Annotated in this window: 200 protein-coding genes, 3 tRNA genes and 1 pseudogene; 99 read left to right on the forward strand and 105 right to left on the reverse strand. The window is 61.9% G+C overall.

Annotation, left to right across the window (positions count from 1 at the left end; all coding sequences use genetic code 11):
• Positions 1 to 389 precede the first annotated feature (389 nt).
• From CLV89_RS11115 to CLV89_RS11150, 8 genes are all read right to left on the reverse strand, one after another.
• Positions 390 to 935, reverse strand: a complete 546-nt coding sequence (locus CLV89_RS11115) for a peroxiredoxin (protein ID WP_106163745.1) — start codon at positions 933 to 935, stop codon at positions 390 to 392.
• A 164-nt stretch (positions 936 to 1,099) separates the two neighbouring features.
• Positions 1,100 to 2,032, reverse strand: coding sequence for an AEC family transporter (locus CLV89_RS11120; RefSeq protein WP_106163746.1), 933 nt, complete (start codon positions 2,030 to 2,032; stop codon positions 1,100 to 1,102).
• A gap of 35 nt (positions 2,033 to 2,067) precedes the next feature.
• On the reverse strand, positions 2,068 to 2,865 hold the full coding sequence (locus CLV89_RS11125; protein WP_106163747.1) for an MBL fold metallo-hydrolase: 798 nt from the start codon (positions 2,863 to 2,865) through the stop codon (positions 2,068 to 2,070).
• Positions 2,865 to 3,668, reverse strand: coding sequence for a TatD family hydrolase (locus CLV89_RS11130; RefSeq protein ID WP_106163923.1), 804 nt, complete (start codon positions 3,666 to 3,668; stop codon positions 2,865 to 2,867). The genes CLV89_RS11125 and CLV89_RS11130 overlap by 1 nt, the downstream gene beginning before the upstream one ends.
• A 67-nt stretch (positions 3,669 to 3,735) precedes the next feature.
• Positions 3,736 to 4,857 (reverse strand): DNA polymerase III subunit delta', encoded by a 1,122-nt coding sequence (locus CLV89_RS11135; protein WP_106163748.1) that lies wholly within the window; start codon positions 4,855 to 4,857, stop codon positions 3,736 to 3,738.
• On the reverse strand, positions 4,854 to 5,498 hold the full coding sequence (gene tmk, locus CLV89_RS11140; protein ID WP_106163749.1) for a dTMP kinase: 645 nt from the start codon (positions 5,496 to 5,498) through the stop codon (positions 4,854 to 4,856). The genes CLV89_RS11135 and tmk overlap by 4 nt, the downstream gene beginning before the upstream one ends.
• Positions 5,495 to 6,676, reverse strand: a complete 1,182-nt coding sequence (locus CLV89_RS11145; protein WP_106163750.1) for a D-alanyl-D-alanine carboxypeptidase family protein — start codon at positions 6,674 to 6,676, stop codon at positions 5,495 to 5,497. Before CLV89_RS11145 ends, tmk begins: the two co-directional genes overlap by 4 nt.
• Before the next feature lie 58 nt (positions 6,677 to 6,734).
• On the reverse strand, positions 6,735 to 7,643 hold the full coding sequence (locus tag CLV89_RS11150) for an SPOR domain-containing protein (protein ID WP_106163751.1): 909 nt from the start codon (positions 7,641 to 7,643) through the stop codon (positions 6,735 to 6,737).
• 312 nt (positions 7,644 to 7,955) lie between these two features.
• On the opposite strand from CLV89_RS11150, the gene CLV89_RS11155 reads away from it, so the two are divergent.
• Positions 7,956 to 8,045: transfer RNA gene (locus tag CLV89_RS11155), tRNA-Ser, on the forward strand.
• 395 nt (positions 8,046 to 8,440) lie between these two features.
• Complete coding sequence (locus tag CLV89_RS11160; RefSeq protein WP_106163752.1) at positions 8,441 to 8,830, forward strand: hypothetical protein; 390 nt, start codon at positions 8,441 to 8,443, stop codon at positions 8,828 to 8,830.
• A gap of 186 nt (positions 8,831 to 9,016) precedes the next feature.
• On the opposite strand, the gene CLV89_RS11165 is transcribed toward CLV89_RS11160, so the two are convergent.
• Entirely contained in the window at positions 9,017 to 9,337 is a 321-nt protein-coding gene (locus CLV89_RS11165) for an antibiotic biosynthesis monooxygenase family protein (protein ID WP_106163753.1), read from the reverse strand.
• A gap of 150 nt (positions 9,338 to 9,487) precedes the next feature.
• Between CLV89_RS11165 and CLV89_RS11170 the strand changes: the two genes are divergently transcribed.
• Together CLV89_RS11170 and CLV89_RS11175 are read left to right on the forward strand one after the other, a co-directional pair.
• Positions 9,488 to 10,108: a hypothetical protein gene (locus CLV89_RS11170; protein ID WP_106163924.1), complete on the forward strand. Its 621-nt coding sequence runs from the start codon at positions 9,488 to 9,490 to the stop codon at positions 10,106 to 10,108.
• Positions 10,109 to 10,168: 60 nt separating this feature from the next.
• Positions 10,169 to 10,684, forward strand: coding sequence for a HugZ family pyridoxamine 5'-phosphate oxidase (locus CLV89_RS11175; RefSeq protein WP_106163754.1), 516 nt, complete (start codon positions 10,169 to 10,171; stop codon positions 10,682 to 10,684).
• Here the strand turns inward: CLV89_RS11175 and CLV89_RS11180 are convergent.
• The 3 genes from CLV89_RS11180 to CLV89_RS11190 form a co-directional block, all read right to left on the reverse strand.
• Complete coding sequence (locus CLV89_RS11180) at positions 10,681 to 12,966, reverse strand: glycosyl hydrolase family 28-related protein (RefSeq protein ID WP_106163755.1); 2,286 nt, start codon at positions 12,964 to 12,966, stop codon at positions 10,681 to 10,683. The genes CLV89_RS11175 and CLV89_RS11180 overlap by 4 nt on opposite strands.
• Positions 12,967 to 13,086: 120 nt before the next feature.
• A complete protein-coding gene (locus CLV89_RS11185; RefSeq protein WP_106163756.1) occupies positions 13,087 to 13,500 on the reverse strand; it encodes a DUF4864 domain-containing protein in 414 nt (137 codons plus the stop codon).
• Between the two features lie 237 nt (positions 13,501 to 13,737).
• Positions 13,738 to 15,381, reverse strand: a complete 1,644-nt coding sequence (locus tag CLV89_RS11190; protein ID WP_106163757.1) for a lysine--tRNA ligase — start codon at positions 15,379 to 15,381, stop codon at positions 13,738 to 13,740.
• A gap of 211 nt (positions 15,382 to 15,592) precedes the next feature.
• Between CLV89_RS11190 and CLV89_RS11195 the strand changes: the two genes are divergently transcribed.
• Positions 15,593 to 16,015, forward strand: coding sequence for a tellurite resistance TerB family protein (locus tag CLV89_RS11195; RefSeq protein ID WP_106163758.1), 423 nt, complete (start codon positions 15,593 to 15,595; stop codon positions 16,013 to 16,015).
• A gap of 136 nt (positions 16,016 to 16,151) precedes the next feature.
• Here the strand turns inward: CLV89_RS11195 and CLV89_RS11200 are convergent, their stop codons facing one another.
• From CLV89_RS11200 to ettA, 6 genes are all read right to left on the reverse strand, one after another.
• Positions 16,152 to 17,414 carry an ABC transporter permease gene (locus CLV89_RS11200; protein WP_106163759.1) on the reverse strand — a complete coding sequence of 421 codons (1,263 nt, stop codon included), beginning with the start codon at positions 17,412 to 17,414 and terminating at the stop codon, positions 16,152 to 16,154.
• Positions 17,411 to 18,217, reverse strand: a complete 807-nt coding sequence (locus CLV89_RS11205) for an ATP-binding cassette domain-containing protein (RefSeq protein ID WP_106163760.1) — start codon at positions 18,215 to 18,217, stop codon at positions 17,411 to 17,413. Before CLV89_RS11205 ends, CLV89_RS11200 begins: the two co-directional genes overlap by 4 nt.
• A gap of 86 nt (positions 18,218 to 18,303) precedes the next feature.
• A complete protein-coding gene (locus tag CLV89_RS11210) occupies positions 18,304 to 19,296 on the reverse strand; it encodes a taurine ABC transporter substrate-binding protein (protein WP_106163761.1) in 993 nt (330 codons plus the stop codon).
• 254 nt (positions 19,297 to 19,550) lie between these two features.
• Positions 19,551 to 21,035 (reverse strand): D-alanyl-D-alanine carboxypeptidase/D-alanyl-D-alanine endopeptidase, encoded by a 1,485-nt coding sequence (gene dacB, locus CLV89_RS11215; protein WP_106163925.1) that lies wholly within the window; start codon positions 21,033 to 21,035, stop codon positions 19,551 to 19,553.
• A 104-nt stretch (positions 21,036 to 21,139) separates the two neighbouring features.
• Positions 21,140 to 21,742 (reverse strand): nicotinate-nucleotide adenylyltransferase, encoded by a 603-nt coding sequence (locus tag CLV89_RS11220; protein ID WP_106163762.1) that lies wholly within the window; start codon positions 21,740 to 21,742, stop codon positions 21,140 to 21,142.
• Positions 21,743 to 22,221: 479 nt separating this feature from the next.
• Positions 22,222 to 23,889, reverse strand: a complete 1,668-nt coding sequence (ettA, locus tag CLV89_RS11225) for an energy-dependent translational throttle protein EttA (RefSeq protein ID WP_106163763.1) — start codon at positions 23,887 to 23,889, stop codon at positions 22,222 to 22,224.
• Between the two features lie 232 nt (positions 23,890 to 24,121).
• On the opposite strand from ettA, the gene CLV89_RS11230 reads away from it, so the two are divergent.
• Entirely contained in the window at positions 24,122 to 24,337 is a 216-nt protein-coding gene (locus CLV89_RS11230; protein WP_106163764.1) for a hypothetical protein, read from the forward strand.
• A gap of 182 nt (positions 24,338 to 24,519) precedes the next feature.
• Complete coding sequence (locus tag CLV89_RS11235; protein WP_106163765.1) at positions 24,520 to 24,735, forward strand: hypothetical protein; 216 nt, start codon at positions 24,520 to 24,522, stop codon at positions 24,733 to 24,735.
• Between the two features lie 49 nt (positions 24,736 to 24,784).
• On the opposite strand, the gene CLV89_RS11240 is transcribed toward CLV89_RS11235, so the two are convergent.
• Complete coding sequence (locus CLV89_RS11240; protein WP_106163766.1) at positions 24,785 to 25,453, reverse strand: arylesterase; 669 nt, start codon at positions 25,451 to 25,453, stop codon at positions 24,785 to 24,787.
• A gap of 53 nt (positions 25,454 to 25,506) precedes the next feature.
• On the opposite strand from CLV89_RS11240, the gene CLV89_RS11245 reads away from it, so the two are divergent.
• On the forward strand, positions 25,507 to 26,211 hold the full coding sequence (locus tag CLV89_RS11245) for an ABC transporter ATP-binding protein (RefSeq protein WP_106163767.1): 705 nt from the start codon (positions 25,507 to 25,509) through the stop codon (positions 26,209 to 26,211).
• Complete coding sequence (locus tag CLV89_RS11250; protein WP_106163768.1) at positions 26,208 to 28,751, forward strand: ABC transporter permease; 2,544 nt, start codon at positions 26,208 to 26,210, stop codon at positions 28,749 to 28,751. Before CLV89_RS11245 ends, CLV89_RS11250 begins: the two co-directional genes overlap by 4 nt.
• Positions 28,752 to 28,759: 8 nt before the next feature.
• Here CLV89_RS11250 and CLV89_RS11255 read toward each other — a convergent pair whose 3' ends face one another.
• Positions 28,760 to 29,227: an RrF2 family transcriptional regulator gene (locus tag CLV89_RS11255; protein WP_106163769.1), complete on the reverse strand. Its 468-nt coding sequence runs from the start codon at positions 29,225 to 29,227 to the stop codon at positions 28,760 to 28,762.
• A 102-nt stretch (positions 29,228 to 29,329) separates the two neighbouring features.
• Between CLV89_RS11255 and CLV89_RS11260 the strand changes: the two genes are divergently transcribed.
• Both CLV89_RS11260 and CLV89_RS11265 read left to right on the forward strand, forming a co-directional pair.
• A complete protein-coding gene (locus CLV89_RS11260) occupies positions 29,330 to 29,899 on the forward strand; it encodes a gamma-glutamylcyclotransferase family protein (protein ID WP_106163770.1) in 570 nt (189 codons plus the stop codon).
• A complete protein-coding gene (locus tag CLV89_RS11265) occupies positions 29,896 to 31,074 on the forward strand; it encodes a DUF2254 domain-containing protein (protein ID WP_106163771.1) in 1,179 nt (392 codons plus the stop codon). Before CLV89_RS11260 ends, CLV89_RS11265 begins: the two co-directional genes overlap by 4 nt.
• A 77-nt stretch (positions 31,075 to 31,151) precedes the next feature.
• On the opposite strand, the gene gltX is transcribed toward CLV89_RS11265, so the two are convergent.
• Positions 31,152 to 32,477, reverse strand: a complete 1,326-nt coding sequence (gltX, locus tag CLV89_RS11270; RefSeq protein ID WP_106163772.1) for a glutamate--tRNA ligase — start codon at positions 32,475 to 32,477, stop codon at positions 31,152 to 31,154.
• A 228-nt stretch (positions 32,478 to 32,705) separates the two neighbouring features.
• Between gltX and CLV89_RS11275 the strand changes: the two genes are divergently transcribed.
• A complete protein-coding gene (locus CLV89_RS11275; RefSeq protein ID WP_106163773.1) occupies positions 32,706 to 33,644 on the forward strand; it encodes an MBL fold metallo-hydrolase in 939 nt (312 codons plus the stop codon).
• Between the two features lie 24 nt (positions 33,645 to 33,668).
• Here the strand turns inward: CLV89_RS11275 and CLV89_RS11280 are convergent, their stop codons facing one another.
• Complete coding sequence (locus CLV89_RS11280; protein WP_106163774.1) at positions 33,669 to 34,964, reverse strand: NAD(P)/FAD-dependent oxidoreductase; 1,296 nt, start codon at positions 34,962 to 34,964, stop codon at positions 33,669 to 33,671.
• 135 nt (positions 34,965 to 35,099) lie between these two features.
• Positions 35,100 to 36,758 (reverse strand): NAD+ synthase, encoded by a 1,659-nt coding sequence (locus CLV89_RS11285; protein ID WP_106163775.1) that lies wholly within the window; start codon positions 36,756 to 36,758, stop codon positions 35,100 to 35,102.
• Between the two features lie 169 nt (positions 36,759 to 36,927).
• On the opposite strand from CLV89_RS11285, the gene CLV89_RS11290 reads away from it, so the two are divergent.
• Positions 36,928 to 38,370, forward strand: coding sequence for an MORN repeat-containing protein (locus tag CLV89_RS11290; RefSeq protein WP_106163776.1), 1,443 nt, complete (start codon positions 36,928 to 36,930; stop codon positions 38,368 to 38,370).
• An 8-nt stretch (positions 38,371 to 38,378) separates the two neighbouring features.
• Positions 38,379 to 39,419, forward strand: a complete 1,041-nt coding sequence (locus tag CLV89_RS11295) for a hypothetical protein (RefSeq protein WP_106163777.1) — start codon at positions 38,379 to 38,381, stop codon at positions 39,417 to 39,419.
• Here the strand turns inward: CLV89_RS11295 and CLV89_RS11300 are convergent.
• Positions 39,416 to 40,924, reverse strand: coding sequence for a cryptochrome/photolyase family protein (locus CLV89_RS11300; RefSeq protein WP_243394987.1), 1,509 nt, complete (start codon positions 40,922 to 40,924; stop codon positions 39,416 to 39,418). The genes CLV89_RS11295 and CLV89_RS11300 overlap by 4 nt on opposite strands.
• Positions 40,925 to 41,301: 377 nt before the next feature.
• Between CLV89_RS11300 and CLV89_RS11305 the strand changes: the two genes are divergently transcribed.
• Complete coding sequence (locus CLV89_RS11305) at positions 41,302 to 42,873, forward strand: 2-isopropylmalate synthase (protein ID WP_106163778.1); 1,572 nt, start codon at positions 41,302 to 41,304, stop codon at positions 42,871 to 42,873.
• Positions 42,874 to 43,041: 168 nt separating this feature from the next.
• Here CLV89_RS11305 and CLV89_RS11310 read toward each other — a convergent pair whose 3' ends face one another.
• A complete protein-coding gene (locus tag CLV89_RS11310; RefSeq protein ID WP_106163779.1) occupies positions 43,042 to 43,824 on the reverse strand; it encodes a 23S rRNA (adenine(2030)-N(6))-methyltransferase RlmJ in 783 nt (260 codons plus the stop codon).
• Positions 43,825 to 43,933: 109 nt separating this feature from the next.
• Between CLV89_RS11310 and CLV89_RS11315 the strand changes: the two genes are divergently transcribed.
• The 6 genes from CLV89_RS11315 (at position 43,934) to rodA (ending at position 50,592) form a co-directional block, all read left to right on the forward strand.
• On the forward strand, positions 43,934 to 44,686 hold the full coding sequence (locus CLV89_RS11315) for a lysozyme family protein (protein ID WP_106163780.1): 753 nt from the start codon (positions 43,934 to 43,936) through the stop codon (positions 44,684 to 44,686).
• A 243-nt stretch (positions 44,687 to 44,929) separates the two neighbouring features.
• A complete protein-coding gene (locus CLV89_RS11320; RefSeq protein WP_106163781.1) occupies positions 44,930 to 45,976 on the forward strand; it encodes a rod shape-determining protein in 1,047 nt (348 codons plus the stop codon).
• A 57-nt stretch (positions 45,977 to 46,033) separates the two neighbouring features.
• A complete protein-coding gene (gene mreC, locus CLV89_RS11325; RefSeq protein WP_106163782.1) occupies positions 46,034 to 46,981 on the forward strand; it encodes a rod shape-determining protein MreC in 948 nt (315 codons plus the stop codon).
• On the forward strand, positions 46,974 to 47,513 hold the full coding sequence (locus CLV89_RS11330) for a rod shape-determining protein MreD (protein ID WP_106163783.1): 540 nt from the start codon (positions 46,974 to 46,976) through the stop codon (positions 47,511 to 47,513). Before mreC ends, CLV89_RS11330 begins: the two co-directional genes overlap by 8 nt.
• The gene (gene mrdA, locus CLV89_RS11335) at positions 47,510 to 49,456 is read left to right on the forward strand and encodes a penicillin-binding protein 2 (protein WP_106163784.1); all 1,947 of its coding nucleotides are present in this window, start codon (positions 47,510 to 47,512) and stop codon (positions 49,454 to 49,456) included. The genes CLV89_RS11330 and mrdA overlap by 4 nt, the downstream gene beginning before the upstream one ends.
• On the forward strand, positions 49,453 to 50,592 hold the full coding sequence (gene rodA, locus CLV89_RS11340; RefSeq protein ID WP_106163785.1) for a rod shape-determining protein RodA: 1,140 nt from the start codon (positions 49,453 to 49,455) through the stop codon (positions 50,590 to 50,592). The genes mrdA and rodA overlap by 4 nt, the downstream gene beginning before the upstream one ends.
• Here rodA and CLV89_RS11345 read toward each other — a convergent pair.
• Positions 50,589 to 51,419, reverse strand: coding sequence for a LysR family transcriptional regulator (locus CLV89_RS11345; protein WP_106163786.1), 831 nt, complete (start codon positions 51,417 to 51,419; stop codon positions 50,589 to 50,591). The genes rodA and CLV89_RS11345 overlap by 4 nt on opposite strands.
• 99 nt (positions 51,420 to 51,518) lie before the next feature.
• Here CLV89_RS11345 and CLV89_RS11350 point away from each other — a divergent pair, with 99 nt between their 5' ends.
• The gene (locus CLV89_RS11350) at positions 51,519 to 51,929 is read left to right on the forward strand and encodes a VOC family protein (protein WP_106163787.1); all 411 of its coding nucleotides are present in this window, start codon (positions 51,519 to 51,521) and stop codon (positions 51,927 to 51,929) included.
• Positions 51,926 to 52,852 carry a 2-hydroxyacid dehydrogenase gene (locus tag CLV89_RS11355; protein WP_106163788.1) on the forward strand — a complete coding sequence of 309 codons (927 nt, stop codon included), beginning with the start codon at positions 51,926 to 51,928 and terminating at the stop codon, positions 52,850 to 52,852. The genes CLV89_RS11350 and CLV89_RS11355 overlap by 4 nt, the downstream gene beginning before the upstream one ends.
• 88 nt (positions 52,853 to 52,940) lie before the next feature.
• Here CLV89_RS11355 and CLV89_RS11360 read toward each other — a convergent pair whose 3' ends face one another.
• The 9 genes from CLV89_RS11360 to CLV89_RS11405 form a co-directional block, all read right to left on the reverse strand.
• A complete protein-coding gene (locus CLV89_RS11360) occupies positions 52,941 to 54,956 on the reverse strand; it encodes a M3 family metallopeptidase (protein ID WP_106163789.1) in 2,016 nt (671 codons plus the stop codon).
• Between the two features lie 252 nt (positions 54,957 to 55,208).
• Complete coding sequence (locus tag CLV89_RS11365; protein WP_106163790.1) at positions 55,209 to 56,015, reverse strand: amino acid ABC transporter permease; 807 nt, start codon at positions 56,013 to 56,015, stop codon at positions 55,209 to 55,211.
• Between the two features lie 74 nt (positions 56,016 to 56,089).
• Positions 56,090 to 56,881: a transporter substrate-binding domain-containing protein gene (locus CLV89_RS11370; protein ID WP_106163791.1), complete on the reverse strand. Its 792-nt coding sequence runs from the start codon at positions 56,879 to 56,881 to the stop codon at positions 56,090 to 56,092.
• A 2-nt stretch (positions 56,882 to 56,883) separates the two neighbouring features.
• On the reverse strand, positions 56,884 to 57,963 hold the full coding sequence (locus tag CLV89_RS11375; RefSeq protein WP_106163792.1) for a HesA/MoeB/ThiF family protein: 1,080 nt from the start codon (positions 57,961 to 57,963) through the stop codon (positions 56,884 to 56,886).
• A complete protein-coding gene (dut, locus tag CLV89_RS11380; protein ID WP_106163926.1) occupies positions 57,960 to 58,448 on the reverse strand; it encodes a dUTP diphosphatase in 489 nt (162 codons plus the stop codon). Before dut ends, CLV89_RS11375 begins: the two co-directional genes overlap by 4 nt.
• 764 nt (positions 58,449 to 59,212) lie before the next feature.
• Complete coding sequence (locus CLV89_RS11390) at positions 59,213 to 59,587, reverse strand: response regulator (protein WP_106163794.1); 375 nt, start codon at positions 59,585 to 59,587, stop codon at positions 59,213 to 59,215.
• 309 nt (positions 59,588 to 59,896) lie between these two features.
• On the reverse strand, positions 59,897 to 61,108 hold the full coding sequence (gene coaBC, locus CLV89_RS11395) for a bifunctional phosphopantothenoylcysteine decarboxylase/phosphopantothenate--cysteine ligase CoaBC (protein ID WP_106163927.1): 1,212 nt from the start codon (positions 61,106 to 61,108) through the stop codon (positions 59,897 to 59,899).
• Between the two features lie 90 nt (positions 61,109 to 61,198).
• Complete coding sequence (locus CLV89_RS11400) at positions 61,199 to 62,008, reverse strand: ChaN family lipoprotein (RefSeq protein ID WP_243394988.1); 810 nt, start codon at positions 62,006 to 62,008, stop codon at positions 61,199 to 61,201.
• Between the two features lie 26 nt (positions 62,009 to 62,034).
• Positions 62,035 to 62,913: an RNA polymerase factor sigma-32 gene (locus CLV89_RS11405; RefSeq protein WP_106163796.1), complete on the reverse strand. Its 879-nt coding sequence runs from the start codon at positions 62,911 to 62,913 to the stop codon at positions 62,035 to 62,037.
• A 186-nt stretch (positions 62,914 to 63,099) separates the two neighbouring features.
• Between CLV89_RS11405 and cobU the strand changes: the two genes are divergently transcribed.
• From cobU to CLV89_RS11425, 4 genes are all read left to right on the forward strand, one after another.
• Complete coding sequence (cobU, locus tag CLV89_RS11410) at positions 63,100 to 63,618, forward strand: bifunctional adenosylcobinamide kinase/adenosylcobinamide-phosphate guanylyltransferase (RefSeq protein ID WP_106163797.1); 519 nt, start codon at positions 63,100 to 63,102, stop codon at positions 63,616 to 63,618.
• On the forward strand, positions 63,615 to 64,196 hold the full coding sequence (locus CLV89_RS11415; protein WP_106163798.1) for a histidine phosphatase family protein: 582 nt from the start codon (positions 63,615 to 63,617) through the stop codon (positions 64,194 to 64,196). The genes cobU and CLV89_RS11415 overlap by 4 nt, the downstream gene beginning before the upstream one ends.
• A 59-nt stretch (positions 64,197 to 64,255) precedes the next feature.
• Entirely contained in the window at positions 64,256 to 64,936 is a 681-nt protein-coding gene (locus CLV89_RS11420; protein WP_106163799.1) for a glutathione S-transferase, read from the forward strand.
• A 101-nt stretch (positions 64,937 to 65,037) separates the two neighbouring features.
• Positions 65,038 to 66,540 carry a YifB family Mg chelatase-like AAA ATPase gene (locus CLV89_RS11425; protein WP_106163800.1) on the forward strand — a complete coding sequence of 501 codons (1,503 nt, stop codon included), beginning with the start codon at positions 65,038 to 65,040 and terminating at the stop codon, positions 66,538 to 66,540.
• A gap of 7 nt (positions 66,541 to 66,547) precedes the next feature.
• Here the strand turns inward: CLV89_RS11425 and CLV89_RS11430 are convergent, their stop codons facing one another.
• The 4 genes from CLV89_RS11430 to rsmI form a co-directional block, all read right to left on the reverse strand.
• The gene (locus CLV89_RS11430; RefSeq protein WP_106163801.1) at positions 66,548 to 67,435 is read right to left on the reverse strand and encodes an alpha/beta hydrolase; all 888 of its coding nucleotides are present in this window, start codon (positions 67,433 to 67,435) and stop codon (positions 66,548 to 66,550) included.
• Positions 67,432 to 68,367: a glutathione synthase gene (gene gshB / locus CLV89_RS11435; RefSeq protein WP_106163802.1), complete on the reverse strand. Its 936-nt coding sequence runs from the start codon at positions 68,365 to 68,367 to the stop codon at positions 67,432 to 67,434. The genes CLV89_RS11430 and gshB overlap by 4 nt, the downstream gene beginning before the upstream one ends.
• A gap of 61 nt (positions 68,368 to 68,428) precedes the next feature.
• Positions 68,429 to 68,803: a YraN family protein gene (locus tag CLV89_RS11440; protein ID WP_106163803.1), complete on the reverse strand. Its 375-nt coding sequence runs from the start codon at positions 68,801 to 68,803 to the stop codon at positions 68,429 to 68,431.
• 4 nt (positions 68,804 to 68,807) lie between these two features.
• Positions 68,808 to 69,665 (reverse strand): 16S rRNA (cytidine(1402)-2'-O)-methyltransferase, encoded by an 858-nt coding sequence (gene rsmI / locus CLV89_RS11445; RefSeq protein WP_106163804.1) that lies wholly within the window; start codon positions 69,663 to 69,665, stop codon positions 68,808 to 68,810.
• Positions 69,666 to 69,753: 88 nt separating this feature from the next.
• Between rsmI and CLV89_RS11450 the strand changes: the two genes are divergently transcribed.
• The 3 genes from CLV89_RS11450 to murJ all read left to right on the forward strand — a co-directional run bounded on the left by CLV89_RS11450 (position 69,754) and on the right by murJ (position 75,270).
• Positions 69,754 to 70,938, forward strand: coding sequence for a penicillin-binding protein activator (locus tag CLV89_RS11450; RefSeq protein ID WP_106163805.1), 1,185 nt, complete (start codon positions 69,754 to 69,756; stop codon positions 70,936 to 70,938).
• Between the two features lie 64 nt (positions 70,939 to 71,002).
• Positions 71,003 to 73,726, forward strand: a complete 2,724-nt coding sequence (locus CLV89_RS11455; RefSeq protein WP_207796916.1) for a [protein-PII] uridylyltransferase — start codon at positions 71,003 to 71,005, stop codon at positions 73,724 to 73,726.
• On the forward strand, positions 73,723 to 75,270 hold the full coding sequence (murJ, locus tag CLV89_RS11460; RefSeq protein ID WP_106163806.1) for a murein biosynthesis integral membrane protein MurJ: 1,548 nt from the start codon (positions 73,723 to 73,725) through the stop codon (positions 75,268 to 75,270). Before CLV89_RS11455 ends, murJ begins: the two co-directional genes overlap by 4 nt.
• A 63-nt stretch (positions 75,271 to 75,333) precedes the next feature.
• Here murJ and CLV89_RS11465 read toward each other — a convergent pair whose 3' ends face one another.
• Positions 75,334 to 76,020, reverse strand: a complete 687-nt coding sequence (locus CLV89_RS11465) for a rhomboid family intramembrane serine protease (RefSeq protein WP_106163807.1) — start codon at positions 76,018 to 76,020, stop codon at positions 75,334 to 75,336.
• Between the two features lie 115 nt (positions 76,021 to 76,135).
• Here CLV89_RS11465 and trpS point away from each other — a divergent pair, with 115 nt between their 5' ends.
• Positions 76,136 to 77,164 carry a tryptophan--tRNA ligase gene (trpS, locus tag CLV89_RS11470; RefSeq protein WP_106163808.1) on the forward strand — a complete coding sequence of 343 codons (1,029 nt, stop codon included), beginning with the start codon at positions 76,136 to 76,138 and terminating at the stop codon, positions 77,162 to 77,164.
• A gap of 157 nt (positions 77,165 to 77,321) precedes the next feature.
• Here the strand turns inward: trpS and CLV89_RS11475 are convergent, their stop codons facing one another.
• Positions 77,322 to 77,759 carry a GNAT family N-acetyltransferase gene (locus tag CLV89_RS11475; protein WP_243394989.1) on the reverse strand — a complete coding sequence of 146 codons (438 nt, stop codon included), beginning with the start codon at positions 77,757 to 77,759 and terminating at the stop codon, positions 77,322 to 77,324.
• Between the two features lie 267 nt (positions 77,760 to 78,026).
• Here CLV89_RS11475 and CLV89_RS11480 point away from each other — a divergent pair, with 267 nt between their 5' ends.
• Entirely contained in the window at positions 78,027 to 79,946 is a 1,920-nt protein-coding gene (locus CLV89_RS11480) for an OmpA family protein (protein ID WP_106163809.1), read from the forward strand.
• A 160-nt stretch (positions 79,947 to 80,106) separates the two neighbouring features.
• Here CLV89_RS11480 and CLV89_RS11485 read toward each other — a convergent pair whose 3' ends face one another.
• The 5 genes from CLV89_RS11485 to paaG all read right to left on the reverse strand — a co-directional run bounded on the left by CLV89_RS11485 (position 80,107) and on the right by paaG (position 83,763).
• Positions 80,107 to 80,367, reverse strand: a complete 261-nt coding sequence (locus tag CLV89_RS11485) for a glycine zipper 2TM domain-containing protein (RefSeq protein WP_106163810.1) — start codon at positions 80,365 to 80,367, stop codon at positions 80,107 to 80,109.
• A 203-nt stretch (positions 80,368 to 80,570) separates the two neighbouring features.
• Positions 80,571 to 81,167, reverse strand: coding sequence for a TetR/AcrR family transcriptional regulator (locus CLV89_RS11490; protein WP_106163811.1), 597 nt, complete (start codon positions 81,165 to 81,167; stop codon positions 80,571 to 80,573).
• A gap of 6 nt (positions 81,168 to 81,173) precedes the next feature.
• Positions 81,174 to 82,484, reverse strand: a complete 1,311-nt coding sequence (gene paaK, locus CLV89_RS11495; protein WP_106163812.1) for a phenylacetate--CoA ligase PaaK — start codon at positions 82,482 to 82,484, stop codon at positions 81,174 to 81,176.
• A 34-nt stretch (positions 82,485 to 82,518) separates the two neighbouring features.
• Positions 82,519 to 82,968, reverse strand: a complete 450-nt coding sequence (paaI, locus tag CLV89_RS11500) for a hydroxyphenylacetyl-CoA thioesterase PaaI (RefSeq protein ID WP_106163930.1) — start codon at positions 82,966 to 82,968, stop codon at positions 82,519 to 82,521.
• A gap of 9 nt (positions 82,969 to 82,977) precedes the next feature.
• A complete protein-coding gene (gene paaG, locus CLV89_RS11505; RefSeq protein WP_106163813.1) occupies positions 82,978 to 83,763 on the reverse strand; it encodes a 2-(1,2-epoxy-1,2-dihydrophenyl)acetyl-CoA isomerase PaaG in 786 nt (261 codons plus the stop codon).
• 160 nt (positions 83,764 to 83,923) lie between these two features.
• On the opposite strand from paaG, the gene paaZ reads away from it, so the two are divergent.
• The 12 genes from paaZ (at position 83,924) to CLV89_RS11565 (ending at position 100,166) form a co-directional block, all read left to right on the forward strand.
• Positions 83,924 to 85,954, forward strand: a complete 2,031-nt coding sequence (paaZ, locus tag CLV89_RS11510; RefSeq protein ID WP_106163814.1) for a phenylacetic acid degradation bifunctional protein PaaZ — start codon at positions 83,924 to 83,926, stop codon at positions 85,952 to 85,954.
• Positions 85,955 to 86,023: 69 nt separating this feature from the next.
• A complete protein-coding gene (locus tag CLV89_RS11515; RefSeq protein ID WP_106163815.1) occupies positions 86,024 to 86,872 on the forward strand; it encodes a PaaX family transcriptional regulator C-terminal domain-containing protein in 849 nt (282 codons plus the stop codon).
• 114 nt (positions 86,873 to 86,986) lie between these two features.
• Positions 86,987 to 87,063: transfer RNA gene (locus CLV89_RS11520), tRNA-Met, on the forward strand.
• Between the two features lie 219 nt (positions 87,064 to 87,282).
• Positions 87,283 to 90,057: a PAS domain-containing hybrid sensor histidine kinase/response regulator gene (locus CLV89_RS11525; RefSeq protein ID WP_106163816.1), complete on the forward strand. Its 2,775-nt coding sequence runs from the start codon at positions 87,283 to 87,285 to the stop codon at positions 90,055 to 90,057.
• 107 nt (positions 90,058 to 90,164) lie between these two features.
• Positions 90,165 to 92,432 (forward strand): methyl-accepting chemotaxis protein, encoded by a 2,268-nt coding sequence (locus CLV89_RS11530; RefSeq protein WP_106163817.1) that lies wholly within the window; start codon positions 90,165 to 90,167, stop codon positions 92,430 to 92,432.
• 228 nt (positions 92,433 to 92,660) lie between these two features.
• Complete coding sequence (locus CLV89_RS11535) at positions 92,661 to 93,686, forward strand: LacI family DNA-binding transcriptional regulator (RefSeq protein WP_106163818.1); 1,026 nt, start codon at positions 92,661 to 92,663, stop codon at positions 93,684 to 93,686.
• A 94-nt stretch (positions 93,687 to 93,780) separates the two neighbouring features.
• Positions 93,781 to 95,085, forward strand: a complete 1,305-nt coding sequence (locus tag CLV89_RS11540; protein WP_106163819.1) for an ABC transporter substrate-binding protein — start codon at positions 93,781 to 93,783, stop codon at positions 95,083 to 95,085.
• A gap of 106 nt (positions 95,086 to 95,191) precedes the next feature.
• The gene (locus CLV89_RS11545) at positions 95,192 to 96,058 is read left to right on the forward strand and encodes a carbohydrate ABC transporter permease (protein ID WP_106163820.1); all 867 of its coding nucleotides are present in this window, start codon (positions 95,192 to 95,194) and stop codon (positions 96,056 to 96,058) included.
• A 15-nt stretch (positions 96,059 to 96,073) separates the two neighbouring features.
• Positions 96,074 to 96,904 (forward strand): carbohydrate ABC transporter permease, encoded by an 831-nt coding sequence (locus CLV89_RS11550; RefSeq protein ID WP_106163821.1) that lies wholly within the window; start codon positions 96,074 to 96,076, stop codon positions 96,902 to 96,904.
• A gap of 12 nt (positions 96,905 to 96,916) precedes the next feature.
• Positions 96,917 to 97,924: an ABC transporter ATP-binding protein gene (locus CLV89_RS11555; protein WP_106163822.1), complete on the forward strand. Its 1,008-nt coding sequence runs from the start codon at positions 96,917 to 96,919 to the stop codon at positions 97,922 to 97,924.
• Positions 97,921 to 98,691, forward strand: a complete 771-nt coding sequence (locus CLV89_RS11560) for an L-iditol 2-dehydrogenase (protein WP_106163823.1) — start codon at positions 97,921 to 97,923, stop codon at positions 98,689 to 98,691. Before CLV89_RS11555 ends, CLV89_RS11560 begins: the two co-directional genes overlap by 4 nt.
• A complete protein-coding gene (locus CLV89_RS11565) occupies positions 98,691 to 100,166 on the forward strand; it encodes a mannitol dehydrogenase family protein (RefSeq protein ID WP_106163824.1) in 1,476 nt (491 codons plus the stop codon). Before CLV89_RS11560 ends, CLV89_RS11565 begins: the two co-directional genes overlap by 1 nt.
• Positions 100,167 to 100,329: 163 nt before the next feature.
• Here CLV89_RS11565 and CLV89_RS11570 read toward each other — a convergent pair whose 3' ends face one another.
• From CLV89_RS11570 to CLV89_RS11580, 3 genes are all read right to left on the reverse strand, one after another.
• Entirely contained in the window at positions 100,330 to 101,751 is a 1,422-nt protein-coding gene (locus tag CLV89_RS11570) for an alkaline phosphatase D family protein (RefSeq protein WP_106163825.1), read from the reverse strand.
• A gap of 291 nt (positions 101,752 to 102,042) precedes the next feature.
• Positions 102,043 to 102,729, reverse strand: coding sequence for a fumarylacetoacetate hydrolase family protein (locus tag CLV89_RS11575; protein WP_106163826.1), 687 nt, complete (start codon positions 102,727 to 102,729; stop codon positions 102,043 to 102,045).
• 62 nt (positions 102,730 to 102,791) lie between these two features.
• Complete coding sequence (locus CLV89_RS11580) at positions 102,792 to 103,769, reverse strand: GlxA family transcriptional regulator (RefSeq protein ID WP_243394990.1); 978 nt, start codon at positions 103,767 to 103,769, stop codon at positions 102,792 to 102,794.
• Between the two features lie 98 nt (positions 103,770 to 103,867).
• On the opposite strand from CLV89_RS11580, the gene CLV89_RS11585 reads away from it, so the two are divergent.
• The 6 genes from CLV89_RS11585 to CLV89_RS11610 all read left to right on the forward strand — a co-directional run bounded on the left by CLV89_RS11585 (position 103,868) and on the right by CLV89_RS11610 (position 111,408).
• Positions 103,868 to 105,118 (forward strand): sarcosine oxidase subunit beta family protein, encoded by a 1,251-nt coding sequence (locus CLV89_RS11585; protein WP_106163827.1) that lies wholly within the window; start codon positions 103,868 to 103,870, stop codon positions 105,116 to 105,118.
• A 36-nt stretch (positions 105,119 to 105,154) separates the two neighbouring features.
• On the forward strand, positions 105,155 to 105,460 hold the full coding sequence (locus tag CLV89_RS11590; protein ID WP_106163828.1) for a sarcosine oxidase subunit delta: 306 nt from the start codon (positions 105,155 to 105,157) through the stop codon (positions 105,458 to 105,460).
• Positions 105,457 to 108,408: a sarcosine oxidase subunit alpha family protein gene (locus tag CLV89_RS11595; protein WP_106163829.1), complete on the forward strand. Its 2,952-nt coding sequence runs from the start codon at positions 105,457 to 105,459 to the stop codon at positions 108,406 to 108,408. The genes CLV89_RS11590 and CLV89_RS11595 overlap by 4 nt, the downstream gene beginning before the upstream one ends.
• Positions 108,401 to 109,000, forward strand: a complete 600-nt coding sequence (locus CLV89_RS11600; RefSeq protein ID WP_165798121.1) for a sarcosine oxidase subunit gamma — start codon at positions 108,401 to 108,403, stop codon at positions 108,998 to 109,000. Before CLV89_RS11595 ends, CLV89_RS11600 begins: the two co-directional genes overlap by 8 nt.
• Before the next feature lie 409 nt (positions 109,001 to 109,409).
• Positions 109,410 to 110,189, forward strand: a complete 780-nt coding sequence (locus CLV89_RS11605; RefSeq protein WP_106163831.1) for an HAD-IIB family hydrolase — start codon at positions 109,410 to 109,412, stop codon at positions 110,187 to 110,189.
• Complete coding sequence (locus CLV89_RS11610) at positions 110,182 to 111,408, forward strand: glycosyltransferase family protein (protein WP_106163832.1); 1,227 nt, start codon at positions 110,182 to 110,184, stop codon at positions 111,406 to 111,408. The genes CLV89_RS11605 and CLV89_RS11610 overlap by 8 nt, the downstream gene beginning before the upstream one ends.
• Before the next feature lie 27 nt (positions 111,409 to 111,435).
• Here the strand turns inward: CLV89_RS11610 and CLV89_RS11615 are convergent, their stop codons facing one another.
• The 3 genes from CLV89_RS11615 to CLV89_RS11625 form a co-directional block, all read right to left on the reverse strand.
• Positions 111,436 to 111,930 (reverse strand): GNAT family N-acetyltransferase, encoded by a 495-nt coding sequence (locus tag CLV89_RS11615; RefSeq protein WP_106163833.1) that lies wholly within the window; start codon positions 111,928 to 111,930, stop codon positions 111,436 to 111,438.
• 79 nt (positions 111,931 to 112,009) lie between these two features.
• Positions 112,010 to 112,267: a YjhX family toxin gene (locus CLV89_RS11620; protein WP_106163834.1), complete on the reverse strand. Its 258-nt coding sequence runs from the start codon at positions 112,265 to 112,267 to the stop codon at positions 112,010 to 112,012.
• 194 nt (positions 112,268 to 112,461) lie between these two features.
• Positions 112,462 to 114,204 (reverse strand): sugar phosphorylase, encoded by a 1,743-nt coding sequence (locus CLV89_RS11625; RefSeq protein WP_106163835.1) that lies wholly within the window; start codon positions 114,202 to 114,204, stop codon positions 112,462 to 112,464.
• A gap of 343 nt (positions 114,205 to 114,547) precedes the next feature.
• Between CLV89_RS11625 and gap the strand changes: the two genes are divergently transcribed.
• Positions 114,548 to 115,552: a type I glyceraldehyde-3-phosphate dehydrogenase gene (gene gap, locus CLV89_RS11630; RefSeq protein ID WP_106163836.1), complete on the forward strand. Its 1,005-nt coding sequence runs from the start codon at positions 114,548 to 114,550 to the stop codon at positions 115,550 to 115,552.
• A 129-nt stretch (positions 115,553 to 115,681) separates the two neighbouring features.
• On the opposite strand, the gene CLV89_RS11635 is transcribed toward gap, so the two are convergent.
• Complete coding sequence (locus CLV89_RS11635; RefSeq protein WP_106163837.1) at positions 115,682 to 116,317, reverse strand: ChrR family anti-sigma-E factor; 636 nt, start codon at positions 116,315 to 116,317, stop codon at positions 115,682 to 115,684.
• Positions 116,314 to 116,835: a sigma-70 family RNA polymerase sigma factor gene (locus CLV89_RS11640; protein WP_207796919.1), complete on the reverse strand. Its 522-nt coding sequence runs from the start codon at positions 116,833 to 116,835 to the stop codon at positions 116,314 to 116,316. The genes CLV89_RS11635 and CLV89_RS11640 overlap by 4 nt, the downstream gene beginning before the upstream one ends.
• A gap of 299 nt (positions 116,836 to 117,134) precedes the next feature.
• On the opposite strand from CLV89_RS11640, the gene CLV89_RS11645 reads away from it, so the two are divergent.
• From CLV89_RS11645 to CLV89_RS11685, 9 genes are all read left to right on the forward strand, one after another.
• Entirely contained in the window at positions 117,135 to 118,445 is a 1,311-nt protein-coding gene (locus CLV89_RS11645) for an NAD(P)/FAD-dependent oxidoreductase (RefSeq protein ID WP_106163933.1), read from the forward strand.
• Positions 118,442 to 119,206 carry a DUF1365 domain-containing protein gene (locus tag CLV89_RS11650; protein ID WP_106163838.1) on the forward strand — a complete coding sequence of 255 codons (765 nt, stop codon included), beginning with the start codon at positions 118,442 to 118,444 and terminating at the stop codon, positions 119,204 to 119,206. The genes CLV89_RS11645 and CLV89_RS11650 overlap by 4 nt, the downstream gene beginning before the upstream one ends.
• Entirely contained in the window at positions 119,206 to 120,366 is a 1,161-nt protein-coding gene (locus CLV89_RS11655; protein WP_106163839.1) for an SAM-dependent methyltransferase, read from the forward strand. The genes CLV89_RS11650 and CLV89_RS11655 overlap by 1 nt, the downstream gene beginning before the upstream one ends.
• The gene (locus tag CLV89_RS11660; protein ID WP_106163840.1) at positions 120,356 to 120,868 is read left to right on the forward strand and encodes a chalcone isomerase family protein; all 513 of its coding nucleotides are present in this window, start codon (positions 120,356 to 120,358) and stop codon (positions 120,866 to 120,868) included. Before CLV89_RS11655 ends, CLV89_RS11660 begins: the two co-directional genes overlap by 11 nt.
• Positions 120,865 to 122,088: an MFS transporter gene (locus CLV89_RS11665; protein ID WP_106163841.1), complete on the forward strand. Its 1,224-nt coding sequence runs from the start codon at positions 120,865 to 120,867 to the stop codon at positions 122,086 to 122,088. The genes CLV89_RS11660 and CLV89_RS11665 overlap by 4 nt, the downstream gene beginning before the upstream one ends.
• Positions 122,085 to 122,648: a DUF3833 domain-containing protein gene (locus CLV89_RS11670; RefSeq protein ID WP_106163842.1), complete on the forward strand. Its 564-nt coding sequence runs from the start codon at positions 122,085 to 122,087 to the stop codon at positions 122,646 to 122,648. The genes CLV89_RS11665 and CLV89_RS11670 overlap by 4 nt, the downstream gene beginning before the upstream one ends.
• Positions 122,645 to 123,367, forward strand: a complete 723-nt coding sequence (locus tag CLV89_RS11675) for an SDR family NAD(P)-dependent oxidoreductase (protein WP_106163843.1) — start codon at positions 122,645 to 122,647, stop codon at positions 123,365 to 123,367. Before CLV89_RS11670 ends, CLV89_RS11675 begins: the two co-directional genes overlap by 4 nt.
• Positions 123,364 to 124,095: an SDR family NAD(P)-dependent oxidoreductase gene (locus CLV89_RS11680; RefSeq protein WP_106163844.1), complete on the forward strand. Its 732-nt coding sequence runs from the start codon at positions 123,364 to 123,366 to the stop codon at positions 124,093 to 124,095. Before CLV89_RS11675 ends, CLV89_RS11680 begins: the two co-directional genes overlap by 4 nt.
• Before the next feature lie 146 nt (positions 124,096 to 124,241).
• Positions 124,242 to 126,221: a sensor histidine kinase gene (locus CLV89_RS11685; RefSeq protein ID WP_106163934.1), complete on the forward strand. Its 1,980-nt coding sequence runs from the start codon at positions 124,242 to 124,244 to the stop codon at positions 126,219 to 126,221.
• A 57-nt stretch (positions 126,222 to 126,278) separates the two neighbouring features.
• On the opposite strand, the gene CLV89_RS11690 is transcribed toward CLV89_RS11685, so the two are convergent.
• From CLV89_RS11690 to CLV89_RS11725, 9 genes are all read right to left on the reverse strand, one after another.
• Positions 126,279 to 127,628, reverse strand: coding sequence for a sigma-54-dependent transcriptional regulator (locus CLV89_RS11690; RefSeq protein ID WP_106163845.1), 1,350 nt, complete (start codon positions 127,626 to 127,628; stop codon positions 126,279 to 126,281).
• Between the two features lie 9 nt (positions 127,629 to 127,637).
• On the reverse strand, positions 127,638 to 127,763 hold the full coding sequence (locus CLV89_RS23140; RefSeq protein ID WP_279327903.1) for a hypothetical protein: 126 nt from the start codon (positions 127,761 to 127,763) through the stop codon (positions 127,638 to 127,640).
• Between the two features lie 323 nt (positions 127,764 to 128,086).
• Positions 128,087 to 129,301, reverse strand: a complete 1,215-nt coding sequence (locus tag CLV89_RS11695) for a formate dehydrogenase subunit gamma (protein WP_106163846.1) — start codon at positions 129,299 to 129,301, stop codon at positions 128,087 to 128,089.
• 118 nt (positions 129,302 to 129,419) lie between these two features.
• Positions 129,420 to 130,013, reverse strand: coding sequence for a formate dehydrogenase FDH3 subunit beta (fdh3B, locus tag CLV89_RS11700; RefSeq protein WP_106163847.1), 594 nt, complete (start codon positions 130,011 to 130,013; stop codon positions 129,420 to 129,422).
• Between the two features lie 12 nt (positions 130,014 to 130,025).
• Complete coding sequence (locus CLV89_RS11705) at positions 130,026 to 133,037, reverse strand: formate dehydrogenase subunit alpha (protein WP_106163848.1); 3,012 nt, start codon at positions 133,035 to 133,037, stop codon at positions 130,026 to 130,028.
• Between the two features lie 112 nt (positions 133,038 to 133,149).
• Positions 133,150 to 133,338: a twin-arginine translocation signal domain-containing protein gene (locus tag CLV89_RS11710; protein ID WP_106163849.1), complete on the reverse strand. Its 189-nt coding sequence runs from the start codon at positions 133,336 to 133,338 to the stop codon at positions 133,150 to 133,152.
• Positions 133,339 to 133,449: 111 nt separating this feature from the next.
• Entirely contained in the window at positions 133,450 to 134,070 is a 621-nt protein-coding gene (locus CLV89_RS11715) for a TorD/DmsD family molecular chaperone (RefSeq protein ID WP_106163850.1), read from the reverse strand.
• Positions 134,071 to 134,084: 14 nt separating this feature from the next.
• Positions 134,085 to 134,762, reverse strand: a complete 678-nt coding sequence (locus CLV89_RS11720) for a DUF3306 domain-containing protein (protein WP_106163851.1) — start codon at positions 134,760 to 134,762, stop codon at positions 134,085 to 134,087.
• The gene (locus CLV89_RS11725) at positions 134,759 to 135,292 is read right to left on the reverse strand and encodes a DUF3305 domain-containing protein (RefSeq protein ID WP_165798126.1); all 534 of its coding nucleotides are present in this window, start codon (positions 135,290 to 135,292) and stop codon (positions 134,759 to 134,761) included. Before CLV89_RS11725 ends, CLV89_RS11720 begins: the two co-directional genes overlap by 4 nt.
• Before the next feature lie 368 nt (positions 135,293 to 135,660).
• Here CLV89_RS11725 and CLV89_RS11730 point away from each other — a divergent pair, with 368 nt between their 5' ends.
• Complete coding sequence (locus CLV89_RS11730; protein WP_106163936.1) at positions 135,661 to 137,619, forward strand: 4Fe-4S binding protein; 1,959 nt, start codon at positions 135,661 to 135,663, stop codon at positions 137,617 to 137,619.
• Between the two features lie 18 nt (positions 137,620 to 137,637).
• Here CLV89_RS11730 and CLV89_RS11735 read toward each other — a convergent pair whose 3' ends face one another.
• Positions 137,638 to 138,408, reverse strand: coding sequence for a cytochrome c family protein (locus tag CLV89_RS11735; protein ID WP_243394991.1), 771 nt, complete (start codon positions 138,406 to 138,408; stop codon positions 137,638 to 137,640).
• A gap of 92 nt (positions 138,409 to 138,500) precedes the next feature.
• Here CLV89_RS11735 and apbC point away from each other — a divergent pair, with 92 nt between their 5' ends.
• The 4 genes from apbC (at position 138,501) to CLV89_RS11755 (ending at position 141,473) form a co-directional block, all read left to right on the forward strand.
• Complete coding sequence (apbC, locus tag CLV89_RS11740) at positions 138,501 to 139,571, forward strand: iron-sulfur cluster carrier protein ApbC (protein WP_106163852.1); 1,071 nt, start codon at positions 138,501 to 138,503, stop codon at positions 139,569 to 139,571.
• Positions 139,568 to 140,272, forward strand: a complete 705-nt coding sequence (locus tag CLV89_RS11745; RefSeq protein ID WP_106163853.1) for a biotin/lipoate--protein ligase family protein — start codon at positions 139,568 to 139,570, stop codon at positions 140,270 to 140,272. The genes apbC and CLV89_RS11745 overlap by 4 nt, the downstream gene beginning before the upstream one ends.
• A 15-nt stretch (positions 140,273 to 140,287) precedes the next feature.
• A complete protein-coding gene (locus CLV89_RS11750) occupies positions 140,288 to 140,767 on the forward strand; it encodes a DUF6505 family protein (protein WP_106163854.1) in 480 nt (159 codons plus the stop codon).
• A 157-nt stretch (positions 140,768 to 140,924) separates the two neighbouring features.
• Positions 140,925 to 141,473 (forward strand): hypothetical protein, encoded by a 549-nt coding sequence (locus tag CLV89_RS11755; protein WP_106163855.1) that lies wholly within the window; start codon positions 140,925 to 140,927, stop codon positions 141,471 to 141,473.
• 83 nt (positions 141,474 to 141,556) lie between these two features.
• Here CLV89_RS11755 and CLV89_RS11760 read toward each other — a convergent pair whose 3' ends face one another.
• Positions 141,557 to 143,545, reverse strand: a complete 1,989-nt coding sequence (locus CLV89_RS11760; RefSeq protein WP_106163856.1) for a CocE/NonD family hydrolase — start codon at positions 143,543 to 143,545, stop codon at positions 141,557 to 141,559.
• 128 nt (positions 143,546 to 143,673) lie between these two features.
• Between CLV89_RS11760 and CLV89_RS11765 the strand changes: the two genes are divergently transcribed.
• Positions 143,674 to 144,474, forward strand: coding sequence for a helix-turn-helix transcriptional regulator (locus CLV89_RS11765; RefSeq protein WP_106163857.1), 801 nt, complete (start codon positions 143,674 to 143,676; stop codon positions 144,472 to 144,474).
• Between the two features lie 7 nt (positions 144,475 to 144,481).
• On the opposite strand, the gene CLV89_RS11770 is transcribed toward CLV89_RS11765, so the two are convergent.
• Positions 144,482 to 145,594, reverse strand: a complete 1,113-nt coding sequence (locus CLV89_RS11770) for a CaiB/BaiF CoA transferase family protein (RefSeq protein ID WP_106163938.1) — start codon at positions 145,592 to 145,594, stop codon at positions 144,482 to 144,484.
• Between the two features lie 468 nt (positions 145,595 to 146,062).
• Here CLV89_RS11770 and CLV89_RS11775 point away from each other — a divergent pair, with 468 nt between their 5' ends.
• The 20 genes from CLV89_RS11775 to CLV89_RS11870 all read left to right on the forward strand — a co-directional run bounded on the left by CLV89_RS11775 (position 146,063) and on the right by CLV89_RS11870 (position 166,445).
• Positions 146,063 to 146,857, forward strand: coding sequence for an urease accessory protein UreD (locus CLV89_RS11775; protein WP_207796917.1), 795 nt, complete (start codon positions 146,063 to 146,065; stop codon positions 146,855 to 146,857).
• 4 nt (positions 146,858 to 146,861) lie between these two features.
• Positions 146,862 to 147,164, forward strand: coding sequence for an urease subunit gamma (locus CLV89_RS11780; RefSeq protein WP_106163859.1), 303 nt, complete (start codon positions 146,862 to 146,864; stop codon positions 147,162 to 147,164).
• Between the two features lie 25 nt (positions 147,165 to 147,189).
• On the forward strand, positions 147,190 to 147,357 hold the full coding sequence (locus CLV89_RS22630; protein ID WP_165798122.1) for a hypothetical protein: 168 nt from the start codon (positions 147,190 to 147,192) through the stop codon (positions 147,355 to 147,357).
• Entirely contained in the window at positions 147,354 to 147,659 is a 306-nt protein-coding gene (locus tag CLV89_RS11785; RefSeq protein ID WP_106163860.1) for an urease subunit beta, read from the forward strand. The genes CLV89_RS22630 and CLV89_RS11785 overlap by 4 nt, the downstream gene beginning before the upstream one ends.
• Positions 147,660 to 148,119: 460 nt before the next feature.
• Positions 148,120 to 149,832, forward strand: coding sequence for an urease subunit alpha (gene ureC, locus CLV89_RS11795; RefSeq protein WP_106163862.1), 1,713 nt, complete (start codon positions 148,120 to 148,122; stop codon positions 149,830 to 149,832).
• Positions 149,833 to 149,865: 33 nt separating this feature from the next.
• Complete coding sequence (locus tag CLV89_RS11800) at positions 149,866 to 150,480, forward strand: hypothetical protein (RefSeq protein WP_106163863.1); 615 nt, start codon at positions 149,866 to 149,868, stop codon at positions 150,478 to 150,480.
• Between the two features lie 138 nt (positions 150,481 to 150,618).
• Positions 150,619 to 150,846, forward strand: coding sequence for a DUF1127 domain-containing protein (locus CLV89_RS11805; protein WP_106163864.1), 228 nt, complete (start codon positions 150,619 to 150,621; stop codon positions 150,844 to 150,846).
• Between the two features lie 49 nt (positions 150,847 to 150,895).
• A complete protein-coding gene (gene ureE / locus CLV89_RS11810; protein ID WP_106163865.1) occupies positions 150,896 to 151,420 on the forward strand; it encodes an urease accessory protein UreE in 525 nt (174 codons plus the stop codon).
• A 1-nt stretch (position 151,421) separates the two neighbouring features.
• Positions 151,422 to 152,066 (forward strand): urease accessory protein UreF, encoded by a 645-nt coding sequence (locus CLV89_RS11815; protein ID WP_106163866.1) that lies wholly within the window; start codon positions 151,422 to 151,424, stop codon positions 152,064 to 152,066.
• Positions 152,063 to 152,704, forward strand: coding sequence for an urease accessory protein UreG (ureG, locus tag CLV89_RS11820; RefSeq protein ID WP_106163867.1), 642 nt, complete (start codon positions 152,063 to 152,065; stop codon positions 152,702 to 152,704). Before CLV89_RS11815 ends, ureG begins: the two co-directional genes overlap by 4 nt.
• Before the next feature lie 627 nt (positions 152,705 to 153,331).
• Positions 153,332 to 154,942 (forward strand): glucose-6-phosphate isomerase, encoded by a 1,611-nt coding sequence (pgi, locus tag CLV89_RS11825; protein ID WP_106163868.1) that lies wholly within the window; start codon positions 153,332 to 153,334, stop codon positions 154,940 to 154,942.
• Between the two features lie 30 nt (positions 154,943 to 154,972).
• Positions 154,973 to 156,424 (forward strand): glucose-6-phosphate dehydrogenase, encoded by a 1,452-nt coding sequence (zwf, locus tag CLV89_RS11830; RefSeq protein ID WP_106163869.1) that lies wholly within the window; start codon positions 154,973 to 154,975, stop codon positions 156,422 to 156,424.
• A 47-nt stretch (positions 156,425 to 156,471) separates the two neighbouring features.
• Positions 156,472 to 158,283 (forward strand): phosphogluconate dehydratase, encoded by a 1,812-nt coding sequence (gene edd, locus CLV89_RS11835; RefSeq protein WP_106163870.1) that lies wholly within the window; start codon positions 156,472 to 156,474, stop codon positions 158,281 to 158,283.
• 3 nt (positions 158,284 to 158,286) lie between these two features.
• Positions 158,287 to 158,937: a bifunctional 4-hydroxy-2-oxoglutarate aldolase/2-dehydro-3-deoxy-phosphogluconate aldolase gene (eda, locus tag CLV89_RS11840; protein ID WP_106163871.1), complete on the forward strand. Its 651-nt coding sequence runs from the start codon at positions 158,287 to 158,289 to the stop codon at positions 158,935 to 158,937.
• A gap of 342 nt (positions 158,938 to 159,279) precedes the next feature.
• A complete protein-coding gene (locus CLV89_RS11845) occupies positions 159,280 to 160,254 on the forward strand; it encodes an alpha/beta hydrolase family protein (RefSeq protein WP_106163872.1) in 975 nt (324 codons plus the stop codon).
• Positions 160,255 to 160,562: 308 nt separating this feature from the next.
• Positions 160,563 to 161,594: an AraC family transcriptional regulator gene (locus CLV89_RS11850; protein WP_165798123.1), complete on the forward strand. Its 1,032-nt coding sequence runs from the start codon at positions 160,563 to 160,565 to the stop codon at positions 161,592 to 161,594.
• Positions 161,595 to 161,935: 341 nt separating this feature from the next.
• Positions 161,936 to 162,400 carry a (2Fe-2S)-binding protein gene (locus tag CLV89_RS11855; protein WP_106163874.1) on the forward strand — a complete coding sequence of 155 codons (465 nt, stop codon included), beginning with the start codon at positions 161,936 to 161,938 and terminating at the stop codon, positions 162,398 to 162,400.
• A gap of 4 nt (positions 162,401 to 162,404) precedes the next feature.
• Positions 162,405 to 164,594 (forward strand): xanthine dehydrogenase family protein molybdopterin-binding subunit, encoded by a 2,190-nt coding sequence (locus CLV89_RS11860; protein WP_106163875.1) that lies wholly within the window; start codon positions 162,405 to 162,407, stop codon positions 164,592 to 164,594.
• A 205-nt stretch (positions 164,595 to 164,799) separates the two neighbouring features.
• Positions 164,800 to 165,675, forward strand: coding sequence for an NAD(P)H-binding protein (locus CLV89_RS11865; RefSeq protein WP_106163876.1), 876 nt, complete (start codon positions 164,800 to 164,802; stop codon positions 165,673 to 165,675).
• Positions 165,676 to 165,893: 218 nt separating this feature from the next.
• Positions 165,894 to 166,445 carry a P-loop NTPase family protein gene (locus CLV89_RS11870; RefSeq protein ID WP_106163877.1) on the forward strand — a complete coding sequence of 184 codons (552 nt, stop codon included), beginning with the start codon at positions 165,894 to 165,896 and terminating at the stop codon, positions 166,443 to 166,445.
• A gap of 99 nt (positions 166,446 to 166,544) precedes the next feature.
• Here CLV89_RS11870 and CLV89_RS11875 read toward each other — a convergent pair whose 3' ends face one another.
• From CLV89_RS11875 to CLV89_RS11895, 5 genes are all read right to left on the reverse strand, one after another.
• On the reverse strand, positions 166,545 to 167,210 hold the full coding sequence (locus CLV89_RS11875) for a D-lyxose/D-mannose family sugar isomerase (RefSeq protein WP_106163878.1): 666 nt from the start codon (positions 167,208 to 167,210) through the stop codon (positions 166,545 to 166,547).
• Positions 167,211 to 167,249: 39 nt separating this feature from the next.
• Positions 167,250 to 167,873, reverse strand: coding sequence for a nucleoside triphosphate hydrolase (locus CLV89_RS11880; protein WP_106163879.1), 624 nt, complete (start codon positions 167,871 to 167,873; stop codon positions 167,250 to 167,252).
• The gene (locus CLV89_RS11885) at positions 167,873 to 168,649 is read right to left on the reverse strand and encodes an ATP-binding cassette domain-containing protein (protein ID WP_106163880.1); all 777 of its coding nucleotides are present in this window, start codon (positions 168,647 to 168,649) and stop codon (positions 167,873 to 167,875) included. The genes CLV89_RS11880 and CLV89_RS11885 overlap by 1 nt, the downstream gene beginning before the upstream one ends.
• Positions 168,649 to 169,710, reverse strand: coding sequence for an ABC transporter permease (locus tag CLV89_RS11890; RefSeq protein WP_106163881.1), 1,062 nt, complete (start codon positions 169,708 to 169,710; stop codon positions 168,649 to 168,651). The genes CLV89_RS11885 and CLV89_RS11890 overlap by 1 nt, the downstream gene beginning before the upstream one ends.
• A gap of 143 nt (positions 169,711 to 169,853) precedes the next feature.
• Positions 169,854 to 170,870: a sugar ABC transporter substrate-binding protein gene (locus CLV89_RS11895; protein ID WP_106163882.1), complete on the reverse strand. Its 1,017-nt coding sequence runs from the start codon at positions 170,868 to 170,870 to the stop codon at positions 169,854 to 169,856.
• 186 nt (positions 170,871 to 171,056) lie between these two features.
• Here CLV89_RS11895 and CLV89_RS11900 point away from each other — a divergent pair, with 186 nt between their 5' ends.
• The 3 genes from CLV89_RS11900 (at position 171,057) to CLV89_RS11910 (ending at position 173,868) form a co-directional block, all read left to right on the forward strand.
• Positions 171,057 to 172,253: an ROK family transcriptional regulator gene (locus CLV89_RS11900; RefSeq protein ID WP_106163883.1), complete on the forward strand. Its 1,197-nt coding sequence runs from the start codon at positions 171,057 to 171,059 to the stop codon at positions 172,251 to 172,253.
• A 110-nt stretch (positions 172,254 to 172,363) separates the two neighbouring features.
• Entirely contained in the window at positions 172,364 to 173,200 is an 837-nt protein-coding gene (locus CLV89_RS11905) for a sulfite exporter TauE/SafE family protein (RefSeq protein ID WP_106163884.1), read from the forward strand.
• The gene (locus CLV89_RS11910) at positions 173,191 to 173,868 is read left to right on the forward strand and encodes a FadR/GntR family transcriptional regulator (RefSeq protein ID WP_106163885.1); all 678 of its coding nucleotides are present in this window, start codon (positions 173,191 to 173,193) and stop codon (positions 173,866 to 173,868) included. The genes CLV89_RS11905 and CLV89_RS11910 overlap by 10 nt, the downstream gene beginning before the upstream one ends.
• Positions 173,869 to 173,902: 34 nt before the next feature.
• Here CLV89_RS11910 and CLV89_RS11915 read toward each other — a convergent pair whose 3' ends face one another.
• The 7 genes from CLV89_RS11915 to CLV89_RS11945 all read right to left on the reverse strand — a co-directional run bounded on the left by CLV89_RS11915 (position 173,903) and on the right by CLV89_RS11945 (position 180,482).
• A complete protein-coding gene (locus tag CLV89_RS11915; RefSeq protein WP_106163886.1) occupies positions 173,903 to 174,697 on the reverse strand; it encodes an ORF6N domain-containing protein in 795 nt (264 codons plus the stop codon).
• 178 nt (positions 174,698 to 174,875) lie between these two features.
• Entirely contained in the window at positions 174,876 to 175,937 is a 1,062-nt protein-coding gene (locus tag CLV89_RS11920; RefSeq protein WP_106163887.1) for a TRAP transporter substrate-binding protein, read from the reverse strand.
• A 36-nt stretch (positions 175,938 to 175,973) separates the two neighbouring features.
• Positions 175,974 to 177,263: a TRAP transporter large permease gene (locus tag CLV89_RS11925; RefSeq protein ID WP_106163888.1), complete on the reverse strand. Its 1,290-nt coding sequence runs from the start codon at positions 177,261 to 177,263 to the stop codon at positions 175,974 to 175,976.
• Entirely contained in the window at positions 177,263 to 177,853 is a 591-nt protein-coding gene (locus tag CLV89_RS11930; RefSeq protein ID WP_106163889.1) for a TRAP transporter small permease, read from the reverse strand. The genes CLV89_RS11925 and CLV89_RS11930 overlap by 1 nt, the downstream gene beginning before the upstream one ends.
• 61 nt (positions 177,854 to 177,914) lie before the next feature.
• Complete coding sequence (locus CLV89_RS11935; RefSeq protein WP_106163939.1) at positions 177,915 to 178,424, reverse strand: flavin reductase family protein; 510 nt, start codon at positions 178,422 to 178,424, stop codon at positions 177,915 to 177,917.
• Positions 178,425 to 178,437: 13 nt separating this feature from the next.
• The gene (locus CLV89_RS11940) at positions 178,438 to 179,328 is read right to left on the reverse strand and encodes an aldo/keto reductase (protein ID WP_106163890.1); all 891 of its coding nucleotides are present in this window, start codon (positions 179,326 to 179,328) and stop codon (positions 178,438 to 178,440) included.
• Positions 179,328 to 180,482 carry an LLM class flavin-dependent oxidoreductase gene (locus CLV89_RS11945; RefSeq protein ID WP_106163891.1) on the reverse strand — a complete coding sequence of 385 codons (1,155 nt, stop codon included), beginning with the start codon at positions 180,480 to 180,482 and terminating at the stop codon, positions 179,328 to 179,330. The genes CLV89_RS11940 and CLV89_RS11945 overlap by 1 nt, the downstream gene beginning before the upstream one ends.
• Positions 180,483 to 180,593: 111 nt before the next feature.
• On the opposite strand from CLV89_RS11945, the gene CLV89_RS11950 reads away from it, so the two are divergent.
• Both CLV89_RS11950 and CLV89_RS11955 read left to right on the forward strand, forming a co-directional pair.
• Positions 180,594 to 181,316: a GntR family transcriptional regulator gene (locus tag CLV89_RS11950; RefSeq protein ID WP_106163892.1), complete on the forward strand. Its 723-nt coding sequence runs from the start codon at positions 180,594 to 180,596 to the stop codon at positions 181,314 to 181,316.
• A gap of 11 nt (positions 181,317 to 181,327) precedes the next feature.
• Positions 181,328 to 182,434 (forward strand): Gfo/Idh/MocA family protein, encoded by a 1,107-nt coding sequence (locus tag CLV89_RS11955; RefSeq protein WP_106163893.1) that lies wholly within the window; start codon positions 181,328 to 181,330, stop codon positions 182,432 to 182,434.
• Between the two features lie 73 nt (positions 182,435 to 182,507).
• Here CLV89_RS11955 and CLV89_RS11960 read toward each other — a convergent pair whose 3' ends face one another.
• The 6 genes from CLV89_RS11960 to CLV89_RS11985 all read right to left on the reverse strand — a co-directional run bounded on the left by CLV89_RS11960 (position 182,508) and on the right by CLV89_RS11985 (position 191,783).
• Positions 182,508 to 183,470: a glucokinase gene (locus CLV89_RS11960; RefSeq protein WP_106163894.1), complete on the reverse strand. Its 963-nt coding sequence runs from the start codon at positions 183,468 to 183,470 to the stop codon at positions 182,508 to 182,510.
• A 203-nt stretch (positions 183,471 to 183,673) separates the two neighbouring features.
• Entirely contained in the window at positions 183,674 to 184,411 is a 738-nt protein-coding gene (locus tag CLV89_RS11965) for a DUF1868 domain-containing protein (protein WP_106163895.1), read from the reverse strand.
• Positions 184,412 to 184,484: 73 nt separating this feature from the next.
• Positions 184,485 to 185,279 (reverse strand): IclR family transcriptional regulator, encoded by a 795-nt coding sequence (locus tag CLV89_RS11970; protein WP_106163896.1) that lies wholly within the window; start codon positions 185,277 to 185,279, stop codon positions 184,485 to 184,487.
• 243 nt (positions 185,280 to 185,522) lie between these two features.
• Complete coding sequence (locus CLV89_RS11975; protein ID WP_106163897.1) at positions 185,523 to 186,701, reverse strand: acetyl-CoA C-acyltransferase; 1,179 nt, start codon at positions 186,699 to 186,701, stop codon at positions 185,523 to 185,525.
• Between the two features lie 23 nt (positions 186,702 to 186,724).
• Entirely contained in the window at positions 186,725 to 188,815 is a 2,091-nt protein-coding gene (locus tag CLV89_RS11980) for a 3-hydroxyacyl-CoA dehydrogenase NAD-binding domain-containing protein (RefSeq protein ID WP_243394992.1), read from the reverse strand.
• 193 nt (positions 188,816 to 189,008) lie between these two features.
• Complete coding sequence (locus tag CLV89_RS11985; protein ID WP_106163899.1) at positions 189,009 to 191,783, reverse strand: methyl-accepting chemotaxis protein; 2,775 nt, start codon at positions 191,781 to 191,783, stop codon at positions 189,009 to 189,011.
• 518 nt (positions 191,784 to 192,301) lie between these two features.
• Between CLV89_RS11985 and CLV89_RS11990 the strand changes: the two genes are divergently transcribed.
• Positions 192,302 to 193,753, forward strand: coding sequence for an aldehyde dehydrogenase family protein (locus CLV89_RS11990; RefSeq protein ID WP_106163900.1), 1,452 nt, complete (start codon positions 192,302 to 192,304; stop codon positions 193,751 to 193,753).
• A 58-nt stretch (positions 193,754 to 193,811) separates the two neighbouring features.
• Here CLV89_RS11990 and CLV89_RS11995 read toward each other — a convergent pair whose 3' ends face one another.
• The 10 genes from CLV89_RS11995 to CLV89_RS12040 form a co-directional block, all read right to left on the reverse strand.
• Positions 193,812 to 195,116 (reverse strand): TRAP transporter large permease, encoded by a 1,305-nt coding sequence (locus tag CLV89_RS11995; RefSeq protein WP_106163901.1) that lies wholly within the window; start codon positions 195,114 to 195,116, stop codon positions 193,812 to 193,814.
• Positions 195,113 to 195,826 (reverse strand): TRAP transporter small permease, encoded by a 714-nt coding sequence (locus CLV89_RS12000; RefSeq protein ID WP_106163902.1) that lies wholly within the window; start codon positions 195,824 to 195,826, stop codon positions 195,113 to 195,115. Before CLV89_RS12000 ends, CLV89_RS11995 begins: the two co-directional genes overlap by 4 nt.
• A 79-nt stretch (positions 195,827 to 195,905) precedes the next feature.
• On the reverse strand, positions 195,906 to 196,883 hold the full coding sequence (locus tag CLV89_RS12005; protein ID WP_106163903.1) for a TRAP transporter substrate-binding protein: 978 nt from the start codon (positions 196,881 to 196,883) through the stop codon (positions 195,906 to 195,908).
• A 36-nt stretch (positions 196,884 to 196,919) separates the two neighbouring features.
• Positions 196,920 to 198,167 (reverse strand): NAD(P)/FAD-dependent oxidoreductase, encoded by a 1,248-nt coding sequence (locus tag CLV89_RS12010; RefSeq protein WP_106163904.1) that lies wholly within the window; start codon positions 198,165 to 198,167, stop codon positions 196,920 to 196,922.
• 233 nt (positions 198,168 to 198,400) lie between these two features.
• On the reverse strand, positions 198,401 to 199,327 hold the full coding sequence (locus tag CLV89_RS12015; protein ID WP_106163905.1) for a TonB family protein: 927 nt from the start codon (positions 199,325 to 199,327) through the stop codon (positions 198,401 to 198,403).
• Positions 199,324 to 199,719 carry an ExbD/TolR family protein gene (locus CLV89_RS12020; protein ID WP_106163906.1) on the reverse strand — a complete coding sequence of 132 codons (396 nt, stop codon included), beginning with the start codon at positions 199,717 to 199,719 and terminating at the stop codon, positions 199,324 to 199,326. Before CLV89_RS12020 ends, CLV89_RS12015 begins: the two co-directional genes overlap by 4 nt.
• A gap of 4 nt (positions 199,720 to 199,723) precedes the next feature.
• On the reverse strand, positions 199,724 to 200,116 hold the full coding sequence (locus CLV89_RS12025; protein ID WP_106163907.1) for an ExbD/TolR family protein: 393 nt from the start codon (positions 200,114 to 200,116) through the stop codon (positions 199,724 to 199,726).
• Complete coding sequence (locus CLV89_RS12030) at positions 200,116 to 200,796, reverse strand: MotA/TolQ/ExbB proton channel family protein (protein WP_106163908.1); 681 nt, start codon at positions 200,794 to 200,796, stop codon at positions 200,116 to 200,118. Before CLV89_RS12030 ends, CLV89_RS12025 begins: the two co-directional genes overlap by 1 nt.
• Positions 200,793 to 201,239, reverse strand: coding sequence for a hypothetical protein (locus CLV89_RS12035; protein ID WP_106163909.1), 447 nt, complete (start codon positions 201,237 to 201,239; stop codon positions 200,793 to 200,795). Before CLV89_RS12035 ends, CLV89_RS12030 begins: the two co-directional genes overlap by 4 nt.
• Positions 201,240 to 201,252: 13 nt before the next feature.
• Positions 201,253 to 203,244, reverse strand: a complete 1,992-nt coding sequence (locus CLV89_RS12040; RefSeq protein ID WP_106163940.1) for a TonB-dependent receptor domain-containing protein — start codon at positions 203,242 to 203,244, stop codon at positions 201,253 to 201,255.
• Positions 203,245 to 203,498: 254 nt separating this feature from the next.
• Here CLV89_RS12040 and CLV89_RS12045 point away from each other — a divergent pair, with 254 nt between their 5' ends.
• From CLV89_RS12045 to CLV89_RS12060, 4 genes are read left to right on the forward strand one after another with little or no spacing between them, the layout of a single operon-like run.
• Complete coding sequence (locus CLV89_RS12045) at positions 203,499 to 204,554, forward strand: hemin-degrading factor (RefSeq protein ID WP_106163910.1); 1,056 nt, start codon at positions 203,499 to 203,501, stop codon at positions 204,552 to 204,554.
• Positions 204,554 to 205,402 carry a heme/hemin ABC transporter substrate-binding protein gene (locus CLV89_RS12050; protein ID WP_106163911.1) on the forward strand — a complete coding sequence of 283 codons (849 nt, stop codon included), beginning with the start codon at positions 204,554 to 204,556 and terminating at the stop codon, positions 205,400 to 205,402. The genes CLV89_RS12045 and CLV89_RS12050 overlap by 1 nt, the downstream gene beginning before the upstream one ends.
• Positions 205,403 to 205,405: 3 nt before the next feature.
• Positions 205,406 to 206,494 (forward strand): FecCD family ABC transporter permease, encoded by a 1,089-nt coding sequence (locus tag CLV89_RS12055; RefSeq protein ID WP_106163912.1) that lies wholly within the window; start codon positions 205,406 to 205,408, stop codon positions 206,492 to 206,494.
• Positions 206,491 to 207,273 (forward strand): heme ABC transporter ATP-binding protein, encoded by a 783-nt coding sequence (locus CLV89_RS12060; protein WP_106163913.1) that lies wholly within the window; start codon positions 206,491 to 206,493, stop codon positions 207,271 to 207,273. Before CLV89_RS12055 ends, CLV89_RS12060 begins: the two co-directional genes overlap by 4 nt.
• 88 nt (positions 207,274 to 207,361) lie before the next feature.
• Here the strand turns inward: CLV89_RS12060 and CLV89_RS12065 are convergent, their stop codons facing one another.
• From CLV89_RS12065 to CLV89_RS12085, 5 genes are all read right to left on the reverse strand, one after another.
• A complete protein-coding gene (locus CLV89_RS12065) occupies positions 207,362 to 209,809 on the reverse strand; it encodes an ATP-binding protein (protein WP_106163941.1) in 2,448 nt (815 codons plus the stop codon).
• Positions 209,810 to 210,071: 262 nt separating this feature from the next.
• On the reverse strand, positions 210,072 to 210,890 hold the full coding sequence (locus tag CLV89_RS12070) for an ABC transporter ATP-binding protein (RefSeq protein ID WP_423837298.1): 819 nt from the start codon (positions 210,888 to 210,890) through the stop codon (positions 210,072 to 210,074).
• Positions 210,887 to 211,936, reverse strand: coding sequence for a FecCD family ABC transporter permease (locus CLV89_RS12075; protein WP_106163914.1), 1,050 nt, complete (start codon positions 211,934 to 211,936; stop codon positions 210,887 to 210,889). The genes CLV89_RS12070 and CLV89_RS12075 overlap by 4 nt, the downstream gene beginning before the upstream one ends.
• On the reverse strand, positions 211,933 to 212,910 hold the full coding sequence (locus CLV89_RS12080) for a FecCD family ABC transporter permease (RefSeq protein ID WP_106163943.1): 978 nt from the start codon (positions 212,908 to 212,910) through the stop codon (positions 211,933 to 211,935). Before CLV89_RS12080 ends, CLV89_RS12075 begins: the two co-directional genes overlap by 4 nt.
• Before the next feature lie 83 nt (positions 212,911 to 212,993).
• Positions 212,994 to 214,031 carry an iron-siderophore ABC transporter substrate-binding protein gene (locus CLV89_RS12085; protein ID WP_106163915.1) on the reverse strand — a complete coding sequence of 346 codons (1,038 nt, stop codon included), beginning with the start codon at positions 214,029 to 214,031 and terminating at the stop codon, positions 212,994 to 212,996.
• Positions 214,032 to 214,374: 343 nt separating this feature from the next.
• Between CLV89_RS12085 and CLV89_RS12090 the strand changes: the two genes are divergently transcribed.
• Positions 214,375 to 216,474 carry a TonB-dependent siderophore receptor gene (locus CLV89_RS12090; protein ID WP_106163916.1) on the forward strand — a complete coding sequence of 700 codons (2,100 nt, stop codon included), beginning with the start codon at positions 214,375 to 214,377 and terminating at the stop codon, positions 216,472 to 216,474.
• A gap of 41 nt (positions 216,475 to 216,515) precedes the next feature.
• Here the strand turns inward: CLV89_RS12090 and CLV89_RS12095 are convergent, their stop codons facing one another.
• Positions 216,516 to 217,259 (reverse strand): helix-turn-helix domain-containing protein, encoded by a 744-nt coding sequence (locus tag CLV89_RS12095; RefSeq protein WP_243394993.1) that lies wholly within the window; start codon positions 217,257 to 217,259, stop codon positions 216,516 to 216,518.
• Between the two features lie 554 nt (positions 217,260 to 217,813).
• Between CLV89_RS12095 and CLV89_RS12105 the strand changes: the two genes are divergently transcribed.
• A complete protein-coding gene (locus tag CLV89_RS12105; protein WP_106163919.1) occupies positions 217,814 to 218,599 on the forward strand; it encodes an EAL domain-containing protein in 786 nt (261 codons plus the stop codon).
• A 156-nt stretch (positions 218,600 to 218,755) separates the two neighbouring features.
• On the opposite strand, the gene CLV89_RS12110 is transcribed toward CLV89_RS12105, so the two are convergent.
• The 4 genes and pseudogenes from CLV89_RS12110 to CLV89_RS12125 form a co-directional block, all read right to left on the reverse strand.
• Positions 218,756 to 222,040: a hypothetical protein gene (locus tag CLV89_RS12110; protein ID WP_106163920.1), complete on the reverse strand. Its 3,285-nt coding sequence runs from the start codon at positions 222,038 to 222,040 to the stop codon at positions 218,756 to 218,758.
• A 79-nt stretch (positions 222,041 to 222,119) separates the two neighbouring features.
• Entirely contained in the window at positions 222,120 to 224,246 is a 2,127-nt protein-coding gene (locus CLV89_RS12115) for a pentapeptide repeat-containing protein (RefSeq protein ID WP_106163921.1), read from the reverse strand.
• Between the two features lie 32 nt (positions 224,247 to 224,278).
• Positions 224,279 to 226,624 carry a pentapeptide repeat-containing protein gene (locus tag CLV89_RS12120; RefSeq protein WP_106163922.1) on the reverse strand — a complete coding sequence of 782 codons (2,346 nt, stop codon included), beginning with the start codon at positions 226,622 to 226,624 and terminating at the stop codon, positions 224,279 to 224,281.
• Positions 226,625 to 227,007: 383 nt separating this feature from the next.
• Positions 227,008 to 227,247, reverse strand: a pseudogene (locus tag CLV89_RS12125) (IS5/IS1182 family transposase); the annotation flags it as partial.
• 40 nt (positions 227,248 to 227,287) lie between these two features.
• On the opposite strand from CLV89_RS12125, the gene CLV89_RS12130 reads away from it, so the two are divergent.
• Positions 227,288 to 228,016 (forward strand): recombinase zinc ribbon domain-containing protein, encoded by a 729-nt coding sequence (locus CLV89_RS12130; RefSeq protein WP_279327907.1) that lies wholly within the window; start codon positions 227,288 to 227,290, stop codon positions 228,014 to 228,016.
• On the opposite strand, the gene CLV89_RS12135 is transcribed toward CLV89_RS12130, so the two are convergent.
• Positions 227,973 to 228,049: transfer RNA gene (locus CLV89_RS12135), tRNA-Met, on the reverse strand. The genes CLV89_RS12130 and CLV89_RS12135 overlap by 44 nt on opposite strands.
• Positions 228,050 to 228,067: the final 18 nt, after the last annotated feature.

Here is a 228,067-nt window from a genome sequence, read left to right on the forward strand (position 1 = left end):
AGCCACACAAACAGGCCGGACACACGACTGTACTGACAGACCATCGCGATTACAAAAATCTCTTGCAATGCAGGAGCCATCCACACAGGACATTCGTGCAGTCTCAGAAACCTTCAAACCAAGCTCAAAACGCGCCTTTGAAAGAGCCTTAGTCGCTCTGGATACCCATTCAGAAGGGGCCATTTGGCGATGGTTTCACACGGCGGTTTGCAGTCAGCGACCGGCATTCGTGCGTGGCTCAGCGCATCCATCGCTCGTGCGGGCTATGTCATCGTCGATGTAAACGCGCCTTGTCCAGACACTGCCCCTCTCACGCGTGCATACTAAAAAGGCCCCGCAAGCGATCTTGCGGGGCCTTTGCGTTCAGAGTGTCAACGCGACTGCGGGCCTTACGCCGCTTCGGTGACCTTGTTCTTCAGCGCCTTCAGCAGGTTCTCGGGGGAGGACTCGCCGTAAGGGTCTTCTGCGTGGTTGTCGTCACGGCCCGGCTCTTCGAAATAGGCTTCGACCACACCATCATTGACGATGGCCGCATAGCGCCAGGAGCGCATGCCAAAGCCGAGGTTATCCTTGGCCACCAGCATACCGACCTTGCGGGTGAATTCGCCGGAGCCATCGGGGATCACCTTGACGTTTTTGATGCCCTGAGCCTCGGCCCATTTGTTCATCACGAAGCTGTCGTTGACGGACATGCAGTAGATTTCGTCGATGCCCTCGGCCTGGAAGTCCGCGAACCCGTCCTCAAAGCCCGGCAGCTGATAGGTGGAGCAGGTCGGAGTAAAAGCGCCCGGCAGCGAGAACAGGATCACGCGCTTGCCCGCAAAATAATCGGCGGTGGTCATGTCCTGCCAGCGGAAGGGGTTCGACCCTTCGATGCTCTCATCGCGAACACGGGTGCGGAAGGTCACCTGGGGGAGTTTTTGTCCAGCAAACATGGGAGATCCTTGAAACTGATTTGAATGTGCGGCTCGTGTCTTACCGGATCTGCACCGAGGTGCAAGGGGGCCGGGCACAAGTTCACACGGCTGTTTCAATCAGCCGCAGAGCCAGGGCGCATTGCCTTCGCATATGTCCGTTTTTCAGGCAGTGGGTCGTAGTGCTAACTCAGCAATGTCAGCCACAGCAGCACCGTCACCACGCAGGACGCGGTCGCAATCAGCACCGACGACGCGGCGACTCGCTTGGCACGGCCATACATGTTGGCAAAGATATAGGCGTTAATGCCCGGCGCCATCGCCGCGTTTAGGACGCCGGACCGGAACAGATCCTGCCGCACATCCAGTGCCGAGCCGAGGCCAAAGACAATCGCCGGATGCAGCAGCAGTGAAATCCCGCACACCATGGCGATGGTGCGCAAATCACCTTCCGGGCGGTACTGAACCATGATCCCCCCGAGCGCGAAGAGCGCCGTGGGCAGGCCGGCCTTTGCCACAAGCGCCAGCGCCTCATCCACCGGTTCCGGGATCGTCAGACCGGTCAAGTTCACCGCGAACCCTGCCAGGATCGCAAGGATCAGATTGTTGCGGAAGATCGAATTCAGCACTGATGTGACGGTACGCAGCCCGCCCTGCCCCCGATTGCGGATGATCTCCATCGCGGTGATGCCCACCGCGTAACAAAAGGGCGAGTGGAAGGCGATGATGGCAAAGTTGCCCACCAGCGCATCCGGCCCGAAAGCGCGTTCCGTGATCGGCAGACCGAGCAGCACGGAGTTTGAGAACAGGCAGCAGAAGCCGATCGCGACGCAATCCTCCCACTCTCGTTTGAACAAGAACCGCGCGCCCAGAAAACCGGCAAAGAAGCAGGCCCCTGCCCCAGTGTAAAAACTGATCAGAAGACGCGGATCAAAGCCGGATTGCAGATCGATCCCTGCCATAGCTCGAAACAGCAGGAACGGGATGGCGACGCCCTGGGCGAATTTCATCAGCCCGTCGATCTGACCCTGCTGAAACATACCGCGCAGCGTCAGGCCATACCCGATCCCGACGACCACAAAGACCGGCAGGACGACATTGATAAGGTTGAAAATCATATGCGTGTCAGTCCGGTCTTTTGAAATTCTGTGGTTCAGTAATCGCTGTGGATCACCATGCCGTCAAAGGCGGGGGTGATATGATCCGGCGTCTCGGCGTCGACGGTGGCGTAATCCATGTCGATATGCATGTTGGTCAGCACCGCGCGCGCAGGCTGCATGCGGTCGATCCAGGCCAGCGCCTCGCCGTAGGAGAAATGCGTCGGATGCGGCGCGTGGCGCAAGGCGTCGAGCACCCAGCACTCCAGCCCCTCAAGCACCGGCACCACCGGTTCGGGGATCTTTGCCACATCCGGCAGATAGGCCAGATCGCCCATCCGGAACCCAAGCGCATCCATGCCACCGTGGTTCACCCGGAAAGGCACAAACGGGATGGTGCCACCCGCGCCGGAGATTTCAAACGCGCCGTCGATGTCGCGCATCTCCAGGATCGGCGGATAGCTCGACCCTTCGGGCTGGATGAAGGCATAGCCGAAACGATCCAGCAGATCGGCCCGGGTGGGGGCATCGGCAAAAACCGGGATGCGCTCGCGCATGTTGAAGACGATCATCCGCAGGTCGTCCAGCCCATGCACATGGTCCGCATGGGCATGGGTATAGACCACCGCATCCAGCCGCCCGACGCCTGCATCCAAAAGCTGACTGCGCATGTCGGGGCTCGTGTCGATCAGCACCGTGGTGGTGCCCTTCGGCCCGTCCTGTTCCACCAGCATGGAGCAGCGGCGACGGGTGTTCTTGGGGTTGTGCGGGTCGCAGTCGCCCCAGTGTCCACCGAGGCGCGGCACACCACCAGAAGAGCCGCAGCCCAGGATCGTGCAGCGTAATTGAGGCATCAGGCGGCGGCCTCATATGCGGCGGCCTTCCAGAACAGCCGGTCGAAATTCTCCTGCGTGCGGGCGGCGAACTCGGCATAGTCCAGGCCAAAGACCTCGGCACCGACCTTGGCGGTATGGGCGGTATAGGCGGGTTCATTGCGCTTGCCGCGATAGGGCGGCGGCGCGAGGTACGGACTGTCGGTTTCCACCAGAATGCGATCAAGGGGAGCGGCGGCAAAGATGTCGCGTAGCTCTTGGCTCTTGGGGAAGGTGGCGATGCCGGACATCGACAGATAGAACCCCAGGTCCAGCGCCGCACGGCCCAGCTCGGCCGAGGAAGAGAAGCAGTGCATCACGCAGGAATAGGCCTTCTGCGCGTGCGTCTCGCGAAGGATGCGGGCCATGTCGTCATCGGCGGCACGGGCGTGGATGATCAGCGGCAGGCCGGTGTCCTGTGCCGCCTCGATGTGGATTCTCAGGCTGTCCTTCTGCACCTCGGCGCTGTCGCCGGTGTAGTGATAGTCCAGCCCGGTTTCACCAATGCCGACAAATTTCGGGTGCTGCGCCAGGGCGACCAGCTCCTCCACCGTGGCCAGCGGCTCTTCAGCGGCGCTCATCGGGTGGGTACCGGCGGCGTAGAACACCGGCGCATGCGCCTCAGCGAGGGCGCGCACGGCGGGTTCGTTCTTCAGCTTGGTGCAGATGGTGACCATGCGGGTCACACCGGCCTCTGCCGCGCGGGCCAGGACCTCGGGCAGCTCCCCGTCGAAGTCGGGGAAATCAAGGTGGCAATGGCTGTCTGTGATCTGCGGGGTCGTCATGGTGTGGCCTCTGTCGCGGTCGAAAGTCGCGGTCATTCCGCCTGTCGCACCGGGACCGAAGGCCCGTTCAACGCGACGCGGTGTCCTGCATCTTGAACACCGTATCTAGGACCAGCGCCGCAGGGTCAAGGTTCACCGCCTGCCCGTGACGGCTGCGCTCGGTCACGGTGGCAGCAAGATCGGCCCAGGCCCGCGCCCGGTGCGGATCCGGCGACAGGCGCGACAGCACCCCGCCCTCGTTCGGGGCGGCTTCGGGCATCGGCGGCTGGCCGGTGGCCCCTGTGCGCGCGAGGCGCACGAGCAACAGGTCGATCAGGGTCAACATCAGCTCGAACCGCTCCGCGCCGCCGCGGGTGGCGGCCTTTTCGGCCAGTGCCATGGCACGCTGGCGATCCAGTCGCGGCAGGCTGTCGGTAATCGCCAGCAATTCTGCATAGAGCTTCATGCCCTCGAGCGACAGCAGCCGCATGGCCGCCCCGACAGAGCCTGCGGCAAGGGCTGCAAGATGGGTCGGATCATCGGGCAGCTCAGCCCCGGCCTGTGCGAGCGCGGCCTGCATATCGTCGGGCTGCAGGGGACCAAGACGCAGGGTCCGACAACGCGAGCGGATTGTCGGCAACAGGCGCGACGGCTGATGCGAAATCAGCAGCAATGTCGTGCGCGCGGGCGGCTCTTCTAGCATCTTCAACAGGGCGTTGGCGGCGTTGACGTTCATCTCGTCGGCGCAGTCCACAATCACCACCCGGCGTCCGCCCTCGGCAGAGGACAGGCCAAAGAACCGATTCAGCACCCGGATGTCATCCACCACGATCTGGTCGCGCAGACGGCCCTTGTCGTTGTAGCTGCGGGTGATTGTGGCAAGCCCCGGCTCGGCCAGCGCCTGAATGCGGTGACTGACAGGGTGGTCCGGGTCGATCTCAAGGCTGGTGGGAGGCGGCGGAGCGCCGAACAGCCCATCATCCTCCATCGGAGGGGTTGCCAACAGGAAACGCGCGATGCGCCAGGCCAGCGTCGCCTTGCCGACGCCACGTGGCCCCATGATGAGCCAGGCGTGATGCAGCCGTTCGGTGGAAAACGCGTGCAGAAAATCCGCTTCCGCCTGCGCATGACCAAACAGCTGCGCGGTTTCGCGCGGATGCGGCGCGCCCTCGGCCTGATCGGCGCGGGGAAGCTCTTCGGGATCACTCATGCCCGCGCGTCCAGGGCCGCCGCAACGGTGCGCGCGACATCTGCAGCCACGGCCTCCATCTGCCGGGCGCCGTCGATGACGCGGAACCGGTCGGCAAATTCCTCCGCCAGCGACAGGAACCCCGCGCGCATCTTCTCCTGCAGGTCGAGGCCGAAATCCTCGAACCGCTCCTCACGGCCCTGCCGCCCCTTGGCGCGGGCAAGGCCGGTCGCCGGGTCCATATCGATCAGCAGGGTCACATCCGGCTCGCGGCCGATCATCAGCGCATGCAGGCTGTCGACGGTGGCGCGCAGATCGCCGCGCGACAGGCCCTGATACATGCGGGTAGAATCGGCAAAACGATCGCAGATCACCACCTTCCCAGCCGCCAAGGCCGGGCGAATGGTGCGCTCCAGATGGTCGCGACGGGCGGCGGTGAACAGCAGGATCTCAGTCTCTGCTGACCAGCGGTCGGGGTCGCCTTCCAGCACCAGACGGCGGATCTCCTCTGCCCCAGGCGATCCGCCGGGTTCCCGCGTCAGCACCACCTCGCGCCCCATGCTGCGCAGGTGGTCCGCCAGCAGGCGGCATTGAGTGGATTTGCCCGACCCGTCGATGCCCTCGAAGGTCAGAAACAGGCCGCGGCCTTGGTCTTGATTCACAATGCGTCCTCGGGGCCGTTCAGAAACCGTGTCACCAGCACGCGCGCGGCGGTCATCACCTTGACCGGAAAGCCCCCGGTGCCCACATCGCTCTGCGCTACCAGTGGCAGGCGCATCTCGGGCAGGTCTTCGGGCTGCACAACCAACTCGGCAAGCTGCTGACCGGCCTGGATCGGCGCGGTGACGGGGCCGGTATAGACAACTTCGGCATTGATCGCATCACCGGAAAGCGCCGGCAAAAGGATTTCCAAATCCTGTGCAGGCACCAGCCCGACCGTGGGGCTCTCGCCCATCCAGACCTCGGCCTGTTCGACGGCCAGGCCTTCGCGGGCGATGGTTCTCTTGGTGAACTGACGGAACGACCAATTGACGATCGCCTCGCTCTCTTCGGCGCGTTCGGGTGTCGTGTTCATACCGGAGATCACGAAGATCACCCGGCGATCCCCCTGCTTGGCAGATCCCACCAGACCATAGCCAGCCTCTTGAGTGTGGCCGGTCTTCAGCCCATCCGCACCAATATCGAGCTGCAACAGCGGGTTTCGGTTACGCACGTTCGACGGCGCGCGGCCATCGAATGCAAACTCCTGTTCGGCGAACATCGGGTAGAACTCCGGGAAATCCTCGATCAGATGTTCCGCCAGAACGGCCAGGTCGCGCACCGACATCCGGTGCCCGGGATCAGGCCAGCCGTTGGAGTTCATAAACGTGCTTTCGGTCATGCCCAACTCTCGCGCCCGACGGGTCATGTAGCGGGCAAAACCGGCTTCGGTGCCATCGGGGCTGAGGGCCTCTGCGATCACCGCGCAGGCGTCATTGCCTGACAGCACGATAATGCCCCGCAGCAGGTCCTCGACCCGCACCCGGTCGGTGGTATCCAGGAACATGGTCGAGCCCTTGTAGCTCATGGCGTGTTCGCTGACCGGCAGGCGTTCATCCATGGTCAAACGCCCGTCCCGCACCGCCTCGAAGGCGACGTAGAGCGTCATGAGCTTGGACATCGATGCAGGCGGCATCGGCACGTTTGCGTTCTTTTCCAGCAGCACCGTGTTGGTGCCCTGATCCACCACATAGGCGGCGCGTGCCTTGGTGTCGAAGGCCAGCGCAGTCGACGCGGAGGCGGCAACCCATAGCCCGGCCAGGGCGCCAATGCAGGTGGCGGGTGTAAAGCGGATGGTCACGGGGGAGATCCTCCCTTGAGGGCGCTTGTCAATTGTCGCAGATCCGGCGCGGGCCGGATCAGTTGGTCACCGCGTAAGCGTCTGCAAAGCCGGCACCTTTCACGGCCTTCAGCAGCTGCGAGCGTTCGCCTTTGGACTGGGCCGGACCGACGACGACGCGCCAGAACGATTTGCCGTTCGCGGCCTGCTCGTAGACGGTGGGAATGATGCCGGCGTTGCGCATCTGGTCCGCCGTGCGTTTGGCGTTGGCCTCAACGCTGAATATGCCAATCTGGATGTAGGGTTTCGTCAAAGCAGAACGTTGCGAGGCAACCGGCTGTGTCGGCGCTGGAGTGGGCGCAGGTGTTGCAGCTGGCGCGGTGGCCTCGATCGCAGCCGATGCACCGCTGGTAATCGGATCAAGCGCCTGCGTTTCAACCTCTGCGCTGGCTGCAACCGGTGCGTCCCCTTCCTCCAGCCCTTCGATCTGCGGCACCTCCGCGTCCGGCGGCGTGTCGTCCACGGCCTCACGCCGCAGGGCAGTTACATTCAACTCAACCGGAGCGCCGGCCAGCATCGACAACGCCGCCGCCGCATCCGAAGACACCTGCAGACGCGGGCCGGGGATCGCCCGCTCGCGGCGGAACAAGGCCCCGATCACAAACTTGCCGTTGGCATTGTTGCGGATGATGACTCGTTCCGGCTCCGTCACATCCGGATGTGCGACCCAGACCCCCCCGATAGAGGGGCGGCCATCCCAAAGACCGGCTTCTGTCACCTGAAAAACATCCGGCGCCTCGACGTCGCGCTCTACCAGCTTGGTGGAGTTACTCGGCAGACCCTGCTCACCCGCGCCCTTGGGCTGCAGGAAGGACAGGTTTGCCCCCTCTTCACACGCCGCCAGCGCCAGCGCACTTGTCAGAGCAAGGGCCACACCTGTCGCCCTGGCCCTGCGGCGACCTGCCCGGTCCGAAATCTTATCGCTCATGCGCGTATCCTGCCTGCTCATGCTGCTCATGGTCCGTCACTGTCTGTCTTCGCTGCCTGTCTTCGCCTCGACACATCCGCCGCAGCCCCATGTCAAAGCGCGCGGAGCAGTCGATTGCCGGTTTTCCGGTCTCATGCGTCTTTGAGCGAAGCATAAACACTGTGATTTGGTATGGAAACCCTGACGTTTGGCCCATCGGCAACAATGGGCGACAGATTGCGTGTTCGTGATCCGCAGCAATCTTGCGCGGATTTCTCCTTGCCACTGCGCCGCTCGCGTCATAAACCGCAGAACAGTTCGATCTGCGTGACCGGGGAGGTGGCAGAGTGGTCGAATGCGGCGGTCTTGAAAACCGTTGAACGTGAGAGCGTTCCCAGGGTTCGAATCCCTGTCTCCCCGCCATTAAATCAATGGGTTATGGTGCTTCACGCTCACTTCGGCGAATGGTGAACTCAAACATCGGCCAAGACTTCCCTCCAACTTCACGATTGCTCCCTGTCTTTGTGCCTGAAGATCAAAGCGTCTTCGTGCGGGGCGCTTTCGCTGTGTGTCTTTGGGCGCTTGTTGAACAATCGAGAGACCTTGACGACCGATGCGGACTGACACTGACGATCAGTGCAACGACAGCAACATCACACACCAGCTGATTGCCTCATGCGGCCTCGGCCCTCAAAGGCGCGTATCTCGACGGCAGCCGCACCGCTTGACCTCCACGTCTTGACCGATATCGAATAACATGACGAAATCGAGTGTTATTGACTTATGGATTTCAAATCTTCGCAATCATAGGATGCCCCATGCTCCGCGCCCCTCTTGCCCTTTCTGCTCTCGCCCTGCTGGCCGCCTGCGCCACGCCCCAGGAACGCTGCATCCGACAAGGCGCGTCGGAGCAAACTCGGATAGTGAATGAGATCAGCGAAACCGAAGCAAATATCTCTCGTGGCTACGCCATTCACCGACAGACCATTCCAGAAACCATTTTTCACACCTGCAGGCGGGTGAGCGACGGCAAGGTCGTGGGCTACTACCCCTGCCCCGAGACATACTATCGGACCGTGGAAACCCCGGTTTCCATCAATATCGGCGAAGAACGTAAAAAACTGCGCGGGCTCAAGGACGCCCTGCCCGCAGCCAGCAAACGCGCCAGAGACGCCGCAGCACAATGTCGGATACAGTACCCGGAATAAAAGCGCACGCTGACGTCGACCGCTTCAAAGACATCCATTTACCACGCCCCGCGTGACAACCAAAACGATTGCGCCACCGCCCGACGTATCAGTCAGTGAACCCGCCCCTAACGCAGAGCTTTCGGCACGCCAGGTTTCAGTGCCCGGCGGGCGTGGCAGGCGGGGTGGTCGTGGCTGTTCCAGGCTTTAGTCGTAGCTCGCCATCACGTCATACATCACCGGCTCGAAACTGCGACACAGCGTGTTCAGCACCCGGTTTCGCTTGCGCATCTCTTCGCTGCGCAACATCTCCATGAAATCCTCTCGTTGGCGCCACTGGGAATAGTTGGCCACCCGAGTTTGGGCATCATTCACATGCAGCGCTGCCGCGATAAAACCGGGCTGATGCGAGATGAACTCCGAATAGGCTTCCTCCAGCGCATCGACCAGATCCTGACAGGTGCCGGGCGTCACCTCAAACGTGGTGATCACCGTTTGCACATGGTTGGTTTTTGCAATTGTCGGCATGAGGTCCTCCTTCTCATCCTGCCTTTCAGACTATGCCAACTGGCTTGAAAGTCGACAGGATTTCGCTCTACCATAGGTGGAGCGAGGTAAATTCAAGGGCTCCCGCCTGTGCGCCGACCCATCACGATTTTCCTGTTTTTACATGTCGTCATGACCACCAGCTGGGCACAGGCTGGTGCGTGGCTGGAACAAACGGGATCCGGGTTCCTGTCCACATCGATCCGCGCCCGAGAGACCGGCACCGAACTCGGAGCTTACGCCAGCTACGGGCTGAGCCAAAATCTGACGTTTGGCCTCGACATCAATCAAAGCGACGACTCCGGATTTCAGAGCGCCCATGCACTGGCCTTTGCCCGCCTGCCCCTGCGACAGCGCAAGGCGGGTTGGCAATTGGCGGTCGAACTCGGGGCCGGCCTTGGGCAGCGCGACGCAGACTGGACGCCTATGCAGCGGCTGACGCTTTCGGCCGGGCGCGCGCTGTCCTGGCGCGGGCGCGACGGTTGGCTTGCAGTCGATCTGGGCCGAGAATGGCATGATGCCGGTGACGCCTGGAAACTTGACGGAACGCTCGGCCTCCACCGCTCACAAGGCCCCGCCCCCATTGTGCAGGTCGAGCTATACCAGCCTGACTACGGCGATCTCGCGTGGAAAATCCTGCCCGGCCTCCGCTGGCGCTTGTCCCCCGACCGAGAGTTGCTGACCGGGTTGGAATGGCGCTCATTCGGGGAGGCGCGGCTTGGCCTCAAGGTGGAATTATGGCACAGGTTCTGAGCCCTGCCAGCCGCAACTCCGTGCCCGCCCGGCCTGTCCCGAACATTCCGGAGCCTACCCATGCCATCTGACACCAACACTCCCACAAAAAGCCCCTCACCCATTCGCCCCACAGATGACGAGGCCCGCGCCTTGGCACGTCAGCTGATGCAGGACGCCCGGTTCGCCGCCCTCGCGACGTTGACTGATGCGGGGCATCCGATGCAAAGCCGCGTCGCCTTTGGCCTAGACGCCGGTGGTGCGCCGATTTCGCTGGTCTCGACCCTCGCCGCGCACACCCAAGCCATGGCCGTGCGCCCGCAGATCTCGCTCTTGGTGGGGGAGCCGGGCACCAAGGGCGATCCGCTGACACATCCGCGTCTCAGCCTCAACGGGATTGCTGAAATACTGCCCAACGCCTGCACTGCGCATGACGAGATGGCCGCGCAGTATCTGCGCAGCCACCCCAAGGCAAAGCTCTACATCGGCTTTGGCGATTTCCACTTTGTCCGGTTCCAGATCTCAGAGGCGTTTCTGAACGGCGGATTTGGCAAGGCCTACACCCTGCGGCCTGCGGACCTCGGGCTCTCTGCCTAGCGATCAATCCGGATCAGCACCCGCACCGTGCCGCGCACCGCTTGCTCCCAGATGATGTCGATCTCGTTGTTATTGCTGCCTTCCTGCGTGCGTACATAATGGCCCGGATAAGCCACGGACCCGCTGCTGTTGCGCAATGCGCCTTCGACGATCACCGCATCCACGGCGCGGCTGTAGGCCTGAAATGGCAGCGTGCCGCCGGTGGGCACCGTCCAGGTGCTGGCCACGGTGTTCTGATCAAACTCCACCCGCAGCGGATTGCGCGATTGCGTCGAGACGTTGTGAAAACTGTTGCCGTCAAAGAACACGTCCTTGGAGCGGGTAAAGTTCAGATTGGCAAAGCTGGTGTCCACGCGTTCGGCCCGGTCGATATTGCCATTGATGGAGCGGAACTTGTTTCCGGTGACGGACACCCCGTTGAGGAAGTGACCGCTGCCGAAGGGTTTGACCACGATGTAACTGAACCAGCTCGCCACATCACCGCTGAGGAAAACATTGTCAGTAATCGACATCGCCGCAAAGGAGAACCCGCCAGTGAAATCCGGATCCGCGTCATATTCGTTGGTCCACTCGATAAAGCAGTTGTCGATGTAGTTTTCCGAAATCGTGTGAGAGGCATAGGTGTCGGTCACAACAATTCCCGCCGTGCGGATGCCACCTGCCACGCTGTCGCCCTGAAAGAAGTGGTTGCCGGTCACCGTGTGGTTCGACCCGGCCATCACGGCCCAATGCCGAAAGCGCGTGGCGCGGTTGTGGCGCAGTTTCACGTCGTTGGAGTTGACGTTGAGCGCGATGGTTTCGCGATCCGCCACATCCGCCGCATCCTCGTCGGACAGGAATTGGCAATTGTCCACCAGCATCCCCTGACATCCGCTGCCGATCGAGGTGATGCCCCGCGCCTTTGGCTTGGTGAAAAAACAGTTGTGCGCCGCGAATACCGTACCCGCGGGGGCCAGGCGCAGGGCGCTGGCCTCTCCATTGCACTGGAACTCCACGCCTGAGATGCCGAATTTCTTCAATGAAGAGAACCCGGAGAAATCGAGCATGTACTTGAAGGCGGTGAAGGTGAAATTCTGCGTGCCTTCCGCATCATAGAGCGGTTGACTCAGGGTCAGCTCGCCCGCGCCGGTGTTCTTGGATTTCACATAGACCTCGCGCCCGACGCCTGCGCCCTCGACCAATGCGCCGATTGGGATGGCAGAAATATTGGCGACGTTGGTCAGCTTTCTTTTGTCAGCGCTGTCGTAGGTCGCTTGCGCGGTGACCACGTCATGATCCCAATTGGCGCCCGCTTGCGCCGTGAACTGGCCGTTTCGGATATAGCGGCGCGTGGCATAGCTGGTGCGATTGGGGACTGCCGCCTGCATATCAATCGGCGCGCTCACCGTGATGCTGCGTCCGCCAAGGTCGAGGCTTTCGTGGTCCACACTGTTCAGCAGCGCCTGAAACGCCTTTTCAAAGGCCAGCTGTTCATCTTCAAATGCCGCCGCATAGGTCGGGTAATCGTAGCTCTTGGTCAGCAAGAGCATCGCGCTACCGGGCATCGACAACGTGCCCTCAAAGATCACCTCGTGATGCAGCGAAAGAGTACTGTTGATGCGGAACTCGCCCTCTGGCACCAGGATGCGGCGACCATCGGCGGCGTCATCGGCGGCCTCGAAAGCCGCGTGGCAGTTGGTGCTGCCATCGCCCACGGCGCCAAAATCGGTCACATCCACCAAGCTCAGCATATCGCGCAGAAAAACGCTGGTGATGTCCTCGATCACGATGTCGTCGACCCGGATCACCCCGCCATTGGCGCCGGTCAGATTGAGGCCGAGGTGGCCATAGACGGCACTCAGCCCCCAAGGCATGTCGACACCAGAGCGGCTGCCGGTGCCGACGATGGCCTGCACCTCCACCACCTCGCCATAGGCACTGAGGGTCACGCCCGGCCCGCTCTCGATCACGCCGGAGACATGGCCGTTGTTGGCCGCCCCTGCCCAGCCCGCGATGCGCACGGTGGGCAGGGCGCCGCTCATCGCCTTCACCCGCGCGGTCACCCGCAGGTAGCAGCCCGGCAGGATCGGGGTTTCGCCCATGTAGCGCAGCTTTTGGGTGCTGTCGGTCTTTTGCAGCTCCAGACAGCCGCCGAAATCCGCGTCCCCCGCCACCAATGCGGCATTCGCGGCCCCGTCATAGGTGTCGGAGCCGGGGGTGCCGTTGCCGCTGGACCAGACGTCAAGCCCGCCTGAAAATGCGGGCGGCATCAGTTGCAAACCGTCGGTGATTGCCTTGTTCATGAGAGAGACCTTTCCTGTTCCAGCACGCCGGGATTGGGAAAGGTTCTATCATTTGGGACTTAAGTCCCGCTCAGGAGGGCGCGCGCGGCCCGCGCAACACCCGGAGGGTCAGCAGCAGCCTCAGACGTTGGCGCCCGGGGCCTTGAGAAGCTGTACAGCGTTGATTTTCCAACCCGTTTCAGTCTCAATCATCTGGTAGTCGAGCATGTGAATACCGCCACTGTCATCAGTCACCATGACCCGTTGCCAGAGGTTTCCAGCCACCTCGCGCAGTTCGAGGTAGCGCACATCTGCTGGACGCCAGACCATCGGATAGCCCTGTTCGACCATGGTGGCGAACCGTTCCGGCGTACCAAACAATGCGCGAATATTGGGCGAGGCAAACCCGAAGGCGGCCCCCATGTCATCGGATTGAAAGGCCTCGATCTGGGCGCCAATGACGCCGGTGATCGGCTCCTTCTGCGCCGTGGCCCGCGTGCCAAGCGTCGCAACCGCCATTGCGGCCACAAGGCCAAGTGTCATCATCATCCGCATCACAAAACTCCTCCGTACCAGCACCTGATTGCTAAGGAGATAGCGTGCCTGCGTATGCGGTCAAAAAACGGAGACTTTACAGACGCAGGCGCAGCTGTGATCGCGCTCGGTCGCACGTTCGTCAGGCCTATCGACGTGGACCTGCCCGCAAGGACGCCCGCAACAGAAGGGATCATTCAACGTAAAACGGGCGCCCGCTTGGGACGCCCGTCATGAGGTCACGCGTGTGCGTTGGTCTCAGACCAGCTCGCCCGCCAATGCGCTTTCGATCAGCGTGATGGTCTCCTCGACGCCGTAAAGCGCGATGAAGCCACCAAAGCGCGGCCCCTGCGTGGCGCCCAAGAGCACCTCGTAAATGGCGGAGAACCAGGCCCGCAGCGGCTCGAACCCGTGGATCTTGCCGATGGCAAAGACCACCGACTGCAGGAATTCCTCATCGGCAAAGTTCGCCTCGGGCAGCGGGTCGTCATTGCCGACAAGCTCGTTCTTCTTGGCAATGGCAGCGAGTGCGGCCTCGGGCGAGCGCAGCGCATCGGCCAGATCCGTAAGCGCGGCGCGCTCCTGATCGCCTGGCAGGCGGTAGGTTTTGGCAGGCTTCACGAAGTCCTGGAAATAGCGCACGGCAAAGCCCGCCGCCTGATCCATGCCCGGATGTGTCGCGGCAGTGGCGTCGGGGGCGTATTTGTTGATGAAGCCCCACATGGTGTCCTTGTCCTCGGCGCTGGAGGCGCTGGCGAGGTTCAACAACATCGAGAAGGAGACCACCATGTCCGATTCCGGCACGTCGCCACCGTGGATGTGCCAGACCGGGTTGTTGAGCTGTGCCTTCAGATCCTGACCATGGTAGGCGCGCAGCTGCTGGTGATACTCGTCCACCGCCTTGGGGATCACATCGAAATGCATCCGCTTGGCGGTCTTGGGCTTTTGGTACATGAAATAGGACAGGCTCTCGGAGGACGCGTAGGTCAGCCAGTCGTCGATGGACACGCCGTTGCCGGAGGTCTTGGAGATCTTCTGGCCGTTCTCATCGAGGAACAGCTCGTAGGTGAAATGCTCCGGTGCACGCTGGCCCAGCGCGCGGCAGATCCCGTCATAGATCGGCGTGTTTGTGGAATGGTCCTTGCCGTACATCTCGAAATCGACGCCCAGCGCCGCCCAGCGGGCGCCGAAATCCGGTTTCCACTGCAGTTTCACATTGCCGCCGGTGACGGGCAACGTCCATTCGCGCCCATCTTCGTCGTCAAAGGTCACGGTGTATGTCTCGGCACAGACCTTTTTCATCGGCACGTAAAGCACCCGCCCGGTTTCCGGATGGATCGGCAGGAAGATGGAATAGGTCTGGCGGCGCTCTTCGCGCAGGGACTTCAGCATGATCTCCATGATGTCGTCGTATTTGTCGACCGCGCGCTTCAGCACCTCGTCGAACCGGCCGGAGCCGTAAAATTCGGTAGCGGAATAGAACTCATACTCGAAACCAAACGTATCGAGGAAGCGGCGCAGCATGGCGTTGTTATGATGGCCAAAGCTATCATGCGTGCCAAACGGGTCCGGCACCGATGTCAGCGGCTTCTGCAAATGGTCCTGCAGGCTCTCGGAATTGGGCACATTGCCGGGGATCTTGCGCATACCGTCCAGATCATCCGAAAAGCAGATCAGCTTGGTCGGAATATCCGAGATCACCTCGAAGGCGGTCTTGATCATGGTGGTGCGGGCCACCTCGCCAAAGGTGCCGATGTGGGGCAGGCCGGAGGGGCCGTAGCCGGTCTCGAACAGCACATATCCCTTCTCCGGCGCGCCCTTGGCGTAACGTTTGAGAACACGGCGTGCTTCTTCAAACGGCCAGGCTTTGCTCTTCAGAGCTTCTTCGCGCAGAACAGACATGATGTACTCCAGTCAGCGTCTTTTTCAGGGATGATCGGCGGCACCACGCGCACCGACGCTCCCCTCTATTGTGCCTGTGCAGCATGAGTCAACAAGGCCCACGCCCGCCGGGGTGGCGGAAAACCACTTTTCACCAGGCTTCGCCGTTGAACAGCTGGGCCGCCGGTCATATTCTTCTGAATGAACCCAAGGCATAAAGGACGCCGTAGAAATGACAGAAGAAACCATCCAGCTGCTTACACCGCAGGACTGCCTTGTCGCGGTCATGGTGGCAGTATCGGCTTCGGACGAGGACATTCGCACGGCAGAACTGGTCAAGATCCAGAACGCGGTCAATATGCTGCCGGTATTTGCAGATTATGATGCGGACCGCATTCCGTCAGTGTCGCGCACCGTCTTCGACCTGTTCGAACAGGAAGACGGGCTGGATGCGTTGTTTGGTCTTGTCCGGGACATCCTGCCGGAGCGCCTGTTCGAGACCTGCTATGCGCTGGCCTGCGATGTGGCAGCGGCGGATGGCAAGCTTAATGAAAACGAGCTGCGCCTGCTGGAAGAGATCCGCTACGAGCTGAACATTGACCGCCTGCATGCAGCGGCCATCGAACGCGGCTCGCGCGCGCGCCACATGGTATAAGCGCATCCGGTCACCTCGAACCTGTCTGGTTACGAAGGACGGCCGCACGCCGGAAAATTGAGATTTGACGCAAGAGGGCGGCCCGACGGGCCGCCCTCTTCGCTATGGGAAACGTGATGTCCCCGCAGACCGCATGTCAGCTGCGGCCCTTCCACGGCACCAGGATGTCCTCGGCCTTGCGCATCAGGATATCGATGCCGTAGCCAATGACACCGATCAGGATGATCCCCATGATGACAATATCCGTCAGCTGGAATTTCGACGCGGCGATAATCATCATGCCAGCCCCCTTCTGAGCCGCCACCAGTTCGGCGGCCACCACGGTGCCCCAGCAGACCCCCATCGCAACCCGCGCACCGGTGAAGATTTCCGGCAGCGAGTTCGGCACAATGACATGGCGCAGGATCTGCGGCTTTGACGCACCGAGCGAATAGGCGGCATGCACCTTGGTGATATTGACACCTGACACCCCTGCCCGCGCGGCAATGGTCATGATCCAGAGCGCGGCAAGGAACAACAGGACGATCTTGCCCGTCTCCCAAATGCCGAACCAGATGATCACCAGCGGGATCAGCGCCAGTGGCGGCACCGGTCGCATGAACTCCACAATCGGATCGAACCAGCCTCGCACCCAGGAGCTGAGCCCCATGGCATAGCCAAGCGGAATGCCCACCAGCGCGCCAAGGGCAAAGCCCGCCAGCACCCGCAGAAGCGACCAACCCAGGTGATCCCAGAGGGTGAAATTCTGATAGCCTTCGGATGCGATTTCGATGAAACGGGCCACCACCGCCTCGGGGCTGGGCATCCAGATCGGTTCCATCTGAAAGCCCTTGTCGGGCGCGAAATTGAGCGACCCGCGCCGCGACATGGTGACACTGCCGTCAGGCACTTTGACCGTTTCGCCCGGCACAATGGGCAGCCCCTCGACCGCGGTGACCGTGACATCCTCGCCATCGTTGCGGGAGGCCTTGATCAGAACAGAGCGCCAGACCGTGACCACCTCGGCGTCGTCCTGAGCAAAGCCGCTATTCGGGCTCACGTCAGGTGCCGGGACGTCCTCGCCAAAGTCATGCACCCGAACATGCACACGCGCGTCAGCGGTGGTGCCATCCGGCGCGGTGGCAGTGTAGCTGAAGCTGGTATCACCCCGAAAGGGTCCAGGCACATGGATCGGAACCAGCCTGGAGTCGGTAAACGCACCCCAGATCAGAAAGATCACCAGGACAGAGATCACAGAGGCGGCCCGGTTGGGCGTGATGGCGCTTTCGTCACCGAAGGTCACGGTTTTCAGACTGTTGAAGTTCACACCACTGCGGCTGCGGTCCTGAATGCGGTCGACGATGAAATAGGCAATGGTGAACAGGGCCACATAGGCCAGAAGGATCAGAAGACCAGTCATGCGGCACCCTCCGAGCGACCCATGATTTCCTCTTCCATTTCCCAGATCATCGACAGGATTTCATCGCGTGTCTCGGCAAATCCGTCGAGTTTCTTCACATCGCGCAGATCCATGTTGACGCCATGATCGGCAAAGGGAAGCCGGTACTCCTTGTGGATGCGTCCTGGTCGGGGTGCCATCACCAGAAGGCGTTCCCCCAGCAACAAGGCTTCTTCGACGGAATGGGTGATCAGGATCACCGTCTTGCCGCTCTTTTTCCAGAGTTTCAGAACCAGCGCCTGCATCTTCTCGCGGGTCAGCGCATCCAGCGCCCCCAGAGGTTCGTCCATCAGGATCACATCCGGATCATTGGCCAGGCAACGCGCCAGTGCGACCCGCTGCTGCATGCCGCCAGACAGCTCGTAGACTGCCTTCTCGCCGAAATCCTGCAGGCCGACAGTGTCCAGCAGCTGATCGCAGATGTCGCGCCGTTCAGCGACAGGCATCCCCTTCATGCGAGGGCCGAATTCGACGTTTTCACGCACGCTCATCCACTCGAACAGTGCGCCCTTCTGAAACACCATACCGCGCTCGGGTGCTGGCCCCCTCACGACGTGGTCGTTCATCCGCACAGCGCCTTCGGTGGGGGCGAGAAACCCGGCACAGATGTTCAGAAGCGTGGTCTTGCCGCAGCCAGACGGGCCCAGCACCGACATGATCTCACCCTTTTCAATCTCGATGGAAACGTCTTTCAGCGCCTGAATATGCGTGCCGTTGGGCAGGTCGAATCGCATCGACAGGTGATCGATATGGAGGCCATCCATGGGCTGCTCCTGCTCTTGAATGTGAGTATTTGAGAGAATGGAGAGACGCCATCTGACGCCTCTCCTGCGCCACGAATTGTCAGCGCTTACTCTGCAACGGCTGCAAGGTGACTGGCATCAACCGATGCCTCATAGCTGTCTAGAACCTGCGGGATTGACCCGGCATCGGCAAAGACCTGTGCCACCCCGCTCATGAAGCTCTGCACGCCACCACCAAGCCATTTGTCACCGAGCTGATCTGAAACCGACGGGAAGGTGAACGTAGCCAGCGACGCCTCTGCCGCAGCCGGCTCCATGCCCGCATCCTTGGCGATCAGCGGCAGCATTTCGTCCGTGTGCTCGCCAGAGTTCCACATCGCATTCATGTCTGCTGTCACCTTGAGGAACTGCGACAGCAACGCGCCCTCTTCAGCCGCGAAATCAACGGGTGTCGATGTGACATCAAAGACGAGAATGCCAAGGTCTTCTTTCTCGGCGCCGGTCAGCAGCACGTTGCCGTGCTCCATCATCCGTCGCAGGCCGCCACCATATCCGCAGGCCATGTCGACATTCCCCTGCGACAGGGCAACCGCGCCCTCCGGTGGTGCCATGTCGACGATCTCCATCTGGGAAATATCCACCCCGAAATGGTTCATCTGCGACAGAAAGCCGTAGTGCGCCGCGGTACCGATCGGAACCGCAACCTTCTTGCCCACCAGATCAGCGGTGGTGGTCTTGTCAATTTCCAGGTTCGTGGCCACGACGCAATTGTCGTTCTCGGAGTAGCTTACCGCCACGTCGACCACCTGCAGCGCCTGCCCCGCAGAGACCGCCACCACAAATGGCGGCAAGCCCTGGCTGACCGCAATCTGCACATCGCCCGAGGCCATTGCCGCCGACATTGCCGTGCCGGTATCAAAGGACACCCAGTTGATATCGACGCCCAGCTCCTCTTCGTAGAGGCCCATGGCCTTGCCGTATTGGAACGGCATCGGCCATTCCAGGAAATAGGCCACCGTGATCTCGTCTGCCATCGCCGTCGTGCCGGCAAGCAGGGCGAGGGCAGCGGATGTGGCGCAAAGTTTGGTCTTGAAAGACATTAGGGGTTCCTCCGTGTTGAACCATATCGCGATCAATCGCGTTTTTCTGGAGGTCGCTTTCTTTGAGAATTTTTATGCGGACCTGCGCAAATCGTTGCGATCCACACCCCACCTGACAACCGTGACGACAACACTGGCCCCACGAAAACTGGATTCTGGGCTTATCTGGGCGCGTTTTTTGCCTCTGAGAGGGCAAACTGGCCTTATCCGAGCCAAAGCCGCAGCTGCGCGCTCCGGTAGGCCGCAGCAGCAGATCAACTTGCGTAGATCTGCCCCCAACGTTCCAGCAAGGCCTGCTGCAAGCGTTTGGCGCGGCGGTTCCAGCTGCGCCCGCCTGGGGGACGCTCCCGCTGGGCCCGGCTGATCGCAGCCCGCGCCCGCAAATCAGCGGAAAAGATCGCAAACGCCATCTCGCGCCCATCCTCGGCGGTGACAAAGCCCCCCAGCCCCGAGACGAAATTCAGCGTCCCGGTCTTCGCCACGACCTTGATCGGATGGGATTTGATCGGCCGCCCTTTTGCATCCTGCAGATAGATCCGTTTCAGGAGGGGGCGCAATGTTCCGGTCCGGTTTGCGACCACCAGCGCGCGCAGGAGGTCGGTTGCGGTCAGTCGCGATTTATCGCCAAGCCCGGAATGATCCACCATGCGGCTGGACTGCATGCCCAAGGTCGCCGCGGCCCAACGGCTCATCACCGCACCGGAATCGGAGAGCGAGCCGGGACGCTCGCCCCGCTGCACGCTGGCCGTCATGCCGATCATTTCCGCCATGAGGTTGTTGGAATACTTGAGCATCGCCTTCAGCAAGGCCGACAGCGGATCGCTCTGATACTGGGCGACCATTTCGCCGGACGGCAGGCGATCGGTCTGTTTCGGGGTCGGCAGGGCCAGACCATGCGCGCGGGCCAGCGTCTGGAATACGTCCCCCGCATAGAGCGCAGGGTTGCGCACCGGCAACCAGCGCGCACCGCCATTGCCGAGCGCGCCGCTGGCTACGGTCCAGTGATCGACCCCCGCCTTGTCATCATAGGTGTAGACCGGCAGATCCCGTCGCACGACGGCCATTTTGGAGCTATACACATCCGGGCGAAATTTCTCGGTCCGGGCGTCCATGGTGATGGCCCAACTGCTGCCCGCGCGCTTCCATTCAAAATGCACCCGGTTGAAATTCAGGGCGATACCGCTCACCGCAGGACTATACCCCAGATGGTCGGGCTGGCCCGGATCGATCGATTTCACAAATGGCAACATGCTGTCCCAGACCAGGAACCGGCCAGTGACGCGCTGAATCCCCTTGGCCTTCAGGGCCGCTGCCAGTTCACCAAGCCCATCGGTGCTCAGCGTCGGATCACCACCGCCCACGAGCACCAGATCGCCCTTCAGAACACCGTTTTGCACCGGACCCGTCGCGATAAGCCGGGTGCGAAACCGATAGCCTGCACCGAGCGTATCCATCGCATAGAGCGCTGTGACCACCTTTGCCACGCTGGCCGGTGGCAAAGGCGCATCCGCGTTCACACTCTCCAGCAGCTGGCCGCTATCTGCATCCGCAACCGCACAGACCACCTCCCCCGACAGGCCGGCATTTTTCAGGATCGCCTCCAGCCCCTCGCGACCGGGGCTGAGCGGATTGAGACCACGCATCTTCGGACGCGGCGCGGAACTGGGTGCATTGGCAAGCGCCGGGCCGGAACCGAGGGCAGCAAGAGCGGAGGTGATAAGGCGACGGCGTGAAATCATGATGCGCAAGTTGAATCAAATTCCCTTGCATTCGGCAATTGCCTTATTCGCAATTTGCCAAAGAAGTTTCTGTGACGGCCACAAAAAACCGCCATCCAGCCCCGTTAGTCGGACCATTCACCGCGCTTGCGGATTTCGGTTGAGGACGCATCGACCATGGGCACGTTGAGAAAACACCAGGCCGGGGCCTCGGCACGCGCCAGTCGCTGGCTCTGCCAGGCCGGGATGCGATGGGCGCCATAAATGCGGGCGGCGGGCGACAGCCGCGCCGAGATCCGCTCTCCCGGGCGCGCCAAAACGCCGGCGGGCACAGTGTTCAGAATGTCGCGCCAGTCCTTCCAGCGGTGGAAATGGGCAAGGTTGTCGGCCCCCATCAGCCAGACAAAGCGCACATGCGGATAGGTGGTGCGCAGGTGCCGCAGGGTCTGGGCAGTGTAGCGCGTGCCCAGACGGGCCTCGATATCCGAAATCCGCACCCGCGGATGATCCATCATCGCCCGCGCTGCCGCCATCCGCCGCGCCATGGAGGCCGGCGGGTTTTCCTTCAGCGGATTGCCCGGGGTGACCAGCCACCAAAGCTGGTCGAGGTTGAAGCGTTTCAATGCCGCCAGAGAGATCTGCACATGCCCCTGATGCGGCGGATCAAAGGATCCGCCCAGCAGGCCCACGGTCATGCCCGGGCGCAGGAAGGGGTACGCAGTTTTCATCGCGGGATTGATGCGCAGATTTGAACGGGGATGGCAACGGGCGATGCGATGCACGCAATGCCCGCGCCCTGCTTCGGATGGGAAGGGTCTTCCCATTTTGACGGAGAAGGTCGCGGGCTGTCCGGCCTATCGGCTGGACAGATCAGATGCTGCAATCCGCCTTGGGTCGGGAGGCAAAGCCGCCCGGCCCGCGCCTGACCTTCCCCCCGGGAAGGCGCATTGCACCTTCCCAAGGTCAGGCACGGGCCTTGGGTGAGAAACTAGAATGGTAGGATGAAGCACCTACCGAAACATCTAGAAGCTCTGCCGCTTCTTCAAAAAGCTCACTGGAAGCCAAGTGAGCTTTGTCTCCCCCCAGTAGCCCCCAGACGTCCACTGCCGAAGTCTAGAAGATATTCGAGCTTATAAAATTGCGATCAGAGATCTTAGCCCCAAGCAAAGAAAAGGCCCCGCGAAATGCGAGGCCTTTCCGTTGGCTATCACCGCACAAACTTCTTGTGCTTCAACCGCTTGGGCTCCAGCGCGTCCGGTCCCAGACGGCGCTTCTTGTCTTCTTCGTAGTCCTCGAAGTTGCCCTCGAACCACTCCACATGCGCGTCGCCCTCAAAGGCGAGGATGTGTGTACAGATCCGGTCGAGGAAGAAACGGTCGTGCGAGATCACCACCGCGCAGCCAGCGAAATCGACCAGCGCGTCTTCCAGTGCCCGCAGGGTTTCCACGTCCAGATCGTTGGTCGGCTCATCGAGCAGCAGCACGTTGCCGCCTTCTTTGAGCAGGCGCGCCATATGGACCCGGTTGCGCTCACCACCCGACAGGAGGTTCAGCGTCTTCTGCTGATCACCGCCCTTGAAGTTGAACGACGAACAATAGGCGCGGGAGTTGACCTGGGCATCCCCCAGTTCGATGACTTCCGCACCGCCCGAGATCGCCTCCCAGACCGTGTCCTTGTCGTTGAGGTCATCACGGGACTGGTCGACGTAGGAGAGCTTTACCGTATCGCCATATTCGACCGAGCCAGCATCAGGTTGCTCCTGTCCGGTCAACATCCGGAACAGGGTCGACTTACCCGCGCCGTTGGGGCCGATCACACCGACGATACCGCCCGGCGGCAGCGAGAAGTTCAACCCTTCGACCAGCTGCTTGTCGCCATAGTGCTTGGCCAGGTTTTCCACCTCGATCACCTTGGAGCCCAGACGCGGGCCATTCGGGATCACGATCTGGGCGCGCCCGACCTTTTCCCGCTCGGAGGTATTGGCCATTTCGTTATAGGCCGAAATCCGCGCCTTGGACTTGGCCTGACGGGCCTTCTGTCCCTGACGCATCCATTCCAGTTCGCGCTCCAGCGTCTTCTGGCGGGCCTTGTCCTCGCGGGCTTCCTGCTGCAGGCGCTTCGCTTTCTGCTCCAGCCAGGCAGAATAGTTGCCTTCGTAGGGAATGCCGCGGCCACGGTCGAGTTCGAGGATCCAGCCAGTGATATCATCCAGGAAGTAACGGTCGTGGGTGACGCAGAGGATGGTGCCCTTGTAGTCGATCAGGTGCTGCTGCAGCCAGGCGATGGTCTCGGCATCGAGGTGGTTGGTCGGTTCGTCGAGGAGCAGCATGTCAGGCGCTTCCAACAGCAGTTTGCACAGCGCCACGCGGCGTTGCTCACCACCTGAAAGGTCCTTGATGTCCGCGTCATCCGGCGGGCAGCGCAGCGCCTCCATGGAGACGTCCACCTGGCTGTCGAGATCCCAGAGGTTCTCGGAATCGATGGCGTCCTGCAGGGTCGTCATCTCTTCCATCAGCTCGTCGGTGTAGTTTTCGGCCATCTCGACAGCGATCTGGTTGAACCGGTCCACCTTGGCCTTTTTCTCCGCCACGCCGAGCATGACGTTTTCACGCACCGTCAGGCTTTCATCCAGCTTCGGCTCCTGCGGCAGATAGCCGACCTTGGCACCTTCCGCGGACCAGGCCTCGCCGGTGAAGTCCTTATCGAGCCCGGCCATGATGCGCATCAGGGTCGATTTACCGGCGCCGTTGACGCCGACAACACCGATTTTCACGCCCGGAAGAAAGGACAGGTGAATGTTTTCAAAGCATTTCTTACCACCCGGGTAAGTCTTGGAGACACCCTGCATGTGATAGACGTACTGGTAGGAGGCCATGGGATTGCTCCGTCATTAGGGGAAAGAGGTTGGCCGCTGTGATAACGCGTGCGCCGGGCAGGAGCAATCGCTGCAGTGCTTGCATGTCCTCGCCCTCCCCAAGCGAAGCGCGTTTATCGCGTGCCGTCACGTTACCTTCCATAATCTGACCACATTTCTCGACAATGATCGTGCGGACGGCAGCCCTTGATCCCCTGAGACAAGGACAGCAATCTGTGACAGGAGGCACGGCATGATCTTGGCAGCACTATTCCTTGCGATCATTACAGGTGGACTGGCCGCCTTGGGTGCCGCAGTGATGTTCAATGCAACATTCTGGAGCTGTCTGGGCATCTACGTGCTGGTCGGAAGCCTTACCACGCTCAGCGTCGCCTGTCTGGCCGTCCTGCTGCAGCCCCGCCATGATGCGGACGCAGAATCCGGCGAAATCGAGTTGGCACACGTCTGACAAGCACAGCTCACCTGTAGCGATCAGATCCATTTTCTGCCGATTGCGAAGCTGTCGTTAACCTTTCTTAAAGATTCTCCGTGCTACCTTAGCGTGCGTAACTGAGTCGAATTTCGCGTCGACACACCTCGCCCATAGCGGCCCTAGCGACCGCATGATCATCAAGAGAGGATTGCAACAGAATGGCACTTGCAGGTTTGTTTCTCGGTATGATCGCAGGATCGACAGCTGCGTCTGTTGGTTTCTTTGCGTTTGACCTCTCCGTCTTGGTTTGTCTCGCAATCTACTCGTTCGTGGGCGCGGCGAGTGTGTTTGGCATCGCCGTTCTCAGCTATGTGTTGCGCAACCAATCCTCTGACTGGACGACCTCGGGCAGTCACGAAACAGCCGCTGGCTGATCTGTCCCCCACTGGCACATGATCAAGAGACCTTGCACCTGTTGCGGGATCAGCCTGCGTCGGCGGACCTTATAATCTCGATCAGTTCATGTAGCTTTGGCACCATCGCGGCGATGTTGGCGGCCACTCCAGCCGCATTGGGGTGAATGCCATCGTCCTGCATGAAGGCACCCAGCTGTGCCGGATCATCACCAGCGCGCTCCACCATTCCCTCAAATGCAAATCCATGAAGCACGACGCCATTGTCCTGAGCGAGATCTGCATAGATGCTGTCAAACTCAGCCTTATAGGCCGCGCCAAAATTGCCCGGCGCCTGCATGCCGATCAGCATTACGGCTGCTCCGGCCTTCTGCGACGCCTCAACGATATGAGACAGATTTTCTCGCGCATTTTCAGGCGGCAGTCCCCGCAGCAGATCATTGCCGCCGAGCAGCACAATCACACCATCAGGTTGATCCGCCAGCGTCCAATCAATCCGCGCGGCGCCGCCCGCCGTGGTATCGCCGGACACCCCGGCATTGGCCACAACAACGTCCAGGCCTTGCGCCTCGAACCAGGACTGCAACTGCGGCACGAACCCCTCACCCTGCGCCAAACCATAGCCCTGCACGAGACTGTCCCCGAAGGCCGTTATCTTAATCGCATCTGCATGCACAAACGGCGTCGACATCATCAACGCCGTGAAAGTCGCCGCAATCTGCTTTAGAAACTTGCGCATGGTGGTGGGCACTCCATATCAGTTTAGGATCAAAAAAACACAGGCAGCCCCTCATGAGCACTGACGCCCGCCCCGTTCTCTCACTTCAAGATGTGCATTTGTCGCTGAATGGCAATACCGGCCCGGTGTCGATCCTCGAGGAGATCAGCCTTGACGTGCGGCGGGGCGAAACGCTGGCGCTGGTGGGACCATCGGGGTCGGGCAAGTCCTCGCTTCTGATGGTGATGGGCGGGCTGGAACAGGCCACCGGTGGCGCCGTGCACGCCATGGGCGAGGATCTGACCCGACTGGACGAGGACGCGCTGGCCCGATTTCGCCGCGCCCATATGGGGGTGGTGTTCCAGAGTTTTCACCTGATCCCGACGATGACCGCGCTCGAAAACGTCGCCACGCCGCTGGAACTGGCGGGCGCGCGCGATGCCTTTGACCGGGCCCGCGAAGAATTGGATGCCGTGGGGCTTGGGCATCGCTGCGACCACATGCCCGCGCAGCTATCGGGCGGTGAACAGCAGCGGGTGGCGCTGGCGCGCGCGGTGGTGACACGACCAGAGATCCTTTTGGCGGATGAGCCCACGGGCAACCTCGATCAGGCCAATGGCGCACAGGTGATGGACCTGCTGTTCGACCTGCGCGACCGCCATGGCTCGACACTGGTGATGGTGACCCACGCACCCGATCTGGCAGAGCGCTGCGACCGCACGGTTCACCTGCGCGATGGGCGCATCTTGCCCGACAGCCAGCGTGAGGCGGCGGAATGAGCACCACCGACCTGCCCGCCCCGGGCCAATTTCGCCTCGCCTGGCGCTTTGCCCTGCGCGAGCTGCGCGGCGGTTTGCGCGGGTTTCGCCTCTTTCTGGCCTGTCTCGCGCTTGGGGTTGGCGTCATTGCCGCCATCGGCTCGATCCGCGCCTCCATCGAGGCGGGGCTGACCCGCGAAGGCGCCAGCCTGCTCGGTGGCGATGCGGAGCTGACCTTCACCTACCGCTTTGCCACGCAGGATGAGGCGGCGTGGATGGCGCAGGTCGCCCGCGACCGTTCCGAGGTGGTGGAGTTTCGCTCCATGGCGGTGGTGGATGACGAACGCGCGCTGACTCAGGTGAAATCAGTCGACGCCGCCTATCCCTTGCGCGGTGAGGTCCGCTTGACTTCTGGCGCGCCTCTGCACGAGGCCCTCGCCGAGGTTGATGGCCGCCCCGGCGCGGTGATGGAGCGGGTTCTGGCGGACCGGTTGGGGCTAAGCGAGGGCGAGTTTTTCAACCTCGGCACGCAGGAATTCCGCCTAAGCGGCCTTATTGAGTGGGAACCGGATGCAGCCGGATCGGGCTTTTCCATCGGGCCGCGCACGTTGGTGCGCACGGACGCGCTGGCGCAGTCTGGATTGCTGGCGCCGGGCACGCTCTATTCGACCAAATACCGCCTGACCCTGCCGCCTGACGCCGATCTGCAAGCGCTGGAACAAGACGCCCGTGCGCAGTTCGAAGACAGCGGCATGCGCTGGCGCGACGCACGCAACGGCGCGCCGGGGATTGCGCGCTTTGTCGAGCGTTTGGGTGCGTTTCTGGTGCTGGTGGGTCTATCGGGGCTGGCCGTGGGCGGCGTAGGCGTCTCCACCGCGGTGCGCGCCTATCTCGCCACCAAGACCGAGACCATCGCCACCCTGCGCACGCTTGGCGCCGAACGGCGGGTGATCTTTTTGACCTATTTCCTGCAGATCGGCGTGTTGTCGCTCTGCGGTATTGCGCTGGGACTGGTGCTGGGCGGGATCGGGCCGCTGCTGCTGGGGCCGCTGATCGCAGCACAGCTGCCGTTTCCGGCGGTGTTTTCCGTCTACCCCGGGGCACTGGCCGAGTCCGCACTCTACGGTGTTCTGACGGCGCTTCTCTTCACCCTCTGGCCTCTGGCCCGGGCAGAGCGCATCCGGGCCGCCGCGCTCTACCGTGATGCGGTGGGCGGGCCCATGCAGTGGCCCGCGAAGCGCTATATCCTTGCCACCCTGGCGACACTGGGCCTTCTGATCGCGGCGGCTGCGCTGTTCAGCGGTGCGCCCGCATTGGCGCTTTGGACGGCGGGCGGGCTGATCGGCGCGCTGATCGTATTGCTGATCGCCGGGGCCGCCATCGGCTGGCTGGCCCGGATCAGCAACCGGCTGGCGCGCGGTAAGCCCGCGCTCCGCTGGGCGCTGGCTTCCATCGCCTCCACTCGTGACGGCGCAATGCCTGCGGTGCTGGCGCTGGGGCTTGGCCTGACCGTGCTGGCCGCCATCGGCCAGATCGACGGCAATATGCGCCGCGCCATTGCGGGCAACCTGCCGGATGTTGCGCCGTCCTATTTCTTTGTCGACATCCAGCGCGACCAGATGCCCGCCTTTCTGGAGCGTGTCGAGGGCGACCCTCAGGTGAGCAAAGTGGACAATGCGCCCATGTTGCGCGGCATTATCAACCGCATCAATGATCGCCCCGCCAAGGAGGTCGCAGGCGATCATTGGGTTATTCGCGGAGATCGCGGTGTGACATACGCCGCCGCCAAACCCGCCAGTACCAATGTAACCGCGGGCGAATGGTGGCCGGACGATTACACCGGCGCGCCACAGATTTCATTTGCCGCCGAAGAGGCCGAGGAAATGGGCCTGAAGCTCGGCGACACCATGACCATCAACGTGCTTGGTCGCGACATCACCGGCAGTATCACCAGTTTCCGCGAGGTGGATTTTTCCAACGCGGGCATGGGGTTTGTTCTAACCATGAATGAGGCTGCGCTGATCGGCGCACCGCACAGCTACATCGCCAGCGTCTATGCAGAAGAGGAAGCTGAAGCCGCCATCCTGCGCGACGTGGCCCGCGCCATGCCCAACATCACCGCGATCCGGGTGCGCGATGCAATCGACCGGGTGTCGGAAATCCTCGGCCAACTGGCCACCGCGACCGCCTATGGCGCGGCGGCAACTCTGTTCACCGGCTTTCTGGTGCTACTTGGCACGGCAGCGGCGGCGGAACCGGCACGGCGATACGAGGCGGCACTTTTGAAGACATTGGGCGCGCCCCGTGGCCAGATCCTGCGCAGCTTTGCCCTGCGCTCTGCCCTCCTGGGTGCGGCGGCGGGCAGCGTGGCCCTGCTGGCGGGGATACTGGGCGCTTGGTCCGTCAGCCATTTCGTGCTGGAAACCGACTATGTGGTGATCTGGCCCAATGCGATCGGAGTGATCGGCGGCGGCGTTCTGGTGACGCTCTTTGCCGGATTGGCCTACGCATTGCGCCCGCTGGCGGCACGACCGGCACGGGTGCTGCGTGCGCGCGACTAGGGGTGACCCTAGGCGTGCGCCGCCGCTTCGGGACCGGGACAGGACATCGGCGCCAGAATACGCTGCAACTCGAAATTGTCGCAGGTCAGGCTATCCAGCCTGACCCCGTCCAGCGCAGTGTAGAACGCCTCTCCCGCACGGGTCAGGGCATCACGCAGGCGACAGGCCGCCACCAACGGGCAGGTATTGTCGGCATCGGCAAAGCATTCAACCATCGGCAATCCGCCCTCAACCTGCCGGAAGACATCGCCAATGCAGATATCGCTGGCCGTCCGACCCAGGGTCAGCCCCCCGTTGCGGCCACGCTGGGTCTTCAGAAACCCAAGCTGGCTCAGTTGATTGACCACTTGCGCCAGATGGTTTTCCGAGATGTTGCAACGCTGCGCAATCTCGGATTTGGTGACAAGGCGACCCTCGTGCAGGGCACAATACATCAGCAGACGGACCGCGATATTGGTTCTTTTTGTGATACGCATTGAAGGGCCCTCTCCCGGAGACGGTGACAGCCCAGTGTTGCAAATTGAGACAAAAAGCGGTTTGACATACATCAAAGCCCCCTCAGAAAACGACAAGGCCTCATGACACCGCATTTCTTCGGCTTCGGCAGCCTCGTAAACACCGCCAGCCATATCTACGGCAACACCCGCCCCGCGCGATTGGCGGGCTGGAGGCGCGCCTGGGTGCACACGCCGGAGCGCAATCTGGCGTTTCTAAGCGTCCGCCCGGCACATGGACATGTGATCGAAGGGCTGCTGGCTGCGGTCCCGAACGGCGATTGGGCCGCGCTGGACGAACGCGAAACCGGATATGTGCGCGTCGATGTGACAGCACAGGTGGCCCATGACATGGCCCCTGCCCCGCAGATCTCGCTCTATCAGGTGCCGGACGAGACCCAGGACCCGGACGCAAACGGCCACAAGATCCTGATGAGCTATCTCGACGTGGTGCTGCGCGGCTATACGCAGGTCTTCGGCGAGGGCGGTGCGCGGGCCTTCATGGCGACGACGGATGGCTGGGAGACGCCGATCCTGGATGACCGCGCCACCCCCCGCTATCCACGCCATCAGGAGATCACAGCCGAGGAACGCACGCTTCACGATACGCTGATTGCTGAGGCAGGCGCACGGGTTCTGGCGGTCGACGTATGATCTCGCGCAGCCTCCTGCTGTTGCGTCGCGTCACGCGACAGCTGTGGTTCCGGGTGGTTGCGATCTCACTGTTCTCATTGCTGGCTTTGGCTGTAGCGCCACTGCTGGCGCCTATTCTGCCGCAGGAGTGGGAAAACAGGTTCGGGCGCGATGCAGTGCTGCCTGTACTCAACATCCTCGCCACCGGCATGCTGGCGGTGACCACCTTCTCGCTCAACGTCATGGTCAGCGCATATCGCACCGCCTCCACCATGGCGACGCCGCGCGTCTATCGGCTGCTGCTGGAGGACACTGTGACACAGAGCGTGCTGGCGACCTTCACCGGCGGCTTCGTCTATTCGCTGAGCGCGATCATCCTGTTCCGGGCCAGGCTTTACCCGCCCGGCGCCGCCTTTGTCGTGTTTGTGATGACCGTGCTGGTGGTGGCGCTGATCGTGATCGCCATCCTGCGCTGGATCGACCACCTGTCGGATCTGGGCAGCATGGACCACACCCTGCGCCTGATCGAGACCCGCACCCGCAATAGCCTGCAGGCGCGCAAGGACACACCCAGCCTCGGCGGGTGTTGCGACACGTCGGAGCCGCCAGCGGACGCCCGTCCGATTGCCGCTGCTGAAAGCGGATTTGTGCGGTTCGTCGACATGCCCGCTCTCAACGCTCGTGCAGAGGAGGCGGGCGTCACCATTCATCTGACCCGCCTGCCGGGCGAGTTCGTGCTGCGCGGACGGCCGCTTGCCATGGCGCAGGGTGGCGATGAGGATTTCTGCACCGAAGCCACGGGTCTGATCGACATCGGCGACGTGCGCAGTTTCGAGCAGGACCCGGCCTTCGGGCTGACCCTGCTGGCCGAAACCGCGCAGCGGGCCCTGTCACCCGGTGTAAACGATCCCGGCACCGCGATCGAGGTGATGGGCCGCATCGAACGGCTGTTGTGGGAGACCCTGCCCGATGGCACCGAGACCGAGGGAGGCGAGGTCCGTTTCCCGCACATCCACCTGCCACCGGTGACGGCGCAGGAGCTGCTGAAGGCATGTTTCCCCCCCATTGCACGCTGCGCCGAGGATGCGCCGGAGGTGATGCAATGGATGGATAAAGCGCTCAGCGAGCTGGAGCACCACCCCAACACCGCCATGACCAAAGCGGCACGCAAGATGCACAACAGTTTCTTCGACTAGGCGCTTGTAACCAAAACGGGCAGAGCCTGCGCCCTGCCCGTTCTTGATTGTCCGATATTCAGCTCGCAGCCTCAGTCTCAGCCGCGCGCGCGCACCGTCTCCATCAACGCCAGCAAGGCGGACATGTCGGGGCCGCGCTCCATGCCGGTGACGGCCTTGCGCAGGGGCATGAACAGCCCCTTGCCCTTGCGGCCGGTCTTTTCCTTAACCGCGGCCGTCCATTTGCCCCAGCTCTCGCTGTCGTAGGGGCCTTCGGGCAGCAGCGCCATCGCCTCGGCGATGAATTCCTTGTCCTCCTCGGCGATCAGTGGCTCGGCGCCATCACGGCAGAGCACCCACCAGCCCTCAAGATCCTTGAGCGTGGTGATATTCTCCTTCGCCACCCCCCAGAAGGCCTCCTGCTTGTCCTCGGGCACGCCCGCCGCTGCCACATGCGACTGCACCGCCGACAGCGGAAGCCCCTGCAGGTAGCGCGCGGTCAGCGGATAGAGATCATCGGCATCAAACTTGGTCGGCGCGGAGCCGAACCGGTTGATGTCGAAGCCCTCGACCAGCTCTGCCATCTCGTGGCGCAGCTCCACCGGGTCGGACGAGCCCAGACGCGCCATCAACGACAGGAGCGCCATCGGCTTCACGCCCGCCTCGCGCAGGTCGCGCAGCGCCAATGTGCCGAGGCGTTTGGACAGCGCCTCGCCCTGCGGACCGGTGAGCAGCGAGTGATGCGCAAATTCCGGGTGGCCATGACCCAGCGCCGACATGATCTGGATCTGTGTCGCGGTATTGGTCACGTGGTCGGAGCCGCGCACCACATGGGTCACGCCCATGTCGGTGTCATCCACTACCGAGGCGATGGTGTAGAGCACCTGCCCGTCACCGCGGATCAGCACCGGGTCGGACACGGAGGCCGCATCAATGGAGATGTCGCCAAGGATGCCGTCGTTCCAGTCAATCCGCTCGTGGTCCAGCTTGAACCGCCAGACGCCATTGCCACGCTCGGCGCGCAGGGCGTCCTTCTCAGCATCGGACAGCGTCAGCGCAGCGCGGTCATAGACCGGCGGCTTGCCCATGTTGAGCTGCTTCTTGCGCTTGAGGTCCAGTTCCGTCGGGGTCTCGAAGGCCTCGTAGAAGCGGCCGATCTCGCGCAGCTTATCGGCGGCCTCGGCATAGCGGTCGAGCCGCTCGGACTGGCGTTCCACCTTGTCCCATGTGAGGCCGAGCCATTCCAGATCCTGCTTGATCGCGTCGACGTATTCTTCTTTCGAGCGCTCGGGATCGGTGTCGTCGATGCGCAGGATGAATGTCCCGCCGGCCTTGCGGGCGATCAGGTAGTTCATCAGCGCGGTGCGCAGGTTGCCCACGTGGATATAGCCGGTGGGCGACGGCGCAAAACGGGTGGTGGTCATCGCAATTCTCCTGTTGGTCGTTGATCTGTCACAGGCGCGCGGAATTGTCCAGTTTTCGCGTCTTTGGCTGCAAAGATGCGCCCCTGTCGGGGCGCGGCCTCCGGCGGAGGTATTTGGGAAAAGATGAAGGCAGTGTGTGCTCCCACGCATTCGTGATCGGGCTTCAGGGGACTTTGCGGGTCGGTGCGCTAGGCTTGGTTCATACCACTCAACAGGGAGACCAAGAGGATGACATTAAAGCTATCCCGCCGTGCCGCGCTGGCCGGTGTTGCCGCCGCCCCGATTGCTGCGACCGTTGCTGCGCCCGTGAGAGCTGCGGGCGATAAGGCCGCCATGACACCTTTGCATGCCCGCGCCTTCAAGGTCGGGGATTATACCGTGCACAGCCTGCTTGCGGGCAGCACCGGGCGCGACGGGGTGCAGGATATCTTTGGCGGCGGGGCCTCGGATGAGGCGTTCGCCCAAGTGGCAGAAGAGAATTTTATCTCCGACACCAATGCGCAGTTCTATTTCACCCCGACGCTGGTTGATACCGGCGCGGAAAAAATCCTGTTCGACACGGGCCTCAACGCCGGCGGCATCACCTCGGCGCTGGCGGATGCGGGCGTGACACCCGACGAGATCGATGTAGTGGTGCTGACCCATATGCACGGCGATCACATCGGCGGCATGACCGACGACAGCGGTGCGGCCACCTTTGCCAATGCGCGCTACGTGACGGCAGCGCGGGAGTATGACCACTGGACCGGCCTGCCCGAGGGCAATGGCGGTGCGGATCGGGTACGGGCCAAAGTGGCGCCGCAGGCCGAAAAGATGAGCTTTATCGAGGATGGCGGCACGGTGGCCTCCGGGGTGACAGGCATGGCGGCCTTTGGGCATACGCCGGGCCACATGGTCTACATGATCGAGAGCGGCGGCCAGCAGCTGTTGCTGACGGCGGATCTGGCGAACCACTATGTGTTCCCCTTTGCCCATCCCGAATGGCAAACCAGTTTCGACACCGACAAGGATGCCGCCTCTGCCACCCGCCGCCGGGTGCTGGAGATGCTGGCGGACAGCCGCACGCCGATGATCGGCTATCACATGCCCTTCCCGGCTGCCGGTTTTGTGGAGACGCGCGGCGACGGCTTTCGGTTTGTGCCGGTGAGCTATCAGATGATGGGCTAGGGCTTCAGTCCTGCCGGGCGGCGGTCAGTACCGGCTGAGGCGGAAGGGGCGCGGGTCCACGATGGGCGTGTCCCCCGTCACCAGATCCGCTGTCAGCCGCCCGGCACCGGGGCCGAGGCCAAAACCGTGGCCGCTGTAGCCGGTGGAGACAAACAGGCCGGGACGGGCCTGCACTTCGGAGATCACCGGAATTTCATCCGGGGTCACATCAATCAGGCCACCCCAGCTTTGGGTGACATCAGCCTTTTCCAGCGCCGGGAAGGCATCGCGCACCGCCGCAAGCCCACGGCGCAGGGCCTTTTGCGAGGGTTGAGGATCAAGCACGCGGGTTTCCTCAAACGCGGTGCGATCCTGGCCGGTCCAAGGGCGGGCCTCGCGGGCCTCGGTGCTCCACCGATTGGACAAGCGGAACCGCAGGGCGGTGACATCCTGCAGGAAGGCCGAAATGAAGCGGTGCCCGATGCGGAAGGTGTCGGGCACGATGTCAAAGGTGTTTTCGCCACCCGAGGCAACGGTATAGCCGCCATCTGCGCGTTTGCGCAGGCCAAAGCCCGCCGCCCAAAGCGCGGTCTCCGGCACGCCCTCGACCGGAGAGAGGCGCATCACGGAGTTGAGCACCTTGAGTTGCGGCAGGAAAATTCCCTCGTTGCGCAGGAACAGACGCGACCAAGCCCCCCCTGCGACCACCACCGCCGTCGCGGTGACGCGGCCCTTTTCGGTAACAACGCCGCGAATGCGTCCGGCCTCCACATCCAGCGTGCGCACGGCGCAGCCGGTGACCACCACGGCGCCCTTGTCGCGCGCGGCCGAGGCTATGGCGTGGGTGGCCATCTGCGGTTCGGCGCAGCCATCCTGCGGTGTGTGAAAACCTGCGCGCAAACGTTGGCCATAGCCCGGCGTCAGCGCCTCTAGCGCCGCACCACGCAGCATATGTCCCTCACCGCCGATGTCTTTCAGATGCTCGGCCCAAGCCAGCAGTTCAGCCTCGCGCTTGCGGCTGCCAGCGGTGAACACGATACCGCATTTGGTATAGCCGGTTGCATGGCCGGTGCGTTCGTCCAGGCCCTCCCATATGCGTTGGGAATGGGTCATCAGCTCCATTTCGCGTGGGTCGCGCTGGGACATGCGCACCCAGCCCCAGTTGCGCGAGCTTTGTTCGCCCGCGATCTGGCCCTTTTCGCACAACAGCACCGAATGGCCCCGTTCAGCAAGTTCCAGCGCAGTGGAGGCGCCCACGATCCCACCGCCAATCACGACGACATCAACCGCGTTTGGCAGCACGCGGTCCGAATTGAAATGAGGCAGCTTTGGTCCGGGCATGGGTCTGTTCTATTCCGTCAGGAAAGAGGGGGTCTAGCCGTGCATGACAGTCTTGAGGCCAGTTTCCGCAGCCTGTGTTCTTCCGGCCTCAACCGAGGCCGGAACGGTCATATTGTCCAGACCTGGATAGTCCGATCAGCTGGGATCACGCCAGCGATTGATGATCGGATAGCGCCGGTCAAGCCAGAAGGCCCGCTTGGTCAAGCGGGCACCGGGTGCGGACTGGAAACGTTTGTATTCGCTGATATAAAGCAGGTGTTCCACCCGTTTTGCCACATCGCGATCAAAGCCTGCAGCGACGCACTCCGCAATAGATCCGTCCTGATCCACAAGGATATCGAGAATCGCATCCAGCTCGGGATAATCCGGTAGGGAATCGCTGTCTTTCTGGTCCTCGCGCAGCTCCGCCGAGGGGGGCTTGTCGATCACATTCGGGCGGATCACCTTGCCCTCTGGCCCCATCATCCAGTCGCGGTGATTGGCATTGCGCCAGCGGCAGGTCTCAAACACACGCGTCTTGTAGAGGTCCTTGATCGGGTTATAGCCGCCGTTCATATCGCCATAGATGGTGGCATAGCCCACAGCCACCTCGGATTTGTTGCCAGTGGTCAGCAGCATCTCGCCAAATTTGTTGGACATAGCCATCAGCAACAGGCCGCGCAGTCGCGACTGGATGTTCTCCTCGGTGAGGTCCGCATCACGGCCCGCAAAGAGCGGCGCAAGCGTATTGCTGATCGCATCACGCCCTTCAGAAATCGGCACATAGTCGTAGTGAACGCCCAGCGCTTTGGCCACGGCCTCGGCATCCTCCAGCGATTCCTTTGAGGTGTATTCGGACGGCAGCATAACGCAGCGCACGTTTTCCGACCCCAGCGCATCCACCGCGATGGCGGCGACAATTGCCGAGTCCACGCCCCCCGAAAGGCCCAGCAGCGCTTTCTTAAACCCGGTTTTGCCCATGTAGTCGCGCAAGGACAGCACCATGGTGCGATAATCCTGCTCCCACGCATCGGGCAGATGTGCCTTTTCGCCCTCTTGAATGCGCCAGCCATCGGCGGTGCGCTCCAGATCGAGCTGCGTGATGCATTCGTCAAAGACCGGCATCTGAACCGCCAATGTACCATGCGGGTTCAGGGCAAAGCTGCCGCCGTCAAAGACCTGATCGTCCTGACCGCCCACCATATTGAGGTAGATCACCGGCAGACCGGTCTCGATCGAGCGGGCCACCATGTGATTGTAGCGGGTCTCCATCTTGCCACGATAATAGGGCGAGCCATTGGGGATCAGCAGGAATTCGGCGCCGGTTTCTTCCAGCGTCTCGGCCACATCCTCATGCCAGCCATCCTCGCAGATCGGGCTGCCGATGCGGGTATTGCCAACAGAGTATGGCCCGCCCAACGATCCCGCATCAAAAATCCGCACCTCGTCGAATACTGTCTCGTTTGGCAAATGGTGCTTCAGGCATTTGGAGGCGATCTTGCCGCTCTTGAGGATCAGATAAGCGTTATAGAGCTTGCCATCCTCGACCCATGGGCTGCCGATCGCCAGCGCCGGACCATCCGCCACCGCAGCGGCCAGCGCCTCGACCTCGGCAATCGCGGCCTGATGAAAGGCCGGCTTCATCACCAGATCCTGCGTGTTGTATCCTGTGATGAACATCTCCGGCAGCGCCACAAGGTCAGCGCCGGCGTCGCGCCCGGCCTGCCATGCGGTGCGCGCCTTGGCGGCGTTGCCTGCCAGATCACCAACTGTCGGGTTCAATTGCGCAAGCGTGATGCGAAAACTATCGGCCATCTGACGGGTCCTCGGATTCATGTCTTAGCAAGCCGTGTATCAGATCCCTGCCGAAGGGGAAGCCTATGGGGGCAAAACCGTTGCGACCGGGCCGCTGCTGACATAGGTTTGCGGACAAGCAACCCAATTCCAGGCAGCGCTCGAACGACTTGAGGCAACTGAGGTTTCCATGATCCGCATCGGCTCCACACTTATCCTGACTTCCCTGCTGGCGCTGACCGCGGCGGGCGCCGGGGCTCCCGCATTTGCACAGGACGGACAGGTCCTGACCACCCAAGACGAGATCGGCGGCGTCTACGAGGGGGAGTTCAAGGGCGGACTGCAACACGGTCAGGGCACCTACAAGCTGCCCAACGGCTATGAATATTCCGGCCAATGGGTCGATGGAGAGATCCGTGGCACAGGTGTCGCGCGTTTTCCAAATGGGTCAGTCTACGAAGGCGAATTCGCCAAGGGCAAACCCGAGGGCATCGGCAAGATCACCTTTGCCGACGGCGGCACCTATGAAGGGGAATGGAAAAACGGCGTGATCAACGGCCAGGGCGTTGCGATCTATGCCAACGGCGTGCGCTACGAGGGCACATTCGTCAACGCCAAGCACCACGGCCGTGGTGTGATGCAGAACCCCGGTGGTTATGAATACGAAGGCGATTGGGTCGAGGGTCGCAAAGAAGGCACCGGCAAGATCACCTATCCCAATGGCGCTACCTATCAAGGCGGCGTCAAGGACGGTAAACTCGACGGGCTTGGCACGTTGGTAATGCCCGACGGCCTCAAATACGAGGGCGAATGGGGCGACGACCAGATGAACGGTATGGGCACCCTGACCCAGCCGAACGGCGACGTCTACGAAGGTGCGCTGGTCAGTGGCCGCCGTCAGGGCGAAGGCAAGCTGACCTATGCCAATGGCGATGTCTACGAAGGCATGTTCGAAGACGATCTGCGGCAGGGCCAAGGGATCTACACCGGCACCGACGGATATCTCTACACAGGCCAGTGGCAGGCCGGCCAAATCGAGGGCGAAGGCAAGGTGACCTACCCCGACGGCTCCGTCTATGTTGGTGAGTTCCGTGATGACCTCGCCCATGGCACCGGCAAGATCACCTATCCCGATGGCTCCACCTACGAAGGCGAATGGGTCGCCGGGGTGATCGAGGGCGAAGGCACGGCCACCTACCCCAATGGCACCGTCTACGAAGGCAGTTTCAAGAACGCCAAGAACGATGGCCAGGGCGTCATGACCTCACCGGAAGGGTATCGTTACGAAGGTGGTTGGAAGGACAGCCTGCGCCATGGCGAGGCGAAGGTCACCTATGCCGACGGCTCAATCTATGAGGGCATGTTCAAGGATGGTCAGCGCCATGGCACCGGCAAGATCACCCGCCCCGATGGCTTCAGCTATGAGGGCGACTGGGTAGAGGGCAAGATCAACGGTGAAGGGGTCGCCACCTATGCCAATGGCGACGTTTACGAGGGCAGCTTCGTCAACTCCAAGCGCCAAGGACCGGGCACCATGCGCTACGCGTCCGGGCAGGAGGCATCGGGCACTTGGGACAATGGCGCATTGTCGCGCGGCGAAGCGAGCCCGACCGACGACGACGGCAGCGAATAACCCCACCGATGGCCACCCTCTGCTACGTCTTGACCGGGCGCGATCCGCGCCAACACCAAGAGCTGTCCTATAGCATCCTCTCCGCCCTGAAACAGGGCTTGGAGGGGGTTGAGATCCTGCTGGTCTGTGACGCTGAAAACCGCCGCACCGAACTGCCGGTCGGACATATGGACATCTCAACGGATCAGATGGAGCGGTGGACCGAGGCGGGTCGCTATCCCGCACACACGCGGCTGCACGCGTTGCAGATGGTGCTGGAAAAAACTGACGGTCCGGTCTGTCTGGTCGAGACCGACACAGCCTTCAAAGCGGCGCCCGGAGAGCTGTTCAACCGGATCACACCGAAGACCCCACTGCTCCATGATCGTGCGGGGTGGCTCTCCTCACGGCCTGAGTGGGGCCCGCTGATCGACGCCTGCCGCGACACTCCGGAAGAAACTTTGGTTCACACGGGCGCGGAGGTGTTTGACACTGCGACAATCGGGCTTCTGCCTGCACACGCAGATTGCATAAAGAAGACAATATCCCTGTCAAAATCGCTAAGCGCCACCGCAGCAGCGCACGAAAAAGAACAATTCCTGCTTGGGGCGGCGTTATTGTCCCACACAGAAGACCTGAGCTTTTCCGATGACATTGTGACCCATTACGCGGGCTATATGCGTCATGTGTATCATGGCCGGTTCGACGTCATGTTTCCGGCAGGTGCTGCGGTGAACACCGCACTGGCACAGCAACTTCCCGCTGTAGCAGAGCCGCCGAAACCCTTCCTGTTGCAGCTGAAAGCGAAATACTACGCCCTGCGTCACGGCCTTGGACGGGGCACACAATTTGGCTATCTCGCCTATCTGTGCGCCTTTGCGGCTCCGACAGCGGAGGGACGCAATGTCTGGGCCAATATTGCGCTGGACATGATGGAGCGCTCTGAAAGACCCGCCGCAAAACTGCAGCGTGACCTGCCCAAGCTGGCTCCGGACGCGCTGACACAGGCAGAACTGGCTTCCACAACAGAGGCGCGCTGGCGGGACTTCTGGGCGAGCAAAGATCTCTAGACGCTGTCTCCCGCGTCAAGCTTGGCGAGGAACGCATCCGCGTCTTTTATGATCGTGGCCCGCTTGTCGTCATCCATTCGATCCCAGGTTCGATACATGTTGCCCATGCGCGGGATGCTTTCGAACCGGTCGCGATGGCGATCCAGAAAATGCCAGTACAGCAGGTTGAACGGACAGGCCCCCTCGCCCGTTTTTTGCTTCACCTTATAGGCGCAACTGCCGCAGTAATTGGACATTCTGTCGATGTAGGCGCCGCTGGAGACATAGGGTTTCGACCCGACCACACCCCCGTCTGCAAACTGGCTCATGCCGATGGTATTGGGCGCCTCCACCCATTCGAAGGCGTCCGCATAGACCGCGAGATACCATTCGTGCACCTCCGCCGGATCCAGCCCGGCCAGCAGTGCAAAATTGCCCGTCACCATCAGCCGCTGGATGTGATGGGCGTAGGCCTCCTCCTTGGTCTGCGCCACCACCTGAGACAGGCAGTGCATATCCGTCGAGGCGCCCCAGAACAGCGGTGGCAGGCTACGCGCATGCCCGAGTGCATTTCGGGAGGTATAGTCCTCCCCTTCAAGGAGATAGATACCGCGCACAAATTCCCGCCATCCCAGAATTTGCCGAATGAACCCCTCCACCGCGTTGATCGGCGCATCTCCGCGATGGTAGGCAGCCTCCGCCGCCGCGCAAACCTCGCTCGGCGATAGCAGACCGATATTCAGGTAGGGCGACAGGATGGAATGGTAGAGCCACCGCTCATCCGTCATCATCGCATCCTGAAAATCCCCGAACTGCGGCAATGCGTGCTCTATGAAGTGCTTCAGCGCGGTCAGCGCCTCTGCCCGCGTGGTGGCAAATCCAAACGGCCGCAAATCACCAAAATGCGTGCCAAACCGCTCTTCGACCAGATCGAGCACCTCCGCGACCTCATCATCCGGTTCAAACCAGAGCGGCCCTTCGTGTTCAATCTTCTTTGGCGGGGCCTTACGGTTGTCCTGATCGAAATTCCACTGCCCACCAACAGGCGAAGTGCCTTCCATCAAGAGACCTGTCTTTTTGCGCATCAGGCGATAGAAATACTCCATCCGCAGCTGCTTACGCCCCTCCGCCCAATCGGCAAAATCCTTCCGCGTTGCGAAGAAGCGCTCATCCGCGTGCAGATGCACCTTGAGCGGCGCGTATTTCAGGGCCCGGATCAGCCGCCATTCCCCGGGCGTGGTGGCCAGCACCTCACCGGCCCCAAACTCCTCAGCCCGGCGCAGCAACTCGCCCACGATCGAGCCTGCGTTGTCCTTATCATCGAGCCGTGCGTAGGCGACGCGCCAGCCCTCGGCCTCCAGATGCGCGGCAAACTTGCGCATGGCAGCCAGCACCAGCGCAATCTTCTTGGGATGGTGAGACACATAGGTGCCCTCATCCGACACCTCGGCCATCACCACCACGTCGCGCGCGGGATCAGCCGCCCGAAGCGCCGACAAATCATCAGAAAGCTGGTCGCCCAGCACAAGTACAAGTCATGTCATGAGACGCAGAACTGTGGTGGAAACTCGCAAAGTCCACAGCATCCCCTTCATCTTTTCAATAAATACCTAAGCAACGCCGGGGGTTGATGCTGCCTGTGCTGCATCGCAGAGAATTTTGCCCCTTCCCAATTGCCGCATGGCCTGTATAACTCAGCCCATGACCACGTTTTTTGATATCCAGATTGCCGACGCTGCCTCCCGCAGCGCGCTTTCGCGTGGCCTACTGCTCCTAGTCCGCCTCTGAGCGTGCCATCCGGCGCGCCCGCTCAGAGGATGTGCACGCGCGCCACGGATTGGACCCTTTACCCCGCACGCAAGACACGACGTCCCCGGGGACCAGAGCAAGAAAGACATCTGACATGACCAGCATTACCGACCAAGATCGCGTCCTGATCTTCGACACGACTCTGCGCGATGGCGAGCAGAGCCCCGGCGCAACCATGACCCATGACGAAAAGCTCGAGATTGCTGAGCTTCTGGACGACATGGGCGTCGACGTCATCGAGGCTGGGTTTCCCATTGCCTCCGAAGGCGACTTCAATGCGGTGAGCGAGATCGCCGCGCGCTCGAAGAACTCGATGATCTGCGGCCTCGCCCGCGCCAACCTGAAGGACATCGACCGCTGCGCCGAGGCTGTGCGCAAGGCGGCCCAGCCGCGCATCCATACCTTTATCGGCACCTCGCCGCTGCACCGCGCCATTCCAGACCTCACCATGGACGAGATGGCCGAACGCATCCATGAAACCGTGACCCATGCCCGCAACCTGGTGGACAACGTGCAATGGTCGCCAATGGATGCGACCCGCACCGAATGGGATTACCTTTGCCGGGTGATCGAGATCGCAATCAAGGCGGGTGCCACCACCATCAACATCCCCGACACCGTCGGCTATACAGCACCGCGCGAAAGCGCCGACCTGATCCGTCGCCTGATCGAGACGGTGCCGGGCGCTGACGAGATCGTCTTTGCCACCCACTGCCACAACGACCTTGGCATGGCGACCGCGAACTCACTGGCCGCAGTCGAGGCCGGCGCGCGCCAGATTGAGTGCACCATCAACGGTCTGGGTGAACGGGCCGGCAATACCGCGCTGGAAGAGGTCGTCATGGCCATGAAGGTGCGCAATGACATCATGCCCTTTGCCACCGGCATCGACACCCGCAAGATCATGCATATCTCGCGCCGGGTCGCGACGGTTTCCGGCTTCAACGTGCAGTTCAACAAGGCCATCGTCGGCAAGAACGCCTTCGCCCACGAAAGCGGCATCCACCAGGATGGCATGCTGAAGAACAAGGAAACCTTCGAGATCATGCGGCCCGAGGATGTCGGGCTTGCCGGGACCTCCCTGCCCCTTGGCAAACACTCCGGCCGGGCAGCGCTGCGCGACAAGCTCAGCAACCTCGGTTATGAGGTCGGTGACAACCAGCTCAAGGATATCTTCGTTCGCTTCAAGGAACTTGCCGACCGCAAGAAAGAAGTGTTCGACGACGACATCATCGCGCTGATGCGTACGGGTGGCGATGAGGATGACCATCTCAAGCTGGTCTCGATGAAAGTGGTCTGCGGCACCGGCGGCCCGGCGGAATCCACTGTCGAGATGGAAGTTGACGGTAAAGATGTCTCTGAAACTGCAGAAGGCGACGGCCCGGTCGATGCGACCTTCAAGGCGATCCGCAAGATCCACCCCAATGACGCGCATCTGCAGCTTTATCAGGTGCACGCGGTCACCGAAGGTACAGACGCACAAGCCACCGTGTCCGTCCGGCTGGAAGAAGACGGCATCATCGCCACCGGCGACAGTGCCAACACAGACACCGTGGTTGCCTCTGCCATGGCCTATATCGGCGCGCTCAACCGCCTGATCGTGCGCCGCAACAAGATGGGCGAAGGCGCGGATGCGCGTGAGATCTCCTACAAGGACATCGGCTGAAGCACGCCGCCAGAGATTGGCGCAGACCTAAAACCAAGCATAGAAAAGGGCACCTTCGGTTGCCCTTTTTCGTTCACTGGGTGTGGAAGAACTCCGACTGCGCAGGCGATTTGGATCGAGGATAAGGCGCTAAAAGGCACGGCTTTGCAGGACGCCCGGGGGCGCGGCTCAACGCAACGCAGAAAAGCGGCGATCAAGGCGCTGCGTTTCCTCGCGCAAACCAAAGGGGGCATTCACCACAAACAAACCCGATCCGATCATCCGGTGGCCCTCCCGCGCGGGCGGGAAGCGCACTTCGTGCAGCAGCGTTCCCGGCAGGCCCTGAGCTTCCAGCGCAGTCAGCATCCGCTTGTGCGGGCCATCTGTCAGGATCGGATACCACAACACGATCACGCCAACATTCCACTTGCGATGCAGCTTGCCGATAATGCCGGGAATGCGGCTGTAGTCGGATTTGATCTCATAGCTGGGATCAATCAGCAGCACTCCGCGTCGAGGCTCTGGCGGGGCCAGTGACTGCGCCATTTCGAACCCATCCTGCACATGCACCTTGGCACCGGACCCGCGCATCGACGCGCGCAGGGCCTGTGCTTCCTGTGGATGCAGCTCTGCCAGATGCACATTGTCGATGGGGCGCAGCACCTCCGTCGCGATGCGCGGCGAGCCCGGATAGCTGGTTGGCCCATGCGCGGCCTGCACACTGTCCAGAACCCGCGCATAGGGGTGGTCGGCTGGGAACCAGTCCCGTGCGATATCGATACCTCTGGCCGCTTCGCCCGTCTTGACGGCCTCGGCAGACGACAGGTCATAGAGAGCCCGCCCCGCGTGAGTTTCCAGATAGCTCAGCGGTTTGTCCTTGCGCGTCATGTACTCCAGTATCCACGCGAGCAGCGCGTGTTTCTGGACATCGGCGAGGTTTCCCGCGTGGTAGATATGTTGGTAGGACAGCATGCCCTCCCATAGCGGCAAACCGCGCCCGGCGAAAGAGCGCTCTCTAAACGAAATCTCAACTACAATCGGCCAATCTGAGGTCAGACATCACCCGCAGAAGCAGGTTGCAATGCCCCTCAGAACGAGTCCCCAAACCGGCGCGCTATGTGCGCTGATGCTGATCTCTTCGGTCTGGACCGACCCGGTTCGTGCCAATTCCGCAGGATTCTCTCTGGTCGGGGACGGCAGCTTCTTCATGCGGACCTCGGCGCCAGCAAACGGTGCAATTGCGGGGCTGAATGATGATGAAACAGGCCGCGGGGCCATCTCGCTGGACCCCGGCGCCGCAAGCCTCTTTCGGGGACGCAGCAGCGGCAGTCTGTTTGCAAGCCCGCCGATGGTCGGCATCGACGTCGCCGCAATCATGAATGTCATCGCCAGCGCCGAGGCAGGCAAAGCGGATTACGACGCCGTCCAGCACGGCGCCCGGATCAAACCGCCCGCCTCTCCCACAGACATGACCCTGCTCGAGATTTACGCCTGGATCGACGCAACCCCCGGCCAGCCTCATGCCATCGGGCGCTACCAGTTCATCCCCGCCACCCTGCGCCGGCTCGCCAAGCATCAAAGCGTCCCTCTCGGTCGTCGCTTCAACAAGGAACTTCAGGATCAGCTTGCCCATCAGCTGATCGAGGAAGCCGGTCTCTCGAATTTCAAGGCCGGCGAGATCACGCAGACCACATTCATGAACAACCTCGCCAAAATCTGGGCAGGCTTGCCGACCTCCAGCGGGAAATCCTATTATCACGGCTATGCTGGCAACCGCGCAACCAAGACATGGGCGGCCTACAAGGCGCAGATGGATGAGATTTTCTCGGGGTAAGAGGCGCTGTTGAACTGAGGCCATGATCCGGTGCGGCTGGCTCTGGCGCATGTGCGCAAACGCACGCTGATCTTGATTCCGTGTGCTCGAAAGCGAAAACAGTCGATTTCACAAGCGAAAAGACGCTAGGTGAACGGAATACTCCCTTTTACGGCGGGCTCGGCCTGCTTATAAGATCTAAAGCTGCGACCCGGCGAGAGAGTCGCGGTCAGATAAATGCAGTACTCACAGGATCCCTCTTACATGGCGCTCTTCGGAAATCTCGGCGGTCTGTTTACATCGGACATGGCCATTGACCTCGGTACCGCGAATACGCTGGTTTACGTGAAGGGCCGTGGCGTCATCCTGTCGGAACCTTCAGTGGTGGCCTACCACGTCAAGGATGGCGTGAAAAAAGTGCTCGCCGTCGGTGAGGACGCAAAGCTGATGCTGGGCCGGACCCCCGGCTCCATCGAGGCGATCCGCCCGATGCGCGAAGGTGTCATCGCGGATTTCGACACCGCCGAAGAGATGATCAAGCATTTCATTCGCAAGGTGCACAAGCGCTCCACGTTTTCAAAGCCCAAGGTCATCGTCTGCGTCCCGCATGGCGCGACCCCGGTGGAAAAACGCGCTATCCGGTCTTCTGTTCTGGCGGCAGGTGCCCGCCGTGCAGGGCTGATTGCTGAACCGATTGCCGCCGCCATCGGCGCTGGCATGCCCATCACCGACCCGACCGGCAACATGGTCGTCGACATCGGCGGTGGTACCACCGAGGTGGCCGTTCTGTCGCTCGGTGACATCGTATACGCCCGCTCCGTTCGGGTGGGTGGCGACCGCATGGATGAGGCGATCATTTCCTACCTGCGTCGCCAGCAGAACCTGCTGATCGGCGAGGCGACATCAGAACGCATCAAGACCTCGATCGGCACGGCTCGCATGCCCGACGATGGCCGGGGTCAATCGATGCAGATCCGCGGTCGGGACCTGCTGAATGGCGTTCCCAAGGAAATCGAGATTTCTCAGGCCCAGGTGGCTGAGGCGCTGGCCGAACCGGTACAGCAGATCTGCGAGGCAGTGATGACCGCATTGGAAACCACGCCGCCGGATCTGGCAGCTGATATCGTCGATCGGGGCGTTATGCTGACGGGGGGCGGTGCGCTTCTGGGCGATCTGGATCTGGCACTGCGCGAGCAAACAGGCCTTGCGGTCTCGATCGCGGATGAAAGCCTGAACTGCGTCGCACTTGGTACCGGCAAGGCGCTGGAGTACGAAAAACTGCTGCGCCACGCGATCGACTACGAAAGCTGATCCCCCCGCCCCGCGCGGGCATGCCACTGAATTTGATTGACGTCTGGAAGGAGTGCCTTGGCCAAGGATCGGTCACAGCGCGAAGACTATGCAGGCCCGCTCAAGCGTTTGCTTGTCGGGATTTTGGTGCTGTTTCTCGCGGTCGTCTTCATCGTCTGGCGCATCGACAGTCCACGAGTCGAGCGGTTTCGCGCGCAGGTGGTGGATGCGGTGGTGCCCAATATGCAATGGGCCATGGTTCCCGTCACCGGCATCGTAAACTTGGTGCGTGACTTCCAAAGCTATCAGCGCCTGTCGGAACAGAACCAGGAGCTGCGCTCCGAATTGCGCCAGATGCGGGCCTGGAAAGAAGCTGCCTTGCAGCTGGAACAGGAAAACGCGCGATTGCTCGATCTCAACAACGTCCGGCTGGATCCGCAACTGACCTATGTCACCGGTGTCGTCGTGGCAGACTCCGGCTCGCCTTTCCGGCAATCGGTTCTGCTGAACGTCGGGGCGCGGGATGGCATTCGCGACGGCTGGGCCGCGATGGACGGCATTGGGCTGGTGGGACGCATCTCCGGCACCGGCCTGAAGACTGCGCGGGTTATCCTGCTGACGGATGCTGCAAGTGCGGTTCCGGCCACGCTGCAGCCGTCGGGCCAGACCGCGTTGGTCAGTGGCGACAATACCGCCGCGCCCTTACTGAATTTTGTTGAAAACCCGGAGATGGTCCGCCCCGGAGACCGTGTTGTGACCTCGGGCGATGGTCATGTCTTTCCGCCGGGACTGCTGATCGGTCAGGTGGCACAAGACAAGGCTGGGCGCCTGCGCGTACGTCTCTCCGCAGACTACGAGCGGTTGGAGTTCCTGCGCGTTCTGCGCCATCAGGGCAGCGTTCCGATTTCGGATCCGGGCGCGCTGATCGCACCGGTTCCAGACGACATGATACCGCTCCCCCGCCCGGACACATTGCTGGACGGCGTTCTCCCCGAGGCTGCCGGTGACGAGGCCGAGAATGGCTAAAACAACGCCAGCCGCAATCTGGCTCATGCGCGCTATCTTTGTCGGGCTGGCGCTGGTCATCATGTTCTTTCACCTGCTGCCGCTGGACACCACACCGCGCCGCTGGGCACCGCCAGATCTGCTGCTGGCCGTGGCGCTGGCCTGGACTGCACGGCGCGCAGATTTTGTCCCGCCCCTGTTGATCGCCGCCGTAATGCTGCTCGCTGATCTGTTGTTTCAGCGTCCTCCGGGATTATGGGCCCTGCTGGTTCTGCTCGCCTGCGAGTTCATCAGATCACGCTTGCCCGCCAGCCGGGAGACGCCGTTTCTGGGAGAATGGTTCGCGGTCTCCGTGGTCATAATTGCCATTGCTTTGCTCAATCGCGTGATCCTTGGCATGCTTGCGGTCGAGCAGGCGCATATCGCGCTGATTCTCGTGCAGGTCATTATGACCATCGCCGCCTATCCGGTCGTGGTTCTGCTGAGCCAGAGCGTGTTTGGCGTGCGACGTCTTTCTCCTGCCGATGCAGAAACCCTTGGAGCTCGCCTGTGAAACGCACCCCGAAGGACCAGGATCACAGCCATCGCACCCTGACCCGCCGCACCTTGGTGCTGGGCGGGTTGCAGCTGGGCTTTACCGGTGCGCTGGCCATGCGGATGCGTTTTCTGCAGGTGGATCAGGCAGATCAGTTCCGTCTGCTGGCCGAGGAAAACCGCATCAACATCCGCCTGCTCGCCCCCAGTCGCGGCGAGATCTATGACCGCAACGGTATTATCATCGCGCAAAACTCCCCGTCTTACCGCATCGTGTTGGTGCCCGAAGACGCCGGTGATGTGGAAGGCGTGATTGAAAACCTCACCCGCTTGCTGCCGCTCGATACAGAGGACCTGGAACGTGCGCGCGCAGAGATGCGGCGGTCGCGTCCGTTTCTCCCCATCACGCTGGCCGATCAGCTTTCCTGGGATGACATTTCAAAAGTCGCGGTCAACGCCCCAGCCCTGCCGGGCATCACGCCCGAGGTCGGACTGTCCCGTGTCTATCCGCAGGGCGCCGATTTTGCGCATGTGGTTGGCTATGTCGGTCCCGTCTCCGACTACGACCTGTCGAAGATGGAAAGCCCCGATCCAGTCTTGCTGACCCCCCGGTTCCAATTCGGAAAGGTCGGTTTTGAATCCAAACGTGAGGAAACCCTGCGCGGCAAGGCCGGGACCAAACGGGTCGAGGTCAATGCCGCCGGTCGGATCATGCGCGAACTGGATCGACGCGAGGGGCAGGCTGGCGCGGATGTGCAGCTGACGCTCGATGCGGACCTGCAAAGCTATGTGCAAGCTCGGCTTGGCAATGAAAGCGCCGCCGCCGTTGTGATCGACGTGGAGAATGGCGACCTGCAGGCCATCTGCTCCAGCCCGAGCTTTGACCCCAACCTCTTTGTGCGCGGCATCTCTGTGGCCGACTATAGCGCCCTCACCGAAGACCCCTATCGCCCGCTGGCCAACAAGACCGTGCAAGGCACCTACCCGCCGGGCTCCACATTCAAGATGGTGACGGCGCTGGCGGGACTGGAAAGCGGCGTCATTACACCGGAAGAAACCACATGGTGCCCCGGGCATCTGGAAGTCTCCGGCCGGCGGTTCCACTGCTGGAAGCGCGCGGGTCATGGGCACGTCAACCTTCTGGATTCACTGAAGAGTTCCTGTGACGTCTACTATTACGATCTGGCGATCAAGGTCGGGATCGACCGGATTTCGGAGATGGCCAACAAACTCGGCCTTGGTATTCGCCACGATATTCCGATGTCCGCAGTGGCCGCCGGACTTGCTCCGAACCGGGAATGGAAGTCCCGCACCTATGGGCAGGATTGGCTGGTTGGCGACACGGTGAATGCCTCGATCGGTCAGGGCTATATGCTTGCGTCGCCCATGCAGCTTGCGGTCATGACAGCACGGATTGCCAACGGCCGCAGTGTCACACCTCGTCTGGTGAAATCCATCAATGGTGTTGAACAACCTTCTGGCGCAGGCGAAATGATCGGCCTCACCCCCTCGTATCTGGATCACGTGCGCAAAGCCATGTACGCGGTCAGCAATGATCGCCGCGGCACCGGGTATCGGTCCCGCATCATTGCCGATGGCATGCGCATGGCGGGCAAGTCCGGCACCAGTCAGGTGCGCAACATCACCGCAGCAGAGCGCGCGACAGGGGTGATCCATAACCGGGACCTGCCATGGGAACGCCGCGACCACGCTCTGTATGTGTGTTTTGCCCCCTATGACAAACCAAAGTACGCGGTTGCGGTCGTTGTCGAACATGGTGGCGGCGGATCCTCCACAGCCGCCCCCGTGGCGCGGGATGTATTGCTGCAAGCGCTCTATGGCGGCACGCCACCGCTGGAGGCCTATCCGACCGGTGACCGCCGCAAGATCAAGGCACAGCAGGAGCGGCTCGAACGCGAGCGGATTAAACGCTCGGACGGGAAAGAGAGCGATCAGGCATGAGCTATCTTGAGTATCACGCCAAATCGACGCCCACCGGGTTTCGCAAGATCCTGTTTCTGAACTGGCCCCTTGTTCTTCTGCTGACTGCGGCCGCAAGCGTCGGTTTCCTGATGCTGTATTCCGTGGCGGGTGGATCATTCACGCCTTGGGCCGAACCTCAGGCGAAACGGTTCCTGATCGGCCTCGGGGTCATGCTGGTGGTGGCGATGGTTCCGATCTGGTTCTGGCGCAATATCTCGGTTCTGGCCTACCTGATTGCGCTGGTGCTTTTGGTTGCGGTGGAGTTTTTCGGCTCCGTCGGCATGGGCGCGCAGCGTTGGGTGGACCTCGGGCCAGTGCGTCTGCAACCGTCAGAGCTGATGAAGATCACGCTGGTGATGGTGCTTGCGGCCTATTACGACTGGCTGCCGCCGCACCGGACCTCTCGGCCACTCTTCGTCTTGCTGCCGGTTTTGATCGTGCTTGCGCCTACCTTTCTGGTGTTGAAGCAACCTGACCTCGGGACATCGATCCTGCTGCTGGCTGCCGGGGGCGGCGTGATGTTCCTCGCCGGGGTTCACTGGGCCTATTTCACCGCCGTGATCGCGGCGGCGGTCGGGCTCGTGGTGGCCGTATTCCAGAGCCGCGGCACCGACTGGCAGTTGCTCAAGGACTACCAATACAGGCGCATCGACACCTTTCTCGATCCCTCTCAGGATCCGCTGGGCGCAGGCTATCACATAACGCAATCCAAGATCGCCCTCGGGTCGGGCGGTTGGTCGGGACGTGGCTTCATGCAGGGCACCCAGTCACGCCTGAACTTTCTACCGGAAAAGCAGACCGACTTCATTTTCACCACGCTGGCAGAAGAATTCGGCTTTGTCGGCGGGGTGATGCTCCTGACCATCTATGTGATGATCATCATCTTCTGTGTGGCCACCGCGGTCTCGACCAAGGACCGGTTCTCGTCGCTGGTGACGCTGGGGATTGCGCTCAACTTCTTTTTGTTCTTTGCCGTCAACATGTCGATGGTGATGGGGCTGGCCCCGGTGGTCGGCGTACCGCTGCCGCTGGTGTCCTATGGTGGCTCCGCGATGCTGGTGCTGTTGGCTGCCTTCGGGATCGTGCAGAGCGCCAACGTCCACCGCCCACGCTAACGCAATGCCGCCCGCACAAGCGCCACCAGTGGGCTGTCCGCGTCCCGTTGCCGGTGCAGCAATCCGATGCGGCGACGCGCGCCTGACCAGGGGGTAAAATTGGCGCCGGGCGCATGTCGGGACAATCCCCGCCAGCCGGGCAGAACCGCCTGCCCGACGCCCCCCTCCACCATCTGCGCGATTGTCTCAAGCGCATCCATCTCGACCAAGACCTGCGGATCCTCCACCCGATCCGTCAGTGCCGACCAGCACAGGCTTCCGCCCCAGGCCTCACGGGAATAGACGAGGTAGGGCAACCGCGCGACCTCGCTATGGCGCGGGCGTAGCAAGCCGATGGGTTCTTCGGTCAGCAGGTCGAACTGCAGGGCTTTGGGCAGGTTGACCGGCGGCTCCACCACCACCGCCATATCGATGTCCTCTGCCTCAAGTGCCGCCAACAACCCCGGAGATGTGCCGGGGATCAGGCGCAACTCGACATCAGGCGCCTGCTCTCGCAGATGCCGCAGCAAGGGTGCGGCGCAGTCGCCCAGAGCTGTCGAAATCGCGCCGATCCGACAGCTGCCGACCAGCCCCTGCCCGCGCACATCGGCCCGCAAGTCCTGCTCTATTCTCAGCATTTCGCGCAAGCGGGGCAGCAGGTTTCGGCACGCGTGGGTGGGGCGCACCATGCGCCCTTCCCGCCGCAACAACGCCACCCCCAGATCGGTCTCCAGCGTCGTGATCCGCTGAGACAGTGCCGAGGCGGTCACGCCGACGCGCCGGGCCGCCGCTGCAAAGGAACCTTCCTCCACGATAGCCAAAAGGCTGGCGACAAATCGCGTATCCACAGCTTTCCTTACGTCTGAACATTCAAAAACAAGCTAGCACGTTGCGCCCTTGAAACGCTATGCAGACGTGACCCTAATTTCTGTCTCAGGAGCCCGCACATGAGCATCTTTCACCTCGCCTATCACGTCGACGACCTGGACGCCGCCAGCACCTTCTACTCCGAAACGCTGGGATGCCGGGCCGGGCGCAGCACCGACAGCTGGGCAGACTTCAATTTCTTCGGGCACCAGATCTCGCTGCACAAGGGCACGCCCTTCGCCACCGCCAAGACAGGCCGGGTGGGAGAGCATCTCGTGCCGATGCCGCACCTTGGCGTGATCCTGCCGCAGGACCAGTGGGAACGTCTGGCCGAGCGCCTGCATGAGGCAGGTGTCGAATTCGAGATCCCGCCCACTACACGGTTCAAGGGAGAGCCCGGCGAACAGAGCACCATGTTCTTCTACGACCCGGCCGGCAACCCGATCGAGGTCAAGGGCTTTGCCGATATGGACGGAGTCTTTGCCACATGATCAACGCCCTGTTCGCCGCCGGACCGGACCGCTGGGACACCTATGTCTCCCCCCTCAAGGCCGCTTTCGAGGGTGCTGGGCTGGAGGTCGATCTGCGGCAGGATTTCGCGCCGAAAGAGGTCGACTACATCATCTATGCGCCCAATTCCGACCTGCAGGATTTCCGCCCTTACACGCGCTGCAAGGCGGTGCTGAACCTCTGGGCCGGGGTGGAAAAGATCACCGGCAACGCGACCCTGACCCAGCCGCTGTGTCGCATGGTGGACCCGGGCCTGACCCAATCCATGGTCGAATGGGTCACCGGCCATGTGTTGCGCTATCACCTAGAGATCGACCGTTCCGTGGCGCTGCAGGACCGCTGGCTGCCCTATGTGCCGCCGCTGGCAGAAGAACGCCCGGTCACCATCCTCGGTCTGGGTGAATTGGGTCAGGCCTGCGCCACCGCCCTGACCCGGCTGGGCTTCCCGGTATCCGGTTGGTCGCGCACGGCCAAGGATCTGCCTAGCCTCAGCTGCCATCACGGCACCGACGGGCTTCGGGACGCGCTGGCTTCGGCGCAGATCGTGGTACTGCTCCTGCCGGACACACCGCAGACCGCGAACATTCTCGACAGCAACAGCCTTGGCTGGCTGCCGCAAGGGGCGCGGATCATCAACCCGGGGCGTGGCCCGTTGATCGACGATGCCGCCCTGCTGACCGCGCTGGACACTGGCCCGGTGGACCATGCCACGCTGGATGTGTTCCGGGTGGAGCCGCTGCCCGAAGATCATCCCTACTGGGCCCATCCCCGGGTCACCGTGACGCCGCATATCGCGGCGGAAACCCGCCCCCTCACCGCCTCCCGCGTGATTGCCGAGAACATGCGCCGGGGCGAAGCAGGCGAGGCCTTTCTCTATGTGGTCGACCGCGACCGCGGCTATTAAGCCATAAAAAAGGGGCGCACGACGGCGCCCCTTCTCTTCATCTTTTCATAAATACCTCCCGCCGGAGGCCGCGCCCCGACAGGGGCGCCTATTCTGCCGCCAGCCCGCGGCCCTTAAGCAGCGCCTCAACGCCCGGCAACCGGCCCCGGAAAGCGGCATAAAGCGCGGCCGCATCCTGTGAGCCGCCCTTAGACAGGATATGCGCCTCCAGCGCCTCGGCGCGTTCGGGATCGAACGCGCCACCTGCCTCCTCAAAGGCGGCAAAGGCATCGGCGTCCATCACCTCCGACCACATGTAGCTGTAATAGCCCGAGGAATAGCCGTCACCAGAGAACACATGCGCAAACTGCGGCGTGGCATGGCGCATGACGATAGCACCGGGCATGCCGATCCGCTCCAGAACCTCCGCCTGTTTGGCCATCGGATCCGCCGGGGCTGCTCCGTCGTGAAACTCCAGATCCACCAGCGCCGAGGCGACATATTCCACAGTCTGGAACCCCATATTGAAGGTCGCCGCGCCCAGCACCTTGTCCAGCATCGCCTTGGGCATCGCTGCACCGGTCTCGGCATGGGTGGCAAAGTCCTGCAGCACCTCCGGCACCTCCAGCCAGTGCTCATAAAGCTGGCTCGGCAGTTCCACAAAGTCCCGCGCCACCGAGGTGCCCGACACGCTTTCATAGGTCACATTTGACAGGATCTGGTGCAGCGCGTGGCCAAACTCGTGAAACAGCGTGCGCGCATCATCGTAGGACAACAGCGCCGGATCGCCCTTGGCGAAGTTGCAGACATTGACCACGATCGGCGTCTGCGCTTCCGGGAACTTCGCCTGCGCCCGCATCGCCGAGCACCAGGCGCCGGAGCGTTTGGAGCCGCGCGCGAAGTAATCCCCGATGAAAACCGCCAGATGCTTGCCGTCCCGGGTCACCTCCCAGGCGCGACAATCCTCGTGATAGAGAGGCACATCGAGCGGCGCGAAGTTCAGCCCGAACAGGCGGTTGGCGCAGGCAAAGGCCGCCTCGATCATCCGGTCGAGCTGCAGATAGGGTTTCAGCTCCGCCTCATCGAGGTCATGTTCGATCTTGCGGCGTTTTTCGGCGTAGTAGTGCCAGTCCCAGGGCGCCAGATCACCATTGATGCCATCCTCATGCATCATTCCCGTCAGCACCTCGGCATCCTTGTCGGCCTGCGCCTTGGCAGGGCCCCAGACGTCCATCAACAGGCCTCGCACCGCCTCCGGCGTCTTGGCCATCTCGGTTTCCAGCTTGTAGGCCGCGAAGTTTTCATAGCCCAGAAGCTTGGCGCGTTCCTCGCGCAGCGACAGGATCTCAGCGGCAATGGCGCGGTTGTCATGCTCACCACCATTTGCCCCGCGTGCGGCCCATGCGCGAAACGCCTTTTCGCGCAGGTCGCGGCGGGGTGAGAACTGCAGGAACGGTGTGACGATGGAGCGCGCCAGTGTCACCACGGGACCATCCGCGCCCTTCTCTTTTCCTGCGGCGCGCGCATTCTTGACGACGAAGTCCGGCAGTCCCTGCAGATCCGCGTCCGAGAGTTCCATGTGCCAGTCGCGCTCATCCGCCAGCAGGTTCTGGGTGAAATTGGTGCCGAGGGTCGCCAACCGGGATTTGATCTCCTGCATGCGGGTATCTTCGGCGCCCTCCAGCGCCGCGCCGCCGCGCAGGAAGCCACGATGGGTCAGCATCAGGACCCGGGCCTGCTCCTGTGTCAAATCCAGGTCTTCGCGCTGATCCCAGACCGCCTTCACCCGCGCATAAAGCGCCTTGTTGGCGGTGATGGCGGAGAAATGCGCCGCCAGTTTTGGCGAAAACTCCCGCTGCAACGCCTCGCGTTTCGGGTTGCTGTCGGCGCCAGCCACGGAGAAGAACACCGACAGGACCTGTTCCAGTGGCTGGCAAGGTGTCTCCAGGGCCTCGACCACATTGGCAAATGTCGGGGTGTCCGGGTTCTGTGCGATGGCGTCGATCTGCGCACCATGGGCGGCAAGCGCCTGCTCCAGCGCCGGGGCGAAATCGTCATCGGATATCTGGTCGAACGGCGCGATGCCGAAGGGGGTCTGCCAGTCTGCGAGCAGCGGATTTGTCATGTGAGATCTCCTTTGCGCTGACGCTAACGGCTTCGCTCCGGAGCTGCAATCTGTCCCCGTGCCGGGCCGTCAGGCCCGGCGCCCGGCCCAACCCTGCCAAGGGGGGCTTGCCCATGGGCAAGAGCACCTGCGGGGGCGGGAGCGCTCCCGCCCCCGGCGCCCAGCATCAGGAGATGCAAGGACCGTCGTTGGGCCGGGCCGCGCGCCCTGACGGGCGCGCGGCGGGCGCCAGATCGCTCTGTTGGCGCAAGATCAGCCTTTGTCCTGTTTGTTGCGCAGATGCCGCTCAAGTGCCCGTAGCCCAAGCGACAATGATATCGTCATCGCCAGATAAACCAGCGCAACCATGTTATAGGTCTCAAAATAGCGAAAATTGCTGGCGGCCGTCACCTTGCCCAGCTGGGTGATATCCAGCACGCCCAGAACCGAGACCAGCGAGGAATCCTTGACCAGCGCCACGAAGTCGTTACCCAGCGGCGGCAGGATGGTGCGTATCGCCTGCGGAAACACGATGAAGCGAAACCGTTGCCAGCCGGAGAGCCCAAGCGCTTGGGCCGCCTCTTTCTGCCCCTCTGGAACAGACAGCAGGCCAGCGCGAAAAACTTCCGCGATGAAAGCGGAATAGGCAATCATCAGTGCCAGAATGGCGCGCCATAGCAGAGGAAAGCTCCTGGTGCGGATCTCCTCCAGCCCCAGAAAACCGCCCAGCCAGTTCCGCAGATCCACCAAGGCAGGCGCCACCACAAAGGCCACGTAGAGCAGCAGCACGATGATCGGAATACCGCGCACCACCTCGACATAGAACCGGCAGGTCTGACGCACCAGCAGCCACCTGGAATCAGCCCCCAGTGCAAGCGCCATCCCCAGCGCGGAAGCGGAGAAAAAGCTGACAAGGGTGACAAAGACCGTCACACCAACCCCGCGCCAGAGCGTATTGAGGATCTGCGCATAGACCTCGCTGCGCGCAACTTCGACGCCGAGGTAGAGTGCTGTCAGCCCCACGGCGACCAGCCACCAGGGGAAATCTTCCTTGTCTTCACGCGTGCGGCGTTCGCTCATTATCTTGTCCTGTCACGACAAACCCCGGCCGAAGGCGCGGCCGGGGTGGTATTGGAAGTAGGAGGTGTCTTGGCCTATTGGCCCATCTTGTAGTCGAGGAACCACTTCTTGTTGAGCGCATCCAGCGTGCCATCGGCCTTCATCTCGGCCAGGGCGGCATTCACCGGCTCCACCAGATCGCTGCCCTTTGGGAAAATGAAGCCGAAGTCCTCGGTCCCCAAGGGATCTCCGACGATCTTCAGAGCCCCATCAGATGCAGCAACCACCCCATTGGCCGCGGTGCTGTCGGAAAGCGCCAGATCCACGTCGCCCGCCCGCAACGCCTGCAGTGACGCACCAAAGGTCTCGAACAGCTTGATGCGCGGGTTGGCTTCGTCCCCGTCAAGCACATCGTAGACAGTCACGTAGAAGGGCGTGGTGCCCGGCTGCGCCGCCGCGAGCAGGTCGTCATCGGCGGCAAAGCTGGCGGCATCCGTGAACCGATCCTCCTCGCTTGCCACGATCATGCGCATCTGCGAGGTCAGGTAGCTTTCGGAGAAATCCACCTTCTCCTTACGGTCGTCCCGAATGGTAATGCCATTCATGGCTATATCGTACTGACCTGCGGTGATCGCCGGGATCATCGCATCCCAACTGGTGTTCTCAAACTCCACAACCAGGTTGAGCCGTTCCGCGATCTCGGTGATCGCATCGTATTCCCAGCCCACAGCCTGACCCGTACCGGGCTCGATAAATTGCAGCGGCGGGTAGGTGTTCTCGGAGGCGACAAAGATTTCGCGCCCCTCAAGATCCGGCAGATCGGCGGCAAGGGCACTGGCGGCAAAGCCAGCGGTCAGCGCTGCGGCCAGGGCAAAGGTGCGAGTCATGATCAGTTTTCTCCTGTCGGGGCCGGTTTATTGTCGGTCTGTCCGCAAACGGGACAGTTCGCGCGCGATTTGAGCGCAATCCGGCGAGTTTCACCATAGAGACCATCGTAGATCAACATCTGTGAGCGCAAGAGCTCTCCGGCGCAGGTGATCTGTTTCACGGCCTCCACGGCCATCATTGCCCCCACCACCCCGGGCAACGGACCGATCACGCCTGCTTCGGCACAGCTCGGTGCGAGCCCCTCGGCAGGTGCCTCGGGAAATATGCATTGATAGCACGGCCCGCCATGGGCCGGATCAAAGACCGAAATTTGCCCTTCCCACTGGGTCAAGGCCCCCGAGATCAAAGGCTTTTGCTGTGTCACAGCGGTGCGGTTGACCAGATAGCGGGTGGCAAAGTTATCGGTTCCGTCAAGGATCAGATCATATTCCCCAAAGAGATCAGGAGCGAGTTCCTCGGTCAGTCGACGATGATAGGGGCGTATCGTGACGAACGGGTTCTGTGCCTCCATTGCGGCTTGGGCAGAGAACACCTTGGGCAAACCGATATCCTGATCGCGGTGGATCACCTGCCGTTGCAGGTTCGCATTCTCGACCGTGTCATCATCGATCACGCCAATGGTGCCAACACCTGCGGCTGCCAGATACTGCAGCGCCGGGGCACCAAGCCCCCCCGCCCCGATCACCAGTACCTTGGCGGCCTTCAGACGTTTCTGGCCAAGGCCACCCACCTCGCGCAGAACGATGTGGCGGGCGTAGCGGTCCAACTCCACCTCGCCAAATGGCCCATCGCTTGTTTCCGCTGTCGCCGCAACCGTGTCCGCTGCGTCCGCTCGCGTTCGCAACCGCTTCAGGGCCGCGGAATAAAGTGCCACCAGCGCGGCGAAACCCGCGAGGATCAGCCACAGGCCGGGCGTCCCGCCCGTGGCCTGTCGCAAGGGCGCACCGTCCGGCAAGGTCAGCTGGATCGTCAGAACTGCAACAAACAAGAGCCCCAGCAGCAGGATGCGCAGATTCCGGTCAAACCCCATCAGGCGACCGCCCCACCAGATCAGCCCGGCGAGCCCGAAGACGAGGATCATGCCGCGCCTCCCGTCCCTGTGGAGCCAAACCCACCCGCGCCACGTTCGGTTGCGTCGGAAAATGCCTCGACCACAGACAATGCCGCCCTGAGAACCGGAACGAACATCAACTGAGCGATACGCTCGCCCGGTTCGATCCGGATCGGCTCCGCCCCCACCGGGTTGCGATTCCAGGCGCTGATGAAGACCTGCCCGGTGTAGTCGGCATCGATCAGACCGACAGTGTTGCCCATCACCAACCCCTTCTTGTGCCCCAGACCAGAGCGCGGCATCACAAGCGCCGCGCAGGCGGTATCGCCCATGTAGAAAGCGAGCCCCGACGGGATCAGCACTGCGGCGTCCTGCGCCACGATCTCCATCGGCGCATCAATGCAGGCAAAGAGATCGATCGCCGCCGATCCGGAGGTCTGATAGCTGGGCATGCCCCAGTCGCGAATGCGCGGGTCGAGAATTTTCACTTCTACCGCAAAGGGCGCTTGCGTCATGAGACCATCCTTCTTGTCGTCTGTCCTGCCGATGAATTTTATGCGCAGGGGGGCGCCCCGGTTATGCCCCGGAAGCGGCATGAATTGCCACCGCAGATGTAGAGCCGCCACAGCCCAGGCCCTGAGGCCTCACGCAATGGTGACGGCGACCAACATCAGCGAGCGCGCGCGCCATCTGCAAGACTTGCCGGAGAGGTCTTGGCGTCCATCTCCCCCGCCCATTCGACTGGAGCACTCAACAGCGCCCGAGCGCGACATGTTTGAATGCAGTCAAAGAGAGATACGGAAACCCTATGATGGGGGCAGCTTTACCAATCCGCCGCATAATGCTGCGGATATCGTGGTGCTTTGTGCATATCCCACACGATCAGATGTCGAGGCCAGATCTGCCGGGCGCGCATATCGCGATGGTTGTTTCGTCACGGCAATTCTGAACAGACGCGGGCGCGATTTTCAGGGCGCCAGCGCACGCGCTGCGTCGCTCCATGACCGGGATGCTCTGGCAGCCGCAGCATAGGTACTCGTAACCGACAACAGGCCAGACGACCTAGACCACTTGGGCCGCAGGACGGCGGGCACATCAAATAGGTACAGCGCCAGCATGCGTCCAAAGCGCGGCGTTGCGCCCTTCCCCGCCGCCAAGCAAGGAAGGCACACGCAGATTGAAGACCACGCCTGCGCAATATTTTCTATGCGTTTCCGCTTAGACCAACGCGGACCCTACCCCCGGCCAAGAATACGGGTATTCGCAGCTGCCAGCAGCGTCAACGCACTGGTTCCGACTGCAAGAGCTGTGCGGCGGCGCCTCGAATGTCTTCTTCGCTGGCGGGCTTGCGTACCACCAATCCGCGCGCCGGACGGGTCGACAATTGGTCCGCCTCGTCGCCATCCGCCAGCAGAAGCACCGGGATTGCCCTAGCATTCGCCTCCGCCACGGCCTGGTCACAGAGCTGGCCGCGCAGGTTGATATCAAAAATACAAAGATCAAAGGGGTGATTTTTCATCATCTGGCATGCATCCACCTCGCTGGATGAAAGCTGCGGCGCACCAATACGATACATGCGGATCATATCGCACATCAGCTGGCCCAGAAGGTTATCGCCCTCCAGAACCAGTATATCCAGTTCATCGCTTGTCATCTTTGCACCCTGCTGGGGCAGACAGCTTTCCGATCCAGTTCAAGCGCTATGATCGCCGAAATTTCCAACTTGTCACTCTTTACCAAACTGATCTCCATACACAGGCTGTGCCGCACAACTTCGAGCAGCATGGAAACAACACATCAACGGCTGACCGAAAAAACTGCTCAGCTTGTAGTTGTTATACATCTCAGGTGGTTAACCAGCCAATGACTTTCCGTAAAAAGCAAAAACTGAATATTTAACGCTCTGCCTCTCATAACGGGAATGTGAACGTCAGAGACTTGATTATTCTTGGAAATCTCCGGTTCAACGCCCCGGTTCAGAGGTGGAAAGGGATTGAGAGATTGCCTCGGCCAAACGCTCAGCCACCTGTTCCTTGGGCATACGTGGCCAGTGTTCGGCCCCATTCTCGGATATGAGAACCACCGCATTCTCACGCCCCCCCATGATTCCGGTCTCCGGCGATACGTCATTCGCCACAATCCAATCGCAGCCTTTCCGGCTCCGTTTTGCAGTCGCATATTCAACTACATCATTGGTTTCAGCCGCAAACCCAACGACGAGCGCGGGGCGATCCTTCGTTCTGCGCGCCACCTCTCGCAAAATGTCCGGGTTCTCGGCAAACTCAAGTGTTGGAAGGCCATCTTTGGTTTTCTTCAGCTTGCGATCAGACGCGGAGGCCACGCGCCAATCGGCAACAGCCGCAGCAAAGACCCCCGCATCGGCCGGCAAGGCAGCGTCTACGGCGGCTTGCATCTCGCGCGCGGTTTGCACCGGCACCACCTCTACCCCATCCGGCGGGGGCACCGTTGCAGGGCCCGTGATGAAGACCACCTCGGCTCCCAATGCGCTCAGAGCACGGGCCACCGCCGCACCCTGCGCGCCAGAGGACCGATTGGCGATATACCGCACCGGATCTATGGGCTCATGGGTCGGGCCAGAGGTGACGATGATCCGTTTCCCCCGCAGCGGGCCAGACGCAAGACGTTCCGCGATCGCCGCAACGATTTCCTCTGGCTCTGCCAGTCGTCCGGGACCGAACTCACCGCAGGCCATACCGCCCTCGTTGGGCCCGACCATCTGGATGCCATCGGCGCGCAACTGCGCGATGTTGCGCCGGGTTGCAGGATGCTCCCACATACGCACATTCATCGCAGGCGCCAGCAGCACCGGGGTGTCCGTCGCCAACAGCAAGGTGGACGCCAGATCATTGGCGTGCCCCTGCGCCATCTTTGCCATCAGATCCGCCGTCGCCGGAGCCACAACCAGCAGATCCGCACTGCGCGATAGCTGAATATGGCCCATTTCCGCTTCGGAGGTCAGGTCAAACAGATCACGATGCACCGCGGTCCCCGCCAAGGCAGACACCGACAAGGGCGTCACGAATTCTTCGCCCGCACGGGTCAAAACCGGGGTCACCCGCGCGCCCTGATCCTGCAACCGCCGAATGAGCTCCAGCGACTTGTATGCGGCAATGCCACCGCCGATGATCAGCAGAATATGTTTACCTGACAACATGATGCGCCCTCGGTTGCTGCGTTCGCCCGACACACTACTGCGCCTGCGCAGCTGAGGGAAACGCTTTTGCGACCAGTCCTGTCGCAGCGCCTACTTGAACGCAGAACAGGGGTCTGGTCGCGCCACGACTGGCCCATCCAGAACCATGTCAAAAACGCCGTCCACCTGCCCGGCTTCCGACTGACCAAGTGCGAAAATCTCCAAATCCGGCGCCGCCTGCTGCAGGTAAACCGGCACTCCGCGATCACGCCGGACATGGCCGTTGCCGGTCACAACGACCACTGGCCCGCCAACGGCTTTAAATGCGTGCAGCGCGGCGCGCGCCAAAGTGGCATCGCGCAGTCGCTGGATGTCGACCATCGCAGGTAGCAGATTGTCCGGTAGGGCCCCACAATGCGCGGCCTGCTGCTCCGCCTCTCGCGCGCCCTGTACGTCATCGGACAATGGTGTGGACAAGCCAAAGACTGTGGCGTCCTCGCCAAAGTACGCCGCAACACCTTCCGTCATCGCGGCCCGCGCCTGGGCACGTGGCACCGCCGCCCCCCAATGCCCTGCCGTCGTAGCGGCCTCGAAGATAGGCTGATACATGGAAAAGTCTGGCCAGCCTAAGGTGCTCCATTGCAGCAGGTCGCCCAGCTCAGCTGGTGTCTGCAACGCCTCTTTGGTGAGTAGGTCGGCCTGATCGGCGGTCAGCATCTCCCAAACCACCGCGCTCGGGGCAAGGACTGCAATCAGCAGCGCCTGCCTGTCGTGGTGCGTGGGGTTGTCGTGCACCTCACCCAACAGGACGATATCCGCTCGCGCGGCTTCTGCGATGACCGGCGCAAGATCCGCCGCTGTCGCAGCCCGGACAGACATAGCAACAAGAACGACGGCAATGGCCAAGCGACCCTGCAGCATTCCTCCGCGAAACGAATGGCACATCCTCATGCGAGGAAGTTTTGAACCTCGCGCGACTGACCTTCAAGAGTCTTTTTCATCTTCTGGAAAGCCGCCGCCTCCAGCTGACGGACCCGTTCCTTCGACAAGCCCAGCTCATTGCCCAGGCTTTCCAGCGTACGCCCATCTTCGCGCAGCTTCCGCTCGCGTATGATGAAACGCTCGCGCTGGTTCAAGCCGTTCAATGCGGTAATCAACCACTCGCGCAATTGACGATTATCGTGGTCGGCCTGCACGCGCTCTGCCGCCTGCTCGCTGTCGTCTTCCAGCGCGTCGATCCACTCTCGCCCATCTTCATCTGCCGACTGCACTGCATTCAACGAGAAATCCGCGCCGGTCAGGCGACCGTCCATCATCTCCACATCTCGCAGTGGGACGCCAATTTCCTCAGCGATCATCTGCTGCAGCTTGTGGCGATCCAGTTCGACACCTTCGCTCTGCGCCTCCCGCTCCAGCTGCGCCTGCACGCGGCGCATATTGAAGAACAGCGATTTCTGCGAAGACGTGGACCCGGTGCGCACCATAGACCAGTTGCGCATCACGTAGTCCTGAATGGAGGCCTTGATCCACCAGACAGCATAGGTCGAGAACCGCACGCCGCGATCCGGATCGAACTTCTCGGCCGCTTTCATAAGGCCCAGACCGGCCTCCTGGATCAGGTCATTCATCGGCGCGCCATATCGGCGGAACTTCGACGCCATGGAGACCGCCAGACGCATGTAGGCGTTGATCAGTCGATGCAGCGCCTGCACGTCCTGTTCGTCCCGCCATGCGTAGGCCAGAGCCAACTCCGTTTCTGCATCCAGAAGCTCGGCTCTCATTGCCCGCCTTGGAAGGGGGTTTTCGGTGCTCTCGTCCAGTGCCATGTTAAACTCCCTGTTCTAAGAACTACGTTAACAACGTGTGAGGGCCGGCTTTGGTTCAAAAATAGTCTTGATGTCTGTCGTTTGAGATCCAACAACGGTGCAGATCACCAATCGGGCCATATTCGACGGCCGCTTGCAGTGCGCCTCGCGCCACGCAACATTCTTACAACTTTGAGGGTATCCACATTGTCGGGCAGAGTCACAGTTATTCTCGGCGGCGCAGCATCCGGCAAATCCGCTTTTGCTGAACAAACCTGCGTCAACACTGGGAAAAATCGCTTATACTGGGCGACTTCACAAATACTTGATGAAGAAATGCAAAAGAAGGTATCGCGTCATCTCGCGCAGCGTGGCGGCGGCTGGACCACTTTGGAAGAGCCCTTCGACGCGCGAAAGGTCCTGCCGGAAGCTCAACCCAAAGATGTATTACTGATGGATTGCGCGACGATGTGGCTGACCAATCATCTTTTGGCAGATCATGACCTTCAACAGCAAACCGAGGCGCTGCTTTCCGGTTTCGACAACTGTGCGGCGGACATTGTCGTGGTCACCAACGAGACCGGCCTTGGCATCGTGCCCGAAAACGCGCTCGCCCGCCGGTTTCGCGAGGCACAGGGGCGGCTCAACATCGCGCTCGCAGCCCGGGCGGATTGTGTGGTGATGGTCGCGGCAGGCCTGCCCATGGTGTTGAAGGGGGCGCTATGATCACCCGATTTCACATGGTGCGGCATGGCCCGACCCACGCCAAGAGCATGGTTGGCTGGTCCAATCTACCGGCCGATCTCTCTGATACCGCCGCCCTGGCCCGTTTATCCGAGGCCCTGCCGGATGACGCCGTGGTGATTTCCTCTGATCTCGACCGCGCAGTGACAACTGCCGATGCTATTCAGGGGCAGCGCTGTCGCCTGCCCCACGCGCAGGCCCTGCGTGAAATGCATTTTGGGGACTGGGAACTGCGCCGCTGGAGCGACATTGATGCAGAATCGCCCGACCAGATTCGGGCCTTCTGGGAGCAACCCGGAGATGTCGCCGCGCCCAATGGCGAGAGCTGGAATATGCTCCTGCAGCGTGTCACAACATGTTTCAACCGTCTGGCACAGACACACGCCGGGCAAGACATCGTCGTTGTCGGGCACTTTGGCCAGATCCTCTGCCAGCTGCAGCGGGCTGCGGGCATCACTGCAACAGAAGCGTTTTCGCAAAAGATTGACAACCTTTCGCTCACGCAGATCAGCCACGCGGAAACAGTTTGGCAGGTTGACGCAATAAATCAAATTTTGTGATTACTCACAGCACAAACATTAGATTTACTGATGGACCTCATCGCCCGATAGTCGGTGACATGACATATACACTCCACATCGGTGATCGCATGTATTCCAGCTGGTCTTTGCGCGGCTGGCTCATGCTCGAAAAGTTCTCTCTGCCGCATCAGGTGCAGCTGGTCGGGCTTTATTCAGGAACCATGGCACAAGACCTTGCCGATCTTGCCCCGGCGCGTCTGGTGCCCACGCTGCAACTGCCCGATGGCACCGTCGTCGGGGAGACTCTGGCCATGGGCGAAACCCTGGCCGAACGGCACCCCGATGCGGGGCTCTGGCCCGCCGACGCCACACTTCGTGCCACCGCGCGGTGGCTTTGTGCCGAGATGACCTCCGGGTTTGCGGCGCTACGCGGCGACTGCCCGATGCAACTCAGCCATATCTGGCGCGGATTTGAGCCCTCCGATGCCGTCAGAGCTGATCTGGCAAGGATCGAAACCCTGTTCGCCCACGCCCGTACCCTTTCCGGTCAAACGACCGGCCCCCTCTTCGGGAGCTACAGTCTGGCCGAGGTGTTCTATACTCCAGTCGCCGCCCGGATCATCGGCTACGACCTGCCCGTGTCAGCCGAAACCCGCGCCTATTGCACGGAACTGTTGCGCGACCCGGCGGTACTGGCCTGGCAAACAGCGGCGCAGACGGTTACCTATGATCCAGAACCCTACCTGCAGGATCTTGAGCGCGCGCCCTGGCAGCTATGAGCGATTTCGCGACCGGTTAACGGCGCATTTAACCAATCAGTAACCACGTTTCCCAATGCTGTCCTTCGAGGCTCTCAACCGAGGGACCTCGGGGGGCAGAGATGATTTCACGCGCACATACAGTTTCATTTCAGGGGGTTGAGGCCTGCCCGGTGGAGGTGCAATGCGCGGTATCTCCGGGATTGCCCGCCTTCTCTATCGTCGGCCTGCCCGACAAGGCGGTCAGCGAAGCGCGCGACCGGGTCCGCTCGGCCTTGGCGGTGATGTCGATCGCCCTGCCCTCAAAACGCATCACCATAAATCTCTCCCCTGCCGACCTGCCCAAGGAAGGCAGCCACTTTGACCTTCCCATCGCGGTGGCGTTGTTGACAGCGCTGGAGATCCTGCCGCCGGAGGCTGCGGAGGAGACACTGTCGCTTGGTGAGCTGTCTCTCGACGGCACATTGGTCGCCATCACCGGCGCCCTGCCTGCGGCCCTTGCGGCCGCAGAACAGGACCGCAGCCTGCTCTGCCCAAAGGGATCGAGCGCGGAGGCCGCATGGGTCGAGGCGACGCCGGTCATCGGGGCTGCCTCCCTGACCGAGGTGATCCGCCACTTCACCGGGAAAGGCGTCATTGCGCCTGCCACCGCAGGTGAGGTCATCGAAACCGCATCGGACAAGGATCTTTGTGATGTGAAGGGACAGCAGGTGGCGCGGCGGGCATTGGAAATCGCCGCTGCTGGCCGTCATCATCTCCTGATGAGCGGGCCGCCGGGGGCAGGGAAATCCATGCTGGCCGCGCGCCTGTCGTCCATCCTACCGCCCCTGACACCGCAGGAGGCGCTGGAAACCTCCATGATCCATTCGATCTGCGGGCTGATCGAAGCGGGTGGCGTTAGCCGCAGCCGCCCCTATCGGGCACCGCATCACACCGCCTCAATGGCCGCGATTGTCGGGGGTGGACGGCGGGCGCAACCGGGCGAGATCAGCCTGGCGCACAACGGGGTGCTGTTTCTCGACGAGCTGCCGGAGTTTGCCCGCGCGGTTCTGGAGACCCTGCGCCAGCCGCTGGAAACCGGCGATGTCATGGTGGCCCGCGCCAATGCTCACATCCGCTACCCCAGCCGTTTCATGCTGGTGGCCGCCGCAAATCCCTGCCGCTGCGGCTATATGAGCGACCCGGCGCGTGCCTGCCCAAGGGCTCCGGCCTGCGGCGTCGACTACATGGGGCGGATCTCAGGACCGATGATGGATCGTTTCGATCTGCGGATTGACGTCGAACCGGTGCCATTCGCGGATCTGGAACGCAGCCGCCCCGGCGAATGCTCGGCCTCGGTTGCCGAACGGGTGGCAAGGGCGCGCGCTGTGCAAGCCGAACGATACGCCGCATGTGACGGTGCGACGGTGAATGCGGATGCAGAGGGGCGTGTCCTCGAGGACGTCGCCAAACTGGAGACCGAAGGCCGCGCGTTGATGCTGCAGGCTTCGGATTGCTTTGGCCTCAGCGCACGCGGGTACCACCGTGTTCTGCGCGTCGCGCGCACCATTGCCGATCTCGATGGAGATGCAGGCATTGCGCGCGATCACGTCGCGGAGGCGCTTTCTTACCGTATGCCTCAATAAGATCCGCTCAAAGACAGGCCCGCGCGAAATACGAAATATCGCATAAAGAGCGACGCGCCTCGGGTATCCAGCCATCAAACAGATGCCAGACATGAGGCGCGCTCGGGTGCACCGTCTCGGTCACATCCGCCCCATGGGCGCGCAGGCGCGCAGCCATGCGACGACAGTCGTCCAGCAGGATTTCGGTCTGTCCATAATGCAGCAGGACCGGCGGGCAGTCGGGAAAATCCGCAAACAAGGGCGAAAGGCGCGGATCTTCAGCATCCTCGCCCTCGGGCAGGACATAGCCGACAAGTTCCCGAATGCGTTCTGCCGGCAGAAACGGGTCCGCATTGGCGTTTCGCGTCAGGCTCTCGCCCGTCAGGGACAGGTCGCACCAAGGCGACATCGCGAACAGGCCCGCAGGTGGCGTGCCCGCCCGGCAGAGATGCGACAAAAGCGCAATGGCCAATCCGCCGCCCGCGGAATCGCCGCCGATCACGATATCCGAAGGTGCATACCCCATCGAGACAAGGTGATCCCAGGCCGCACAAGCATCCTCATAGGCGGCTGGAAACTGATGCTCCGGCGCCAGGCGATAATCCGGGGCGCAGATCTCAAGCCCAGAGAGCAGAGACAGCCGCCCCAGCATGGCCGCATAGCTGTTCGGGCTGCCCGCGATATAGCCGCCACCGTGGAGAAACAGGATGATTTTGCCACGCGCGGGCCGCCCGACGTGAATCCGGTCGAAACCTGCGCTGTCGTGAACGTGACAGAGGTACGGCGGCGGTCGGCATCCGATGCGGGCCAGCCGCTCAAACCCTATTCGCGCCTCGATCGGCTCTTTGACATGTTGCAGCCGTGGGCGCCCCACATGCCGCAACCCACGCAACAGAACGGCAAGTTGCCAGCTCATCCGAGCCGCCCCTCGATCGCCTCCCAGACCTTTTCGGCAATATTCACGTCATCAAACCGCTCCAGTTCCTGGATGCCGGTGGGCGAGGTCACATTGATTTCGGTCAGATAGTCCCCAATCACGTCGATGCCGACAAAGATCTGGCCGCGTTCTTTGAGAAGTGGCCCGATGGCGGCGCAGATCTCAAGGTCGCGTTCGGTCAGACCGACCTTCTCGGGCCGCCCGCCCACATGCATGTTGGAACGGGTCTCGCCGGCCGCTGGCACTCGGTTGATCGCGCCCACGGGCTCGCCATCGACGAGGATCACCCGTTTGTCGCCATTGGACACATCCGGCAGGAATTTTTGCACGATCAGCGGCTCGCGGCTGAAGCCGGTGAACAGCTCATGCAGGGAGGACAGGTTGCGGTCATTGGCGTCCAGCCGGAACACGCCCGCGCCGCCATTGCCGTAAAGCGGCTTCAGGATCACATCGCCATGCTTGGCCTTGAACGCCTTGATGGTGTCCAGATCACGGGCGATGGTCGTCGGTGGTGTCAGGTCGGGAAAATCAAGAACCAGCAGTTTTTCCGGGTAGTTGCGCACCCAGAACGGGTCATTCACCACCAGCGCATCACCCTTCAGCCGGTCCAGCAGATGGGTCGCGGTAATGTAGTGCATGTCGAACGGCGGGTCCTGACGCAGCCAGACCACATCGAAGTCAGCCAGATCCACCTCGCGCAGTTCGCCGAGCGTCGCCGGGGTGCCCGCGACACGTTGCACCACCATGTCATGACCGCGCGCGGTAATGCGCCCTTCCTGATAGGCCAGCTGGTCAGGACTGTAGTAAAACAGCTCATGCCCACGGGCCTGCGCCTCTTCGGCGAGGCGGAAACTGCTGTCGGCGTTGATATCAACGCCCATGATCGGGTCCATCTGAAAGGCGATTTTCATGGCATCTGTCCCTTATTCTGTTGGACGGAACATGGCGTAGGCCAAGGCCATGTTCAATGGCTCAACCGTGACCATAGGCATTTTCGAGGATCTCCACCTCGCCGACGCCCCAGACCAGCACAACATCGAGCCGCACATCAGTCAGCTGCCCCTGTGGCTCGCCATCCAGAAAGACCGAGGCACTTGCCATCACCCGTTGCATTTGCCCTGCGGTAATCCGCGCGGCAGCCTTGTCGCGGGTGGCACTGGATTTCACCTCGGCAAAAATCACCTGTGCGCCGTTGCGCAGGATCAGGTCGATCTCACCATGAGGGCACCGCCAGCGCGTCTCGGCGAGGGTGTAGCCCCGGTCCAGATAGGCCCGGATCGCGACGTCTTCAGCGGCAGCCCCGGCGATATGGGCCCGGCGTCCGCGCTCGCTGCCGCCCTGCCCCATCGGCTCAATCCTCGCGCGCGATCTGCAGCGCCTGCTGGTAGATCTTGCGCCGGGGTTCGCCATGCGCCTCGGAGACAATCGCGGCGGCATCCTTGACGGAGTTGTCTTTAAGCGCCGCGCGCAAGTCCGCCTCCAGATCCGCATCGCTGCTGGCAGCCGCGCGCTGGCGGTCCACCAAGACCACGATCTCGCCCTTGACTGGCGCCTCGGCCAGCCCGGCAGCCAGCACCGACAGCGATCCGCGGCGGACCTCCTCGAACTTCTTGGTCAGCTCACGACACATGGCCGCCTCACGGTCCCCAAGAACCTCGGCCATATCCGCAAGCGAGGCGGCAACCCGTTTGGGCGATTCGTAAAACACTAGCGTTCCGGGAATATTTGCGACTTCTTCCAGACGCTTGCGGCGCGCCCCAGACGCATTGGGCAGGAAGCCGGAAAAATAGAACGCATCCGTCGGCAGCCCCGCCAGCGTCAGCGCGCAAAGGGCCGCAGAGGCGCCCGGCGCAGCCGTCACAAGATGCCCCGCAAGTGCGGCTTCCCGGCTGAGATCATAGCCGGGATCAGCGATCATCGGCATGCCCGCTTCCGATGCGTAAGCGATCGATTTTCCCGCTGCCAGATCCGCGAGCAATCGCGCCCGCGCGCCCGCGCTGGAGTGATCATGGTAGGCCACGACGGGGCGATCGCCCAATGGAACCCCGTGTATCTCCAACAGCTTACGCATAGATCGCGTATCTTCCGCGGCGATTATGTCGGCCGATGCCAACACATCCAGCGCACGCAGGGTGATGTCTCGGGCGGTGCCGATGGGGGTCGCGACGAAGTATAACCCCGGCGACAAACTGACGATCTTGTGATTCACGCTGGACCCGCTTTTCTGGTCGTCTATGATTGCTCCGAACCAATACGGGTGCGCGATGCATAACGCCGCAGCCCGGAATAGGGAGTTTATGCGCTTTATGTTTGCTGTTTTCAATCGGGCTCGCAAGATTGTCCTGACCGCCACCGCCGTTGCCGCGACCGCTCTCGTGGCTGCCTGTGATCCGGGCGCAATTTCCGGAGGTGGGCCCACCATCAACACCTCCAAGCCCGTACCGGTGGCGCTTCTGGTGCCGCGCGGCTCTGCCCAACACGGTGACGGTGTTCTTGCGCAAAGCCTGGAAAACGCCGCCCGCCTTGCCATTGCTGATCTGAACGGCGTGAAGGTGGATTTGCGGGTCTATGACACCGCTGGCAATCCACAGACCACGGCCAATGTCGCCGCACAGGCGGTCAACGACGGCGCGCGCATCATTCTTGGCCCGGTCTATGCGGAGGCCGCGAATGCTGCCGGTATCGCGGCAGCCAAACGCGGCGTGAACGTGCTTGCATTCTCCAACAACCCCTCCATTGCCGGTGGCAATGTCTTTGTGATGGGGGCCACGTTCGACAATACCGCAAGCCGCTTGACCCAATATGCAAAACGCCAGGGCAAAAGCACCATGGTTGTGGTCTCGGGCAACAATGCTGCGGGCCAGGCCGGACGTGCCGCGATCCAACAGGCCGCAGTGCAGAGCGGCATGACCATTGCAGGCAATGTCAGCTATGATCTGTCGCAGCAGGGCGTGATCAATGCGATCCCGACCATCAGTCAGAACGTGCGCCAGTCGAATGCGGATGTGATGTTGATGACGGCCACAACTGCCGGTGCGCTGCCGCTTCTGACACAGCTTCTGCCCGAAGCCGGGGTAAAGACCACCGATGTACAATACATGGGCCTGACCCGCTGGGATATTCCGGCGCAGACACTCGAGCTGCCCGGCGTTCAAAACGGCTGGTTCGCGCTGCCTGACCCGCAGAAATCTGCGGCCTTCCGTGCCCGTTACCAATCCACCTATGGCGCCGCGCCGCATCCGATCGGTGGTCTGGCCTATGATGGCATCGCCGCAATCGGCGCATTGGTCAGCGCTGGAAACTCCGGCGCGCTGACCGGCGCCGCCCTGACACAGCCCGCCGGGTTCCAAGGCACAGGCGGCATTTTCCGTCTCCGCCCGGATGGTACCAACGAGCGCGGCCTCGCCATTGCAACGATTCAGGACAAGAAAGTCGTCATCATTGACCCAGCGCCCCGCAGCTTCCCAGGAGCCGGTTCCTGAACCGGCAGACGCTCACGCAAAAACCCATCCCGAACCTCTGGGGTCGCTCATCTGCGACCCCAGCATGATTTTTGACACTGATGCCATCCGGTTTCGGGTCATGGAGCTCTCTCAGGATCTTCAGGGGGCGGAGTTTCGCGCCGCCGTCGTGGCACTGCTGCGCGAGGCCAACAAGGCCGGCCGCAGCGCCATTGCCGATGCTTTTGAGCTGCAGCCGTTCGCCGCGCGCGAGCTGGCACGCTCCTACACCTATCTGACCGACGGGCTTGTCACCACGGCGCTGATGGCGGCCAACGATGTGCTGCACCCGATTGCCACGCCCACCACCGGCGAGCGGATCGCCGTATTTGCGGTCGGGGGCTATGGCCGCGGTGAGATGGCGCCCTTCTCCGATGTCGATCTGCTGTTCCTGACCCCCTACAAGATCACCGCATGGGCGGAGAGCGTGATTGAATCCATGCTCTATATCCTGTGGGATCTGCGCCTGAAGGTCGGACATTCCAGCCGCACCATCAAAGACTGCATCCGCCTTGGCTCTGAGGATTTCACCATCCGCACTGCCATGCTGGAGCATCGGTTTCTGGCAGGGCATGGCCCCCTCGCAACAGAGCTCGAAGACCGCCTGGCCAAGGATCTATTTGCCAAGGACGCCGCCGAATTCATCGATGCCAAGCTGGCTGAACGCGACGCCCGCCACCTGAAGCAGGGCGAGCGCTACATGGTGGAGCCCAATGTCAAAGAGGGCAAAGGCGGCCTGCGCGACCTTCAATCACTGTTCTGGATCGCCAAATATCTCTACAAGGTGCAGGATGTGGCCGAACTGGTGCCACTGGGCCTGTTCCGCCCGGATGAGTTTGATTTCTTCGCCAAGGCCGAAAATTTCCTCTGGGCGGTGCGCGCGCATCTGCACCTGAGTGCAGGCCGCGCCACCGAAAAGCTGACGTTCGACGTGCAGGTGCAGATTGCGGAACGCATGGGCTACCAGGACACCTCGGGACGTCGCGCGGTTGAAGTCTTCATGCAAGACTATTTCCGTCACGCCACGCAGGTCGGCGATGTGACCCGCATTCTCTTGTCCAAACTCGAAGACAGCCAGCTCAAGAGCGAGCCACTTCTGGAGCGCATTTTTCGGCGCAAACCGCGTATCAAGCCCGGCTACAAGATCACCCACAACCGCCTGGAAATCTCGGAGCCAGAAACGTTCCTGAGCAACAAGCTGAACCTTCTGCGCATGTTCGAAGAGGCCCTGCGCACGGGCCTGCTGCTCCATCCGGACAGTATGCGGCTGGTGCGTGGCAATCTCGACCTGATCGACGACGAGATGCGCAACACCCCGGATGCGCAGCGGATTTTCCTGGACCTACTGCTCAAGCACGGTAATCCTGAACGCGTGCTGCGACGGATGAACGAGCTGGGCGTATTGTCGGCCTTCATCCCCGAATTTGAGCCGATCGTGGCGATGATGCAGTTCAACATGTATCATTCCTACACGGTGGACGAGCACACCATTCAGGTGATCTCCAACTTCTCCGCCATTGAGCGTGGTGAGCTGGAAGACGAGCTGCCCCTGTCCTCCTCCCTCATCAAGAAGGGAGTGAACCGCAAGGTCCTGATTATCGCGATGCTGCTGCATGACATCGGCAAGGGACGGCAACAGGATCACTCCATCCTCGGCGCACAAATCGCCCGCAAGGTGGCGCCCCGCCTTGGCCTCAGCAAGTCCGAATCCGAGACGGTTGAATGGCTGGTGCGGTATCACCTGTTGATGTCGGACATGGCGCAGAAACGCGATATCGCCGACCCCCGCACCGTGCGCGACTTTGCCAAGGCCGTACAAACCGTGAAGCGGCTTGATCTGCTGCTGCTGCTGACGGTCTGCGATATTCGCGGCGTGGGTCCGGGCACCTGGAACAACTGGAAAGCGGTGCTCTTGCGCGCGCTTTACAACCAGACCCGGGATGCCATGGAAAACGGGCTGGAGGCCTTCAACCGCGAACATCGCGGTACCGAGGCCAAAAAGCGCCTGCGCAAGGCCCTGCCCGACTGGGGGAAATCCGCCGTCAAACGCGAAACCGCACGCCACTATCCGCCCTACTGGCAGGGGCTGCATGTCACCGCACATGTGGATTTTGCCGAGATGCTGCGCGAGATCGACGTGCTGGATGATCCATCCGCCATGCTGGTGCGGCTGCACCCTGACGAGGACCGCGACGCCACCCGCGCCTGTTTCGTGATGCCGGACCATCCGGGCATCTTTGCCCGTATCGCGGGCGCTCTGGCGCTGGTGGGGGCCAATGTGGTCGATGCGCGCAGTTACACCACCAAGGACGGGTTTGTCACCGACGCGTTCTGGGTGCAGGACGACGATGGCCACCCGTTCGAGGCCTCTCGCCTGCCGCGCCTGCGTAGCATGATTGAAAAGACCCTGCATGGCGAGGTGATCGCGCGCGAGGCCCTGAAGTCACGCGACAAGATCAAGAAACGCGAGCGTGCGTTTCGAGTGCCGACCCATATCACCTTCGACAATGACGGCTCCGAAATCTACACCATCATCGAGGTGGACACCCGCGACCGTCCCGGCCTGCTTTATGATCTGGCTCGCGCCCTGGCGAGCGCCAACGTCTATATCGCAAATGCGGTCATCGCGACATACGGTGAACAGGTAGTGGATAGCTTCTACGTGAAGGACATGTTCGGGTTGAAATATCACTCTGCTACGAAGCAGCAGTCGCTGGAGAAGAAAATCCGCCAGGCCATCATCGACGGTGCAAAGCGGGCCGACACATGAAGCCGATCAAATTGCTGTCCGGCTTCATGACGGTCGGGTTCTGGACCTTGGCCAGTCGTATTCTGGGGTTCGTCCGCGAGATCCTGATCGCCGCCTATATCGGGCCGGGTCCGGTTGGGGATGCGTTCTATGCCGCATTCCGGCTGCCCAACATGTTCCGCCGCTTCTTTGCCGAAGGCGCCTTCAACGCTGCCTTCGTGCCGATGTTTGCCAAACGCTGGGAGGCCGAAGATAACCCGCAGGGGTTTGCGCAGGAGGCCTTCAACCTGTTGGCGGTTGCGGTTCTGGGTCTGTCCGGCCTCGGCATGGTGTTCATGCCCGCACTGGTCTGGGCCACTGCGGGCGGTTTTGTCGGCGACGCGCGCTTTGACCTTGCGGTTGGATTTGGCCGTGTGGTCTTTCCCTACATCCTGTGCATGTCGCTGGCGGCGCTATTCTCTGGCGTTCTGAATGCAACGGGCCGCTTTGCGGCGGCAGCGGCGGCGCCTGTGCTGCTGAACATCTTCACCTGTGCCGCGATGATCGCAGGTGCGGTGCTGGGTCAGGACGTGGTGGACTGGCTGATCTGGGTCATACCGCTGGCCGGTGTGGCGCAGCTGGCGCTGGTCTGGATCGCAGCCGGTCGCGCCGGGATCACGTTGCGCCCCGGCCTGCCCCGACTGACGCCGGACATGAAACAGCTGGTGAAGGTCGCCCTTCCCGCAGCGCTGGCCATGGGGGTCACCCAGGTCAACCTGGTGGTAGGCCAAATCGTGGCCTCCGGGTACGACAGCGCTGTATCCTGGCTGTCGCTTGCGGATCGCCTGTATCAACTGCCTCTTGGTGTGGTCGGCATTGCCGTCGGCATTGTGCTGCTGCCCGACCTCGCCCGCCGTCTGCGCGCGGGGGATGATCGCGGCGCACAGGACGCCCTGTCGCGTGCGGGAGAATTCTCCCTGCTGCTGACGGTCCCCTCTGCGGTGGCCTTTATCGCCATACCACTGCCGCTGGTCTCCGTCCTTTATGAACGCGGCGCAACCGGGCCGGACGACGTTGCGGCCATTGCACTTGCGGTTGCGGTCTATGGCGTCGGTCTGCCTGCTTTTGTGCTGCAGAAGGTGTTGCAGCCGCTGTATTTCGCGCGCGAGGACACCCGTAGCCCATTCCGCTACGCGCTGATGGCGATGGTGGTGAATGCGGCGCTGGCGCTTGGGCTGCAGCCCTTGTTTGGCTGGCTGTCACCGGCTGTGGCCGCGACCGTTGCCGGCTGGATCATGGTTCTCCAACTGTGGCTTGGGGCACGGAGCATGGGGGACGCCGCCCAATTCGACACCCGGTTCAAACGCCGCAGCCTGCGTATCTTCCTTGCCTCTGTGGCGATGGGGCTGGTGCTGATCCTCGCCGCCAACGCGCTCGCCCCTGCGCTTGCGATGGGATACTGGCGCTACCTTGCGCTGCTTGCCCTGATCGTGATCGGGGCCGTGACCTACTTTGGGATTGGGCAGATCATCGGCGCACTGCGCCTGTCGGATTTCAAATCCGCACTGCGTCGCGGCAGGGCATAGTCATTGCGCCCGTCAGGGAGGTTGCATCTTTGCAAGCGCAACCTCCCACTCCGGCACAGCTGCTCAGCGCTGCTGACGCAATTTCTGCAGGATCCGTGCCCACCCGCCGGGCACCAGGAAAAACGACATCGTGAACCCCGTGACAAACCCCGCCAGATCGGCCACCCATTCCGGGCTGCCACCAAAGATCAGCCCGAACAGCAGTTGGATACCCATCAGGAAGGCGATCAGGGAAAAGGCCCGGTACTGCTGTGCCCCCACGGTCGCGAGCGACAGCCACAACAGATGGGTAAAGCCACCAATCAGCCCGTAGACCGCTGGAAAGCCGCCGATCAGCGCGACCTGACCACCGACAAACACCGCATAGGCCAGCGCACCACCGATTGCAGAGCCGAGGAAGATCAGCACCACGGCGATCTCCCCCATCGCCTCGCCCACCATCTTGCCCATGGCCAGCAGGAAGACGCAGACAAAGATCGTCTGGGTAAAGGCCCCATGCACAAAAGCGTAGGTCACAAAGCGCTTTAGCAGATCAAAGGGCCAGGTGCCGCTGTCCCACATCCACCAGAAATATTCCGCTCCAAAGCTGTATTCCTGAAGCGCACTGAGACGCCAGCCCACCGCCTCCGGCCCGCCGATCAAACCGCGCGCGCCAAGCGAAAACACCACCTCGATCCCGAGGATCACAAGCACGAGCGCCACCACCACCGGCGGCAATGCATTGAACGGGGATTGGTTCTGATCTTGCATGTTGTCCTGCTCTCCGGCGCCTCTACCCGCTCTATGCCGGGCTACGCCTGTTGACGATACTCTGCGCCATGGGTAAGCGACGATGGTGCATAATTCCAGACGGGAGTTTTCGACCATGAGCGAAACCAGCTTCACTCCGCGTGTCTTTTCAGGCATCCAGCCTTCGGGCAATCTGCATCTGGGGAATTACCTCGGTGCCCTGAAGCGGTTTGTCGACTGGCAAGCGCGCGATGTGGAGTCCATCTACTGCATGGTCGACCTGCATGCGATCACCGTCTGGCAGGACCCGACTGACCTGAAGAAAGCCACCCGCGAGCTCTGCGCCGGGTTCATTGCCGCCGGGCTTGATCCAGAAAAATCCATTCTGATCAACCAAAGCCAGGTGCCCGAGCATGCGCAACTGGCCTGGATCTTCAACTGTGTCGCCCGCATGGGCTGGATGCAGCGGATGACCCAGTGGAAGGACAAGGCAGGCAAGAACCAGCAGAACGCTTCGCTGGGTCTTCTCGCCTATCCGTCGCTGATGGCCGCGGACATCCTGATCTACCACGCCACCCATGTGCCTGTGGGCGAGGATCAGAAACAGCACCTTGAACTGACGCGCGACATCGCGACCAAGTTCAACCACGACTACGGTGTTGATTTCTTCCCGCTGACCGAGCCGGTGATCGAGGGTGCGGCCACCCGGGTGATGAGCCTGCGCGATGGTTCCAAGAAGATGTCGAAATCCGATGTCTCGGATGCCAGCCGCATCAACCTGACCGATGATGCCGACACCATCGCCAAGAAGATCCGCAAGGCCAAGACCGACCCGGAGGCGCTGCCCTCCGAGGCCGAGGGGCTAGAGGATCGCCCGGAGGCCCGCAACCTGGTCAACATCTACGCGGCCATGTCCGGCCAGTCGGTGGATCAGGTGCTGGCGGACGTGGGCGGCCGGCAGTTCTCGGAATTCAAGCCGATGCTGGCGGATCTGGCCGTTGAGAAAATGTCGCCGATCACCACCGAAATGGCCCGGTTGATGGAAAATCAGGACGAGATCGACAAGATCCTCGCACGCGGCTCCGAGCGCGCCCGCGAGATCACTGCGCCGATCCTGCGCAAGACCTACGACATCGTCGGGCTGGTGGCCCCGGTCGAGATCTGACCAGATCAACAGCTCCTGCTTCGACATGCCAAGGGCCGTCTCCAGAGGCGGCCCTTACGTCTGCGTGATGTGTCGAATGCTGCGGAAGAGCGTTTCGAACCAGACCATCGCTGCGTACGCCCGCATGTTTCATTCAAGAGCCGTGGCTGGCGGACCTCTAAGGCTGCCACGTGTAGTAGTTATCGAGGTCGTCGGACTTCTCCAGCACGAAGCCGCACGAAAGGTAGAAGTCATTCGCCGGGCTACCGCGAAGCGCCAGGAGCCGCAAAGGCAGCGCCATCTCTCGTGCCTGATCCTGAACCGACCAAACGATATTGCGTCCCAGACCGCGGCCCTGATGCGTGGGATGGATATAAACGTGGTCGAGGTAAAGATGATCGGGGCGTATCCGCACGACATAGAAACCAACTAGATCCTCCCCATCTCGAACGATCTGGGTATCACGAGGGTCGTATGTTTCGAGAAAGCGCTTGCGTGCACGGTCGGGATCAAACCGTCCAACGGCTTCGAGGCTCGGTCTCATTGCCACCACACGGATCGCCGCAAGACTAGATGCATCATCATTTGTCGCGCTTGAAATGGAAATGTCATGCATGCTCGGATGATGCTATGGATAGGTAGGTTTCTCAAGCCATTTAGCTGCAACCGCCTCTCCTACCACAGTGCAATATCCATCACATTGGGCTCGCTGCGCCCCTCGCCGTATGAGTGATGAACGGCAGCGACATGTCGGTCGCGGGAGAACTGGGCCAGCGATGCGACAGGAAAGCCTGGTTGGTCTGGCATTCTGCAGGATGCAACTTTTGTCCGACTTCTGCGTTTCACAACCACAGTTACGTGCTGACACAGGAAAGGACGCGCGATGAAACCGGAATTTTTCAAATCGGCCACCGCATTGGCCGTGATCGCCTCGCTGGCGGCCCCGATGCCGGGTGTGGCTCAGGTTGAAGGCGCGGCGACGTTCGATCTCAGCCAGATGAGCGAGACCGAGATTGCCGCGCTGGTAGAGCGCTGCCGCGAAAGTGCCGGGCAGGATACGCAGGCCGAAGGGGACGATCCCATTGCCCAATTCTGCACGCAGTATGGTGAGGGCGCCTTTGATGCAGCGCTGCCCGTTGAGCTGCAATCAGGGTCTGTTCTTTCCGCACTCGCCCCTGATGGCGAAGACGTAGGCGGTCTTGAACAGGCTCTAGAGGACACCGCGCAGGCCGAAGCAGAGGCTGAGGCGCCAGCGGAAGCCGAGGTGCAAGAAGAACCTCAGGAAGAAGCCGCTGCCGCTGAATCCGAAGCGACCGCCGATCCTGACGAGACAGCAGAAAATGCTGCCGTCGCCGAGACGTCAGAGGCCGCTGAAGCGGAGCAACCTGCCGAGGTCGAGCAATCGGAGGATACTGCTCCTGAGGTTGAGGCGACTGCAGAGACAGAGGCTGCAACAGATGAAACCGCTGAGGCCCTAGCGGAGGACCTTGCAACACAAAACGCGGACGTCACCGCTGAGGCTGAGGCTGAGGCTGAGGCTGAGGCTGAGGCTGAGGCTGAGGCTGAGGCTGAGGCTGAGGCTGAGGCTGAGGCTGAGGCTGAGGCTGAGGCTGAGGCTGAGGCTGAGGCTGAGGCTGAAATTGCCGAGGACCAGCCCGTAGACAACCCCGAAGTGACAGAACGCGACAGCCAGCAACAGGCCGACGCGCTTGCAGAATCCGACACCGAGACCGCCGCGGCAGCAGCGGCTGCCTCTGACGGCAGCGAGACCGATGCAGAGGTGATCGAGGAAACCGTCACCGAAGACACCGCGCGCAGCTCTGACGAGGAGTTCGACACCAAGGTCAACGAGACCGCCTCTGCCGCCGTCGCGCCACAGGCCCCGGCGGCGGAACAGGACGATGACGATGGTCTCTCCAAGCTGGAAAAGGCTGCCCTGCTGGGGTTGGGTGCCCTTGCCGTTGGTCAATTGCTGAAATCCGGCGAAACGGTGGTTTCAAATAGCGGGGACCGCGCCGTGGTCGAACAGGACGGCCAGTATCGCATTATCAAGAACGACGATGCGCTGCTGCGTCAGCCCGGCTCCAACGTGAAGACCTACCAGTTCAAAGATGGCTCCACCCGCACCGTGGTGACCCGTGAGGATGGCGTCGAGGTCGAGACCATCCGCGCAGCCGACGGTCGCGTGTTGCGCCGCAGCAAAGCCCTGCCCGATGGCCGCACCGTGGTGCTGTTCGACGACACCCAGGAGGCCGAAAAGGTGGTGGTAAACGACCTGCCTACGGCGGCACCTCGACGCAACGCCGTCGCGAGTGATGGCAGTATTTCACCCGAAGATCTGGCCGCAGCCCTTGCTGCACAGCAGCCCGAAGGCATCAACCGGCGCTTTTCCCTCGCGCAGGTGCGCAGCATCGACGCGGTGCGCCGCCTGGTGCCTGAAATCAACGTCGAGAAGGTGACCTTCGAGACCGGCTCCTCGGTGATCCGCCCGGAACAGGCCGAAGAGCTGACAGACCTGGGCAATGCTCTGCGCCAGATGGTGGAACGGACCCCGACCGAAGTTTTCCTGATCGAGGGCCACACCGATGCGGTGGGGGCGGCGACCTACAACCTCGCGCTGTCGGATCGTAGGGCGGAGACCGTGGCGCTGGCGCTGACCGAGTATTTCGACGTGCCGCCGGAGAACATGGTCATTCAGGGCTATGGCGAAAGTGACCTCGCGGTGCCGGTACTGGACGCCGAACGGGCCAATCGTCGCGTCACCGTCCGCCGGATCACACCGCTGCTGGCATCACGGCAGTAAGCCCTGACGACCAGACCCGAAAACGATTTGCCCCGGCACTGCGCCGGGGCTTTTTTGTTGCAACACCTGTTCCGCTTCAAACGCGTTCGCATAGAGGTCGACAAAAAAACAGCCGCTCCAGTCGGAGCGGCTGCTGTCATGTGGTCTTGGTCCAGACAGGTTACGGGCAAGCGGCCTTGTAGGTCTGACCGGCACTGTTGCGATAGGTGCACTGACGCGGTGCGTTTGCGCCAACCTGAGCACCAACGGCGCCGCCAATGAGCGTCGCGGCGGTTTTGCCGCTGCCGGAGCCGACTTGGTTGCCGACCGCCGCACCCGCCAGCGCGCCGGTGACGGCATTGATGTCCTGATTGTCGGAGCACCCCGCCACAAAGACACTTGCTGCAAACAGCGCCGCAATGACGCCAGTAGTCTTCGACATATTCCCATCTCCTCTCTGATGACCGGATCAGGCAGGAGGGGAAAAGCGCAAAGCGATTGCCCTGTCGCGCCGCCCGGTCGCTGCACCGGTCAAGGTGTTTCGTCTACACATGAACGTAGTGCGCGCCGGAATGTTCCCAAGATTTTAGACAATCGGCTCAGCGACTACAGCAAAGATCTGCCGAAGCCCGGCGCGCTGGCCGGTTACAGCCCCGCCACCCCTTCAAGCGTCAGCCGCGCCACAAGATCGGCATAGCCCTTGCGGTCCTCGGTATCGGCCCCGGCGTTCCACATGTAGTGCCAGTTCAACATGCCAAAGACCGACATGGTGACTGCGCGCAGCTTGCCCTTGTCAGTCCCCAGCGTGTCGGGTGCAGCGTCCCGAATGGCCGTGCTCATGCATTTCACCATTTCACGCTGATAGGCGCGCAAATGCTCCTGCTGCGCCTCCGGCAGCGCCGACATCGCGTTGAGCTGTACCTTGTGCTCGTGATCCGCGCCCTCATAGGCCAGCAGCACCTCGGTCAGGATACACCGCAACCGCGCCACCGGATCGAGCCCGTCCAGATCCAGCCCGCAGACCCGGTCCCGCAGGCCGCTCAGGTAGTTGTCCAGAAGGTCGAACAGCAGCGCGTCCTTGCCTTCGTAATAGTGGTAGATATTCGCCTTCGAGATCCCGCAAGCCCTTGCGATCTGGGTCATCGAGGCCCGGTCATAGCCCTCCTCGGCGAACAGCCGCGCTGAGGCCGACAGTATCTGAGCGCGCTTCTGGTCGTGGTCTTTGGCAATGGTCCGGGCCACGGGAGCTTATCCTTTCACGCGGTTGTCGACGACGCGGCGCGCCTTGCCTTGCGAACGTTCGACGCTGCCGGGATCGCCGACCAGAATCTCTGCCGAGATGCCCACGATATCCTTGATCCGCTTGGCCAGCTGCGCGGTGCAGGTGGCGCGCTGTTCAGGCGCGGTGGCCGCTGGCAAGACCTCAACATGGATGCGCATCGCGTCCATTCGCCCCTTGCTGACCAGCTCGATCTGGTAATAGGGCGCAAGCGCCTCCACCGTCAGCATCTGTTCCTCGATCTGGCTGGGGAAGACATTGACGCCGCGCAGGATGATCATGTCATCCGACCGTCCGGTGATTTTCGCCATCCGCCGCATGGAGCGCGCAGTGCCCGGCAGCAGGCGTGTCAGGTCACGGGTGCGGTAGCGCACCATCGGCAGGCCTTCCTTGGTGAGCGTGGTAAAAACCAGCTCGCCCAACTCGCCATCGGGCAGCACCGCGCCGGTTTCGGGATCGATGATTTCCGGCAGGAAGTGATCCTCCCAGATGACTGGCCCGTCCTTGGTCTCCACACATTCATTGGCAACGCCCGGCCCCATGATTTCCGAGAGGCCGTAGATATCGACCGCATGCATATCAAACGCCGCCTCGACCTCGCGGCGCATCGCATCGGTCCAGGGTTCCGCGCCAAAGACGCCAACCTTCAGCGAAGAGCTGCGCGGGTCGATCCCCATGCGGTGATATTGCTCCAGGATGTTGAGCATATAGGACGGCGTCACCATGATGCCGTCGGGCCGGAAATCCTCGATCAGCGTCACTTGCTTTTCGGTCTGGCCGCCCGACATCGGCACCACCGTGGCACCCAGACGTTCGATCCCGTAGTGGGCACCGAGGCCGCCAGTAAACAGCCCATAGCCATAGGCGTTATGCACCATATCACCGCGCCGCAGGCCGGACGCACGCAAGGACCGCGCCAGAAGGTCCGCCCAGGTGTCGATGTCCTTTTGCGTGTAACCCACCACCGTCGGCTTGCCCGTGGTGCCAGAGGACGCATGCAACCGGAGGATCTGCTCGCGCGGGACAGCAAACATGCCGAATGGATAGGCATCGCGCAGATCGCCCTTGGTGGTGAAGGGGAACTTCGCCAGATCGGACAGCTCCTGCAGGTCGTCCGGATGCACGCCGGCCGCATCGAACCGCGCTTTGTACATTGCCACATTGTCGTAGGCATGGCGCAACGACCATTTCAGACGCTGCAGTTGCAGGCTGCGGATCTCGTCGATGGACGCGATCTCGATCGGGTCCAGCTCGGCCCGGTTGGGTGTCAAATCACGCATAGGTATCCTCCAACGTCCCTTGATCTTCTGCGGCTCAGTCCTGAGCCACCGGGGGAGCTGTCTCCTCAAACAGCTGCCCCTTGATTGCGCGAGAACAGCCGCGCATTTCCGCGATCAGCTGCCCGTCCTGATTTTTGACGCTCACGTCATAGAGCCCGCTGCGCCCGGCCAGCGAGACTTCGCGAGCCTCGGCCAGCAGCCGGTCGCCTTTGCGCCCCGGCGCGACAAAACTGATCATGTTGTGCTGCGCCACCGTCGCCTGATTGCGGCTGTTGCATGCAAAGGCAAAGGCGCTGTCAGCGAGCATGAAAATCACACCGCCATGGCAGATCCCATGGCCGTTGCAGTGATGCGCCTCGACGGTCAGCGCCAGCGCGGCACTGCCCTCATCGACGCGCTCAATGCCCATACCGGCCCATTTGGACGCCTGATCGTCGGCCCACATGGCAGCGGCGGATTTCTCGGCGCGGGTCTTTGCCGTCATGGTCATGCGCTATTCTCCGCGGAACGCTGGCTGGCGTTTTTCCAGAAATGCCCGCACGCCTTCGGCGTAATCCGCGCTCTCGCCACAGGTCTTCATCGCATCCGCCTCGCGCTCCAGCTGCTCGGCCAGCGTATAGGCCCCCGAGGTCTGGATCAGCGATTTGGTCAGGCCCAGCCCCAGCGTCGGCCCATCGGCGAGCTTGGCCGTCAGGGCGCGCGCCTCATTCATCAGCACATCATCGGCGACGCATTTCCAGATCAGCCCCCAATCAGCGGCTTGCTCGGCGCTCAGGGGCTCTCCGGTCAGCGCCAACGCCTTGGCGCGGGCCTCGCCCAACAGGCGCGGCAGGTGGTAGCTGCCGGCGGTGTCGGGGATCAGCCCGACCTTGGCAAAGGACTGGATGAACTTCGCGCTCTGGCTCGCCAGCACGATGTCTGCGGCCAACGACAGGTTTGCCCCGGCCCCTGCCGCCACGCCGTTCACCGCGCAGACCACCGGAAACTCCAACGCGCGGATCAAATTCACCAGCGGCGCATAAAACGTGCGCACCGTATAGCCCAGATCTACCGGGCCACCCGCCGCATCCGGGTCGCGCGCTGACAGATCCTGCCCCGCGCAAAATCCCCGCCCCGCGCCCGTCAGCAAAAGCGCCCGCTTGCCAGAATCGCGCGCCTCTTCCAGTGCGGCACGCAGGGCCAGATGCATCTCGTCGTTAAACGCATTTAACCGATCCGGACGGTTCAGCGTAATCTCGCACCACGTCCCGTGATCCTGCGTCAGAATGCTCTGCTCCATGATGCCTCCCCTTGCACACGGCGGGCGACCTTGAGCCCAATTGGGAAAAGACTTGCATAAACCGACCGGACGGTCAATATTTCTCATCAGGAAAATGCGCCGCCCCGAAATCGGGCGCTGGCACTGCATTTGCACAACAGACTTCAGGGAGACGCAGCCTATGTGCCCGAAAGATGTGGCGAGCTTTGCCGCCGGAGAATGGATCCAGCCCGACAACAGCGCACGCGAGATTGCCTCTGCCATCACCGGCGAGGTGATCGCCCGCGCCGGCAATGCCACGCTCGATGTGCAAGCGATGCTCGACTATGCCCGCGACATCGGTGGGCCCGGCCTGCGCGCCATGACCTTCCATGACCGCGCCCGCATGCTGAAGGCGCTGGCGCAGCATCTCGATGCCCACAAACAGGACCTGTATGATCTGAGCTTTGACACCGGCGCGACGCAGAAGGATCACCTGATCGACGTGGACGGCGGTATCGGAACGACGTTTGTATTCGCCTCCAAGGGGCGGCGCGAGATGCCCGACAGCACGGTCTACACCGACGGCGCGGTCGAGCAACTATCGCGCCACGGTACCTTTATGGGCCAGCACATCTGCACCTCGCTGCCCGGTGTTGCGGTACATATCAACGCCTTCAACTTCCCGGTCTGGGGCATGCTGGAAAAGCTCGCGCCGACCCTGCTCGCAGGTGTTCCGGCCATCGTAAAACCCGCAACCGCCACCTGCTACGTCACCGAGGCCGCCGTGCGCCTGATGCTGGACAGCGGTCTCCTGCCGGAAGGCGCGCTACAATTGGTAAGTGGCGGCATTGGCGACATGCTGGACCGGCTGACCTGTCAGGATGTGGTGAGCTTTACTGGCTCTGCAGCAACCGCGCTGAAACTACGGCAAACACCTGCAATCGTTGAAAACTCCGTGCGGTTCGTGGCGGAACAAGACAGCCTCAACGCGTCGATACTCGGCCCCGATGCAGCACCCGGCAGCGCGGAATTCGACCTGTTCCTCAAGGAAGTGCAGCGCGAAATGACCACCAAAGCGGGGCAGAAATGTACCGCCATCCGCCGCATCATTGTGCCCGACGCACAGGTTGACGCCGTTATTGAGGGGCTGAGCACCGCGCTGGCAAAAATCACCATTGGTGACCCGCGCGCCGACAGCACCCGCATGGGCGCGCTGGTCTCCGCCGCGCAGAAACGCGATGTGCTGGAGCAAGCCGCCAAGATCGCCACCGAGGCCACCCGCGTCTTTGGCGACCCCGACGACTTCACCGTTGAGGGCGCCGACAAGGACAAGGGTGCCTTTGTGCCGCCGATGCTGTTCCATTGCGCGGACCCCGACGCCGCCCAACATGTCCACGACACCGAGGCCTTTGGCCCCGTCTCCACCGTGATGGGCTACCGCGACCTTGCGCATGCAGCCGCACTGGCCAATCGCGGCCAAGGCTCCCTCGTCGCCTCTCTCATCACTGCCGACCCTGTGGTGGCGCGTGAGGTGACACTGAACATCGCCGCCTTCCACGGACGGGTCTATATCAACAACGCCACCTCGATGAAGGAGTCCACAGGCCACGGCTCCCCCCTGCCCCATATGGTGCACGGTGGTCCCGGTCGCGCTGGCGGTGGCGAGGAACTGGGCGGCGTGCGCGCCGTGAAACACTACATGCAGCGCACCGCCGTGCAGGGTAGCCCGGAGATCCTCTCAGCCATCACCGGTACCTGGATTCCCGGCGCCCCCGAAACAAGCGATGCCGCACATCCCTTCACCCGCCGCTTCGGTGCGCTGGCCATTGGCGAGACGCTCAATACCGCGCCGCGCACCGTGACCAGCGATGACATCGCCCATTTTGCGCAGTTCACCGGCGATACCTTCTATGCCCACATGGATGACGCGGCCGCCGAACGGAACCCGTTCTTCCCGGGACGGGTTGCGCATGGCTATCTGCTCTTGTCCTTTGCCGCCGGTATGTTCGTTCAGCCCGAAGAAGGACCGGTACTGGCCAACACCGGCCTCGACAGCCTGCGCTTCATGAAACCCGTGGTACCGGGCGACAGCATCAAGGTGCGCCTGACCGTCAAGGCCAAGACCCCGCGCAACGCGGACTACGGCGAAGTGCGCTGGCATGTCACCCTGACCAATCAAGATGACGAGATGGTGGCCGAATACGAGCTGCTGACCATGGTCGCATTCTGATCATTTATACGCGTCCAATTGCAGGCATGAGGGCTGGCGCTTACCTGCGCCCGCCCTTATCCTGACCTCATGACAACAAACGCACACGACTGGTTTACTGCGGCGGTAGAGGCACTTGCAGAGCCTCAGGGTCAACGCGTTTGGTCCATCATCGTGTCGTTCCTCGGGGACATGGCACAGGATGATGGCGCTGGCATCAGCAGCGCGGCCCTCACCCGCGTGATCACACCGCTCGGCATCAAGCCCGAAGCCATCCGCGTCGCGCTGCATCGACTGCGCAAGGATGGCTGGACCGACAGCAAACGACGCGGGCGCGGATCCGTGCATTTCCTCACCCCTCACGGACGCGTGCAGTCGGCTCAGGTCACCCCCCGCATCTATGATCCGACCGCCTGCACCACGGCAGAGTGGCATATGCTGATCGCGGCCCCCCCCAGTGGTCTGGAACTTCTGGACGCCCTCAGCGAGGGCGCGCCGGACGGCGTGATCCGCGTCAACCGCCACACGGGCTTGGCTCCCGGCCCCGCGCCTGCGCCCATGTCCGATCTTTTAATCGCAAACGCACGGATCGAACATGTTCCCACTTGGCTGCAGGAGGAGCTGTTCCCTGCCCCACTGCGCCAGAGCTGTGCGTCACTGGATGCCGCACTTGCCCCTCATGGCACCCCGCCTGCGCTGGATCCCTTACGCCGCGCCTGCCTGCGCACGCTGCTCGTACACCGCTGGAGGCGGATCGTATTGCGTCATCCGAGGCTGCCTGTGCAGTTTCACCCAACCGACTGGACCGGAGAATCCTGCCGAACAAAGGTCTTTGAGCTATTGGAGCAGCTCCCGCAACCAAGCCTGTCGGAACTCGAAACCGCCGAGCCGCTGCCCATGACGTTGGACATACCGCCGCCGCCTGATGCAGCCCATTGAAATCAAATGGCAATGCGGCGTGGTTGGAAAAAACTTTTCCAAAACCACCCTTCTTAGAGATTTCGCACTTGACCCTCTGGGCGGCATTCCGTAAATCGCCTCCACACAGCGAGCGGCGGAGTAGCTCAGTTGGTTAGAGCAGCGGAATCATAATCCGCGTGTCGGGGGTTCAAGTCCCTCCTCCGCTACCACCATTCCGATACTTACCGGATTGACGAGTGGGTTCGCCTGTCGGATGAGGCGAAACGCCTCGTCGCGATGAGTGTTTCTGGGCTTGCCCTGCCTGTCTATCTTGGCGCTGCGTCTCCCCTGCCACATCGCGTGTCTGCCAGGTTCTGCGCATCAGCTTGGCGCAATTCTCTGGATTATTTGCACCGAACCTTAAGGATCCAGCGCCTAAGTTACAGCGCATGAGCATCCGTCCTGATCCTTTTCCGCAGAGTAAGCAGCAAGAGCGCATTTCCGCGCTTGAGCAGGCGCGACGCAAGGATCGGCGCAATCTGAAAATGGCGAACGCGATGCTGTGCGGCGTTGAGGCCATGAACAAGGCCAACACACGCGCAGATATACTCGAAGCGCTATCGGACGCATTGAAGGACGCCATCGGCGCCCATGAGGTCACCGTGATCGGTGATGTCGCCGAAGGAATGTTCGGCGTCCCGCAAAGCCGCCCCACTGTTCTACACCCGTTGCGGACACAGCCTGCGCTGACACCGGACATCTTCGACTGGTTCGCCCGCCACCGTCAGATCAAAAATCTAAGCATCTGCCGCGCTCCGGCTGCCGGGCTGGTCAGCGCCCGCAGCAAAGGCAGCCTGATCTCGGCTCCCTTTCGGCGCGAGGGGGGGCAAATGCTGGTTGTGCTCTGCTGGCACCCAAGCGTCGACTACTTCGATACAGATAAGGCCAAGGTGCTTGACCGCATGACCATCATGATGAGTCACGCCCTGCGCGGCATTCGCACGGATGACCGCCATGCACTTCTGGCCTCGGTTCTGGAGAATGCCGAAGTGCCCGTCATGCTGGCGGACCCGGCAGATCAGGGAAGCGCAGTTGTATATGTCAACCGCGCGTTCGAGGCCCTGTCGGGACGCACGCTCGCGGATGCAATGGGTATGCAATTCATCACGGATCGCTTTCGCCCCGGCGCGGATCTGGAGAGTATGGCGGCGGCTTTCTCCGCCGGACAACGCGGACGATATCGGGTCTGGAACTCGCGAAAGAACGGGACACCCTTTCTGGACGAGATCAGCCTTACACCCATTCGGGATACCTTCGGCAGCCTGCGCTACATGCTGGCGACCCATACTGATGTCACCGAACAGGCGCAAACGCTTGAAGTCGTGCACCAGCTTGAGCAGCGCATCGAATCCGCAATGGAGGCCGTGAGCAGCGCCATTCTCGCGACCGGAGCTGATGGCGAGGTGCTGTATGCAAACACGGCCATGCACCGGCTGCTGCACGAGCTCTATGGCACGGAGATGCGCCCGCATCAGGCCATCGCGACCTTTGTCAAACGGGTTGAAGACTGCGCCCAGAACCTGGAACTGACCTGCTCTGATGGCGCTGTTTTCCTTATCCGCAGCTTTGACAGCAGCGAGGGCGGACATGTTATCACCGGCACCGATGTCACAGAGATAAAACGGGCCGAGCGGGAGCTGAAACAACGCGCGGCCGCGATGGACAGCACCACCGAAGGCATCGCGATCGTCGAACGCAGCGCCCGTATCGCATATGCCAACCCGGCCTTTGCCCGCATTTTTGGAGCTGGTCCTCCCAGCAGTATTCTCGGCCGGAAATGGTGCGATGCATTTCTGGCGGAGGATGTGGCTCGGCTGTCGGTCGAGGTGCGTCCTAAAGTCGAAAGCCTGGGCTTTGCCCAGATCGAGATGCGCGCGCATGTCGATGGCAAGAAACTCACATTCGAGGTCTGCGTCACGCGGATCGACGACAAGATGCGCATTGTCGTAGTTCGCGACATCACCAGACGCATCGAATACGAAGACGCCCGCGCAAGCTTTGACAAGAAGCTGCATGACTTCGAGAAAAACGAAAGCATCGGACGGCTGGCCGCGGGTGTCGCACATGACTTCAACAACCTGCTGGCGGTGATCAACGGCCACTCGGCCCTGCTCAACGAACGCACCGCACCGGACAAGGTGCAGCTCTATTCCGAACGGATCAACGCCGCCTCCTCGCGCGCGGCCAAGATGATCAATCGCTTTCTCGACCTCGGCATGTCGGCCGACAATCAAAGCATGATCGATCTGCGCAATCTCATGAGTGAATCTCAGGACCTTTTGCGCAGCGCCTTGTCCGCGGAAACCCGTTTCACACTTGATCTGGATGACGCGGAGATGGAGATGCTGTGCTATCCATCCGACCTTCTGCGTGTGGCGCTCAATCTGGTGCAGAACGCGCAGGATGCACTTGGCGGGCGTCCCGGCCAAATTCACCAGTGCCTGAAACGGTTTGCAGGTATCGACCTGATGGATCTGCCCCTCGCCATTGGCAGCATCGACCCAGAGCAGGCCTACGCGCGCTACACGGTTGAGGACTCTGGCTCGGGCATTCCCGCCGACGTGCTTGGACGTCTGTTTCACGAGCACTGCTCGACCAAGGGGCAACGTGGCAGCGGTATCGGCATGATGGCCATCGCCGAGATCATTCGCAGCCACGAGGGAGCCATACGTATCCTCAGCCAGGAGGGCCATGGCACACGTGTGGAAATCTTCCTTCCACTGTCCGACTATTCAGTCACGCGGATCAGTGACGAGGACATTGGCTCCGTGCGGCTGGATGGTCAGCTGATCCTGTTGGTAGATGACGACGCACAGGTTGCGGAATCCATTGCCGCCTTCCTGGAACGCCTTGGCGCCGAGGTCAGCATCTGCCTGCACCCGGATGAAGCGCTGGAAGCGATCAAGGAAGACCCAGGCCTTTGGTCGTTCCTCGTCACGGACTATAATATGCCCGGCCAAAACGGTGGTCAGCTTGCCCAGGCGGCGAAATCTGCAGATGGCGACCTGCCCATCGTGATTGTCACCGCCCTGGCGCGTAAGCTCTCCGACCCGAACCTCTCTGAAGACGTGATCAGCGCCCTTCTGGGAAAGCCGGTCGACCTCAACACGCTCGCGCATTTGATCGCCCAACACGGGCGCGTGTTGCCTCCGCCACAGCCATAGTTCACCCCGCAGGCCATCCAGTCAAACAGGCGCGAACCTTATTTTAGGGAATCCATGCGAAGCTTGGCCGGTCGCGTAGATCAGAGCCCCCTCGAAGGAGTACGACTGTGTTGTTGAAGGCCTCTTCCGTTTCACTAAAGCTGAAACTCCCTGTGCTGATGGTTGTCCTCACAGTGGCCTTTGTCATTACCGTGTCATTTCTGATCTACACGATGGCAGAGCGCAGCATTCGCGAAAATGTGGCCTCAGCACAGGCCTCCAAGGCACAGGCGGGCGCACAGGCCCTCAGCTTCAGCATTGGCGCGGCACAACGTGACGTGGTCAACCTGGCTGCACAGCCCACCACCTTCCGCGCAATAAACAATTTTGAGCGCGTCATCGGCATGATCGAAGACGATGATCAGATTGGCTACCTGAAGAAACACTTCGTGACGGAGAACCCCAATACCGAACAGCGCGCCGATCTGGTCGATCCTGGCGATGGCTCCTACTACAGTCAATCTCATGTCACGTATCATCCAACGTTTGTGCAAACATCCGAATTGAATGGATACTCGGACATCTATTTGATCAGCCCGACTGGGCTCGTCTTGTATTCAATTCACAAGCAAGGCGACTTCGCCGAGACCATCACTGGTCCTGTTCTCGCCGACACCCCACTATCGCGTGTGGCTCAAGGGGCTCTCGCGGCGGAGCCCGGCGCCGTTGTGGTCGAGGATTTCTCTCCCTATGCGCCCGCTGGCTCAAACACCGCGTTTCTGGCCTCCCCCGTCCTCAGCAAGCGTGGCGACACAGTTGGCGTGATTGCCGTACGCATCGGCACTGAACTAGTGCAGTCCGCGCTGACTGCGAATCTCGCCGACACTGCGCATGAGAACATCTTTCTTGTCAGTCCGGATGGGCTTGCCCGCAGTCCCAGCGTCGTGGAAGGCGCCTTCGAGATGCTGACGGAACTTCCGGACGCCCCTCACATCGCCGCCGCTCGCGACCAGGTGGCCGGTCAATTCGAGGATGTTGTCACCGCGGCAGGACAGCGCGCAACCGCCGTGGTCATTCCTCTCAACCTTGCCGGGTTCAACTGGTCGCTGATCATGGAAACCGATTCCGACACCGCATTTGCGATGGTCTATCGCATCCGATGGATGGTGCTATCGCTCATCGGCGCCTCTTTTGTCGTATCGATCATTGTCTCTTGGGCAGCTGCCAACCGGGTCACGCGCCCGATCCACCACCTGAGGGACGTCACCAACGCACTGGCCAACAAGGATTATGACATCGACATTTCCGGCCGGACACGCGGGGATGAGTTCGGTGATCTTGCGCGCAGCCTCGACACCTTTCGGGACAAGCTGACCTCCGCAGATGAGGCCAGCAGCCGCGAGGAAGACTCAAGAAAGCAGACAAATCTCGTGGTCGATGAAATGAGCCATGCTCTCTCCGAGCTGCAAGAGGGCAACCTCGTTTGCGAGATCAACACTGCCTTCTCCCCCCATTACGAAGACCTGCGCAAGAACTACAATCGCAGCCTGGAGAACCTGCGGCGGTCGCTGCGCGAAGTGGTCGAAGCCGCCCACCATGTGGATCGGTTCTCTCAAGAACAGCGGGCCGCGGCAAATGACATGGCCGAACGGACTGAAAGTCAGGGGTCCACACTGGAAAAGACCGCCTCTGCCATGCAGGATCTCACACAGCGCCTGCGCGACACGGCGGAGAAGGCGACGGAAGTCGACAGCACCATGCGCGTTACCCGCCGTGAAGCCGAGCAGAGCAACGAAGTGGTACGCTCAGCCGTGGCCGCGATGGATCAGATCCAGCAGGCCTCTGCCGAAATCTCCAAGTTCATCAACCTGATCGATGACATTGCGTTCCAAACCAATCTTCTGGCACTGAACGCTGGCGTCGAGGCCGCCCGCGCCGGCGAAGCGGGCGCCGGTTTTGCGGTGGTGGCCTCCGAGGTGCGCAACCTTGCGCGGCGCGCCTCCGAAGCGGCTGGCGAGATCCAGGCGCTCACCTCAGCGAGTGAAGAGCACGTGGCCAATGGCGTGTCTATGGTAGACCGCGCAGGCGATGCTCTCACCAGCATCATTCAACAGGTAACCGCAGTCAGCGATCTCATTTCCGAGATTGCCGGAGGGGTTCAGCATCAGTCGCAGGGCCTTGAAGACATCAACGCGGCCATGCGCGAGTTGGATGCTGTTACCCAGCAGAATACAGCGATGGCAGAGGAGGCGTCCGCCTCCAGTCAACTCCTGCAGAGCGAAGCCAATACGCTGTCGCAGGTCACCTCCCGTTTCCAAATTGACGCACCGATTGATGCGGATGCGCCCGCGCGTTGGGAAGACCTGTCTGATACCCAAGACGTGCAACACGGCTAGGGCTGAACGCGCGCACTCTCCCCGTACGGCAATCAGCCAGGCAGCCGCTTTGACTGCACGCGCTCATTCGGGCACTGGCAGCTTGCGCTTTGAACCGGAAAAGACGATCACCCTTCTCAAACACATCCTGTAAAGTTTGCGCCCGCAAAGAATTGGACGCAATATGGGTGAAGAACAGATCGTCGCTCGCTCCGCCCGTATCCGGGAGGGGCAGCAAGGAGGGCCTCCATGTCAGAATCGAAAATCCGGAACATGGAAGAGCTTGCCAGTGTGAGCGGCATCTCACGCCCCACCCTGTCCAAGTATTTCAACGCCCCTGACAGCGTCCGCGCCTCCACCCGCAAGAAGATCGAAGCGGCGCTGGAGACCTATGACTACCGTCCCAACATCTACGCCATGAACCAGAACCGGCGCCTGACCAAGAACATCGGCATCGTGGTTCCATTCCTCGCCGATCCGTTTTTTGCCGAGATCGCCCGCACCCTCGAGCAGCGCTGCATCGACGCGGGATTCCGCCCTACCTTGTTCAGTTCGCACGGGCTGCCTGAGCTGGAAACCGACATACTCGACACGCTTCTGTCCATGCGTCCTGCAGGGGTGCTATTGGCTCCCTTGGGCCGGGCCTCAGACAAGGAGGCCATTGAACGATTTTGCGAAGATGTACCAACCGTGCTCTTTGACAGCAATGTAGAGCAATTTGGCATTGCTTTTGTGGGCTCCGACAACTTTCAGTTCACCAAACTGATGACAGACTACCTCTGCCGGACCGGAGAGCCGCCCAGTTTCTTTGAAATGCGCACCCCCGCCAACCCGAATGCCCATCGACGTCGACAAAGCTACCTGGACGCAATGCAAAAGTTCGGCCACACGCCTCAGGTGATCTCGGTCGAGGGCGAAGGCTGGCAGTTCGAGGAGATCGGGCGTTTAGGCGGGCATGAGGCGCTGTCGTCGGGCGCGTTCAATTCCAACTCGATCCTCTGCAGCAATGACCGCCTCGCTATCGGACTGATGACGGCCTGTTACGAAAAAGGGGTGCAGGTCGGGCGCACTGAGGGATGTTCGATTCGGGTGGCCGGAATCGATGGGCACCCCTTCGGGCGTTATACTTGTCCGCCGTTGACCACTGTGTCGCACGATTATGATGCCGTCTCCAAAACCGCGACAGACACCCTGTTCTCTGCGATCAACGGCGATGTATCACCTTGGAAAAGCACGAGATCCGAAGGCAAACTGATCATGCGCGACTCCGCCTGATCGCTCATAAATTTTACGCGCGTAAAATTTAGATTGACGCCGCGCAGTGAACTCCCCTAGCGTGATGGCAGCATCTACCAAGGGAGGAACGAGGATGTCTTTGAGGAGCGCACTTTGTGCGGCCACTGCGTTGTCGCTGGGAACAGCCGGCGCGGGCGTTGCAGAAACCATCACCATCGCAACCGTGAATAACGGCGACATGATCCGAATGCAGGGCTACTCGGACCACTTCACCGAAGCGACCGGTATCGAGGTCGAATGGGTGACACTGGAAGAGAACGTGCTGCGCCAGCGCGTGACCACCGACATCACCACCAAGGGTGGCCAGTTCGACATCATGACCATCGGCATGTACGAGACGCCGATCTGGGGCAACAACGGCTGGCTGGTGCCGCTGGATGACCTCTCCGAGGCCTACGACATCAACGACATCCTGCCCGCGATGCGCAATGGCCTGTCTCATGACGGCACGCTGTATGCCGCGCCGTTCTATGGCGAAAGCTCGATGATCATGTACCGCACCGACCTGATGGAACAGGCCGGTCTGGACATGCCAGAGGCCCCCACATGGGAGTTCATCCGAGACGCGGCCGTCGCGATGACCGACCGCGAGAAGGAGATCAACGGCATCTGCCTGCGCGGCAAGGCTGGCTGGGGTGAAGGCGGCGCGTTCATCACCACGACCGCGAACTCCTTTGGCGCGCGCTGGTTCGACGAGAACTGGACGGCACAATTCGACCAGCCGGAATGGAAAGAAGCACTGAGCTTCTTTGTCGACCTGATGGAAGACGCAGGCCCTCCGGGCTATTCGACCAACGGGTTCAACGAAAACCTGTCGCTGTTCCAGCAGGGCAAATGCGGCATGTGGATCGACGCGACCGTGGCAGCATCCTTCGTCACCAACCCGGAGGAATCCACCGTAGCGGACAAGGTCGGATTCGCCCTGGCGCCGAACCACGACGGTGTGGAGAAGCGCGCCAACTGGCTCTGGGCCTGGGCGCTCGGCATTCCTGCCGGCACCAACAACGAGGCCGCTGCCAAGCAATTCATCGAATGGGCCACCTCCAAGGAATACATCGAACTGGTCGCGGCCAATGAAGGCTGGGCCAATGTGCCTCCGGGCGCCCGGACCTCTCTCTACGAGACGCCGGAATATCAGGACGTGCCCTTCGCCGACATGACCTTGAAATCCATCGAGGCGGCCGATCCGACCAATCCAACGGTCGATCCGGTCCCCTATGTTGGCATTCAGTTCGTGGCCATCCCGGAGTTCGCAGGCATTGCGACGCAGGTCAGCCAGGAGTTCTCGGCAGTCTACGCCGGTCAACAGACCGTGGATGAGGCGCTTGAAAAAGCGCAGGCCTTCACATCCGAGGAAATGGAAGCCGCAGGCTACTGACGCCCCTCCTCCCCGGGGCCGGAGATCGCGCGCATTGCGGTCTTCGGCCTCTTTTTTCCAACATCGTATTCGTGACGGCGTCGTCCGTCCACTGATGAGGCCCTCCATGGCAACCCAGCACTCCCGCTCTGCCGCGCGCATCATGATGGCCCCGGCCGTCATCTTGCTCCTCGGCTGGATGCTCGTACCGCTGACGATGACCGTGATCTTTTCCTTCAAGAAATACCTGCCCCTGCGCGGCGGCGATCTTGGGTGGGTCGGGTTCGACAATTACGTCCGCTTTGTATCTTCCTCCACATTCTGGCCCAGCGTACAGGCCACGCTTGTCATCGTCGGCGGTGTCCTGGCCATAACTGTGGTCTTTGGCGTGCTGCTGGCACTGTTGCTGGACCAGCCGATGTGGGGTCAGGGTGTGGTCCGCATCCTGGTCATCGCGCCGTTCTTCGTGATGCCGACGGTGTCCGCATTGGTCTGGAAGAACATCTTCATGGACCCGGTGAACGGCCTGTTTGCCCATCTGTGGAAATTCTTTGGCGCCGAGCCGATCTCCTGGCTCTCCGAAGCCTCGATGCCGTCGATCATCCTGATCGTCAGCTGGCAATGGCTGCCGTTTGCCACATTGATCCTGCTGACCGCGATGCAGTCCCTGGACAGTGAACAGCTGGAAGCCGCCGAAATGGATGGTGCAAGCCCCCTCGCCCGTTTCGGTTACATCGTGCTGCCGCATCTGGGCCGGGCGATCACCGTCGTGGTGCTGATCCAGACGATCTTTCTGCTGTCGATTTTCGCGGAGATCTTCGTGACCACCCAAGGCGCCTTTGGCACTCGGACGCTCACCTACCTGATCTTTCAGCGCGTTCTGGAAAGCCAGAACATCGGCCTCGGATCCGCCGGCGGTGTCTACGCCATCATCCTTGCCAATATCGTTGCCGCATTCCTGATGCGCATCGTCGGCAAGAACCTCGATACGTAAGGGAGGACCTGCGACATGGCACGCTCCGTGACCCCGCAACGCAAGGCGATCAACACCATCGCCGCCTGGGCCGTTGGTCTGGTGATCTTCTTTCCGATCCTCTGGACCATCCTGACCTCTTTCAAGACCGAGGCGCAGGCGATCAATGACCCGCCCTTGTTCCTGTTCTTCGACTGGACGCTGGAAAACTATGCCGTGGTGCAGGAACGCTCCAACTACATGCGGTTCCTGTGGAATTCGATCATCATCGCCGGCGGCTCCACCGTTCTTGGTATCATCATCGCGGTCCCGGCTGCCTGGTCGATGGCCTTTGTGCCCTCGAAACGGACCAAGGACATCCTGCTGTGGATGCTCTCGACCAAGATGCTTCCTGCCGTGGGCGTGCTCTATCCGATCTACCTGATCTTCATCCGGATGGGATTGCTGGACAGCCGCGCCGGACTGGTGATCGTGCTGATGCTGATCAACCTGCCGATCATCGTCTGGATGCTCTACACCTATTTCAAGGAAATCCCCGGCGAAATTCTGGAGGCCGCCCGCATGGATGGGGCCAGCCTGAAAGAGGAAATCCTCTATGTGCTGACGCCGATGGCCATTCCTGGCATCGCCTCCACCTTGCTCTTGAACATCATCCTCGCCTGGAACGAGGCCTTCTGGACCCTGAACCTGACCGCAGCCCAGGCGGCGCCGCTGACGGCATTCATCGCCAGCTACTCCAGCCCCGAGGGCCTGTTCTACGCAAAACTCAGCGCGGCCTCCACCATGGCCATCGCGCCGATCCTGATCCTCGGCTGGTTCAGCCAGAAACAACTTGTGCGCGGCCTCACCTTCGGCGCTGTGAAATAAGGACGACGACTTATGGGACGTATTACACTCGACAAGGTGACCAAAAGCTTTGGTGCAACAGAGGTCATCCCGCCGCTGGACCTGACCATCGAGGACGGCGAATTCACTGTCTTTGTCGGCCCCTCGGGCTGTGGCAAATCCACCCTCCTGCGACTGATCGCGGGGCTGGAGGATGTCTCCTCCGGCCAGATCCGCATCGACGGCAATGATGCCACTATGGTGCCGCCGGCCAAACGCGGGCTGGCGATGGTGTTCCAATCCTACGCGCTCTACCCGCATATGTCGGTGCGCAAGAACATCGCCTTCCCGATGCGGATGGCCAACATGCCGCAGGAGGAACAGGACCGCCGCATCGACGCCGCCGCCAAGGCGCTGAACCTTACCGACTATCTGGACCGCAAACCCGGGCAGCTCTCGGGCGGGCAGCGGCAGCGGGTCGCCATCGGCCGCGCCATCGTGCGCGAACCCTCGGCCTTCCTGTTTGACGAGCCGCTGTCGAACCTTGATGCGGCCCTGCGTGTCGGCATGCGGATGGAGATCTCCGAACTGCACAAGAAGCTTGCAACCACAATGGTTTACGTGACCCACGACCAGGTCGAGGCGATGACCATGGCGGACAAGATCGTGGTGCTGCGTGCGGGCCATATCGAGCAGGTCGGCAGCCCGCTCGACCTCTATCGCGCGCCGCGCAACCTGTTTGTCGCAGGCTTCATCGGCTCGCCCAAGATGAACTTCATCGAGGGCGAAGAGGCCGCGAAGTATGACTGTCACACCATCGGCGTGCGCCCGGAGCATATTACAATCAGCGGCAGCGAGGGAGCCTGGTCCGGTGTGGTCGGCGTCTCCGAACATCTGGGCTCCGATACCTTCTTCCACATCCACGAAACCGGCCTTGCGGAGACCATCACCGTGCGCGCCGACGGCGAAGTGGGATTCAAGCATGGCGACCGGGTGTATCTGACCCCGCGCACCGACATGCTGCACCGATTTGACACCAAGGGCCTGAGGATCGACGCATGAGACTGAGCGGAAAAACAGCGCTGATCACCGGCGCCGCGCGTGGCATCGGATGCAGCTTTGCCGAGGCTTACGTGCGTGAGGGCGCGCGCGTGGCCATTGCCGACATCGACATCGTGCGCGCCCGCCAGACCGCGGCGGAAATCGGCGACGGCGCCGTCGCGGTGGAGATGGACGTGACCCGGCAGGAGAGCATCGACAACGCGGTGACCCAGACGGTGGAGGCGCTGGGGCGCATCGACATCCTGGTGAACAACGCCGCGATCTTCACCGCCGCGCCGATCATCGAAATCAACCGCGCGGACTACAATCGCGCCTTCGAGATCAATGTGGCGGGCACCCTCTTCACCCTGCAGGCGGTGGCCAAGCACATGGTCGAACGCGGCGGCGGTGGCAAGATCATCAACATGGCCAGCCAGGCCGGACGGCGCGGCGAGGCGCTTGTCGGGGTCTACTGCGCCTCCAAGGCAGCCATCATCAGCCTGACGCAATCGGCGGGGCTGAACCTGATCGCCCATGGCATCAACGTCAACGCCATCGCCCCCGGCGTGGTGGACGGCGAACATTGGGACGGGGTGGATGCCTTCTTTGCCAAATACGAGAACAAGGCCCCCGGCCAGAAGAAACGCGAGGTCGGCGAGGCGGTGCCTTATGGGCGCATGGGCACGGCGGCGGATCTGACCGGCATGGCCATCTTCCTCGCCAGCGCAGAGGCCGACTACGTGGTCGCCCAGACCTACAATGTCGACGGCGGAAACTGGATGAGCTGATGACTGCGCTGCCCCTCTCGAACGCGACCCTTGGCCAGCTGCCTGAGGAGATCGCCCGCCCGACCTATGACCGCTCCGCGCTGACCCTCGGCATTGTCCACATCGGCCTTGGCAATTTTCACCGCGCCCATCAATCCTGGTATCTGCACCGTCTGATGCAACAGGGACTGGCGCAGGACTGGGCCATCGTCGGCGCCGGCGTGCGCCCTTATGATGCCGCCATGCGCGACCGTCTGCTGGCGCAGGATTGCCTGACCACGCTGATCGAACTGTCGCCAGACAGCGCTCGCGCCGAGGTTGTCGGTGCGATGGTCGACTACCTGCCGATCGAGGCTGACAATGGCGCGCTGATCGCCGCGCTGAGCCGACCCGAGATCCGGATTGTCGCCCTGACCGTGACCGAAGGCGGATATTATCAGGATGCGATCAACGGTGGCTTTGCCGCCGATCACCCCGACATGCAGCACGACATCCTTCACCCGGCCAGCCCTCGCACCGCTTTTGGCGCGATCGCCGCCGCCCTTGCGCATCGTCGCGCGGCCGGGCATGGGCCGATCACTGTGCAAAGCTGCGACAACTTGCAGGGCAATGGCACGATCACCCGGCAGACCGTGCTGGGTCTGGCCCGGGCCACTGACGCCGATCTGGCGGACTGGATCGACGCGCAGTGCAGCTTTCCCAACTCGATGGTGGATTGCATCGTGCCCGCCACCGGCCCAGCAGAGATCGCCCGCGCCGCAAGTCTCGGCATCGCCGACAGCGCGCCGGTCACCCATGAGCCCTATCGCCAATGGGTGACTGAGGATGACTTCTGCGCCGGTCGCCCCGACTGGGACAAGGTTGGCGCAATCTTCACCGATGCGGTGCATGAGTATGAGACCATGAAAATCCGCATCCTGAATGCGGGCCATCAGGTCATCGCCAACGCCGGGGAGCTGTTGTCCTGCGCCACCATTGCCGACTGCATGCAAGACGCCGATATCTCCGCCCTGTTCCACAAGGTGCAGACCGAGGAGATCGCCCCCTATGTGAAGGCGGTGCCGGGGATCGCACCTGCGCAGTATGTCTCCTTGATCGCTGAACGCTTCTCCAACCCGGCGATCCGCGACACCACCCGCCGCGTCGCCTTTGACGGCTCCTCGCGTCACACCGGGTTCATCCTGCCGATCCTACGGGAAGCGCTGTCGGCGGGCGGGTCCGTCGATGGCCTTGCACTGGTAGAGGCGCTCTGGGCGCGTATGTGCGCTGGCACGCGCGAGGACGGCAGCGCCATCGAAGCCAATGATCCACGTTGGGATGAACTGGCCGATATCGCACGCGCTGCACGAGACGATCCGCGCAGCTGGCTCCTACAAACCGGCTTTTATGGTAGCGTTTCGACAGAGCCGCGATTTGTTGAGCGGTTCAACGTTTGGTTGCGCATGATCTGGACCCAAGGCGTCCGCGCCGCCTTGCAGAGCTATGGTCGCCCGTAGCGTGACGCGCCGCAGATGATTGTTCGCGCTGGTTTTGTTCGCGCTGTATTTTTCGCACTGGCGGGTAGATGAGATGTCCCGCTGGTGCGCATGGGGCTGCGCGCCGATATCGGCCAAAGCGCGCACCCGCACAGGTTCACAAAACTCTCGCGGTATCGACCGTCTATTCCAGCGCCATCGGAGCGGTATCGCCGCTGTCCTCCAGATGCCAGATGGCGCTCCATGTTCCGTCTGTTCGGCACAATTCCAAATAATTCCGCTCAGCGACATAGCGGTGTTTTTGTCCCGGCAGTGGATGGATGCGGATCGGGTGCCCGGGCACCGGCGCATCGCCCAGCCCCGCAAGCGCCCCCAGACTGCGTGCGTAGCTTTGCGGCGGGGCGCGATGCGCAATGCCGGAGGCTACCAGCTGGTTTATGCGCGTCTCACCGGTGCCCATTTCGGCACGTGTGGCCAGATGGATTTCCCCGGACAGCACCGTGACCGGGGCGGTTTTACGCCACTTCAGAACCTGTTTCAGCATCCGGGCCCATTCGGCCCGGTGGGCACGGCTCTGCCACTGATCGCGCAAGTCATCTTCGTATTTCTGCATGGTCGGGATCACCAGCATGAACCGCTCCACCAGTGACAACCGCGGCCCAAGGAGCGGCGTGCTGGAGATCAGGAAAGTGTGCGTCTCACCCGGCTGCACCGCCTCTGTCGCAGACCAGCCATAGGCGCCCATGACCTGCCGCCGTCCCCGCTCCGCCCGCAGATCCGGTGCGAAGAACTGCACCCCGGGCAAGGCCCGCTGCCAGGACAAAGATGTGCCGGTCTTGTCGAGGAAGAGGTCGGGAATATCCGCCTCAACTGCCGCATGCTGGAACAGCAAATACATCTCGCGCGCGACACGGAACAGACATTGCCCCACCTCCGAATGGGTCTTGCGACGATAGAGCGAGCCCCAGCCATCGCAAATATCGTGGTCGTCCCAGATCGCCAGCGTCGGCACTCGGGCCATGATCCACGCCGGCGCGTCCCCGAACAAGGCCTGCACGTAACGCTCGGCGAACCGCTGGCGCAGGTGGTCTGCCAGATCCTCCAGCTCTTCTGCAGTGCTGGGGCGGTGCACCTTGTCAGGCCAGTCCTCGCTCAGTGGATGCCCCTGCGTGGCTTCATCGGCGTAGATCTGGTCTCCGCCTTGCAACAGCAATGCAAAGGGCGCGCGACGGTGCTCGTTGCACATATGCGCCCACATCTTGTTGCGCTCTTCCTGATCGCGATCCAGATCACCTTCTTCCTCGCCATTGCAGGAGGCAAAAGCGATCCGAATGTCGCCGGTCAGTTCTGTCTGCACCTCATAGGTCTCATCGCCCAGTCGGTAACCGCCTGCTGATTGCGACAGGTGAAAATCAAAGCGCCAGATCGCATTGCGGCCAACCTCGCGCAGCAGTTTCGGCTCATATGTGTCATCGCCCGCGTAGAGCAGGTCTGGGGTCTCACCGATAGGCAAGAGAACCATGGCAGCCAGCTTCAGCCGGTCCCCCTCAAGCCCGCGATAGTAGAGAATGGGCCCAAGCCGCGCCGCGCTAAATTCTGAAGTCATATGCCCCTCATACTGCAATCATGCGCCCATCAGGCTCGGTCAGACATAGGCAGTTCATCAGGCTGATATAACCCACGGAGGTTCGACAGGTCGTAAATCTATCGTTTATCCCCAGTGGTTCCATCTACCGGATCCGTATCGCTCCAATAGGAACATCCCCACATGCCACGACAGAGCGCATCTGCGCGTTCTGGTCGAGATTTCAACTCTGCTATGCCGGTTTTGTTCACCGCTTTCCTGCGTCATCCGCTGTGTGCGAACAGGCGCACAGCAGCGTCGCATTCGGAGGTGTCAGACCACATCGACCCGAAGCGGTGGAAATGGCGCGCATGTCAGCTGCATCACATCACCGCGCGCAACCGGGCCGACACCGGACGGCGTGCCGGTCAGGATCACATCACCGGCGGCCAGCGTGTAATAGCGGGACAAATGCGCGATCATCTCCGGAACCTTCCAGATCATCTGGTTAAGATCCCCCTGCTGGCGCGTCTCGCCATTCACCGTCAGGGTCAGCGCCCCTGCATCGGGATGGCCGACCTCGGCCACGGGGCACAGGGGCCCCACAGGCGCAGCGGCTTCGAAGGATTTGCCGATCTCCCACGGGCGCCCGGCCTTCTTGGCCACGCCCTGCAGGTCCCGGCGGGTCATGTCCAGCGCCAGACCATAGCCCCAGACATGCGCCAGCGCATCTGCCTCGGCGATATCGCTGCCACCCGTCCCGAGTGCCACCAATAGCTCAGCCTCGTGATGCACATCGCTGCTCATCACGGGATAGGGAAAGCGGCCGGAGGCATCGAGGCTATCCGGTGTTTTCTGGAAGAAGAACGGCGGCTCGCGATCCGGGTCATGGCCCATTTCCACCGCATGCGCCGCGTAGTTGCGACCAATGCAATAGACCCGCCGCACCGGAAACAGGGCCGCACTGCCCTGCACCGGAAGGCTGGCCTGTGGCGGCGGGGCAATGACATAATCATTCATGGCGCGATCCTCTCACTTGTTGTTGCTCAAGGTGATAGCCGCTCTGCCGCCCCACGCCAAGCTCAGCCGGAAAGATGCCTCAAGCCAAGTTGAGCCCGGCGGTCACGTGGGCTGTCACCGAACTGCGCGCGGTAGGATTTGGCAAAATGCGCCTGGCTGACAAACCCCGTCGCCAGCGCCACCTCGCCAACCGGCAGTCGGGTCTGGCGCAGCAGCTCGTCGGCCTTCTCCAGCCGTCGGATCATGTAGTGCCGCATCAGCGGCTGGCCGATATCATCACCAAACTGCCGCTGCAGGCTGCGCGGGCTGAGCCCGGTGAGCTGCGCCAGCTGCTCCATCGATAGGGGATCGGCCAGATGGGTCTCCATCAGCGCCAGCGCCGCCGCCACGGCGCGGTGCAGCCCGTCCGGCACGGCCCCGTCCGAGCGCTGCGGCGCATCCGCGTCGCGAATGCCGGTGTGGATGTACCAATCGCTTACCTGTGTTGCGAGCTGCGCCCCATGGTCCGAGCGGATCAGCGCATGCATCAGGTCAAGTGGCGCCACCCCACCGGCGCAGGTGTAGCGGTCCCGGTCGATCACAAAGAGACGCCGCTCCATCAGGAAGTTGTCTGATCGCGCACGCAGGGCGTCAAAATGCTCCCAATGCACGGTGAAGCGGCGGTTCTGCATCACCCCCGCGTTCGCCAAGATCGCCGCCCCGCCGGAGATCCCGCCCAGCGGCACGCCTTCGGCGCTCAGACGCCTGAGCCAGCCCAGCACCGCCCGGTCCTCAAACGCAAAGGGGTTGCCCCCCGCAATCACGAAGACCAGATCCGGCATCGGTCCGACCGCGATCAGATCGGTTTCGAAAATGGCCCCGCAGGAGGCCCGCACCGGCCCACCATCGCGGGACAGAAATTGCAGATCATAGAGAGCCGCGCCGCTGAGCAGGTTTGCTGCGCGCAAAGGCTCTACCGCCGAGGCTGCCGACATCAGGGCGAATCCTTCGACCAAAAAGAACCCGTAGCGCCGTGTCTCTGTCTGCGTTTCTGCCTGCATCACAACTCGCCGTCCAAAATGGGACAAAATTAGACCATATCAGAAAAGTCAAGCCTGCCGCCGCTGCTACACTCTCGCGAAACGACCTGGAGAAAGACATGCGTTATTCCGCGCTTCGCATCGCCTGGGAGGCCCTGACCGGCCATAAGGGCTGGACCCAAGCCTGGCGCGACCCGGATCCGCAGCCCGCATATGACTATGTGATCATCGGTGGCGGCGGCCATGGGCTTGCGACCGCCCACTACCTGGCGAAAGTCTACGGCAAGGCCCGTATCGCTGTGCTGGAAAAGGGCTGGATCGGCGGCGGCAACGTGGGGCGCAACACCACCATCGTGCGTTCGAACTATCTGCTGCCGGGCAATGAGCCGTTCTACGAATTCTCGCTGAAACTCTGGGAGGGGCTGGAGCAGGACCTGAACTACAACGCCATGGTCAGCCAGCGCGGCATCATGAACCTGATCCACAGCGACGCCCAGCGCGATGCCTTTCGCCGCCGTGGCAATGCGATGATCCTGCAAGGCTCTGATGCCGAACTGCTGACCACCGACCAGGTCCGCAAGGAAGCGCCCTTCCTCAATTTCGACAACGCGCGCTTCCCGATCAAGGGCGCGCTGGTCCATCGGCGCGGCGGCACTGTGCGTCATGATGCAGTGGCCTGGGGCTATGCCCGCTCCGCCGACCAGCATGGCGTCGACATCATCCAGAACTGCGAGGTCACCGGATTTCGCATCGAAGAGGGCCGGATCAAGGCGGTCGAAACCTCGCGCGGCTATATCGGCGCGGGCAAGGTCGGCGTCGCAGTGGCGGGAAATTCGTCACGCGTGATGGCCAAGGCCGGCATGCGCCTGCCGATCGAGAGCCACGTGCTGCAGGCCTTTGTCTCCGAAGGGCTGAAACCAGTGCTGCCCGGCGTCATCACCTTTGGCGCGGGGCATTTTTACGTCAGTCAATCCGACAAGGGCGGTCTGGTCTTTGGCGGCGACATCGACGGCTACAACTCCTACGCCCAGCGCGGCAACCTGCCCGTGGTCGAGGATGTCGCCGAGGGCGGCATGGCGCTGATGCCGATGCTGGGCCGCGCGCGCCTCTTGCGCATGTGGGGCGGTATCATGGACATGTCGATGGACGGCTCCCCCTTCATCGACCGCACCCATATCGACGGGCTCTTTTTCAACGGCGGCTGGTGCTACGGGGGGTTCAAGGCGACGCCCGCATCCGGCTATGCCTTTGCCCATCTTCTTGCAACCGATCAGCCACATGAGACCGCGCAAGCCTATCGGCTCGACCGTTTCCTGAGCGGTCACATGATCGATGAAAAGGGTGTCGGCGCGCAGCCGAACCTGCACTGACCCTTCCCGCGACACCGACACAACGGACCCGCCCTCATGATCATTCCCCATCCGCTCCTCGGCCCCCGCGATGCGCAGGAGTTCACCTATCTCGGCGATGCCAGCCTGCTGGACCGGCCTGACCCCGATGCCGCGACGGCGGCAGAGGACTTCCACGCCTATGCCTATCTGCGCGACAACCCTGCAGGTCAGCACCAGGAACTGTGGTTCCACGAACAGGGCGACCGCTCTTGGTTGGTCGTCACCCGCGACACCACAACGCATGAGATCCTGAACGCCGAACTGGCCCGCGACGTGGTGCTTGCCCGCCGGGCCGCCGCAGACAAGGGAGCCGACGCATGACCCAGCAGAACCGCCTTTCCGGAGGTCAGATCGACCGCAGCCGGACGCTGGATTTCACCTTTGACGGCAAGAGCTACCAGGGTCACCCCGGCGACACGCTGGCCTCGGCGCTGCTGGCCAATGCCGTGCGCCTGATGGGCCGCAGTTTCAAGTATCACCGCCCGCGCGGGGTGATCTCTGCCGGTTCCGAAGAACCCAACGCACTTGTTGAGCTGCGCACCGGCGCGCGGCAGGAACCCAACACCCGCGCCACCGTGGCGGAGCTCTATGACGGTCTCAGCGCGCAGAGCCAGAACCGCTGGCCCTCGCTGGCTTTTGATGCGCTGGGGGTGAACGATCTGTTCTCCAATTTTCTGACCGCAGGGTTCTATTACAAGACGTTCATGTGGCCGCGCGCCTTCTGGGAAAAGGTCTACGAGCCCATCATCCGCCATGCCGCCGGCCTCGGCTCGCTGTCGATGCAGGCCGATCCGGATACCTATGACAAAGGCTTCCTGCACTGCGACCTCCTGGTGATCGGTGCCGGCCCCGCCGGCCTCGCCGCCGCCCTGACGGCTGCGCGCAGCGGCGCGCGGGTGATCCTCGCTGATGAGGATTTCACCTTGGGTGGCCGCCTCAACGCCGAGGTCGAGGAGATCGACGGTCAGTCCGGCGCAGATTGGGCGGCGCAGGCCATTGCAGAGCTACAGAGCCTCGCAAACGTGCGCCTGATGCGCCGCACCACCGTTCTGGGTGCCTTTGATCACAGGGTTTACGGCGCGCTTGAACGCAATGCCGATCACTTTGCCGCGCCAGCGTCGGACCTGCCGCGCCAGACGCTGTGGCGGATCTACGCCCGTCAGAGCGTCCTCTGTGCGGGCGCCACCGAGCGCCAGATCGCCTTTCAGAACAACGACCGCCCCGGCGTTATGATGGCGGGAGCCCTGCGCGCCTATGCCAACCGCTGGGCGGTGGCGGCGGGGCAGCGCGTTGCGGTCTTCACCAACAATGACAACGGTCACCGCACGGCACGCGATCTCGTCGCGCTGGGAGTGGATGTTGTCGGCGTGGTCGACAGCCGACCCAGCGCCCCCGCCCTTGGCGACTACCCTCTCTTCACGGGCGCACAGGTCATCAACACCACCGGCAAACTGGGCCTCACCGGCGTCACCCTGCGGCGCGCCGATGGTGGCACCGAACATCTGAGGTGCTCCGCGCTCGGTGTCTCCGGCGGCTGGAACCCCGATGTCTCGCTCACCTGTCACCAGCGCGGCCGCCCGGTCTGGGACGATCATATCGCCAGCTTTGTTCCGGGCGGGAGCCTGCCGCAGGGCATGCATGTTGCCGGTGCTGCTGCGGGAAAGTTCTCCACCGCCGCCGCGCTGCAATCCGGCATCGACAGCGCCGTGGCCGCCCTCGCCACGCTTGGCCTCAGCGCAAGGCCGCTGCCCTGCCCCAAAGCAGAGGATGGCGCCTATGACCTCGTGCCGCTGTGGTATGTCGCCGAAGGCAAGGGGCGCAAATGGCTCGACCTGCAGAATGACGTCACCGTCAAGGACGTGAAGCTCGCCCATCAGGAGGGGTTTCGCTCCGTCGAACACCTCAAGCGCTACACCACCCTTGGCATGGCCACCGATCAGGGCAAGACCTCCAACCTCGGCGGGCTTGCGGTGATGGCGGAGATGACCGGTCAGAGCATCCCCGAGACCGGCACCACCATCTTCCGCCCCCCCTATACCCCCGTCGCCATGGGTGCGCTGGCCGGGCGTTCGGCGGGCACGGACTTCAAACCCACCCGCCGCACGCCTTCGCATGCCTGGGCCGAGGAACAGGGCGCGGTCTTTGTCGAGGCCGGTCTGTGGCTCCGGGCGCAGTATTTCCCCCGCACCGGCGAGAGCCATTGGCGCCAGACCGTCGACCGCGAAACACTGGCCGTGCGCAGCTCTGTCGGCGTCTGCGATGTCACCACGCTGGGCAAGGTCGACGTGCAGGGCAAGGACGCTGCAGCGTTCCTCAACCTGATCTACGCCAACGGATTTTCCAAACTGCCGGTGGGCAAATGCCGCTATGGTCTGATGCTGCGCGAGGATGGCATTGCCAAGGACGATGGCACCGCCGCGCGGCTGGCCGAGGATCACTTCGTGGTCACCACCACCACCGCCAATGCCGGGCCGGTCTATCGCCACATGGAATTCGTGCGTCAGTGCCTGTGCCCCGAAATGGACGTGCAGCTGATCTCCACCACCGACGCCTGGGCGCAATACGCGGTGGCAGGGCCAAACGCCCGCAAACTGCTGCAGAAACTCGTCGACCCGGAGCATGACATCTCCAACGCCGCCTTTCCCTTTATGGGCTGCGGCGAGATCAGCATCTGCGGTGGGCTGCGGGCGCGGCTGTTCCGGATCTCCTTTTCCGGTGAGCTGGCCTATGAGATTGCGGTGCCCACACGCTATGGCGACGCGCTGATGCGCGAACTGATGGCACAGGGCGCCGAGTTCGACGTCACCCCCTATGGCACCGAGGCGCTTGGTGTGTTGCGGATCGAGAAAGGCCACGCCACCGCCAATGAACTCAACGGCCAGACCTCGGCCGATCACCTTGGCATGGGCCGCATGGTCTCCACGAAGAAGGACTCAATCGGCGCTGTGCTGTCGCGGCGCGATGGCCTGAACGCCCCTGACGGCCTGCGGTTGGTGGGGTTCGAAGCGCTCGACGGCAACGATCTGCCCGCTGGCAGCCATCTCTATGCGAAGACCGCCCCCCCCACCGGCGCCAGCGAGGGCTGGCTGTCATCCGCCGCCTACTCGCCGCATCTGGGCAAATCCATCGCGCTTGGCTTTCTTTCCCGTGGGCAGGACCGGCTGGGCGAGACCGTCACCGTCGCCAACCCACTGCAAGGCCAGTCCTTCACCGCCCGTGTGGTCAGCCCCCATTTCATCGATCCCGAAGGAGAGCGTCTGCGTGCCTGATCCCAGCCCCACACCACGCCTGTCCGCCCGCACCGCGTTCGGCGCCACCACAGCCCGCCTCGACAGCCTCGGCCCTTGGACGCTGACAGAGCGCCCGGACCGCGCCCTGGCCTCCGTTGCCGCGCGCGCCGCAGACCCGCAACAGGTCGCCGACAGGCTCGCATCTCGCGTCGGCGGCGCCATCGCACTCGGGCAGCTGGCGCAGGGCGACGACCACGACATCTTTGGCACTGCACAAAACCAGTGGTTCGTGATGGCGGACCACACACAGCAGGAAGACCTCGCCCGCCAGCTCAAGACGGAGCTGGGAGACATGGCCTCCGTGACGGAGCAGAATGACGGCTGGGTTGTCTTCAACCTGAGCGGGCCCGGCGTCTGCCGGGTGCTGGAGCGGCTGGTGATGGCGGACCTTGCGCAGATGCCGGACGGCAGCGCCCAGCGCCTGCTGCTGGAGCATATGAATGTTGTCCTGCTGTGTCGAAAGCACGACCAGTCCTACGACATTCTTGTCGCCCGCTCCTTTGCACTGTCGCTGCATCACGCCGTGACCACCGCAATGAGGAGCGCGGCGGTGCTTGCCACGCCCAGCTGAACGGCGCATTGCACCGACGGATCCCCAAGAGCACTCTTCGCCGGGGACACCTGGGCCCTGCGCCTCAGAGATACCCTCTGCTGGCGCGGGGCCGTTCTTCGGACAAACCCGCGCGCTGTTCAGCATGCAACGCAAACACTCTTTTCAGGCCTGAAATTCGGATCAGACGAAGATATGCGCCACCATGCCCTCGTGGTCACCCGAAGATACCCGCGGCCTTGAGAGTATTGCTGCGGGTCGCCTTGTTCAGGTCCCTTCGTCGAACAGAGAGAGCAAAAAATTCGCACAAAAAACACGCAACCTAACCTGATATGCCCCATTCAGCGCAAAACACATGGTCGGGACGTTTGCCTCAGGTTGCCGACGACCTAGGATCAAGAAATGGCACAGTCTTTCAACGAGGCACACCATGATCCAGTTACTCGTGTTCAGCGATCTCGACGGCACTTTGCTGGACCATGACACTTATGACTATACACCCGCGCTTCCGGCCATCGCGGACATAAAGGCACGCGGCGGGCTTCTAATCCTCGCCAGCTCAAAAACTGCCGCAGAAATGCTGCCGTTGCATCAGGCCCTTGGCCTGGAGGACACACCGATGATCGTAGAGAACGGGGCAGCCTGCCTATCGCCTGCTTACATCGGCTCAAAGGATGCAGACTACCGCGCCATCCGTGAGGTTTTGCGCAGCTTGGGCGCGCCCTTTCGCGGCTTTGGCGACATGAGCGTGTCAGAGGTGAGCGCCGAGACGGGGCTGAGCATGGTCGATGCTGCCCGCGCCAAGACCCGCCAGTTTAGCGAACCCGGAGTGTGGCAGGGCGACGCCCATCAAAGCGCAGGCTTCCTTGCCGCTCTCGCGCGTCAAGGCATCACTGCGCGTCGGGGCGGACGCTTCCTGACACTCTCGTTCGGTGCGACCAAGGCAGACCAGATGCAGCAGCTGTGCCGGTCCTATGCACCCAGTTATTCCGTCGCGCTTGGCGATGCCCCCAATGACATTGAAATGATCGCCACCGCTGACCGCGGCGTCGTGGTGCGCAATGACCACAGCCCGGATCTGCCCGGTCTGGCCAATTACCCTCACATCCTGCGCACCACGCTTGCCGGGCCCACCGGTTGGAACGACGCGATGTTGCAGATACTCGACGAATTGAACTTCACTCAAAAAGGAGCCGCCGCGCATGGCTGATTTCCACCAAAACGGCAATATCGCCCAATTTCACGATCTACGTTGCCGCCCGGTGGAAGAACTAGAATACGAGCTTTCGACTTTTGCCCAGACTCGCAAGATCTCACTCATCCTGCCCTGTCTCTATTCCGAACTCGAAGGGCCAGCCCTGCGCCATATCCTCGATGAGCTGGCGAAAGTCCCCTACCTGCATCACATCGTCATCGGCCTTGATCGCGCCACCGAGGAGGAATATCGCCACGCGCGTCAGTATTTCGCCTCCCTGCCCCAGAGCCACCGCGTAATCTGGAACGACAGCCCGCGGATGCGGGCATTGGGGGACCGGCTGGCGGAACAGGGCCTCGCGCCGCCGGAACCCGGCAAGGGCAAGAACGTCTGGTCCTGCATCGGCTATCTGCTGGCCCAGGCCGAAAGCTCGGTTGTGGCGATCCATGATTGCGACATCACCACCTATTCCAAGGACATGCTGGCCCGGCTGGTCTACCCGGTGGCGCATCCGGCGTTTTCCTATCAGCTGTCAAAGGGGTTCTATGCCCGCGTCGGCAATGGCAAGCTCAATGGCCGGGTCTCCCGCTTGCTGGTCTCGCCGCTGCTGATCGCCCTGAAACGCACCATCGGGGATCGCGATTACATCGACTACCTGCGCAGCTTTCGCTATCCGCTATCCGGCGAAATGGCCCTGCGCATGCCCTTGCTCCCGGACCTGCGCATCCCCTCGGACTGGGGGCTGGAGATCGGCGTGCTGTCGGAGGCTTGGCGCAACCTCGGGCGAAAGGCGGTCTGCCAGGTGGAGATCGCTGACAATTACGACCACAAGCATCAGAGCCTCAGCCCCGAGGACGCCAGCGCCGGCCTCAACCGCATGTCCACCGACATCTGCAAGGCGATCTTCCGCAAGCTGGCCGCCGATGGCACCGTATTCACGCCGAATGTCTTCCGCACCCTGAAAGCGACCTATTATCGCTCCGCGCTGGATCTGCTGGAAGCCTATTCCCATGACGCCATCATGAACGGGCTGGAGATGGACCGCCACGGCGAGGAGAAGATGATCGAGATGTTCGCCAACAATATCATGACGGCGGGGCAGGTCTTTCTCGAGAACCCGCATGAAACACCCTTCATCCCCAACTGGAACCGCATCCACTCGGCCAATCCGAGCTTTCTGGGCGATCTGAAGGCAGCAGCCCTGGCCGATGACGCGGATTACGCCCCGGTATAATCCGGGGTGATCCGGGGCGTAGCGCGCTTAGATGCCAAAGGCCGGGTGATAGGCGACGACGCCCTCCGGCACGTCACCCTGCAAGGCAAGCGCCATAAAATAGCTCGCGGGCAAACCGGGCAACACCAAGCCCCTGTGGCAGGCAAAGCCGAAGCGCGCGTAAAATGCAGGCTCGCCCAACAGCACGATCCCACGGACGCCGCGTCCCGTAAGCCGCGCCATCCCCTCATGGATGAGCGCGGAGCCGATCCCCTGTCCCTGTCTTGTCGGCAGAATTGATATCGGCCCCAACCCCAGCCAGCCCAGATCGCGCCCATCAATGGTAACCGGCGAGAAGGCCACATGGCCCACGACCGCGCCCGCCTCCTCCGCCACGAGCGAGAGGGTCAATGCGCCTGCGGCCCGCAATCCCGCAACAATGCCCGGCTCGCTGCCGTCACTATGGGGATGTCCGGCAAACGCCGCCTCCGTCACCACATGAATTGCATCCGCATCCTCGGCCTGTTCGTCTCGAATGATCAAACCGATCCTCCTTTCATATTTTCCAACTCAAAATAATCCGGGGAGCGCGGGGGGTTCCCCCTCGCACCCGCCCTCTTGGTCATCGATTGTCGGCCTGTGAACGCACTGATCGGCGCCCCTTTTCGGAAATCTGATAAGGGCTGGACATCCGGCTTTCGACCAGCCGTTTGCGCTTCAGCCGCCGAAAAATCTCCAGCGTGCAGTTGCTGAGGATCAACCCGTCGCGGGTCACGCAGGTCACCTCGGTGACCCGTCCGTTTGGCGCGCGCTCATAGAGAATACGCCCGCCCTGCGCCAGCGCGTGCAGCACGCGCTGTTCGTGTTTCGAGATGTTCATTGAAGTCTGCCTGTGATTGAACCACGTCAAAACCGCCACGCGCGCGCAGAGGCGTCGCGCGTTTCGCGGGTGCGACAGGTTCCGGGAATACCGAAACCGTCAGCAGGTGGTTGCAATCTCCAACATCAACAATTCCCTTGTCTGGAGGGGCATTTCCCCGTGCTTAGCAGCCCCATCGCAGGCGGGCAATCTTCTCAAGCCTGATTGGTAATCCAGCGGCATTGATAGGGCGCAAGTGTGATTTCCGCATCCCAGGTCACGCCCTCGCCCGACAGGAGATCCTGCCAGTCCTCCCCTTCGATCAGGTTCAGCGCCCCCGGCGGCAGGATCACCCCATCGGCGCTGACGTTGTGCAGGGCAAAGATCGATTGCGCCCGGTCCAGCGATTGCCGCCAGAGGGCAAACACCCGGTCGTCCAACTGCAGGGTGAACTGCGTCGCATTGGGATGAAACGCCGGTTGCTGCGCCCGCAGGCGCAGCCGGTCCGACAATGCCGAGAGCACCTGTGACTGCTCCGTCTGCGCGTCCTGAAGCCGCTCACACAACGCCGGATAATCCCAGCGGTGCCGGTTGATCGCCCGGTTCATCCCCCGCCGCGCCACTGCGTCATGGTCATTTGGTGTCGCCAGAAGCGCATGAATGTAGAAGGCTGGAATGCCCTCAAGGCTCATCGAAATGGTCTGGGAGCAGATAAAGCGGCCAACTTTCAGATCATCCGCCCCCTGCAGGGTGCGCGACATGGCATCGAAGTAAGTGCAATTCACCTCGTAGGGCGCCTCTCCGCCATCCGGTAGCGACCGCATGGAGACCAGACCGCCGCTCTCCCTGACACACTCAATCATCTGATCGATCTCCGCCTGCGGCAACACGCCCTCGGCCGGCCTCATGCCGATCCCATCGTGGCTGGCGGTGAAATTCAGATAGGCACAGCCCAGCGGCGCTGGCGGCATCGCCCGGGCCCATTTCAGCAAAAACCGCGCCGAGCCCGCCAGCACAGCATGCAGGATCAGCGGCGGCAGCGGGAAGTTGTAGACCACATGGGCCTCGTTGCGATTGCCGAAATAACTCAGGTTCTCTGCCCGCGGCACATTGGTCTCGGTCAAGAGCACCACCGTCTCGGTCGCGTAATCCGCCAGCAGACGCAAAAGTTGCACGATGGCATGGGTTTCTGGCAGGTGGATCGAGGGGCTGCCGGCCTGTTTCCAGATGAAGGCCACCGCGTCGAGCCGGATGATCCGCACCCCCTGGTCGATATGCAGCCGGATGATGCGCAGGATTTCCAGCAGCACCTCCGGGTTCTCGAAATTCAGATCGACCTGATCGTGGCTGAAGGTGCACCAGACGTGTTTCACCCCGTTTGCCGTCTCCACCTCCTGCAGCAGCGGAGTCGTGCGGGGCCGCACCACCTGCGACAGGTCTTGCTCAGGGCTGGCCTCGTAGAAAAACCCGTCGAAAGGCGCCTGCCCCTGGCGGTAGGCGTTGAACCATGGGCTTTGCGAGGAGACATGGTTCAGAACCATGTCCGACATCAGGTGAAACGCCCCGCCAATGCGCCGGATATCGGCCCAGTCGCCCAGCTCCGGATTGACCTTGCGATAATCAGTGACCGCAAACCCGTCGTCCGATGTATAGGGAAAGAACGGCAGAATATGCACGCCGTCCACGACGCCCTTCATATGGGTCAGCAGGAAATCATGCAGCAAATCCAGCGGCTTGTGGCTGCCATCAACCAGCGAATTGCCATAAGCGATCAGCAGCGCATCCCGCTCGGACCAGAGCGTGTTGCCCGGCGTGCGCGGCCGTTTGCGCCGGTGCGTGTCCTGCGGCCAGAAGGCTTCCACCACCTGAGAGCCCAGGATCTCGCTGTCCAGCTCCGGATAGATCTGCTGCAGGAGCCGTGTCAGACGACCCCCAAAAGACGCGCTGCGCTGCACCATGTCCGACCCTCCTCCGGCTGCGCGCGGATCATTTTCCGCTTTGCCTTCAATTGCTTCGCTCAATGACCTCTGAGCCTCAGCCTAGCCGCGCCATCGCACTTGCGTAAACCGCTGGCCCGCCACTTGGCGCGGGTTTTGCGCAAAGTGACCATTTTACGGGCAGGTATCGTGACGTGGATCGGAAATGCGCTACGCTCCAATAGGTAATAAATCGCCGTGATGCCGAGGGGCAGGCATCGTCACGGGGCTTGATCGACGGCGACGTTAGCGTTAACGATGGCCGCGAGTGATAGCGGTACCATCAGGGTGCCGTGCCCGGAAACCGAACCGGAGTTATTGGCAAATGACCCTTAAGATCGCGATCAATGGATTTGGCCGGATTGGCCGCAATGTGCTGCGTGCGCTGCTGGAGAATGACACCACCGACGTCGAAGTCGTGGCGATCAATGACCTCGCCGCACCCGCAACCCAGGTCCACCTGCTGAAATACGACAGCGTGCATGGCCGTCTCGGCGCCGAGGTGGTGATCGAGGGCGACACCATGAAAGTGGGCCGCCACGAGATCCGCCTGACCGCGATCCGCAACCCCGAAGAGCTGCCTTGGTCCGACGTGGACATCGCATATGAGTGCACCGGCCTCTTCACCTCCCGCGAGGCCGCCGCCCGCCACCTGGAAAACGGCTCCCAGCGGGTGCTGATTTCCGCACCGGGCAAAGAGGTCGACCGCACCGTGGTCTTCGGCGTCAACGACGCGGATCTGACCGCTAAGGATGTGATCGTCTCCAATGCCTCCTGCACCACCAATTGTCTGGCCCCGGTGGCCAAGGTGCTGGACGATGCATTCGGCATCAAGACCGGCTACATGACCACCATCCACGCCTATACCGGCGACCAGCCGACCCATGACAGCGCCCACAAGGATCTCTATCGCGCCCGCGCCGCGGCGCTGTCGATGATCCCAACCTCCACCGGGGCTGCCCGCGCAATCTCCGAAGTGCTGCCGCATCTGAAGGGCCGTCTGGAAGGCTCCGCCATCCGGGTGCCGACGCCAAATGTCTCCGTCGTCGATCTGACCTTCCAGCCGGAAAAAGCCGCCAGCGTCGAGAGCATCAACGCCGCGATCCAGGCGGCTGCCGCCGACGGCCCGCTCAAGGGCATCCTCGGCTACGAGGACGAGCCGCTGGTCTCGACCGACTTCAACCATGACCGCCGGTCGTCGATCTTTGCTGCGCCGCAAACCGCCGTCACTTCCGAAGGTCTGGTGCGCGTGGTCAGCTGGTACGACAACGAATGGGGCTTCTCCAACCGCATGATCGACACTGGTCGCGCGATGGGCAAATTCCTCTGACCTCCAGCAGAGCTCAGAGCTGAAGACCTCAGACCCAAACACCAAAGGGCCGCAGCACATGCCGCGGCCCTTTTCATCTTCTGCATAAATATCCCGGAGCACGAGGCAGAGCCTCGTAAGACCCTTGCGTCAGATCCGGAAGATCGGCTGCAGCATGCGCGGGACAAAGGACCGGAACCGCAGCGCGGCATCGGTAGCCGCAAGGCAGATGCAGGCCGGGCCATCCTCGGCCACCGGCTCATGCTCCAGATCGCCGTCTGCAACCTCCAGATCGCCAACACCAAACCGGCCGGTCTCATCCGAAAAGGCCCCCTGCAGCACCAAAGTCAGCTCCAGACCGTTGTGTCCGTGATCCGGTACTGCCATGCCGCCCGGGATATACAGCAGCCGCACGCTGCCGCTGCGGTCATGGTTCAGGATCATCTGCCGCACGCCGAGGCCAAGGGGCTTCCATTTCGGTGGCAAGCCGCCCAGCGCCTCCATCACCGGTGCCGGAAAGATGCCGGAGCGCTCATAGACCCGCTCTGTCGCCGCCGGGGTATCCAACGCATCAAACAGACGCGCCTTCATATCGGAGGAGACCTCCTGCACGGGAGTATCATCCAGCAGCGCGCCGCCCAGCGTCTCATGCGCGCCAAGGCGGGCCCGGCACTCATCACACATGGAGACATGCGTGGCGACCACGGTTGAAAACGCCTTTGGCAAGCTGCCTGAGGCATATGCAATCAGCAGCTCGTCAGGGATATGATGCGTTATGCCCGTCATGTCCTGTCCGTTCCCTTCAATTCGTGACGCAGCTTTTCCAGCCCGAGCCGGATGCGCGACTTGATGGTGCCCAGCGGCAGGCCGGTTTCGGCCCGGATCTCCGCATGGGTCAACTCGCCCAGATAGGCGCGTTCGACCATCTCGCGCTGTGCGGGCTTCAACCTGTTCAGCGCCGCCCGCAAAGCTGTCGTCTCCTCTTCCAGCGCCACAATCTGTGACGCGTCGTCTTCTGCCGTCTCGGCCGGTTTCAACTCTTCCGGCACCGGGCGGCGTTCCTTGCGCAGCACGTCGATCTGACGGTTGCGCGCAATCTGATATATCCAGGCCGAAACCTGCGCCCGACCGGGGTCGAACATATGCGCCTTGCGCCAGACCGTCAGCATGACGTCCTGCACAATGTCCTCCGCCTGAGCCGGCGGCAGGCCGGATCGACAAATCACCCCTTTCAAACGGGGGGCGAAGTGGTCGAACAGGTGACCAAAGGCCACCTTGTCCCGCTGGTCGCGCACCGCCAGCATCCAGACCGTTGTTTCGGCATAGGGTTCGCCTGTCACCAATATGTTCTCCCTGGCACGCTTCGCGCCATCGCCCACCCTAGCGGGCGCGGCTTCGGCTTCAAGCCTGTCTTCCAAAAGAACGTCTTCACTGACATCGAACATAACTTTCATACGCCGACCCGCTCCGGCTGGATCAAAAATTCTGTACCCCGCAAAAAATTCGTAAAGCGGCAAGAAACCCTGCCACGTTTTTCTTTTCTGCTTTTTTGATCCAACCGGGCCGCGCCTTGCGTAAGATCATCAAAACCAATGGAGTTTACATGTCTTTTGATGCCCTCTCGTCACAGCGTCGCCGAATTGCAATCGTGGGTGGGGGGATTTCCGGACTGGCGTCGGCGTGGTGTCTTGGGCCGCGTCATGACGTGACCCTGTTCGAGGCCGCTCCGCGTCTTGGAGGGCACGCGCGCACGGTCACAGCAGGCATTCGCGGTGACCAGCCTGTCGACACCGGCTTCATCGTGTTCAACTACGTGAACTACCCGCATCTGACGCGCATGTTCAACGAACTCGATGTGCCAGTCGTGCGCAGCGACATGTCCTTTGGCGCCACCATTCAGAACGGCGCGGTGGAATACGGGTTGAAGGACCTCACGGCCCTGTTTGGGCAGCGGCGCAACCTTGGGCGTCCGGCCTTCTTTGGCATGGTGCGCGATATTCTGCGCTTCAATGCCCGCGCCGAAGGCGCAGCCCGCGACGACAGCACCACTATCGGCGAGCTGGTCAAGGAGCTGTCTCTCGGTGAGTGGTTCCAACGCTACTATCTGATGCCGATCTGTGGCGCCATCTGGTCCACCCCGCCGGAAGAAATCCGCGATTTTCCGGCCCGCTCTCTGGTGCGCTTCTTCCGCAATCACGCGCTGCTGTCCGCTGCGGGGCAGCACCAGTGGTGGACGGTCAAGGGCGGCAGCATCCAATATGTCACCCGCCTCTGTGCCCATCTGGAAAAAATCGGCGTCGATCTGCGCGCCGCCTGCCCCGTGCGCTCGGTCGAGCGTCACGACAGCGGCGTTACCCTGCATCTCCCCGATGGCCAGTCGGAGGGCTTTGACGAAGTGATCTTTGCCTGCCATTCCGACGACGCACTCCGCCTTCTGGCGCGTCCAACCACGCAGGAGCAGGCCACCCTCGGGGTCATGCGCTATCAGGACAACCAAATGATCCTGCACCGAGATGCCGGACAGATGCCGCGACGTCGCGCCTGCTGGTCCTCCTGGGTCTACAAGGCCGACCAGCAAGACGACCGCCCTGCCATCGGCGTTACCTACTGGATGAACCGGCTGCAGAACCTGCCGGAGAACGATCCGCTGTTTGTGTCGCTGAACCCCGTGCAGGAGGTGAACGCAAAGCTGATCTACGATGAAAAGACCTTTCGCCACCCGGTCTTCGACCGCGCTGCGGTCCGGGCGCAAGACGCGGTGCAGGCGATGCAGGGCCAACACAACACCTGGTTCGCCGGGGCCTATCTGCGCCATGGCTTTCACGAGGACGGTTTTGCCAGCGCGGTCCGCGTGGCCCGTGCGCTGGAGGCCCGTCACCTGCCGAGCCGTGATGCGCAAGAGGTCCTGGCATGAGCGCCAGCACCGACATATGGCCTGAACATGTGGCAGGATACACCACCCACGCCCGCCGTGGCAGCATCCGCAATTCGTTTCGCTACAGCGTCGATTATGTGCTGCTGGACCCGAAATCCGCAGACGGGCCGCGCCTGTTCTCGCGCAACCGCTGGAACCTGGCTTCCGTGCAGGACCGCAGCCACGGAGGCGCGCCCGGACAGGGGCGCGGTGTGGTCTGGGCCGAAGAGATCCTGACGCAGGCCGGGCTGCCACTTTCCGGGCTGCGCGTCATGCTGCTGACCCAGCCCTCATTCCTCGGTTATATCTTCAACCCGGTCAGCTTCTGGCTGGCAATGGACGGCACCGCGCTGCGGGCGGTGATTGCGGAGGTGTCCAACACCTTTGGCGATCGGCACAGCTATCTCTGCGCCCTGCCCGACTTTGCCCCCATCACGGCGAAATCCTGCCTCACGGCACAGAAAATCATGCATGTCTCACCTTTTCAGGAGGTCGCGGGCGCATATCGGTTTACGTTTGATATCGGGGAGGATCGGATCGCCATCCGGATTGCCCATGAGAACGGCTCCGAAGGCGTCATCGCCACGCTGATCGGAGACCGTCATCCCCTGAGCAATTCCCGGCTGATCACCGCCGCCCTGCGCCGCCCGCTGGGCGCCATGCGCACCATCGCGCAGATCCACTGGCAGGCGCTCAAACTCAAACTCAAGGGCGCGCGCTACAGAAGACGCCCGCTTCCGCCCGAACAGGAGGTAAGCTGATGCTGTTCATCACCAACCGCGTCAAACGCGATTTTCTCGATAGCTGTGCCAGGATACGACGCGGCAGCCTGCGGCTGATCACGCCCGAAGGCGAAGTGCATGATTTTGGTCAAGGCGCGCCCGAAGCCGAAATGCAGATCAACGACTGGTCAGTGGTCACAGCGCTGGCCTCGCGCGGCGACATCGGACTGGGCGAGGCCTATGTCGCCGGTCTTTGGGATACACCATCGATCGAGGCGGTGACCCAGGTGGCACTGTTGAACCTCGACTACCTCGAGGCCTTTGCCTACCCGAGCCCGCTGGCCACGTTGAAATTCCGCGTCGTGGACCGTTTGCTACGCGCAAATTCCCGCAGTGGCGCCAGCCGCAACATCAAGGCGCATTACGATGTCGGCAATGAGTTCTATCAGCTCTGGCTCGATGAAAGCATGACCTATTCCTCGGCCCTCTTTGCCCCCGGCGACCGCAATCTGGAGGATGCCCAGCACCGCAAGTACGACCGCATCCTCAACCGTGCCAGCGACGCCGAACGTATCCTGGAGGTCGGCTGCGGCTGGGGTGGATTTGCCGAACGTGCGGCCGATCATGGCCGCCATGTGACCGGTATCACCATCTCGCCCAGCCAGCACGGGTTTGCCGATGCGCGGCTTGACGGGCGCGCGGAAATTCAGCTCTGCGACTATCGCGACACCAAAGGCAAATTCGACGGCATCGTGTCGATCGAGATGATCGAAGCGGTGGGCGAGCGGTATTGGCCACAGTATTTCGCCATGCTGAAGGACCGTTTGACCGAGAGCGGCCGCGCAGTCGTGCAGGCCATCACGGTGCCCGACGCCTATTTCGACATCTATCGCAAGGGGTCGGACTACATCCGGCAGTACACCTTCCCGGGTGGCATGCTGCTGTCCAATGCGATGATCGCCCATCACGCCCAGCAGGCAGGCCTGAAGGTCACCGACAACTTTGGCTTTGGTCTCGATTACGCCCGCACCTGCCGCATGTGGTCGGATCGGCTCAGCGCCGCTTCGGACAAGGTTCTGGGGCTTGGCTACGACCAGAGCTTCCTGCGCAACTGGCAGTTTTACCTGCAGATCTGCGCCGCCTCGTTCGAGACCCGTCAAACAGATGTGGTACAGGTGGAGCTGGCCCATGCGAGTTGATCTTCGCGCGGTACTCGCACTGGTCCTGACCCTTGGAGCCCCCGCCATCAGCCATGCCAATGGCACCGGCCTTGGCGCGCCCGTCCCACTGGGGCAGGCCACCCTGCGGTTTCTCGGCTTTGAGGTCTATACCGCCACCTTGCACACCGAAGGGGCCGATCAATTCGACTGGGACCGGCCCTTGTCGTTGCGACTGGACTACGCGCGCGGCTTCTCTGCCGAGGATCTGTTGCAGGGCACCCGCAAGGAGTTGCAGCGCATCGAGGGCACGCGCTCGGATCAACCGCAAATGTTGAAGAAACTGGCCACCTGCTTTCGCGCCGTGGGTGACGGGGACCACTACGTGGCCGTGTCCACCAAGCCAGATACCGTCGAAATGCGCCTCAATGGCGCGCGGACCTGCCGTGTCTCCCACCCGGATCTGCGCAAGCGGTTCCTCGGGATATGGCTGTCGCCCAACAGCCGGTCCGCGCGCCTTTCGGCCCAGTTGCGGGGCGAATGATGCATCCCTGGCGCGTCAGCACCTATGCGCTGATGCTGGCGGCCGCCGGTCTGCCGCTCTATATCCATCTGCCGCGCTATGCCACCGGTGAGCTGGGGCTGAGCCTTGCGACCCTCGGGGTGATCCTGGCGGGCATCCGCGTGATGGATTTTGCTCAGGACCCGGCGCTTGGCTGGCTGGTTGATCGCTACCCGGCGCGCAAACCCGCCCTTGCGGTGCTGGCCGCGCTTGGCATGGGGCTTGGTTTCGTGATGCTTTACACCCTCCGCCCGGAAACAGGCACGATCCCCTGGCTGATCGCGGCGCTGGTTCTGGTCTTCACCGCATATAGCCTTGGCACCATCCTGTTCTATGGCCAGAGCGCTGCCCTCGCCGGCAGCTCCGATGGGCTGATCCGACTTGCAGGCTATCGCGAGGCCGGCACGTTGGGCGGGATCATCCTCGCTGCAACCGCACCAACCGCGTTGGTGGCCCTTGGCGCATCTGGCAGCGGCTACAGCGCTTTTGGCCTATTGCTGGCAGCGGTCTGCCTGATCGCCCTCGTGGTGAGCCGCCCCCTTTGGCGTGTCTCGGCACCGGCAGAACGCCCGCTGTCCCTGTCCGAGCTGCGCAGCTCCGGCGCGCTTGGCCTGCTGGGGCTGGCCTTTGTCAACGCACTGCCGGTGGCGATCACCTCGACCCTGTTCCTGTTCTTCGTCGAGGACCGGTTGCGCCTGCCGGATCTGGCTGGTCCCTTCCTCATCCTGTTTTTCCTTGCCGCAGGGCTATCGGTCCCACTCTGGACCCGCGCCTCTGCGCGCTTCGGCCCGGCCCGGGTGCTGGTGCCCGCCATGGGGCTGGCCATCGTGGCCTTTATCGGCGCTGCGGCCCTGCCCACAGAGGCGGCCTTCGGGTTTGCGCTGATCTGCCTCGGCTCCGGTGCAGCACTTGGCGCCGATATGGTGATCCTGCCGGTGCTCTTTGCCGGCGCATTGAACCGCGCCGGGCTGCAGGCGGGTCGCGCCTTTGGCCTTTGGTCCTTTGCCGCCAAACTGGCGCTGGCCAGCGCGGCCGTGCTGTTGCTGCCCCTGCTGGAAATCAGCGGCTACCGCCCCGGTGCCACGAATTCCGACGCCGCCCTCACCGCGCTAACGCTGGGCTACGCAGTGCTGCCCTGTCTCATCAAATGCGTCGCCATCGTGCTGGCGCTGCAACTCCCCCGGAAAGAGGTTTCTGCATGAAGCTCCTGCTTGCTCTTATCATCCTCGTGCTGCTCCTCCTGCTGCTGCGCCCCGGATTCGGCTTTCGTGCCCAGCGGCCCTCGGACTATGCGAACACCGGGCCCGCCTTTGACATCCGCAAACATCTGAGCGGGCGTTTCATCTCCGAAGGGATGATTTACGGTCCCACCGGGCGCGTGGTGTCGCGTTTCGTTGCGGAAATGACAGGCGAGTGGGAGGGCGACAGCGGCACGCTGAGCGAAGACTTCCAATATGCAGGCGGCGGCACGCAGGCGCGAAAATGGATCCTCACCGCCGGGCCTGATGGCGCCTTCACTGCCGAGGCGGACGATATCATCGGCACAGGGCGCGGTCAGCACTCCGGCGCAAGCGTGCGGCTCGACTATCGCATCCGTCTGCCCGAGGACGGCGGCGGGCATGTGCTGGACGTCACCGACTGGATGTACCTGATGGAGAACGGTACCATCATGAACCGCTCCGAGATGCGCAAGTTCGGCGTCAAGGTGGCTGAACTGATCGCCACCATTCGCCCGGCCCCGGACACGGAGGCAGAGCAATGAGTTTTGAAGGACAGACCTGGTGGATCATCGGCGCCAGCGAAGGTCTCGGTCGTGCGTTGGCCACGGCGCTGGACCGCGAAGGCGCGCGGCTGATCCTATCCGCCCGAAACCCGGACAGGTTGACGGAATTGGCCGGTGAGCTGCGCGACGCCGTGCCGTTGCCGATGGATGTGACCGACGCGCGATCCGTGACGGCCGCGGCAGAGGCGGCCCAAGACGCGGATGCGGTGCTCTATTGCGCCGGTCTTTATGATCCGATGACGGTTCAGGACTGGGAGCCCGAGGCAGCCGAAGAAATCTGTGAGGTGAACTTCATGGGGGTCATGCGTGTGCTGGGCAGAGTGGCCCCGCGCATGGCGCAGCGGGGGCGCGGGCATATCGCCCTGATCGGCTCGCTTGCTGGCTACACCGGCTTGCCCGGTGCCATCGGCTATGGTGCCTCCAAGGCGGCGGTGATGCATCTGGGCGAAAACCTGCATCGTGATCTGCGCGATACGGATGTGAAGGTTCAGGTGATAAACCCCGGCTTCATCAAGACCCGGCTGACCGCGAAGAACGACTTCACGATGCCGATGATTCAAAGCCCCGAGGACGCTGCGGCCTGTTGCATGAAAGCGCTGCGCTCAAACCGGTTTCAAAGCGCCTTTCCCGCGCCATTTTCCTGGGTCTTTCGTATCGCGGCGTATCTGCCACGCAAACTTGTCACGAGGCTCATATGACGCAGAGCACTCCCCGCGAAGTCGTCATTTTCGGCGCGTCAGGAGGGCTGGGGCGTGCGCTGGTCGCGGCCTACGCCGCACGCGACAGCGTCACCCGCATCCATGCCGTCGGACGCCGCATAGATGCATTGCCAACCGGCGAGAAGATCACTCCGCACCGCGCTGACATCACCTGCGAGACGGACCTAGAGGCGCTGGCGCCACAGCTGGGAGAACCGGATCTGGTTCTGGTGGCCACCGGCCTGCTGAGCGACCCCGAAACAGGGCTGAAGCCGGAAAAATCCTATCGTCAGCAAAGCATGGCCGCTTTCGAACAGGTGTTCCGCGTCAATACGTTCGGCCCCGGGCTGGTGGCCAAACACCTGCTGGGGCGGATGCCGCGTCAGGGCCGCACGGTCTTTGCGGCATTGTCCGCGCGGGTCGGGTCAATTTCCGACAATGGATTTGGCGGTTGGCATGCCTATCGCGCGTCCAAGGCCGCGCTGTGCATGTTGATGCGCAACTATGCGATCGAGGTGGCGCGCAAGAACCCGGATGCGATTTGTGTCTGCCTGCATCCGGGAACCGTCGACACAGGGTTGTCGGCCCCGTTTCAGTCCAATGTGCCCGAGGACAAACTGTTCGCCCCCGACTATGCCGCCAACTGTCTGCAAGGGGTGCTTGACGGATTGAACCCAAAGGACAGCGGCGGACAGTTTGATTGGGCCGGCAAAAAGATCCCAGAATAACATCATCCGAACGTTGCCAGTGTGAGGCCTCTTTGTAGGGTCCGTTCGGGCCTCGCCTGTGGTCTTGCCCCCCGGCGTCGATCCGGCGACACTGACGGACTATTGCCACCTGCGTCGGTGGCACCGCAAGGAGACCATCGCTTGTGCTGAAATCCGTTCGCCTGCGCCTGCTGATCCTTGCGTTGCTGCCCCTTAGTGTCCTGATGCCGCTGCTGATGGTGGTCGCGATGGCGCGATGGAACGCAGATTACGACAAGGTCCTGATCGCCAATGTCGAAAGTGACCTGCGGATCGCCGAACAATACCTCGGCCAGCTCCAGGGCAACTCCGCCCGCACCTTGCAGGGATTGGCAGATTCGGCGCGTCTGGCAACGGTGCTGTCCTCCGGCGCGCTTCAGGTTGACCGCTTTCTCACCACCCAAAAGAGCGCGTTGCAGCTCGATTTCCTCTATCTGTTGCAAGGCGACGCCTTGACGGCGGCCAAGGCGAAATGGCCGGTGATCCACGAGGCCGCCGCTGGCCGCATGGCGTCGGAAATAGATATCTTCTCTGCTGCAGAACTCATGGATGTGTCTCCTGCCTTGGCGGCGCAGGCGAGCATAGACCTGATCGAGACCGAAGCAGCTGCCCCCACCGATCACGACGTCGAGGATCGGGGCATGGTCGTCCATACCGCCGCCCCGGTGCGCGTCAGCGGCGCCGACGGTGTGTTGGTTGGTGGATTGCTGCTGAACCGCAACCTTGATTTCATCGATACCATCAATGCGCTGGTCTATCTGCACGGGCAATCGGATGTCAGCCGTCAGGGCACCGCAACACTGTTTCTCGACGACACCCGCATTTCGACCAATGTCCGTCTGTTCGAAGATGTGCGGGCGCTTGGAACGCGGGTCTCGGCTGCCGTGCGCGGCGCGGTTTTAGGCGACGGCGAGACCTGGCTTGATCGCGCTTTTGTCGTGAACGACTGGTATATCTCAGGCTACATGCCGCTGACCGACAGTTTTGGGAAACGGGTCGGCATGCTCTATGTCGGCTTTCTGGAGGCCCCCTACCAGACCGCAAAGAGAGCCGCCTACTGGACGGTTGCCGGCGCCTTTGTTCTGGTCATCGCCTTGACCGCACCGTTGTTCCTGTGGCTGGCTAAAGGGATTTTTGCCCCGCTCGAACGCATGACCCGCACCATGGCGCGGGTGAAGCGCGGCGATCTGACTGCGCGCAATGGCACCATCGGGCGCAGTGACGAAATCGGCCAGGTCGCCAGCCATCTCGACACTCTGCTGGATCAGGTGCAGGAGCGGGACAAGCGCCTGCGCAACTGGGCGGACGAGCTGAACGCCCGCGTCGAGGAACGCACCCGGGAGCTGAAAGTCGCCAACACCAAACTGGAGGAGACGTTCCGGCAGTTGGTGATGAGCGAAAAGCTGGCGTCGATCGGTGAAATCACCGCCGGCGTTGCGCATGAGATCAACAATCCGGTCGCCGTTATCCAAGGCAATGTGGATGTGATGCGCATGACGCTCGGCGAGGCCGCCGACCCGGTGCAGACCGAACTCGATCTGATCGACAATCAGGTGATGCGGATCGGTGCCATCGTCGGAAAGCTGTTGCAATTCGCAAGGCCATCAGACTTTGGCACCTTTGCGGAACATGTAGACGTGGCCGCCGTGGTTCGCGATTGTCTGGTATTGGTGGATCATGTGATCTCGAAACAGGAGATCCGGGTCCTCACCCAGTTCGACGACACATCTTGCGTCTGCATCGACCCCGGTGAGTTACAGCAAGTTGTGATCAACATCATCATCAACGCCACCCAGGCGATGGATGGACGGGGTACCCTAGCGATTTCCGTTGGGGCGACGTCCCGTGAGGGTCAGAACGGCACCGCCCTGCGCATCGCAGACACCGGTCCCGGCATTCCATCCGAACGGATCGATCATATTTTCGATCCGTTCTTCACCACCAAACAAGGAGAGGGCACCGGGCTTGGCCTGTCGATCAGCCAGACTTTGATCCAGCGCGCCGGGGGCCGCATTACGGTGCGCAACCGCAAAGCGCGTGGCGCAGAGTTCCTGATCTGGTTGCCGGATCCTTCGTCGTCCGCCGCAGATCTCAACGCCCCGCACTAGCACAGCGTCCCGACGCACCGCTGTCAGGATTTGCACTCAGCCGTCGGCTAAGGCCTCTCAAACGCCCCAGCTGGCACATTTCCTGTCAATGGTCTTGCGCGAGACCCCAAGCCGCCGCGCCGCCTCTGCCCGATTGCCCTCACAGGCATCGAGCACATGCATGATATGGCGCTGCATCACCATATCGAGGTTTTCGACTGCCTCCACTCCGGTGACGGACCCAGTGCCTGTGAATTCCTCTGGAAAGGCACCAAGGATCACCGAACGTTCGACAAGGTTGCGCAGCTCCCGCACGTTGCCGGGCCAGTCGTAGCGGGAGAATTTCAGCAACGTCTCCTCATCCAGCTCCAAGGTTGGCATGCCAAGGCTGAGGGCGAATTGTTCCGTGAACAGCGCCGCCAGCTCGACGATATCCTCGATGCGCTGTCGCAGGGGCGGCATCTCGATGTTCACGACGTTGATGCGGTGATAGAGGTCGGCGCGGAACCGCCCGCTTTCGACCGCCTGCTGCAGGTCCGCATTGGTGGCAAACAGAAAGCGCAAATTCAGCGGAATGTCCCGCTCTGCTCCCACCGGACGCACCTTCTGATCCTCCAGCACCCGCAGCAGCGCCGCCTGCACCTGTTCGGGCATCTGCGCCACTTCATCAAGGAACAGCGTGCCGCCATCGGCGTGCAGGAATAGCCCGTCGCGGCGGCGGTCCTGCGCATCGATCACGCCAAACAATTCCTCCGCCAGCCGATCCGGCGACAGGCCGGCGCAGTTGACGGCAACAAAGGGCTGTTCGGCCCGGTCAGACAGCGAATGCAGCGTGCGTGCCGCAATCTCCTTGCCGGTGCCGGACGCCCCTGTGAACAGTACCGGCGTCGGCAGCGGTGCCAGACGCTGCAGCATCTGACGGACCTTGCCGATGGCCACGGATTTGCCCAGCAACCGCCCGCGCGCGCCCGCGTTCTCTGCCGAGAGCTCATGTTTCAGCAGGTAGTTTTCGCGGCGCAAATACTTGCGATCCAACGCCCGCGCCACCGCGTTCAGGATCTGATTGGCGCGAAAAGGTTTGAGCACGAAATCCGCAATCCCGATCCGCAACGCCTGAATGGCAGTGTCCAGATCCGCATAGGCCGTCACCAGGATGGTATCTGCAAAAAGCCCCACTCGGCGCTGCTCGGCGACCCACTCAAGCCCCGTCTTTCCGGGCATGATATTGTCCAGCACAATCAGATCGAAATGCGCCTTGTCGAGGATGTCAGAGGCGTCCTTCGCCGAAGCCGCCTGCTCCACCCGCTTACAATGAGGCTCCAGCACCTTGGTCATGAAATGGCGCATGCCCGGTTCGTCATCAATCACCAGGATCGACGCGGAGGACAGCGACGCGGAATACTCATCGCGAAGGGCGGTGACGTTCATGGGATACAATCAGTTCAGGCGTACAGCAGCGCCAGAGTTTTGATCCTGCGCGGAGAACCCTGCACGCTCCAGCGCAAAGTCCGCGCCGACGGCGATCACGGCGATGAGGGCAAAGCCCGCAAGCATGGCTTTCATATCAGATGTCCTCTTGGTGTGTTGTCGCAGTTGTCAGGTGGTCTTGCAGATCCGCCCGGTCGATGTGGGCCGCGATCTGCGTCATTGGTTTCATTGAAGCCGACAGGCCGTAATATAGCGCTCCAGCCGGTGATCTAAAAGCACATCTATAGCCCCGGCGTTCAAGGCATTCCTCATTTCTGAACGCACATCAGAAGGAACATCACCCGAGGGAAGAGCCCTGCGGCATCCCCTCGCGGCTACCAGTGATGATCTCCGTCTTCCGGTTTGCCAACCGGGGCGACGTCACAAGGCGCAGGCCAGGTGTCAGTCGCCCCATGGTCCTATTCTGCCGGAGTAGCGCCCGTAGTCCCGGACTTCGCCCGCTCCTTCTCCTGAACTTCCTCAAGCCAGATCGAATGGTGCTGGTGCGCCCAGGCTTCGTCCACCTCGCCGGTGCCCATGGCATCATAGGCCCCCTCCATGCCCACCGTGCCGATGTAGATATGCGCAATGATGATCGCCATCAGCACAAAGGCCACGATGGCATGCCACAGCTGCGCCAACTGCATTTCCTCCTGCGGCGCCAGCTCGGTCGGCAAAGCACCATACCCCAGCCATTGCGGCAGACCGAGATCGTTGAGGATGCTGAAGGTCTTGGCAAAGAGCGGCAGTTCATACGGGAACAGCAGCGACAGGCCGGAAATTGATATCGACGCGCCGAACAAGATCACCGACCAGAAGATCACCTTTTGGCCTGCGTTGAACTTCTTTGCCGGCGGGTGTTTCTTGCCGACGATGCCGCCAAACTGCTTGATCCAGACCAGATCGAGCTTGTTGGGGATGTTATGCGCAACCCACATGAAGAACACCATGATCAGGGCCAGCATGAAGGCCCAGGACACCGAATTGTGGATCCATTTGGAGCCGATAAGCAGCAGGGAATTCACGTCCTTGCCCAGATAGGGCTGGATCGCCACACGTCCGAACAGCGTCAACAGGCCGGTCACCCCGAGCAGGATGAAAGATCCCGCCAGCATCCAATGGGCCAGACGCTCGATGAACTCAAAACGGGTCACGGTGCGACCGGTTTGTTCGCCATCGACACGCACCCGCCCTCGCAGCAGGAAGAACAGCGCCAACGCCCCCATCGTGCCGAGGAGCAGCCAACCGCCATATTGGCGCAGCGGTCCTTCGCGGAAAGTCAGCCAGCTCATGCCGCCATCCTGCACCAGAACAGTGGCCACTTCGCCGCCCGCCGAGACGCGAATGTCGGCAGAATTGTAGCGCAAGGCCCGCCACAGCTCCGGGTCGGACTGGCCACCAAGGGTGCCCAAGTGCTCGTTGATCGCGGCGGCCGCGTCCGGGTTGCCGGTGGCCTCACTGCGGAAACGATCATCAATCGGCTCGCCACGCTGGCGGGCCATGATGTCCTCCAGCGTCTGTGCCCCACCCGTCGCGCTGCGGTCGGGGGCAGTCGGGGCGGCGTCTTGTGCATGGGCCGAAAGGCCGCACATCAAGGCCAGCTTCAGAACGAATACGAAAATCAGGCGCGGCATGGATGGAACTCCCCGTTAAGCCGGATTTGAAAAATTGAATAGAGGGCACACCGGAAGGGGCCCGCCGCATGGCGGGCCGCCTCCTGTTGTCGGCGTGCCTTGAGAACAAAGGCCGGCGTCAGCCGCCCTTCTGTTCGTAGGCTGTGCCCCAGCCCCAGGCGCCGGAACCAAAGCCACGGGCCACCACACGCTCACGGTAGACCGAGGACACCACGTCCCCATCACCCGCCAGGAGCGCTTTGGTGGAGCACATCTCGGCGCAGATCGGCAATTTGCCTTCCGCGATCCGGTTGCGCCCGTACTTCTGGAACTCGGCCTGCGAGTTGTTTTCTTCGGGACCACCGGCGCAGAAGGTACATTTGTCCATCTTGCCGCGGGAGCCGAAGTTGCCCGCCTGCGGATACTGCGGCGCGCCAAAGGGGCACGCGTAGAAGCAGTAGCCGCAGCCAATGCAGAGGTCCTTGGAGTGGAGAACCACCCCTTCCTCGTTCTGGTAGAAACAATCCACCGGGCAGACCGCCATGCAGGGTGCATCGGAACAATGCATGCAGGCGACCGAGATGGACCGTTCACCGGGCTTGCCATCATTGATGGTCACAACACGGCGCCGGTTGATGCCCCAGGGCACCTCGTGCTCGTTCTTACACGCGGTGACGCAGGCGTTGCATTCGATGCAGCGTTCGGCGTCGCACAGGAATTTAGCTCGTGCCATTTATCCGTCTCCTTACGCTGGCATGATTTTGCAGAGGGTGGCCTTGGTCTCTTGCATCTGAGTGACCGAGTCGTAGCCGTAGGTCTGCGCCGTGTTGGTGCTTTCGCCCAGAACATAGGGGTCGGCGCCATCCGGGTACTTGGACCGTTGATCCTCGCCCTGGAAGTGACCACCAAAGTGGAAGGGCATGAAGGCCACGCCGGCCCCTACCCGTTCGGTCACCATTGCCATCACCTTGACCTTGCCGCCCTCGGGGCCTTCGACCCAGACCTGAGCGCCATCGCGCACGCCGATGTCGTTGGCGTCACGTGTGTTGATCTCGATGAACATGTCCTGCTGCAGTTCGGCGAGCCACGGGTTTGACCGGGTCTCGTCGCCGCCGCCCTCATATTCGACCAGACGGCCGGAGGTGAGGATGATCGGATACTCCTTGGAGACATCGTTCTTCTGGATCGAGGCATACATGGTGGGCAGACGGTAGAATTTCCGATCCTCATAGGTCGGATAATCCGCCACCAGATCACGCCGGTTGGTGTAGAGCGGCTCGCGGTGCAGCGGCACCGGATCCGGGAAGGTCCACACCACAGCACGTGCCTTGGCGTTGCCGAAGGGGGCGCAGCCATGTTTGATCGCGACCCGCTGGATACCGCCCGAAAGGTCGGTCTTCCAGTTCACCGAAGCGGTCTTGGTGTTGAAATCAGACGGGAACGGAGACATGGACTGCTCGCCCACTTCTTCGCCTGCGCCCTGATTGCCAGTACCACTGGTGCCAGCCTCGCCCATGCCATCGAGCTGCACGCCCGCGACACCTGCGATGACGGTTTTTTCCTCTTGGGTCAGGTCCTTGTCCCAACCGAGGTCGACCAGCATCTGCATGGTAAACTCAGGGTAGCCATCCTGAATTTCAGCACCGGGGTTCGAGACACCCTCGGCAAGCAGATTGTCGCCATCGCGCTCCACACCAAAGCGGGCGCGGAAACAGAGACCGCCATCCGCCACCGGCTTGGACATGTCATAGAGGTTCGGCGTGCCCGGATGGTTCATCTCCGGCGTGCCCCAGCAGGGCCACGGCAGACCGTAGAAATCGCCATCCGCCGGACCACCGACCGCTTGCAGCGTGGTGCGATCAAACGTGTGCTGGTTCGCCATATGGAGCTTGATGCGCTCCGGGCTCTGACCGGTGTAACCCACCGTCCACATGCCCTGATTGAACTCGCGGGTGATGCTCTCGATATTGGGGGTCTCGGCGTCTTCCATCTCGATATTGCGGAAGAGACGATCTGCCCAGCCGAACTTGTTGGCGAATTTCGCCATGATCACATGATCCGGCAGGCTCTCGAACAGAGGCTCGACCACCTTGTCGCGCCACTGCAGCGACCGGTTCGACGCCGTTACCGAGCCGCGTGTCTCGAACTGAGTACAGGCGGGCAGCAGGTAGACGCCATCAGTCCGGTCATGCAGCACGGCAGAGACGGTCGGATATGGGTCCACCACGACAAGCATGTCGAGCTTTTCCATCGCCGTCTTCATCTCCGTCATCCGGGTTTGAGAGTTCGGCGCGTGGCCCCAGAGAACCATGGCCCGCACATTGTTGGGCTGGTCGATGTTCTCTTTGTCCTCAAGGATACCGTCGATCCAGCGGGACACCGGAATGCCCGTCAGGTTCATCAGGTTCTTGTCCTTGCCGTCGGCGGATTTGACGGTTTCGAACTGTCCCTTGAGCCAGTCGATATCCTCACCCCAGACACGGCTCCAATGGCCCCATGCGCCAGCCGACAGGCCATAGTAGCCCGGCAGCGTGTGGCTGAGAACGCCAAGGTCGGTTGCGCCCTGCACGTTGTCGTGGCCGCGGAAGATATTGGTGCCGCCACCTTCGGTGCCCATGTTCCCAAGCGCGAGCTGCAGGATGCAGTAGGCACGGGTGTTGTTGTTGCCGTTGGTGTGCTGCGTGCCGCCCATGCACCAGATCACGGTGCCGGGACGGTTGTTCGCCATGGTCCGCGCCACGCGCTTGAGCTGGCTGCCGGGGGTGCCGGTCACGCGCTCGACTTCCTCGGGCGTCCATTTGGCGACCTCGTCGCGGATCTGGTCCATACCCCAGACACGGGTGCGGATAAACTCTTTGTCCTCCCAACCGTTCTCGAAGATGTGCCACAGGATCCCCCAGACCAGCGCCACATCGGTGCCGGGACGGAAACGGACATATTCGTCCGCGTGGGCCGCGGTGCGGGTGAAACGCGGATCGCACACGATCAGCGGCGCGTTGTTCTGCTCTTTGGCCTTCAGCACGTGCAAGAGCGAGATCGGATGCGCCTCGGCAGGGTTGCCGCCGATGATGAAGATCGCCTTGGAGTTATGAATGTCGTTGTAGCTGTTGGTCATGGCGCCGTAGCCCCATGTGTTCGCAACACCCGCAACGGTGGTGGAGTGACAGATCCGCGCCTGGTGATCCACGTTGTTGGTGCCCCAGTAGGCGGCAAACTTGCGGAACAGATAGGCCTGTTCGTTGTTGTGCTTGGCCGAGCCGAGCCAATAGACGCTGTCAGGGCCGCTTTCTTCGCGGATCTGCATCATGCCGTCGCCGATCTCGTCGATCGCCTGTTCCCAGCTGATACGCTTCCACTCACCGCCTTCTTTCTTCATCGGGTACTTCAGGCGACGCTCGCCGTGGGCGTGTTCGCGTACCGATGCACCTTTGGCGCAATGCGAGCCAAGGTTGAAGGGGCTGTCCCAACCGGGTTCCTGACCGGTCCAGACACCATCCTGCACCTCAGCAATCACGGTACAGCCGACCGAGCAGTGGGTGCAGACAGATTTGATCGTTTCGACCTTACCGGTTGCCGAAGCCGCCGCATTGGCCTGCGTCACGGTCCCGCCGGTGGCGCTGATCGCTGCAAGCCCGCCGATGGCAAGGCCTGAGCCGCGCAGAAACGCGCGGCGGTCGACGGCTGTTTCGCCGACCTTGGACAGGATACTGGTCCGCTGGGGGCGTCGCGCTACCCCGTTGGTCTTTTTCCTAAGCATTTTAAACCTCCCTTGCTTGTCCCTACAGTCAGGAACGCGCTGGGTTCATTGAAAAACCTTCGCTCAGTCGGGCGTCACGCAACCAGTCGGCTCAGGCATGAAAGGCAACCGATCAGAACCGGGTGCTGTCGTAATAGGCGCGGGTATGCGCGGTATCCTGCATCTTGTCCGATGACAGGTCCGGGGTCGCGGCCTCGACCTCGCCTCCGGTGGTTGCAAGCGCCACCGCCGCTACGGGCGTGGTGGTTGCAGCCAGTTTCAGAAAGTCGCGGCGGCTTGCGCCATCCTCTTTCCGTGACATGTGGATCCTCCTCCTCTTTGGTCTTGTCGGGTCCAACTCTTCAGGCGATCGGGCCGCCTCACCCTGCGCGTGCCCACCACGCGCGTCTTAAATGGACTTCGCCGGGGCCAATCAGCCGCCCATGCGAAACGCCTCTGCCTCGATCCCCATGAAGGCACGCCCAACCGAGGCGACCGACGCATAGAGCACCGAGTTCTTTGCCCCCTCAAGGTCGGCAAAGAAATGCGTCGCCCAGGGACCGATGTGTTTGTTGAAGAACGTCTTTTGTTCGTCGAGCGTGGCCGGAGCGCCAAAGCGCCCCACGATCATTGCGCCCATCATCTCCATCAAGGACGCGATGTTGTCTTCGGGCTCAAAACTGTTGGGCGCACGGCTCAAGCCGCGAACGCTCATGTCACTGCGCAGCGCCGCCAGTGGTTTTTCATTGAGGAACCCGGTCAGATAGTAGCTGGCGTAGGGCAGCAGTTCGCCCCGGCCAAGGCCGATGAACAGCGCGTTGAACTCTCGTTCCGCTCCGGCAGGTTTGGTGCGTTTTGCCACCCGCGACAGCTGCGTGATCGCCTGCCCCAGCGGGGTATCGTCGCCACTCAGCCCAGCTGTCTGCTCCAGCAGCATCTGGTCCGGCGCGGAAGCCAGCATCAGCCCGAGGTAGTTGTAGAGATCCGCGCGCAGGCGATCCTCTTCATGTGCCATGGGCTGCTCTACTGACGCGCTCAACGCTGCCTCTGTCATCCGGCTCTCCTCCGTCATGTTTCTGTCTCCGCCCCATCAAACGCAAAGCGCATTCGCCGAGAAGGGGCCACACCCGACACTTCTTCCTCAGAGCCAATGGTGCTGGCCTGTTGCTGCGCCTCATGCTGGAGATCCGTGAGATCGCCTGCCTGCTCTGGCAGCGTTGGCGCATCTTGGTCTTCAGTCTCAGCCTCAGCCATCCCGGCGTCCGCTTCCGCGCCGTCATCCTCTTCGAGAGAGGTTTGGTCGGCCTGCCCGACATCGCCGGCCTCAGCCGCCGCTTTCAGCTCCGCCTGACGCGCCAGTTCCTCGACATGGGCGGTCATGCCCTTGCCGACCTGATAGGCGGTCTGGATGTTCTCCACCGCCATTGCCGCGTCAGTGAAATCTTCACCGTAATCCAAGAGCCCGTCGACATTGGCCAGCACCGGGTTGGTCAGCCACAGGCGACGCAGCGCCCGAGTCTTCAGCCGCGCCGGAACCGCATCAGTCAGGAAGGCCTTGAAATCATCGCCCGCCCCGAGCGTGTCCGGGTCCGGCAGGTCCAGCTCGGCCAGCAGCTCCGCCTCGTCACGGTCCGCCAGTGCGGCCTCGCGCTCGGCGACCTCGATTTCCGCCACAGCGCGCGCTTCGGTGGCCGCCTCCGCCTCGACCGCAGCGCGGCGGCGGGACCAGAAATCCCGCGCGCTCATTGCAGGCGCTCCTTGCGGGCCTTGACCGGCGCGCGATAAACATCCGTCAGTTGCGGAATGCGCGCATCGCCAACGCCATCTTCCTCAAGATCAACCCGCTGGCGATCCCGCCGGCGTTTCTTGAATTCTTCTTCCTTGAAATGCGTGAGGGTGAAATCCCGCACCCAGGCCACCAGCCCGGCGGGCATGTCCACCTTCTCGACCTGATCCTCGCCAGTGTCGGCATAGTCCTGCGCTTCAAACGGCGAGGCCGTCACCAGCGTCACCTCCGGGCGCGCATTTGGACCCGGGCGCAGCACCACGTAGATGCTCGGCGGATTTGCGGTCAGCCCCTGCATGTAAGCCTCGGCATCGGCGCGGTGCAATTCCAGCGTAAGGGTGGCCGCGTGAAACTCACACGCCCCATCCTCTTCGCGCAGCAGAGCCCAGTCCGCATCCGCAGCCCCCGGCAACACGGCCACGACGGTCCACGCCCAACGCGCCCACGGCGTCACCCCGGGGGTCCGCCGAATAACAACGCCCAGCGGCATCACGTCGATCTTTGAGCTGTTCTGGTCCACGGCCCATCCTTGGCTTGGTTCCCGCAACACTGCCGCAAACCATGCTGCATGCAAAAGCACACAGTGCATCTCCTGCCCGTATTTTCATCAGCGCTGGACAATTTGGCAGCCCGTTTTGCCCGCCCCGGACAACAGTGGACGAATTGTCTAATTCTAGTTTTTTTATCAGGCATTCAGTTTTTGTGATGACGGCGCGAATCACCTCGCCTATCGATGCAGAGCCGCGCATCACCCGCCGTGCGACCAGCGGTTTACGACCGGATGAAAACATGTCTAGGGTGAGGGCCGAAACCGTAAAATCGGCGCCAAATGCCAGCCTGACCGCGAGCGAGAAATCAATGACCAAACGTTTGATATTGTGTGATTGTTCCGGATCACAGCCCCTCGACCCGGAGGCATTGACCGACGCGACCGGACTGCCGTGTTCCAAGGTCCATTCCGCCCTGTGCACCCGGGAAACAGAGGCCGCGGTGGCGGCTCTTCACGAGCCTGACACAATTATTTGCTGTGGTCAGGAAACCCGACTTTTCGCCGAACTTGCCGAGGAAACCGGCGCCGCCTCCCCCCTCTTTCTCGATCTCCGGGACCGGGCAGGTTGGTCCGCCGAGGCCGAAAAACCGGGGGCGGTGATACCCAAAATGTCCGCCCTGATCGCCGAAGCACAGATGGGCGGCACCCAGGCCAAGACGCTGGATGTGATCAGCGAAGGCCTCTGCCTTATTCTCGGCGCGGCTGATGTGGTTTTGCCCGCCGCGGCGAAATTGCAGGATATTCTTGGGGTCACGGTGCTGTTGAGCGACACGGAAGAGCCGCCAATGTCGCGCGGTTTCGACGCAATCCGCGGTCAGCTGCGCAGCGCGCGCGGCGCCCTTGGCGGCTTTCGTATCACGGTCGACGCGCTGCAATCGCTCGATGTCACCGGGCGCACCTGGACCTGGAGCCCCCCCCGTGATGGCGGCCAGTCGGAGTGCGATATCATTCTCGACCTCAGCGGTGGCCACCCCCTGTTCCCGGCTCCGGAAAAACGCGAGGGATATCTGCGTGCGGACCCCAAATCGCCCACCGCAGTCGCCGATGCCATTCTCGCCGCAAGTCAGCTGGTCGGCACGTTTGAAAAGCCGCTCTATGTCAAAACCGAGCCGCTGCTCTGCGCCCATTCTCGCGCCCGGCAAACCGGCTGCACCCGCTGTCTGGATGTCTGCCCCACTGGCGCGATCCTGCCCGATGGTGACAGTGTGTCCATCGACCCGATGATCTGCGCGGGCTGTGGTGCATGCGCCTCGCTCTGCCCGTCTGGCGCGATCACCTATGATGCACCGCCCGCCGAGAGCCTGTTTCGCCGCATCCAGACCCTCGCCAAGGCCTATCTCGACGCCGGGGGCACCGAACCGCGCCTGCTGGTGGTCGACGCCCATGGTGCCGAGATGATCCGCCTGGCCGCCCGTTTTGAACGTGGCCTGCCCGCCGCCATGATCCCGCTGGAGGTCGAAGCGCTCAACACCTTTGGTCACGCCGAGATCCTCGCCGCCCGCGCCGCAGGTTTCCTCGACGTCTCCCTCCTGCCCGGCCCCAGCACCGACATGGAGGTGCAGATGCGGGAGATCGCGCTTGCCGATGCCATCGCTCCGGGCGCGGCCCGGATGCTGCAGGCGAGCGAGCCTGAAGCGTTCTGCGATGAGCTTTATGCCGAGCGCACCCTGCCCGCCCCTGTCGAAACACCCCAGCGTCCCATGGGCACCCGCCGTCAGATCACCCGGCAGGCGGCGCTGGCCCTCACACCGGCGAACACTCAGCTGCCGCTGCCCGAAGGCGCGCCTTACGGGGCTGTGTTGGTCGATCAGGACGCCTGCACCCTATGTCTCTCCTGCGTGTCGCTCTGCCCGTCCGGCGCGCTTGGCGACAATCCGGATCTGCCTCAGCTGCGCTTTCAGGAGGACGCCTGCCTGCAATGCGGCCTCTGCGCCAATGTCTGCCCGGAGGATGCAATCACCTACGAGCCCCGCCTCAACCTCGCCGCCTCGGCGCTGGATCAGGTGGTGCTGCATGAGGAAGAACCCTTTGCCTGCATCGAATGCGGCAGCCTGTTTGGCGTCAAATCCACGGTCGAGAAGATCACCGAGAAGCTGGCCGGAAAGCACTCGATGTTTGGCAATCCCGAGGCCGCGAAGATGATCCAGATGTGTGATGACTGCCGGGTCAACGCCCAGTTCCATCAGCAGAATTCGCCTTTTGCCGGCAAGGAGCGTCCGCGCGTGCGTACCACCGAGGATTACCTCAGCAAACGCCGCGATCACTGAGGGCACGGCGCAATGAGGTCACTTCATCTGCAGCGGCTGGCCGAGGTCGGCGGGCACCATCAGCGCCACATAGGCGAGGATGCTGTCAAGTTCGTCCAGAGTCATCTCCACCGGCACGATGGGCGACGGGCGCTCCGCATCAAAGGGCGCTGTTACGTCTTCGATCTGGGTGAAGGCACCGTGAGGTTTCAGCACAAAAAACGCGCTGAACCGCTCCTCCCAGTCGGCGAAACCGCGCAGCACGGAGAACGACGGCGTCGAGCCGATGGCCTTCATTCGGTTCTGCTCCGACACCACGTGGCACCGTCCGCAGTGCTGCAGCGACAGCGCCTGCCCTGCTTCGGCATCGCCGTCGAAGACCTGCTCCTCGGCCGCTTCCGCCGCAACCTCCGGGGCGTGGAACAGCGCCGCGCCCTCTGGCGCAAAGCTCAACACCGTGCGCAGGCCGACCTCCGACAGCAGCCAGTCGGCGAAACGGTCGGCGCTCGCATGATCCGGTGCCAGCACCTGCAGGTGCCAGCTGCCGCTCTGGTCGGCGAAAACCGCCACGCCGTCGCGGGCGATCACCACCTCTGCCGGGGCACCGCTGGGCACCAGCGAAACACGCACCTGTGTTTTCAGCGAAAATCGCGGCAGCATGTAGTCAAACAGGCCGGTGTCGACCAAGACTTGGGGCGCGGCAAGGCGCAGGTTGCGCGCCTCCTGCGCGCCAAACCCGTCCGGCCCGCCCGGCAGAACCGCCAGCAGCGCGCCCCCGATCAGACCGCTTATCCCTGTCGCCCGAGCCATATGCCATGCTAGATAGCCCGCAAGAGTTCCGTCAAGCGTCCTGCTCCGCGCAGCCGCAAGACCTCAACAGACCAACCAAGGAGTAGCCCCGCGTGTCCATCACCCGCGACGCCGTCCTCGACGCCCTCAAGACCCTAAAGGATCCCGTAAGCGGCAGCGACATTGTTGCCGCCGGGATCGTCCGTGCCCTCACACTCGAAGATGCCAATGTGCGCTTTGTGATGGAAATCGACCCCGCGAAATCAGATACTTACGCCCCGCTGCGCGATCAGGCCGAGGCCTTGGTCAGCGACCTGCCCGGGGTGGAGAAAGTCTCCGCCCTGATGACCGCGCATAGCGCCAAGGCACCGCCGCCGGATCTCAAGGCCGCCAGCAAACCTGCACAGCCCCAAGGCCCGCAGAAGATCCCCGGCGTTGCAAAAATCATCGCCGTGGCCTCCGGCAAGGGGGGAGTCGGCAAATCCACCGTCTCCGCCAACCTGGCCTGTGCCTTGGCGCAGGCAGGTCGTCGCGTCGGACTGTTGGACGCGGATGTCTACGGCCCCTCGCAACCGCGCATGCTCGGGGTTTCTGGCCGCCCGGCCAGCCCCGATGGCAAAACCATCCTGCCCCTGCGCAACCACGGCGTCACCATGATGTCGATCGGCCTGATGACCAATGACGATCAGGCCGTGGTCTGGCGTGGCCCGATGCTGATGGGCGCGCTGCAGCAGATGATGATGCAGGTGCAATGGGGAGCGCTCGACGTGCTGATCGTCGACCTGCCACCGGGCACCGGCGACGTGCAGATGACGTTGGCGCAAAAGGCCGAGGTGGACGGCGCGATCGTGGTCTCCACCCCCCAGGACGTGGCGCTGATCGACGCGCGCAAGGGCATCGACATGTTCCAGAAGCTGAACGTGCCGATCCTCGGCCTGATCGAGAACATGTCGACCCATATCTGTTCCAACTGCGGCCATGAGGAGCATATCTTCGGCCATGGCGGCGTTGCCGCAGAGGCGGAAAAGCTGAACGTGCCGCTGCTGGCCGAAGTGCCCCTGCATCTGGACGTGCGTCTGGCCTCCGACGGGGGCGCGCCGATCGTGGTCTCCAAGCCCGACAGCCCGCAGGCCAAGGCGTTTCAGGACATCGCGGCAGGGCTGGTGGAGCGCGGCGCCGCATGAGCGATGAGGTCACCTTTCCGCCCCTGATGACGGGCGAGGCTGCCGGTCCGGGGCAGGATCCCTTTGACCTGGCGCGCCAGAAGGCGGAGTTGGGCGTGGATGCAGGGCTGGTGGTGTATGACCTCGGCGCCGACACTCTGCGCGCGGCGCTGGTGCTGGCGCCGGAGGTGCCGCTGGCACAGGCGATGGCGATGCTGCCCACCTGTGGCGTCGGTTTCCAGAACGCCCTTGGCGCGCTGGCCCCGCCAGAGGTGGCCGTGCATCTGGACTGGGAGGGCGGATTGCGTGTCAACGGGGCCCGCTGCGGCAGCCTGCGCATTGCCGCCAGCACCGATGATCCCGCCGCGCAACCCGACTGGCTAGTGGTTGCGCTGGAGCTGCCGCTCTGGCCTCAGGGCGACGGTGGCGAGACGCCGGATCAGACCGCGCTTTATGCCGAAGGCTGCGCCGAGGTCACCGCCCCGCGCCTGCTGGAGAGCTGGACCCGCCATTGCCTGCACTGGATCAACCGCTGGGACGAGGGCGACCTGAAAGCGCTGCATGCGGAATGGCAGGGATTGGCCCATGACATCGGCGAGGATCGGCAACAGGCCGGCCTCAACGGCACATTCCTTGGCGTGGACGCAGATTTCGGCATGCTGCTGCGCGATGACACAACGACCCACCTGATCCCGCTGACCACCGTGTTGGTGCGGGACTGACAGGAGAGAGACGACATGAAACTGGCCCGTGCAATCCACTTTGACGAAAGCGACATGAACGTCTTTGCCAGCCCCGCCCGCACCGGCGAGTGGTGCATCTCCGGCGGCTTTGAATTCTCCAACTGGAGCGAAGGCGATCTGGTCGGCAAACAGCGCCAGGCCTTTGCCAACGGCTGGATGGGTCTGGAAACCGGAGGGCGCGTGACCTTTGTCGCCGTCACCCAGGTCGAGAGCGATGAGGCTGCTGCCCTGATCGAACAACTCGCCGCGCATTTCGTCACCCTCTACGGCGCTCCCGATCTGGCGACTGCACGACCGGTGGCCGAGGCCGAGCTCGATCACATGGCGGAATTGTGCGAGGATCACGCGCCCAACACGCTGCTGACCGTCGCGCGCGAGCTGACGGATGCCGGGGTGCGCGAGAGCTTTCGTGTGATCGAGGCACAGTCGGCAGGGCTGGAGCAATTCGCCATCCACGCCACCCCTGAAAGCTGAGGAATGGGTCCTGCCCACTCAAACGCGAACAACGCAAGAAAAGAACACGCAAGATTGTTTCAGGCCGGGCTGGCACCTCCGCACATCTCGCATTAAGATTTTTGCATGGTTTGCGCCATAGCGTGGCGCAAACCAGACATTCAACAGGGTATCAAATATGCTGAAAACTACATTTGGGGCTTTGGCCCTGTGTTGCGTTGCGGGCTTGGGCAATGCGGCAAATCTCTTTACCGAAGCGGGCAACTGGGCCGCTGTCTACAAGGGCAACACCTGCCACGTCTATACCGTATCATCGGCGCGCGACACCTCCGGCTATCTTGAATTCACCTTCAAGAACAAAGGCCTCAACGCAACGTTCGACTATATCTATACGCCCTACACCCCGGACGAGGTCGACCCACCCTGGGACGAGTCGGAAGATTTTGTCACGCTCTATATCGATGACGAACAAGTCTGGTTCGGCGACGAGATGTTCTTTTACACCGGCCCCGGCTTCACCTATGGCGCAAGCATGACGCCCGGTTTCATTCCCGAAGTTCTCGATGCCATGCTGTCAGCCCAGAGCGATTTCGGCTTTGCGGTAGAGCGCGCCGCCGAGGGCGAAACCTGGCTCTACGGTGGCTTCTCGCTTGACGGGCTGGATCAGGCGCTCGCCAAGGCGGGCGAGATGTGCCAGTTCGACCCAGGCGCGCTGCCTCAGTCCTAACGCTCCGAACCTGACCCTCCGAAGGGGTACAGACGAGGGGCGCGGGTTGACCGCCCCCCTCATTCACAATCCCGCCGCCGGCCTCAGTGACACCCGCGCGGGATCTCCTCCTGCCACTCGCGAGTCAGCACGAGCTCTTCGCCCTCATAGGCCTTGATCCCGCGCCAAAGGTAGAATGTTTCGCTGTCACAGGTCATGCGGCTGTCCGTCTCGATCCGCACCGCCCAGTCGTCGCGCGCGAATTCGAACACCCAATTGCAGTCGAACTGTGCTGTGGCCGGGTCATCGGGGTGGATCGCATAGCGCATGCGCACATTGCTGCCGACCAACTGGCCGTGGCTGGCGTTGCGCGCCGCGCCATAGCTGTCAAAGCTCTCCAGCACCTGCGTGCCATCGGCCTCCACCCGCGTTTCCGCCTCGCCCCAGGGGGCCTCCAGCACCTCCGCCTGATAGGTCGGATAATCCCGCGCGGGGGCTGGCGCTTGCGGGGCGATCTCTGTGTCCACCCGGCGTTCCGGCAGCACCAGCGCGCAGCCCTCCAGATGCAGGGTGATCTCCGCCGCCTCCGGCGCGGGCCAGACGATGGGCCAGTAGGAGGTGGACAGCGCCAGCCGCAACTGATGCCCCGCCAGCAGACGATGGGCGCATTCGTTCAGCTCGAACTCTACCTCGTAGCGCTTGCCCGGCTCCAGTCGCGTTGCGACCTCGTGACTGTCATCGTGGCACAGGTTGCGGGGACGATAGGTGATCCGCTGCGATTGCCCCGAGGGCGCCACGTCGCAGAGCCGCGCCACCACCTGCGCCACCGGCCGATCAACGCTGAAGGCCAGCCGCACACGGGGGCGGCCCAACAGCTCCATCGGCGCCAGCAGGGGCGTGCTGTCAAAGCAAGTCGATGCCGCATCATCCGCCGTCTGATCGCCCGGGCGTTCGTTGTCGATGCGGATGCCAGGGCAGAAATAGCCGCCCGCCTGCCCCACTGTCGCAGGGCTCTTGACCCGCGCCGTGCCCGCCTGCGGATCCGGCGCAAACCCCTCTTCGGCCAGCGGCCAGACCACCTCGGAAACGCTCGGTGAGGGCCAGACCTCCTCCGCCACCCAGCGGCCATTCTGGGGCACATTCTTCGGGCTTGGCGGAGTGAATTCCTGCATGAAGACGCGATAGTCCGGCAGGCTGTCCGCCCCGGCCTGCTCGTCCTTCAGGTACTGATCAAACCAGCGCAGCACCTCGCCATGGAAATCCGCGGCCTCGATCTGCGAGATATGCGCATAGCGATGCTCCCACGGACCCATCAAGGCCTTGGCGGGTGCGCCGGTCATCTTTGCCGCAATCGCCGGGGGCGCGTTCACATAGGCATCGGCCCAGCCAGTAATCGCCAGCACCGGCGCGGTGATCGCTGACCAGTCCTCGCAGATGGAGCCATGTTTCCAGAATCCGTCCCGCGTCGGATGCCGCAGCCAATCCGCCGCCATGAACGGCAGATCCTCGATCCGTCCCAGCCATTCGCTACGCCAGTCGGGGCGCAACACCGGGTCCAGCGGGCGGGTCATATAGGCGAACATCTGGCTCGCCCAGTTTGTGTTGTCACTCAGCAGGCAGCCGCCCATGTAGTGGATGTCATCGGCGTAACGATCCACGGTGGAGGCCACGGAGACCACCGCCTTTAGTGCCTCGGGGCGCCGGCAGGCCATCTGCAAGCCGTTGAAACCGCCCCAGGAAATGCCGATCATCCCGACCTTGCCGCTGGACCAATCCTGCGACGCGATCCAGTCCAGCACCGCTTCGCCATCGGACAATTCCTGTTCGGAATACTCATCGTCGAAGCGCCCGTCGCTATCGCCGGAGCCTGCGATATCCACCCGCACGCAAGCATAGCCCTGGGCGGCGAACACCGGATGCGTGGTGGCATCACGCGGCGCGGTGCCGTCGCGTTTGCGGTAAGGCAGGTATTCAAGGATCGCGGGAAACGGCCCCGTGCCCTCCGGCAACCACATCCGCGCCGCCAGACGGCGGCCATCGGGCAGCGGGATCCAGAGGTGCTCGGTCTCGGTGATCTGATATTGGTCGGACATGCCGGCCTCCTGCTCTTGCGTCTTTGGCCCCGACCCTGCGCCAAATCAACGTAAGGTGAAACTGCGCGCTTGTACGCAATTGCACGTATCTTTACGCATACTCGCGTCAGATCGAGAAAGGGCATGTCATGAGCATTGCATTCAGTCAGAACCTCCGGTTCCTCTGTGCCGAGGCGCCCTCCATCGCGCAGGTCTGCCGCGAGATCGGCCTCAACCGGCAGCAGTTCAACCGCTACCTGTCGGGCGCGGGGCTGCCCTCCGCCCACAACCTGCGCCGCATCGCCCGTCACTTCGCGGTGGCGGAGGCGGATCTGTTTGCGGACCCTGCGCGCTTTGCCGCCGCCCGCAGGCCCGTCGCGGCCCCCAACCTGCCCGCCCCGCTGACCCATTTGGGCCGCGGCTTTGCCGATCAGGCGCGCCACCTGCGCCGTTTCCTGGGCAGCTATCACGGGTATTACCGCACCCCGACCTGGCCCGGTCAGGTGCTGCGCTCGCTCATCCACCTGAAGGAACAGGACGGCCATGTGGTCAGCCACACGTTCGAACGCGCCCGCGCTGCTGATGGCAGCATAAAGCAGCGCAGTGTCTATCAGGGTCTGGTCGCCCTGCGCGGCGGGCGCATCTGCCTGTGTGAAGCGCCGCGCAACGATCTTGGCGCGATTTCGGAGACGATCCTGATGCCGGAGCATCCGCATCAGATCTCCTACCTGCAGGGGCTGGTGCTTGGGGTGTCTGCCGGGGCCAGCCGTCGTCCGTTCTCTGCCCGCACCGTCTGGCTGCGGCTGGAGGAGAAGATCACCGCCCGCGCCGCCCTTGCCGCCACCGGCGCGCTGGCGCAGGACAGCCCGCGGCTGGACCCGAAGATCCGCCGCCTGCTGGGCGCGGACACGCCCCTGACCCTCACCCCGGACGTCTTTCCGCCCAGTTGACCTGCACCTAGTCTGCGTCGCGCGGCAATACCGGCGCGGAGCGCTCAAGCGCCAGCTCCGCATCCGAGAACACCCATGGGCCGCGCACGCCGGGCACGCCTTCGGGGGCGATCTGCATGCCGCGATGCTGGATCTGCGCGTCCTCAAAGGCCTGACCAATGGTGTTGATCGGCCCGGCTGGCACCGTGGCCTGTTCCAGCGCGGCCAGCAGATCCGCTTGGCCCCACTGCGCCAGCGCCGCCGCCAGAACCGGCGTCAGGTCGCCCCGGTTGGCCACCCGCAGCTGATTGCTCGCAAAGCGCGGATCGCCCTTCATTGAACCGAGGTTCAGCACATCGCAGAGCCGGGTGAACTGCCCGTCATTGCCCACCGCCAGGATCACATGGCCATCTCGCACCGCCATCACCTGATAGGGCGCGATATTGGGGTGTTCATTGCCCATGCGGCTGGGGCTCTCCCCCGTCGCGAGGTAGTTCATGTTCTGGTTCGCCAGCATCGCCGTGGCGCAATCCAAGAGCGACATATCGATATGCTGCCCACGCCCAGTCCGATGGCGCTGCTCCACCGCTGCCAGGATGCCGATGCTGCCATATAGCCCGGTGACCACATCGGTGATCGCGACGCCCACTTTCTGCGGTTCACCGTCGGCGGCGCCGGTGACCGACATCAGCCCCGACATGCCCTGCAACAAGAAATCATAGCCCGCCCGCGTTGCATAAGGTCCGTCCTGACCGAACCCCGTGACCGAACAATAGATCAGCCGCGGATTGATCTCCTGTAGGCTGGCGTAGTCCAGTCCGTATTTTGCCAGCCCGCCCACCTTGAAATTCTCGATCAGGATATCGGCATCCTGCACCAGCGCGCGCACCGTCGCCTGCCCCTCGGGGGTGCGAAAATCAGCCGTCACGCAGCTTTTGCCCCGGTTCGCGGCATAATAATAGGCGGCGGTGCTGTCGCCATCACGCTCGATGAAGGGCGGCCCCCAGCGGCGGGTGTCATCGCCCTCCGGGCTTTCCACCTTCACCACATCTGCACCCAGATCCGCCAGCGCCTGCCCGATCCAAGGGCCGGCGAGAATACGGGCGAGTTCCACCACCTTGAGGCCTTGAAGCGGGGTCATGAGCGCCATCCTTTGCATGTTAAACACTTGTTTTGCCTTGCATAGCCGACACCGACACCAAAGGCCAAGCCTTGCCGCACGCGACATAAGGGCCGAGGCCGTGTCAAACGCAGCCCCTTTCTACGCCATCCGAACACACATGCATGTCATTGCAGCGCCGCATGGCTTGGAGAGGGCCGCGCGAGCATTGCCAGACTCTTCGGCTGCTTAATTCTTAAGCAGGCTTTGCGCAGATCGCCGCAAAATGCGCCACACGCCCGCCCCCACATCACAAGTTTGCGGACTTAAATGGCAGTTTCGCAACCAGACTGGGAAAAAACAGTCACGGAGTTTGGGCCTCGGCGCAGCGTGCGCGGGCCGCCACACCGGGGGAGGCGCGCGATTACTCACATCGCTCATATCAGTACGCAGGGCGCGCAGCAGGCCGCATTGGCGACGGCGGATCAGCCGCGCGCTGTGGGTCGTGCGATGGTCTCATCCAAGCGCCGCGCCGATGGGTGCAACGCACTGGATGGGCTGCGCCAATCCGGCGCGCTGAAGCTGCTGTTCCCGCAGGGCCGCCCGCCGGTGGAGGCGGTGATGGTCAATACCGCTGGCGGCATCACCGGCGGCGACCGCTTTGCCGTTGCGGCGACCGCTGGTCCGGACAGTCAGCTCACCCTGACCACACAGGCAGCAGAACGCGTCTACCGCGCGCAGCCGGATCAGACCGGCGAGATGGTCACCACGCTTGAAGTTGCAGGTGGCGCACGATTGAATTGGCTGCCGCAGGAGACGATCCTGTTTCAGACCAGCAGCTATCGTCGGTCCCTGCGCGCGGATCTGGCCGCCGATGCGCGGTTGTTGCTGGTGGAACCCCTCGTGCTGGGCCGTGCCGCCATGGGAGAGCAGCTGACCGCAGCGCAGTTTTACGATCGTATCGAGATCTTTCGGGCCGGTCGGCGGGTCTATCATGACGCGATCCGCTTGCACGGCGACATTGCAGCCCAGATGGCCCGCCCTGGTCTTGCCGGAGTCCTGTCGGCCCCTTGCGGCGCGATGGCCACATTGGTTCTGGCCGCACCGGAGGCCGAGGCGGCGCTGGACTGGATCCGCGGCGCCCTGCCCGCTGGCGGCACCGCCCTTGGGGGCGCCTCCCTGCTGGCCGCCGACCTTCTTCACCTCCGGCTTCTGGCGACCGACAGCTTTGTCCTGCGCCAGAGCCTTCTGCCCATTCTCGACCGGCTGACCAATGGCGGTCTGCCGCGCTGCTGGAGACTTTGACGCGATGAACCTGACCCCGAGAGAGAAAGACAAACTGCTGGTCGCCATGGCCGCCGAGGTGGCCCGCAAACGGCTGGCGCGCGGCGTCAAGCTCAACCACCCGGAGGCGATCGCGCTGATCACCGACGCGGTGGTCGAAGGCGCCCGCGATGGCCGCTCGGTGGCAGAGATGATGCAGGCGGGCGCCGAGGTTATCACCCGCGATCACTGCATGGCGGGCGTGCCCGAGATGATCCACGAGGTGCAGGTCGAGGCCACCTTTCCCGATGGCACCAAGCTGGTGACCGTCCACAATCCCATTCGCTGACATGATAATCTGGAGACCCAAACCTATGAAACACCTGCCCGCTCTGACACTCGCCCTGATGATCGCTGCCGGACCGGCATTGGCCCATGGCGGCGCGCATATCCATCCGCATGGGGCAGAGGTCTGGATCGCCCTCGCGGTGGTTGCGGTGATCGTGGTGGGCTGCATCAAACTGATGCGGGGGCGCAAATGATCCCCGGCGAGATGTTCCCGGCCCCCGGTGATCTGGTCCTGAACGCCGACGCCGAGGTGATCACGGTGATGGTTTCCAACACCGGCGACCGGCCGGTGCAGGTGGGCAGCCACTATCACTTTGCCGAAACCAACCCGGCGCTGGACTTTGACCGGGCGGCGACCCACGGCCTGCGTCTGGACATCGCCGCTGGAACCGCTGTGCGGTTCGAACCCGGTCAGCGCCGCGAAGTGCAACTGATACCGATTGGTGGTGCGCGCCGGATCTATGGCTTCAACCAGCAGGTGATGGGGGATCTGTGATGGAGATGCTGAGGGCCGCGACCGAGCCTGGGTGGGCGCTGCTGCCATCTATCAGGACTGCGCCCTCACGCCCCGGAGCACCGATCTCGCCTACCTCAACGATGCCAACGCGCCCTCCCGGGGGGAGGGTCGGGCGCGGCCCGGCCTGTCGTCCGGGCGGGTCATTTCGAGATCACGACCTAACGACCTGCCGCTGTAAGCAGAATCAGAAAAAACTGAACATAAACATTTTGTTCGTCGGGAATGACGTCAGCAAGGATAATGCAACACAGTACCATTTGGATGATCTTCGAGAGTTTCATGGAGAGGCGCTCCTTGATGAAGGGCGAGCCGCAGCGGCTCAGGAGCCTCCCAATCTTCACACATCACAACCTTCCCAAATGCACGAGACGCCGAACACCCAGTATTCCGCCGTGCATTGACAAGAAAAATATCGATTAAACAGCAGGATAAACCCGACATGCCCGCCAAAATCTCCCGCGCCGATTATGCCGCCATGTATGGCCCCACAACCGGCGACCGTCTGCGCCTGGCCGATACCGACCTGATCGTTGAAGTGGAGCGCGACCTCACCGGCCCCTATGGGGAGGAAGTGAAATTCGGCGGGGGCAAGGTGATCCGTGACGGCATGGGACAGTCTCAGGCCACCCGCGCCGCGGGGGCTGTGGATACCGTCATCACCAATGCGCTGATCCTTGATTGGACCGGGATCTACAAGGCGGATGTCGGCCTGCGGGATGGCCGCATCCAGGCGATCGGCAAGGCAGGCAACCCCGACACGCAACCGGGTATCGACATCATCGTCGGCCCCGGCACCGAGGTGATCGCCGGCGAAGGGCGCATCCTGACCGCGGGCGGCTTTGACAGCCACATCCACTACATCTGCCCGCAACAGATCGAGGACGCGCTGCACTCGGGCCTCACCACCATGCTGGGCGGAGGCACCGGGCCAGCCCATGGCACTTTGGCTACCACCTGTACCCCCGGTGCCTGGCACCTTGGTCGCATGATGCAGGCGGCGGATGCCTTTCCGATGAACCTGGCCTTTGCGGGCAAGGGAAATGCCTCGCTGCCGGCGGCGCTGGAGGAACAAGTCAACGCCGGCGCCTGCGCGCTGAAACTGCACGAGGATTGGGGCACCACCCCCGCCGCCATCGACTGCTGCCTGAACGTTGCCGACGCGATGGATGTGCAGGTGATGATCCACACCGATACATTGAACGAGAGCGGCTTTGTCGAGCACACCGTCAAGGCTATGAAAGGCCGCACCATCCACGCCTTTCACACCGAGGGCGCGGGCGGCGGCCATGCGCCAGACATCATCAAGATCTGCGGCGAGGAACATGTGCTGCCGTCCTCGACCAACCCGACCCGGCCCTTCACGGTCAACACGCTGGAAGAACACCTCGACATGCTGATGGTCTGTCACCATCTGGACAAGTCGATCCCCGAGGACGTGGCCTTTGCCGAAAGCCGCATCCGGCGCGAAACCATCGCGGCCGAGGATATCCTGCACGACATGGGGGCATTTTCGATCATCGCATCGGACAGCCAGGCCATGGGGCGCGTTGGCGAGGTAATCATCCGCACCTGGCAGACCGCCGACAAGATGAAGAAACAACGCGGACGACTGAGCGATGAAACCGGCGAGAACGACAACTTTCGCGTCCGTCGCTATGTGGCGAAATACACCATCAACCCGGCCATCGCCCATGGCATCGCCCATGAGATCGGATCGATCGAGGTTGGCAAACGCGCCGATCTGGTGCTGTGGAACCCGGCGTTCTTTGGCGTGAAGCCGGAAATGGTGCTGATGGGCGGCAGCATTGTCTGCGCCCAGATGGGTGACCCCAACGCCTCCATTCCGACGCCGCAGCCGGTCTACTCACGGCCCATGTGGGGCGCCTATGGCCGCTCGGTCGAACACTCCGCTGTGACCTTCGTCTCCGAGGCCGCGCAGGCGGCGGGTATCGGCAAATCGCTGGGGCTGGCGAAACAGACACTGGCGGTGAAGGGCACGCGCGGCATTGGTAAATCGGCGCTGAAGCTCAATGACGCGACACCGCATATAGAAGTGCATCCGGAGACCTACGAGGTGCGCGCCGACGGCGAACTGCTGACCTGCCAACCGGCGGCAGAGCTGCCGATGGCCCAGAGATATTTCCTGTTTTAAGGTGACGACGCATTTAACTAGAGGATCCTGCCCATGTCCCGTCTGCCCGCCCTTGTCGCATCGCTGATGCTGCCCCTGCCGCTGTGGGCAGAGATCTGTCCCGTTGCCGCAGATCTGACCACCGGAGGTATCGCCTTTGATGTCAACGGGATCGACATCGAGATCTTTCGCCAGAAACGCCCTGGCCTGATCGAAAGCTTTTACGCCTATGAGGGCGATCCAGGGAACGGCACTCGGGCAATGCTGGCGCAGGGTCTGTATGTGCTGGAACTGGTGGACCTGGAAAACGGCGACATCACTCCCGACAGCCGGGGCGTCTACAGTTTCCCGGTTGCCCCGTCCCAACTCCCGCTACCTGACCTCGAGACCTCACCCGGCACCGAATGGACCTTTACCGTTGCTCATAACTTCAGCGGTGACCTTGGAAGTGAAACGCAGGTCAATACGGTCATGCCGAAGGAGGAAAAAAGCTATGGCGACTGTGCCTATCCGATGGTTCCCATCCAGATGCGTTACACCACCGATACCGGAGAAGAGATCGAAATGCTGCATTTCCTGCCGGACCTCGGGATCTCTTACCTTGCCAGCGTAGCGTATGACGGCGGCGAGGATATTTATGACTATCAAACCATCAGGGCATTGAAATAATGCGAGTTTTTTCAGCAACCTCAACAGCCTTGCCTTTGACGCATGACGGGAATGCGTCAGAACTACTAACCTATTTGCTGCAACGCAGCTATGTTGAAGCCACGGGAGCCACAGTCTTGAACACAGGAGCAATTCCCAATGGCATACGCAACGAACGCACAAGCAAACAACAGCTTCAATCCGCTGGCACTGATCGCCGGTTTCTTCCGCGCCATCGGCAACGGTCTGGTGCACATCGCGGAATCGAACCACCGCGTGAACCGTGCGCGCACGCTGATGGCGCTGTCGGACGAAGAGCTGGCACAGCGCGGCATGAAACGCGACGATGTGGTGAAACACGTCTTTGGCGACATCATGTATATCTGAGCCACCGCGCGCTCGACTGTACTGAAAATATCCGCCTGGGGGGCCGCACATGAGCGCCCCCCGGCTGACCGCCCGCCGCTACCATGGCCACGCCCATGACCCGAGCCCGTGCGACAGCGTCGTGCTCGACTATGACGCCCGCTTTCTGCGCCGCAAGGTCCTGACCTGCGCAAGCGGAGCGCGGCTGCTGGTGGACCTTCCACAGACAACCTCGCTCGACCACGGTGGCGTATTGCTGCTGGAGGATGGCGGCGAGGTGCGTGTGGTCGCAGCCCCGGAACCGCTTCTGGAAGTGACCGATGGTCACCTGCCACGCATTGCCTGGCATATCGGCAATCGCCACACCCCCTGCCAGATCGAGGACAACCGCCTGCTGATCCAGCGCGACCACGTGATCCGCGCCATGCTGGATCATCTGGGCGCCACCTGCCGCGCGGTCGAGGAACCCTTCACCCCCGAGGGCGGCGCCTATGGTCACGGGCGCACCCATGCGCATGAGCACGGCCATACCCACCACGATGGCGGCCATTCCCATGCGCACGATCACACGCATGACCACAGCCACGAGCACTGAGATGAGCAGCACGGCGACGCTTCTGCTGATGCAATGGCTCTCTCCGGCCTATCCGGTGGGCGCCTTTGCCTATTCCCACGGGCTGGAAACCGCCGTGGCCGACGGGCACGTCCAAGATGGCGCGGGGCTGAGCGACTGGCTTGCCGATCTGCTTTGCCATGGCGGCGCGCAATCGGATGCGGTTCTTCTGGCCTGCGCCTGGCGGGCGCAAACGGGCGAAGAGCTGGCAGAGATCGACGAAGTCGCCCGCGCCTTCTGCCCCTCGGCGGAGCGCCTGCGCGAAACCGACCTGCAGGGGGATGCCTTCTGCCGGACCACCGCCGGGATCTGGGGCGACGCCCTCCCCGCGCTCACCTACCCGGTGGCGGTGGGCCGCGCGGCGCAATTGCACGACATTCCGCTGGAGCCCACGTTGCAGATGTATCTGCAGGCTTTTGTGTCCAATCTCATCGCGGCGGGCCAACGCCTGCTGGCGCTTGGCCAGCAGGAGGCGCAACATCGCCTCGCCGCGCTCACGCCTTTGCTGCAGGACACCGCTGCATCTGCCTTTGCCGCGACGCGCGACGACCTGTTCGGGGCAAGCTTTGCCGCCGATATCGCCTCCATGCGCCACGAAACCCAATATTCGAGGATCTTTCGCTCATGAGCACTCCAAACGGCCCCCTGCGCGTGGGCATCGGCGGCCCGGTCGGCGCTGGCAAGACCACGCTCACCGCGCAACTCGCCCGCGCACTAAAGGATCACCACTCCATCGGCGTCATCACCAATGACATCTACACGCAGGAGGATGCGGAGGCGCTGATGCGCCAGCAGATCCTGCCGCAGGACCGGGTGATCGGGGTGGAGACCGGCGGCTGCCCCCACACCGCAATTCGCGAGGATGCCTCGATCAATCTTGCCGCCGTGGCGGAAATGCAAAACCGCCACCCGGAGATCGAGATTGTGCTCATCGAGTCGGGCGGCGACAATCTGTCGGCCACGTTCTCACCGGAACTGGCGGATCTGACGCTCTATGTGATCGACGTGGCGGCTGGCGAGGAAATCCCGCGCAAGGGTGGCCCCGCCATCACGCGCTCCGACCTGCTGATCATCAACAAGACCGATCTTGCGCCCCACGTTGGCGCGTCCCTCGAGGTGATGGAACGCGATGCCACCCGCATGCGCCGGGGGCTGCCCTTTGTCTTTGCCGCCATGCGTCATGGCGAGGGGGTGCAGGAGGTGATCCGGCACCTGTGCGAGATCGGCGGTCTCGACTCACCCGCCGCTCTGACTGAGCGCAATTGAACACAGGCGCTGCGCTGACGGCCCTCTCCCAATGGGCCCAAACACGAGTGTGCCCGAGGCCATCAGACCGTCGGGCACATGAGATATCGTCTTTGTATTCGGATGTCCGGCTGCCAAAACGCTGCGCCCCCGAGCGTCAGTCGCTGCGAACCATGGCATAATCAGCAGAGGTTCCGGACGTGCAGTGAATGCCCTCGGCATAGACCTTCGTCAGAGAGACGCCTGCAACAAGGGCGGCCAAAGAAATTGTTTTAATGTGTTGAATCATATCCGTACCCTCCGGCAATCGGGACTGGGAATGTGCCCCATTGATCCGACGCTAGCAGCGGATCTACGCCGGAAATATGAACCGCTTCACACAAGGGCGTAAAAATCTCTGATCCACCTTGGTCCGTTTTCCGCTCCGTGCCATACAGGGGGCCGACGCACGCGTCAGGGCAGCGGTCGAACAAGGGCAGGACAACAGCAATCCCCTTCAACACCAAACCCTTTACGACATTGATATGAAATTTGAGAATTAGAACTGGAATTGTTAGCGCTAACTTGGCATATAGGCCGCGAGACTGGATCTCTCGCGCCGTGCCGCGTCGCGCGGACCCCCAACGAGACCCCTGAGGAGCTGATCCGATGAGCGATATCTGGCAGACACTCGCCGACCACCGCGCCGCCACCAAAGACACCCCGCTGGCCGCCCTGTTCGATCAGGACGCGCAGCGATTCACCGGCTTCTCGGCCGAGGCGGACGGGTTGTTGATGGATTATTCCAAGACCGCCCTGGACGGCACTGCCCGCGACCTGTTGCTAGAGCTGGCGCATCGCTGCGACCTGCAGGGCAAGATCGACGCGATGATGTCGGGCGCAAAGATCAACACCACCGAGGGCCGCGCGGTGCTGCACACCGCCCTGCGCGCCCCCGCCGATGCGGTGATCGAGGTGGACGGTGAAAACGTGGTGCCCGGCATTCATGAGGTGCTGACCCGCATGGGCGGCTTTGCCACCGCCCTGCGCGATGGCAGCTACAGCACCAAATCCGGCGCGGCCTTCACAGATGTGGTCAACATCGGCATCGGCGGCTCCGATCTGGGTCCGGTGATGGCGACGCTGGCGCTGGCACCCTACCATGACGGCCCGGCCTGCCATTTTGTCTCCAACGTGGATGGCGCCCATATCCATGATGTGCTGGCGGGCCTGAACCCAGAAACCACGCTGATCGTGATCGCCTCCAAGACCTTCACCACCATCGAGACGATGACCAACGCGCAGACCGCGATCACCTGGCTGCAGGCCAGCCTGGGCGAGGATGTCTCCGGCCATCTTGCCGCCGTCTCCACCGCGATGGACAAGACAGCCGCCATGGGCATCCCCGACGCCCGGGTGTTTGGCTTTGCCGATTGGGTCGGCGGGCGCTATTCGCTCTGGGGCCCGATCGGCCTGCCGATCATGATCGCTGTGGGGCCGGAGAACTTCCGCGCATTCCTTGATGGCGCGGCGGCGATGGACGCCCATTTCCGCGCCGCACCGCTGGCGGAGAACCTGCCTGCCCTGCTCGGCCTTATCGGCATCTGGCACAACAACATCTGCGGCTATGGCTCGCGCGCGGTGCTGCCCTATGATCAGCGATTGGCGCGCCTGCCCGCCTATCTGCAACAGCTCGACATGGAATCAAACGGCAAATCCGTTGACCTCGACGGCGCCCCCTTACCCCGCGCCTCCGGCCCGGTGGTCTGGGGCGAGCCGGGCACCAATGGCCAGCATGCGTTCTATCAGCTGCTGCATCAGGGCACCCAGGTGGTGCCCACCGAGTTCCTCATCGCCGCCACCGGCCACGAGCCGGATCTGGCCCATCAGCACAACCTCCTGAAAGCCAATTGCCTCGCCCAATCCGAGGCCCTGATGCTGGGTCGCTCCTATGAGGAGGCCCACAGCATCGCCGAAGGCCGCGGCTTTACCGGTGCCGAGGCGGAGCGGATGGCAGGTCATCTGTCCTTCCCCGGCAACCGCCCCTCGATCACCCTCGCCTACCCCAAACTCACGCCATTCGTGTTTGGCCAGATCGTCGCGCTATATGAACACCGTGTGTTCACCGAAGGCGCCATCTGGGGCATCAACTCCTTTGACCAATGGGGCGTCGAACTGGGCAAGGAGCTGGCCACCCGTCTGCTGCCCATGGTCGAGGGCGAAGATGCCTCGGCCAAGGACGCCTCCACCCGCGGCCTACTGGCCAAGCTCGCGACCTGAGCCCACCCGCCAACCAAGAGGACGACATTCATGGTATCCCGCGTCATCCCCGTAGACAGTTTCGACTTTGTCCTGTTCGGCGCCACCGGCGACCTGGCACGGCGCAAGATCCTGCCCAGCCTGTTCCACCGCTTCCAGATTGGCCAGTTCGACGAGGCCAGCCGCATCATCGGCGCGTCACGCTCCAAGATGGATCAGGGCGAATTCCAGACGCTCGTGGGCGACGCGCTGAAGGAATTCGGCGACATCCCCGCCGATGCGGAGCCGGATGTGGAACGGTTCCTGGCGCTGCTGGACTATGCCTCGGTGGATGCCAAGGGCGATGGCGGCTGGTCCGACCTCGGCGCAAAGCTGCGCGACGGCGTGGTGCGGGCCTTCTACCTTTCAGTGGCGCCCTCGCTGTTTGGTGACATCGCCGGACGGCTGAAGGCCACAGGTGTTGCCGATGACGACAGCCGCATCGTGGTGGAAAAACCCTTTGGACATGACCTCGCCTCGGCGCAGGCGCTGAATGCCGCCCTGCGCGAGCATTTCGAGGAAAGCCAGATCTACCGGATCGATCATTACCTGGGCAAAGAAACGGTGCAGAACCTGATGGCGCTGCGCTTTGCCAACTCGCTGTTTGAACCGCAGTGGAACTCGCATCACATCGACCACGTGCAGATCACCGTCTCCGAAAGCATCTCGGTGGCGGGGCGTGGTGAATACTACGACAAATCCGGTGCCATGCGGGACATGGTGCAGAACCACCTGATGCAGCTTCTGTGCCTGACCGCGATGGAGCCGCCCTCGACCTTTGAACCCAACGCCGTGCGCAACGAGAAGCTCAAGGTCATCGAGAGCCTTGAGGCCACGCCGATGGACAATATCGTGCGCGGCCAGTACCGCGCCAAGGCGGGCGATGACAGCTATCGCGATCATGCGGGTGATGCCGCCAGCCGCACCGAGAGCTTTGTCGCGATGAAGGTCGAGGTGGCCAACTGGCGGTGGGCGGGCACGCCCTTCTACCTGCGCACCGGCAAATGCCTGCGCGAGCGGGTGTCGGAGATCGCGGTCTATTTCCGCAAGCCGCCGCACAACATCTTTGGCGAGGACAACGCCATTGATGGCAATATGCTGGTCATTCGCCTGCAGCCGGACGAGGGCATCACGCTCAAGACCACCATCAAGGATCCCGGCCCCGGTGGCATGCGCCTGACCTCGGCGGATCTGGACATGACCTTTGCCGACAGCCTGCCCGAGGCGGGGCGCCCACAGGACGCTTATGAGCGGCTGATCATGGATGTGATCCGGGGCAACCAGACCCTGTTCATGCGCGGCGACGAGGTCGAGGCCGCCTGGGCCTGGGCCGATCCCATCGTCGGGGCCTGGGACAATTCCACCCGCGCGCCGCAACCCTACGATCAGGGCGGCTCCGGCCCCGAAGACGCGCTCCTGCTCCTGCATCGCGATGGCCGCCGCTGGCGTCCCATCGGCGCATGACCTCAGCTTTGACCCATCCCGTTTCGACACCATAAGGAGGCACGCCAATGTCGCTCCACGCTACACTCGCCGCCGTCACCGACCGGATTATTGAACGCAGCCGCCCCACCCGCGAGGCCTATCTGGCCCGGATGCGCGCCGCCGCCTCCAAAGGCCCCGCGCGCGCGCACCTCAGCTGCTCTGGTCAGGCCCACGCCTATGCCGCCACGGGCGAGGATCAGGACACGCTGGCCACCGGCAGCGGCGGTCACCTAGGTATCGTCACGGCCTATAACGACATGCTCTCGGCCCATCAGCCGTTTGAAACCTACCCGATGCTGATCCGCGAAGCCGTGCGCGAGGCGGGCGGCACCGCGCAGGTGGCGGGCGGCGTTCCGGCCATGTGCGACGGGATCACCCAGGGCGAGGCGGGTATGGAGCTGTCGCTCTTCTCCCGCGACAGCATCGCCATGTCGGTGGGCATCGCCCTCAGCCACAATGTCTTTGACGCCGCCGTCTTCCTCGGGGTCTGCGACAAGATCGTGCCGGGTCTGGTGATCGGCGCGCAGGCCTTTGGCCATCTGCCCGCAGTGTTCCTGCCCGCCGGGCCGATGACCTCCGGCCTCTCAAACGATGAAAAGGCCCAGATCCGCCAGAAATTCGCCAAGGGCGAGATTGGCCGGGATGAGCTGCTGAAAGCCGAAATGGCTGCTTACCACGGCCCCGGCACCTGTACGTTTTATGGCACCGCCAACACCAACCAGATGCTGATGGAGTTCATGGGGCTGCACCTGCCCGGCTCCTCCTTCATCAATCCCGGCACCGAGCTGCGCGATGCGCTGACCCGCGAAGGCGCCAAACGCGCGCTGTCGCTCTCGGCGCTTGGCAACGCCTATACGCCGACCTGCGACATCCTGGATGAGAAGGCTTTCGTGAACGGCATGGTCGGGCTGATGGCCACCGGCGGTTCCACTAACCTGCTGATCCACCTGATCGCCATGGCGCGCGCGGGCGGGATTATCCTCGATTGGCAGGATTTCTCCGAAATCTCCGACGTGGTGCCGCTGATTGCGCGGGTCTATCCCAACGGGCTGGCGGATGTGAACCACTTCCACGCCGCAGGTGGTCTGGGCTACATGATCGGTCAGCTGCTGGACGCGGGCTATCTGCACCCCGATACCAAAACTGTCGCGGGCGAAGGTCTCGGCGCCTATCTGATGGAGCCCTTCCTCGACGCGGGCGCACTGACATGGCGCAAGGGCAGCACCGAGACGCTGAATGACAAGATCGTCCGCCCGGCCTCCGATCCGTTCCAGCCCACCGGCGGGCTGTCGCGTCTCAGCGGCAACCTCGGCACCGGGGTGATGAAGATCTCCGCCGTCGCCGAGGAACACCGCGTGGTCGAAGCCCCGGTGCGGGTCTTTCACGATCAGGACGAGGCCAAGGCCGCCTTCAAGGCGGGCGAACTCAACGACGGCGATGTGGTCATCGTGGTCCGCTTCCAAGGCCCCAAGGCCAATGGCATGCCCGAGCTGCATTCCATGACGCCCTTCCTGTCGATCATGCAGGGCCGCGGCCAGAAGGTGGCGCTGGTCACCGACGGGCGCATGTCCGGCGCCTCCGGCAAGGTGCCCTCGGCGATCCATGTGGTACCCGAGGCGCTCGACGGCGGCCCCATCGCCAAACTGCAGGATGGCGATGTGGTGCGGGTGGATGCCCTCACCGGCGATCTGCAGGTGCTGAGCGAAGGGGTGCTGGACCGCCCCGCCGTCACCGCCGACCTGTCATCCTATCAGCACGGAACGGGCCGCGAACTCTTCGCCCTGTTCCGCAATTCCGTCACCTCCGCCGACACCGGCGCAACCGTATTTGGAGTCTGACCCATGGCCCTTACCCCGCAAGACGCCAGCAAACTGGCGCGCGAGATCTGTGCGCTGGCCCCCATCGTCCCCGTCCTGGTGGTGCATGACGTCGCCCACGCCCGCCCCCTCGCCGAGGCGCTGGTCGCCGGTGGCCTGCCCGCTCTGGAGGTGACCCTGCGCACCCCCGCAGCACTCGACGTGATCCGCGAGATGGCGCAGGTTGAGGGCGGTGTGGTCGGCGCCGGTACGCTGGTGACCCCTGCCGACGTGAGCGCCGCCGTGGCGGCGGGTGCCAAGTTCGGCGTCTCGCCCGGCTCCACTCCGCTGTTGCTGGATGCCGCACTGGCCGCCGATCTGCCGATGCTGCCGGGCGCTGCCACCGCATCTGAGGCCATGGCGCTGCTGGAGCGGGGCTATGACATGCTGAAGTTCTTCCCCGCCGAGGCCTCCGGTGGTGCCCCGGCGCTGAAGGCGATCGGCGCGCCGCTGCCGCAGATCTCTTTCTGCCCCACCGGCGGTGTCAGCCCGCAAAACGCCGACAGCTACCTGAGCCTGTCGAATGTGGTCTGCGCTGGCGGCAGCTGGGTTGCACCCGCCAAGCTGGTCGAGGCCGGCGACTGGAAGGCGATCGAGGAGCTGGCCCGTGAAGCCAGCCAGCTGCCGCGCGGCTGATAGCCGACTGACGCGAGGCTGACGGCGGGCCAAGGATCGCCGCCTGCATACAGCTCTGAAACGCCCGCTCTCTGAACCGAGAGCGGGCGTTTCGTCATTTGTCGCGCAGGTGCCGCATCACTCACTGCCAAACTATCCCGCGCCGATACGGCAACAACGACGCGGACTGACAGGCTTGGCCCGCGTTTCCATTTGCATCCCGGAGATTGCCGCCGGGCGGCTGACCAACGACGCAAACTGCCATCCGCACCGGCGTCAAGGAAAGCGGCTTGGCGGACAACCCTGTCATTGCCAGCCCGAGTGGAATCAGCTTCTATCCCGCTCAGTTTTGTGGAGATCCAAATGAAATTCATTCAGTCCTTTGCCATCGCACTTGTAGCGATCACGACACCTTTGCTTGCGGATGCCGCCCCCGGTTACACGCGCCTCAAAGACACAACTCTAAACGACCGCCCACTTACACTGTCAGTATGGTATCCCTCTGACGAGACGGCTTCGGCGAAGATCGGCGGCAATGCAGTTTTCGTCGGAACAGCCGCCTCAGTTGATGCTTCAACTCCCACCTCTCGACATCCGTTGATCATCGTATCTCATGGTGGTTTGCGCTCGGCTGTGGATACAGGCGCATGGCTCAGTGCGGCATTGGCACAGACCGGGTCTATCGTGGTCGAAGTAAACTCGCCGCGCCCCCAAAACGGACCCGCCGCGACCGGGGAAATCTGGCAGCGCCCCCAAGACATAACCCGTGCCTTGGACCATATGCTGAACAGCCCTGCCTGGGGCGATCACATTGATCAGACCGACATTTCTGCTGTTGGATTTGCATTGGGCGGCACGGCGGCGCTTCTGGTGGCAGGTCAGGCATTTAATGCCGATCACTATAGGCAATCCTGCGCGCGGAGAGACGCCGGAAATCCGGATTGCGACTGGTACGCGGGTCAGGGTGTTGATCTGTCCAAAACAGATGTGACCCCATTGGAACAACCCTTGAGCGACGCCCGCATCACCTCCGCTGTGGCGCTGGCCCCCGAATACTTGACCGCATTTGATCCAGATGCCTCTTCGGCAAACCCTGCGGTCCTTCTGATGTCATTTGGCAGCGAGGGGCTGTCGTCAAGAGCAGCAGGACAAAACGCCTCTGTTGTGTCTCTCGATGCCACAGCCCCGGACGCGTTTTCCGTTTGCACCAAAGCTGGGGCAGGCATTCTACGCGAGGATGGCGGTGACGACACATTATGCGCCGGACCGCAGGCAAACCGTTTGGCGAACCACAAAGCCATTGCCGCAAAGATCAGCGCCTTCCTTGGTGCGAAGTAGAAGCTGTGGGCCCGCCGGGATCCGACCCGCCGCGGGCTGCACGCTCTGCGCATGACCGCTTCGGACACAAGGGTTCGATGCGGTCACATCATGCCAGGCCATCCCCTGATGCCCTGGCAAACACGTCTCAGCCTTGACGGCACGCACGTGTGAACAGGCGCGAGCCTTGAATAAATCGTGCCAAGCCACCTGCAAATCGTGCCACTGCCGCGAATCCGCCGCCTCGCCCCTTGCACTGCGACGAAATGTGCCGATCTACTGGTATCCTTTCCCTGCCCCCACAGGCCAACCCGGAACATGAGGTCCCCATGGCGCAAGCAGAGCGTTTCCCCTTTGTCAAAACACTGAAAGGGTGTTGCGCCTTGCTGCAGGTGGAGCCGGAACAAATCATGCGCCGCGCCGGTCTACCGATTGAGATGCTGGCGCATGAGGAACGTGGTGTCTCGGGCCACCAGATATTTGCCCTCTGGGAGGCAACCTTTGCCGAAGCCGGATCGTTGGAGCGGGCGTTTTATCTGGCCAAGACGTCCGCGCGCACGCCGTTCAAACCAGCGCTTCTGGCGTTTTCCTGTAGCCCCGACGTGGTGACCGGGTTGGAGAGGCTCAACGTTTTCAAGCCGCTGGTCGCCCCGGTGCAGATCACCTGTGCCCGGATGGAGGGGCGCACCCGAGTGATCATCACCTCGACGCTGCCGGACTGTCCGATCCCGGCAGCAACGTCGGTCTTTGAGCTGGTGTTCTTCCTGGAGGTGATCCGCGCCTGCACGGCGCATCACGTGGTGCCGATCACGGTCACGCTTCCGGCCTCGGTGTTGGCGCTGGACCTTGATCTGGCGGATCTGGAAGCCGAGGTCGGCTGCCGGATCACCATGGGCGAAAGCCTCAGTTTTCTGCTGTCACCCGAGGACAGCACCCGCAGGCTGATTTCCGAGGCCACCGAGGTCTGGCCCGCCTTCGAAAAGGAGCTGCGCCGCCAGATGCTGGACTGGCGCGCCAGTCAACCGACCTCGGCGCGGGTGAAGTCGGCGCTGCTGGAACTGCTGCCCTCGGGCCATTCCACCGCAGATTCGGTCTGCCGTCAGGTGGTGATGTCGAAACGCACGCTTTACCGTCACCTCGCGCAGGAGGGCGTGACCTTCCAGTCGGTCCTTGACGAGACGCGCACCGAGCTGGCGCTGCACTACCTGCGCCAAGACGACATCAGCGTCGAGGAGATCTCCTATCTCCTGGCCTATAGCGACCCGAATTCATTCTACCGGGCCTTTCGCAACTGGACCGGGCTGACACCGCTGCAGGCCCGCGCCCGACTGGCCGCCGGCGATCTGATAACCTCTCTCTGAGGCCACCCGTATCGGCCCGTTTCACCAGACGACCGGGGGCTCTCCCGCCGGACGTCGCCTCATCACAGATGCAGCCACGTCGGTTGGGCCGGGCGGGGGCGCGGGCTCGCAGAGCCCGCGCCCCCGCTGGTCGCGTCAGGCAACGCCTGACGCGAAACCCCTCTGGCCACATCTGCATGAAGTTTGGCACCAATTGTTTTTGAACCCCTGGCACCGCCCCCTATCTATTGTCATGTCACCAGACGGCTGACCGGCCCCCAACCCGATCCGCCCACCTTGACCTGCAGGCACTGGCCCGCCGCACGCATGCGGGCCGCCACCCCAACAGGAGACCGCAAGCCATGAGCTTTACCCTCAAGATCAACGGCGAGACCAAGACCGTCGATGCCGAACCGGGCACCCCCCTACTCTGGGTGATCCGCGATGACCTCAAGATGACCGGAACCAAATTCGGCTGCGGCGTGGCCTCCTGCGGCGCCTGTACCGTGCATCTGGATGGCGAGCCGGTGCGCTCCTGCCAGACCTATGTCGATGACATCGAGAATGCCGAGATCACCACCATCGAAGCGATCCAGGACGACAAGATCGGCGCCGCTGTCCAACAGGCCTGGACCGAGCTTGACGTGGTGCAATGCGGCTATTGCCAGTCCGGCCAGATCATGTCCGCCGTCGGCCTGCTGCGCGAAACGCCCAAGCCCACCGCCGAAGACGTCGACAGCTACATGTGGGGCAACGCTTGCCGCTGCGCCACCTACCAACGCATCCGCGCCGCCGTGCTGCGCGCGTCCGAAATCATGGAGGCCTGAGATCATGACCCTGAACACCTCCCGTCGCGGGTTCCTGAAATCCGCCGCCGCCGCCGGTGCCGTCCTCTTCGTCGGCGCCACCGCCAAGGGCGCAATGGCCGCAGGCCAGAGCGCCGACGCCATGCTGACCCCCTTTGTGAAGATCGATGCCAGTGGTCAGGTGATCGCCATCATCAAGCACTTTGAGATGGGTCAAGGCCCCGCCACCGGCCTCAGCACCATCATCGCCGAGGAAGTCGGCGTGACGATGGAGCAGATCGGCTTTGAGTTCGCACCGTCGGATCCGGCGGTCTACAACAACCTGTTCTTCGGCGCCTTTCAGGGCACTGGCGGCTCCACCGCGATCGCCAACTCCTGGGAGCAGTATCGCACCGCAGGCGCCACCGCCCGCGAAATGCTGATCGCCGCCGCCGCACAGGCCTGGGGTGTTGAGGCCACTGCGCTCGACATCATCGACGGTCAGGTGACCGGTGCGGGCAACAGCGCACCGCTCGGCAATTTTGTCGCCGCCGCATCCGAGATGACGCCGCCCGAAGCGCCGCGCCTGCGCGACCCGTCGGAGTGGAAGACCATCGGCAACCCCAAGACCCGCCGCCTCGACAGCCCGGCCAAGGTCAACGGTCAGGCGCAATTCGCCATGGATGTGCAGCTGCCGAACCAGATGGTCACCATGATCAAGCGCACACCCCAGCGTGGCGGGCTTGTGGTCTCCTTCGACGACAGCGCCGCGAAGGACGTCAAGGGCTTCATCATGGCCCAGACCCTGCCCACCAAACACGGCGTCGCGGTCTATGCGGAAAACACCTGGGCGGCGATCCAGGCGCGCGAGGCGCTGGAGGTCGAATGGGACATGGCCGCGGCCGAAACCCGCTCCAGCGATGAGATCCGCGATGAAATCATGGCCGCTCTTGACGCAGAGCCCACCTACAACGTCAACAAGGCCGAGCGTGCAGCGGTGAAATCCGCCGTTGATGACGCCGACACGGTGGTGGAGAAAACCTTCTACTTCCCGCTTCTGGCCCATGCCCCGATGGAGCCGTTGAACTGCACCATCGAGCAGACCGCCGAGGGTGACATCGTGCTGCATGACGGCGCACAGATGCCGACCGGGCCGCATATGGCCTATCAGCAGATCTTTGAGCTGCCGCCCGAGAAGATCCACATCAAGACGATGCTGGCGGGTGGTTCTTTCGGTCGCCGGGCAACGCCGGATGCGGATTATCAGGTGGAGGCAGGCCTCGCCTTTGTGATGACCGACCGCACCCGCCCGGTGAAACTGATGTGGACCCGCGAGGACGACATCCGCGGCGGCTACTATCGCCCGGCGTTTGGCCATAAGGTCCGCGTTGGTCTGAACGCCGATGGCACGATTGCCGGGTGGGAGCACCAGGTGGCAGGCCAATCCATCATGAAAGGCACCGCCTTTGAAGCCATGTCCGTCCACGACGGCATCGACCACTCCTCCGTCGAAGGCATCGGCGACAGCCCCTACCAGATCCCGGGCATGGCCGTCGGCCTCACCGACACGCAAAAGGCAACCTCGGTGCTGTGGTGGCGCTCGGTCGGGCACACCCACACGGCCTATGTGATGGAGACCATGATGGACATGGCCGCCCGTGCCGCAGGTCGCGACCCGGTGGAGTTCCGCCTGGCGCATCTGACCGGCGATGAGGCCGACCAGACCCGCAAGGCCGGCGTGCTGAGGCTGGCCGCCGACAAGGCCGGTTGGGGCAAGGCACCCACGGGCCGCACTCAGGGCATCGCGGTGCATAAATCCTTCGGCTCCTACGTCGCGGAGGTGGTGGAGATTTCCGGCAACATCGACGATGGCATCGTGATCGAAAAGGTCACGGCGGCGGTCGACTGCGGCATCGCCATCAACCCGGATGTCATCACGGCCCAGATCGAGGGCGGTATCGGCTACGGCATCGGGCACGCCATGCGCGACCAGATCACCCTGTCGGATGGCGCGGTGGAGCAGTCGAACTTCCCCGACTACGAGCCGCTGCGGATCTCGGACATCAAGATGATCGAGACCCATATCGTGCCCTCGACCGTTGCCCCCACCGGCATCGGCGAGCCGGGCACACCGCCCTCGGCCCCGGCTCTGGCCAATGCCATTGCCGCCCTGACCGAAGACAGCGAGCTGGTGGCGGAGCTGCCGATGGCCGAGGCCGGTGTTTACTTCGCCTGATCCCGCCTGCGGTAGTCAGGACTTTGCAATGACATCAGGAGGCGCCTTCGGGCGCCCCTTTTTATGCGCCTGTGGTCCTGCGTTTGCGCCTGCCGTTGCACCTAACGTTGCAGCTGTCCTCGCACCTGTTTGAAAAACCACTTGCCCTCAACCATGGTTGAGCCGCGACAAAGGTCTCCGATCAAAATTATCGGAGACCATGCACATGCGAATTTTCCTTCTCGGCGCCACCGGCTCCATCGGCAGCGCAATCCTCAGCACCCTCGTGGCAGCGGGCCATCAGGCCACCGCCCTCTGCCGCTCCGACCACAGCGCCTCTGCGGTGGCGCGACGGGGCGCCGCCGTCCAACGCGGCGACATGCGCGCACCCCGGGGCTGGGCCCATGCGCTGAGAGATCAGGACGCGGTGATCCAGGCCGCCGCCACCTTCGACACCGACATGGCAGAGGCCGACCGCGCGGTGGTGGATGCGCTTCTCGAGGTGGGCGCGACCCGCAACAGCCCGCTGCGGGTGGTCTATACCGGGGGCTGCTGGCTCTATGGTGACACCGGCGGGCGGGTCGTCGACGAGGCATCCGGATTTGCCCCGATCCCCGCCTTTGCCTGGATGCTCGACCACGCTGATCTGCTGATGCGATGCCCCGGCCTCTCCACAGCCGTGATCCACCCCGCCATGGTCTATCACGCAGGCGGCGGCGTGTTCGATGACATGCTTGCCGACATCCGTGCCCACCGCCCCATCGAGATCCGCGGCCACCCCGACATCCGCTGGCCACTGGTCCATCGCGATGATCTCGCCCTCGCCTACCAGCTGTTGGCAGAAATGCAGGGCCTCACCGGTCACTTCAATGCCGTCGCCCAGACCGGAGTCGAGATTGGTCGGATCGCCGCGACCCTCGCCCGTGCATCCGGGCATGACGGCCAGCTGACCTGCCGTTCCCGCGCCGAGGTGCTCGCCCGCGAGGGGGACTGGGCCGAAGGGCCGATGCTGGATCAACGGCTTTCGGCCAGACGCCTGATCGAGGCCACCGGCTGGACGCCGCAGCACAGGGACCTGAGCCAGACCTTCCCCGCCAGCTGAGCCGTTGCCGTTGCGCCGGACGCCCACATCACGCAACCTCATTAAAACTTAAAAAAATCAGTACGATAGATCACACCTCCTGACCTATTGTTTCGCGCGCGAAACATTGCGTCAGGAGAGTTGACCTATCGTCCGGAAACAATTCTTGTTTTGCGCAACCTGTGGTGGTAGCCCTCGTCGCCTTGAATTTGCACAGCTGCGGACACCGGGAGGTCGCGATGCAACGGGTGATGATCCTTGGACAGCCGGGCTCCGGCAAATCCACCTTGGCGCAAAAGCTCGGCGCCCGCACCGGACTGCCGGTCTTTCACATCGATCATATCCACTGGTCCCCGGGCTGGGTCGAGCGTCCGCGCGACGAAAAAAACCGCCTTTGCGCAGAGGTCCACGCGCGCGCTCAATGGATCTTCGAGGGCGGCCATTCTGCCACTTGGGCCGAGCGACTGGCGCGGGCCGATACGGTGATCTGGCTTGATGTGCCGCTGGGGCGGCGGATCTGGCGGGTGATCCGGCGTTCGCTGTTCTACTGGGGGCGCAGCCGTCCCGACATGCCCGAAGGCTGCCCGGAGCGGTTCAGCTTGGAGTTCTATCGTTTTATCTGGCGCACCCGCCGGTCCTCGCGCGACCAGATCAGACGTCTGATTACGCAGGCCCGGGCGGAGAAATCCGTACATGTTCTGCACACCCTGCGCGACGTCGACAGGTTCCTCGACAGCCTGTCGGCAAACCAGACCGGTGGAACTCCCACAGGCGGCATACAGACGGGATAGCTGCGCAGTCTGCGCGCTGCATGGCACGGAAAGCCCCGAGATATTGCACCTAGATTGCCCGTGATGAAGGCCGCAAACCGCCATCACCCGGCGCGCGGATCAGTAGTCCGACACCAGCAGATGAGACGGTGCTACATCCTCGTCAATGTCACTGAACCGACCGATCTTCATCTCGAACACATTGTCGGTCCGGTCATCATTGACGGTCGAGACCTCGCCGATCAGACAATCGCTTCCCTCCGCCCAGAACGCATGCCAGATGCCCGGCATGAGGGTGACGCTCTCGCCCGGTTGCAGCATCAGCTTGCCACCGGCAGGCAGCGTCCGCGCAATCCCATCCGTAGGCACAGTCACATCGGCCGAACGGTCAATGCCGCCCTCTGCATCCGGCGCGAACAACTCAATCACCAAGGTGCCGCCGCCGCGGTTGATGATGTCCTCGGCCTTGATGTCGTGACGATGCATCGGCGACAGCTGATCGCGGCGTGAGATCATGACCTTCTCCGCATAGAGCATCCCTCGTCCGGCGCTCAGATCGGCGTGGCTGCCGTTGCGGGTGGTGAACAGGAACAGACCCAGCTCGTCAAACCGACCCTGCCCGTAGTCCGTGATATCCCAGCCAAGGCCACGAGAGCGGATATCTGCAGCCTCCGGAGCGCGCATTTGCTCCGGCGTCCAATGGGCGAAGGGCGGAAGATGCATGCCGTGACTTTTGATGAAGGACCAACTGCGGTCCAGAATATCGTTTACCTCAGAGCGTTTCATGCCCGGTCTCCTTGATCGTCATTTTTGCTACGCCCCGCCTCAACGCCATGTCAGATCGGCGGGCAGTCTGGCGCTCGCGATGCGCTCAGCATTGGCAAGATCATTGCCCCGCGCCCGCGCCTCTGCCGCGGCCTGATCAAGGCCATGGGTCAACCAGCGCTGCACCAGCCGCGCCTCCAGGTCCGCAAGCGGAACATCCAGTCGGATCGATACGTCCCACAGATCCGCCAGTTCGCGCCAGCCAGGTTCGTCAAACAACAGGTAGTTGCCTTCGATCACAGCGATGCTGCAGTCCTGCCCCACATGCGCCGCACCGGCGATGGCAAGATCGCGACTGCGGTCGAACAGCGGGTAGATCACTTCATCATCCGCGCGCAGCGCATGGCAGAGCCGCTTAAAACCGCCCAGATCGAATGTCTCCGGCGCGCCCTTTCGCGGCATCAATCCGCGTGCTTCCAGCAACCGATTGTCCAAGTGGAACCCGTCCATCGGCACGACCTCAGACCGGACGCCGCGCTCTGTCAGCATGGCCGCCAGCGGCTCCGAAAGGGTCGATTTACCGCTGCCCGGCGCACCGGACAGGGCAACCAGTCGACGCCCCCCGCCCGACAGGTCCAGCCGGGCAAGCACCGCATCACACAGCTCTTCCATCCGTCGCAGCATCACGCCACCGACATTTCCTGCTCCGGCTCCTTGGCGCCGGTCATATAGGCCACCGCATCGGACATCTCATGCTGTTTTGGGTCAATCACGCAGAGCCGCTTGCCCAGTCGATGCACATGGATGCGGTCGGCGACCTCAAACACATGCGGCATGTTGTGGCTGATCAGGATGATCGGAATGCCGCGCGACTTCACGTCCTGAATAAGCTCCAGAACCCGGCGGCTTTCCTTGACGCCAAGCGCCGCCGTCGGCTCATCCAGAATGATGACCTTGGAGCCAAAGGCCGCCGCGCGGGCCACGGCGACGCCCTGACGCTGGCCACCGGACAGGGTTTCCACCGCCTGATTGATGTTCTGGATGGTCATCAGCCCGAGGTCGTTGAGCTTTTCCCGCGCCATCGTTTCCATCCGGGCCCGGTCCAGCTGCCGCAGAACCTGCCCGCGCCAGCCCGGTTTGCGCAGTTCGCGCCCCATGAACATATTGTCGGCGATCGACAGCGCCGGAGACATGGCGAGGGTCTGATAAACTGTCTCGATCCCCGCTTCGCGTGCGTCAATGGGCGAGTGGAAGTTGATCGGCTTGCCGTCCAGCTCCACCGTGCCCTCGTCCGGAATCACCGCCCCCGACAGGGCCTTGATCAGGGTGGATTTGCCAGCGCCGTTGTCACCGATCACCGCCAGGATCTCGCCCGGCATCAGCTCAAAATCACAGTGATCGAGGGCCGTCACGCGCCCGTAGCGTTTCACCAGGCCGCGACCTTTGAGAATGGGTTCCATTACACCGATACCTTTCTGATCCACTGGTCCACTGCGACGGCAGCGATGATGAGCACACCGATGAGCAGATAGGTCCATTGCGCGTCCGCCCCCAGCAGCCGCAACCCGAGGGTGAAGACCCCGACGATCAACGCGCCAAAGAAGGTGCCCAGCACCGAGCCGCGTCCTCCAAAGAGCGAAATGCCCCCGATCACCACCGCGGTGATGCTCTCGATATTGGCGAGCTGGCCGGAAGTGGGCGAGACCGAGCCGATGCGCCCGATCAGGGCCCAGCCGGCAAAGGCGCAGATCAGGCCCGACAGCATGTAGACTGAAATCAGCACCTTGTCGGTGTTGACGCCCGACAGCTCCGCCGCCTCCTTGTCATCGCCCACCGCATAGACGTGTCGCCCCCAAGCGGTGTGGCGCAGCACATAGGCGAGGATCAGCACCAAGAGCACCATGAACAGCACGCCATAGGTGAAGACCGCACCGCCGATTTTGAACTTCTCGCCAAAGAACTGCAGGAAAGGTGCCTCGGCGGATATTTCCTGGCTGCGGATGGTTTCATTGGCGGAATAGAGGAAATTGCCCGCCAGCACGATTTGCCACATGCCGAGGGTCACGATGAAGGGCGGCAGCTTCATCCGTGCGACCAGCCAGCCATTCACAAAACCGCAGGCGGCGCCGCACATCAGCCCGCACGCCACCCCGAGCGCCGGCGGCAGCCCGTAGCGGAAGGTGAACTGACCCATGACCACCGAACTCAGCACCATGATCGCGCCCACCGACAGGTCGATGCCCGCGGTCAGGATCACCAGCGATTGCGCGCTGGCCACGATACCAACGATGGCCACCTGCTGGAGGATCAGGGTCAGCGCGAAGGGAGAGAAGAATTTCGACCCCAGCAGCGCACCAAAGGTCACGATGGACAGGATCAGCACGATCAGCGGCACCAGCGAGGGCGTCACATGCAGCGCGTGTTGGAGCCTCTGGATAAAACTCTGATGGCCCTGATCGAACTCTGCCACCTGATCCGGGCTTCCGGTGACAGCGGCTTCATAGCTCTGCGGGGTAGACATGATGCTCCTCCAAATCACCCGATGTCAGCGGGGTTGGTGTATTTTCTCTTGTGGTCCGAGAGACCAATGGGGCGGGCACGCATGTCCACCCCATTGGTATTGTGTGTGGAGAGAGGGGGCGAATACGCCCCCTCCGTGTCAGCTCAACCCCAGCAGAGGTTGGTGCCCTCTTCGGTGTCGATGCTGTCAACGCCATCCACGGGTTTGTCGGTCACCAGTGCAACGCCAGTATCAAAGAAATCCTTGCCCGGTGTCGGTTCCGGCTTCACGCCTTCGTCGGCCCATTTCTTGATGGCCTCAACACCGAGGGACGCCATCATCAACGGGTACTGCTGCGACGTCGCGCCGATCACGCCGTCCTTGACGTTCTGCACGCCGGGGCAGCCACCATCGACAGAGACGATCAGAACGTCATTCTCACGTCCGATGGATTTCAGTGCCTCATAGGCACCGGCGGCAGCGGGTTCGTTGATGGTATAGACCACATTGATCATCGGATCCTTGGCGAGCAGGTTCTCCATCGCCCTGCGACCGCCCTCTTCATTCCCGGCTGTCACGTCATTGCCGATGATGCGCGCGTCGTCCTCATCGCCCCATTTGTTGGGATCACCAAGGTCGATGCCAAAGCCCTGAAGGAACCCCTGATCGCGCAGCACGCCAACGGTGGGCTGGCTGACCGCCAGATCGAGCATGCCGATTTTGGCGTCGGCTGCGTCCTCACCCAGTGCAGCGGCAGCCCATTGGCCGATCAACTCACCGGCGAGGAAGTTGTCAGTCGCAAAGGTCGCATCCGCCGCGTCGATCGGGCTGAGCGGCGTGTCCAGCGCAATCACCACAAGGCCCGCGTCGCGCGCCTGCTGCACTGCGGGCACGATGGACGAGGTGTCGGACGCGGTGAGCAGGATGCCCTTGGCCCCATCCGCGATGCAGGTCTCGATCGCCGCAACTTGCGTTTCATGATCGCCGTCGATCTTGCCGGCAAAGGACTTGAGCTCCATGCCAAGCTCTTCGGCCTTGGCGGTGGCGCCTTCCTTCATCTTCACGAAGAAGGGGTTGGTGTCGGTTTTGGTGATCAGGCAGGCAGTCACCTTGTCATCGGCCTGTGCGGCACCTGCAATCAGGCCCACACCAGCGATGGTGGTCAGCAGAAGTTTCTTCATGGTCTCCTCCCAGAAACGCGTATTTCATGTCGCTTCGCCCCACCCTGTTCTCCCTTGGCGGGTGCGTCGCCTGCCCGCATGAAAGCCGCGATTCCTCGCCACTGTCAATAAATAATTCAACTTGATTTATTAACTATCCAGCGGCACGCTCTTGCCTCATGTGGAGGAGGAGCGCATAGACCGCACATGCCAGAGACACGTCCCTATACCAGCGGCGCAAATCAAAGCGAGGTGCGCGCGCATAATGAACGGTTGATGCTGTCGGTCCTGCATCAGGACGGCGCCATGCCGGGCAGCGAGATGGCACGGCGCACCGGCCTGTCGTCGCAAACGGTGTCGGTCATTCTGCGCAAACTGGAGCAAGATGGGCTGATCCTGCGTGGCGAGAGCCAGAAGGGACGCGTCGGGAAACCCTCGGTGCCCATGGGCATCAACCCCGAGGGGCTGTTTTCCTATGGCATCAAGATCGGGCGGCGCAGCACCGACTTGATGCTGATCGATTTCAGCGGAGGCATTCGCGCCGAGCGCCGCCTGCGGTATCGATACCCGCAACCTGACGAGGTGTTCGGCTTTATCGAAACCAGCCTGCGCGACATCGGGTCCGACCTGACCGCAGATCAGCGCGACCGCATCTGCGGTATCGGCGTCGCGACCCCCTTTGACCTGTGGCGCTGGCACGCACAGGCCGGCGCACCAAAGACCAGTCTTCAGGCCTGGAAAGAACTGTGCCCGGTGACCGAAATCGCCCGGTTCAGCCCCCTGCGATGCTTTGTCATCAACGATGCGACCGCCGCCTGTCGCGCGGAGCACATGTTCGGTGCCAGCCGCGCCTGGCGGGACAGCATCTACTTCTTCATCGCATCATTTGCCGGCGGCGGCGTGGTGCTGAACAATTCTGTCTATGAGGGCAGCATGGGCAACGCAGGGGCGCTCGGCCCGCTGCCCACGCGCCGTCCCGATGGAAGCGACGGACGCCTGCTCGACACCGCGTCGATCCGCGAGCTGGAACGGAGACTGGTGGAGGTCAATATCGATCCGATCGTGCTGTGGACGCAACCGCAGGACTGGAGCCGTCTGGAAGAGCATGTGGCGCAATGGCTGGAAGACACCGCTGTTGCGCTGGCGCGCGCGGCTCTTGCAACCTGTGCCGTCATCGATTTTCAGGCTGTGGTGATAGATGGCGCCATGCCCCCGTCCCTGCGCGCGCGTCTCGTGGATCGGGTACGCGCCGAGCTGCCAACGCTGGACGCACGCGGTTTGATCCGACCCGTTGTGGCAGAGGGTGAGATTGGCGCCCATGCCTCTGCCCTTGGAGCCGCTGCCAAACCCCTGATCGCGCAATATCTGATGGACACGCACGCCGGGTTTGCTCCGGCGTCCTGAGACGCGACCCTGCCCCACCGGCGAGGGTTGACGGGTGATTTATGCGCGGCTTACAACCAATCTCAAATTGGTTGCCTCCCATCGAGGCCAGAAGTCAGGGCGAGAGACACATGTTGGAAATTGAAACGCTATTGCCCCTGGCGGGCGTTGCCGCTGCTGCAGGGGTTGCCGGGGGCATTCTTGCCGGCCTGCTGGGTGTGGGGGGCGGTATTGTCATCGTGCCCGCACTCTATTTCGTACTGGCCCTGACCGGCATGGATCCGGCGCTGACCATGCAGGTTGCCGTTGGCACGTCACTGGCCACCATCGTCTTTACTGCGCTGTCGTCGGGCTATGGGCACTATAAGAAAGGCGCTATCGACATGGCGCTGCTGAAGCTCTGGGCGCCGTCGATCCTGGCGGGTGTCGTCATCGGCGGGGTTTTGGGCGGGCTGGTCTCCGGCAATGTACTCATCGTGGTCTTTGCCACCGTTGCCATGGCTGTTGCCCTCGACATGATTTTGCGCAAACCCAAGGAAACCCAAGAACCGAGATCATTCTCCACACCCGTCTGGGCTGGTCTGGGCGTGTTCGCCGGTGCGGTCTCGGCGATGATGGGGATCGGCGGTGGCTCCGTCTGCGTGCCGACGCTCAGCTTTCTTGGCTATGACATCCGCAAGGCGGTCGGCACATCAGCCGCAATCGGGTTCATCATCGGCCTGCCGGGCGCCCTGATCTACATGGCGACGGGGTTCGGTGCCGAAGGTCTGCCACCGATGTCGCTGGGCTATGTGAACCTGCTGCTGGCGGCGATCATCATCCCGCTGTCCACCACATTTGCGCGCGTGGGCGTGAAACTCGCCCATTCGATCCCGCGCCGGGCGCTGAAGCTGTCGTTCGGACTGTTCCTGATGGCGACCTCGCTGCGCATGGTTGCGGATCTGGCCGAGCAGGCCGGATGGCTCTGAAGCCACCTGCCCCCGGCGCCGAGGCCCTGCGTCAGGCGATCCTGAGCGGGGAGCTGGCGGAAAACGGGCGCCTGCTGCCCGAACGTGCGTTGGCACAGCGACTGTCCGTATCCCGCGCGCAATTGCGCGGGATATTGGATGATCTGGCCAGCGACGGTCTGGTCTTTCGCCGCCATGGGCAGGGCACCTTTTTGCAGCCGCCACCCGTGCAGGGCGCGGAGCGGCTCGGCGCGCTGGCCCAGCGTGTCTCTCCCCACGATTTGATGGAGGTTCGCCTTGATCTGGAACCCGCACTGGCCGCGCATGCGGCAGAGCGCGGCCGCGCAGAGGACAAGGCACGCCTGGCGCAGCTGACCAAAGCCACACGGTCTGCGGCCGACGCCGCCAACTATGAACGGGCCGATGATCTGTTTCACTACAAGATCGCGCAAATGGCCGGGAACGCGGTTTTTTTGACGCTGTTTGAGGAAATTCGCAGCCTGCGGCAGGCAGCAGATTGGACGCGCCTGCGGCAAGACGTTCTCGGCGTGGACGAAATCTCGCGGATTTCCGACGCGCACACGACCATCTGTGACGCGATCTGCGCCGGCCAGTCAGAAGCGGCGCGTCTTGCGATGCGCGCGCATCTGGAGCAGGTCTGGCAGACGTTGGAGCGCGCGGAGGGCTGAAAAGCGTACGAGCCCCGGTGGCGGCTCCGTCCTGTCAGCCGCCAAGGTCCTTGAGAACCGCCAGCAGGTTGTCGACGTCTCCCTGTTCCAGATAGCGCTGCACCTCGATCACAATCCGGAGCTGCTTGGCCAGATAGGCAAGCTGACGGTGGTTGTTCTCGATGTGGCGGGCCGAGATTTCCGCGTCGATGGCCTCGGCCTCCTTGAGCAGTTTCTGCACCTCGGCGAGGGTCTTTTCATTGGCGATATCCTGTTTCTTCAGATGCGCCTTGATCGCCGACAGCCCCTCCAGCGCGATGGCACGGGCCTCGTCACGCACGGTGGTTTCCTGCTCCGGGTCGGCGATCGCGTCAAGCACCCTGCCCAGCGCCGCATCCAGTTTTGCAACCAGCCCGCTGCGCTCGCCTCCGGCAATGGGCAGCAGGTCGTTCACCGGCAGCGACAGAGGCAGGTTCTGGCCCTTGGCCTTTGCCAGCAGTCCCCGGCGTGCGGCGACAAAGGTCTTGATCACGAAGCGCGACGCTTCGGCCGCGCGTGGTGAGCGCATCAGCGTCGCGGCCATCACCGCGCCATGCTCTGTATACATGAGCGGCGGCGTGCGCAGGCCACCATGGCCTTTTGATATTCCAAGTTGGAATTTCAAGTCGGCGAATTCTTCTGCATCGAGGCGAAAGGCAAAATCCTCGCCAAAACGATCGGTGTTGTTGCTCACCAGTTTGTTGAGGTTGCCGGTGGTGTAATCGAACAATGCGGCCAAATCGGCGTCGCGGATCACCGGTTGGCCGCGAAAGGTAAAAATCTGCGGTGTGGTCAATGTCTGATCCGTCATGCGGGCGCGCGGGGCTCCTGTCGGTGAAACGTCAATGACCCCAAGGTTGATCTTCCGGACCGGAAGATCAAGCCGAGACTGACCGCCGTCCGACACACGCCCGGCACCGCCGCACATCTGAAAACCAGAACGGGCGGACCAATGGCCCGCCCATCCCTGCGATTTCGCAATCTTCGGATTATTGCAGATCTTTGGCGCGGGCCGCGTCGATCTCTTCTTCTGCAACCGCGACGGCATCGGTCAGCGCGGCAAAGGCCTCCTCGCCCTTGGTCACATTGGCCTTGAACCAGTCGTAGACCGGCGAAGCAGCCTCTTTGAAGGCGGCTTTCTGCTCAGGTGACGGAACATACAGATCCCCGCCGCCCGCGACGAATTCCTCGTAGGCTGCGATCGACTTGCGCTTGGGCGAGGCAAAAGTGGCCTGCTGCAGCGCGTAGAAGCCATCGACAACCACCCGGCGCATATCTTCGGGCATCGCCAGGAAGGACTCGTTCGACATCCACCACAGGGCGCCCATATAGGCGTGACCGTCCAGGGTGATGTACTGCAGCCCCGCATCCGGGAATTTCATGCCCATGATGTCGGTGATGCCGTTCTTGGAGCCTTCGACCACGCCGGTCTGAAAGGAGGTGAACAGCTCCGGCCATGGGATCGGGGTCGGCGAAGCGCCCAGCGCCTTCACCAGTTCCTGCGGCAGGTCCGCGACCACGGTACGGATCTTCAGGCCGTCCATATCAGACGGCTCTGCCACACGGCGCTTGGTGTTGGCAAAGTTGCGCCAGCCGCCGGTGTTGCCGATGGTCATCAGGCGGATGGTATCGCCGGAATCCTCCAGCGCCATATCGCGGATTGTGCGGGTGAAATCACCCGACAGCACATGCTCCGCCACCCGGTCGTTGGCCATCAGATAGGGCAAATCCAGCACCTGCACGTAAGGGAACAGGCCCGCCGCGCCGCCGGAGGTGGAGATATAGACGTCGATGGAGCCATCAGCCACGCCCTGCAGGCATTCCGCGCCGTTCGAACACAGCTGGGTGCCGATGAACAATTCCACCTCGATGGCGCCGTTGGAGGCCGCCTCGACATAGTTCTTGAACACCACGAGACCGTCATAGTCCTCGTCGTTCTCGTTGGAATTGGCGGTGGCGCGGATGGTGTAATCCGCGGCCAATGCGGATGTCGCCGCACTCCCTGCCATAAGGGCCGCAACGGCGACCGTCTTGAGGGCTTTCTTGAGCATTTAGTGTCCTCCCTGATGCTCTTCTCTTTTATGCAGTCAATTCACAAACCCGGTCAGACGCGGGATCGTCATGGAAATGGCCGGAACGAAGGTGATCAGGAAGATCACCGCGATCTCTACGGCCAGAAACGGCAGGATGGCGCGCGCAATGGTGGTGACCCGCTCGCCGGAAACGGCCGAGGCTACAAACAGCACCAGCCCCATCGGCGGTGTCGCCAGCCCCACGGTGAGGTTCACGCACATGATGATGGCGAAATGCACGGAATCGACGCCAAGGCTTGCAAACACCGGGCCAAGGATCGGACCGAGAATGATGATCGCCGGTCCCGCATCGAGGAACATCCCCACCACAAACAGCAACAGGTTGATCAGGAACAGCAGCAGCAGCGGGTTTTCCGTCAGCGTCAGGATGAACTCAGCCAGCTGCTCCGGGGCATGGCTCAGCGACACCACCGTCTTGAACGACATCGCCGCGCCCACCAGCAACAGCACTACAGACGAGGTAATGCCGGCCCGGGTGAAGACATCTGACAGCTCGCCCAGTTTAAGCGTCCGCAGCACAAACAGACCGATCACCAGCGCATAGGCGACGGCAACGGCGGCGGCCTCGGTCGGGGTGAAGACCCCTGCAAGGATGCCACCGAGGATGATCACAGGGGTCAGCAGCGGGAAGAACGCCTTGAGGCTCGCCTGTCCCCGCTCGCCCCAGGAATAGCGGCGCGAGGCGACGGGGAAGTCGTATTTATCGGCCATGACCTTGACCATGACCATCAGGCCAACCCCGACGAGGATGCCCGGCACCAGCCCGGCCAGGAACAGCGCCGCGACGCTCTCGCCCATCACATAGGCGTAGATGATCATGATGCCCGACGGCGGAATGATCGGCCCGATGACAGAGCTGGCGGCGGTGATCGCGGCGGCGAACTTGCGGCTGTAGCCCTGTTTCTCCATCGCCGGGATCAGCATGGAGCCGAGCGCCGAGGTATCCGCCACCGCCGAGCCGGACAGACCGGCAAACAGCATCGACGACAGCACGTTTACATGTGCAAGCCCCCCGCGCAGATGCCCCATCAGCGCCTGAGAGAATTCAACCAGCCGTAGCGTGATGCCGCCCCGGTTCATCAATTCGCCCGCCAGCATGAAGAAGGGGATCGCCATCAGCGGGAAACTGTCCATGCCGTTATAAAGGTTGCGGTACAAAAGCGTGATGTCGCGCTCCTGCCCGTTCAGCCACAGCATCAGGCCCGGCGCGGCCAGAAGGCCAAAAAACACCGGCAGGCCGACCATCAGGAACAGCAGGAAAAGCGGCAAGAACCAGATCAGCATCACTCGGCTCCTTTGGCAGTGGCGAATTCAATTTCAGGCAGGCGGTCCGCCCCGCCGAGAAGCGCAACAAGGCGGTGCAGGATCAGCTCCACATTGACGAGGATCAGCAACGCCAGCCCCACCAGAAGCGAGAGCATCATCCAGCTGCGCGGCAAGCGGAACCAGCTGTCAAAGGCGATGGAGGTGGGCAGGTAGAGAGAGGCTGTGGCGAAACGACCACCGATGCCGGTGACCTCCTTGTAGCCGATCTGGATGGCCACGATCATCACCAACAGGCTGAGCCCCAGAAGGATGAGCGACAGGAGCGAACCGACCCGCTGCGGCAACATCGCAGAGACCGTATCGATGGCGACAAACCCACCCTGGCGAAACGCCGTCGGCGCCATCAAGCCGGTCATCCAGAGCATGCAGAACCGCGCCGCCTCGTCAGGCCAGGGCAGCGCGTTGTTCAGAACGTAGCGACAAAAGACTTGGATCAGGATTGCCACGACCATGGTCGCCACAGCGGCACATCCCAGCCAGCGCCCGATGCGCAAGAGGGTTGAGTTGATCCAGTACAGCGATGTCACCACCGCCATCAATGCGTTCATGTTGCTCCTCCCAGAACCCGAACTTCGAAGCGCCCTCCCAGACACCCCGACAGCGCACCTGTCAGTGCCCGGTGACGCGGCCCATTTGCCCTTTGAAGAAGGCAAGCGCCTCGCCTTCCTCACGCATCTCCGCCCGGTTCACGACGCCCAGCACGATGGCATGGTCTCCCCCGTCATAAACCGCATGGCGGCTACATTCGAAACGCGCCAGACAGCCCTCAAGCACCGGCACGCCCTCCGCATTCAGCGCCAGATCGAGATCACGCAGCCCAGCCGCATCCTTTGCCACGCTGTAGCAAAGGTCCTGCTGATCCGCGGCAAGGACATGGATCGCGTAGTGCTCTGCGGCCTCGAAATAGGGAAAGCGCCGCGAGTTGCGGTCCGGCGACCACAGAACCATCGGCGGGGTCAGTGACACCGAGGAAAAACTGCTGGCGGTGATCGCCACCACACCTTCGGGCGTCTGCGCCGTCACGATGGTCACGCCAGTTGCAAAGCGGCCAAAGGCATCGCGCAGCAGTCGGGTGTTGCTCTCGTCCGGCACAAAGGCCTGTTGTGTCTTGTTGCTCATGTGCAGGCCCATGTTACGCGACCTCCTGGCCCAAGGCGGCCTCGTAGAGACGGAACCAGCTCTGGCGGTCCAGCTCCACCTTCAGCGCGTCCGAAATGTTTTGGATGCGTGACAGGTTGTTGGTGCCCAGCACCGGCAGGATCATCGCCGGGTGACGCAACAGGAAGGCCACAGCCACGGCGGCGCGGTCGACACCCTGCGCGGTCGCGATCTCATCCAGACGCGAGGCCAGCTCCCCCTGACCGGTCATCAGGCTGCCGCCGCCAAGCGGCGACCACGCCATGATTGGCTGAGCGTTCATCTGGTGGAACGCCAGATCGCCATTGGTGAAGGGCGCAGGCTCAGAAAGCGAAATCTCGATCTGGTTGGTCACCAGGGGGCTGGTCATCGCCGATTGCAGCAGGTTCCAGTCCCAGGGACGGAAATTCGACACACCTACGGCTTTCACCTTGCCCGATTTGACCAGGTCATCAAGCGTCGCACCGGTTTCGTGATGATCCATCAGCGGGTCCGGACGGTGGATCAGCAACAGGTCGATCTGCTCGATGTTCATTTCGCGCAAGGAGCGCTCTACCGCAGTCTCGATGTAGGCGCGCGACGTGTCATAGTATTTGACCGGCTTATCGCTGTGGATGCCGATGGGCGCAACGATATCGCATTTCGTCACGATCTCCATCTGCGCCCGCAACGCAGGATTCGACTTGAGCGCTGCGCCAAGGATCGCTTCGGCGCCGTAATCGCCATAGATGTCAGCCTGATCGAAGGTGGTGATCCCCTGTTCCAGGCAGGCGTGGATCTTGGCTTCGACATGTTTGACGGATGTATCGGCATCATCACCGATCCGCCACATGCCGTAGATCAGGCGGGAAAGTTCAAGGTCGTCAGCTAGCTTAACGCGATCCATCAGCGGCGCACTCCTACACCAAGCGGTGTTTTTGGGGGGCTCGCCGGCACCCGGCCATAGGCCTCGGGCAGCGAGCAGGTTTTCATGTTGGGGAGGATGCGCGCACCGAAGTGTTCGGCTTCCTCGATATGGGGGTAGCCCGACAGGATGAAGGCGCGGATGCCCATCTTCTGATAGGCCTCCAGCTTGCTCATCACCTGGTCGGTGGAGCCAACCAATGCCGCGCCGCAGCCCGAACGGGCACGGCCAACGCCAGTCCAAAGATGCGGCTCGATAAAGCCGTCATCATCCGCGATCTCGCGGTTCTTGGCCTGATGGCTCACGCCGAGCGATTTGGCATCCAGCGCCCGCTCCCGAATGGCGGTGCCTTGCCCGTCGTCGAGTTGCGACACGATATAGTCGGCATATTCGCGCGCTTCTGCTTCGGTATCGCGCACGATGGTGTGCACGCGCAGACCGTAGTCCAGCGTGCGATCGTATTGTTCTGCCACCGCGTGGACGGCCTGCATGCGGCCCTGAAGCTCTTCCATCTTTTCCGGCCACATCAGGTAGACATCGCAATGCTGCCCGCACAGCTCCAGTGCCGAGGGGCTATAGCCGCCAAAATACAGCAACGGACCGCCGGTCTGGTACGGCCTTACCGGATCCGTGGTGAGCCCGGAGAAGTTATAGACCTCACCTTCGTAGTTGATCTCGTCCCGGGTCCACGCCTGTTTCAGGATCTCCACCACCTCTCGCGAGCGTTGATAGCGATACGCGCTCTCGGCCTTCTCGCCCGGAAAATCGGAAGAGATGATATTCACCGTGAGGCGGCCCTCCAGCATGTGATCGAGCGTCGCCAGGGTGCGGGCCAGCATGATGGGCTGCATCTCACCACAGCGCACCGCCGCCAGCATGTTGATCTTCGAGGTGATCGGAGCACACCCAGCGACGAACGACAGCGTGTCCTGCCCCACCTGATAGGAGGAGGGACACAGGATGTTGCGGAAGCCCTGCGCTTCGGCGGTTTTCACAATCTCGGAACAATGGGCCCAGGATGACCGAAGGTCGCCATCCGGCACGCCAAGGAACTGGTAGTCATCCGAACACAGGGCAGAAAACCACGAGACTTCGGCAGCGTCCAGATCGGGCGATGTGATGGGAACGACGGTCATTTGGCTCTCCTGGAACAGTCGAATTTCCTCTTGCGTAGCAGCGGATTTAAAGTACATCAATGGTGCATCAATTATTTCCACCCGTCCACACTCTTGCGCATGGGACCCCGCATGACCCCGCTGAACGACCTTGACCGAGACACCCCAACCGCCCTGCCGATCTACATGCAGATCAGCGAATTCCTGATCCGCGAGATCGCCGCCGGGCGTCTGGTCGACGGGCAACGCCTGCCGCCAGAACGGGAGATGGCAAAGAGCCATGGGACCACCGTGCGCACCCTGCGCAAGTCATTGTACGAGCTGGAGAAAAAAGGGCTTCTGGAACGTGTGCAGGGTTCCGGAAACTACATCCACGCCAACCACAAGGCGCAGAGCGTTTATTCGATGTTCCGGCTCGAATTGACCACGGGCGGCGGCCTGCCCACTGCCGATATTCTGGAGGTGGCTGCCGTCGAAAAACCGGCAGATCTGCCAGTGTTTGGCACCGCAGATCACGGCACGCGGGTACGCCGCCTGCGATTTCTCAACCGCATTCCGATCGCGGTAGAGGAGATCTGGCTCGATGGGGACGCCGGCATCATCAAGCCCGAGCAGATGTCAGATTCGCTCTACCGCACGTATCAGATGCAACTGGGCCTGATCATCGCCCGCGCCGAGGACCGCGTGTCCATCGGCCATGTGCCCGACTGGGCCCCGAACAGCTTTGCGCTCCGCCCCGGAACGCTCACCGGCTATATCGAACGCTTCAGCTGGGCCGAGGTTGCGGCCCCGGTGGAGTTTTCCAGAACCTGGTTCGACACGAACAAGGCGCTCTATGTACAGCGCCTGATCTGAGGGAGACACTCTTGTCACAAATCATCAATTACGGCGTCATCGGTTGCGGCATGATGGGGCAGGAACACCTGCGCAACATCGCACTGTTGGACGACACACGCGTCGCGGCGATCTTTGAGCCGGACGCCCAGATGGCCACGGAGAGCCGCAAGTTCGCACCCGACGCGCAGTTTGTCGACAGCGTGGACGCGCTGCTGGCGGTGGAGGCGCTGGACTGCATCCTGATCGCCAGCCCCAACTATCGCCACGTTGAACAGCTGGAGGCCCTGGCGGCCCATCGTCCGCTGCCGGTGCTGGTGGAAAAACCGCTCTTCACCGATCCCGCACATGCGGAGCGGCTGGCGGCGTTCCGCGCCAATTACCCCGCGCCGGTGTGGGTGGCGATGGAATATCGCTACATGCCGCCCGTGGCGACCCTGCTGGCCGAGGCCGAGGCGGCCACTGGCGGCATCAAGATGCTGACCATCCGCGAGCACCGGTTTCCCTTCCTCGACAAGATCGGCGACTGGAACCGTTTCAACCGCTTCACCGGTGGGACGTTTGTGGAGAAATGCTGCCACTTCTTCGACCTGATGCGGCTGACGCTGAAATCGGAGCCTGTTCGGGTGCTGGCCTCGGGGGGCGCGGATGTGAATCATCTGGCTGAACGCTATGACGACGAGGCGCCGGATATCCTCGACAACGGCTATGTCATTGTTGATTTTGCCAATGGAACCCGCGCCATGCTGGAGCTGTGCATGTTCGCCGAAGGCGCCCGCTATCAGGAAGAAATCTCTGCCGTGGGTCCAAAGGGCAAGATCGAGGCGTTGGTGCCGGGGCCGGGCCGGTTCTGGCCGGACCACTTGGGCGAACCACCGGTTCCGCAGGTTGTAGTCTCACCACGCGCCCCCAAGGGGCCGGAGATTCGCGACATCCCGGTCGATCCCACGCTGCTGGAAGCCGGCGATCACAATGGATCGACCTTCTATCAGCACAAGGGTTTTCTAGACTTGGTGCGTGGCCTGCGCACGCACCCCGACGTGAGCTTGGAGGACGGTCGCATTGCGGTGCTGATGGGCATGGCGGCGCAGATCTCCATGACCGAGCATCGCGCCGTGGAGATTGCAGAGCTGCTGTGACGTCACAGAATTTGCGAAAGGCCGCCCCCACGGAGGCGGCCTTTTAAACGCGTACCTACTCTTGTCTCTGCAGCTACCGCGCCGTCAGGTAGTTGCGAGCCCCGATCAGGCCGAAGTTGGGTTGATGGTAGAGGTGCAGCGGCAGCTCCTGTCGCCAGGACGTATGCCGCCCACCCGCGTTGAAGGCCGCAACAAAAGCCTCATCAAAAATCCACGGGTTGGCCGCCGCCACACCCCCGCTGATGAAGACGCCGCCCTTGGCCGCAAAGACAAGGCCGAGATCGCCAGCAACACCCGCGAGATACTGCACGAACAGCTCAACCGCGCGTATCGCGGCAGTATCAAGCCTCGCTTTCGCGGCCTCGAAAATTTCAGCACCTGTCCCCAGTGGGGCGGTCAAATCCATGCTCTTGGCCACCGCGCGATAGAAATATGGCAAACCGGTGCCCGAAAGAATGGCTTCGGCTTCGACCACCAACCCCGGCCCCATGCCGACCTCGGGCCATTCTTCGCGCAGCGCCTCAAAGATTGGCACCTCCTCCGGGGTGCGCGGACCAAGCGCCACATGTCCGCCCTCGCCCGGAATCACGCAGGGTTCACCATTGGCCCAGACCAGCGCCCCCACCCCGAGGCCGGTCCCGGGACCAACAATCAGGCAGGGTTCGCGCGGAAACACCGCCTGCCCTTGAAGGACGGTCACATCCCCCTCTGCCACCGTGGCCAGAGACCAGGCGGCCGCCTCGAAATCATTCAGCACTTTTGCGCGTTCGATCCCAAGCGCCACGGCGATACCGCGTTCGGAAAAGCTCTGATCTGCATTGGTCAATTGCACGGAGCCGTCGCGCACGACACCCGCTGCCGCAATCACGGCCCGGCCCGGCGCACTACCGCGATGGGCTGCGAAATCCGCGCAGGCCTGCTCAAGGTTCAGCGTGCCCTTGGTGTCATAGCGGGCGCGTTCGAGAATATCGCCCTCGACGTTCACAGCTGCCAGTCGCATGTTGGTTCCGCCAACGTCGGCGATGAGATTCCACATCTTTGCCCCTCCAGTCCGGTGCCTGCCCACAAGGGTGGCCGGACCCGATGCTCAGGTTGTCAGTTACCAAGGGTCAAACAGCCTCGCATGGCGCAGGTCAAGACCTGCACGTCGATTATGACCGCTTTGCGGGCCCTATCCTCGGAGTCGCGTGACTGTTGCCTGTGATATCACGCAAGGCAAGCGTTAGCGCAAACAGTTCATCAAGATGACGCCGCGCGTGTCAGATAAGCCACCGGTTCAAAATGGTGCATATGCTCGAATGTGCACAGCTCCAGTGGGCCAAGCTCTATCACAGCCAGCCGATCCGCATAGCGGGCAAAGAGCTCATCGGAGAATGACAGCAGATCCGCCGCCTCTGCCACATCAAGCCAGCGCAACAGATAGGCAAGGGTCACATGAAACGTGTAAGTGTCAAAATGGTCCTGCCGCAATCCGGTCAGCTCTCGCAGAGAAACACGGGTTGCCCGCAGGCGGGCCTCTTCGATCTCGTCGGCCCCTTCAAGCGTCAGTGAATGTCCACCGTAGAGGCCGCGCGCACAGACACGGCGGGTTGAAGGCAGATCTTGCCCGTCCAGCCGCTGCCGGAATGCGGCTGTCACCTCATCGCGGGTCGCTTCGACCGGAATATCTGCGGGCCAGTTCCGTTCATCGGGAGCGATGCCCTGAAACACCGTCATGTGCAGGCTAGCGGGGGGCAAATAGGTGAACAGAGCACCGAAACCGCTCTGCCGGATTTCATCCTGCATGTCGCACAGGGCCGCGTGCACATCACTCGCCGGGTCGATGTGGCAGAGTACCGTGTTGCCGGGAAAGGGCAGCACCTCTCCATTGGGGGTGAATTTTCCACCCTGCCCCGGGTCGGAAATCGCCTTCGGGCGAGACGTTTCGGCATCGGCGCCAGTCAGAAAACGCATCGGATCGGGGCGAAAAGTGGCCATGGGGCAAAGTCCTTTGATAGTCCTACCGAACAGGTCTACGCGCCTTACATGTCAATGGTTTGACACATGCCAGCTACTCTGACGAGACCGCTGACACGGCATGTCCGGTTAGAGATTTGAGCCTGTTGACCGCACGCACCAGTTCCGCGCCAACTTCGCCGTGGATGCGCGTATCGCTGAGGTCATCGACATTTGCCCCGCAGAAGAACGAGACCGGTTCGCCGATTTCGGAGGGGCGAAACGGCGTCGCGACGGCGTTGATGGCGCGGGAATAGCGGGCCTCCTCCTCGACACAAACATAGCCCTCGCGCTGCAGCTGCAGGCGTTCGCGCTGCCAGACCTCTTCACAGGCCTCTGCGTCGGCCTCCGGCAACAAGGCTTCCAGCTTCTCCCGCTCATCGCGCGAAAGCGCACCAAGATATGCGACACCGGAGGAGGACGTCAGCACCGGCATACGGTACCCCACATCAAGCCAAATGGTGCGTGAACCTTCGGGCCGCCAAGTTTTCACGATCAGCATATTGCCATCGTCCTGGATCGACACGCCAACCAGCGCGTTCATCTGATTGGCAAGCGCCTGCATGATCGGTGCCGCGACCGACACAAAGCCAAAGGCCGCTGATGCGATATTCCCCAGTGCCAGCGCCGCCGGTCCGAGGCGGTATTTGTCGAAGTGACGCCCGTGAGTCAGGTATCCCAACGCACATAGTGTGAAGGTCAGGCGTGACACAGTTGACCTTGGGATGCCTGTGCGCTCGGAGATTTCGAGATTTCCCAGACCGTTGTCGGACGGGCGAAAGGCACGCAGGATACGAAGGCCACGGGCCAGCGTATTGGCGTATCGCCGGTCCTGCTCAAGCTCACGCATGGTTTTCCGTCCTGTTGGATCATCCGGGGGAGTCATATAAGACCCTAACTCGCATCAAGAAAAGCACATTCGTCGCCCCGCAGCACGCGATTTGCTTAGGCCCGTGCACCAAGAGTGGTGCGCAACATCCTGGCAGGCGCCCCAGCTGAGTGGCGCGATTTCGCTGCTTGCCGACACCGGCGAACTGAGGGGCGACCCTCAACACGCGCCGACTAAACTGCGCCGGCGCGTATAGGCCTCCGATCAGAAGATCTCGAACAGGCCAGCTGCGCCCTGACCGCCGCCGATGCACATGGTGACAACGCCGAGCTTGGCACCGCGCCGCTTGCCTTCCAGCAGCAAGTGCCCGGTCATCCGCGCGCCAGTCATGCCGAAGGGGTGGCCGATGGAGATCGAGCCCCCGTTGACGTTGCAGATCGCAGGATCGATCTCCAGCCGCTCGCGACAATAGAGCGCCTGGCTCGCGAAGGCTTCGTTCAGCTCCCACAGGTCGATGTCGGAGACCTTCAGTCCGTGACGTTCCAGCAGACGCGGCACGGCAAAGACCGGGCCGATGCCCATCTCGTCCGGCTCGCAGCCTGCGGTCACGAACCCCTTAAGCGCGCCCAATGGCTCCAGCCCCTGTTGTGCGGCCAGATCGGCGTCCATCACCACCAATGCGGCGGCCCCGTCCGACAGTTGCGAGGCATTGCCCGCAGTCACGAAATTGCCCTCGCCGCGCACCGGGTTCAGGCCGGACAGACCCTCCAGCGTGGTGTTGGGACGGTTGCAATCATCCATGGCGAAGGTGACCTCCTTGTAAGAGACCTCCTTGGTTTCCTTGTCGGTGATCTTCTGGGTGACGGTGATCGGCACGATCTCATCATCGAATTTGCCCGAGCTCTGGGCCGCGGCGGTGCGCATCTGGCTTTCCAGCGCCAGCGCATCCTGTGCGTCCCGGCTGATGCCATAGCGCTGCGCCACGATATCGGCGGTTTCGATCATGGTCATGTAGACCTCGGGCTTGTTCGCCTCAAGCCAGTCGTCGCGCCGCTGCGCCGGGCGCGAGGGCGGCATCTGGCTGATGCTCTCGACACCGCCAGCGATGGCGGCAGAGGCGCCCTCCATGGTAATCGCGTGCGAGGCCATTGCCACCGCCTGCAGGCCGGAAGAGCAGAAGCGGTTCACGGTGGCGGCGGCCACTGTGACCGGCAATCCGGCACGCAGCACGGCCTGACGCGCGATATTGCCGCCGGTCCAGCCCTCGGGATAGCCGCAGCCGATGAAAGCGTCCTCAATCAGTGCCGGGTCCACCTTCGAGCGCGCGACCGCGTGTTCGATGGCATGCCCCGCCATCTGCGCGCCATGGGTGTCATTGAATGCACCCCGATAGGATTTGGCGAGGCCGGTCCGGGCAGTGGAGACGATAACAGCTTGTTTCATGGGAAAATTCCTCTTCGAGGTGATCAGGCAGCGTTGAGGTCAGCAAAGGTCTTACCCTCAGCGACCAAGCGTTTCAGAAGCGGTGCGGGCTGCCAGAGGAACGAGTCCTCGGCGGCGAAGCCTTCGATATCAGCGAGGATCTTGTCGAGGCCAACACTGTCGGCGTAGTGCATCGGTCCACCGCGCCAGCGTGGAAAGCCATAGCCATTCAGTAGCGTCACATCGACATCCAGCGGACGCAGAGCGATGCCCTCCTCGACCACACGAGCAGCCTCGTTGACCATTGCGGCCATGTAGCGGTCGACGATCTCCTGATCCGAGATGTCGCGCGCCGTGATCCCTTTGGCCTCGCGTTCAGTGGCGATATGATCCAACACCGCGTCATTGGGAGTCTGGGCGCCATCCTCGTAGACGTAAAACCCCTTGCCGGTCTTGCGCCCAAAATCGCCTGCCTCGCACAGGCGGTCGGCAAATTCGGCGTAGGTTTCGCGCGGGTCGCGGGTTGGGGCGAGCCGCTTGCGCGTGGCCCAGCCAATATCCAGCCCAGCAAGATCGCTCACCGCATAGGGACCCATGGCGAGACCAAACTCCGTGAGCGCCCGATCCACGTCAAACGGGCTTGCCCCGGCCAGCACGGCGCCGTCGCCCGCTTTGCGATAATGGCTGAGGATGCGGTTGCCGATAAAGCCATCGCACACACCCGCACGTACGGCGACCTTCTTCAGCCGCTTGGCCAGGGCAAAGCCCGTCGCGGTGACCTCGGGCGCGGTCTTGCCGGCCACAACGATCTCCAGCAGCCGCATGACATGGGCAGGCGAGAAGAAATGCAGGCCAATGACATCCGCAGGCCGAGAGGTCATCGCTGCGATTTCGTTGACATCAAGGTAGGAGGTGTTGGAGGCCAAAATGGCATCTGGCTTACAGATCGCGTCCAGCTTGGTGAAGACATCCTTCTTCACCTCCATGCTCTCGAACACGGCCTCGATGACGATGTCGGCCTGCGCGAGGGATGCGTAGTCGTCACTGGCACGGAAGGTACCGGCCATGATGGCGTCATATTTCTCCTGAGCAAGCTTGCCGCGTTTGACAGAGCCTTGCAGCGTTGCGGAAACGGTCTTTTCCGCCCGGGCAACGGCCTCCGCATCGCGTTCAATCAACGTTACATCAAGGCCCGCGAGCAATGCTGATACAGCGATCCCCGCCCCCATTGTCCCGCCACCGATCACACCGATCCGGTCCGTATCCCGAGGTTGCACCCCCTTGATATCAGGCACTTTCGCCACTTGCCGCTCTGAGAAGAACGCGTGGATCAGCGCCGATCTCTGATCGCTTTCCATCAACTCCTGAAACAGGGCGCGCTCCTGGGCCAGCCCTTCGGAGAAGGGCAAGTTGACGGCAGCCTCCACCGCCTTGATGCAATTCTGCGGAGCGATCTGGCCTCGCGCTTTTTTGGCCATCTTCCGACGCGTCTCATCAAAGACATCGACGTCCCCGATGGCGACGCTGCTCTCGCTGGTACGGCGCGGGCCTGCGCCTTCCGATATCAACTCTCGGGCATAGGCAAGACCGGCAGTGCGCGGATCATGCGTTTCGGCGATCTTGTCGATAACACCTGCGGTGAGCGCTTCTTCTGTACCGATCTGACGACCGGAGGTGATCAAGTCGAGTGCGACCTCCACCCCAGCCAAACGCGGCAGACGCTGCGTACCCCCCGCTCCGGGCAAAATACCAAGCGTCACTTCAGGCAGCCCAAAGCGCGCGGACGGCACCGCAACGCGGTAGTGCGCGCCAATGGCGACCTCAAGTCCGCCCCCCAACGCCGTGCCGTGCAAAGCCGCAACGACGGGCAAATCGCAGGCTTCGATCCGGTTGATGAGGTCGGGCAAAAAGGGTTCCTGCGGAGGCTTGCCAAATTCGCGGATATCCGCGCCGGCGATAAAGGTCCGGTCGGTGCCATAGAGGACCACTGCCTCTAGGTCCTTGCGGTCCGCAATTTCGGCAAAGGCCGCATCCAATCCGGCGCGGACCGCATGGCTTAGCGCGTTCACCGGCGGGTTGGCGATGGCGATGACTGCAATAGCATCAGTGGTTTCCAGGGACACAGGGTTCGACACGGGCGGTTCCTCTTTCCAAGACGCAGGGCGCATTTGCCTGAAAGGCCTAGATGATCCCTCCACAAATTTCAATATGCGGAATTATGTCTTTCAATGTGGAATTTACTCCATGCCCCTTACTCCATGACCCCATGAAAAAACCGGCTGGTCAGGAGACCAGCCGGGGTTTGTACGTTTCAGTTGCTGTGTTTTTTCAGGACGTGCCGGTGGCCTGCTCACCGTTCTCGTCCCAATTGAAGTCCGTCCAATCGGTTTCCGGCGCCGCAATGGGCTCTGCGGTCTCCCATTCCGCTCCATCGCCATCTCCCCAACTGGTTGGCTCAGGGGCGATTTCAACGGGCTCGTCTTGCGGCGCTTCCACAGAGAGGTGTGTCGCTTGTGCGGTCTGGAAACGCGCGACCAACTCGCCCAAGGTCTGGGCATCAGAATTCAGCAACTGACCAGCGGCGGTCGCCTGTTCTACCATTGCGGCGTTCTGCTGGGTCACCTGATCGAGCTGGTTCATGCCGGTATTGATTTCCACCAAACCGGTGGATTGCTCCTGTGCGCCAGTGGCGATGCCAGAAATCAACTGTGAGATATGGGAGACGCGTTGAAGGATGCTCTCCAAGGCACCACCAGCCTTGCCAACCAGATCGACACCGCGTTCCACCTGTTTTGAGCTATCACTGATAAGGCCCTTGATCTCTAGCGCCGCATCGGATGATCGTTGTGCGAGCCCCCGCACTTCAGAGGCCACCACCGCAAAGCCGCGACCGGCCTCACCGGCCCGGGCGGCCTCGACGCCTGCGTTCAAAGCCAGCAAATTGGTCTGGAACGCAATGTCATCGATCACAGAGATGATCTGGGAGATCTTGCTGGAGCTTTGCTCGATCTCGGTCATGGCGGACACGGCGTTCTTCACGATATCACCACTCGCCTCGGCTTCACTGCGCGTCTCATTCGTGGTGCTCTCCACATCGCGTGCGCCTTCCGCTGCGGATTTTACGCTTGCGGTCATCTCATCAAGGGCAGCCGCGGTCTGTTCCAGAGTGGCGGCCTGGCTTTCAGTGCGATGGGACAGATCTTGCGAGGCCTGGCTGATCTCGGACGCACCGTTGCGGATCGAAGACGAGGTCTCCACCACCTGCCCGACCGTTTCGTTCAACGTATCCAAGGTGCGGTTGAAGTCTGCACGCAACTGCTCATAGCCTTCGGACAATTCATAGTCTATCCGCGCGGTCAGATCCCCTTCGGACAAGCGGGACAACCCATTCCCCAGGGCCGACACCGCCTTTTCCTGAGCGGCCATGCGCTGGCTGCGCTCTTCCTCGGCAAGCCGTTCCATTTCTTCTTTCTCGACGATACCGTCACGGAATACGGACAAAGACCGCGCAATGCGGAAAATCTCGGTGCTGGCCCGTTCAAAGCCGACAACCGGGCTACGATCGCCATTTGCAAGCCGTTCGGTGCTCGCGCTGACGCGGTTCAATGGACGCATGACCAGCATCTGCATCAACAGCAACGCGGTCAGAAATACTCCAGCAATCCAGCCGAGAGAAACAATCAGATTGCGGTTGGCCGTTGCGATTTCAGCAGAGATGTCGCGCGCCATGCCGCCAATGCCCGTCAGCGACCCCGCAGCAAAGTTCGCTGCGCGCTCTGCAATTCCGACGACTGTTACCTCGGTTTCGCGGGTGGCCACGTCTGCGGCAGCCCGGGCATTGAGAACATTGATCCGAAGCGCTGCAAGGCCCGTCTCCGGCGCGTTGAGGGCACCGAGTTTCTTCAGCAAATCGCCCACGCGAGCGTCTTCAAAGTCCTCATAAAAGGACAGGTTCATGCTCGCACTCGACATATCGAACGCGGCGTCGTTGACAAGCGCCTCGTCATTCGAAGTGATCACATCAAGGGCGGCCACTTGGAACGCGTTGACCCCGGCACTGATATCCATCAGCGTATTGAGGAAGCCGACTTCGTTTTTCATGAGGCGGCGCAGCGCATCCCCGTTTTCCTTGCTCGCCCGGTCAGCTGCGATGGAGAGTTTGTCGACCTGCGCGTCGATCCCCATCACGATAAAGCGCTCCGTATCCGCACGCGCCTTCATAGCCGCCTGACGCAGAGTTTCCGATGGAAACAGGCTCTGTGCGATCACTGACTGAAGTGTGAAGGACGCATTCCGAAGCAGGGAAACATCAAGCAACTCGGGCGCGTTCGCCTCGATAAGATCGGCAAGCTCCAGCAAACGGGCATCTGAACTGTCGGCCAGCTTCTGCAACTCCGCCAGTGTCGTCGGATCCTTCGTTCCACCAAATGCCACAGCCGTGCCGGCCAGCAGGTTCAGTTCCGCTCGGGCCTCCAGCAACATTTTCAGGTTCTGAAAGTCCACTTCAACAAGGGTTTTCAGGGAGTCGTCGATGGCGCTGTAGGTGGCCACCGCCCCCTTGTTCAGCTCGACCGAGGCTGACTGTGTCAGCTCCATCATCAACCCACGCAGTTCACTGCTGATCCGATGCAAGTCTTCAACTCCGACATCGATCTGCGCATCGCTTTCCAATGCCATTCGCCGTGCAGAGGCCAGATCATTCAGGGCGTCCGACACCTCCGACGCGCCCGCTTCGAACTCAGGCTGCATGGTCTCATCCAAGTCAGATATCAACGCCAGCAGCAGCTCAGTTGAGGTTGCGACCTTGGCCACCGCCGCATCGATGCCTGCGGTATCATCTGCAATCATCAAAGAGATCATGCCGTCTTTGGCAAGCCCGGCCGCAAGCGAGATCTCACCGGCAAGCACCAAGTCCGGAAGCTTCTCGGTATTGAGATTGGTCATGTCCTGATCGATCTTGTTCAAGACCGAATACATCATGTATGCAAACAGCCCGAAAGAGATGCCCATCAGCAGCAGGATCATTCCCATCTTGGCGCGAATACTGCGCAGCAGACCGAAGCGACGGCGGCGGGCGGGTTTGATAGTGGAAGTATCGGTCATTGGCTCACTCTGCGCGCTGGAAAGCCACGCTTGGCGCTGAGAATAGCGCGCGATCGCATGGACAGGAGAAGATCGGGCAGACACAAGGAGAGATTGGCAAAGCAGATCGCGGCTGGCAGAGCGGTATCATGCCCATCGAAACAGGTCCGCTGGCGCATTTTGCATTGCTGAGTGACAACGAGGGCCAAACATCATCTCCAGTATCATTCAGCCAGAAGACTGCTCTGCACGCCCTTAATTTTCGATGAAATCGAAGGCGCTTTACGCATGTACCCCGCTGCCCTCACGGAAGAATAACGAGAATTGGCGCCTTTCTTTTGGAGCAATTTAGTTCAAATTCACCACACTGATTTCACTGCCACCAACGCCACCATGTCGCCTCGGAGGGCCTACACGCCGTTTTCCCGTTTGGAACAGCGTGCCACCTCTGCTCCACTCGGCTGCGCCGATACGCAGCGCATGAATGCTCCGGCCCTAAAACTCGCGGCGCAGAGTGCCGCCACTCAAAGGATAGAACGATGACCGAGCTGCCTGCCTACTGGAAAAACCACATCGCCGGGGACTGGGTGGATGGCGGTGCGGGGCGTATTGACGTTTTGGACCCGGCCAGTGGCGAGAAAATTGCCGAACACGCCATGGCAGACGCTGCTGATGTGGATCGCGCCGTGCAGGCCGCGCGGGCCGTGCATCTCTCCGGCACCCTCAGCCGTATGCGCCCGATCGAGCGGGGCCGGATGGTGCAGGCCATGGGCCGCTACCTGCTGGAACACAAGGACGAGATTGCGCTTACCCTGGTCCTGGAACAGGGCAAACCGCTGTGGGAGGCGGTGGTCGAGGTGGAAGGCGCTGCCCTCTACTTCGAATACTACGGCAACCAGGCCAGTACGGTCGAAGGCCGGTCAATCCCGCTCGGCGCTGGCTACTACGACTTCACCGACTATGAACCAATGGGGGTGTCGGCCCAAATCATCCCGTGGAACTATCCGGTGGAGATGACGGCCCGCTCGCTCTCGGCGGCGCTGGCGACCGGCAATGCCTGCGTGATCAAGAGCCCGGAGCTGACGCCACTGACCAACGCCTGGTTCGCCCATGCCGCAACGGCCGCGGGGTTTCCGGCGGGCACGGTGAACGTGATCTGCGGCTATGGGCATGAGGCAGGTGCCGCGCTGGCAGGCCACCCGGATGTGAACCAGATCGTCTTTACCGGCTCCGTTCCCACCGGGGTCGCCATTGCCAAGGCGGCAGCGCAAAACGTGGTGCCCTGCGTCCTTGAGCTGGGTGGAAAGTCCGCGGCCATCGTGCACGACGACGCCGATCTGGAAGCGTTTGAGAACGATATTCGCTGGGGGATCTACTTTAACGCAGGACAGGTGTGTTCGGCCATGAGCCGGGTGATCGTGCACGAGAGCCGCGCCGAGGAACTGATCGCGCGCGCCGAAACCATTGCAACCGGCCTGTCGGTTGGACCCGGAGTGGAGCGCACAGAGTTCGGGCCCAACATGGGGGCCATGGTCTCCGAGGCGCAGCGCAACCGCGCCGTCGCCATGGTGGCACGAGCAGAGGAACAGGGCGCGCGCCTGGTGACAGGGGGGCGGGCGCCAAACCATCCCGGTGCCTTTTTGCAGCCAACGGTGGTCGCCGACGTGACCCCGGACATGGACATCGCGCGCAACGAGGTTTTTGGCCCGGTTCTGTCCATCCTGACCTTCAAGGACGACGCGGAGGCCATCGCGATCGCCAACTCTACGGATTATGGGCTGGTCGGCGGCGTATTTACCCGCGATCTGGACCGCGCCACCCGCGCCGCCCGTCAGATCCGCGCGGGTCAGGTGTTCGTCAATGAATGGTATGCCGGAGGGGTGGAGACGCCATTTGGCGGTGTCGGAAAATCCGGATATGGCCGCGAAAAAGGGCGCGAAGCGTTGTGGAACTACGTGCAGACAAAGAACATTGCAATCCGCCTGCGCTAAGCCATCGGAAAACCTGAAAGGCCGCCCACTCCGGGGCGGCCTTTGCCGTTAATGCGTCCTACTGCCGCCGAATATTCTCCGGCAACCATGTGGCCAGTTCTGGCCAGACCACAAGGATCACCACCATCAGAAGCATCAGCGCCACCATCGGCACTGCGGTCTTGGCAATGTAGGAGATTTCGTGCCGGGTCATGCCTTGCAGCACAAAGAGGTTGAAGCCGATGGGCGGCGTCACCTGCGCGGTCTCAATCACTACGACGAGGAAGATACCGAACCAGATCACGTCAATTCCCGCTTGCCGGATCATCGGTTCCACAATGGCCATGGTCAGGACCACGGAGGACAGACCGTCCATGAACATGCCGAGGATCAGGTAGAACACCGTGAGCACCGCAATCAGGGCAATGGGCGACAGGTTGTAGCTATCAATCAGCCCGGCCAGCGCGCGCGGCAGACCTGTGAACCCCATCGACAGCGACAGGAAGGCCGCCCCCATCAGGATGAAGGCAATCATCGCGGAGGTGCGCGTGGCTCCCATCAGGCTTTCGACAAACGTTGCCCAATTGAGGCTACCCTGCATCAGCGACAGACCCAAGGCGCCAAGAACGCCCACTGCGGCGGCTTCGGTCGCGGTGGCAAATCCCGTGTACATCGACCCGATGACCACAAAGACCAGACCAAAGAGCGGCAGCAGAAAGCGGCTCTCGGCGATCATCTCCCCCAGTGACAGGCGCGGCTCCGGCTTGGGGCGCTGACCGGGGCTAAAGAAATGCCACCCAATGATATAGAGCATGAACAGTCCGGCCAGAACGAGGCCGGGAAAGACGCCCGCCATGAATAGCTTGGTGATGCTTTCGTTGATGCTGACACCATAGACGATCAGCGTCAGCGAGGGCGGGATCATCAGGCCCAGTGTGGCGGCACCGGCCAAGGTGCCGATGATCATATACTCGGGGTAGCCGCGCGCCCGCAGCTCCGGGATCGACATCTTGCCCACCATATTGAGCGTTGCCGCCGAGGAGCCAGAGACAGCGGCAAAGATCGTGCAGCCCGCGATATTGGTGTGCAAAAGCCCGCCCGGCAGGAACCGCATCCAGGGTGCGAGGCCACGAAACATGTCCTCGGATAATCGGGTCCGATAGAGGATCTCTCCCATCCAGATAAAGAGCGGCAAGGCGGTGAGCGTCCAACTGGAGGCGCCACTCCAGATGGTGGTGATCATGGCATCCCCTGCCGGACGGGAGGTGAAAAGCTCCATCCCCACCCAAGCGACGCCCATCAGCGCAAGGCCAATCCACACGGACCCGCCCAGAAGCGCGAACAGGACAAAGAGGAAAATGACCGTGGTGTAGATTTCGATCATTCGAGGACCTCCCCCTTGATCTGCGGCGCACCGGTCACAAGCATCCGGGCGAGGTAGTCCCACAGCGCGACGGCCAGCAGAACAGTTCCGATCGACATCGGCAGTTGCGGCAGCCAGACCGGCGTATAGACCCAGCCCGAACCGCTCTCGGCCCAGAGCGCGGCCCAGTTCCAGGGCCAGGTTCCAAACATGGACACCGCTGTCAGCAGCCACTCAGGCGCGAAATCCTGTCCCTGTGTGCGATCATTCAGCATCTCCGACAGGACATTTGTCTTGATGGCGTAGCGGGCAAAATAGGTGGCCGTCAGAGCCGAAATCAACATCGCCCCCGCATCGAGCCAGAAATGGTGCCGCCCACCAAGGTTCAGAAAGATCGACACCCGGATGTGCCCCCCGTGGGTCAGTGTGTAGGCCAGTGCAAAGAACGATGTCGCGGCCATCGCATAGCCCGCATATTCGGTCGAACCGGGAAAGGTCAGTGACGCCCAGCGCGCCCCCATCTGCCCGACGATCAACAGCAGGATCGCCACCATGAACAGCGCCGCGATTGCGCCCGCGCCGTTATAGATCCGATCCAGCGCGCCCCAGAGCGGTTGCAGCACCCGGCGCATCGCGGCCGGTCTCAAAATGCACAGCAGCATCAGAGCTGTTGGCACAACGAAGAGCCATACCCACAGGGGCAAGCCCAGAACAGGTTGCCAGTCACGCATGTCTTGTCCTTTGGATGAATAGACTGATCGAGAGAAGGCGGAGCCGGTTACCCTGAAGGCCTCCCGGCTCCGTCGCGGATCAGTTTGCCTTGAAACCGTCGAGGATCGCCTGACCATCCTCACCCGCAGTGGCGAGCCAGTCCTCGGTCATTTTTGCACCGATCATTTCCAGTTCAGCCAGAAACTCCGGTCCGGCCTCAACCACATTCATGCCATTGGCCTCAAGCTGTTCAAAATACCAATTGGCCAGCTCTTCGGACTTGGCAGCACAGGCGGCGCCGGTCTCTGCGGCGGCTTTTTCGACCGAGGTTTGCACCTCGGCGTCAAGACCGTCCCAGACCTGTTTGTTCACCATCACGTAGTTGCGCGGCAGCCATGCGTTCACCTTGTAGTAGTGGCTGAGCTGTTCCCAGACCTTGCGATCATAGCCGGTGGCACCGGATGAAATGAACGCTTCCGCCACGCCGGTCGCAAGGGCTTGGGACAGTTCGGCGGCCTCGACCTGTACCGGGATCATTCCCAGCTCCTCCGCAAAGGTGGCCGTTGCGGTATTGTAGGAGCGGAATTTCACGCCCTGGGTGTCCTCGGAAGAGTTCACTTCCTTGTTGAAATAGAACCCCTGCCCCGGCCATGGGCAGGTATAGAGCGTGACCAGATTTTGATCGGCAAGCTGCGCGTTGACCTTGTCCTTGGCGATGGCCCAGAGTTTTTCATTGTCCGCATAGGATGTGGCAAGGAACGGTAGGTTGTCCCAGCCCAGCAAAGGCACCTCATTGGCGTGCGCAGACATGAAACGTTCGCCAATTGGGGCCTGCCCGGTCTGTACCGCACGCTTGATCTCGCCGCCTTTGAAGAGGGACCCGCCGGGATGCACGGTGATGTCGATCTCACCATCGGTGTACTCACGCACCTTCTCGGCAAAGACCACGCCCATCTCCGAATGGAAGTTCGAGGACGCATAGGCCATCGGCATATCCCATGTCTCGGCCTGCGCGGCGCCAGCGGCGATGGCGACCGCAAAACCGGCAACGGTGGTCCTCAAAAGTGTCTTGTTCATAGGTTCGGTTCTCCCGTGTTGAATAGTTTTTTATCGTTATGTCTTGGCAAAGCGCATCGGATCAAAGGCGCTCACATCGGCATTGGGCCAATTGCCCGCAATCATGTCGGCCACCAGTCGGCCTGTCTTTGGGCCACCTGTCAACCCGATGTGGTGATGCCCGAAGGCGGTGTAGACGCCGCTGCCGCGCACTTCGCCAATCAGCGGCAGACTGTCCGTGGGCGCAGGCCGGAAGCCCAACCACTCTTCCTCGGTCGTATAATCGAGGTCGGGAAAGGTCCGCGCCACCGTGCGCCGCAGCATCTCGAGCGGTTTTCTGGATTTCACATCGCTCAAGCCGCCAAATTCGACAATGCCGGCACAGCGCAGGCCCTGGTCCATGGGCGTGGCGACAAATTTGCCTTCGGTCAGCATCATCGGATTGTTGGGACGCTGGCTCGGGTTCTTGAAGATGATGTGATAGCCGCGCTCCGCCTCCAGCGGCACCTCAAGCCCCAGTTTCTTCATCAAGGCGCCAGACCAGACCCCGGCGGAGAGAACCGCCTTATCGCAAACGAGGCGTCCCTGATCGGTCGCGACAGCAGTGATCTGGCCGCCCATGAGTTCAAAATCTTTGACCTCGGCCTGCAGAAAGCGCCCGCCCATCCCCTCAAACTGTGTCACCAGATCCTGCACATAGCTGCCCGGATTGAGGATGAAGCCGTGATCCTTATTCACGGCCAGAAGGCGCATGTCCGGCGACAGGATCGGCTCGCGCTCCCGCACGGCGTCGCCTTCGATGATCTCTGGGACAAACCCGGCCTCGCGGCGCAAGGCCCATGTATAGGCATCCGCCTCAAACGCGGCCCGGTCGCGATAGACAAAATTATACTCGCTGTCCTGTATCCATTTCGCAGCGGGCATGCCGTCGGTCAGCGCCTTGTGTTGCTCGACACTGTCCCCCACGACGGTGGCCAGCCCTCTCGAAATCCGCCGGGTGTCTGCGTCATTGGCGTTTTTCAGATATTTGGCCAGCCAAGGCAGCAACCTCGGCAAATAGGACCAGCGCATGAAAAGCGGAAAGTTCGGATCGAACAGGTAACGTGGCCCTTTGGGGATCAGACCTGGCGTCGTGACCGGCACAATGGCGCTGCGCGCGAGGATACAGGCATTGCCATATGAGGCCCCCATGCCCGGCGCGCCTTTGTCCACCAGCGTCACCTCAAGCCCCGCCCGACGCAACCAGATGGCGCTGGCCGCGCCCACGATACCCGCGCCGACCACCACGATATGCTGAGTTCCCATGTCTCTACCCTATGTCCTGTTGCGGATCAGATTGTCGGGAACCACACATCATTTCAAATACAAATCATCCGCTCACCGAACACAGGAGATGATAGAGCCGACGCAGTGCCGCTTGCATCAAATCCGGGCGCTTCATGACATCCGCCGCGCTCCTGGCCTGCCGGGCACTTCCATCGCGCGCGTTCTCACATGGGATCAGGCCAGCTTGATGCATCGCAGGCAAGCCGCAGACCCTAGCGCCCTTTTATGGCAATGGTGAACCGGGTCCGCGCGCCTGCGGGGGGCGGCGGAAACGGGCCCGCCCGTCGTATTTGCTGCAACGCCAGCTGATCCAGCTCTGCAGATCCGGAACTCTTTGCCACCCGCACCGTGGTCAACTGCCCTCCGGCCCCGATGGAGAATGCTATATGCGCCACCCCGCGCGCCGAGGTTCGTGGTTTCCGCTGACGCGAGATCTTGCGCATGACTTGGCCCGGATAATTGGATGCAGCCGCATTGCCAGCATCAGTCGACTTGCCCGCGCGCGCACTGCTTGCCCGGGCAGCACGCTGATCTTCCGCCCCGCTTTCGGTTCCCGCCCTTGCGTTGGTGGCACTGTTCCCGCGAGACGCTGCCGTCGCCGGTTTCACAGCAGGCTTTTCAGGTTGTTTGGTCGCCTCCACCGGGGGCGGCGTCGGGCGCTCGGGGGGGCGCGGACCACTGTCGGGCGCAAGGTCTGACTGCGGAACCGCAGCAACCTTCGTCACCGGCACGGACGCCACCACAGAAACCGCATCGGTGGGGGAAACTGACGTAGGTGCAGGAGCCGAGAGTGCGGGCTGTTCGACGGGTGCGACCGCTTGCACTGACGCTTCGGAAACAGGCGTCACTGCGGTCACGTCCTGTGCAGGCGACGTCGGCGCGGCTGTCGGTTGCAATGTGGTTTGCGTCGGCTGAACCGGCTCTGTGACCTGCTGGGTGTCAGGCAACGTCTCTGCCTCCACCGGCGAGGCGCGGCCCTGCGCAAGGTCGGCGAAACTGCTGCCCAATGCCGCTGGCGCGACGCTGCCACCGCCCTCAATCTCGACAGAGGCCGCCCCCATATCCACAAGGAACGCCGCATGCGCCGCGAGCGCCACACAGACCGAAAGGCTGGCAATGAGTGGTGACCGAGGGATCATGGCATATTCCGTTCCGACAACAGCGAAATCCGGGAGGCGCCCAGCGCGCGCAGCTCCTTGGCGACACGCAACAGCTGCGCGGCAGGCAGGGCACGATCGGGAACAAGCCGCGCCACAAAGTTCTCCTGCTCTTCCCACACGATGCGCACATAGGCCTCGGGCGAGGTCAGTTCCGCACCCCGAAAACTCAGACTGCCATCGGCGCGTATTACCAGCGCATCCGGCGGTGGGCTGGCCTCCAGATCGGAGGCTTCGACCAGACGCACGGCCGGATCCATCGATGGCGCAAGCGAGCCCGCAACCATGAAGAACACAAGCATCAGGAACACCACATTGATCAGGGCAATGGTCGGTTCACGATGGCTTTTGTTTGCGCGACGGCGTGACAGCATGGCCCTACCCCAGCACCGTCACGGCCAGTTTCGGCTGCTGACGCAGAACCGCCAGTACATCGACCAACCGCTGAGAGGTCACCGTGCCAGCCAGACTGACCAGTACTTGGGTTTCTTCGGCGTCACGGTCTGACCTGAGAGAAACTAACCGCGCCTCTATCGCGTCAACCGCCACCACCTCACCGTTGAGGGAAATCTGGTCTGGCGTAAGTCTGAGAAACAGCGAGCGTGTCTCGCCCGATGTGCCCTGCCCGGCCTCCGCTGCCATCAGGTCAACGGTGCCGAACCGGGAAAATGTCGACGACAGCATAAAGAACAGCAGCAACAGAAAAATCACGTCGATCAGCGAGGTCATCGACAACCGCCGCGCATGCCGTTTGCTCAGTCGCAGTGCCATCAGGCCGCCTCGCGCGGGGTGTGCTGTGCCCCGCAGTCTGCATCCGGGGCGAAGGCCTGCCGCAGCGCCGTGTTGGCAAAGACGCGGTCCCGTTCAACCGCGCCGCTGAGCCAGCCGTGGACAGCCGCCACCGGCATCGCAACCGCAAGCCCCGCCGCAGTGGTCAGCAGTGCGACCCAGATGCCACCTGCAAGCACAGTGGGATCCACCGAGGTGCCCGCAGATTGCAGCCCCTGAAACGCCTCGATCATGCCCAGCACCGTGCCAAACAGGCCAATGAGGGGCGCGAGCTGTGCGACCATATCGAGAAAGCCCAGTCCGGTCTCAAGCCGCAGGAACAGTGCTTCGGCCTCTGCATCGCAGCGATCAGACACTGCAGAGGCATCATCAGCCGTAGTTCCACGCAACGCCCGTTTCACCGGCGCGACAAGGTAGCTTTGCGAGTCTGACAAGAGTGCCTCCGCAGTTTTGCAGTCGCCACGCTCATAGGCCGCGAGAGCCAGTTTGACGCGACGATGCCGCCCCACACCTGCGCGGCGGAACTGCCAGAATTTATAAAGCACCGTCGCCGCACTCACCACGGACAGGGCCAGCAGCAGGACAACCACGGGCCCACCGATCGCGACCACCTCCGCGAGCGACCCCAGCAGACCAGACCAGACATCAGACAGCTGCATCATCCCAGAAGCTCCACGTCGGTGCGGCTTTTGAGGTCTAGCCCCGTTTCGCAGAGCGCATTGCCGCCATCCGCGATGCAGCTGCTGGCACCATTGATCAGAACCCGGCCCACATCGGCGCAGGCCATATCGGGCAGATCGAACTGCCGGACCCGCGGACGCCCCGCTGGCAGGTCGCGAAAATCAAACAGCGTGAAGGTCATCACCCCTCCGGACTGGTCGAAGAGGACGGTCTCGTAGACCGCCTCCTCGATATCCGTGGCGTGGGTGTTCTGCGCGAGAAAGGACAAGCGACACGCGCTGCCTTGATCCTGAAGCGCGTTCAGTTCGATCTGAACACCCGACTGTGGCGGGGTATCCTCCGCCCCGGCTGCAGCTGCCCCCCCGAGGGAGGAAAGGACAGCTGCCGCAAGAGCAAAGGCATGGACCTGGCTCGGATTAGTCATGACATCTTCTCCTTTAGAAGGCTGCAGCCAGCGAGAGTTTGATATTACGGCCAGACGCGGCACGGGTCGCCAGATGCGGCGTGTACTGCTTGTCAAAGATGTTCTCGACACCCAGACGCAGCTCCGCCTCTTTCAGGAACCCGGTGTCGATGGCGTAGGTGGCGCGCAGATTGTGGACCGCATAGCCGGGCGTGCTGCGGATGTCCTTGGTCAGCACGGCTTCCCACGACAGATCCAGCGTGTCATTGAACTTCTTACCGACGGTGAGGCCAAGGCTGTTGGCGGGCATGCGGGTATAGTCGGCGGTGGTGCCGTCCACATAGGACCACTCGCCACTGGACATATTCGCATTCATGTCCACGTAGGCGCCGGAGCCATGGCTGTAGGACGCCTCGATCTCCACACCCTCGGTGTTTACACGGTCAACACTCGCGTAGTCGGTGCCCGACGTGTAGTCCCATAGCCGGGTCTGCCAGAGGTTCACCTTCGCCCGCAGCGTGTCGTCACCGCTGAACACCCCGACCTTGTCGTAGGAGGCGCCCAGTTCATAGGTCACGGCCTTCTCGCTCTGGGTCATGTATGTTGCGTAGGTGGCATAGTCGAAATCATCGAGGATCGGCAGGCCGGCGGTATAAGCCACCGAGCCAAACACGGCAAAACCACTGTCAAAGGCGTAGCGCGCGGAGATCCCGCCCATCAACTCGCTGTTGTCGAAGCTTTCGCCTGCGGTGACGTAGCTGCCGTCCGAGCTGGACCTGATGTCCTGTGTCTCGTAGCGCATCGCCGGGGTCAGGCTGAACCCATTGCCAAAGTCGATCTCGTCGATCGCAAACAGGGCGAACCGCTTGTCAGTACCGCCCGGCGCGGAGGAGGCATCGAGACGTTCCTTGTGGATGATCTCCCCGCCTGCCCGCAGATTGTGCTCCGCACCAAAGGCATTGAAAAGCGAGGTATTTTTCACCGTCAGCTTGGTGGTCTCATACCGATGGTCGGCGTTGAGCAGGCCAGAGCCGGTGCTGCCGACCTCATCCTGTTCGATATACTGATCAGCGTAGGACAGGGTCGCGGTCAGGTCGACCAGATCGTTGCCCAGCGGGTTGTAGGCATATTGCAGGCTGGTTGTTGTGGTCTCGGTATAGCGGTCCACATTGCCAAACGGGATGCTGGCGAAGGCGTCATAGGGCACGTCCTTCTCATCCGAGGTCGTCTGCGAATGCGAGAACGTCAGCGACTGGTTGGCGTTGTCGCCAAAGCTGTACCGCCCCTTCACCAGATAGGATGGCAGCTCGTAGCCGGTGTTGGCCACCTCGTTGCCATCGCCATCGGTATAGTTGCCCTGCTCGCGGTAGGTGTAGTTCAGCAGGAATTCCAGGTTCTCGGTCGGCTGCCAGCCAAGAATAGTAGAGCTGACGCTGGTGTTGGCGTTGCCGTAATACTCAAACGTTTGCCGACCGGAGAGGCCGATCTCGCCCTCGGTCAGATCAGCGGCGTCAATGGTCTGCAGGTTCACCACCCCACCGATCACGCCCGAGCCATACTCGTAGGACCCCACGGTGCCGCGGATCACCGAAACCTCGCGAAACAGGGCCGGGTCGGTATAGAGCTGGGTGCCGATGCGATAGAGCTCTTCGGACCCCATCGTCGCGCCATCAAGCTGGATCTGAACCTTCTGATTCGACCCGTAGGTGCCATCGGCACCATAGCCACGAATATTGATCCCCGCGCCGGTGGGCGTGCCAGCGTTCACCAGCGTCACGCCGGGAACGGAATCGATAAGTTCGGCAACACTTCCTGCCTGACGGTCCTGAATCTCCTCGGCGTTGATAACGGTTTCCGGCGTCGCGGTATCGGTTTGAACATCGCGCTTGTTGTTGCCAAGCACGAGCAGGCCGAGGAACCCGTCACCGTCATCCAGATCCTGTGCCGCACTGACGGTTGCAGTCACGGCCAGCGCCATGCCTGATGCAGAGCACAACAGTGCCCGGCGCATTTTGTTGATTTTCATGTCGTCCCCATAGGTCTGATGCAAGTCGATACCGCATGCTCGCCTTGGGGCTGGCTTGGTGTCTGGCGCGTTGAGTGGCCCGATTATTCTCTGTCATCAAGCCTTCGCACTTGCGGCGCCTAATTTAATTTACTATTTCTGTCAAGAAATATCCCGATGCGCATATGACTCTCTCGCACCGGATGTCAGCCTGATCGCCCCATCCCATGGGCGCACGCCAGCAGTATCCCCAGACACAAGAATCGAGGACCCTGATGGATCAGGACAGACCCACTTCGGCAGAAGACATTCGCACTCTGCGCGCCGAGAAAGCCTCTCTGCGCGCACGGGATTTCTGCGACACCTACGGCTTGGCAGAGGCGCAGCTTGTTGCGGCCTATACTGGCCAAGGATCGACACGACTGACGGCACATCCTGATGCGCTGATGCCACGCATCGAACGGCTGGGCGAAGTGATGGCGCTGACGCGGAACGCCTCCTGCGTGCATGAGCGCGTTGGCACCTATGGCAATTACAAAAGCGGCCCGCATGCGGCGATGATCCTGCAACCGGAAATCGACCTGCGGCTATTCCCATCCCATTGGGTCAGCGCCTTTGCGGTGGAGACCGAGACCGACGCGGGCGTAAAACGCTCGATCCAGGTCTTTGATGCGGCGGGTGATGCGGTGCACAAGATCCACCTGCGTGACACCTCAAACCACGCGGCCTGGGCAGAAGTGATCGCCGAACTGGCCAATGGCGACAGCTCCGACACGCTGGAGGTCGCGCCCCGCAAGCCGGCCGAGACCCCGAAGGTCAACCATGACAAGCTGGACCTGCTGCGCAGCGAATGGTCCAAGATGACCGACACCCATCAGTTCCTGCGCCTGACCTCGAAGCTGAAGATGAACCGTCTGGGCGCATATCGCCACGTCGGCGCGCCCTATGTTGATCGCCTCGACACCGGCGCCGTGGACGCAGCCCTGCAGGCACTGGCGGGCAGCAGCACCGAGGTGATGCTGTTTGTCGGCAACCTCGGCTGCATCCAGATCCACGGCGGTGCAATCGAAACGCTGAAGGCGATGGGCCCGTGGCAAAACGTGATGGATCCGCGCTTCAACCTGCATCTGCGGCTGGACCATATTGCCGAGGTCTATGCGGTCAACAAACCGACCCAGCGCGGCCCCGCTCTGTCGCTGGAGGCCTTTGATGCCGAGGGGGGCATCATCCTGCAGATCTTTGGCCGCCGCACCGAAGAACTCGACAGCCGCCAGGCGTGGCAGGAAATCCTGTCCGCCCTGCCCCGCACTCAGCAAGAGGAGCTGGTCTGATGCGTCGTACGCTCCTCGCCGCCAGCCTGTCCGCCCTGCTCTGCTCTTCCCTTGCCGCACAGGCTGCGGATCGGGTGTTGTCCATCGGCGGCTCCGTCACTGAGATCATCTACGCGTTGGGCGCCGGTGACCGGCTGATTGCCCGGGACACCACCTCCACCTACCCAGAGGCCGCCAATGACCTGCCGGACGTCGGCTACATCCGCGCCTTGTCGCCCGAAGGGGTGCTGTCGGTGGACCCGGACCTTATCATCTCAGAAGCTGGCGCTGGCCCGGTGGAAACGCTGGAGGTGTTGACCCGTGCAGAAATTCCGTTTGTCGAAGTGCCCGATGGGTTTGATGGCGCGGGCATCCTCGCAAAGGTCGCAGCCGTTGGCACCGCGCTCGAGCTGGAAGAGGAAGCCGCCGAACTTGCCGAGGACCTGAGAACCGGGCTGGACGCGGTTGCCGCAAAGACCGCATCGCTGCCGGAATCGGAGCGCAAACGCGTGTTGTTCATCCTTTCCACCCGCGGCGGGCGCATCATGGCCTCGGGCACGCATACAGCCGCTGATGGCATCATCCGCATGGCCGGTGGCATCAATGCGCTGAGCGATTTCGAGGGCTACAAGCTGATGACCGATGAGGCCATATCCCGGGCAGCACCAGAGGTTATTCTGATGATGGATCGGGGCGGCGATCATGGTGCGCCCGATGCCGAATTGCTGGCCTTGCCTGCCATTGTCACCACCCCGGCGGCCAAGACCAAATCCGTTGTGCGGATGAATGGCCTCTATCTGCTAGGGTTCGGCCCACGCACAGCCGACGCCGCGATGGATCTCGCCCGCGCACTTTATGAAGGGTTGTGATCCATGGTCGCGTTAAGTGAACCCAGCCCTCACAACCTCACAGACCAGGCGCGCCCCCTTGACCGCCGCATCCTGGCGCGACGGCTTAGCGTCCTTCTGGTTGGCCTGCTCGCCATAGCCGTTGTGGTCAACCTCGCGCTGGGGGCTTCAGACATCTCGCTGTGGGGGGCGCTTGGCAAATTTCTCTCGGGCGAGGAGCTGACGACGCTGGAGCGCGTGGTCCTCTGGGACATTCGCCTGCCTCGGATCATCCTTTGCGTCTTGGTGGGCGCGGCGCTGGCGGTTTCGGGCGCGGTGATGCAGGGATTGTTTCGCAACCCTCTGGCGGACCCCGGACTGGTGGGCGTCGGGGCCGGAGCGGGACTGGGGGCGATCATCTCCATCGTTCTGGGCGGACTGTTGCCCGTTGGGCTGCAAAGCCTTTTTGGCAGCTATGTCACGCCCGTCGCAGCCTTTGTCGGTGGCTGGGGCAGCACTCTGGTCCTGTACAGAGTGTCCACGAGGGGCGGGCGCACTTCGGTTGCGACCATGTTACTGGCTGGGATTGCCCTTGGGGCACTGGCTGGCGCAGTTTCGGGTATCCTTGTCTACATGGCGGACGATCAGCAACTGCGTGACCTGACGTTCTGGTCAATGGGGTCGCTGGCGGGCGCGACATGGGAAAAATCCATGATCGCCGGTCCCGTGATCCTGCTGGCCATCGCGGGCTCAACCTGGCTGGCGCATGGTTTGAACTGCCTCGCACTGGGAGAAGCGGCGGCAGCGCATATGGGGATACCAGTTCAGCGCATGAAGAATGCTGCGATCTTCTCGGTGGCGGCGGCCACGGGGGTCGCGGTTGCTGCAACCGGAGGCATTGGCTTTGTCGGCATCGTGGTGCCGCATGTGCTGCGCCTGGCGACAGGTCCGGATCACGGCACATTGCTCCCGAATGCGGCATTGCTGGGCGGAGCACTTCTGTTGGGTGCAGACCTGATCAGCCGCACAATCATCGCGCCGGCGGAACTGCCCATCGGCATTGTCACGGCCGTCCTAGGGGCGCCGGTGTTCTTGTGGATCCTGCTGAAGCGTCGGGGGCTGGTGGATCAATGACCATGCACGCAGATCACATCAGCCTGACCATCGGCAAGAAGCAGATCCTCGACGACGTGTGCTTCACCGCACGCCCCGGAGAGGTCTCTGCCATCGTCGGCCCAAACGGATCCGGCAAGTCCACCCTGCTGAAAGCCATGGTGGGAGAGTTGCCCTGTGACGGCAAACTCACCCTGAACGGGCGCAGTTTGCAGGGCTATAAACCGTGGGAACTGTCAAGCCTACGCGGGGTCCTGCCACAAGCAACGACGCTGGCCTTTCCCTTTACCGTTCTGGAGGTTGTGCGCCTCGGCCTTGCCGCCGGGATCGACGCCAACCACCCTGATCGCCCGTTTGAAGCGCTCGCCCGTGTGGACCTCGACGGTTACGCCGGGCGCCTCTATCAGGAGCTTTCTGGCGGCGAGCAGCAACGCGTTCAGCTTGCCCGCGTCCTGGCGCAAGTTGGCCAGCCCCGGCGTGATGGTCATCCGTGCTGGCTGTTTCTCGACGAACCGGTCTCCAGTCTGGATATCGCACATCAGCTGACGGTGATGGATCTGGCGCGGGAGTTTGCGCAGGGCGGAGGCGGGGTGATTGCAGTGATGCACGACCTCAACCTGACCGCAATGTATGCCGACCATGTGCATGTGATGGCCGCAGGACACACTGCAGGTGCTGGCCCGGCTGCCGAGGTCCTCACCGACGCGCGACTGTCGGATGTTTACGGCTGCCCCCTGCGCACCGGGATCGTGCCGCCAGATGTGGGCGTATTTGTCCTGCCACAAACCGCAAGAGCATGATCTGAGCGCCCTGACACCGATGCCAAAGGCCCGCGCTTCACCACAGCGGGTCTTTGGTTTTTCGAAGCCCCAAGACCGCGCACCGCAATCAAGCCGACGCAACGTGAGACACGGTATCGCGCCCTGCCATCACCGAAGCCATGCAGCGCAGCAGATGCTGCTTGTTGATCGGCTTGGACAGGAAGGAGTTCATGCCAGCTGCCGCGCAGGCCTCCCTGTCGCTGGCAAAGGCATTGGCGGTCAGCGCCACTATGGGTGGTTGAAAGCTCTGCTCGTTGCGGATCAAACGCGTGGCCGTGAGCCCATCCATCACGGGCATGGACATATCCATCAGCACCACATCCGGCTGACAACTCGCGCAGAGCTCAACCGCCTCCAGTCCGTTCTGTGCCTCGATCAATTCAACCGACAGGTCAGAGAGATATTTGCGGATCAACAGACGATTTGTGCGATTGTCCTCCGCCAGGAGAACCTTGCTGCCGCGAATGCGGTCTAGATCGGGTTCCAACCTGGCCGCGGGTGCCTCCAGCTCGCCCACCGGCGGTTTGCACTGGACATGAAGTGAAAAGCAGCTGCCCTCGCCCGGCCGAGAGCACACAGTGATGTCGCCCCCCATCTGACTGGCCAGATGGCGGGAAATCGTAAGACCGAGTCCGGTACCACCAAACGCACGCGTCGTCGCTGCATCCGCTTGTGAGAACCGCTCAAAAATATTGCGCAACTGAAGTTGCGACAGCCCAATCCCGGTATCGTCGACATCAATGGTCAACGCATAGGGGTTGCCCTTGGCACGCATCACGCGGACATCGATCCGCCCGGAAGAGGTGAATTTGACGGCGTTCCCGACAAGGTTCACGAGGATTTGCCGCAACCGACCATCGTCCGTGCGCACCCGGTCCGGCAGGTCGGGCGCATAGTCGACGTTCAGCAAAAGCCCCTTGTCCTGCGCGACAGGCCGCAACAAGTCGACGGCGCTTTCGACACATGTTTCAAGGTTGAAATCCACATCTGTCAGCGACAGCTTTCCCGACTCGAGACGAGACAAATCAAGGATATCATTGATAATCTTCAGAAGCGCCTTGGACGACGTGCGAATGATCTGCACGTATTGCTCTTCTTCTTCCGGCAAATCGGACTCCGACAGGAGATCAGCCATCCCGATGATACCGTTCATGGGCGTGCGGATTTCATGGCTCATGTTCGCAAGGAACTCGGACTTGGCGCGGTCTGCCTTTTCGGCGGCCAGCTTTGCATCGGCAAGCTCTGCCGCATTGCGTTTGGATGCGGTCACATCGCGTTCGATCCCGATCACCATGCGCAGTTCGCCAGTTTCATCCTGCACCGGCACAAGGTTTGTATCGACCCAGATTTTCTCGCCCGACTTGGTATAGTTCAGGATTTGCCGGTGCAGACGCTCACCGCGCGCGATATGTTCGGCGATCTCCCGAACCGTGGTCAGGTCGGTCTCCGCCCCGTTCAAAAGATCGCCCGGCCGCTGCCCCTTTGCCTCTTCGATGCTGTAGCCGGTCATTCGGGTAAAGGCGGCATTGACCCAAAAGATACAGCCGTCAGCTCCGGAAAGAATGATGCTGTCGGAGGCATTCTGAGCCACGGTCGACAGTTGCTCCAGCTCCACCTGCTTGTGCTGCAACTCCTGTTCGCGCGTGCGCAGTTTCTTGATCGCGCTGCGCCGGATAGCGGACAACCGGCAGGCCATATAGGTGGGAACGATGATCAGCACGCCAGCCGTGAGCAGGATCAAGCGCATAGGCCACAGAGTATGCGGCTCACTGGACCAGCCACCGCGCGGGGTCGCTGCCATTTGCCAGGTTCCCGTCGGCAGGGCGATATCCATCAGAACGGCATCACGCTCAAAAATCGCCTCATCTCCGTAAAAGACGTCGCCTTGCTCTCCCATGCCATCACGTCCAGCCAAGGCGATATCGAGTGTCGCGCTTGCGTCGGTCAACCCGGCCTCTGCATAGACAATCTGCGCATCCACAACCGTTGAAACGATGCCCCAGAAGCGCCGTTCCTCGCCTTCATCGACAAAGATCGGAAAACGACCGATGAACCCGCGCCCCCCCTGAACCAGCTCGACAGGGCCTGCCAGTACCACATTGTCAATGTCGCGCGCACGCAGTGCGGCTTCTCTTTGGGCATCGTTTTGATTGTAGTCCAAGCCGAGGGCGGCCTTGTTGCGTTCATAAGGATAGACCATCGTCACCACGAGATCTGGCGCAACCGCGATGTTCAGGATTTCTGGCATGTCGCCGACAGCGATGGAGGCGATCTCGCTGAAACGCTCCTGTGACATGGTCCGATCAAGCGCCAGAACGGCCACCAGTCCCTTGATCAGCTGGAGGTCGGCATTCAGATGCCCTTCAAGGCGAGATCGGATCAAACCGGCCTCGCTCTGCACGTCCGCGCGCAGGCTCTGTTGGTGGATCGTCCGGTTCTGTTGCTCTGCGAAAATCAGCGCGACAATGACCACAAGCAAAGCGATCAATGTTGGCAGATAGGTTCGATTCACCACAGCCAAACCGGCTACTCGGCCCCAATGGCGCACCGCTTATGCCTCCGTGTCATAACAGGATCCTCAACAAGATGACTGGCTACATTGTCGCAGCTAAAACTTCCCGGATCGTTAACCCACAATCATTCCGGCGCCTGCCCTGAAGACATGCGAATCTTTGAAAGATTGAAATCTATTGAGCAGGAAACGCAAGAGGTTGATCGGCATCACGCGCAACGGGGGCGCAACGCCATGCCAATGCAACCCTAGACCGCGCGGGCGTTCACTGATCCCGGAGGACGCAATGACGCCCGATCGGAAGCATCATCGGCGCACCTGAGACCGGGTCCGAAACGACCTGACACGTCAGCCCGAACACCCGGCCAACCATTTGCGGCGTCAGCACATCAGACGGGTGCCCCATTGCTTCAAGCCGACCGGCCACCATCGCCGCGAGCCAATCGCAATAGCGCGCAGCAAGGTTCAGGTCGTGCAACACCATGACGATGGTCGTGCCGCGCGTGCGATTGAGATCCACGAGAAGGTCAAGAACCTCGATCTGGTGATTGATATCGAGAAACGTTGTCGGCTCGTCCAGCAGCAGGATGCTGGTTTCCTGCGCAAGTGCCATCGCGATCCAGACCCGCTGGCGCTGCCCTCCAGACAGTTCGTCAACATCGCGATCCGCAAGGTCGGCGATGCCCATGGCCTCCAGCGCCGTGGCGACGGCAGCGTCATCCTCCGCCGACCACCTTGCCCATACCCCCTGATGCGGGTGGCGCCCACGGCCAACTAGGTCCAGCACCGAGATACCATCCGGCGCAACCGGGCTTTGTGGCAACAGACCCATAGCACGTGCCAATTCCTTTGGCGGCATGCGGTGGATCGATGCCCCGTCAAGCAGCACCTCGCCTTTGGAAGGTCGCAGCAGACGCGACAGGCTACGCAACAAGGTGGATTTGCCACAGGCGTTTGCACCGACAATTGCCGTGATCTGCCCCTCCGGCACGTTAAAATCCAGCCCCTCAAGTACGGCGCGGTCTCCGTATCGGGTCTCCAGTCCGGTCGCGATCAGGGATTTCCGTCTCAGATGCTGGTTCAAGACAGCGCTCCTTTGCGGTGCATGCGAATGAGAAGATAGAGCAGATAGGGTGCCCCCAATGCGCCGGTGACAATCCCGACCGGGTAACGCGACGGCAAGAGAAACTGCCCGGCATAATCGGCAGCGAGCACAAGCACGGCACCCGTCAGCGCAGACGTCATCAAGAGCGGACCACTGGCGCGTGTCATCCGCGAGGCAATCGGGCGAGACAGGAACGCAACAAAGGCGATCGGGCCACAGACGGCGGTGGCGACCGCGATCACCCCTACCGCCGACAGAACGACAAGCAAGCGGGTGCGCGCCACTGAGACCCCAATGGCCGCTGCGGCCTCATCCCCCATTTGGAGCGCACCGAGCGCCCGCCCCTGCAGCAGAAGTATGCCGCCGCAAATCCCCAGTGTCACGATCACCGGCACCGCCTGCATCAGTGTCGCGCCATTCAAGGTGCCGGTCAGCCAGCGCAGGGCTTCTTCCAGGCTCCAGGCCGGGGCTTTGGACAGCGTGTAGGCGGTGACACTCTGCAGCATCGCCGCGACGCCGATCCCGATCAGGATAAGCCGCCCGCCTGCCACGCCATCGCGCCACGCCAGCAGGTAGATCACCATGGCGACCACAAGCGCGGCCAGCACGGCAAACACAGAGACCAGCCCGCCGGATACTCCGAAAAAGACGATGGCAAAGACCGCTGCGGCCCCCGCTCCGGCGGAAATTCCGATGATATCAGGACTGGCAAGCGGATTTCGCAACAAGACCTGGAACGCCGCCCCGGCAAGGCCGAAGCTGAGGCCGCCAACCGCCCCGAGAACCGCCCGTGGCAGGCGCAGTTCACGCACCGTGAAACCGACTCCGGGCACCTCATGCCCCCATAGCACCCGGATCACATCAAGCGGCGCAGTCACGGATTGCCCGATGGCCAGCGTAACACACGCCAATGCCATCAAAACCGCGCCCAGCAACACGCAAAGGCGCCGCAGCTCTCGGCGACGGCGGTCGCGCTGCAGGCGGATGCTCTGGATCAATGGCGCAGGCGCTGCGAGGGTTTTCATAGCTCACGTATTCTCTTGCGGCGCACGATCGCAATGAAGACCGGCGCGCCGATAAAGGCGGTGACAACGCCAGCTTCCAGCTCTCCCGGACGGGCCAGGAAACGGCCCAGCACATCCGCCAGTGTGAGCAGGACTGCGCCACCCAGAGCGTTGAGCGGCAACAGGAGACGGTGATCGACGCCCGCAATCAATCGGCAGGCATGCGGGACCACAAGACCGACAAACCCGATCGGCCCGCAGATCGCCGTGGCTGCGGCACAGAGAAGAACTGCCCCCAGCGCCGCCATGAAACGCAGCCGGGCTACCCGTGTTCCAAGCACCGCTGCCGCCTCATCCCCAAGCGCAAGCATATTGAGCCCGCGCGCGCTGAGAAGCGACAGGAGCAGGCCCACGCCAAAGAAGGGCAACATCGGGCGGGTTGCCTCGAAGGTGGCACCGCCCACACCGCCGATCTGCCAAAGCTGAATTCCCCCGGCAATATCCCCGCGCGGCAGGATGATCGCGAGTGTCAGAGATGCGAGCGCGACCGATGTGGCGGCACCCGCCAATGCGAGCTTCAACGGGGTTGCGCCCCCGCGACCAAGGCTGCCAACAGCATAGACAAAGATCGCGGCAATTGCGGCGCCTGCGCTTGCCACCCAGAGGAAGCCAGTCAGCGACTGCATGTCGAACCACGCGACCGCAATCACAACAGCCATCGCAGCGCCTGCGTTGACGCCAAGAATGCCCGGATCGGCAAGTGGGTTCCGGGTAAGCCCCTGCATGACCGCTCCGGAAACGCCCAGCGCCGCCCCGGCCAGCGCCGCAAGGAGCGTTCGCGGCAAACGCATCTGAACAACGGCCTGCCCCAACGTCTCATTCCGCCCACTCAGACCACCCAGGACATCGCCCCAGCTCACGTCTCGGGCGCCGTAGCCCAATGACAGAAATGCCGAAACGCACAGCAGCGCCAGCAGCAGAGGGACCGCCCCCATCGCGCCGAGGTAGCGGCGAGACGAGGGCGGTGCGGGTACGTTTCGCCCCGTGCAGCCAGTGGTCGCTTCTTGGGCGGTCGATGTCATTCGGCGTTCCGCGCAGCCTCAGCGAGGCGGGAAACATAGGTCTCGAGAACCCAGTCGATGGCCAGCGGCGTCGGGTTGGCTCCGGTTCCCATCGGGTCATTGGCCATCAGCACCAGCGCATCATTCTCGATCACCGGCATGCGCGCGGTCAGGGGATTGTTCCTCAGGCTCTCCAAGAGGTCCTGCCCGCCGTAGGTCACGGCAATGTCGACGTCGGTAAAACTGTCGATCCGCTCCACGCTGATCTCGCCCGAGTACCGTCCCGCCTCAGTGGCATCGCGCACGCTTTGGGGGGAAATCATGCCGAGGTCTTCGAAGAACTGCACCCGCAGATCATTGGCCGAATAGAATCGAATGACGCTCAGATCACGTGCCCGCAGATGCGTGATGAACATCGCGCGTTTTCCGGCGATTTCCGGGTATTTGGCGGTGATCGCTGCGATCTTGTCCTCGATTTCGGCGACAAGTGCCTCCCCTTCCTGCGCCATTCCCATGGCGGTGGAGTTGAGGCGGATCACCTCACGCCAGCTGGTGGCCCAGGGCCCGACGCTATAGGCGACCACCGGAGCGATCTTGCTCAGCGTATCGTAATCGGACTGGCTGATGCCGGAATAGGCGGCGAGGATCAGATCGGGCTCGGTGGCGGCGACCGCTTCGAAGTCAATGCCATCGCCCTCGTCGAACAGCGGCGGCATGTCCGCATCCAGTTCGGCAAGCCTGTCTTCGACCCATGGGAAGACACCATTGTCGTCGTCATCCCCGAAGTTGACCTTGGCAAAGCCCACGGGCACCACACCAAGCGCCAACGGCACTTCGTGATTGCTCCAGCCGATCGCCGCGATACGGGTGGGTTTCTGCGTCACGACCGTGGTGCCCAGCGCGTGTTCCACAACGACCGGGAAGGTCTGCGCAGCGACGCTGGCGTCCTCCTGTGCCATGGCCGGGACGGCGCCAATAGCCGCGAGCGCTGCAAAGGCCAGCAGGACGCCGGAACGCCCCTGTTTCATACAACGACGGAACAGCTGAGACATCATGAACCTCCTCGACGCCAATGATCTCCATTCCCATTTCGAGTTTCACGATGCCCCTCACCGGTCAACCGAAGCAGGCAGGAAAATCAGGGCCAAACCGCCACCAAGGCGGAAACAACCAGAGAAACTGACCAAAAAAGTCGATTTTTACAATACGCGCCACCCTCCCGGCGGATAGGCAGCGGCGCGAACATACGCCCGGCCACAGCCACGCAACCACTTTCCCTCGGGTGAGCGCCGCCAGTCCCCCCGTGTGCTCTGTTCCCCTCGCCCGGTGGTCCTGGCTCTTGGACCATCAGACGAAGCCTCAGAAACAGAAAAACAATAACCAAATGGGACCTCTAGGATGACCCTTGAAACGCCAAACATCAAAGGCCGACGCCTGCGCGCCTTGATGGCAGGTTGCACGGCCCTGATCGCCGTTCCGAGCCTTGCCATCGCGCAAGCCGATGACGAGTTGATCGTGCTGGAACCGATCACGGTTCAAGCTCAGGACGACACGCAAACGCTGGTGGCAAGCGAAGTGACCTCCGGCTCCGGGCTTGCGACGGATGTGATGGACACCTCCGCCACAGTCTCGGTCGTAACCGCACGCGAAATCCAACAGCGCGGCGCCCAGACCATCGAGCAGGTGCTGAACTATACTGCAAGCGTGGTGACCGACTACTACGGCGCAGACAGTCGTTTCGACTACTTTAGAATCCGTGGTTTTGATGCCTACACCTATCGGGACGGGCTGCGGGTCGGCGCATCGTTCGGTGGGCTGCGCGAAGAGCCCTATGCGTTTGAACGGGTCGAGGTCGTGAAGGGCGGTAACTCCACCACCTTTGGCGTGTCAGATCCCGGTGGGTCGGTGAACTTTGTCACCAAGACGCCAAAACAGGGTCGCCACGGCGAGGCCTATTTGTCGTTCGGCTCATTCAACAGCAAAGAAGTCGGGTTTGACTTCGGCGACGATCTGAATGCAGACGGGACCCTCTCCTATCGTCTGGTTGGCCTGGTGCGCGACGCAGATGCCGAATGGGATTTTTCGCGTGATGACGAGACCTACCTGGGCGCAAGCATTGCCTGGCGTCCAACTGCGATGACCAGCCTCGTCTTTGCGGTGGATCGGCTGCACCGGGATGGCGTCCCGGGCGGTGGTGGCCATCCAATGGACACGGACTATGACGCCAGCCGCTATTTTGGCGAGCCTGATTTCAACTATCGTGGCGTTGATCGCACCACGGCCTCCCTCATGTTCAATCATGAGTTCGACAACGGGCTACAGCTGGGAGTGTCCGCGCGCTACACCGACAGCGCCTCCGACTACGGCTATGTCTATCTTGATGACCGCAGGAACATCGCGCCCGGCGCCAATGTGGTGGATCGTTTCCTGTTCGCCAACGATTCATCCGGCAATGACTTTGTCATAAATGCAAATCTTCAGTATGACGCCAGCTTCGGCGCCATCGAAAGCCGCACGCTGGTCGGTATCGAGTATTCCGACAGTAGCGACTACAATACCGCCTGGTGGTCCGCCGTCGACCCGATCGACCACACCAATTTCGCCTATACAGGCGGCGGCTATGACCTCGACAGCATCGCGCCCTACCAGGTGCGCCGTACAGATCAGACCACCAAAAGCGTATATCTGCAGGAAGAGCTGACCTTCAACGAGCAATGGATCGCAAACTTCGGCCTGCGCTACGACGAAGGTGAAACCACGCAGACCAACCTGCAGACCGGCGCCACGTCCAGCGGCGACTACGGCGAGACAACCCTGCGGGCGGGTCTCCTATACAAGGTCACGCCGGACCTGTCCGTCTACGGCAGCTATTCTGAATCCGTGGTCCCGGCGGGCCTTACTGTTGAACCGGAACGTGGTCGTCAGCTGGAGGCAGGCGTCAAATACCGTCCGGCCGGAGGGCGTGCCTTGCTGTCCGCCTCGATTTACGATCTGACCAAACACAACATGACGGTCACGAACCCGACCACCATGATGGATGAGACCATCGGCGAATCCAGCGTGCGCGGTCTCGATCTCGAAGCGAAGGTTGACCTCTACCGGAACTTCTCGATCATTGCAGGCTACTCGCACCTTGACTCCGAAATCGTCGATGACGGTGACGGCGGCAATGAAGGCAATGCACTGCAGTTTGTTCCCAGCAATGTCGGCTCGCTCTGGGTGAACTACACGCTGGAGGGCGCTGGCAATCGGGGCGACATGGTGTTCGGGCTTGGTGCGCGCTACACTGGCACGATGTGGTACGACAATGCCAACACACGCGAGGGAGACTCCTTCACAGTGGTCGATGCCTCGTTCTCCTACGACATCCGAGAGAATACCAACCTTCGCCTCAACGTCACCAACCTGTTTGACAAGAAACACGTTTCAGGTGGCATCGGCGCTAACTGGTATTCACCCGCACGTACCATCAGCGCCACCCTGACCCGTACTTGGTAAGCGTTGATATCCTTTAAGCTCGGCCCTGTCATAGGGCCGGGCTACACACCTTCGCGATCATTCAACAGCCGCCGCCAGCTTGCCGGCGTATGTCCGGAGACATCCCGAAACACCTTGGTGAAATGGGACTGGTCCGAAAACCCGAGCCGTGCCGCCACATCTGCCACGCTCAAATCCGTATCTCTCAGCAACCGTTGTGCGTTGCTCACCCTCCGGTTCTTCTGCCACCTGACAGGTGTCAGTCCAGTGGTGCTCTTGAAGACATGCGAGAACCAGCTTTCCGACAGGCCGACCAATTGCGCCATCTCAGAGATCGACATGCGCTGCCCACCGCGCTGATCAAATCCCTGTCGCAGCTTTCTCATCTGGTGCGCAGTCAATCGCCCGGCACTGGGTTTTGCCTTGGACAGCGCCGGAGAAAGCGCAGCAATCACCATCGCGCAAGACAGGCTTTCAAAGTAGAATTCATCATGCGCCGGATCGGAAATCTCCGACATCAACAGATGCGCAAGGGCCTCGACCTGAGGAGAGCCTTCGGTGCTGATTGTGCGGCTGAACATGTCATCAACCACATGCTCCCCCAGCGAGGGCGTCAACAATTGACGCAACCAGGCCGCTTCGAAATGCAGGTCCAGATGGCGGAATTCATGCGCCTTGCTGAAATAGCTGCTCAGTGACTGCCCTGCCGGAACGAACAGCGCCGTCGACAGCGACTGGCCACTCCGCGCTGCAGTGTCGTGACCCTCACTGATGCGCACGCAGGACATGTCATCGAGAAAGATCATCAATCGGGGCACATCCGACCAATACGACCCATGGGCCCCCACATCACTTCTGGCCTCCCAGTGTATCCCCAGCATCCGTGCACAACATCGCCAACGGGCCGGAACCGTGACCTCAATCCCTTCGGTCTTACCTTCGAAATTTTGCAGCAACCCCACCGCGGTCTCTCCACGCTCTGTCCAGATTGTCTGATGGCGAGGCTGTACCAGGGGCTCGAAACCGATTGCTATCGATCAAACCGTCCTCTGGGCATGGCGGGCTTTCAGGTAGATTTGATCCGCTGAATACATCTCACCAATGCAACTGTCCATCGGCCACCCGGCATTCATGCCGCCTGCCCATCGCAAGGTAGACTACCCGCAGATATGCGCCCGCCTGACACGCGGGCAAAACGCGCCGCTCATTGGCTTCGTTCAGCGGAGAGCCTCTGAGAAGACGCCCGGACCCTGTTCAAGCAAACCCAACCACCTCGGTCTGTTGCCGCTGCTCAAGCGCAACAAGAGTTTTTTCACAGTTTTCAGCTAGTGGTGATGGGAATGAGCGGAGTGAGAGACCCTTGGCTGATCTAGAAAAATGTAAGGCTTGTCGCAACGGCAACAGCTTTGAGATCCCGATTTCGATGGCGTTCCAGCCGATTGTTTCGGTCCGGTCGGGAAAGGTATTTGCCTATGAGGCGCTTGTACGGGGACAAGATGGTTCCAGCGCCGGGCAGGTGTTCGAGCAGGTGAACGATGACAACCTGTATGCCTTTGATCAGAAATGTCGAAAAACCGCGATTGAACATGCCAGTCGCCTAGATCTCGATGAAACCGGAGCGCTCCTGTCGATCAACTTCTTGCCCAACGCGGTTTACGACCCAAAGGCCTGCATTCGCCTGACTTTGGAAACGGCAAAGAAGACAGGCTTTCCACTTGCGCAGATCATGTTTGAGTTCACCGAGGTCGAGCGGATCTCCGTGCCTCATCTTCTGAACATTCTCAACACGTACCGCCGCCTCGGCTTTCTGACTGCGATTGACGATTTCGGAGCCGGATATGCCGGACTGGATTTGCTGTCCCGCTTTCAGCCAGATGTTGTGAAACTCGATGCGGAACTCACAAGAGACATCGACAGCTCAAGCGTCAAAAAGGTTATCGTGCGGCAAGTCGTGTCGATGCTGGAGCAACTTGGGATCATTGTTATTGCCGAAGGCATCGAAACTGAGGGCGAACTCTCGTGCCTATATGACCTTGGCGTTGACTTGATGCAGGGTTGGATCTTTTCAAAGCCACGCTTTGAAGGCCTGCCAGACATTCGCTGGCCGCGGGCATTTGTCGGCGCGGAAGCTAGTCGTTCCGCCTAATTCAGATGGCGTGCTGCGCAGGTGCCGGGTCGGAAACCGCACCATCGGCATAGCGCCCAGATTTTCAGTCTGATACGGCACGGCGCCAGGAGCGAAAGCCAACGCGACAGAGCGGCGCCTCGGTCCCTTGGTGAACCGGCGCCGCCCTTCAATTGGTCAGGTCTGGCCCGGAACCGGCAGGAGCCATTCACTGATAGACAACACGGTACGGCCAGCAGGTCCGGCATGCGACGTGATTGGCCCTGAGGCCTTGCCTGCCGTATCGGCCACCATCTGATAATTCAGGGTATAGAGCGTGTGCCACATATCGACCGCGATGCGCGCGGCGGGAACCTTGTTGGTTGTCACTATGGGTGTCATCTCGGAGCTTTTCGCCTTCTCTCCAAACCCATAAATCGCCACATTGTAGTCCGTAGGCGATTTACCGTTGCCGGTGTAGTAGAGGATGAAAATGTAGGTCATAGACTTGTTGCCGACGACGCACATGTCCAGATACACCTCTCCATCATTTGGAATTGGCAGAATGGATGTGGCCTCCCCCTTGTCATCCAGGAAGCACGGAACCGGGCGCCCCAACAGATCAAAGGCCTGCACGCGGCTTTCTGAAGTCTCCTGACTAAACACCTGGTCAAGGATCAATAGCGTGCCGTCGTATGAACAGCCCAACGCCACCGGACGGAACAGGAACCCCTCGCGATCAGCGATCAGGGCCTTGCCTGCATTGGTGTTGGCCACGGGCATATCCGCATCGGACTTGCCCGCTTGCTCAATATTCAAGATCATCACCTTGGCGGCCTGTTGGTTGACGGCAATAAGATGGCCAGAGGGATGCATGGCCGTATGATCCGGGAAAAACGGAAAGCGGCCATGTGACAGCAGGTTTGGATCCGGCAGCGTGCCGGGGGCAAAATCGCTGGTGCCAGACACATCAACCTTGCGCAGATGAAAGCCGCCCCCCTCGTCCAGCGACACGTCCTGCAGTCGTGGGTCCACGTAATAGCAGCCCAGATCGACATCCTCAGGGTCAGGCACCGGCCGGTCATTCTCCAGCACCCACTGACCGTCCTTCATCAGGAATTTTGGCGGAAACGGATCGTAGATCAGCTCAGATTGATAGGTGAATCCTGCCGTCATCCATTTCACATCAGACATAGGGCGGCCGGGTATATTTTGGCTTTGGAAAGCAAAAAGCTGCGTGTCAAAGCCCCCGCCTGTTGCGGGTGCGAGGCCAGTGCCCGCTGCCTTGAAGGACTGACCAAGAACAGCGTAGCGCTGCGATAACGCCAAGGCGACACATTCGGAAATCTCGTTTGCGTTCGAAGACGTCGACAGATCGGCCAGGGTGGAGACAGGCGCGGTCGCGGTGTCATTCCAGCTATATGCTTCATTCTCATAAGTCAGAATGGCGCTGTGTTTGAAGGTTGAGCTTGCAGTGATTGGGATCGGCAACTGCACAAGATAGAGCGTCATGTCTGCGGTTATGTCTTCTTCGTTCTTCAACCAGCCCGATTGGGCTTTGCCAGCCAACCAGCTGTCGATGTAGAAATCCGCCTCGATTTTGACCTCACCGCCCAACGTGTTGCCGTCAAAGGCAAACTGTATCTGGGCATCAGTGAAATTTGCGGGAATGTCGAAGACCTGGGAAACCGTTGGGCGACCTTGGTTTTTAAATATCATCTTCGCTTCACAGCGGCTCTTGGTGCCCGCCTGCCCTTGCGGCCAGGCCTGATGGCGTGGGTCGGGATGGACCGTGATGGTTGAGGTGATCTGTTCCGTAACCGTATTGGTGATGAACCAGGGCGAGGTGGCCACCTCGACGATCGTTTCGGCCAGCTGTGCAACACCTGTCGCGATATTGAGCGCCACAACGAGCCACCCTGAGAAGGGGATTTCGTCCTCGATTTCACCCTCGACGATGGTCGCCTCACACCAGGCGAGCGCCTTGGTCAGCCCCTGATTGAAGAGAATCGAACAGAGCGACGTAAGCGCCGTCCAATTCATTTTGTGATGCGCCGCTGAGGTGCCGAATTGCACACCAAAAAAACCCGCGCCCGCGGCAACTGCGGCTGCGATGACCTTTTTATCCTCCATGATTTTGTAAAGTGGCTTATAGCTCTGCGCGGCCACGGCAAATCCCATCAGAAATGCCGGGATTGCAAGGTTCACAAAACCGGTCATGACCCCGCCTGGCACGATCGCGTTACCATAGGGGATGTCGCCCGTGCCGAGGCCCACACCAAAGATCTTGGCCGAGGTGGCCTTGGCCGAAGGAAAGGTGATATCCACCCCGTCACCATAGTTCAGCTGGCCGGGGTCGGCGGTGATCGGGATCGCCATGAAATTATTGACCGCTGAGATCAAACCGAGACAGCGGTAGTTTTTGTTTTCAAAGGCGCTGATGCCCGGGATGCCACAATCAAAGTCCCAGTCGCTGATGTCGATCAGATTGTCATCAGCATCATAAAACGCGATGTAAGCGCCCAAGTAGCGGATGAAGGTGTTATCCATCTTCACGTTGATGGTGCGCGTGCTCGCATCCTTGATCGAGAGACTGGTTTGCAGCCCGTGCTGTTCCCCGCTGATGGTCAGCGCTGCGCTCCAGTTGTCGCCAGAGCCGCCCGCCCGCAAGGTCATCAGTTCCTGCGCCGCCGGCTGCGACGTGTCACTCAGATTGGCGCCAGCCCCGCCAGAGCCGCTTTGCACACTGTCGCCGGTCTGCTGCTGCCACTTCTTACCCTTGAGTTTGGGGTCATTTTTTGTCGCGATCATCATGGCGGTCATGACGTCGCCGGCCGCATCTATGATCGTTTGTGTCGGAACCTGCTGATAATGCGTGGACGTTCCGTTGGAGGTCGTCACCTTCATCGGCTTGAGCACGGCCCAGCCCTCGGGCGTTACCCCTTCCGGCGTTGGCGGGCCAGCGTGGGACATCGCCGTGGCAAGGTCGCTGACCATGCCCACAATCCGTTTCGAGTTCTGCTGATCCGTCATGAAGGCCATGACGATGGCAGCCACATCCGGGTCATGGGTGATGAGATCGGGGTGATGAAAGATCAGAGCAGCGGCGGTAGATGTCCAATTGATATGGTGGTGAACCGGCGCCTCTGGATCACCGCCAGCGGGCGGTTGCACAATACCGGAATGCGTGGACCCATGGCTGGCGTCGTCGGCCACGTCAAATGTGTTCAGTGAGTGTTTGATATGGACGCGCACGACCTGATTCCGCGGCAGCATCACGGGCTCGGATGTGAAGTGAGTCAACTTGTGATCGTCCACGCTGAGCAGATGCGGAGCGGCTTTGCGGGCCTCGGCCCGGCTCGCATCATCATGCGGCACAAGCTCGTAACTGCGGCCCGCGGCGTGCAGCCAATGGTCCTCGCCTGCATGAGCGTGGGACAGGTCTGCGTGGATGACGTGGTGTTGATGCTCGGTGGTGGCCATGTTCCGTCTCCGCCAAAATAGGTTTCTTCAACCAATGAGTATCGGCCCGGAACTCAGGAGAGCTCCGGGCCGAAGGGGTTCAATTCGCCTGGTAGGTGGCTTGGGCCAGCCCGCTTTGGCCAGGCTTGCCATCTGGGGTGGAGCCAGAGCCCCCGCCGCCTGTGCCGGCAGCACCAGAAGCACCAGGGTAGATCGAAGTCGGCGCCTGGGTATATTTGGACGTCCCCACCAGCACGATGCCGACCGAGGGGCCGCCATTCCCACCGGCGCCGCCAGCTGACGCGCCACCAGCGCCACCCGAGCCACCCGGGCCACCATTGGCCGCATCACTCGCCCCCTTGCCGCCTTCGCCGCCTTTGCCGCCCGCGGCACCTGCGCCGCCATTGCCGCCACTACCGCCCTGTGCGCCGGTCACCTTCAGGCTGGGTGTCACCGCCTGAGTGTTCGCAGAGGGCACAGTCAGGTCCGTGTTGATCAGCACGATGGCAAATGTTCCGCCTCCCATCAGGCCACCTGCGCCGCCCCCGGCACCGCATCCACCTGAGCCGCCGCCGCCGCCTATGCCACCGCGTCCGCTGCCAACGCCGCAGGAACTGAGAAACTTGCAATGCTCGGAAATGTTGGGACTTGAGGCTTCGCCCCCACCGCCACCGCCGCCGTCAAGACCGCGCTCTCCTGTGGCACTGGTTGAAGGTGACCATGCACCTGTCGTAGCATCAAAGGATCCGATCCGATTGCTCGAGGCGGCGGCCTGCTGCGCAGCGCTCGCACCTGCAACACCATCGCCACCGGCGGGAGCCGTTCCATGCGAGCCGCCAAAATAGCAGGCTTTCGTCTGATTACCCTGGGCTGCACCGCCCCCCGCTTGACCGTAGGAGCCGTCGACGCCCCAGTTGCCGCTGCCGTCTTGCGAACAGTGGTAACTACAGCCCGACGCCCAGTTGCCGCTGCAACTGGTCTTGAGCGCATAGCCCGGCGCGCCAGCCCCGCCCTTCGCATCGGATGCCGTACATTTATTGGCACCAGGGGTTACGCCGGATCCGTCCGCACCATCCGTCCCCTTCGCGGCATCTGACTGGTGCGCCGCGTCGGTCCCTGTGCCGGCCTGCACGTTCACATTGGTCATGGTGAGGCCCGTCATGCTAGTGAACTGCATCGCCACTGACGCATCGTCTGCGTTGGTTGATGGCGTGCCGATCACAATGAGATTGGCAAGAGCCGAGGTCACTCCCGAGCCTCCCGAAATGGCCGGAGCGCCACCTGTTGGTGCGAGAATGGTCGACTGATAAGACGACGACGGCTGCCCCTGAACATACCCGCCGACGAGACTGACGTTATTGGCCAATACGAGAGATGAGCTGGGCGTGTATTTGCCATAATCAATCAACACATCACAGCTTCCCCCCGATGCCGCACATCGGGTGATCCCCTCACTCACGGTCTCACAGGCGTTGGCGTAGGTTGAGCCGCATGTCGCACTGTCCGTGCCCTGCGGCGAGACATAGATCGAGCTGTCGGCAGTCGAAGCGGAGCCAATCCGACCCTCTGCAAGACGCGCTCGCACAAGCGGTGAGGAAAAGGCGGAATTATCTGCTCCGCGGGCTTGGTCGCCTACCGGCGTGTTGGTCGCCTCAGGCGCCAGAGGCGAAAGTCCCTCCAGCTCGGTCGGATCAACCTCTGCCCCTAGGTTCTCGCAATCCGGCAGGTCTGCGTTCTGCAGGTTGAGGTATTGAAACAGCCAGGGGAACTCGCAATCCATTCGTACGTTGTTGAAGATCGGGCCGGACGCAGACGCATCGTAATCAAGAGTCGGGCCAAAATCCGCCATCGATTTGTCAATCCCGCTGAAATTCGTGCCAGTCACAACCGCATACTGAAACGACACGACGGTGGTTAGATTGGCGTCGGTGAAATTGGCATTCGTCAAATCAGCCAAGTCAAAGCTGGTCGCGCCTAGGTCACTCGCGCTGATTGTGCTATTGTCAAACGTTGCTCCCGTCAGGTTGGCTTGGTCAAAAACCACGCCTTCCAGGGTCGCGCCGGTGAAATCGGCGCCGCTGAGATCCTGACCCAGAAAGTTCCTATCCGTAAGTGTCTGGCCGGAGTAGTCAGTCTGCGCCCAAGCCGCCGATCCTAACGAGGCCATGGCGACACTGAACATCAGACCGTTCATCGCATGACTGCGCCCGAAACAAAGAAGGTGCATATGATTTTCCCTTTTCAGATTAGAGAATTACGTTAATCGCAATTGCCACAAGTACTCGGGTCGCAAGAGCATCCGAATTGATCGGAAACACTTTTCTTCACCCCCAGGGTGCCGCATTGAAAACAGGCATTCTCATTCAACTTCAGATAAAAAAGACTTCCACTTCCGTCATTCCAAAGGGACGAGACGGATCCAATTGTCGTCAGACGGTTTGACTGCAAATAAATCGTATTCGCATCGGTCAGAAGATCCGTCTGTCCGATGCTGGTGATGCTGTTGTAGGACAGATCAAGGAAAGAGAGATTGTTTTCTCGGGAGGTGAAAAAGTCTACCGCACCACCCAACTGGTTGTGGGACAGATCCAGATAAGTGAGGTAACTGTTGGGCGAGACCGTGATCGCCGTCAGCTGATTGTTGGACGCGGCCAGGTAATTCAGTTCCGTTTGCGAATTTGAAAACGTGAGGCTCGTGTAGCCATTATAGCCCAGCTTGACTTCTTCAAGCTGATCCGAAAAATCTGTGAAATCTCCGGCTCCTGCCAAGCGATTTCCGGTCAAATCAAGCGTCACGAGGTTTGGGAAGTTCTGCTTGTCAAGACCTGCCAGATCGCTGATCTCTCGTTCGCCACAGCTGAGGTTTTGCAGCGCTTTGGCCGCCGAAACTGTGATGGGCCGATTGGCGCCATTGTAGATCACGTCTTGCAAGCATTTCTTGAGGTTCGCATCCGGGATCGTCACGACCTTCGGCTGCTCACCGCAAGTTGGCTTGCTCCACAGAACCTCCGAACGGCCATTGGGGTTACACAGGTTCGAAGTCCAGTTCGGCACAATCCAGTCTGAACCGGTACAGGAGAGCGTATCGCCGTTCGGACAGGTGACCGAGGCGGAGGCCGGTACAGTCGGCAGCACAGTGTGGCCGTAGGGGATACCGTCCCTGTCATATCCGCAAAAATAGGTCTCATCCGCCTGCGGACAGCACTGGCTGTCCGGGGGCACGACTGCCGCCTGAAAATTGGCTTTCGATAAAACCGAACTGCTGAAAGTGGCGCCGCCAAGCTGAGAACACAGGAAATCAACTCCATCACCGGTTTTGGTAGCCGTTAGGTTGGTTGACGCAAATGAAGCGGTATTCAAGGCTGCATTGGTAAAGTTCACGTCCTGCAAGCTGGCCCCGTCGAACACCGCAGAGGTCAGGTCCGCAAAGGCAAAACTAGTCCCGCTCATTGTGGTGTTGCGAAAGCTTGCGCCACTTAAATTGGTATTGTTGGAAAAGCTAACGTTATTCAGGGCTGCGCTTTCAAAGTCGGCCTTGATAAAGCTTGAGCCGATGATCGAAGCGCCCTTGTTGTTGGCATCTGGTTGAAAATTCGCATTTTTGAATGATGTATTTGCGCCGATGGCATTGTGAAACTGCGCGGTTTGCAGGGTACTATGATCGAATACCGTATTGTCCAAATTTGCATTATTAAACTTGGCCAGTTTTAAATTTGATGAGGTCCTGGCATAGAACGAGGCTTCGGTGAAGTTCGCTCCGCTCGCGTCCGTCCCGACCATGGTGACGCCGTCCATCTTGACGAGGCTCAGGTCTGCGTTGCGCAGACTGCTTCCGGTCAGGTCTGCGCCGTCCAGGGTGGAGGCTGTCTTGCTTTTTGTGTCATAGAAACTGAAACCATCAAACACCATCCCCCTGAGCACCGCTTCGGACATATCGTGGCCCGCGGGCTCAAAGTTCGATGGCGCAAGACCAATGAGCTTTGTGCATTCAAAAGCGGTGTTTTTCCAAAAACTTGGGTTTGGTGTCATATTGTTGAGAGGGAATAGAAAGCTGTTCGTATCCTCTGCAATACCCAGTTTTGCATAGGTAAACGTGATACGCGCGGACTGATCACGAGCCGCGCTGACCATGGGACCGAACTTCGCATTTGTGGCGTCCGCGCAGGTGAAATCGGTGCCCTCAAAATTCGCGAACTGGAGATCTGCGCCCGATAGATCCGCGCCGGCAAAACACGTGCCTTTGAGGGATGTGTTGCTCAAGTCCGTGCGTAAACCGTCACTATTCGCCTTGAACACGGCTCCCTTGAACGTGGCGCGAGAGAGATCCTGATTGCCAAAGTTCACGCCGATCAGCGTCGTATCGCTGAAGTCCGCACCGAGCAGATAGCCCGTCCCTTTATTGCCGAAATTCACATTCTGAATAGTTTGACCACTGAAATCGACACCGCCGCCGGTATTATCGCAGTCAGCCACGGACGCGCAATGCGTCGCAGTATCTTCGCAATAGCTGGTGGCAGCCTCTGCAGAATGATGCACGAGGATCAAAGATACAAAAAATGTGTAAAACAATGCACCCGAGCGAAATTTCCAAAAATCCAAATGCATTCAATCCTCCCATGCGTTTCAGCACGCAAATAAATCGAAATTGCTCAGAATTTCCACTTCACGATCAACGCACAAAACGGCTCAAACACGGACTGCCTGAACCGATCTTGCGGCACATCCCAACGGTGATGAAAGCCATATATTACAGCCTATGGTAGCATACATTTTCCGACAATCGCCAACCTGACCGTAGCGTTGTTTTTAACCATAGATTATTGCGGCTATCCTGCTCTTGGTCCGGCTCTGCGGGACTGCTTCGACGACTGAAAACAGGTATTTGAGCGAAGCGATGCGAACCCTCAGGAAATTGGTGCGCTCCTTCGTTGGGACAGCGCCGCTGCACGAATCGAGGACTGAGCACAGTTCCCCTTTCCCGAACGGATTTACCCTACAGCCACTGTGACCGGAATGCCGAGCGCGGTGTACCCGTTCAGCACGGCGATACGAACCTGCAACTCCGCGACCTGGCGGTCGAAGTCACGGGCCATGAGTGATTGGCCGAGCAACCTGATGCAGTTCATCTTTGACTTTTCACGGCTCCGGCGGTGATATCCGCTCCACCGTCTCCAGATTGCTCGGCCCCGATACTTTGATGCACGCAGGGCTTCGTTTCGTGCAATAGACCGCCCACGACCGGAACGAGCGCGCCGCCCGACCTATCTGCTGTCCGGCCTCCTTCGCTGCACCTGCTGCGGCGCCAGCTACACTTTGATCAACAAAACCCGCTATGGCTGCGCCGCCGCCCGCAACAAGGGAGGCGCGATCTGCAGTAATCGCGCGACTATTGAGCGCGAAGTGGTCGAAGACCGTGTCCTTTCCGGGCTAAAGCACCGGCTTCTGTCCCCAGATCTGCTCGAGCATTTTACGGATGCGTACCGCAAAGCCTTCAATGCATCTGCGGCCGAGGCGGCACAGGACCGGCAGAAGGCAGCGGCCGCGCTCACCAAGATCGAGACCAAGATCGCCGGCATCCTCAAGGCCATCGAAGATGGTATGTATCGCGCCTCGATGAAGGAGAAGATGAGCGAGCTGGAAGCGGAACAGTCGCGGCTGCAGTCTGTGTTGGCGGAGAGCCCCGAGCCCCCTGCCCTGCGGCTGCATCCCAGCCTGTCTGTGCAGTACCGAGAACTGATCGAAGATCTGGCCCGCTCTCTGAACGCGCCGGAGGTCAAACGCGAAGCGGCAGAAGCCCTTCGGGATCTGATTTCAGAGGTTCGGATGGTGCCGGACACGGCAGCACGCAATGGCCATACCCTTGAACTTATTGGGGAACTTGCAGGTATTTTGCGTATGGGAGGTCTGGATGCAACGAAGCCCCCGCGTTTTGCGAGGGCTTTGTCGGAAACGATGGTTGCGGGAGTAGGATTTGAACCTACGACCTTCAGGTTATGAGCCTGACGAGCTACCTGGCTGCTCCATCCCGCGGTGTTTGTTTTGTTTGTT

The organism is Tritonibacter scottomollicae, from assembly GCF_003003215.1.
Classification (GTDB): domain Bacteria; phylum Pseudomonadota; class Alphaproteobacteria; order Rhodobacterales; family Rhodobacteraceae; genus Epibacterium; species Epibacterium scottomollicae.

What these genes read in the sequence shown, in the direction of transcription:
- CLV89_RS11115 (WP_106163745.1), bottom strand. Translation starts at nt 935, where the DNA reads ATGTTTGCTGGACAAAAACTCCCCCAGGTGACCTTCCGCACCCGTGTT.
- CLV89_RS11120 (WP_106163746.1), bottom strand. Translation starts at nt 2,032, where the DNA reads ATGATTTTCAACCTTATCAATGTCGTCCTGCCGGTCTTTGTGGTCGTC.
- CLV89_RS11125 (WP_106163747.1), bottom strand. Translation starts at nt 2,865, where the DNA reads ATGCCTCAATTACGCTGCACGATCCTGGGCTGCGGCTCTTCTGGTGGT.
- CLV89_RS11130 (WP_106163923.1), bottom strand. Translation starts at nt 3,668, where the DNA reads ATGACGACCCCGCAGATCACAGACAGCCATTGCCACCTTGATTTCCCC.
- CLV89_RS11135 (WP_106163748.1), bottom strand. Translation starts at nt 4,857, where the DNA reads ATGAGTGATCCCGAAGAGCTTCCCCGCGCCGATCAGGCCGAGGGCGCG.
- CLV89_RS11150 (WP_106163751.1), bottom strand. Translation starts at nt 7,643, where the DNA reads ATGAGCGATAAGATTTCGGACCGGGCAGGTCGCCGCAGGGCCAGGGCG.
- CLV89_RS11160 (WP_106163752.1), top strand. Translation starts at nt 8,441, where the DNA reads ATGCTCCGCGCCCCTCTTGCCCTTTCTGCTCTCGCCCTGCTGGCCGCC.
- CLV89_RS11165 (WP_106163753.1), bottom strand. Translation starts at nt 9,337, where the DNA reads ATGCCGACAATTGCAAAAACCAACCATGTGCAAACGGTGATCACCACG.
- CLV89_RS11170 (WP_106163924.1), top strand. Translation starts at nt 9,488, where the DNA reads ATGACCACCAGCTGGGCACAGGCTGGTGCGTGGCTGGAACAAACGGGA.
- CLV89_RS11175 (WP_106163754.1), top strand. Translation starts at nt 10,169, where the DNA reads ATGCCATCTGACACCAACACTCCCACAAAAAGCCCCTCACCCATTCGC.
- CLV89_RS11180 (WP_106163755.1), bottom strand. Translation starts at nt 12,966, where the DNA reads ATGAACAAGGCAATCACCGACGGTTTGCAACTGATGCCGCCCGCATTT.
- CLV89_RS11185 (WP_106163756.1), bottom strand. Translation starts at nt 13,500, where the DNA reads ATGCGGATGATGATGACACTTGGCCTTGTGGCCGCAATGGCGGTTGCG.
- CLV89_RS11190 (WP_106163757.1), bottom strand. Translation starts at nt 15,381, where the DNA reads ATGTCTGTTCTGCGCGAAGAAGCTCTGAAGAGCAAAGCCTGGCCGTTT.
- CLV89_RS11195 (WP_106163758.1), top strand. Translation starts at nt 15,593, where the DNA reads ATGACAGAAGAAACCATCCAGCTGCTTACACCGCAGGACTGCCTTGTC.
- CLV89_RS11200 (WP_106163759.1), bottom strand. Translation starts at nt 17,414, where the DNA reads ATGACTGGTCTTCTGATCCTTCTGGCCTATGTGGCCCTGTTCACCATT.
- CLV89_RS11205 (WP_106163760.1), bottom strand. Translation starts at nt 18,217, where the DNA reads ATGGATGGCCTCCATATCGATCACCTGTCGATGCGATTCGACCTGCCC.
- CLV89_RS11210 (WP_106163761.1), bottom strand. Translation starts at nt 19,296, where the DNA reads ATGTCTTTCAAGACCAAACTTTGCGCCACATCCGCTGCCCTCGCCCTG.
- dacB (WP_106163925.1), bottom strand. Translation starts at nt 21,035, where the DNA reads ATGATTTCACGCCGTCGCCTTATCACCTCCGCTCTTGCTGCCCTCGGT.
- CLV89_RS11220 (WP_106163762.1), bottom strand. Translation starts at nt 21,742, where the DNA reads ATGAAAACTGCGTACCCCTTCCTGCGCCCGGGCATGACCGTGGGCCTG.
- ettA (WP_106163763.1), bottom strand. Translation starts at nt 23,889, where the DNA reads ATGGCCTCCTACCAGTACGTCTATCACATGCAGGGTGTCTCCAAGACT.
- CLV89_RS11230 (WP_106163764.1), top strand. Translation starts at nt 24,122, where the DNA reads ATGATCTTGGCAGCACTATTCCTTGCGATCATTACAGGTGGACTGGCC.
- CLV89_RS11235 (WP_106163765.1), top strand. Translation starts at nt 24,520, where the DNA reads ATGGCACTTGCAGGTTTGTTTCTCGGTATGATCGCAGGATCGACAGCT.
- CLV89_RS11240 (WP_106163766.1), bottom strand. Translation starts at nt 25,453, where the DNA reads ATGCGCAAGTTTCTAAAGCAGATTGCGGCGACTTTCACGGCGTTGATG.
- CLV89_RS11245 (WP_106163767.1), top strand. Translation starts at nt 25,507, where the DNA reads ATGAGCACTGACGCCCGCCCCGTTCTCTCACTTCAAGATGTGCATTTG.
- CLV89_RS11250 (WP_106163768.1), top strand. Translation starts at nt 26,208, where the DNA reads ATGAGCACCACCGACCTGCCCGCCCCGGGCCAATTTCGCCTCGCCTGG.
- CLV89_RS11255 (WP_106163769.1), bottom strand. Translation starts at nt 29,227, where the DNA reads ATGCGTATCACAAAAAGAACCAATATCGCGGTCCGTCTGCTGATGTAT.
- CLV89_RS11260 (WP_106163770.1), top strand. Translation starts at nt 29,330, where the DNA reads ATGACACCGCATTTCTTCGGCTTCGGCAGCCTCGTAAACACCGCCAGC.
- CLV89_RS11265 (WP_106163771.1), top strand. Translation starts at nt 29,896, where the DNA reads ATGATCTCGCGCAGCCTCCTGCTGTTGCGTCGCGTCACGCGACAGCTG.
- gltX (WP_106163772.1), bottom strand. Translation starts at nt 32,477, where the DNA reads ATGACCACCACCCGTTTTGCGCCGTCGCCCACCGGCTATATCCACGTG.
- CLV89_RS11275 (WP_106163773.1), top strand. Translation starts at nt 32,706, where the DNA reads ATGACATTAAAGCTATCCCGCCGTGCCGCGCTGGCCGGTGTTGCCGCC.
- CLV89_RS11280 (WP_106163774.1), bottom strand. Translation starts at nt 34,964, where the DNA reads ATGCCCGGACCAAAGCTGCCTCATTTCAATTCGGACCGCGTGCTGCCA.
- CLV89_RS11285 (WP_106163775.1), bottom strand. Translation starts at nt 36,758, where the DNA reads ATGGCCGATAGTTTTCGCATCACGCTTGCGCAATTGAACCCGACAGTT.
- CLV89_RS11290 (WP_106163776.1), top strand. Translation starts at nt 36,928, where the DNA reads ATGATCCGCATCGGCTCCACACTTATCCTGACTTCCCTGCTGGCGCTG.
- CLV89_RS11295 (WP_106163777.1), top strand. Translation starts at nt 38,379, where the DNA reads ATGGCCACCCTCTGCTACGTCTTGACCGGGCGCGATCCGCGCCAACAC.
- CLV89_RS11305 (WP_106163778.1), top strand. Translation starts at nt 41,302, where the DNA reads ATGACCAGCATTACCGACCAAGATCGCGTCCTGATCTTCGACACGACT.
- CLV89_RS11310 (WP_106163779.1), bottom strand. Translation starts at nt 43,824, where the DNA reads ATGCTGTCCTACCAACATATCTACCACGCGGGAAACCTCGCCGATGTC.
- CLV89_RS11315 (WP_106163780.1), top strand. Translation starts at nt 43,934, where the DNA reads ATGCCCCTCAGAACGAGTCCCCAAACCGGCGCGCTATGTGCGCTGATG.
- CLV89_RS11320 (WP_106163781.1), top strand. Translation starts at nt 44,930, where the DNA reads ATGGCGCTCTTCGGAAATCTCGGCGGTCTGTTTACATCGGACATGGCC.
- CLV89_RS11330 (WP_106163783.1), top strand. Translation starts at nt 46,974, where the DNA reads ATGGCTAAAACAACGCCAGCCGCAATCTGGCTCATGCGCGCTATCTTT.
- rodA (WP_106163785.1), top strand. Translation starts at nt 49,453, where the DNA reads ATGAGCTATCTTGAGTATCACGCCAAATCGACGCCCACCGGGTTTCGC.
- CLV89_RS11350 (WP_106163787.1), top strand. Translation starts at nt 51,519, where the DNA reads ATGAGCATCTTTCACCTCGCCTATCACGTCGACGACCTGGACGCCGCC.
- CLV89_RS11355 (WP_106163788.1), top strand. Translation starts at nt 51,926, where the DNA reads ATGATCAACGCCCTGTTCGCCGCCGGACCGGACCGCTGGGACACCTAT.
- CLV89_RS11360 (WP_106163789.1), bottom strand. Translation starts at nt 54,956, where the DNA reads ATGACAAATCCGCTGCTCGCAGACTGGCAGACCCCCTTCGGCATCGCG.
- CLV89_RS11365 (WP_106163790.1), bottom strand. Translation starts at nt 56,015, where the DNA reads ATGAGCGAACGCCGCACGCGTGAAGACAAGGAAGATTTCCCCTGGTGG.
- CLV89_RS11370 (WP_106163791.1), bottom strand. Translation starts at nt 56,881, where the DNA reads ATGACTCGCACCTTTGCCCTGGCCGCAGCGCTGACCGCTGGCTTTGCC.
- CLV89_RS11375 (WP_106163792.1), bottom strand. Translation starts at nt 57,963, where the DNA reads ATGATCCTCGTCTTCGGGCTCGCCGGGCTGATCTGGTGGGGCGGTCGC.
- dut (WP_106163926.1), bottom strand. Translation starts at nt 58,448, where the DNA reads ATGACGCAAGCGCCCTTTGCGGTAGAAGTGAAAATTCTCGACCCGCGC.
- CLV89_RS11390 (WP_106163794.1), bottom strand. Translation starts at nt 59,587, where the DNA reads ATGACAAGCGATGAACTGGATATACTGGTTCTGGAGGGCGATAACCTT.
- coaBC (WP_106163927.1), bottom strand. Translation starts at nt 61,108, where the DNA reads ATGTTGTCAGGTAAACATATTCTGCTGATCATCGGCGGTGGCATTGCC.
- CLV89_RS11400 (WP_243394988.1), bottom strand. Translation starts at nt 62,008, where the DNA reads ATGCTGCAGGGTCGCTTGGCCATTGCCGTCGTTCTTGTTGCTATGTCT.
- CLV89_RS11405 (WP_106163796.1), bottom strand. Translation starts at nt 62,913, where the DNA reads ATGGCACTGGACGAGAGCACCGAAAACCCCCTTCCAAGGCGGGCAATG.
- CLV89_RS11415 (WP_106163798.1), top strand. Translation starts at nt 63,615, where the DNA reads ATGATCACCCGATTTCACATGGTGCGGCATGGCCCGACCCACGCCAAG.
- CLV89_RS11420 (WP_106163799.1), top strand. Translation starts at nt 64,256, where the DNA reads ATGACATATACACTCCACATCGGTGATCGCATGTATTCCAGCTGGTCT.
- CLV89_RS11425 (WP_106163800.1), top strand. Translation starts at nt 65,038, where the DNA reads ATGATTTCACGCGCACATACAGTTTCATTTCAGGGGGTTGAGGCCTGC.
- CLV89_RS11430 (WP_106163801.1), bottom strand. Translation starts at nt 67,435, where the DNA reads ATGAGCTGGCAACTTGCCGTTCTGTTGCGTGGGTTGCGGCATGTGGGG.
- gshB (WP_106163802.1), bottom strand. Translation starts at nt 68,367, where the DNA reads ATGAAAATCGCCTTTCAGATGGACCCGATCATGGGCGTTGATATCAAC.
- CLV89_RS11440 (WP_106163803.1), bottom strand. Translation starts at nt 68,803, where the DNA reads ATGGGGCAGGGCGGCAGCGAGCGCGGACGCCGGGCCCATATCGCCGGG.
- CLV89_RS11450 (WP_106163805.1), top strand. Translation starts at nt 69,754, where the DNA reads ATGCGCTTTATGTTTGCTGTTTTCAATCGGGCTCGCAAGATTGTCCTG.
- CLV89_RS11455 (WP_207796916.1), top strand. Translation starts at nt 71,003, where the DNA reads ATGATTTTTGACACTGATGCCATCCGGTTTCGGGTCATGGAGCTCTCT.
- murJ (WP_106163806.1), top strand. Translation starts at nt 73,723, where the DNA reads ATGAAGCCGATCAAATTGCTGTCCGGCTTCATGACGGTCGGGTTCTGG.
- CLV89_RS11465 (WP_106163807.1), bottom strand. Translation starts at nt 76,020, where the DNA reads ATGCAAGATCAGAACCAATCCCCGTTCAATGCATTGCCGCCGGTGGTG.
- trpS (WP_106163808.1), top strand. Translation starts at nt 76,136, where the DNA reads ATGAGCGAAACCAGCTTCACTCCGCGTGTCTTTTCAGGCATCCAGCCT.
- CLV89_RS11475 (WP_243394989.1), bottom strand. Translation starts at nt 77,759, where the DNA reads ATGCATGACATTTCCATTTCAAGCGCGACAAATGATGATGCATCTAGT.
- CLV89_RS11480 (WP_106163809.1), top strand. Translation starts at nt 78,027, where the DNA reads ATGAAACCGGAATTTTTCAAATCGGCCACCGCATTGGCCGTGATCGCC.
- CLV89_RS11485 (WP_106163810.1), bottom strand. Translation starts at nt 80,367, where the DNA reads ATGTCGAAGACTACTGGCGTCATTGCGGCGCTGTTTGCAGCAAGTGTC.
- paaK (WP_106163812.1), bottom strand. Translation starts at nt 82,484, where the DNA reads ATGCGTGATTTGACACCCAACCGGGCCGAGCTGGACCCGATCGAGATC.
- paaI (WP_106163930.1), bottom strand. Translation starts at nt 82,968, where the DNA reads ATGACGGCAAAGACCCGCGCCGAGAAATCCGCCGCTGCCATGTGGGCC.
- paaG (WP_106163813.1), bottom strand. Translation starts at nt 83,763, where the DNA reads ATGGAGCAGAGCATTCTGACGCAGGATCACGGGACGTGGTGCGAGATT.
- paaZ (WP_106163814.1), top strand. Translation starts at nt 83,924, where the DNA reads ATGTGCCCGAAAGATGTGGCGAGCTTTGCCGCCGGAGAATGGATCCAG.
- CLV89_RS11515 (WP_106163815.1), top strand. Translation starts at nt 86,024, where the DNA reads ATGACAACAAACGCACACGACTGGTTTACTGCGGCGGTAGAGGCACTT.
- CLV89_RS11525 (WP_106163816.1), top strand. Translation starts at nt 87,283, where the DNA reads ATGAGCATCCGTCCTGATCCTTTTCCGCAGAGTAAGCAGCAAGAGCGC.
- CLV89_RS11535 (WP_106163818.1), top strand. Translation starts at nt 92,661, where the DNA reads ATGTCAGAATCGAAAATCCGGAACATGGAAGAGCTTGCCAGTGTGAGC.
- CLV89_RS11540 (WP_106163819.1), top strand. Translation starts at nt 93,781, where the DNA reads ATGTCTTTGAGGAGCGCACTTTGTGCGGCCACTGCGTTGTCGCTGGGA.
- CLV89_RS11545 (WP_106163820.1), top strand. Translation starts at nt 95,192, where the DNA reads ATGGCAACCCAGCACTCCCGCTCTGCCGCGCGCATCATGATGGCCCCG.
- CLV89_RS11550 (WP_106163821.1), top strand. Translation starts at nt 96,074, where the DNA reads ATGGCACGCTCCGTGACCCCGCAACGCAAGGCGATCAACACCATCGCC.
- CLV89_RS11555 (WP_106163822.1), top strand. Translation starts at nt 96,917, where the DNA reads ATGGGACGTATTACACTCGACAAGGTGACCAAAAGCTTTGGTGCAACA.
- CLV89_RS11560 (WP_106163823.1), top strand. Translation starts at nt 97,921, where the DNA reads ATGAGACTGAGCGGAAAAACAGCGCTGATCACCGGCGCCGCGCGTGGC.
- CLV89_RS11565 (WP_106163824.1), top strand. Translation starts at nt 98,691, where the DNA reads ATGACTGCGCTGCCCCTCTCGAACGCGACCCTTGGCCAGCTGCCTGAG.
- CLV89_RS11570 (WP_106163825.1), bottom strand. Translation starts at nt 101,751, where the DNA reads ATGACTTCAGAATTTAGCGCGGCGCGGCTTGGGCCCATTCTCTACTAT.
- CLV89_RS11575 (WP_106163826.1), bottom strand. Translation starts at nt 102,729, where the DNA reads ATGAATGATTATGTCATTGCCCCGCCGCCACAGGCCAGCCTTCCGGTG.
- CLV89_RS11580 (WP_243394990.1), bottom strand. Translation starts at nt 103,769, where the DNA reads ATGCAGGCAGAAACGCAGACAGAGACACGGCGCTACGGGTTCTTTTTG.
- CLV89_RS11585 (WP_106163827.1), top strand. Translation starts at nt 103,868, where the DNA reads ATGCGTTATTCCGCGCTTCGCATCGCCTGGGAGGCCCTGACCGGCCAT.
- CLV89_RS11590 (WP_106163828.1), top strand. Translation starts at nt 105,155, where the DNA reads ATGATCATTCCCCATCCGCTCCTCGGCCCCCGCGATGCGCAGGAGTTC.
- CLV89_RS11595 (WP_106163829.1), top strand. Translation starts at nt 105,457, where the DNA reads ATGACCCAGCAGAACCGCCTTTCCGGAGGTCAGATCGACCGCAGCCGG.
- CLV89_RS11605 (WP_106163831.1), top strand. Translation starts at nt 109,410, where the DNA reads ATGATCCAGTTACTCGTGTTCAGCGATCTCGACGGCACTTTGCTGGAC.
- CLV89_RS11610 (WP_106163832.1), top strand. Translation starts at nt 110,182, where the DNA reads ATGGCTGATTTCCACCAAAACGGCAATATCGCCCAATTTCACGATCTA.
- CLV89_RS11620 (WP_106163834.1), bottom strand. Translation starts at nt 112,267, where the DNA reads ATGAACATCTCGAAACACGAACAGCGCGTGCTGCACGCGCTGGCGCAG.
- CLV89_RS11625 (WP_106163835.1), bottom strand. Translation starts at nt 114,204, where the DNA reads ATGGTGCAGCGCAGCGCGTCTTTTGGGGGTCGTCTGACACGGCTCCTG.
- gap (WP_106163836.1), top strand. Translation starts at nt 114,548, where the DNA reads ATGACCCTTAAGATCGCGATCAATGGATTTGGCCGGATTGGCCGCAAT.
- CLV89_RS11635 (WP_106163837.1), bottom strand. Translation starts at nt 116,317, where the DNA reads ATGACGGGCATAACGCATCATATCCCTGACGAGCTGCTGATTGCATAT.
- CLV89_RS11640 (WP_207796919.1), bottom strand. Translation starts at nt 116,835, where the DNA reads ATGCTGGCGGTGCGCGACCAGCGGGACAAGGTGGCCTTTGGTCACCTG.
- CLV89_RS11645 (WP_106163933.1), top strand. Translation starts at nt 117,135, where the DNA reads ATGTCTTTTGATGCCCTCTCGTCACAGCGTCGCCGAATTGCAATCGTG.
- CLV89_RS11650 (WP_106163838.1), top strand. Translation starts at nt 118,442, where the DNA reads ATGAGCGCCAGCACCGACATATGGCCTGAACATGTGGCAGGATACACC.
- CLV89_RS11655 (WP_106163839.1), top strand. Translation starts at nt 119,206, where the DNA reads ATGCTGTTCATCACCAACCGCGTCAAACGCGATTTTCTCGATAGCTGT.
- CLV89_RS11660 (WP_106163840.1), top strand. Translation starts at nt 120,356, where the DNA reads ATGCGAGTTGATCTTCGCGCGGTACTCGCACTGGTCCTGACCCTTGGA.
- CLV89_RS11665 (WP_106163841.1), top strand. Translation starts at nt 120,865, where the DNA reads ATGATGCATCCCTGGCGCGTCAGCACCTATGCGCTGATGCTGGCGGCC.
- CLV89_RS11670 (WP_106163842.1), top strand. Translation starts at nt 122,085, where the DNA reads ATGAAGCTCCTGCTTGCTCTTATCATCCTCGTGCTGCTCCTCCTGCTG.
- CLV89_RS11675 (WP_106163843.1), top strand. Translation starts at nt 122,645, where the DNA reads ATGAGTTTTGAAGGACAGACCTGGTGGATCATCGGCGCCAGCGAAGGT.
- CLV89_RS11680 (WP_106163844.1), top strand. Translation starts at nt 123,364, where the DNA reads ATGACGCAGAGCACTCCCCGCGAAGTCGTCATTTTCGGCGCGTCAGGA.
- CLV89_RS11690 (WP_106163845.1), bottom strand. Translation starts at nt 127,628, where the DNA reads ATGAACGTCACCGCCCTTCGCGATGAGTATTCCGCGTCGCTGTCCTCC.
- CLV89_RS23140 (WP_279327903.1), bottom strand. Translation starts at nt 127,763, where the DNA reads ATGAAAGCCATGCTTGCGGGCTTTGCCCTCATCGCCGTGATCGCCGTC.
- CLV89_RS11695 (WP_106163846.1), bottom strand. Translation starts at nt 129,301, where the DNA reads ATGCCGCGCCTGATTTTCGTATTCGTTCTGAAGCTGGCCTTGATGTGC.
- fdh3B (WP_106163847.1), bottom strand. Translation starts at nt 130,013, where the DNA reads ATGGCACGAGCTAAATTCCTGTGCGACGCCGAACGCTGCATCGAATGC.
- CLV89_RS11705 (WP_106163848.1), bottom strand. Translation starts at nt 133,037, where the DNA reads ATGCTTAGGAAAAAGACCAACGGGGTAGCGCGACGCCCCCAGCGGACC.
- CLV89_RS11710 (WP_106163849.1), bottom strand. Translation starts at nt 133,338, where the DNA reads ATGTCACGGAAAGAGGATGGCGCAAGCCGCCGCGACTTTCTGAAACTG.
- CLV89_RS11715 (WP_106163850.1), bottom strand. Translation starts at nt 134,070, where the DNA reads ATGACAGAGGCAGCGTTGAGCGCGTCAGTAGAGCAGCCCATGGCACAT.
- CLV89_RS11720 (WP_106163851.1), bottom strand. Translation starts at nt 134,762, where the DNA reads ATGAGCGCGCGGGATTTCTGGTCCCGCCGCCGCGCTGCGGTCGAGGCG.
- CLV89_RS11725 (WP_165798126.1), bottom strand. Translation starts at nt 135,292, where the DNA reads ATGCCGCTGGGCGTTGTTATTCGGCGGACCCCCGGGGTGACGCCGTGG.
- CLV89_RS11730 (WP_106163936.1), top strand. Translation starts at nt 135,661, where the DNA reads ATGACCAAACGTTTGATATTGTGTGATTGTTCCGGATCACAGCCCCTC.
- CLV89_RS11735 (WP_243394991.1), bottom strand. Translation starts at nt 138,408, where the DNA reads ATGGCTCGGGCGACAGGGATAAGCGGTCTGATCGGGGGCGCGCTGCTG.
- CLV89_RS11745 (WP_106163853.1), top strand. Translation starts at nt 139,568, where the DNA reads ATGAGCGATGAGGTCACCTTTCCGCCCCTGATGACGGGCGAGGCTGCC.
- CLV89_RS11750 (WP_106163854.1), top strand. Translation starts at nt 140,288, where the DNA reads ATGAAACTGGCCCGTGCAATCCACTTTGACGAAAGCGACATGAACGTC.
- CLV89_RS11755 (WP_106163855.1), top strand. Translation starts at nt 140,925, where the DNA reads ATGCTGAAAACTACATTTGGGGCTTTGGCCCTGTGTTGCGTTGCGGGC.
- CLV89_RS11760 (WP_106163856.1), bottom strand. Translation starts at nt 143,545, where the DNA reads ATGTCCGACCAATATCAGATCACCGAGACCGAGCACCTCTGGATCCCG.
- CLV89_RS11765 (WP_106163857.1), top strand. Translation starts at nt 143,674, where the DNA reads ATGAGCATTGCATTCAGTCAGAACCTCCGGTTCCTCTGTGCCGAGGCG.
- CLV89_RS11770 (WP_106163938.1), bottom strand. Translation starts at nt 145,594, where the DNA reads ATGACCCCGCTTCAAGGCCTCAAGGTGGTGGAACTCGCCCGTATTCTC.
- CLV89_RS11775 (WP_207796917.1), top strand. Translation starts at nt 146,063, where the DNA reads ATGGTCTCATCCAAGCGCCGCGCCGATGGGTGCAACGCACTGGATGGG.
- CLV89_RS11780 (WP_106163859.1), top strand. Translation starts at nt 146,862, where the DNA reads ATGAACCTGACCCCGAGAGAGAAAGACAAACTGCTGGTCGCCATGGCC.
- CLV89_RS22630 (WP_165798122.1), top strand. Translation starts at nt 147,190, where the DNA reads ATGAAACACCTGCCCGCTCTGACACTCGCCCTGATGATCGCTGCCGGA.
- CLV89_RS11785 (WP_106163860.1), top strand. Translation starts at nt 147,354, where the DNA reads ATGATCCCCGGCGAGATGTTCCCGGCCCCCGGTGATCTGGTCCTGAAC.
- ureC (WP_106163862.1), top strand. Translation starts at nt 148,120, where the DNA reads ATGCCCGCCAAAATCTCCCGCGCCGATTATGCCGCCATGTATGGCCCC.
- CLV89_RS11800 (WP_106163863.1), top strand. Translation starts at nt 149,866, where the DNA reads ATGTCCCGTCTGCCCGCCCTTGTCGCATCGCTGATGCTGCCCCTGCCG.
- CLV89_RS11805 (WP_106163864.1), top strand. Translation starts at nt 150,619, where the DNA reads ATGGCATACGCAACGAACGCACAAGCAAACAACAGCTTCAATCCGCTG.
- ureE (WP_106163865.1), top strand. Translation starts at nt 150,896, where the DNA reads ATGAGCGCCCCCCGGCTGACCGCCCGCCGCTACCATGGCCACGCCCAT.
- CLV89_RS11815 (WP_106163866.1), top strand. Translation starts at nt 151,422, where the DNA reads ATGAGCAGCACGGCGACGCTTCTGCTGATGCAATGGCTCTCTCCGGCC.
- ureG (WP_106163867.1), top strand. Translation starts at nt 152,063, where the DNA reads ATGAGCACTCCAAACGGCCCCCTGCGCGTGGGCATCGGCGGCCCGGTC.
- pgi (WP_106163868.1), top strand. Translation starts at nt 153,332, where the DNA reads ATGAGCGATATCTGGCAGACACTCGCCGACCACCGCGCCGCCACCAAA.
- zwf (WP_106163869.1), top strand. Translation starts at nt 154,973, where the DNA reads ATGGTATCCCGCGTCATCCCCGTAGACAGTTTCGACTTTGTCCTGTTC.
- edd (WP_106163870.1), top strand. Translation starts at nt 156,472, where the DNA reads ATGTCGCTCCACGCTACACTCGCCGCCGTCACCGACCGGATTATTGAA.
- eda (WP_106163871.1), top strand. Translation starts at nt 158,287, where the DNA reads ATGGCCCTTACCCCGCAAGACGCCAGCAAACTGGCGCGCGAGATCTGT.
- CLV89_RS11845 (WP_106163872.1), top strand. Translation starts at nt 159,280, where the DNA reads ATGAAATTCATTCAGTCCTTTGCCATCGCACTTGTAGCGATCACGACA.
- CLV89_RS11850 (WP_165798123.1), top strand. Translation starts at nt 160,563, where the DNA reads ATGGCGCAAGCAGAGCGTTTCCCCTTTGTCAAAACACTGAAAGGGTGT.
- CLV89_RS11855 (WP_106163874.1), top strand. Translation starts at nt 161,936, where the DNA reads ATGAGCTTTACCCTCAAGATCAACGGCGAGACCAAGACCGTCGATGCC.
- CLV89_RS11860 (WP_106163875.1), top strand. Translation starts at nt 162,405, where the DNA reads ATGACCCTGAACACCTCCCGTCGCGGGTTCCTGAAATCCGCCGCCGCC.
- CLV89_RS11865 (WP_106163876.1), top strand. Translation starts at nt 164,800, where the DNA reads ATGCGAATTTTCCTTCTCGGCGCCACCGGCTCCATCGGCAGCGCAATC.
- CLV89_RS11870 (WP_106163877.1), top strand. Translation starts at nt 165,894, where the DNA reads ATGCAACGGGTGATGATCCTTGGACAGCCGGGCTCCGGCAAATCCACC.
- CLV89_RS11875 (WP_106163878.1), bottom strand. Translation starts at nt 167,210, where the DNA reads ATGAAACGCTCTGAGGTAAACGATATTCTGGACCGCAGTTGGTCCTTC.
- CLV89_RS11880 (WP_106163879.1), bottom strand. Translation starts at nt 167,873, where the DNA reads ATGCTGCGACGGATGGAAGAGCTGTGTGATGCGGTGCTTGCCCGGCTG.
- CLV89_RS11885 (WP_106163880.1), bottom strand. Translation starts at nt 168,649, where the DNA reads ATGGAACCCATTCTCAAAGGTCGCGGCCTGGTGAAACGCTACGGGCGC.
- CLV89_RS11890 (WP_106163881.1), bottom strand. Translation starts at nt 169,710, where the DNA reads ATGTCTACCCCGCAGAGCTATGAAGCCGCTGTCACCGGAAGCCCGGAT.
- CLV89_RS11895 (WP_106163882.1), bottom strand. Translation starts at nt 170,870, where the DNA reads ATGAAGAAACTTCTGCTGACCACCATCGCTGGTGTGGGCCTGATTGCA.
- CLV89_RS11900 (WP_106163883.1), top strand. Translation starts at nt 171,057, where the DNA reads ATGCCAGAGACACGTCCCTATACCAGCGGCGCAAATCAAAGCGAGGTG.
- CLV89_RS11905 (WP_106163884.1), top strand. Translation starts at nt 172,364, where the DNA reads ATGTTGGAAATTGAAACGCTATTGCCCCTGGCGGGCGTTGCCGCTGCT.
- CLV89_RS11910 (WP_106163885.1), top strand. Translation starts at nt 173,191, where the DNA reads ATGGCTCTGAAGCCACCTGCCCCCGGCGCCGAGGCCCTGCGTCAGGCG.
- CLV89_RS11915 (WP_106163886.1), bottom strand. Translation starts at nt 174,697, where the DNA reads ATGACGGATCAGACATTGACCACACCGCAGATTTTTACCTTTCGCGGC.
- CLV89_RS11920 (WP_106163887.1), bottom strand. Translation starts at nt 175,937, where the DNA reads ATGCTCAAGAAAGCCCTCAAGACGGTCGCCGTTGCGGCCCTTATGGCA.
- CLV89_RS11925 (WP_106163888.1), bottom strand. Translation starts at nt 177,263, where the DNA reads ATGCTGATCTGGTTCTTGCCGCTTTTCCTGCTGTTCCTGATGGTCGGC.
- CLV89_RS11930 (WP_106163889.1), bottom strand. Translation starts at nt 177,853, where the DNA reads ATGAACGCATTGATGGCGGTGGTGACATCGCTGTACTGGATCAACTCA.
- CLV89_RS11935 (WP_106163939.1), bottom strand. Translation starts at nt 178,424, where the DNA reads ATGAGCAACAAGACACAACAGGCCTTTGTGCCGGACGAGAGCAACACC.
- CLV89_RS11940 (WP_106163890.1), bottom strand. Translation starts at nt 179,328, where the DNA reads ATGGATCGCGTTAAGCTAGCTGACGACCTTGAACTTTCCCGCCTGATC.
- CLV89_RS11945 (WP_106163891.1), bottom strand. Translation starts at nt 180,482, where the DNA reads ATGACCGTCGTTCCCATCACATCGCCCGATCTGGACGCTGCCGAAGTC.
- CLV89_RS11950 (WP_106163892.1), top strand. Translation starts at nt 180,594, where the DNA reads ATGACCCCGCTGAACGACCTTGACCGAGACACCCCAACCGCCCTGCCG.
- CLV89_RS11960 (WP_106163894.1), bottom strand. Translation starts at nt 183,470, where the DNA reads ATGTGGAATCTCATCGCCGACGTTGGCGGAACCAACATGCGACTGGCA.
- CLV89_RS11965 (WP_106163895.1), bottom strand. Translation starts at nt 184,411, where the DNA reads ATGGCCACTTTTCGCCCCGATCCGATGCGTTTTCTGACTGGCGCCGAT.
- CLV89_RS11970 (WP_106163896.1), bottom strand. Translation starts at nt 185,279, where the DNA reads ATGCGTGAGCTTGAGCAGGACCGGCGATACGCCAATACGCTGGCCCGT.
- CLV89_RS11975 (WP_106163897.1), bottom strand. Translation starts at nt 186,701, where the DNA reads ATGAAACAAGCTGTTATCGTCTCCACTGCCCGGACCGGCCTCGCCAAA.
- CLV89_RS11985 (WP_106163899.1), bottom strand. Translation starts at nt 191,783, where the DNA reads ATGACCGATACTTCCACTATCAAACCCGCCCGCCGCCGTCGCTTCGGT.
- CLV89_RS11990 (WP_106163900.1), top strand. Translation starts at nt 192,302, where the DNA reads ATGACCGAGCTGCCTGCCTACTGGAAAAACCACATCGCCGGGGACTGG.
- CLV89_RS11995 (WP_106163901.1), bottom strand. Translation starts at nt 195,116, where the DNA reads ATGATCGAAATCTACACCACGGTCATTTTCCTCTTTGTCCTGTTCGCG.
- CLV89_RS12000 (WP_106163902.1), bottom strand. Translation starts at nt 195,826, where the DNA reads ATGCGTGACTGGCAACCTGTTCTGGGCTTGCCCCTGTGGGTATGGCTC.
- CLV89_RS12005 (WP_106163903.1), bottom strand. Translation starts at nt 196,883, where the DNA reads ATGAACAAGACACTTTTGAGGACCACCGTTGCCGGTTTTGCGGTCGCC.
- CLV89_RS12010 (WP_106163904.1), bottom strand. Translation starts at nt 198,167, where the DNA reads ATGGGAACTCAGCATATCGTGGTGGTCGGCGCGGGTATCGTGGGCGCG.
- CLV89_RS12015 (WP_106163905.1), bottom strand. Translation starts at nt 199,327, where the DNA reads ATGATCCCTCGGTCACCACTCATTGCCAGCCTTTCGGTCTGTGTGGCG.
- CLV89_RS12020 (WP_106163906.1), bottom strand. Translation starts at nt 199,719, where the DNA reads ATGCTGTCACGCCGTCGCGCAAACAAAAGCCATCGTGAACCGACCATT.
- CLV89_RS12025 (WP_106163907.1), bottom strand. Translation starts at nt 200,116, where the DNA reads ATGGCACTGCGACTGAGCAAACGGCATGCGCGGCGGTTGTCGATGACC.
- CLV89_RS12030 (WP_106163908.1), bottom strand. Translation starts at nt 200,796, where the DNA reads ATGATGCAGCTGTCTGATGTCTGGTCTGGTCTGCTGGGGTCGCTCGCG.
- CLV89_RS12035 (WP_106163909.1), bottom strand. Translation starts at nt 201,239, where the DNA reads ATGACTAATCCGAGCCAGGTCCATGCCTTTGCTCTTGCGGCAGCTGTC.
- CLV89_RS12040 (WP_106163940.1), bottom strand. Translation starts at nt 203,244, where the DNA reads ATGAAAATCAACAAAATGCGCCGGGCACTGTTGTGCTCTGCATCAGGC.
- CLV89_RS12045 (WP_106163910.1), top strand. Translation starts at nt 203,499, where the DNA reads ATGGATCAGGACAGACCCACTTCGGCAGAAGACATTCGCACTCTGCGC.
- CLV89_RS12050 (WP_106163911.1), top strand. Translation starts at nt 204,554, where the DNA reads ATGCGTCGTACGCTCCTCGCCGCCAGCCTGTCCGCCCTGCTCTGCTCT.
- CLV89_RS12055 (WP_106163912.1), top strand. Translation starts at nt 205,406, where the DNA reads ATGGTCGCGTTAAGTGAACCCAGCCCTCACAACCTCACAGACCAGGCG.
- CLV89_RS12060 (WP_106163913.1), top strand. Translation starts at nt 206,491, where the DNA reads ATGACCATGCACGCAGATCACATCAGCCTGACCATCGGCAAGAAGCAG.
- CLV89_RS12075 (WP_106163914.1), bottom strand. Translation starts at nt 211,936, where the DNA reads ATGAAAACCCTCGCAGCGCCTGCGCCATTGATCCAGAGCATCCGCCTG.
- CLV89_RS12080 (WP_106163943.1), bottom strand. Translation starts at nt 212,910, where the DNA reads ATGGGGGCGGTCCCTCTGCTGCTGGCGCTGCTGTGCGTTTCGGCATTT.
- CLV89_RS12085 (WP_106163915.1), bottom strand. Translation starts at nt 214,031, where the DNA reads ATGATGTCTCAGCTGTTCCGTCGTTGTATGAAACAGGGGCGTTCCGGC.
- CLV89_RS12090 (WP_106163916.1), top strand. Translation starts at nt 214,375, where the DNA reads ATGACCCTTGAAACGCCAAACATCAAAGGCCGACGCCTGCGCGCCTTG.
- CLV89_RS12095 (WP_243394993.1), bottom strand. Translation starts at nt 217,259, where the DNA reads ATGATCTTTCTCGATGACATGTCCTGCGTGCGCATCAGTGAGGGTCAC.
- CLV89_RS12110 (WP_106163920.1), bottom strand. Translation starts at nt 222,040, where the DNA reads ATGGCCACCACCGAGCATCAACACCACGTCATCCACGCAGACCTGTCC.
- CLV89_RS12115 (WP_106163921.1), bottom strand. Translation starts at nt 224,246, where the DNA reads ATGCACCTTCTTTGTTTCGGGCGCAGTCATGCGATGAACGGTCTGATG.
- CLV89_RS12120 (WP_106163922.1), bottom strand. Translation starts at nt 226,624, where the DNA reads ATGCATTTGGATTTTTGGAAATTTCGCTCGGGTGCATTGTTTTACACA.